At 44.0% G+C, this 180,883-nt stretch carries 123 protein-coding genes, 3 tRNA genes and 1 riboswitch (1 of these 127 running past the window's edge); of the genes, 36 read left to right on the forward strand and 90 right to left on the reverse strand.

The window, feature by feature from the left end:
• The 17 genes from BQ7394_RS13890 to BQ7394_RS13970 form a co-directional block, all read right to left on the reverse strand.
• Positions 1 to 940: the beginning of a DUF4906 domain-containing protein gene (locus tag BQ7394_RS13890; protein WP_075557980.1), read on the reverse strand. The gene continues 1,172 nt to the left of window position 1, outside the view; 940 of the gene's 2,112 nt are visible here — the first part of the coding sequence; the start codon lies at positions 938 to 940; the stop codon falls past the left edge of the window.
• A gap of 23 nt (positions 941 to 963) precedes the next feature.
• Positions 964 to 3,117 (reverse strand): BACON domain-containing protein, encoded by a 2,154-nt coding sequence (locus BQ7394_RS13895; protein ID WP_075557981.1) that lies wholly within the window; start codon positions 3,115 to 3,117, stop codon positions 964 to 966.
• A gap of 33 nt (positions 3,118 to 3,150) precedes the next feature.
• Positions 3,151 to 4,332 (reverse strand): hypothetical protein, encoded by a 1,182-nt coding sequence (locus BQ7394_RS13900; RefSeq protein ID WP_075557982.1) that lies wholly within the window; start codon positions 4,330 to 4,332, stop codon positions 3,151 to 3,153.
• Positions 4,333 to 4,357: 25 nt separating this feature from the next.
• The gene (locus BQ7394_RS13905; protein ID WP_161951801.1) at positions 4,358 to 5,377 is read right to left on the reverse strand and encodes a BF2992 family fimbrillin-A clan protein; all 1,020 of its coding nucleotides are present in this window, start codon (positions 5,375 to 5,377) and stop codon (positions 4,358 to 4,360) included.
• Between the two features lie 22 nt (positions 5,378 to 5,399).
• Entirely contained in the window at positions 5,400 to 6,482 is a 1,083-nt protein-coding gene (locus tag BQ7394_RS13910; protein WP_075557984.1) for a fimbrillin family protein, read from the reverse strand.
• Positions 6,483 to 6,536: 54 nt separating this feature from the next.
• Positions 6,537 to 7,619, reverse strand: coding sequence for a fimbrillin family protein (locus BQ7394_RS13915; RefSeq protein ID WP_139317710.1), 1,083 nt, complete (start codon positions 7,617 to 7,619; stop codon positions 6,537 to 6,539).
• Between the two features lie 70 nt (positions 7,620 to 7,689).
• Complete coding sequence (locus BQ7394_RS13920) at positions 7,690 to 8,817, reverse strand: fimbrillin family protein (RefSeq protein ID WP_139317711.1); 1,128 nt, start codon at positions 8,815 to 8,817, stop codon at positions 7,690 to 7,692.
• Between the two features lie 24 nt (positions 8,818 to 8,841).
• Positions 8,842 to 10,002, reverse strand: a complete 1,161-nt coding sequence (locus tag BQ7394_RS13925; protein WP_082211926.1) for a fimbrillin family protein — start codon at positions 10,000 to 10,002, stop codon at positions 8,842 to 8,844.
• A 7-nt stretch (positions 10,003 to 10,009) separates the two neighbouring features.
• Positions 10,010 to 11,437 carry a fimbrillin family protein gene (locus BQ7394_RS13930; RefSeq protein ID WP_075557988.1) on the reverse strand — a complete coding sequence of 476 codons (1,428 nt, stop codon included), beginning with the start codon at positions 11,435 to 11,437 and terminating at the stop codon, positions 10,010 to 10,012.
• Between the two features lie 55 nt (positions 11,438 to 11,492).
• On the reverse strand, positions 11,493 to 12,467 hold the full coding sequence (locus tag BQ7394_RS13935) for a fimbrillin family protein (RefSeq protein WP_075557989.1): 975 nt from the start codon (positions 12,465 to 12,467) through the stop codon (positions 11,493 to 11,495).
• A 29-nt stretch (positions 12,468 to 12,496) separates the two neighbouring features.
• Positions 12,497 to 13,477 (reverse strand): fimbrillin family protein, encoded by a 981-nt coding sequence (locus BQ7394_RS13940; protein ID WP_075557990.1) that lies wholly within the window; start codon positions 13,475 to 13,477, stop codon positions 12,497 to 12,499.
• Between the two features lie 32 nt (positions 13,478 to 13,509).
• Positions 13,510 to 14,433 (reverse strand): fimbrillin family protein, encoded by a 924-nt coding sequence (locus BQ7394_RS13945; protein WP_075557991.1) that lies wholly within the window; start codon positions 14,431 to 14,433, stop codon positions 13,510 to 13,512.
• Between the two features lie 37 nt (positions 14,434 to 14,470).
• On the reverse strand, positions 14,471 to 15,394 hold the full coding sequence (locus BQ7394_RS13950; RefSeq protein WP_075557992.1) for a fimbrillin family protein: 924 nt from the start codon (positions 15,392 to 15,394) through the stop codon (positions 14,471 to 14,473).
• A gap of 34 nt (positions 15,395 to 15,428) precedes the next feature.
• Positions 15,429 to 16,343 carry a DUF5119 domain-containing protein gene (locus BQ7394_RS13955; protein ID WP_075557993.1) on the reverse strand — a complete coding sequence of 305 codons (915 nt, stop codon included), beginning with the start codon at positions 16,341 to 16,343 and terminating at the stop codon, positions 15,429 to 15,431.
• A gap of 13 nt (positions 16,344 to 16,356) precedes the next feature.
• Positions 16,357 to 17,766: a DUF3575 domain-containing protein gene (locus BQ7394_RS13960; RefSeq protein WP_235848747.1), complete on the reverse strand. Its 1,410-nt coding sequence runs from the start codon at positions 17,764 to 17,766 to the stop codon at positions 16,357 to 16,359.
• A gap of 473 nt (positions 17,767 to 18,239) precedes the next feature.
• Positions 18,240 to 19,154 (reverse strand): tyrosine-type recombinase/integrase, encoded by a 915-nt coding sequence (locus tag BQ7394_RS13965; protein WP_075557995.1) that lies wholly within the window; start codon positions 19,152 to 19,154, stop codon positions 18,240 to 18,242.
• Between the two features lie 664 nt (positions 19,155 to 19,818).
• Positions 19,819 to 23,235, reverse strand: a complete 3,417-nt coding sequence (locus tag BQ7394_RS13970) for a glycoside hydrolase family 2 protein (RefSeq protein WP_075557996.1) — start codon at positions 23,233 to 23,235, stop codon at positions 19,819 to 19,821.
• A gap of 322 nt (positions 23,236 to 23,557) precedes the next feature.
• On the opposite strand from BQ7394_RS13970, the gene BQ7394_RS13975 reads away from it, so the two are divergent.
• Positions 23,558 to 23,803, forward strand: a complete 246-nt coding sequence (locus tag BQ7394_RS13975; protein ID WP_028727320.1) for an RNA recognition motif domain-containing protein — start codon at positions 23,558 to 23,560, stop codon at positions 23,801 to 23,803.
• Between the two features lie 113 nt (positions 23,804 to 23,916).
• Here BQ7394_RS13975 and BQ7394_RS13980 read toward each other — a convergent pair whose 3' ends face one another.
• The 18 genes from BQ7394_RS13980 to BQ7394_RS14060 all read right to left on the reverse strand — a co-directional run bounded on the left by BQ7394_RS13980 (position 23,917) and on the right by BQ7394_RS14060 (position 57,293).
• Positions 23,917 to 26,277, reverse strand: a complete 2,361-nt coding sequence (locus BQ7394_RS13980) for an ABC transporter permease (protein WP_075557997.1) — start codon at positions 26,275 to 26,277, stop codon at positions 23,917 to 23,919.
• Between the two features lie 157 nt (positions 26,278 to 26,434).
• On the reverse strand, positions 26,435 to 28,810 hold the full coding sequence (locus BQ7394_RS13985; RefSeq protein WP_075557998.1) for an ABC transporter permease: 2,376 nt from the start codon (positions 28,808 to 28,810) through the stop codon (positions 26,435 to 26,437).
• 91 nt (positions 28,811 to 28,901) lie between these two features.
• On the reverse strand, positions 28,902 to 31,256 hold the full coding sequence (locus BQ7394_RS13990) for an ABC transporter permease (RefSeq protein ID WP_075557999.1): 2,355 nt from the start codon (positions 31,254 to 31,256) through the stop codon (positions 28,902 to 28,904).
• A gap of 42 nt (positions 31,257 to 31,298) precedes the next feature.
• Positions 31,299 to 33,686: an ABC transporter permease gene (locus BQ7394_RS13995; RefSeq protein ID WP_075558000.1), complete on the reverse strand. Its 2,388-nt coding sequence runs from the start codon at positions 33,684 to 33,686 to the stop codon at positions 31,299 to 31,301.
• A 261-nt stretch (positions 33,687 to 33,947) separates the two neighbouring features.
• Positions 33,948 to 35,801 (reverse strand): glycoside hydrolase family 127 protein, encoded by a 1,854-nt coding sequence (locus BQ7394_RS14000; RefSeq protein ID WP_075558001.1) that lies wholly within the window; start codon positions 35,799 to 35,801, stop codon positions 33,948 to 33,950.
• A gap of 27 nt (positions 35,802 to 35,828) precedes the next feature.
• Complete coding sequence (locus BQ7394_RS14005; RefSeq protein WP_075558002.1) at positions 35,829 to 37,628, reverse strand: carbamoyltransferase family protein; 1,800 nt, start codon at positions 37,626 to 37,628, stop codon at positions 35,829 to 35,831.
• 6 nt (positions 37,629 to 37,634) lie between these two features.
• A complete protein-coding gene (locus BQ7394_RS26645; RefSeq protein WP_087880604.1) occupies positions 37,635 to 37,787 on the reverse strand; it encodes a DUF5989 family protein in 153 nt (50 codons plus the stop codon).
• 14 nt (positions 37,788 to 37,801) lie between these two features.
• Positions 37,802 to 38,170 carry a hypothetical protein gene (locus BQ7394_RS14010; protein ID WP_075558003.1) on the reverse strand — a complete coding sequence of 123 codons (369 nt, stop codon included), beginning with the start codon at positions 38,168 to 38,170 and terminating at the stop codon, positions 37,802 to 37,804.
• Positions 38,167 to 39,720, reverse strand: a complete 1,554-nt coding sequence (locus BQ7394_RS14015; RefSeq protein ID WP_139317712.1) for an SGNH/GDSL hydrolase family protein — start codon at positions 39,718 to 39,720, stop codon at positions 38,167 to 38,169. The genes BQ7394_RS14010 and BQ7394_RS14015 overlap by 4 nt, the downstream gene beginning before the upstream one ends.
• 161 nt (positions 39,721 to 39,881) lie before the next feature.
• A complete protein-coding gene (locus tag BQ7394_RS14020) occupies positions 39,882 to 41,507 on the reverse strand; it encodes a RagB/SusD family nutrient uptake outer membrane protein (RefSeq protein ID WP_075560035.1) in 1,626 nt (541 codons plus the stop codon).
• Between the two features lie 14 nt (positions 41,508 to 41,521).
• Positions 41,522 to 44,425, reverse strand: a complete 2,904-nt coding sequence (locus BQ7394_RS14025) for a SusC/RagA family TonB-linked outer membrane protein (protein ID WP_235848748.1) — start codon at positions 44,423 to 44,425, stop codon at positions 41,522 to 41,524.
• Positions 44,426 to 45,014: 589 nt separating this feature from the next.
• Positions 45,015 to 47,102 (reverse strand): glycoside hydrolase family 127 protein, encoded by a 2,088-nt coding sequence (locus BQ7394_RS14030; RefSeq protein WP_075558005.1) that lies wholly within the window; start codon positions 47,100 to 47,102, stop codon positions 45,015 to 45,017.
• Between the two features lie 15 nt (positions 47,103 to 47,117).
• The gene (locus BQ7394_RS14035) at positions 47,118 to 48,242 is read right to left on the reverse strand and encodes an aldose epimerase family protein (protein ID WP_087880605.1); all 1,125 of its coding nucleotides are present in this window, start codon (positions 48,240 to 48,242) and stop codon (positions 47,118 to 47,120) included.
• 22 nt (positions 48,243 to 48,264) lie between these two features.
• Complete coding sequence (locus tag BQ7394_RS14040; protein ID WP_075558006.1) at positions 48,265 to 50,661, reverse strand: glycoside hydrolase family 127 protein; 2,397 nt, start codon at positions 50,659 to 50,661, stop codon at positions 48,265 to 48,267.
• Positions 50,662 to 50,675: 14 nt separating this feature from the next.
• Positions 50,676 to 51,992: a sugar porter family MFS transporter gene (locus BQ7394_RS14045; protein WP_075558007.1), complete on the reverse strand. Its 1,317-nt coding sequence runs from the start codon at positions 51,990 to 51,992 to the stop codon at positions 50,676 to 50,678.
• 19 nt (positions 51,993 to 52,011) lie between these two features.
• The gene (locus tag BQ7394_RS14050) at positions 52,012 to 54,081 is read right to left on the reverse strand and encodes a pyruvate formate lyase family protein (RefSeq protein ID WP_075558008.1); all 2,070 of its coding nucleotides are present in this window, start codon (positions 54,079 to 54,081) and stop codon (positions 52,012 to 52,014) included.
• Complete coding sequence (locus tag BQ7394_RS14055) at positions 54,078 to 54,830, reverse strand: radical SAM protein (protein ID WP_075558009.1); 753 nt, start codon at positions 54,828 to 54,830, stop codon at positions 54,078 to 54,080. The genes BQ7394_RS14050 and BQ7394_RS14055 overlap by 4 nt, the downstream gene beginning before the upstream one ends.
• Before the next feature lie 30 nt (positions 54,831 to 54,860).
• Entirely contained in the window at positions 54,861 to 57,293 is a 2,433-nt protein-coding gene (locus BQ7394_RS14060; RefSeq protein WP_075560038.1) for a 3-keto-alpha-glucoside-1,2-lyase-like domain-containing protein, read from the reverse strand.
• A gap of 168 nt (positions 57,294 to 57,461) precedes the next feature.
• Here BQ7394_RS14060 and BQ7394_RS14065 point away from each other — a divergent pair, with 168 nt between their 5' ends.
• Positions 57,462 to 58,442 carry a GntR family transcriptional regulator gene (locus tag BQ7394_RS14065; RefSeq protein ID WP_075558010.1) on the forward strand — a complete coding sequence of 327 codons (981 nt, stop codon included), beginning with the start codon at positions 57,462 to 57,464 and terminating at the stop codon, positions 58,440 to 58,442.
• Between the two features lie 77 nt (positions 58,443 to 58,519).
• Here BQ7394_RS14065 and BQ7394_RS14070 read toward each other — a convergent pair whose 3' ends face one another.
• The 20 genes from BQ7394_RS14070 to BQ7394_RS14170 form a co-directional block, all read right to left on the reverse strand.
• Positions 58,520 to 60,853 carry an ABC transporter permease gene (locus tag BQ7394_RS14070; protein ID WP_075558011.1) on the reverse strand — a complete coding sequence of 778 codons (2,334 nt, stop codon included), beginning with the start codon at positions 60,851 to 60,853 and terminating at the stop codon, positions 58,520 to 58,522.
• An 85-nt stretch (positions 60,854 to 60,938) separates the two neighbouring features.
• Positions 60,939 to 63,296 carry an ABC transporter permease gene (locus BQ7394_RS14075; protein ID WP_075558012.1) on the reverse strand — a complete coding sequence of 786 codons (2,358 nt, stop codon included), beginning with the start codon at positions 63,294 to 63,296 and terminating at the stop codon, positions 60,939 to 60,941.
• Between the two features lie 17 nt (positions 63,297 to 63,313).
• Positions 63,314 to 65,686 carry an ABC transporter permease gene (locus BQ7394_RS14080; protein ID WP_075558013.1) on the reverse strand — a complete coding sequence of 791 codons (2,373 nt, stop codon included), beginning with the start codon at positions 65,684 to 65,686 and terminating at the stop codon, positions 63,314 to 63,316.
• Positions 65,687 to 66,345: 659 nt separating this feature from the next.
• The gene (locus BQ7394_RS14090; RefSeq protein WP_075558015.1) at positions 66,346 to 68,685 is read right to left on the reverse strand and encodes an ABC transporter permease; all 2,340 of its coding nucleotides are present in this window, start codon (positions 68,683 to 68,685) and stop codon (positions 66,346 to 66,348) included.
• Between the two features lie 46 nt (positions 68,686 to 68,731).
• Positions 68,732 to 69,412: an ABC transporter ATP-binding protein gene (locus BQ7394_RS14095; protein WP_075558016.1), complete on the reverse strand. Its 681-nt coding sequence runs from the start codon at positions 69,410 to 69,412 to the stop codon at positions 68,732 to 68,734.
• Positions 69,413 to 69,661: 249 nt separating this feature from the next.
• On the reverse strand, positions 69,662 to 70,633 hold the full coding sequence (locus BQ7394_RS14100; RefSeq protein ID WP_075560039.1) for a family 43 glycosylhydrolase: 972 nt from the start codon (positions 70,631 to 70,633) through the stop codon (positions 69,662 to 69,664).
• 30 nt (positions 70,634 to 70,663) lie between these two features.
• Positions 70,664 to 72,394: a RagB/SusD family nutrient uptake outer membrane protein gene (locus BQ7394_RS14105; RefSeq protein WP_075558017.1), complete on the reverse strand. Its 1,731-nt coding sequence runs from the start codon at positions 72,392 to 72,394 to the stop codon at positions 70,664 to 70,666.
• 21 nt (positions 72,395 to 72,415) lie between these two features.
• Positions 72,416 to 75,652, reverse strand: coding sequence for a TonB-dependent receptor (locus BQ7394_RS14110; RefSeq protein ID WP_082211938.1), 3,237 nt, complete (start codon positions 75,650 to 75,652; stop codon positions 72,416 to 72,418).
• Positions 75,653 to 75,848: 196 nt separating this feature from the next.
• Positions 75,849 to 76,823, reverse strand: coding sequence for a FecR family protein (locus tag BQ7394_RS14115; protein ID WP_075558018.1), 975 nt, complete (start codon positions 76,821 to 76,823; stop codon positions 75,849 to 75,851).
• 64 nt (positions 76,824 to 76,887) lie between these two features.
• On the reverse strand, positions 76,888 to 77,433 hold the full coding sequence (locus BQ7394_RS14120) for an RNA polymerase sigma factor (RefSeq protein ID WP_075558019.1): 546 nt from the start codon (positions 77,431 to 77,433) through the stop codon (positions 76,888 to 76,890).
• Positions 77,434 to 77,593: 160 nt separating this feature from the next.
• Complete coding sequence (locus tag BQ7394_RS14125; protein ID WP_075558020.1) at positions 77,594 to 79,921, reverse strand: ABC transporter permease; 2,328 nt, start codon at positions 79,919 to 79,921, stop codon at positions 77,594 to 77,596.
• Between the two features lie 127 nt (positions 79,922 to 80,048).
• Positions 80,049 to 80,729, reverse strand: a complete 681-nt coding sequence (locus BQ7394_RS14130) for an ABC transporter ATP-binding protein (protein WP_075558021.1) — start codon at positions 80,727 to 80,729, stop codon at positions 80,049 to 80,051.
• Positions 80,730 to 80,959: 230 nt separating this feature from the next.
• Positions 80,960 to 81,469, reverse strand: coding sequence for a DUF5024 domain-containing protein (locus tag BQ7394_RS14135; RefSeq protein ID WP_075558022.1), 510 nt, complete (start codon positions 81,467 to 81,469; stop codon positions 80,960 to 80,962).
• Between the two features lie 30 nt (positions 81,470 to 81,499).
• Complete coding sequence (locus BQ7394_RS14140; protein ID WP_075558023.1) at positions 81,500 to 82,081, reverse strand: hypothetical protein; 582 nt, start codon at positions 82,079 to 82,081, stop codon at positions 81,500 to 81,502.
• Positions 82,082 to 82,086: 5 nt separating this feature from the next.
• Positions 82,087 to 82,581, reverse strand: coding sequence for an RNA polymerase sigma factor (locus BQ7394_RS14145; protein WP_075558024.1), 495 nt, complete (start codon positions 82,579 to 82,581; stop codon positions 82,087 to 82,089).
• 132 nt (positions 82,582 to 82,713) lie between these two features.
• Complete coding sequence (locus tag BQ7394_RS14150; RefSeq protein WP_075558025.1) at positions 82,714 to 85,092, reverse strand: ABC transporter permease; 2,379 nt, start codon at positions 85,090 to 85,092, stop codon at positions 82,714 to 82,716.
• A 17-nt stretch (positions 85,093 to 85,109) separates the two neighbouring features.
• A complete protein-coding gene (locus BQ7394_RS14155) occupies positions 85,110 to 87,485 on the reverse strand; it encodes an ABC transporter permease (protein WP_075558026.1) in 2,376 nt (791 codons plus the stop codon).
• 34 nt (positions 87,486 to 87,519) lie between these two features.
• Positions 87,520 to 89,898 (reverse strand): FtsX-like permease family protein, encoded by a 2,379-nt coding sequence (locus BQ7394_RS14160; protein ID WP_075558027.1) that lies wholly within the window; start codon positions 89,896 to 89,898, stop codon positions 87,520 to 87,522.
• A gap of 23 nt (positions 89,899 to 89,921) precedes the next feature.
• Positions 89,922 to 91,172: an efflux RND transporter periplasmic adaptor subunit gene (locus BQ7394_RS14165; protein ID WP_075558028.1), complete on the reverse strand. Its 1,251-nt coding sequence runs from the start codon at positions 91,170 to 91,172 to the stop codon at positions 89,922 to 89,924.
• 53 nt (positions 91,173 to 91,225) lie between these two features.
• Complete coding sequence (locus BQ7394_RS14170) at positions 91,226 to 92,584, reverse strand: TolC family protein (RefSeq protein ID WP_075558029.1); 1,359 nt, start codon at positions 92,582 to 92,584, stop codon at positions 91,226 to 91,228.
• Between the two features lie 246 nt (positions 92,585 to 92,830).
• Between BQ7394_RS14170 and BQ7394_RS14175 the strand changes: the two genes are divergently transcribed.
• From BQ7394_RS14175 to BQ7394_RS14185, 3 genes are all read left to right on the forward strand, one after another.
• On the forward strand, positions 92,831 to 94,183 hold the full coding sequence (locus tag BQ7394_RS14175; protein WP_075558030.1) for a sigma-54-dependent transcriptional regulator: 1,353 nt from the start codon (positions 92,831 to 92,833) through the stop codon (positions 94,181 to 94,183).
• Between the two features lie 22 nt (positions 94,184 to 94,205).
• Positions 94,206 to 95,522 carry a sensor histidine kinase gene (locus BQ7394_RS14180; protein WP_075558031.1) on the forward strand — a complete coding sequence of 439 codons (1,317 nt, stop codon included), beginning with the start codon at positions 94,206 to 94,208 and terminating at the stop codon, positions 95,520 to 95,522.
• A gap of 88 nt (positions 95,523 to 95,610) precedes the next feature.
• Entirely contained in the window at positions 95,611 to 96,864 is a 1,254-nt protein-coding gene (locus BQ7394_RS14185; RefSeq protein WP_075558032.1) for an Nramp family divalent metal transporter, read from the forward strand.
• Here BQ7394_RS14185 and BQ7394_RS14190 read toward each other — a convergent pair.
• Entirely contained in the window at positions 96,851 to 97,504 is a 654-nt protein-coding gene (locus BQ7394_RS14190; RefSeq protein WP_075558033.1) for a DedA family protein, read from the reverse strand. The two genes, BQ7394_RS14185 and BQ7394_RS14190, sit on opposite strands and share 14 nt — an antisense overlap.
• A gap of 129 nt (positions 97,505 to 97,633) precedes the next feature.
• Between BQ7394_RS14190 and BQ7394_RS14195 the strand changes: the two genes are divergently transcribed.
• Genes BQ7394_RS14195 through BQ7394_RS14205 form a run of 3 tightly spaced genes read left to right on the forward strand, consistent with a single transcriptional unit; the run spans position 97,634 to position 101,762 of the window.
• Complete coding sequence (locus BQ7394_RS14195) at positions 97,634 to 99,382, forward strand: glutamine--tRNA ligase/YqeY domain fusion protein (protein WP_075560041.1); 1,749 nt, start codon at positions 97,634 to 97,636, stop codon at positions 99,380 to 99,382.
• 31 nt (positions 99,383 to 99,413) lie between these two features.
• Positions 99,414 to 100,856, forward strand: a complete 1,443-nt coding sequence (locus tag BQ7394_RS14200; protein ID WP_075558034.1) for a tetratricopeptide repeat protein — start codon at positions 99,414 to 99,416, stop codon at positions 100,854 to 100,856.
• Positions 100,857 to 101,762 carry a DUF368 domain-containing protein gene (locus BQ7394_RS14205; protein ID WP_075558035.1) on the forward strand — a complete coding sequence of 302 codons (906 nt, stop codon included), beginning with the start codon at positions 100,857 to 100,859 and terminating at the stop codon, positions 101,760 to 101,762.
• Positions 101,763 to 102,174: 412 nt separating this feature from the next.
• Here the strand turns inward: BQ7394_RS14205 and BQ7394_RS14215 are convergent, their stop codons facing one another.
• From BQ7394_RS14215 to BQ7394_RS14235, 5 genes are all read right to left on the reverse strand, one after another.
• Positions 102,175 to 103,569, reverse strand: coding sequence for an ABC transporter permease (locus BQ7394_RS14215; RefSeq protein ID WP_075558037.1), 1,395 nt, complete (start codon positions 103,567 to 103,569; stop codon positions 102,175 to 102,177).
• Positions 103,570 to 103,584: 15 nt separating this feature from the next.
• Complete coding sequence (locus tag BQ7394_RS14220; RefSeq protein ID WP_075558038.1) at positions 103,585 to 105,120, reverse strand: ABC transporter permease subunit; 1,536 nt, start codon at positions 105,118 to 105,120, stop codon at positions 103,585 to 103,587.
• Between the two features lie 30 nt (positions 105,121 to 105,150).
• Complete coding sequence (locus tag BQ7394_RS14225) at positions 105,151 to 105,870, reverse strand: ABC transporter ATP-binding protein (protein ID WP_075558039.1); 720 nt, start codon at positions 105,868 to 105,870, stop codon at positions 105,151 to 105,153.
• A 406-nt stretch (positions 105,871 to 106,276) separates the two neighbouring features.
• Entirely contained in the window at positions 106,277 to 107,692 is a 1,416-nt protein-coding gene (locus BQ7394_RS14230; protein ID WP_235848749.1) for a COG1470 family protein, read from the reverse strand.
• A 155-nt stretch (positions 107,693 to 107,847) separates the two neighbouring features.
• Complete coding sequence (locus BQ7394_RS14235) at positions 107,848 to 109,362, reverse strand: TolC family protein (RefSeq protein WP_075558040.1); 1,515 nt, start codon at positions 109,360 to 109,362, stop codon at positions 107,848 to 107,850.
• A 298-nt stretch (positions 109,363 to 109,660) separates the two neighbouring features.
• On the opposite strand from BQ7394_RS14235, the gene BQ7394_RS14240 reads away from it, so the two are divergent.
• From BQ7394_RS14240 to BQ7394_RS14280, 9 genes are all read left to right on the forward strand, one after another.
• A complete protein-coding gene (locus BQ7394_RS14240; RefSeq protein ID WP_087880606.1) occupies positions 109,661 to 111,955 on the forward strand; it encodes a GH92 family glycosyl hydrolase in 2,295 nt (764 codons plus the stop codon).
• A gap of 96 nt (positions 111,956 to 112,051) precedes the next feature.
• The gene (locus BQ7394_RS14245) at positions 112,052 to 113,296 is read left to right on the forward strand and encodes a GAF domain-containing sensor histidine kinase (RefSeq protein WP_075558041.1); all 1,245 of its coding nucleotides are present in this window, start codon (positions 112,052 to 112,054) and stop codon (positions 113,294 to 113,296) included.
• Positions 113,293 to 114,663: a sigma-54-dependent transcriptional regulator gene (locus BQ7394_RS14250; protein ID WP_075558042.1), complete on the forward strand. Its 1,371-nt coding sequence runs from the start codon at positions 113,293 to 113,295 to the stop codon at positions 114,661 to 114,663. The genes BQ7394_RS14245 and BQ7394_RS14250 overlap by 4 nt, the downstream gene beginning before the upstream one ends.
• Before the next feature lie 141 nt (positions 114,664 to 114,804).
• Complete coding sequence (locus BQ7394_RS14255; RefSeq protein ID WP_046148958.1) at positions 114,805 to 115,032, forward strand: 4Fe-4S dicluster domain-containing protein; 228 nt, start codon at positions 114,805 to 114,807, stop codon at positions 115,030 to 115,032.
• Between the two features lie 7 nt (positions 115,033 to 115,039).
• A complete protein-coding gene (locus tag BQ7394_RS14260; protein WP_075558043.1) occupies positions 115,040 to 116,119 on the forward strand; it encodes a 3-methyl-2-oxobutanoate dehydrogenase subunit VorB in 1,080 nt (359 codons plus the stop codon).
• A 189-nt stretch (positions 116,120 to 116,308) separates the two neighbouring features.
• Positions 116,309 to 117,073: a thiamine pyrophosphate-dependent enzyme gene (locus tag BQ7394_RS14265; protein WP_075558044.1), complete on the forward strand. Its 765-nt coding sequence runs from the start codon at positions 116,309 to 116,311 to the stop codon at positions 117,071 to 117,073.
• Positions 117,074 to 117,090: 17 nt separating this feature from the next.
• Complete coding sequence (locus BQ7394_RS14270; RefSeq protein WP_075558045.1) at positions 117,091 to 117,633, forward strand: 2-oxoacid:acceptor oxidoreductase family protein; 543 nt, start codon at positions 117,091 to 117,093, stop codon at positions 117,631 to 117,633.
• Positions 117,634 to 117,703: 70 nt separating this feature from the next.
• Entirely contained in the window at positions 117,704 to 119,836 is a 2,133-nt protein-coding gene (locus tag BQ7394_RS14275; protein ID WP_075558046.1) for a putative porin, read from the forward strand.
• 5 nt (positions 119,837 to 119,841) lie between these two features.
• Positions 119,842 to 120,666 (forward strand): transporter substrate-binding domain-containing protein, encoded by an 825-nt coding sequence (locus tag BQ7394_RS14280; RefSeq protein WP_075558047.1) that lies wholly within the window; start codon positions 119,842 to 119,844, stop codon positions 120,664 to 120,666.
• A 3-nt stretch (positions 120,667 to 120,669) separates the two neighbouring features.
• Here BQ7394_RS14280 and BQ7394_RS14285 read toward each other — a convergent pair whose 3' ends face one another.
• Positions 120,670 to 122,217 (reverse strand): PAS domain-containing sensor histidine kinase, encoded by a 1,548-nt coding sequence (locus BQ7394_RS14285; RefSeq protein WP_075558048.1) that lies wholly within the window; start codon positions 122,215 to 122,217, stop codon positions 120,670 to 120,672.
• Between the two features lie 181 nt (positions 122,218 to 122,398).
• On the opposite strand from BQ7394_RS14285, the gene BQ7394_RS14290 reads away from it, so the two are divergent.
• Positions 122,399 to 123,670, forward strand: a complete 1,272-nt coding sequence (locus BQ7394_RS14290; RefSeq protein ID WP_075558049.1) for a DEAD/DEAH box helicase — start codon at positions 122,399 to 122,401, stop codon at positions 123,668 to 123,670.
• A gap of 104 nt (positions 123,671 to 123,774) precedes the next feature.
• Here the strand turns inward: BQ7394_RS14290 and BQ7394_RS14295 are convergent, their stop codons facing one another.
• From BQ7394_RS14295 to BQ7394_RS14350, 12 genes are all read right to left on the reverse strand, one after another.
• Positions 123,775 to 125,229 carry a fimbrillin family protein gene (locus tag BQ7394_RS14295; protein WP_075558050.1) on the reverse strand — a complete coding sequence of 485 codons (1,455 nt, stop codon included), beginning with the start codon at positions 125,227 to 125,229 and terminating at the stop codon, positions 123,775 to 123,777.
• 12 nt (positions 125,230 to 125,241) lie between these two features.
• A complete protein-coding gene (locus BQ7394_RS14300) occupies positions 125,242 to 127,110 on the reverse strand; it encodes a fimbrillin family protein (protein ID WP_075558051.1) in 1,869 nt (622 codons plus the stop codon).
• 137 nt (positions 127,111 to 127,247) lie between these two features.
• Entirely contained in the window at positions 127,248 to 127,454 is a 207-nt protein-coding gene (locus BQ7394_RS14305; RefSeq protein ID WP_075558052.1) for a hypothetical protein, read from the reverse strand.
• A 160-nt stretch (positions 127,455 to 127,614) separates the two neighbouring features.
• Positions 127,615 to 128,049 carry an HU family DNA-binding protein gene (locus BQ7394_RS14310; protein ID WP_075558053.1) on the reverse strand — a complete coding sequence of 145 codons (435 nt, stop codon included), beginning with the start codon at positions 128,047 to 128,049 and terminating at the stop codon, positions 127,615 to 127,617.
• Positions 128,050 to 128,284: 235 nt separating this feature from the next.
• On the reverse strand, positions 128,285 to 129,085 hold the full coding sequence (locus tag BQ7394_RS14315) for a FimB/Mfa2 family fimbrial subunit (protein ID WP_075558054.1): 801 nt from the start codon (positions 129,083 to 129,085) through the stop codon (positions 128,285 to 128,287).
• Between the two features lie 12 nt (positions 129,086 to 129,097).
• The gene (locus BQ7394_RS14320) at positions 129,098 to 130,084 is read right to left on the reverse strand and encodes a T9SS type A sorting domain-containing protein (RefSeq protein WP_139317713.1); all 987 of its coding nucleotides are present in this window, start codon (positions 130,082 to 130,084) and stop codon (positions 129,098 to 129,100) included.
• A gap of 356 nt (positions 130,085 to 130,440) precedes the next feature.
• Positions 130,441 to 132,456 carry a transcription termination factor Rho gene (rho, locus tag BQ7394_RS14325; protein WP_075558056.1) on the reverse strand — a complete coding sequence of 672 codons (2,016 nt, stop codon included), beginning with the start codon at positions 132,454 to 132,456 and terminating at the stop codon, positions 130,441 to 130,443.
• Between the two features lie 191 nt (positions 132,457 to 132,647).
• On the reverse strand, positions 132,648 to 133,988 hold the full coding sequence (gene tilS, locus BQ7394_RS14330; RefSeq protein ID WP_075558057.1) for a tRNA lysidine(34) synthetase TilS: 1,341 nt from the start codon (positions 133,986 to 133,988) through the stop codon (positions 132,648 to 132,650).
• Between the two features lie 76 nt (positions 133,989 to 134,064).
• Positions 134,065 to 134,829 (reverse strand): zinc ribbon domain-containing protein, encoded by a 765-nt coding sequence (locus tag BQ7394_RS14335; protein WP_075558058.1) that lies wholly within the window; start codon positions 134,827 to 134,829, stop codon positions 134,065 to 134,067.
• 1 nt (position 134,830) lies between these two features.
• The gene (locus BQ7394_RS14340; RefSeq protein ID WP_075558059.1) at positions 134,831 to 135,928 is read right to left on the reverse strand and encodes a Nif3-like dinuclear metal center hexameric protein; all 1,098 of its coding nucleotides are present in this window, start codon (positions 135,926 to 135,928) and stop codon (positions 134,831 to 134,833) included.
• Positions 135,929 to 135,938: 10 nt separating this feature from the next.
• Entirely contained in the window at positions 135,939 to 137,696 is a 1,758-nt protein-coding gene (gene aspS, locus BQ7394_RS14345) for an aspartate--tRNA ligase (RefSeq protein WP_075558060.1), read from the reverse strand.
• Between the two features lie 239 nt (positions 137,697 to 137,935).
• A tRNA-Pro gene (locus tag BQ7394_RS14350) sits at positions 137,936 to 138,010 on the reverse strand.
• 218 nt (positions 138,011 to 138,228) lie between these two features.
• Between BQ7394_RS14350 and BQ7394_RS14355 the strand changes: the two genes are divergently transcribed.
• A complete protein-coding gene (locus tag BQ7394_RS14355) occupies positions 138,229 to 138,873 on the forward strand; it encodes a recombinase family protein (protein WP_075558061.1) in 645 nt (214 codons plus the stop codon).
• An 81-nt stretch (positions 138,874 to 138,954) separates the two neighbouring features.
• Here BQ7394_RS14355 and BQ7394_RS14360 read toward each other — a convergent pair whose 3' ends face one another.
• From BQ7394_RS14360 to hypF, 4 genes are all read right to left on the reverse strand, one after another.
• Positions 138,955 to 141,015 carry an acetate--CoA ligase family protein gene (locus BQ7394_RS14360; RefSeq protein WP_075558062.1) on the reverse strand — a complete coding sequence of 687 codons (2,061 nt, stop codon included), beginning with the start codon at positions 141,013 to 141,015 and terminating at the stop codon, positions 138,955 to 138,957.
• A 79-nt stretch (positions 141,016 to 141,094) separates the two neighbouring features.
• On the reverse strand, positions 141,095 to 141,865 hold the full coding sequence (hypB, locus tag BQ7394_RS14365; protein WP_075558063.1) for a hydrogenase nickel incorporation protein HypB: 771 nt from the start codon (positions 141,863 to 141,865) through the stop codon (positions 141,095 to 141,097).
• Positions 141,866 to 141,881: 16 nt separating this feature from the next.
• Positions 141,882 to 142,223, reverse strand: a complete 342-nt coding sequence (locus tag BQ7394_RS14370; RefSeq protein WP_075558064.1) for a hydrogenase maturation nickel metallochaperone HypA/HybF — start codon at positions 142,221 to 142,223, stop codon at positions 141,882 to 141,884.
• Between the two features lies 1 nt (position 142,224).
• Positions 142,225 to 144,492, reverse strand: coding sequence for a carbamoyltransferase HypF (gene hypF / locus BQ7394_RS14375; RefSeq protein ID WP_075558065.1), 2,268 nt, complete (start codon positions 144,490 to 144,492; stop codon positions 142,225 to 142,227).
• A 180-nt stretch (positions 144,493 to 144,672) separates the two neighbouring features.
• Between hypF and BQ7394_RS14380 the strand changes: the two genes are divergently transcribed.
• From BQ7394_RS14380 to BQ7394_RS14410, 7 genes are all read left to right on the forward strand, one after another.
• The gene (locus tag BQ7394_RS14380; protein WP_075558066.1) at positions 144,673 to 144,900 is read left to right on the forward strand and encodes a HypC/HybG/HupF family hydrogenase formation chaperone; all 228 of its coding nucleotides are present in this window, start codon (positions 144,673 to 144,675) and stop codon (positions 144,898 to 144,900) included.
• Complete coding sequence (gene hypD, locus BQ7394_RS14385; protein WP_075558067.1) at positions 144,897 to 145,982, forward strand: hydrogenase formation protein HypD; 1,086 nt, start codon at positions 144,897 to 144,899, stop codon at positions 145,980 to 145,982. The genes BQ7394_RS14380 and hypD overlap by 4 nt, the downstream gene beginning before the upstream one ends.
• The gene (gene hypE, locus BQ7394_RS14390; protein ID WP_075558068.1) at positions 145,979 to 147,025 is read left to right on the forward strand and encodes a hydrogenase expression/formation protein HypE; all 1,047 of its coding nucleotides are present in this window, start codon (positions 145,979 to 145,981) and stop codon (positions 147,023 to 147,025) included. Before hypD ends, hypE begins: the two co-directional genes overlap by 4 nt.
• A 24-nt stretch (positions 147,026 to 147,049) precedes the next feature.
• Positions 147,050 to 148,147 (forward strand): hydrogenase small subunit, encoded by a 1,098-nt coding sequence (locus BQ7394_RS14395; RefSeq protein ID WP_075558069.1) that lies wholly within the window; start codon positions 147,050 to 147,052, stop codon positions 148,145 to 148,147.
• A 12-nt stretch (positions 148,148 to 148,159) separates the two neighbouring features.
• Complete coding sequence (locus BQ7394_RS14400) at positions 148,160 to 149,881, forward strand: nickel-dependent hydrogenase large subunit (RefSeq protein WP_075558070.1); 1,722 nt, start codon at positions 148,160 to 148,162, stop codon at positions 149,879 to 149,881.
• An 11-nt stretch (positions 149,882 to 149,892) separates the two neighbouring features.
• Entirely contained in the window at positions 149,893 to 150,633 is a 741-nt protein-coding gene (gene cybH, locus BQ7394_RS14405) for a Ni/Fe-hydrogenase, b-type cytochrome subunit (RefSeq protein ID WP_075558071.1), read from the forward strand.
• 123 nt (positions 150,634 to 150,756) lie between these two features.
• Complete coding sequence (locus BQ7394_RS14410) at positions 150,757 to 151,206, forward strand: HyaD/HybD family hydrogenase maturation endopeptidase (protein ID WP_075558072.1); 450 nt, start codon at positions 150,757 to 150,759, stop codon at positions 151,204 to 151,206.
• Positions 151,207 to 151,240: 34 nt separating this feature from the next.
• On the opposite strand, the gene BQ7394_RS14415 is transcribed toward BQ7394_RS14410, so the two are convergent.
• From BQ7394_RS14415 to BQ7394_RS14445, 7 genes are all read right to left on the reverse strand, one after another.
• On the reverse strand, positions 151,241 to 153,253 hold the full coding sequence (locus BQ7394_RS14415; protein ID WP_075558073.1) for an outer membrane protein assembly factor BamD: 2,013 nt from the start codon (positions 153,251 to 153,253) through the stop codon (positions 151,241 to 151,243).
• Between the two features lie 98 nt (positions 153,254 to 153,351).
• On the reverse strand, positions 153,352 to 153,618 hold the full coding sequence (locus BQ7394_RS14420) for an aquaporin (RefSeq protein WP_075558074.1): 267 nt from the start codon (positions 153,616 to 153,618) through the stop codon (positions 153,352 to 153,354).
• A gap of 82 nt (positions 153,619 to 153,700) precedes the next feature.
• Positions 153,701 to 155,212: a glycerol kinase GlpK gene (gene glpK / locus BQ7394_RS14425; RefSeq protein ID WP_075558075.1), complete on the reverse strand. Its 1,512-nt coding sequence runs from the start codon at positions 155,210 to 155,212 to the stop codon at positions 153,701 to 153,703.
• Positions 155,213 to 155,248: 36 nt separating this feature from the next.
• Positions 155,249 to 156,811: a glycerol-3-phosphate dehydrogenase/oxidase gene (locus tag BQ7394_RS14430; RefSeq protein WP_075558076.1), complete on the reverse strand. Its 1,563-nt coding sequence runs from the start codon at positions 156,809 to 156,811 to the stop codon at positions 155,249 to 155,251.
• Positions 156,812 to 156,897: 86 nt separating this feature from the next.
• Complete coding sequence (locus BQ7394_RS14435; RefSeq protein WP_075558077.1) at positions 156,898 to 159,243, reverse strand: transglycosylase domain-containing protein; 2,346 nt, start codon at positions 159,241 to 159,243, stop codon at positions 156,898 to 156,900.
• 35 nt (positions 159,244 to 159,278) lie between these two features.
• The gene (locus tag BQ7394_RS14440) at positions 159,279 to 160,220 is read right to left on the reverse strand and encodes a YeiH family protein (RefSeq protein ID WP_075558078.1); all 942 of its coding nucleotides are present in this window, start codon (positions 160,218 to 160,220) and stop codon (positions 159,279 to 159,281) included.
• Positions 160,221 to 160,328: 108 nt separating this feature from the next.
• Complete coding sequence (locus tag BQ7394_RS14445) at positions 160,329 to 161,213, reverse strand: LysR family transcriptional regulator (RefSeq protein ID WP_075558079.1); 885 nt, start codon at positions 161,211 to 161,213, stop codon at positions 160,329 to 160,331.
• Positions 161,214 to 161,313: 100 nt separating this feature from the next.
• Between BQ7394_RS14445 and BQ7394_RS14450 the strand changes: the two genes are divergently transcribed.
• Together BQ7394_RS14450 and BQ7394_RS14455 are read left to right on the forward strand one after the other, a co-directional pair.
• A complete protein-coding gene (locus BQ7394_RS14450) occupies positions 161,314 to 162,696 on the forward strand; it encodes a Fic family protein (RefSeq protein ID WP_075558080.1) in 1,383 nt (460 codons plus the stop codon).
• Between the two features lies 1 nt (position 162,697).
• Entirely contained in the window at positions 162,698 to 165,994 is a 3,297-nt protein-coding gene (locus BQ7394_RS14455) for an AsmA-like C-terminal region-containing protein (RefSeq protein ID WP_075558081.1), read from the forward strand.
• On the opposite strand, the gene rfbB is transcribed toward BQ7394_RS14455, so the two are convergent.
• Both rfbB and rfbC read right to left on the reverse strand, forming a co-directional pair.
• Positions 165,995 to 167,134, reverse strand: coding sequence for a dTDP-glucose 4,6-dehydratase (rfbB, locus tag BQ7394_RS14460; protein ID WP_075558082.1), 1,140 nt, complete (start codon positions 167,132 to 167,134; stop codon positions 165,995 to 165,997). It lies immediately after the preceding gene.
• An 8-nt stretch (positions 167,135 to 167,142) separates the two neighbouring features.
• Positions 167,143 to 167,703, reverse strand: a complete 561-nt coding sequence (gene rfbC, locus BQ7394_RS14465) for a dTDP-4-dehydrorhamnose 3,5-epimerase (protein ID WP_075558083.1) — start codon at positions 167,701 to 167,703, stop codon at positions 167,143 to 167,145.
• 157 nt (positions 167,704 to 167,860) lie between these two features.
• Between rfbC and BQ7394_RS14470 the strand changes: the two genes are divergently transcribed.
• The 6 genes from BQ7394_RS14470 (at position 167,861) to rimI (ending at position 174,247) form a co-directional block, all read left to right on the forward strand.
• Positions 167,861 to 167,935, forward strand: a tRNA-Cys gene (locus tag BQ7394_RS14470).
• A 36-nt stretch (positions 167,936 to 167,971) separates the two neighbouring features.
• A tRNA-Cys gene (locus BQ7394_RS14475) sits at positions 167,972 to 168,043 on the forward strand.
• A 137-nt stretch (positions 168,044 to 168,180) separates the two neighbouring features.
• Positions 168,181 to 168,398: riboswitch (cobalamin riboswitch) on the forward strand.
• A 65-nt stretch (positions 168,399 to 168,463) separates the two neighbouring features.
• Positions 168,464 to 170,983: a ribonucleoside-diphosphate reductase subunit alpha gene (locus tag BQ7394_RS14480; protein ID WP_075558084.1), complete on the forward strand. Its 2,520-nt coding sequence runs from the start codon at positions 168,464 to 168,466 to the stop codon at positions 170,981 to 170,983.
• 15 nt (positions 170,984 to 170,998) lie between these two features.
• Positions 170,999 to 172,048, forward strand: coding sequence for a ribonucleotide-diphosphate reductase subunit beta (locus BQ7394_RS14485; protein WP_075558085.1), 1,050 nt, complete (start codon positions 170,999 to 171,001; stop codon positions 172,046 to 172,048).
• A gap of 263 nt (positions 172,049 to 172,311) precedes the next feature.
• A complete protein-coding gene (locus BQ7394_RS14490; protein ID WP_075558086.1) occupies positions 172,312 to 173,784 on the forward strand; it encodes a RimK family protein in 1,473 nt (490 codons plus the stop codon).
• A gap of 4 nt (positions 173,785 to 173,788) precedes the next feature.
• Positions 173,789 to 174,247 carry a ribosomal protein S18-alanine N-acetyltransferase gene (gene rimI / locus BQ7394_RS14495; protein WP_075558087.1) on the forward strand — a complete coding sequence of 153 codons (459 nt, stop codon included), beginning with the start codon at positions 173,789 to 173,791 and terminating at the stop codon, positions 174,245 to 174,247.
• A gap of 308 nt (positions 174,248 to 174,555) precedes the next feature.
• Here the strand turns inward: rimI and BQ7394_RS14500 are convergent, their stop codons facing one another.
• Together BQ7394_RS14500 and BQ7394_RS14505 are read right to left on the reverse strand one after the other, a co-directional pair.
• A complete protein-coding gene (locus BQ7394_RS14500) occupies positions 174,556 to 175,557 on the reverse strand; it encodes an Rpn family recombination-promoting nuclease/putative transposase (protein ID WP_075558088.1) in 1,002 nt (333 codons plus the stop codon).
• A 329-nt stretch (positions 175,558 to 175,886) separates the two neighbouring features.
• Complete coding sequence (locus BQ7394_RS14505) at positions 175,887 to 176,201, reverse strand: nucleotidyltransferase domain-containing protein (RefSeq protein WP_075558089.1); 315 nt, start codon at positions 176,199 to 176,201, stop codon at positions 175,887 to 175,889.
• A gap of 126 nt (positions 176,202 to 176,327) precedes the next feature.
• Between BQ7394_RS14505 and BQ7394_RS26005 the strand changes: the two genes are divergently transcribed.
• Positions 176,328 to 176,474, forward strand: a complete 147-nt coding sequence (locus tag BQ7394_RS26005; RefSeq protein ID WP_167369474.1) for a hypothetical protein — start codon at positions 176,328 to 176,330, stop codon at positions 176,472 to 176,474.
• Positions 176,475 to 176,521: 47 nt separating this feature from the next.
• A complete protein-coding gene (locus BQ7394_RS25705) occupies positions 176,522 to 176,830 on the forward strand; it encodes a DUF6169 family protein (RefSeq protein ID WP_235848750.1) in 309 nt (102 codons plus the stop codon).
• A 56-nt stretch (positions 176,831 to 176,886) separates the two neighbouring features.
• Here the strand turns inward: BQ7394_RS25705 and BQ7394_RS14510 are convergent, their stop codons facing one another.
• Complete coding sequence (locus BQ7394_RS14510) at positions 176,887 to 180,843, reverse strand: GLUG motif-containing protein (protein ID WP_139317715.1); 3,957 nt, start codon at positions 180,841 to 180,843, stop codon at positions 176,887 to 176,889.
• Between the last annotated feature and the right edge of the window lie 40 nt (positions 180,844 to 180,883).

Below are 180,883 nucleotides of genomic sequence, written 5' to 3' on the forward strand. Positions count from 1 at the left end.
CCTTATAGGTAGTTCCATTTACAGTGGCATCCCCGACAAGCTCGATATAAGTAGCATTCGGTACAGAGACTGTACTTCCTTTCTTATCACGCATAGAAGCTGCATAGCCGTCTTTTCCGCTGGCTATAATACCCGCTTTGTTTTCAGGCATATACCATTCGACTGTTCCACTGGCATCCGATGAAGGAGTTACTGTAAAACTCTGATACGCCACACCTGGTACCTGGCCGGTAGGTTCATTACATTGCATCTGTGTAGGAACACTACGCAGATACAGCTGCTTTAGCGTAAATGTGAAACCGGACTTTATCGTATAATTCAACTGTATTTTTGTCACCATACGCGTTAATTGAATTGTCTGTTCATAATTTATTGATATAGATTGATTATCTAGTTGTGCGAATATCGCACAACTAAGGTTTACCGGTAAACCTGCCGAAGTAGTTAGACCTCCCGTTCCTGTTACATAATTTATCTTTGTTTCATTGAATTCGGTCAACGTCGCAATCTTTCCCAAATCCCCTACATTTCCAACAAAGCGAAGAGAACAGTTTGGAGACTCTTTCAATTGAACCTGGACCGTATTCCCTGTTACATCATTCAAATAATGAGAGATCAATAAATTACCGGAAGCATCATACTGACCCAACCAAAGAGTTTTTACCGAGTTTTCATTGACGCTCATCGCTTTGGTTGCCATCTTTGATATTTCAGTAGTTATTTCAGAAGGGTCAGATCCCAACTCTTCTTTTGATGTGAATGCCACACTACGTGTTATAGGGGTAACTTCGCCCTCTAATGTGAAATTAAAACAAACATTCACATTTTTCATTTCTGCTGCCAACTTAGATTCTGTACCATCATCACAACTTAATAAAAATAAGGAAGTCGCTACAAAAAACAGAGTCAACCCATTTACTATATATTTCTTTTGTTCCATCATTTTTCTTATTAAAACACAAGCTACTTAACAGTTCGAATGCAACGTACATAATATGAACCACTTTTACCTGTCCAACTCCATTTATTTCCCGAGGCAGAAGCTGAGTAACGATGAGCTCTATCGCCATTAGTTCTTGCAGTCCATATACTACTTGTATTTACAGATCCATAATTAGCTCCAAATGACCCAAACAGTAACCCAGCCTCACTATCATCCGGTAAACGCCAATCATCAAAATTTTCAGAGACCAATCCATCACAATAAGATACAGCATCATACCACGACAAATTTTTACTTGTACTTACCAGAGCAAGTTGTATAGTCCCATTAGTACTTCCTGCCGGCGGTGTTCCATACTGTGATACCGCAACCACCTGAGAATAATTTTTATCCGGTATCGTTACCGTTATAGAAGCCAGACGCTTTGCCGTTCCGGGATTTTTCGTTGCACCGATTGACAATTGAGTAGGAAATTTCCCACTTGTTGGTGAAATCGTTAATCCATTATTAGACGCAATAGTCACCTTCCACGCCAACCCTTCCGTTCCTGACAAAAAGGCCTTAGTCTCTCCTGCCGAAGCCAGTTCTACCGTAGCGGCAATACCCGTATAAACAGAGGCCGCCTGAGTCACGTTTATAGTTTTTGAAAGTGTTCCCTGACCATCACCGGCCTTTACCGTAATCGTCCCGCTACGAGCAGCATTTCCTGTATTAAGCGATGCACTATACGTTATAGCCTGAGCAGTCCCTGTTGCATTTTCTGTGCCGGAAACAGGATTCACCGTCAGCCAATCCATGTTTTTTGTAAGGTTCCACGATAGCCCCTTTGTTGCGGTAAAAGTACCGACATTACCGGATGTAGCTTTTGCCTCCAGACTCATTGAAGTAGTAGATACATTCAAAACGGAACCATTCTGAGTGATGGTAGCCGTTTTTCCGGAAAAAGAAAATTCCTGGCTACGCGCTGCAGAGCTCGGATTTGCAGTTATCGCCGTAAACCCTACAGAAGCCGGACCGGTATACTTCACCGTACCGCCGGCACCCGTCGTATTTCCATCTACCAATGCCGACAACCAGGCAGGTAACGTGATCGACCAATCTGCTCCGGGACGAGCTGTGACCTGAATAGAGGTTGCTGAATTTTTAGCTGCATCAATAGCCTTAGGAGTCGTAATATCAGGAACCGACACCGACACACGGGAATCAGAAAAATCGATTCCGCTCAATGTCAGATTTACTTTATAAGGAGAGTTACGTTTTATCATATAATCGTTTATATCATTTCCGGGATACATACGGAAAGCAACACCTGTATAAGTGACTCCTTTAACGGTCGCATCTCCCTCTATTTCAATATAAGTAGCATTCGGAACAGTCGTACCACCACATTTCCCGCGATCGGTAGTAGCAAAGCCGGCCTCTCCGTTTTTAATTACCCCCGCTTTATTTTCCGGAATATACCAGTCTACCGTAGCGCCACTCTGTGAAACAGTCCCACTTATATTCTGGTAAGTCATACCACTAATTTGTCCGTCAGGCTCTACACATTGCATCTGAACCGGGATACTTTTAATCGATACGCTCTTAACGGTAAAAGAAAAACCTGCATCTATTTTATAAACCAACTGTATATGTGCCAATATACGTTTCATCGTTACGGAAGGACTATATGAAACAGATACATATTGATTATCCAGATATCCGAACATAGGGCATGTATTACCGACAGTATAGGTTACTTTTTTCACATTAAAATCAGTTAGTTTATCTATTTTGCCCAAATCACCGGCGTTAGCGACAAAACGTAGAGAACATGCAGGTGATTCTTTCAACTGGAAATTAACCTGATTTCCGGTGATATCTGTCAGATATTGAGCAACCAGTAAATTTCCGGAAAGATCATACTGTCCTATCCACAACGTACTTATCAGGTTTTCATCCACCGACAAAGCCCTTGTCAGAACACTCACCGTATCAGATGCCATGCTCTTTTTACCTTCAGGCATAAAATCGATACTGCGGGTAACCAGCGAATCGCCATCAGATATTGCAAAGGTTAAGTTCACTTTTACATCTTTCAAACCGGCCGCATGTTCCCCATTTTCCATCTCTTCCCCGGAGCACCCGGAGAATAAGAGCAGGACGAAAGCAAATAAAAGAAGTTTCATATTCATATATTTTCCATTTTTATAGCCAGACAAACAGTTTTACCAGTTACCTTTCAATCCATCCAAGACACCCAGGCACAGACGTGCCTGACGGGGACGTTCAGGCATTGCCTTCTTAAACCAATCCGCCGCATTTGCCGGATCGTTTTCCATCAATGAAAGAATACCTAAATTGATCCATGCTTTCGGATTGTTCTTTACACGGTCAAGAAAATAGCGCGCTGCTACCGTATCACCCATACTCAAGGCTGCTGCACCGGCATTCAGTTGTGCAATTTCACAATCAGGGAAACGATAAGCGGCCAGTTCATACACTTCTCTGTATTGCTCCGTTCCGGAACGGAAAGCCAAAGCCACCTTCAATAAATCATCGAGAGTCAGCCGTTCAGGATCTTGTTGAAAAACAGTCAACAAATGAGCGAAGTCGATATCGGTTGTAGGGTTTTCTCCTGGAGAAACCAGACCTGTTTCCGTTACCTGATAAACTAAATCCACCTGTATCCGGCGTAAGCCGGCAAACAAGGTATTTTCCATATCTTTCCAAATCTTCCCTTTGTCCAACCCACGTAAAGTTTTCCGGCGAACATCCGGCTCAGACAAGCTGTCTAAAATCGCCATAACCCTTACCGCATAAGGTTTACGAGCCTCTATCATTGCTTGTTTCAGACCATCCCAGTCTTCCAGCGACTGTCTGACAATAAATGCATTGTCCGGTAAACGTATTTCTTTGCCTAAATAGCGGCACAGACGTAAAGCCCTTCCCGTAGCCAGTTCCTCATTCTTTAAAGTATTGCCATCAGGAGATGAATATCCTGTAACTTCAATCGATTGCAACGTAATATTCCCGTCTGCCAAAAGCGCATTCAGATCATCGCATAGCCGGGTCAGTTCCTTACTGTTCTGTCCATAGGAGGTTATTAATTCAGCACTTCCCGGCTTAAAGGAGAGAGACGTATCCAGCCTGCGTACTTCCGAACGGATAATTTCTTCCATTACAGATACTGTATCTGTCTTTTCCGGTACCCGAAAAAATTCGATCATCTGCCTGTATACAGTTTCTGCATCTACCTGTACCTGCGCAACAATCTGTTTACGCACCAGTGGAGCCTGTTTATCCGGAATCGTATCTCTATTTTCCAGGGAAGTCGTTTGCATAGAAGAACATCCGACCGTCAACATTGCCAATGCGGCACCCCATATTAAATTTACCTTATTATCCATTTATTCTTCGTTTTCTAATGATTCGTTATTTTATTGCGCCTCCCATATTATCATCCGTTTCCTCCACTTTCGCGTTCCAGTCCGATATCGTCCAGTTCAAAGCTGAAGAGTTATTGTCGACTGTCAACGAAACAATATACGACTGGCCAGCTTCAAAAGCCATTGCATCCAGCGTGGCCTGTAATGTTTTTTCTTTAATGGCTGTATCATTTTCATCCTGATAATCGAGTGTCACCTTTACTCCTATCGATGCTTTGCTTTTGGGCAGTATAAGATTAGTAGCCTGGGTTAGTCCCAGTTTTTTCGGATCATCCGCAGAAGGGACTGCGATAAAGTTGGAGAAATTAACTGTAGACGCTGCCGTCGGTGTTATTGCTTCCGTCTTTCCAAGTACTATCGAACCACTCCCGGCCGACATAGAACTCAATTCAACCGACTTTGCCGTTAATTTTTTCAATCCGATCTTCGTAGTTGCCGCCGGTATTACTTTAAATATAACCCGTGCACATTTACGCACGAATGTTTCCAGTGTAACGGTAGCATTCGATACGGTTACCGACATTCCTGTCCCTATGGAGATCATCACATCTTCATTCCTCGACAGCCCTTTTATCTGATACTTTGATCCATCCAATGTCAGCGGACGGGCAGGCGAAATAGCATAGAAGTCATAAGTACCTTTATACACATAGAATAATTCCGGCGTACCGTCCGTTTTTTTGCCGTTGGCATCCACCGTGCACTGTGTTAATGTGCCATCCGCATTTACCACATAAGTAGCCTGTGCAGTCGGGGCTGTAACAGAATAATCGACCGGAACAGTTAACGCACCGGGCTGGCGTTGATAGGCAGCGACACGGACCGTTACTCCGACAGGCAGGTTCTCCTCCGAGGCACGGGTATCTACCCTGGTACCCACAGCAGGTGTCTGTACATGGAGCTCCACATATTCATTTTCCTGCCCGGTCGATTCCACTACATCGCCTGCCGTGCAGGAAATCAACCCGGAAAAAAGTAAAATAATCCACTTGCCTATATGTTTCATTTTCATTCTTATTTTCTATGCATTATTCGGCAGCTACCGGGTCTTTCAGGTTATCTGTCCACCCAACAAGTGTAACACTTGAAATAGTCAACGCCTTTTCTGTCAGCAAGACTGTATAAATGTAATGGTTGCCTTTCACCCAGTTTAAATCCGTAGCCGTGGTTGTGGTAAATGTACGATCATAGGTTGCGTCATCTTTCGTACCGACTTTGACTGAGACATCCAACTTTCCCTTATCAGCCGAACCAAAGGGAGCAACCAATGCAAAAGCATGAGGAAGAACCGATGTGAAATCGGCATTGGAACCGGTTTCCTCATAAGCTGCCACTTGCCTGCAGGCAGTAATTTCTTTAGGGGTGAGTGTAACTGTCGCCAGACGACCTTCATCGCTAGCCGTCAGATCACCGGTATTCAGTGCGATATCCCCTTTTCCGGTAAAGCCGGTTTTACCCCCATCCGCTTTAAACGTCAGTTTCACCTCTTTCACATAATCACGATCGCCCGGAGCCGGAAATCCTTTTGCTTTCATCACGCGGAAACTGACTTTCGATAAAGCATGTTTCATATTTAACGCTGCCGATGAGTTATTTTTATTGATCTTGGTAACGGGATCGGAATAAAGATAATCCGTCTCGCTCGTATTCCAGTCTGTTACTCCCCCCTGGTCCGTAAAATCGAAGGTTTGTGCAGCCGCAAATGTCACACCGGCCAGTTTGGGGGCAGAACCGGCAGTCAATGTAGCCTCTTGGGTAGATGGCGCCCAGGCATAAACGGTTCCTTCGGTATCATTCAAATAGAGAGGATCACCCTCTGCTGCCCAGGTTACAGGAGTTCCGGATTTTGCTGTAAACAATTGCTTGACAGCGTTTGTATCATACCAGGAAGCATTATTTTCCCTTGTTACCCCTACTCCTATTTTATTCAGTATGTTATCGGTCGTTCCGGCGCTAACATCCGTATATACACTCTTTGTTTCCAGGCTGGCATTCGTTACCCCCAAAGCAACCAGAGCTCCGCCATTATCTGCCTCATCCGTCTCTATCATAGAACACCCCGACAAACAAACGGCCAGAACGGTACATACGTTATAAATGATCTGTTTCATATTACTATAGTTTTATTATTTTTTGTTCTTCGTTTCTTTCTTATTCGTTTACAGTCAGTTGGGAGTTACACCGTCAGGCTGGATAGGTTTGGTATATGTCGTTTCTTCCCATCCCACTACCTGTGGTTTACTTATCTGCAAGCCCGCATCGGTCACCTGAAGGGTATAGATATAATGGTTACCCGATTTCCAGGTGAAAGTCGAAACCTCCGCCAGGTAAATACGATCGTTGGTTGTATTCTCCTTTGCCCCCAACAAGACGCTGATCGTTCCTTTCACCTCCGATACAGGAGCTACCAGTCCGAACATTTTAGCCGCCAAACCGGCATAATCGGCAGTATAAACATCCACCTGCCGTAAATCAGAAGGAGGTGTTTTCGTAGTAAACGTCAACTCGCCGGACAAGGAAGAACTACCGCTCACCTCTCCGTTCCCTAAATTAAAGCTATAAGTGCCACCTGCCAGAAAGAAAGGGGCATCCGTAGATTTCAGAATAACCTTTTTCACATAATCATTTGCATCCGGTACCGGTTGGCCATTTGCCTTCATAAACCTGAAACTCACTTTTGCCAGAAAATGGCGCATCTCCAATGAAACCGTATTCTGCTTATGCGAAACAGACGGACGATTACTTGCACTACCCGGCTCTACTCCATACAAATAATCATACTGGCTGACGTCCGAAAGCGGTGTTGTATCGTCTGTAGGTGGCGTACAGGTCTGACTGGCTGATATCGTACCACTCAAAACCGGCATTCCTGCTGTCAGGGAGACATTAAACGATTCACTATCGGAAGGGACGGAAGCGGTATACACAGTTCCGCTCCTGTCAGCCAGGAAAAGCGTGTCTTTCTTCATACCCCATGTCGATCCGTTATAATAAAACAACTGGGTTTGATTCGTATCATCATAATAATCACCGGAAGAATTTGTCACCACCACACCAATACGCTGCAATTCATTCATCCCGGTCCCGATACCGGTATAAATGCTTTTGGTCGACACCCCGACGTTATTCACAGCCAACGGTACTCGCTCCTCCTTATTCGGTTCCAGGACATCAGTCTCCATCACCGAACACCCGGACAAGACGTATAATGCTACAATCCCGACAGATATGTTTACCAGATATTTCATATTATTTTCTTCTTTTTTATTTGTGAACAGGAAGGGTATCGCTCCCCGCCTGCCCTGAACGGAATGCAACTTACTGAACCGGTAAGTTTGTTGTTCCTCCGGTGCCGAAATCCACAATTTTTACAGAAACGATTTCCAGCGCAACATCCGATATATTAATTGTATATGTATATTCTTTCCCTTTCTCCCATTGGAAAGTTACCTCATCGTCGTTTTTGGTCTGATACGACCTGTCTTTCTCCGTTTTCGCATCATTCGAACCGAGTGTCACCTTCACGCTCAAATCATTATCGGCCGATGGCAGAGGGGCTACCAAACCGTAAGCCTGGGCAGTTATACCATCATAATTATCTGCATACTTAACCGCCTGAGCCGCTTTTCCGGCAACAGCCGACATTGTCAGCTTAGCAACAGTCGATGTACCCTCCAAAGTTCCGTTCGTGAGCTGCATCGTCCCACCTGAAGCTGTCAAAAAACGACTGCTTTTACTGGTCAGTTCGATCTGCTTTACATAATCGTTCTCATCCGGAGCCGGGTCATTTTTCCCTTTCATGATTTTAAAACTCACCTTAGCCAAGGCATGATGCATAAATAAATTAGCTTTGAAGTCCGTTTTATTAACAGTTTGTTGAGCTGCATCCGTAGCTGATTTTGTAGCATATAAATAGTCTGTCTGACTGCAAGCCGACTGGCTCACGACATCGAAAGTCTGAGCGGCTACCACGGTCACTCCCGTCGCTGTCAATTTATCGGTGGCTATAACCGGAGTAGATGATAATGCATTATCGCCCGCTACGGGAGCCCAGGCATATACAGCCCCGTTATTGTTATTCAGATAAATCTGATCTGCCGCCTTCCAGGTGGTATCCGTATCTGCTATATTTATATTATATTGCTTATACGAATCCTTTTCCTTTGTTGTATAAGCCACAAATTCGCCGGAGTTGTTTTTAGCCGCTACCAATACCCCGACAGCCCCCAGTTGGCCGGCTCCATTGCCGACTTTGTCGTAAACAGACTTTGTCGCGATGGTTGCACCACTGAAATTCATATTGACACTTAGCGGGATACCGGTAGCACCACCCATCGGATCGGTTGTTCCTCCCGTATCTATCTCAACAGAGTTGCATCCACACAGCGCAGCCAATAGGACAACAGCCAGGCCAGTTCTCTTTATTTTTTTATTTGCTCTCATCATTTTCCCTTTCATTCATTATTTTACTTAATCGACCGGGAAATCTTCTTCTCCTCCGGATTCAAAATCAACAATTTGTACGAGGTTTACATCCAACACCTGATCGGCAATCGTTACAGTATATATGTATTCTTTTCCCCGTTCCCAGTTCACTTTCAGTTTCGTCTGCGCATTACCCGTTTTGTAAATACGATCTTTGTCGGTTGTTGCATCGTTGGGGCCGATAACAAGTTCCATTGCCATAACCTTCTCCTCCTTTGTCAGAGGAGCAACCAGTCCGTATACCTGTTGAGCGACGTTTTTGAAACCGTCCGTTTCATCATACACAGCCAACTGCTTGCCTTTCCCTGTTTCAGCCAGGAAAAACAAGGTATCGGTAGGCGTTCCACCACTCAATGCTCCGTTTACCAGACTCATCGTCATTCCCGAACCTTGCGGAAAATCCTTTGCCGTAGAAAACAACTTTATTTTTTTGACAAAGTCATTGTCATCTACCGCCGGTTGCCCTTTTCCTTTCCTCACTTTAAACGACACTTTTGCCAATGCATGATGCATATATAAGGTAGTCTGCCTGTCGGCTTTACTAACCGTATCCTGCACCGGAGTAGCCCGAACGCTCGAATTCGTTGAAAACAAATAATCTGTTTGGTCACAGGTGTTACGTTTCACATCGGTCGCATCGAAAGTCTGACTGGCTTTTATCACCAGACCTGCCACCGTCACATCCGAATCTGTTATCGAAGGAGCTCCCGACAACGCATCCGATCCTTCTAAAGGCGCATAACCGAAAACGACCGCTTTGTTGTTATTCAAGTAAATATCCTTGTCGGCCTTCCAGGTTAATTCTCCCGACGTACCTCCTTCTTTTTCGGCAGCCGTATAGGTTGCCGACACACTGCTATTTGCATAAGTCGCATATTTGCCATCGGCAAAAGAAGCCAGCGACACATAAACCTTACCGATATTGTTTACACCCGAAGTTCCCACACCGTCATAGATAGCACGGCTGGTAACCTCTGTCCCGACAAAACCCAGATTAACCTGCATCTTTACCTCCTTTGCTCCGGAAGGATTACCGGAGGAGGAGTCCGGCCCCTCCTCCACCTCCGGCATGCTGCATGACCAACAGATCGCCGAAAGCAGAGAAAAGACCATCCCCCTTTTAAATAATTGCTTAACCGTATTCATTCAGCTATTATAAATCGATTACTTCATCTATTTCAACCGATTCCCAATCTGCAACCTTCACATCGACAACGCTCAGGCCTTTTTTAGACACACTGAAAGTATAGATGTAGTTTTTATTGGGTAACCAACCGCTATTACCATCAGCATCCGTAGGTACAGGTAAAATAGCTTCCAACGGGAATGTATTACTTGAACTCGGCTCAGCAATCTGGAACTCCACTTTTACCGAATTTTCTGCCAGATCTGCGATCGGATAAACCAATGTACTGATATAGTTGGCCGCAGCACGACCATCTACCTCCGGAGCAGTGTACAAGTAAGTAAGTTTTGACGCCTTTTCCGCAGTTCCGAACGGATCTTTAGAACCGGTTGCACGCGCTCTGATCAGATAATAATCTTTCAATGTACGGGTAAGATCCTCTCCTGTAGCAGTCTCCGTATTGATAACATCCGTTGCTGTCGCATCGTCATTACTTATTTTCATTGTTGCATCGCCTACTTTGAATACACCGCTACCCGGTGTTACATTCGAGATTTTGAAAGAGGCAACCGAACCTAATGTCGAAGCATTCGGAGTTGTCCCTGTGGGAGCTTTCGCTACCAGATCCTTATCGTACAAACGGAATGTCACCATAGAAAGCGCATGCTTCATCGACAATGCGATGCTATTGCCCGGATTCGTTTCATCCGTGTTATTCGGACTGGCAGGAGCCGTAACAACACCATCGGCACCCGGATTGGAACCATTGTTTACCAAACGTCCATAACCATCATCCGGTCTGAAATACAAATAATCGATTTCGTCAGTCGATATATTCACCGGATTCTTGGTCTTATTATCCGCCCAGGATGTAGCAAACGATTTGGCGGCATTAGCAACCGATCCATCTATCGGAGTTGCAGTTGTAGCAGAAACTGCAACCGGATAAGTAACCGCTCCGTCAGCAATAGTCGCCTTCTTACGGCCGCTACTTGCTGCTTTATCATAAGGATAATAGGCAAAAATCTTTCCGGGGTTCTTGTCCAGATAAAAAGGTTTTACTTTTTCTGTAGTACTACTAGTTGGAAATGTAGCCACCTCTATAGCCTTCCAACCCGAACCGGCAGCATCTCCCATAAAGCAAATATCATAACCCGGAGCCGTGTAGTCATAACCGATCTGAAAATTCGCCGTTGTTGCCGCATAATAACCGGATACTTCAGCATTAGTGACAACAATACCGATGCCGTAAGCCGTTTTTGCATAATTTTTGTCATCATACGTAATCGCAGTTCCGGTTACGGCCGCTTTCGTTTTGTTTACTCCGACATTTACGCCTAATGTCACAGGCTTGCTGACCGGCTGATCTACCGGGTTATCGATCTCACTTTGCGAGCAACTGGTTGCTGCCATTAAAAAGGTGGTCATGGCCACCCAAGTCAATTCTTTTTTCATCTTTGTTTTTATTAGGTGGATCTCTAATGGGATCCTGTTAATTAATATTCTGCCTTTAAAGTGGAATAGGTTCATCTATTTCAACCGCAGTCCAGGGTTCTACCGAGACGGCTACTATTTCTATTTCGCTATTGGTAAAAGACATCTCCACCCGGTGCGAAAATCCGGCTTGCACGCCACTTTCACCGGTATCCGCATTTTTTACTACAAGAGCTGCCGTATGTTGGTAACCACCCGGTTTCTCTATCCCAATCCCTCCCTTTTGAGTCGTAATATGCAAAATCAGCGGATAGCGTTCGGTTCCTGCTTCCTGCGTAGGAACCAGAATACTGTCTTGCACAACCAATGATTCCGGGATTGAACCGGGTGAACCGCTATATAGCTCCAATCTCTTGTCTTCGCTTGTACAAATAGAGGATAGCGAAAATGTCGCCGAACTTTCCACTGGAGACAAAACGGGTATTTTATCAGACAAAGTAAACGTCTGTTGTCGATGAATATCCTGTACTTCTATCTTCGTAATCGCTCCCCACATATCCGGCTGGTCGCTGAAACAAACAAATTTCAACTGCGTCAGTAAATGACGAAACATGCAGGTCGTAACCGGTTTCGAATACGATCCGCAAAGCAAACCTGTTGCCATCAAATCCGTCGAACCGTCGGTTATCGTATAAATTGGCTGTTCCTGTACGTTTCCCGTCCATCCGAAACCGGGATAATATCCGTTTAACCGGACTTCCCGGTCGTCGTCGGGATAAAACTGAGGCTCGGTAAAAACAATAGGAGTCCGTCCTATTCCACCTATTCGCACAGCCGACAGTTGGTGCCATAAACTCCCCTGGTCGCTACGGGCAAAACAAACATCCAGATCCTTTTCATAGCCGGAGTTGATCACCGCACGGGTGGAAGTACCGATCGTCCCTTCCAGATGCAAGGCTTTCGACAGATCCTCATGAGCGGGATCATCCGAACACCCCTGCGACACAGACAAGACAGCCAACAATAAAAAGGCCGGATATATATTTTTCATCTCCTACTATTTATTTGAAAGTTTCAATATCAGTTACCCGGTTTGACTACCGTACTCGTACTGCTTCCCGGACTCCACGGAGCAATATCGGCTTCAATTACAATCTCACCGTCCGACGAAAAGATCAAAGTGATAAGGTGGGCATATCCTTCCTTCACTCCTTCACGGATATTGTTGATTGTAATCTTTTTAGCAGTATTCATCTGACGGGGATTATCAGGATTGGTTCCATCGTAGGCAGTCAGCACATCCAGCGTAATCGGTAAAGAAGGAGTACCCAGATTTTCTTCCGGATAGATCATGCAATAACCGATCACAGGATTTTCTTCTTTTGCCGTTACAATCTTCGACGGACAGTTGAAAAAAGACAATGACTGCTTCGATACACTACCGTTGATTTCCAGAGTCGTCTCAACATTGGCCGGAAGCACGTTCAGCTTAAGATTAACAGGCTGATCATTCACCTTTACCGATTTAATATCGCCCCATGACTTGATCGCTTCCGTCGATCCCACACATTTGATCTGTAGTTGGGTTAGTTTATGATTGAAAATAAAAGGCTTAAATGGATTATCCTTATCGGCAGTCTGACATTCGGTAGCCATCAGATCCATATCCCCGTCGATAGTGTAAGCGATCGGAGAAGAGACATTTCCATTTACTACCGGACGCGGATATATACCGACCATTTTCGTCTGCGTACTTGCATAAGAAGCATACGTCAATGTTTCTTCGCCGAAAGTAACGAGCTGGTTGCCTTCACCGGCCATACGAGTTCCATCATACCAGTTCGTAAAACTGTTCCCATTGCCTTGCAGATAACCAAACATTACATCCAGCTTCTTATCGTATCCGGAGTTAATTACTGCTTTTGTTTCAGCATCGGCCAATCCGGCACTGACCTCGATAGCCGCACTTGCCGATGTACCGGCTTCTGTTTCATCATTACTGCAACTTGCCAACGAAAAAGTGGCAAGTAAGCCCATTATCAAATAATTGTTTGTTTTCATAAAAACAGGTATTTATAAATTATATACTATAATCAATTTGTTATCGTACCGTTACCGCTTTCTCCGGTTTTCCAGTCACTGACAGAACCGGTTGCCACAATCACAATCTCATCTCTGCCCTGAAATATCAGGTTGATCGAATGGGCATAGCCTTTTTTCACATCCAGTGGAGTTTTGCCATCAGACACATTATTTATTGTAATCTCGTTGCTACTGTTTCCGTCAGTGTAATACACTTTAATTTTCAGAGCATCCATCGAACCGATCATCAATGGAGAGCCTACTGCTTCCAGATTGGAGGTCAACACATATTGGGCAATCCCCGGAACCTCAGGTTTTACCGATTTGTCCTCATAAACGATCTTTCCGTCAGCAATCGTCATCGAAGAAGGGTACTGCCCGTCGATGATTTCTATTTTCGAGATGGCTTTATCGATGTTATTACGTAAAAATTCGGCTGTTGCCTGCACACGGAAATTAAGTTGCGTCAGCTTATGACCGAAAGTAAAAGGAGAAGAGATAGGGGTTTGCTTGCTACCATATACGATCCCGCCATACATCACATCTTCCGTACCAGTTTTATTAAACTGTACGATACCATTCTCAGATGGGATGTTGGGATGCCAAGCAGCCATATACACATTTCCCCCATTCGGATATACTTTCGAATTATCCAACGGAACCCAATTCCCGGAACTCTCCTGACTAGCAGTCAACGTAATTGTGTTTTGCCAGGCCGGCTGAGCAGTCCAGACAGGATAAGCCGAACTTTCAAAAGCAGTGATAGCAGCAGTAAATTTGTCACCTGTAGTTACCGGCGCTTTGGTGACAGCTTCGCTAACAGTAGCACCCACCTTGATTTCTGCAGACTCGTAGCTATCCGGCACCCCATCGTTAGAAGAACAAGCAGATAGTAAAGTAGCCAAAAAGGCTACATACAGAGATACTTTTTTCATACTTTTTGTTATAATAATTAATACTAGTTTGTTCCATTCAATCTATAACGCCAATTCCGTTATTCCCCTTTTTCCACTCCACTACCGAAGTTGATAAGGAGGTAGTCCCGTCTGTTCGGATCGTGACAGACAAGAGATAAGAAGTTCCGGGTGCAGAACGGTTATTTTCTTCACGAAACACAATCGGCAATTGTCTATAATGTCTCTGGTCTTCCAGGCTGTCTTGCAGCATGATTGTCAAACTAAGAGGAACTCCCGGCTGAACCATAACCGTTTCCGGTATCTCCGTCCAGGCTGTATCGAGCTTTTGAAACATATCCCGGGGGCGGTTCACTGCCATTATCCGATTACTGTCTCCACTGAACAACAAAGACTTATCAGCCAGAGACAAGGTGACTTTCTGCTTTACGCCGTCTATAACTACCGTACGTAGCTTCCAGCCGTCGGTCATCCCTTTTTCGTCGAGACGCAACCTGAAACGAAGCTGCGTCAGCAAATGCACGAACTCAAAGGATTTCGTATCCTGCCAAAACATATCGGTCAGACAACCATGTTGTTCTTCAGTCACCATAATATCCTGCTGTCCGTCCATTGGATAAGTAACAGTCATACGATCGGCCAATCTTCCTTCCGGTACAAATCCGCGGAGATAAATAAGGCTGTTATCAGCCGGATAATACTTTGGTGCCGTAAGGGTAGTACTACCATTCTTTCCTATATATGCTTTCCAAACCTCCTGATATTTCCCTGATTCATTCCCTTTGACAAAAAATACGGAATCCGGATAGACCGATACCTCCCCTGAGAAGTTTTCAGCATAAGAATGAAGTATCAGCTCTTTTTCACTTTCAGGCTGGTTAACATCCACCTGTCCGGAGTTATTGTCATCCGAGCATCCCGCCGCCCCACCCAACAGGTAAAGCAACATCATACTATGCAACATTCCATATTTAAAATCCATTCCCCTATACATTATATATATTCTTTATTACATATCAATTACCGGGAGCATCGACTTCGCCTGTCCCTTCCTTCCAGCCAATGTTGGTAACGACCATGCCATTAATCTCGTCGTATGCTATTTCGAGATCGAGAACAATACGAACAGCCAGTGTTGCTTCAAAAGCATCGTTAATCGCTTCCGTAATATTCGCAAACGAAGTAATTTCCTTTCCATCAGATGTTTTCAACGTCAAATAGAGATCGATGTCAGTATAACTGCCTTTATTAAATCCGGAGGCTCCAAACAGGTTAAGGGAAGAACTGTAAATTCCTATTGCATTCGGCTGTGTTCCAAAAGCCATGGAAGCCGACTTCTCAAATAGCAATTTTCCGGTAGGAATATGGATTTCGGATGAAATCCCGGTGAGCAGGCCTGTCAAATTCTCTATCCGGTCTTCTCCCCCACCTGTTATTTTAATATTAAGCTCCAATGTTCTTACCAGGTTCACCGGAAACAATTCCTTTGTTACCGCCCTGAATCCTCCAATGTCAGACAGTTCATCTCCCGTACCATACAAATAACCGGGTTGAGCCACCTGTATATCCGATGATTTCATGGCAGATACCTGACGGGCTATTCCACGTGCACCTGCATACCCATTATCCATCTCAAGCAACACACTTTTATCTTCAGCCGTACAAACCACCACTTCATAATTACCTGATGGCAACGTCCCTTCATACCCCGATGATTGTCCCTGGCGAATGATCGGACGATCGGCACCGTCTTTATAAAAATAATAAGTCATAACAGACGGATGATCTTTATCCTGCCAGTTCAATAGCAAGCGGATTTTTCCATTCTTCGCCCAGTCCTCGTCGGTCAGACGGTATGTACAAGCCGTCAAAAAGGCTGTACATACGATCGCTACGACTTCTATACATTGTATATATTGCTGTTTTTTCATCTTAGCTTTCCCTTTATCTGATTTGAAAACGATACACTAAACTAATATTGAAGCCAAGCATAAAACCTGTAGACGAGAAGCGCGTTTCCAGATAGTTTTTTGCATCTACATTATCATAACGATATTTCTTGCCATCATAAACTGAGCGGTAACCGGCAGACAAGCTCGCTTCCGTACAAAAACCGGCACCAAGCGGAATCAGACAGCCCACCGACGCACCCAACGAGATAAACCGCCCCGTACGACCATACAGATTATCCGAAGCCTTACTGATCAGATCTCCTCTTACATCGAAATCCCCATATTGGAAAAATAACCCGGTATTCAACCAACGATATTCATCGACTGCTAACGGCCAGACCTTTGGAGAGAGAGTAACAGACGATATCGCCCAATGATCTTTCGTTTTATCTTTATATGCAAAATCGGCATACATACCGGCCAGCGCCACCGACCAACGTCTGCCAAAATAATATTCCACCTCCAGGTTCGGCATAAATGCCCCGGTAACAATCTGTTCGTCACCTACTCCCAATAACATAGAAGGAGCTATCGTTGCCCAGGGAAGCAGATTTGTTTTTATGGCCAGTCCCTGTTCCATCAAACCCGATACCGGTTTCTTCCGTTTAGGTAACGACTGTTTCGCAGAGGCAGACTTTCGTTTTACAACTATCGGTGCTGCTTCTTCCTCCATAAATTCTTCCTCCGGCAGATCTTGCCGGATCATTTGCTTCTGTACCTGACGTTCTGCTGTTATGATCCGTCCCGTTTCTACAGTTGCCAGCCGATAATCATCCAACTCGGAACGATCGAATAACGGATCGGTTATCACATAAATTTCACGTTCATAGCCACCTGAACTACCCCGCGAAAACATATCTACATAAGGTACAGCCCCATAACGTTTAACAGCATCAGCTACGGCATTCGGATAACGGCTTTCGCTACAACTTATCTCCTGATTGGCAAACCACGGTAACGGAGCATGAACCTGATAAACATGAACCTGATCGATATAGTCGCCACTACGGTCAATATAGAAAGCGACACATTCATGCGGTATATTCAGCTTCGACCTAAGATAGGCCCGTATTCGACTGGCACGGAGGGATGCTTCATTCACCACTGCATCATCCGTATAATTATATGAATTTACATGAGCTACAATCAACAGGTGATAAGTGTTTCGAAGCAATTGGTCCCGTGAAGCTGTCAGCGATTCATTCATACGCTGAAGATAATAGGCATTATCACCATAATCGACCAGAAACAAATCCTTCTCTTCAACAAAAGAGTACAGAAACGATTCCGCTTTCGTATAAGATCTAGTTATCTGAGCATTTACTCCCGGCACTAACAAGCTACAAAGTAAAAACACACAAAGTACAGTTTTTACTATCCTTCTGGATTTTCGTTGTTTCATATCATGCATTCTAACACTCGGTTTAATTATCATTGTTTCTTATTTTCTTTACCCTTATTTATGTAATAAGGCATCGACACAAAAAACAACTTCTTTAGAGGAGGTATTTTATCATTTCAGGTCACAAATAAGAGAGGATTGAAGTCTTTTTAAAGGTCTTTCCGGGAAAAAACAAACAGCAATGAAAACGTTTTTTTTCCAATGGATATTAAAGAGATGGCAACCCCACCCCGTTTTATATATCGCCAAAGGAAAATACCCATCGGATTAGTTAAAAACAGGCTATTTGGTAAATTTATGTTAAATAAATATGTTTATTTTATCAAAAGAATAAGAACCCCTTGTTTTTCATTCTCATTCTTTCTATGTTTGTAGAGTCTTTTATCACATTTTTCTATTTAGACATGATCTAAAAGTCTGTGAATGAGACGAAAAAAGGATATTTTACCTTATTACATAAATAAGGTAATCTCTCACGCTCGGAGTATATTCTCTATTCCTTTGGTTACTAAGCTATTAGCCTCTCCTACCTTATCAGCATCAAAAGCAGTAAGATAAATACTCGTCATTTTTTCAGAAGAATGTCCGAGAGCTTGGCTAATAATAGCAATCGGTATCCCGCGGTGATAAGCTTCAGAAGCCCATGCATGACGGAATACATAAGTAGTTAACGGATCCACCAATCCCAGTTCGATACGAATCTGATCCAAGTAACGATTTTCGGTCGCAAGACAGTACTTATACTGTTCGTGCGAGGCACCTTCCGGCAAAATAGGAAAAAGATACGGTGTATCGGGACGGCTGTAACGGTCGACCAGCAACTGCATACCTGGAGAAACTTCCATCTGGATTAGCACATTCGTTTTCTGACGGCGGTAAGACAGCACTTTACCACCTTCTATCAGATTATCCTGCGTCAGATGTACGATATCCACAAAAGGCATACCGCAAGCCATAAAAGAAAACAACGCCACATCGGCAGCCTGCTGTTTCTCCGGCTCATCCTTCAAATCCAACGAAGCGATATTTTTGATCACGTCGACCGGCACAGCCCGCTTTTGCGTATCCTCCCGTTTTAAACAGATACCCGCAAAGGGCGACTCGCTCGGTCGCCCTTTCCACCCCAAGCAGGCGCGGTTATACATCGCACGAAAATTGCTGAGATAACTGTTTACACTATTCACTCGCAGCCCTTTCTTACGTAACCAGTCCTGAAAATTATGTACCATAGTAGGGGTAACCGCTTTCAGCGAGAGTTTCCGACCGCCATTGAAGCTTTTGAAATGGTTTCGCACAGCCCGGTACAAGTCGGCCGTACTCTCGTTGCCCAGAGAACGTTTTTCCTGCTCCTGTCGCTTCATTTCTTCATAAAACACTTTGTTTTTCATACTATTTCAATTTTTAAAGAAAAAACAAAGATATAACAATTGCTGGGGATAAAAGTTATTCACCTCAGATTACAAAAAGACAATAAAAAGCCGCTTTTATCTTTCATAAAGTCCTAATTTTATAATTTTAGACAACAGCAAATCTCCTTCGATGAGGTATTTCAGATCTATATATGGTCTTTTTCCTACTCTATTTTATTCTTTCCCCAAATTCATCACAATCATTTTTTTAATCATCACAATAGTTTGAGTAAACCATTGCAATAACTCCCGACACTTATCACAATAAAATCAGCAAATCATTGCAATCATTTTTTTAACACTCCGCCCAAAAAGGTTTGAACCACGAAAAACAGCCTCCCGAAACAACAAAATCATCTAATTAGCATGCTGGAAGCTCTGACCGAACAGTCATTTTCCGACTGACAGATCGAAATCGATTACCTATCTTAACTATCGCACATCCGACAATCATTACAATGATCTCTTTACCCTCTTACCAAATGTCACTATAAAATAATAAACAGGCTCAACACGCTATTTCTTAACTCCGGCTCAGACGGATATAACAAACCCCTAACCTCCACGCTCACGTACAGAGCCTAGAAATCAGGGGATTATTGACAAAATGACAATTTGATCGTAATTCGTGATTAATCAATAATCACTCCACATGCAGTCTTATCGTTCCTTCAATCCTATCTCCCGTTTTCAAGGGTTTCCTGAAAGGGGCATAATAACTGTCCAGGAACATTTCGTTACCGGCGGTTACAAAATCGGCAACAAGGAAACGGATACGGTCTTTTTCTAACCATGAACGCCAGTGTTGCTGTCCATCGGAAATAATAGTCACCTTATTTCCGTCCGGGGAGACAAGGCCGGCATACCATATATTCCTGCGGGTAGAACGGAAGTCGTTACTTCCCAGCTCATTATAATCCATACTCCACGACCAGGCCGGCTCTACTCTCGGATCGATATGCGACGGCAGTCCTGAATAAAACAGGTCGGCCTCCCCTACCGGACGACTGATGTGGTCTTCCGGATATACACTCCACAGCCCATCACGTCGCCAGAAAGTCTTATTAAAAGAAATAGGAGCCTCAAAAACCAGTCCCCATTGCCGGGGATTAACGTCTGCCAATGCATTGAACGAATACGTTACGGCAATCTTTCCACTGGCATTTATATGCAGGGTATAGCTACCTTCAAATTCTTTATAGCTGCCTTTTACGGAAACAACGACATCATCTGCTACTTTTTTCGCATCTGTCTCGACCACTTTCCATTCCGTACAAATATCGTTAAACAAAGGAGTATTGGCATTATGATTCGGATAACAACCACCACCATTCAATGGCAGAGCCATTAACCACGGACCACCGCTCAGTATTTCCTGTTTGCCGCGTTTCAAAGAAAGGATCTGTCCGGTTGTTCGGCTCACCTCGCAGGTAAAATTCTTACCGGTAATAGAATATTTACCGGCACTTTTCTTCAACTGAGTGGTTACCGGCAATAATTCAGGTAACTCGTTTTGCACCTGTTTACCCACCGGAATAATATATTCATCGACTACGAAACCACGCGGATCGGTAAACGAGAGATAAAGTTCGTTTGCCTCGGCCGGATTCTCTATCGGAATTTGTATTCGCCCAAGTTGTCCGGGAGGAATCGAAGCAAAGGAGACACCTTGTTCCACCCCGTACTTCCAGTTAATCTGCAACTCATTGAAATCGGTATAAGTATACCGGTTTTCCAAATCGACAATCAGTTCACCGGCCGGAGATAACTTTTCCGTATGTACACGAACCGGGCTGTATATCTTTTTCATATCATAATATTCCGGTTTGGGACGTCGCCAACCATCGATCGGTCCCCACGGGCCATAACCGACTGCATCCCCGTTCGGCATCTGGAAGATATCGTCGATTCCCGACCAGATGGAACCACCCAGCACACCGGCTGTCTTATACATCATGTCCCATGTCGGTGACAATGCCAGTGCCCAGTCGCTGCGCACACCGGGATCTGTCACCAATTCACTCCGGTTATATACATTCAAGTGGCAGTATTCACCATACACCATCGGGCGTTCGCTCTTAGCGGCAACCTTATACCCATTCGGTCCCGGATAATGGATATTGGCAATCGGAGCCGTACTTCCCTGATTATTAAAACCGCCGTATGCCTGATCGTGGAATGTGTGCGGACGGGTCGGATCGGCCTTTCTTACATACACCTCTACCTGGGCAAACTCCCGGTTCCAATAAGACTCGTTGGCCATCGACCAGAAAATAACAGACGGATGGTTACGGTAAAACTGGATTGTCTCCATATTGGCCTGTAATACATACGGATAATATTTACTATCCTGATAATCGAGTGTCTTCCAGTTCTCGTTCGCATGGTGTCCGATCCAGCAAACCGGGGCCTCCACCTCTACAAACATGCCCAGTTCGTCGCAATACTCCAGGAGTTCTTCGCAAGGAGGATAATGTGAGGTACGGATAAAGTTACAATTGGCATCGCGGTAGAGTTCCACATCTTTCCGTGTCAGTTCAGGAGTCAGTACACGCCCGGTCAGCGGATGAGCTTCATGACGGCAAACACCTCTTAATTTAACGGCCTTTCCGTTCACCAGTAGTTGATTACCTTTCACTTCCACTTCGCGGAAGCCAAAACGTTTTCCTATCTGTTCTGTTGTAATGCCATCGATACCCAACTCTATTTTCATCGAATATAAATAAGGATGTTCGTTATCCCATTTCCTAGGATTATTCACTTTCCCGGTCAACCATCCCGTCCAGGTTTCTCCCGGAGCCAGCACGGGTATCTCCTGATCCAAAACAATGGGTAGTCCGGTTATCGACAGACGTGCAGCTATGTTCTTCTCTGTTTCTTTTCCGGCATTGGTTACAGCCAGATAAACTTTCAGTTCTGCATCTTCATACCGGTCGTCCAGATCGGTCACAATACGCAAATCTGAAATATGTACATCCGGTACGGCTAAAAGAGTCACCTTCCGGGTAATTCCACCTATCTGGTGAGCGGCATACTGCGTCAGGCTTCCCAGCATATCAGCCAGGGATTCGCTACGGACTTTCAGTGTCAAACTGTTTTCGCCCGGCTGCAAAGCCTGTGTAGCATCCAATTCAAACGCGGTCATACCTCCTATATGAGAGCCTATCTCTTTCCCATTCAACCAGACCATACATTCGCTGGATACACCATCGAAACGTAACTTCACTTGCTTACCATTCCAATCTGCGGGCAAGATAAATGTTTTCTGGTAACCGCCAAAGCCGGCTGAGTCTACTTTAAATCCTTGCATCGACCATTGTCCGGGTACCACGACCGGACTCCAGCTATCATCCGCTTTACGGGTATAAAAGTCTGCTTCCGGTGCCGGATTGAACAACCATGTTCCGTTTAACGAAAGTACCGGATCGTACACACCCGGTACACTGGATGGTATTGCCGCATAGACAGGCAAATGCTTTTCCGCATCTACCTCCGTATCTATCTGATAAGTACGGGTATTTATCAACGCCTGTTTTTGTTCGCCTTCGAACGGGAGCGGTTTCTTCGGGTTGGATGAATAGAGATTCAACTCCGACACAATAGCATTCGGCCCTTTCAGTACTTCAAATATCAGTACCAACTGGCCATACGCAAACGCTTTCTTCGGCAGATCGATCTTATACCGCTGTTCTTTTCCGGCTTCGAGAACAACAGGTGCCTGTACCTCGTTTCCATCAGCGACGATCCGTTGGTGACGTTCGCTATCAGCCAGATAAACGATTTCCAACTGATAATCGGCTTGTATATCCATCCGGTCGAAAGCATAGATGATAGTTCCACCGAAGTTGCATGTCTTTGCTTCGGGACTTCCGTTTATCCTGTCAGGCATCGTATAATTGTCACCTTTTACCAGAAACGGCTGCTTATCGTCCACACCGCAATCATTAGCTGCAACCAGGTGCAGTTTACTCGTTTGTGCACTCATTGCCACAATTGAGAGTAACAATATCAAAGTGCTCAGGACAGGCTTTCTGTGCCTGGATCGTTCAAGGTTATTCATTCCGTTTTTATTTTGTTTATTCCAGTGCAATATTACAAAGTTCCGCCCAATCCGCTCTTACAGCAAGCCGATTGTTTAAAAGAGAAGAAGGAACAAATCCAAAAGAAACTTGGATAAAACGGAACCGGGTTCGATAACAACAGTCCATATTCCATTAATTAATGCCCTTATTTCACAAAAAAGATATATTTATTAAATAATAATGGAGAACCATGGTGCATTATCCAAATAGTTTCCGTTCCTTTGTGCCACGAACAACAAGAGGTTTGAAAGCATATTGACCATCTGTTGCCGTTATTATTAATTTTTTATTTTTATATTTATGAACATGTATGTTGGAAACCTTAGCTATAACGTTAGGGAATCAGATTTAAAAGAAGTTATGGAAGAGTATGGAACAGTTGATTCTGTTAAATTAATCATCGACCGTGACACAAGAAGATCAAAAGGTTTTGCTTTTGTTGAAATGCCGGACAATGCTGAAGCACAGAAAGCTATCAACGAATTGAACGGAGCAGAATATGCAGGCCGTGCAATGGTAGTAAAAGAAGCACTTCCCAGAAACTAATCGACTGACATTATTTTAATATATATCAGTATAAAGGATACTCATAATGAGTATCCTTTTTTGTTTTATACCTTCACCCGATCGTTAGCCATTATATGTTGGGGATCGGTTTCTTATTCGGACTTTAAACTGTTTACCGGGTTTGCATTGGCTGCCCGCCAACTCTGGAATGTAACTGTACCAATAGTTATAACCAATACAATCGCCAGTGCAAGTAAATAAACCCACCAATATATCGGTGTTTTATAGGCAAAACTTTCCAACCACTTCTTTATGCCATAGTAGCCAACCGGAACAGCCAGTGCGAAACAAATCATGACAATATAAATATACGAGCGGTTCAACATCTCCAATATCTCCATATTCGTCGCACCGTGTACTTTACGGATCCCAATCTCTTTCCGGCGGTATTGGGTTTCGAATACAACCAATCCAAAGACACCTACAAGCGATATAATAATGGCCAGTATACTAAATACCGTGATCAGGCTGCGCAGATTCTCTTCCTTATGATATAACTCGTTAAATATCTCATCATAAAATTCGATATCATACGGATAAGACGGGTCTATATCAGCCATCGTATTACGGATATGGGAGACGGCACCGCGTATATCCGTTCCGGCTTTCAAGCGGATATAAGAAACAGTCATAGGATAAGGTATCTTTCCTGTCACAAAAGCGATATTATTTTCTCCGTTACGGAGCGAAGTAAACTTCACATCGCCGGTCAGGCCCACAATACGACCGGTTACCCACGATGTTATCTGATCACCGGCTTCCATGTTCATTTCCATCTTAGCCGCATGGTTAAAAATATACACAAAATCTTCCGACAGTTTGTCTGCAGGCGAAAAATCGCGCCCTTCCTCGACCGGAATACCCATGACACGCAGGAAATTCTCTGATACAGGGATCATGAAGAACTGGAACTCTTTTTCCTTTACATAACCGCCATTGGTGCTGTAACCATCCTTAGAACCTACTTTTTCCATGGCAAAAGCCACATCTTCGATTCCCGAATATTCTTTCAAACGGTTCACATACGTCTCGTGCGACTTATTATATATCTCTCCGCTCAAACGGACAATAGCGATCTGATCTTTATCGAATCCCAAAGAATATCCACGCATATAATTGTTTTGAAGGCGGACAAAGCTGGCGCCGATGATCAACAGGATGGAAACGATAAACTGAACACTTATCAGAACCGTACGCAATTTGCGCCCGGAAGGTGAAAGTCCGAAACTTCCTTTCAATACCAATGCCGGCGGGAAAGAGGTTACATACCATGACGGATACAACCCGGCAATGATCCCGGTAAACAAAGCTACAACGCCGGTCAGTAATATAACGGGCAGGTTGTTTATTATTGCCAGGTTTGCCTCCACGAAAGGCAAGGCTTCCGTACGTCCCAATATCCACACAACGAATAGGCTCAACAGCCAGGAGACCATACTGATGATGGCAGCTTCCGCCAGCAGGGCACGACGCAATACGACATCCGGGCTACCCAATACTTTCTGGGTATTGATACTCTTGATACGCATCGGTGTCAGTGATGTACTGAAGTTCGTAAAGTTGATAGCAGCAACAATGATAATCAATAAAGCGATGAAGAACAGCAACATGGTCACCTCCTTATTCCCACTCCGGAAGATCGTTCCGTCCTGGCTCTCATTCATATAATAGATACTTGTCAACGGAGTCAGTTTGATACGTACATCCTCCCCCTTATCTACTTTGGAGAAGTCAAAGTTGGCATTGAAGTTATCCACTACGGTCTGTGCCGATTCAGGATTATCCAGTAACAGATAGCAAACATAATTACTAGCTCCGAAATTATCCCGTTGATAGGTTTCACCGATAGCTGTATAGATCAGGTTACGCATCTGAGTATTACCTGGGAAATCCTTATAGACCGCTCCTATCGTAAATTCACGGTTATCTTTTGTCTGTACACTTTCTTCCGCATGAAGTGCTTTTCCCACAGCCGGCTGGTTACCGAACATCTTACGGGCTATGCTCTCAGGCAGGATCACTTTTTCCGGATCATTCAGGCAATCACGGTCCCCTTCAATAATCGGGAAATCGAAAACTCTGGCTATATCCGGATGACAAGTTTGTACCAACTCCCGGTAACCGATCTTCTGTCCGTTCTCCACAACAGAAAAATAGACCGCAGGGTTATAGGGATAGATCAAACTACCCGCTTCGATATGGGGCGACGACTGGATAACCGACTCTACAAAAGCACGGGGCAGGATCAATCCAAAAGTTCCTGTCTGGGTTAATTCAAGGCGATATACCCGATCGGCAGTCGGATGGCAACGATCAAAACTACGTTCATAGTTGACCTGTATCAAAATAACGATGAAAGCAGCAAAAGCGACAGCCAACCCGGCTACATTCAGAAAAGTCGCCATCTTGAAACGCCGCAACACACTCAGAAAGTTTCTTAATATCGTTTTCATATTATTTGTATTTTCCTTTTACCATCCAAAATACATGCCAAAAATACATTCAACTATATATCAAGCATTTACATAAATCATATAAAATAACAATGTCTAATAATTAGACACTCATGTATAATTATTAGACATTGATACCAAAATATATAGAAGCTTTTTATTCCGTCTTCATGCTATCTACCGGATTAGAGTTTGCTACATGCCAGTTCTGGAATGTAACAGTTATAAAAGTAATGGCCGATATGATGATAAAAGAGAGCAAGAATACCCACCAGTACATCGGAGTGCGGTAAGCAAAGTTTTCCAGCCAGCGGTACATGCCATAGAAAGCGACCGGCGCGGCTAAGACAAAACAAGCGGCAAGTATAATCAGATAGCCTTTATTGAACATGAACAATATCTGGGAAGTAGACGATCCCAATACTTTACGGACAGCCACCTCTTTCCGGCGGTACTCACTCTCGAATACAACCAGGCCGAATACACCGACAATGGAGATAAAGATCGCAATAACACTGAACAAGGTGATCAGGTTACTGATCTTCAATTCCCTTTCATAGGTCTGCTGCAGGATCTCATCATAGAAGGTCGTTTTGAAAGGATAAATCGGATCTATCTTGGTTAAACAGGCTTGCACATGTTTCATGGCAGCCCGCAAATCGCTGCCCGCCTTCACTTTTACGTAAGCGGCTGCATAATATTTACTGTCGACCTCCTGTCCCCATCTGTATTTACCCCATACGTAAAAAGTCATCGGGGATACTTCATTACGGAAAGATGCGAATTTGACGTTCGAAATAAAACCGATAATCTCATCGCCATCGATCTTCTCTCCCAGTTCCAGATTATACATCTCCCGGGCTTTCTCATTAAAAATATAGCAACCGTTCTCTTTCAAATCATCTTCGGGACGGAAATCACGGCCATCTGTCACCTCGATTCCCATCACACGCAGGAAAGAAGGAGAAACAGGGATGCACTGGAAATTGATATCCTGGTCTTTATATATACGTCCCCATCCCATATAAAAGTCACGGCTGGACAGAACCTGTTCCGCATAAGTGATATCTTCTATTCCGGAAAACGACTTCACCTCGCTGGTCAGGACGCTCTGGTTTTTATTGACTTTACTGTTCAATTCAATCACGATCAGTTCGTCCTTATCGTATCCCAGAGGAGTATTTTGCATATACCGGTTCTGCAGATACATGAACAGAGAACTGATAATCAGGATAAATGAAGCGACAAACTGGATACTTACCAGCGCGCTTCGAAGCACGCGCCCCTTCGGTGACAAGCCGAAACAGCCTTTCAAAACCAACGCCGGCGGGAAAGATGTGATGTAACAGGCGGGATAGATACCAGCCAATACGCCTACCGCCACCGCAATAACAGCCGTAGTGATGATAAGACCCGACTGCACCGAAAAAGACATATCGGCATCTACCAGGGATGCAACAAAAGTATGTCCGGCAACAAACAGCAAACCCAACGAAATAATATAAGCCACGATACTTACAATGACAGCTTCCGCCAACAAGCTAGTCCGGAGCACGCTATCAGGACTTCCCAATACTTTCTGTGTATTGATACTCTTGATACGCATCGGAGTCAAAGCAGTACTGAAATTAGTAAAGTTGATACCGGCAATCAATAGGATGACAAAAGCGATTGCAAACAGCACATGCATTGTCTGCCGGCTGGCTTTCGGCATGGAGTCGAAAGAAACATTCGTCAGGAAATGCAACTTAGGCAGTGGTGTTAAACACAGCTCGATGCCGTCTTTCTCCCACTTGAAATCTTTCCCGAATTGCTGGGAGGCATCGAAATTCTTTTTGAAGTTATCCTTAACAACTTCCATGTTGGAAGGATCGTCCAGACGGAAGAAAAAGAAATAATTCTGGTTACCATACTCATTGTAATTTTCTTTATCGGACATTTGCCGGTAAATAATATTCCGGACAGACGAGTTACGGGGGAAGTCTTTAAAGACACCGCTGATCGTAGCCAGCGTATTTTCAGATTCTGCGCTCATCAGCCGTTTACCTATGGCCGATTCATTTCCGAACAGGCGACGTGCCATGCTTTCAGGGATTATAACTGTTTCCGGTTGATCAAGCGCTGTCTCATTTCCTTCCACCATATCAAAATGGAAGACACGGGTAATCCCGGATGTCGTATTTACAACAGGATCTTTGAAATTTTGTCTTTCTCCTCCCTGCTCCACGCTATAAAACAACTCGGAGTTCCAGGAAGACATGATCATACCGGCTTTCACATGCGGAGAAGATTCCGTAAATCCCCTTGCAAACGGACGGCTGATAACCGCACTCATACTCCCCTGGAAATCCATATCCATCCGATAGATCGAATTGGCCTCCGGCTGGCAGGAGTCGAATGTGTTGTCATAATTCACCTGCATCATTATCACCATAAAGGCGGTAAAAGCAATGCTTAACCCTAATACGTTCAGAAGTGTCGCCATCTTGAAACGGCGAAGTACGCTGATGAAGTTCCTTAAAATAGTTTTCATATACACCCAAATTATTATTCCGATTTAAGGTTGTCCGTCAAAACAACTCTATCAATAGAAACGTAATAATTTATGGAACGTTGCATATCAGTTATTCTATTTTTATACTTTCTGCCGGATTTTCACTAGCCGTATTCCAATTCTGGAAAGTAACAGCCAGAAGAGTGATTATAGAAACCACGATAAAAGCAAGGACATATACCCACCAATACAATGGTATCTTATAGGCAAAATAAGTCAGCCACTGCTTCATCGCATAATAAGCGACAGGTGTTGCCAGGATAAAACATAGGACAAGAATACGCAAATAGGCTTTATTGAACATGACCAATATCTGGGAAGTAGTAGCCCCATGTACTTTCCGTAAAGCTATTTCTTTCCGCTTATATTCACTTTCAAAAATAACCAACCCCAAAACACCCACAATAGATATAAATACAGCAACCAAACTAAAAAGCGAGATCAACCAGCCTATACTCAACTCCCGTTTATAAAGATTGTTTAGTATCGTATCATAAAACGTTATTTCTACCGGAAAATCCTTATCTATCGAAGTCAATACCTGGCCGATAGAAGCAATAGTTTTCCGGATATCAGCCCCGTTTTTTATTTTTATATACGCATACCTCGGATGGAGATCCTTCGCGGCCGGAACATAAAAAGCCATCGGAGCCACATTCGTGCGAAAAGAAGCATATTTTATATCATCGATAAAACCGGCAATCACCGCAGGCGGTACGTCGACATAAGCATTTCCCGTAATATACTCACCTGAAACAAGATCATATTGTAACCGGGCCGTTTCATTAAAAATGTAAGATCCGCCCGCCGTATTCGCATCCTCCCGAAGAAAATCACGCCCGGATATAACCGGAATATTCATTATTTGAAGGAAATTCGGGGAGACAGTGAATAATTTAAATGTCAGATCATTATCCCTGTATCCACGCCCGTATGTCATAAATTCATCCCCGCCTGACAATAAATCCTGGGCAAAAGACACATCCTGTATGTTCGATTCATTCTTTAGCCGATTTTCCAATGTGCCCGTATTATTCATCAGAGTCCTGTTTAATTCGATTATAGCGATCTGATCCTTATCGAAACCTAAAGAGGAAGCAACCATATAACGATTCTGCAAATAAATAAACAAGGCAGTTATAATCAAAGCAAAGGAGATAATAAACTGAAAGGAAACGAGAAGGCTCCTTAACCTCTTCCCCGAAGGCGTCAGGCCGTATGAACCTTTCAATACTAAAGCCGGAGGAAAAGAGGTAATTCGCCAGGCCGGATATAGTCCGGCCAAAAGCCCTACGATTATGGCTAAAACACCGGTTAGTATTAATAGAGGAATATTGGCAGCCAAAGCCATATCGGAGTTTATCATGTTTGCCAGCCAGGTATTCGCCATTCCCCTGACAATAAACAGTGAAATAACAAAAGAGAGCAGGCAAATCACTACCGCCTCCACCAGCATGGCATAACGTAATACCTTATCCGACCCTCCTAATACCTTTTGAGTATTGATACTACGGATGCGCATCGGTACCAGCGCATTGCTGAAATTCGTAAAATTGATCCCGGCAATCAAGACGATCAATATAGCAACCGTGAACAAAACCAACACCAAATTGCGATTGCCCTTATCCTTTAGGGAGTCGAATAGCGAGTCTGCTTCATAATAAATATCCTGCAACTCCGTCAGCCGTATGTCGCACATCTCCCAGTTATAATCCTCTCTGTCCAAACCTGCTTTAAAATCGGTTATTATCTGGCCGGCAGCCTTCGGATCATCCAGTAAAACATATAACTGATAACCACGGTTCCACCAATTATCAATATTTTCTTTCTGCCCGATCCGCCTGTACACAGCATTCTGCACAACCGAATTTCTGGGAAAGTCCTTATATACCCCTCCTACCGTGAACGACATATTATCCCCTGTTAATTGTTTTCCGACAGCCTGGCCATCCTGGAAGAACTTCTGAGCCTCGCTTTCCGATATCAATACCGTACCCGGATTATCAATACTCCCGGCACTTCCCTCAATCATATCAAAACTAAAGACATCCGCATATTCCGGAGTTATAGCATTAACCGGGCACCAGAAGCTTACCTCCTCATTCCCTTTCTCCACTTTCAATGTCAACTGGCTTCCCCAGGAGAAAAGCAAAGCCCCTTTCTCTATATGCGGGGAAGAAAGGGTAAAGGCTTCTGCAAACGGACGAGCCAATACAACGTTATTTCCGGACTCCGGAAAATAAAGACCTACCCGGAAGATACGCTCCGCATTCTTCTGATACCGGTCGAATCCCCAATCATATTGCAACTGGATCATCAGGATTATAAAGGCAGCAAAGGCAATACTCAGTCCCATTACATTCAATAGGGTCGCCATCTTAAACCGGCGGACAATACCTAACAGGTTTCTAATAATAGTTTTCATAACCGTATTTTATTTCTTTATAATCCTGATACCATTATCATATCACTCACTCTTGATACTGAACACCGGATTCTCACTGGCCGCCCGCCAATTCTGGAAAGTCACCGTAATGATCGTAATCAGGGAAACCAAGAGGAAAGCAAGAATAAACACCCACCAATAAACAGGTGTCTTGTACATAAAATTCTCCAACCATTTATTGATTGCATAAAAAGCAACCGGAGCAGCCAAAATAAAACAGATACATAATATATATATGTATGTTTTATTAAACATGACGAGGATCTCGGTGGTAGTCGAGCCCATTACTTTCCGTATACCGATCTCCTTCTTTTTGTACTGACTGTCGAATACCACCAGGCCGAACACCCCGACCATCGAAATAAACACCGCGATCAGACTAAATAGTGTAATCAATGAACTCAGACTCTCCTCTTTCTCATACAAAGTATTTAATACCTGGTCGAAAAACTTCACATCGAATGGATAATCCGGATGAATCTCACTCAATACATTCTTTACATGACTCATTGCTGCCGGTAGGTCGGAACCAGCCTTTACCTTAATATAAGCATACGCAGCACCGCCGCTATATCCTTTACCACGTACATAAAAAGCCATAGGAGTCACCTCTGTACGGAACGAAGCGAACTTTATATCCGGAATAAAACCAGCTATCTCAGCTCCATATATCTTATCTCCCAGAGTCATATCATATAGTTTTTTTGCCCTCTCGTTAAAGATATAAACCCCGTCGGTCGTTAATGCATCCTCCTCACGGAAATCCCTTCCTTCGATCACAGATATATTCATAACCTTAAGAAACGACGGATCTACCGGCATGCACTGGAACTGGATGGTCTCGCCATTCAATTCGCGTCCCCACTCCATATACTGATCCTGGCTGGACAGCATAAACTCGCCATAAGTGACATCCTCTATACCCGAAAAAGATTTCAATCGGCTGCTGAAAGCATCCGAACTTTTCAAAACAGGAGCCGTCAGATTCGTTACGATCACTTCATCCTTATCATAGCCCAGCGGACTACTTTGCATAAAATGATTCTGCAAATACATAAACATCGAACCGATGATCAATGCAAAAGAAGCAATAAACTGTACGCTGATAAGCACATTACGCAATCTTCGCCCTTTCGGTGACAAACCGAAACTTCCTTTCAGCACCAATGCCGGAGAAAAAGAAGTCATATAATAAGAAGGATACAAGCCTGCCAACAGTCCAGTCAGCAATGCGATCAAAGTCGTTACGGAAAGTAACAACGGATGAGCGGCCAAAGACATATCTGCATCCACCAACTTCGCTATCGGGCCATTGCCAGCCATATAGACCATCCACAAGGCCAGTAAATAAGCAACCACACTGATACAAACAGCCTCCATCAACAGAGAAAAGCGCAGTACACCGTCCGAACTACCCAATACCTTCTGCGTATTAATACTTTTCACCCGCATAGGTGTCAGCGCCGTACTGAAATTGGTGAAATTTATACCTGCAATGATCAGAATGACCAATGCAATAGCAAAAAGCACCAGTACCGTTTGCCGGCTCGATTTAGGAGTCATATCAAAAGTTACATCCGTAGCATAATGCACATCCGGCAAACAGGTCAGACGGAAATTAGGTTCGCCCGAATACCACGACATATTTTTCCCCAGATTATTCTCCTTATAATAGGTCAGAAAATCACTCGCCAGGTCTTTTGCCGACTCAGGATTATCGAGCCGGATATAAAAATTATAGCTCGAATTACCCCAATCATGCAAGTCCTGTTTATCATCCATCTTTATAAAAACAGCATTCTGAATAATACTATTAAGGGGAAGATCGCGGTAAATGCCGCCTATCGTATAATTGCCTTCCGGTGTAGTGAAAAGGCCAGCCAACCTTCCTTTACTCTCTTTTGCCGTGATCTGCTTACCGACCGCCGGCTCGTTTCCAAATAATTTCTGTGCCATACTTTCAGGGATCAGCATCTTTCCCGGTTCTTTCAGGACATCTACCGAACCTTCCAGCATCTCAAAATCAAAGACATCCGTAAAGGAAGGATAAACAATCATGGTCGGTTCCTGATAGGAATTTTTCTCCCCCCCTTTATCGACTGAGTATAATGTTTCATTATAAAACGGATAGGTAAGCGCTCCTGCTACAATATGCGGAGAGAAATTGATAAAAGCGTCAGCCATCGGACGCGATACGACGGCTTGTGTCGATGTCTTATCCCATTGCAATTCTACCCGGTAGATATTATCCGCATTCTTATGGAACGTATCGAAGTTCTTATCATAGTCCACTTGCATCATTATCACCATAAATGCGGCAAAAGCCACAGACAATCCCAGGATATTAAGTATGGTCGCCATCTTGAAACGACGCAATACACTAATAAAGTTCCGAATAATAGTTTTCATTGACAGATATATTTTTGGTCAGGATAGTCCAAATCGCGTGCCAAAACAAGTAACATTCTAATAAACAGGAAATTGACAACACAAGACATTCCATTATGTGTCTAAATATTGGACACTGGTGTAAAATAATTAGACATCAATATAATTATATTCTAAATAAAAGATCAAACAAATATCGTCAATCCGCCTTAAATAAAACAAGACCATGATAAATAACACTTATCACAGCCTTGTTTCAATTTCACAAATAAGAAAAAAAATCTATTCCTTATAATCAATCCATACTTTCATTTTACCAGCCTCACGGTTATCCCATGAATAATACGGTATAAGAGATAAGGTTTCATTGCCGTTCTGTGCCTTGACAGCAACGACTCCATTTAATAAAGAAGGATCGAAACGACTACTAAACGATGTAGCCGAAGAAATTATCTGCTTATCAAAATCTTTCGCATTATCTACCTCTTCCATACAATAAACAAGCGGCCCACGCTGAATGGCACGCTTACCAATGTTACCCTTTACACGAGGATCGGCAGCTACAACTTCAATAGGCATTGCCATATTCAAAACAATTACATCATTTTGTTTCCATGTTTCTTTTAAGACAGCATAACCTTTATCCGTTGGAGCTTTGACGTCTTTCTCATTCACTGATATTGTATAGTCCTTACACCAGTCCGGTATACGGAGACGGATTTCTTTTTTTATGGGGGAAGTCGTAGACACCGTTAACTTCATGACACCATCCCAAGGATAATTTGTTTCCTGCTGAATCTCGATATCTTTACCGTCTACCTTAAATGTAGCTTTATTACCTATATAAAGATTCACCCAAATAGCATCTGCAGAAGTGCCATAAATATAATTACCAATTGAAGGAAGGAAACGGGATATCTGACTCGGACAACATGCACAACCATACCAGGCCTGACGGTGATGATCGCCTTTCGATTCAAGCGGATTGACATAGAAGAACCGGTCACCAGCCAACGATATACCAGCTAATGCTCCATTATACATCGAACGTTCCAACACATTGATATATTTGGCATCACCTGTAAACTGGTTCATACGTTGATTCCAGAGAACCATACCAACAGAAGCACATGTCTCGCAATAGGCATCCAGATTCGGTAAATCATAATCTTCCGTAAAGCCTTCATTATGTCTGGATGAACCTATCCCACCTGTAATATACATATTACGAAAAACAACGTCGTCCCACAATCGATTGAGGGCAGCAATATAACCGGAATCCTTTTTCATTGCAGCCACATCTGCCATACCGCAATATAAATACATACAACGAACGGCGTGACCGGCAATATCGGTCATTTCACGTACCGGTTTTTCATCCTGGTAATAAAACGGATCCCAGTTTCCTTCACCACCCATTGTTCCATGTCCATGACCTCTCTCTTCAATCAGCCAGTTGGAAAAATCCAGGTATCTCTTATCATTAGTGACCTGATAGAGTTTAACAAGGGCCAGTTCAATCTCCTCATGCCCCGGAACCCAATGCCGTTTGCCGGGTCCGAAAAGACTCATCATATGATCTGCCATACGAATACAAACATCCAATAGTTTGCGCTTGCCGGTTGCCTGATAATAAGCTACACCTGCCTCTATCATATGCCCTGCACAATACATTTCGTGTTTATCCATATTTTTCCAACGTTTATCCAGCCCGGTCAGCGTATAAAAAGTATTGATATAACCATCCGGTTGCTGGGCGGCGGCAAATTTATCGATCCATTCGTCCGCTTTCTTCTCCAGTTCAGGGTCGGGATTATTTATCAAACTGTATGCCATCCCCTCGAGAGCCTTATATACATCAGAATCATCGAAGAAAATTCCGGAGTGCTCGCCTTCGCCTTTAGCGGCATTTTCAAAGTTACGGATACGTCCGGTTTGATTCTCGATCTGATCAATACAAACCGGCAAAGTAGTCGTCACATGACTTTTCAGGCGTGGAGACCAGAAATTATCGGTTATTTTAATATGGGAAAAATCTACCTGTTCAATCATCTTGAAAGGTGTTTCTTTTGTTTGTTGCTCCTGACATCCCCAGAGGGTAAGACAGGCTAGCGGAAGCAATAAAAACTGTTTCATGCTGTTAGAATTAAAAGTTTAATATGATTATTCGATATTGTTTTTCTTAAAAAGATAATTGCCTATGACCAGATAGTCCATACCTGTATTCATAAAACACCGGTAAGCATCTTCTGGCGTACAAACAATTGGTTCACCGCGTACATTAAAACTCGTATTGACTAATACACTGCAACCGGTTTTATGCTTAAAGGCCTGTAATAGCTCATAAAAGACCGGATTCGTCTGTTTTGAGACAGTTTGTACCCTCGCAGAAAAATCAACATGGGTGATAGCCTGCAAGGCAGACCGAAGTGTATATAATTTTTCCATATAAGGCTTCTCATGATAAGTCTCCGGCAACTGTTTGAGTTGCCTCGGATGAACCTGATCGACGAGAAGCATATATGGCGAGAGAGCTTCTGATTCAAAATATTCCATTCGATCATCCTCCAGTACACTGGGAGCAAAAGGTCTGAAACTTTCCCGATTTTTTATTTCAAGATTCAACTTCCGTTGCATATCGGTATTCCTCGGATCAGCCAGAATAGATCGATTACCAAGCGCACGGGGACCAAACTCCATACGTCCCTGGAACCAGCCGACAATAGCACCACTATTCAACAAGTCAGCGACCCTTTCATACAAATGTTCCTGAGATAAACGAACAGTATCGGCTTCTGTGTTACGGATAAGGTTTTCCACCTCCCTGTCTGTGAAAGCCGGCCCCAGATAAGTGCCAGCCATCAGGTCTGTTCCAGAAACAATACGTTCTTTACCTAAGACGATATGCCAGACAGAAAAGGCAGCACCGATAGCTCCGCCGGCATCACCGGCTGCCGGTTGAATCCATATATCTTTAAAAAGTTTACTATGTCTTATTTTTCCATTGGCTACACAATTCAAAGCGACGCCACCAGCCAAAACCAGATTATCAGCTCCAGTTATTCTCTTAGCCGTAACAGCTAGTTTATACATCACCTCTTCAGTCACATTTTGCACAGCATAAGCCAAATCAATATAAGCCTGCGATATTCCACTTTCCGGCTGGCGGGGAGGTACGCCAAAAAGGTTCTCCCAAGCCTGTGAATTCGTCATCGTCAATCCTGTCGCATAATTGAAATAATCCATATTGAGCAGAAAAGAGCCGTCTTCCCGTATGTCGATCAGCTGACTTTTTATCTTTTGGATATATTCACAAGCTGTCGGCGAACTATTTCCATAAGGAGCCAGTCCCATCAGTTTATATTCTCCACTGTTCACCCTGAAACCACAATAATAGGTAAAAGCAGAATACAACAGACCTAACGAATGAGGGAACTGAAGTTCCCGAAGCTGTGTAATTGTTTTACCGTTACCTTTACCGATAGTCGTCGTCGCCCATTCACCAACCCCATCTACGGTGAGGATGGCAGCTTCCTGATAAGGAGAAGGGAAAAATGCACTGGCTGAATGAGAGAGATGGTGATCCGGAAAATAAAGACGAGCTTTAATTCCCCATTGTTGCAAATTTTCCTGAAGCGTTTTTTTTATATAAAGCTTCTCTTTTATCCAGAGAGGTATCGCTTTAGCAAAGCTTCTGAAACCTTTTGGTGCAAAAACATGATAAGTCTCGAGAAGACGCTCGAACTTGATAAACGGTTTCTCATAAAAAGCTACATGTGTCACTTCTCTTCCCTTTATACCGGCTTCCTGTAATACGTATCCGATAGCATGGCGAGGAAAGGATGCATCATGTTTCTTCCGGGTAAAACGTTCTTCCTGAGCTGCCGCCACAAGCTTCCCGTCTATTAACAAAACGGCAGCACTGTCGTGATAGAATGCGGATAGGCCAAGTATAATAGTCATTTTATATCAAAATATAGAATAAATAAACGGAGCTAATGCTGTTCCCTGAGAAATCACAATAAGTAGTGAAAGCAACAAGAGGATCAGAATGATTGGTATCAACCAATATTTCTTTCGGGCAACCAGAAAGCTGCAAAATTCTTTGATAAAGTCAATCATAGCTCTATATTGTTTTAATATTGTTTTTCCAAATCTTGTGCACTGAATGCCTTTTCCTGTTTACAGAATACACTTTCCGAACTCTTCCCAAATTGTTTCAGACGGAAAGGATCTTTCTTCATCAAACGACGAAGTATTCCTGTCGGAGTTATTATCAGGAAAAATAAGAGAAAGAGGACACATCGTGTAATTACCAGACTAAGCAAATCACCCAGTCGAAACCATAACCAGGTAAACGGGGTGTATATTACCGGTATCAATAAAGTTATCACTAATGCTATAATAACCATCACTGTTAGGTCTATCCGACAATAGGCCGATACGATGACTAATATTAGTGACAGGACAATCCCAAATTCTATATTTTTCTTTTTATCTATCATGGCTTCTCTATTTGTTTAAAATAATAAGCCGCTTTCTCCTTTTCTTTCAATTGGATGGATAACGATCCGGCTTGTTGCTGAAAAACTTTCTCATGAGGCAACTCCAGACACATCTGTTCTACGACACGCAAAGCATTCGGAATATCCTTTGATAAGATATAATGATTATTTAAACGCTGCATGGCTTGCCCCCAGTTTATCTTCCGGTAGAAAAATTGTTCTGCCGTCTGGTATTCGAAACTTTTTTTATCGTATTTCAATACAGTCGGTGGTTCATTAAAAGGCCATTGTTGTTTAAGTTTTGCAATAACCAGATCGCCATAGATGGAATCGAAAAGAGTAACCGGGTAATCTGTCGCTTCAAGTTTATAATCGACCGGTCTCAGATTTCTTTCTGGAAAGAAATGGCTGGCAAGGGATTCGAAAAACGTTTCGGCAATAAGTCGCTGGCCTGTCAGATTAGGATGTACATGTTCCAGAATCAACTCTTTACCAATAAGACCATGAGGAGAGTAGTCGGCAAACTTCTTGTAGACATCCACCACATGAACATTATCATACTCTTCTCCGTATCTCTGAATAATCCGGTTAAAGGCCTCCGGAGCCCTGAAACGAAGCTGGTCGTATTCTTTTGCCTGCGTATAATGCAACAAAGACTCGTCATATTGTTCCTGTATATAAGCTTCTTCTCCTTTTAGATACTCATCCTGGGCATTATAAAAAGGTGAATTCTCTTTATTCAACGGGGTCTGGTCTTTCAGGTTTCCAGCTAACGTCCCAATAAAAACCGGTATATGATGTTTCTGAAACAAACGGAGCATTTGTCCGAGGTTTCTCTCAAACTGCTCGATCCCGGCAATATAAGCATCCGAATTATAGGGAATCATTTGGTGGGCAGCCATTCGTTCCATCAGTGTCAGATCCTGATCGCTTAAAGAGGAATTGCCGGGACGCACTTTTTCGATCAATCGGGTAAGCCCCTGTACCAATTTAAATTCTTTGGCGGCAATCATAAATTGAATCAGGCGATGATCCCGACCGATACGACTGGAAGAAGCGACACCCAATGCTCCGTAATATTCATTATGCCCGGCGTAGATTAAAATACCGTCAGGCTGATAGTTTACAAGTTGTTTAGAGAAATCGTATAAAGTATATGTGTTAATTGCAGTCAGTGATATATTGATAATTTCAATATTATTTTGCGGAAACAAGAATTGGAGTTTATATTTGAGCATTCGAGGGAAAGCTCCGTTATGCATATAAGGGAAACCGATAGCCGAGGAAGCTCCTAAGACAAAAAAACGAATAGTACCCTCCGGCTTTTTTTTATAAAATGTCTCGATATTTCCAATAGTGGCATTTTGGCTGATTGTAAAGTATTTTTGAGAGACTTCACGATTCATCACCCAGAAGCGTGCGTCTTCATCCGTAGTAAATAAACGGGTATCATATCCATAATTCCCAATACGCATACAAACCTCTATTACCATTAAAATGATAAATGGCAACAGAATGGCGATTAGCTTATATATTTGCAGTCTTTTCATGATCGATCATAACAATCAGATTAAAATAAAGAGATGTATAACAAAACCAATATAAAATATTCCACAAAAGCGCTGATTAAAAATGAACAGCAATTGAAATAGAGTTAAGGCTTTTTATACATCCCTTTATTATTAAATATGTACAAATGTAGTTCTAAAAACTACTTAGATGCGTAGTCCGGATTTTGTGTCAACTGCGGATTCGAAGTCAATGCTGCTTCAGGTATAGGGAATACTGTTCTATAATCTCCTTCACCTGCTGCATCATGAGACAGCCAGTTTTTCTTTGTATAAATACCAAAACGGATCAAATCTCTACGACGGTGCATTTCCCAGGCAAATTCCCAACCCAGCTCATCCAACAGGCGACCGAATTCAATCGGCGACTGATCTCCGTTATGTTGATTGACATAGTTAATCACCGTACCATATTGATAACTACTGTTAGCCTTCAGATCGTTGTCGGTAACAACAGCTTTCTCCGGATTATTTTTAAAGTTACGTCTGCGCACTTCAGTAACTAAATCACCGGCTCCCGGTTTACCTAATCTCAACAGACATTCCGCTTTCATCAACAGTACTTCTGAATAACGATGTAATGGAAAATCTGTGTCAGACGAACCTGTAGTTCCTTCCGGAACTTCAAATTTGAACATACGATATCCATCTGTTTCATTTGTATAATTACCATCTTTTACATCTTTAATATAAGAGAGCGGTTGTCCTTTCATATCATAAGTACACAGTAAAAGTTCTCCTTCAGGAGTATACTGATCACCCATCAGCCATGTATCTGTAAGACGAGTATCATTTTCATCGTATGTATCGATGAATTGCGTCAAAGCCATTCCGGAACCACTACCCCATGGTGTAGCTTCCAGTTTAAACTTCTTCTGTAACTCACCATGCCAGGAGAACATGTGTATGGATTGTCCGCCAGCCAAAGTCTTATCAAACGGAATAGTAAACAAAATTTCTTTAGAACTCTCAGTTCCTGTTGCACGGAAAGACGCATTATAATTTTCAGACAATCCACATGGACTGCTAGTTATAATCTGATCGCAAACATCCAGACAATCCTGCCAGTGTTCTTCACCGATATATACCTTTGCATTCAAATAAACATTTGCCAATAATGTCATTCCCGCCCATTTATTTATACGGCCGTACATATTACCACCTTGCTGTTCATCCAGATCCGGAATCACTTCTTTCAATTCATCTACAACAAACTGATAAATATCTTTGCGAGAACTCTTTTCCGGTAACTCTGACGTTCTTGTCTTCAACAACGGAGCATCACCGAAGTTATCGCATATCAACCAGTTGTAATAGGCTCTGACAGCTCTTAACTCAGCTAATCCTTTCCGTTTTTCGTCATCTGATGGTGCAGGAAGAACTCCGTTCTCAATCTGGTCAATTACTGTATTACACAGTACGACACCCTGATAAAACTTCTCCCACATCACTCTTACATGATTTTGTTCCGAGGTCCATTTATGATAGTGTAACATACGATAAGTACCACCATCATCCCAACCCGATGAGTTAGGCGGGTTTACGATACAATCACCGGTAAGTTCCTGGGTTGCCCAATAGTTATCATGTCCGATAAAACGAAGATAACTATATACACTGGCTACGGTTGGATGAAAATCTTCTGTCGAATAATTATAGGTTTCTTCAGTTACTAAAGAGTAAACCTTCTCATCCAAATTATTGCTACAACTGCTAATCAACCCTCCTACGCATAGCACAGCTACAGCTGTTTTAAGATATGTTTTCATATTCATATTTCCGATTAAAATTTAACAGACACTCCTAATGTATAAGTTCTTGCTGCCGGGTAACGGCTGATGTCATCAAGACCTGGAGCCAATCCGCTGATACCAACTTCCGGATCGATACCGGAATAGCCGGTAATAGTAGCAAGGTTGGAAATAGTACCATAAACTCTCAGTGATTTCAACCATTTATCGAAATTGATTGTATAACCTAAAGTAAGATTATCGATTTTCCAATAATCACCTTTTTCTACATAATAACTGACATATTGTATTCCCTGATCATCCGCCAAAGGCCTCTTTCCATATACATTGTCAAATGAAGATTCAAGAATATTACCACGGGACAACATGACCGGAACACCGAAACGCATTCTGGGAGTATTCAATATATCGAATCCGAATGCACCACGCATAGTGATGGACAAATCGAAATTCTTGAAACGTACGGTATTATTCCAGTTCAAGTAATGTTGTGGAATGCCGTTACCAATAACTTTTTTATCATCCGGTACCTGGTCTTCTATCGGTTTGGGATTACCGTCAGCACCTTCAATAATCCAATGCCCGTTTTCATCGATATCGATACTCTTATATCCATAGAAGTTACCAATCGGTTCACCGACCTGGATACGATGACTTGCCATCTGCAAAGGTTCCGGCAAGTTACCCTGATCGGAATAGTCGTTGGATACATACTGGTCGCTTGACAAAGACAGCAGCTCGCTCTTGTTAGTAGAATAATTCATTGAAGTGATCCATTGCCAGTCCTGAGTCTGAACAGGAATCGTCGTTACAGAAATTTCAAGACCTCTATTACGGATAGAACCGCCATTGGCCGTCATTGTACTATACAAGAAAGGAGGAGTCGGTACGCTATAATCCCACAACAAATCTTCTGTTTTACGATTATAATAGTCGACTGTTGCTGTGATACGATCATCTAAAAAGCCAAAATCCAAACCAACATTCGTTTCTTTCTTCTTTTCCCATCTCAAATCTGAGTTCGAGTTAGATCCCGGACGAGTCGTTTTAATGAAACCACCGTTATAATATACATAGGTACCGAAATCAAGAGTATTCAGAGACATATACGGGTCGGTCGGTTCCGTACCAGTAATACCGTAACCAGCACGTAACTTTAACTGGCTTAGTAATTTAAAATCTTCCAGGAATGCCTCATCTTTAATACTCCAGGCTCCTGATACAGAAGGGAAATTACCCCATTTATGGTTTGCACCAAATTTGGAAGAACCTTCATGACGGATACTGGCAGCAAGCATATACTTACCTTTATAGCTATAATTGAAACGGCCGAAATATCCGATCAGCTTGTTTTCCTTCTGTTCTGAATGTTCATTGGCACGTCCGTCTTTTAAAGCTTGCCCTGTTCCCATTCCATTGTATGTATAATCATCTGACGGGAAATTAAAATTCTGCATCCAATAGAACTGCCAGTTTGTACGCATCCAGCTATAACCGGCCAATATATTAAATGTATGATCCTTAATTGTTTTCCGATAAGAAGCCGTAAGCTCAGACATATCATCCACTTTCCGTTTAGTGCCTCGTGAAGCAAAACCGGTTCTACCGTTTTTATAAGATGATATATGATCGGTTGTTTCATAATAACCACGTACCTGGTTGTAATTATTTGAAGATACCAAATATTTAAGTTCCAACCCATCTATCGGAGTAAATGAAGCAGAAGCATGCATACGCAAGTTAGTTGCCTGGTTTTCACCTTCTACCTCTTCTATCAAACCCACCGGATTCAAATAATCTGTTTTAGAAGGACTTTCAGACCAGTTTCCTTCTGCATCTTTTACCGGAGTTGTTGGATTATAGGTAATGGCATTACGATAAACTTCTTTGTTAAAACCATTATCATCATCAGAACCTGCAAAGTAAGTTTGTTTGTAACCACTTAAATGAGCAGTAAGTTTCAATTTATTGTTAAACATACGGTGTGTTATATCCACCCGTGGATAGTACATCTGATTCTTTGTACGTTTCATGATACCTTCTATACCACGGTACTCGAAACTAGCCACATAATTGGTGTTTTTACTTCCACCACGTAAAGATATATTGTAAATCTGAGTCAATGGAGTCTGCATAACTTCATCCAACCAGTCTGTCGTCGCACCATCATCCTGTGCTCCGGGCTTGCCTTGAGCAACAAGGTTACGATAACCGTCTGCATCAAAGAAAGAAAGTCTGCGAGTGATCTGTTGAGTAGCCAGATATGCATTTACGTCTATCTCTGTCGGCATCTCCCCCTTCGCATTCTTTGTCGTAATCAGGATGACACCATTAGTTCCTCGTGTTCCATAAATAGCAGCAGCAGAACCATCTTTCAATATATCAATCTGTTCGATTGCTTCAGGAGATACCGTATCCATATCACCAGGTACACCATCTATCAAAACCAAAGGAGTAGTAGAAGATTTCAAAGTACCTGCACCACGTAATGTTATTTGAGATTTACCTACCGGGTTAGCATCAGGTGTTACTACATTTAAACCTGCAACCTGACCACGAATCAATTGAGCAGCATCTGTCGTAGGTATTTTCACGAAGTTGTCTGATTTTACACTTGAAATAGCACTGGCAATTTCCCCTTTTTTCTGGGTACCATAACCAACCACGACTACTTCGTCCAGACTTTGCGTATCTTCAACCAAACGAACTGTAATAACAGTCTTATTTGACACAGGGATTTCCTGTGTCAAATATCCTATATAGGATATTTGCAAAATGGCATTTTCAGAAACATCCAGAGTATAATTACCGTCAATATCTGTTACCGTTCCGTTAGTCGTTCCTTTTACCAGAACATTGGCTCCGATAATCGGTTCACCATTTTTATCCAGAACCTTACCAGTAATATTCAGATTCTTTTGTTGCGCGATATTCATTTCCTGATTCCCGTTATTTTCTGTAACCGGAGACTCAGAAGCAAATACACCCGTTATAAAAAAGAAAGGGGCTATTAAAGCTAACGTTGTATTTCGAGCTGTTTTGTTATGTAAGTTTAAAAGGGATCGTGAATTCCCTGTACGAATTTGTTCCATACATTTGTAGTATTTTATTAATATTAGAAATTTAAGGAGAGTCATGATATACTCTAATCCAAGTATTAAGACTTATCCTATTTGTACATAAATATTTTTTTATTTTATACCATAGGCAGAGTGTTTTTAATAGGTTATTAAAATACTGTTAACTATTATGATGATTTATTTTCTAACAAAGATTTCTGTTATATCTCCTTTCTCCAATTATTCTTCAATTGAGATGCTGCAAATATATATATTATTTCCAAACTGATACGAACTGGTCTGCTTTATTTTATAATGTTATAAAACATAGACCAGTTCGTACCAGTTGAAAGAAGTATATTATAATTTTATAGCCTTTAAATTATAATAGGGTATAATAAAAATCCCCGTTACTCATCTTCTGTAAGAAGGAATAACGGGGAATAAAGGAAATAATATCTAACTATTACTTCACAGGAATCCAAACTTTGTAAGGTTCACCCTCTTCGCGATTACCTACGGCATAATATGGAATAGCAGAAACAGTAACTTCCTGACCTTTTGCATCAAGAGCTTTTCCTTTTATCACATTTATACCTTTCAGTAATTCAGAACTGTACCCCATCGACATTGGAATATTTGTATTTAGTTTCAGGTCTGATAAATCTTGGTTGTCACAGCCTTCCAAACAATAAACAATCGGACCGGAGGCAATTGTAGCCATATCTTTCAGAGTCTCTACAGCCGGATTAGCTTTAATGAAACGCGGTTGCATAGGTAACAAAAGTTCCACCTTATCTCCTTTATTCCATTTGCGGTTAATAGCAACATAACCATTTACCGGATCAACGGATATAGCTTCACCGTTGACCTTCAATTCGATATCAGACTTCAAATCGGAAGTATAAAGGCCATAAGGATTCTCTATACCCCTCGCCCAGCCCGGAATACGGACATTCAAGGTGAAAGTAGAAGCCTTTTCCGGATCGACAGACATTTTGATTGTACCATCCCAGGGATAATTTGTCTCCTGCTTCAGTAAAACATTTTTACCATTCAACTCCATTTGTGTTTCGCTTCCTATAAACAGGTTGATATAAACATTATTCCCTTTATGAGAATAAATGAATCCCGGTAAAGCCGAAACAATCTTCAGGAACATCGGAGGACAACAAGGACAGTCATGCCATTCCCAACGTCCATGTTTTTCTGCATTCAAAGGGTTCTGATAAGTATAACAAACACCTGAAAGAGAGATTCCTGTCAGGACATTGTTATATACGACACGCTCTAACTCATCCATATATTTAGCATCACCAGTCAACTCGTTCATACGCTGGCTGAAGAAACCTGCACCGACAGCGGCACATGTTTCCAGATAAGCATCTGTCGGGAGGAAATAGTCCTCACCGAACTTTTCATCAAAATGGACTGCACCTACACCACCGGTTACAAACATACGACGGCCCACCATATTATCCCATAAACGTTTTACAGTATTTATATACTCAGGCGACTGATTTTCGATAGCAGCAGTAGTTATACCTGTGGCCAGTAATGTTGCACGTACGGCATGTCCTTCGATTGTCTGTTGCTGGAAAACAGGGATAGAGTCCTGTGCATAGTCACCCCATGTCGGACGAAGATGCGTTCCATATTCCGGATTATTATATTTGACATCCCGAATCCATTGTTCAGAAGCTGGATTCCCCCAAGTACCCCATAACGGATAACCACAATGATGTCCTCTGTTTTCAATCCAAAACTTAGCCAGTTCGTAGTAGTTGTTTTCGTTAACAGGTACATTTACTTTCGATTTCAGTTCAGGATGACTTTTATATAACCAATATAATTTAACCAACGGTTCCTCGGTACCTGAGTGAGCAGGTACGATATTCTTTTTGGGCTCCGGTCCCATGATATCGGACATATGGTTGGCAAAACGGGTGGCTACTTCCAATAGTTTAGTTTTTCCTGTAGCCTTATAATAATGTATACCGGCTTCTACAAGCATACCTGCGTTATAGACATCGTGCTGCCAGCGTAACATACCACCGTTCTCACCCCAGCGGTGACCCGACTCCATCAACTGTGTATAAGTATTGAGATAACCATCTGCTTCCGAAGCCTGTGCGCGGGCGATACGATCGATATACGCATCCAAGCGTTGTTCCATCCGGGTATCCGGATAACAGGACATAAAGTCGGATATACCGCGTATCGTTTCGTAGACCAGACCGTCGAACCAGGGAGCCCCGGCATGATGATCGATATCCCGCTTACCTTCTGCTACGAGGTCGAAGTTACGGAAAGTGTCGTTAGCTTCACATTCTTTGGTATCATGGATATGTTTTCCTTCGAATTTATTGAGAACGTCATTGGCAGTCACTTCCCGCCATTGATCAAACCGGGGTTTCCAGAAAGCATCCTGTACTTTCACCTGGTTCACTTCCTGAAATTCGATATTCAGATTCTTGTCGTCCACCTTACTTTCGGGTGAACATCCGGCTCCCAACAGAGTGAGGGCCGGAAGAAGTAGTACGTGTATTTTCATTCGTTTGTTCATTAATTATTTAACACCCAGTTTATAGACACAAACATGATTATACTGTTCACCCGGCATCAGTACAGTCGAAGGGAATGAAGGCTGATTAGGACTGTCCGGGAAATGTTGTGTTTCCAGTGCCAGTGAAGCACGATGGTTATAATGTTTTCCGTTCTTTCCAACCATCGAGCCGTCAAAGAAGTTCCCTCCATAGAATTGTATGCCCGGTTCGGTTGTCCAGACTTCCATATATCTGCCGGATACCGGTTCATAAACGGTGGCAGCGAGTTCCAGTTCTTTATCGGTCTTTCTCTTCAGTACCCAGTTGTGGTCGTAGCCATGACCATAAGCCAATTGTTCGAAATCGTTATCTACCCGTGCCCCGATAGGGGTTGCCTTACGGAAATCCATCGGTGTATTATCTACGCTTGCCAGTTCGCCGGTAGGTATCAGTACATTGTTTACCGGGGTATATTTATCAGCACAAAGCATCAGTTCGTGATCGTTAATCGTTCCGTTACCTGCACCATGCAGGTTGAAGAAGGAATGGTGAGTCAGATTGATGACTGTCTTCTTGTCTGTTGTTGCCTGGTGGGTGATGATAAATTCGTTATCATCGGTCAGGCGGTACGTCATTTTGACTTCCAGATTTCCGGGATAACCTTCTTCACCGTCTTTCGACAAGTAAGTGAAGATCAGGGTCTGTGCATCTGTCTGTTCCGTATCCCATACGACCATATCGAAACCCATCGTTCCACCGTGAAGGCTATTAGGTTTATCATTGATCGGCAACTGATAGTTTTTACCGTCCATTGTAAATTTGCCTGCTGCAATACGATTACCGTAACGACCGATCGTTGCCCCCAGGAAACGTTCCCCTTTGAAATGGATATAGGCCTCTACATTGTCGTGTCCCAAAACGATATCCACAAATTCCCCTTTCTTGTCGGGAGCCCAGATCTCGACAACTCTTGCACCAAAGTTTGTAACGGCTATCTCGATACCGTTCTTATTGGACAGATAATACAGGTCCGTTTGCTTTCCATTTACAGTCGTCTGGAAATCTGCTTTGTTCAGTTGAGAATGACGGGCTTGCCCATCCTGCATGTTCATCATAAATAAAAGAATTAAGAATAATATATGTTTCATTTTTATAAGTATTAATAGGTTGTTATTGTCGTATCTTACATCCGAAAATACCGCCGGCAATATTGCCGGGAAGTGCACGGAGCTTAACGGTGACCTTCTCTTTTCCCTTGGTTAACGATACCGGAAGAGGATAAGGATGATCGATAAACAGGTCGAACGTTTCAGTACGAAGACTGTGATCGGCTATCTTGGTGCCATCTATCCAAATCTCAAACTGACGGTTTCCGCCATCCGTACTGTGATAGGTCAATACCAGTTCCATCGGCAGGTTGGGAAGCACTTTCAGGTCGTATGAGAACCATCCGTTCTCGGCATCACGCCATCCTCCGGATTTGTCGGCACGGGTGTTTTCACCCTGTAAGTTGTGAGCTTGCTCCGACTCTTCGTTACCGACTAATACTTCGTCTACTATCCGTAACTCTTCGCGGAGGTTAGATATAATCTTTTCGCCATCCCGGGGAAGCCATACTTTCATTTCGCCTGCTCCACGGTAAGCACGAGCATAGTAAGGGATTAATGTTATTGTTGCATTTTCTTCTCTTACCTCCTTCATATCCGATGATACGGTATATTTCCGGCCGGTAGCCTCGATTGTATAAAGTCCGTTTACCAGATCAGGACGGCTATTTACTTTATAAGAAGTTTTTTCCGGTAGTGAGAGATTACGGACCTCCCCGTTATTGTCTGCAAATTCAGCACAATAAACCAGCGGGCCACGTTCCACAGCTACCAGACCGTTATTAGTTTTAACAGCCTCGTGTGTGATTACCTGACGGGGCTCCATCGGCAGAGAGATAGTAATGATATCACCTTTTTTCCATTGATTGGTGATAACAGCGTAGCCTTTTTCCTTCTTATAACTGTAAGGTTTACCATTCAGCAGAATCTGAACTTTCCCCTTATTTCGGCCGACAAAGCTGTATAAGTCAGAGGGAACAACGTTTCCTTCCGCCCAACCGGGGATGCGCACCTTCATATCGAAGGAATTGGTCTCGACCGGATCTACCATAATCTTTATATCGCCGCTCCAGGGGTAGTTGGTCTGCTGCTCCAGTAATACTTTATGACCGTTGAATTGCACCTCACTCGAACTACCCACAAATAAATTTGCATAAATAGAACGGTTGTCGACCGCATAAATATAACCGGGTACGGCCGGAATAAAACGAGACAAGTTAGTCGGACAGCAGGAGCAATCGAACCACAGACTACGTTCCTGCCCGTTCTTATTCGTCTCCAGTACATTCGGGTAAAAAAACTTATCGCCACTGATAGAGATGCCGCTCAAAACGGTATTGTAGAGCGAGCGTTCCAGTACATCAATATATTTAGAGTCGCCATGCAATTTGAACATGCGAAGGTTAAACATGCAATTGGCAATGGATGCACAAGTCTCGCAGTAGGCGGTGGCGTTGGGAAGTTCATAGTTCTTACCGAAAGCCTCATTGTTGGCCGTCGAGCCCAATCCGCCGGTTAGATACATCTTTTTACTGACAATGTTATCCCAGATCGTATCGATGGCATTCAGGTATGTTTTATCCTGCATATGCAAGGCGATATCGGCCATACCGGAGTAGAGGTATAAGGCACGGACGGCATGTCCTACGGCTTCTTTTTGCTGGGTAACCGGAAGATGATCCTGCCAGTACATACCGTTTTTACGTATATCGGGAGATGTTTTATCAAAGACCTTATGTCCACGGCTTTCCAGGAAGTAGCGTGATTGTTTCAGATATTTTTCATCACCGGTCGCTTCATAAAGTCTGACCAGGGCCATTTCGATAACCTCATGTCCCGGTGCAATCTTCAGGCCGCCTTCACGAAAGACGCTACAAATCAGGTCGGCATTTTTAATGGCGACGTCCAGTAAGGAACGCTTTCCGGTTGCATAGTAATAGGCTATTGCGGCCTCATAAAGTTCACCGGCATTAAAAGTCTCATGGCTCAGGTCCCAATCCTGCACCCATCTCTCCTTCCCTACCCAGGGATGAAGCGGATTGTTGATCGTATGATTGGTAAAAAGGTACCCGTCGGGTTCCTGGGCCGAAGCAATAATGGCGATAACACTATCGAGATAAGCTTCCAACTGAGGGTTCTTCTTTACTGTCAAAAGATATGAAGCCCCTTCGGATATTTTATATACTTCCGCATCATCAAAAGGGAAAAAAGATTGGTATTTACCTTCTTTCAACCCTCCGGCTATGGCAAAGTTATCAATATAACCGGCCTTTTCGCCACGCTGAAATGCATAAGGAATCGTAACTATACGGATAGTATCGATCCGGGGTGCCCAAAAGTTATCCGTACAATGTACGGATGTAAAAGGTACTTCATGTATTTTGCTTTTTCCTTCGCCATGTGCTTTTCCCTGGAAAGCACACAGCAAAGCTATAATGACTAACGATATTGCATTTTTCATGTTATAACAATTAATTAAGTAAGTTCTTTTTGTATCTGTTCCAATGATTTATTTTTCGTCTCCGGCAATTTCCAAGCGAAGATAAAGCTGAATAACATAGCGACTGCAAAAAAACCGAAAATATACGTTCCACCTGAAACCAGAAAGACCGGGAACATCCACGACAGGATAGCATTCCATACCCAGTGGGTCATACTACCGAACACCTGTCCCTTCGAACGAACAGAAGTCGGGAATACTTCGGAGATCAACACCCAGATCACCGCTCCCAGTGAAACAGCAAAGAAAGCAATAAATCCCATCAGGCAAATCAACATATAATAGCCGGAGAAGTCGTTGGTATAAAAACCGTAAGCTACTGACGCCAACGATACGACCATGCCGAGAGAACCGACATACAATAATTGTTTACGCCCTACCTTGTCGATCAGGATCATTCCAATCATGGTAAATGTCAGATTGGTCAATCCGATGATAATAGACTGCATCATCGCCGAGTCATGAAATACTCCGGATAATTCGAAGATACGAGGTGCATAATACAGGATCGAATTGATTCCCGACAGTTGGTTGAACGTAGCAATAAAGAAAGCGAATAAAATCGGTTTCAGATATTTACGTTGAAACAGCTTCTCACTGTTATCGCTGGTAGTGGAAAGAGAGGCTTTTATCTCAGCTAACTCTTTATCGACATCTGATTCACCGATCTTCTCCAACGATAAACGGGCCTGGTCGATCTTATGCTCCTTCACTAACCAGCGCGGACTTTCCGGAACGGTATTCAATAAGAGACCGAATAATAAAGCAGGAATTGCCAACACTCCCAACATCCACTGCCAGTCGTTCGGTACGCCGCTTATACAATAGTTGGAAACATAAGCGATTACGATACCGAATACAATATTAAACTGGAAGAAAGCGACAAAACGTCCCCGCCAGTGGGAAGGTGATACTTCAGCAATATACATAGGTCCTACTACAGAAGAAGCACCTACCGCCAAACCGCCCATAAACCGGAAAAATAAAAAAGAATACCAGTTTACGATCAACGCACTGCCCAGAGCTGAGATCAGATACAAATAAGCGACAGCTTTCAGGCAGTTCAACCGTCCGTACTTCTCGACCGGACCGCTACAAATCAAAGCCCCTACGATGGTACCGAAAAGAGCGATGGCAATAGTAAATCCATGGCTGAAATCGGATAGTTCGTAGATCTTTTGAATGGCCTTCTCTGCACCGGAGATCACTGCCGTATCAAATCCGAACAAGAAGCCCCCCAGAGAAGCCACAAAAGCGACATAAAACATAAAACCTTTTACCGATGATTTCATAATAAGTAGAGTTTAAAGTTTAAAGACCGAATTCTATTCTGTTAATCACATGATCCTGATAACATTCTTCCAGTTCAACAAAGTATCCGCTCCATCCCCATACACGAACGATCAGGTTCCTGTGGTTTTCCGGATGTTTCTTGGCATCCAGCAGTTTTTCTTTACATACTGTGTTCAACTGTAACTGATGGCCGCCTAAAGTAATGAAAGTTCTCACAAGCATACCCAGTTTGGCTACACTTTCTTCATTACGAAAAACAGACTGGTCGAACTCAAGTGTCAAAGGACCGCCGTTTATTGTCTTTTTCAGATCCGGCTTCGTAAACGATTTAATTACGGACATTGGACCTTTCTGCTTGATAAACAGGCTCGGGGAATAGTTTGCGGGAATCTTTTCTCCGGCATCCCTACCGTCGGGAGTCGCTCCCAGTTCGGTGGCATGGAAGATATAATACATGGCTGTACCGGTTCCGGCACGATAGATACCGCCTCTTTCGTTGACTCTGTTATCCAAAACCTTATCGAAAGAGTTGAGTAAGTCTTTTGCGATCAGGTCGACATAATCGTCATCCTGTCCCATTTTAGGCGCTTCGGTACGTAGTGTATGTTGCAGTTCTTTTTCCTGCGAAAAATTATCCTTCATCGCATTTATCCAGGTTTCGTAATCGACGGCATGCTCTTCAAAATAATATTTTTTAATGGCAGCCAGCGAATCGGCAGCCGTGGCAAGACCTGTTCCATGGATACCATAATTATTATATTTGCTTCCTTCTGAAATATCCCTGGCACGTTCGATCGTTCCATCCATAAGCAGGGACATCATCGGCGCCGGTATAAGATAAATATTCCGCTCTTTTTCACAGATCAGATCTAACCGACGACTCATTTCTTTCTCGACAAGACCATAGAACGTTTCATAATCCAGGCAATCTTTCAACTCGTCCATACAAGTTTTCACACAGTCGATCAGAGAAAGTGCATCTATATTTGGAATATCCATTGCAACTCCCGGAATAATGAACTCCCAGCAAGCTGCCACAACATAATTTACGGCATCTTCCTTCGAATAACCTTTCCTGATAAGTCCCGGAATAACAATATCATCATTACTGTATTGCGGGAAACCCAATCCTATCTTAGTCAACTGCGAACCTAATTCATAGATCTCGGCAGGCGTATCTTTATCGACACGGATGTTGATCTTCGGATCGATCAGTTCCAGTTCAAAACTCGCTTTCAAGCACATCCTGGATAGGTTATTAAACAGATATTCTCCGGTAAGGCTCCGTCCACCCAACACCAGACTCTGACCGTTATCACCCTGTTGCATACCCGGATATAGGTCACTGTCCTTATTGCAGACCAGGAAGAATTCCTCCAGAAGATCGAATGCTTCTTCTTCTGTCAATACTCCGTTCTCGATATCCTGTATGTAGTAAGGATACATATACTGATCGAAACGCCCCAGTGTGTTATGATAATTGCCGGACTCCCAGATTGAGAAATGAAGTATTCGCAACAACTGAAGTGCTTCCCTGAAACTCCGGGCACCTCTTGTCCTGACAGCCTGCAATGTTTCTGCTATTTCCGTTTCGCCTATCGACAGAGCATGATCTGCATACCTTCCTATAAATGATTGCAAAGCCAGGATACAGTTATAGGTAGCGTTCAGGAATTCCTTTTGTTCAGCCGTCAACAATTCATCTTTCAACCTTGTCTGTATTTCCTGTTTACGAACCTCGAAACCATTCCTGATCGTATAAGCATAATCCGGAGATATATTACAAACAGCCCCACGCTCATGAATATAATGGTTTTGTTTGATCGTCTCCCACTCCGTCGGAGTATACAAATCGGGAATATCCGTTATAGTCCGTGTAAAAACAATCTTTTCACCTTCTAGGATAACAGGTTCCTCTTTTGCTAAAAGTTCGGATAAACAAACAGACGATCTGACAACCGGAGAAAGTTTCTCCTTTTCGAAACGGACACTCAGGTCGTTTATCCCCAATTCTTCCGGAGTCCTGCGATACCGGTGATGTTTCTTATCCAAAATATATTTACGCAGGCTTTTAATTCTTTCGTTCATAAAATTATCGTTTTAATATTATTTTCTTCAAATACATTATTGATCTGTGGTAAAGCATCCGGATCAAACGGAGGGTTATATACCTTGCCTATCATGGAATATTTTGCTCCGGCAATCTTGTTATAACGAAGCAATTCTATCCGAACCAGAGATTCTACACCTTTTATTACTTTCAAAATGGATTGCATGTTTTCTTTTGTATCGTTTACTCCGGGAATTAACGGAACCCGAATAATAAACTTGTTTCCGGACGAGCACAGCGTTTCCAAATTTTTAAGTATCAAACGATTATCAACCCCGGTATATCTTTTATGCAGTACGGGATCCATCTGCTTGATATCAAACAAGACCAAATCCAATAAAGGGAGCACTTCTTTAAAGACAGAGACAGGAGCATACCCACTTGTCTCGATGGCTGTATGAACAAAAGGGTTTATCTTTCGTAACAGCTCCCTTACAAAGTCAGCCTGTAGTAAAGGTTCGCCCCCGGTCAATGTTATACCGCCATTATTCAAGGCATAGATATCCTTATTTTTCAACAACTGACCGGCCAGTTCATCTACTGTAATCCGGTAACCGCATAATGTCCGTTCTCCCTTTTTATCCATATATTGCGGTTCAGGGGATATCCCCTCCGGATTATGACACCAGGCACAACGCAACGGACAACCTTTCAGGAATATGGTAGTCCGGATACCAGGACCATCATTCACTGCAAATTCTTCAATACTAAAAATCGTTCCTTGCATGCTAATAATATCCTCTCAAATGAGAACTGGTTATTTCTCATATTTCATGATCGTGTATGAATAGGCAGGGAAAGTATATTTCACATCCCCGTTTATTTTCAAATCTTTTTTCACCGGAATAATCCGACAAGGTTGTTCGGGCGTATTACGTTCTTTCAAATCACCGGACAGCGTAATGACTTCAACGTTATCCACACCTGTTAGTCCTTTTATCGTCATATCCGTATCGATAGCCTTACCGGTTATATTAACTACATGAACGACCAACGACTTCCCCTCTTCATCTTTTGTCGCTGTAACATCCAGATCACCTGTAACTTCACTATTGACAAGTAAGGGTAGATGGTTTGCAGAAGCCATCTGTTGTGCATAATAAGGAGGCATTCCCCACACCTGGGTTGGGGTGAAAAAAACTTGCCCCTGGTCCCAACCATTATCATTCTGTAAATAAGGTTGTAAAGCATTGGCTGCACAAGAGGTAAATACAAAATCTCCATGCCGGCGCACGGCATTCTGCAAAGTTACATGTCCTAATGCCCGCTGCACATTATGCAAATTCCCGTTTTCTTCGAAAATGGCACATTTCATCTTCGTATCGGGATCCCATTTCAGGAACAATTGCTGCATCTTTTCCAACTCTTTTGCAACATTCACACCCGTAGTCAGGTCATCAGCCCAGGGATGGTAGTCCCAATAAGGAGATTTACCGTTGAGTGCCTTGAATACCATTTCCATATTAGGAGAATCCGGTCGCCACCAGGCAGCATTAATAACATCGACAGAGGCATCTTTACTTTTAATTGCTTCATATAGTAAATTAAACCGATCTATATAATGCCTGTAACCGTCTGCGTCATCCGCATGGATCACTTCTTCATTACCGATCTCTATATATTTCACGGCATAAGTTTCCGGATGTCCATTTTCAGCCCGCTTCTTCCCCCACTTCGAAGAGACCGGCCCGTTCAGATATTCTACCATATCGGCAATATCTTCAGGCGTTTCCTCTATATTAACAGCAAAGGCAGCCTGAAAACCTGCGGCTTCACAGAATTTCAAAAACTCTTCTATACCGAAACCATTTGTAGAGTAAGGGTTCCAATGCCCTTTATAAGGAGGACGTTTGTCCGGGTCACCGATCATCTTTTTAAAACGATACTCGGGAGCATTCACCATTGTTCCACCATAACGCAGGAAGGTCAATCCCTGTTTCTGCATAGCCTGTCCTATATCGCAACGGAAAGGTAACCCATGAAATTGTTTGTCCTCCGTATTCATCAACACCACCTGATCGATCCAGATCTTACCCGGACGATTTATATAAACAGCCAGGCGGGATTGAGGATCTGTGGTATTGGCTACCAAACTGAAAGGATATTTCTCCCACTGGTTTGAAATCTCACCAATCGTATGTGTTGCATATTCTCTGGTTCCGTCTGCATTTTGCAGAGCGATCGTTACGAGACCATCAAAAGCATTCCCTTTTATATAAAGTCTTCCCTGCAACTGCTGTCCTTTCGTCACGGAAATCCCCCACCGGTTCAGGCTTTGGTTAGCGACTCCCGCTATCCCACTCTTTCCGTCCATCCGGATGACCTGCGAATACTTTCCGTTATAAGCGTCTTCACCATCATGGATAAATACCGCTTTCGCATCTGCAGTCTGTATAGGATCCCAATGTAAACTAACCGCTTGACCAGTCTTCCCGGCATAAGATACACTTTCCTTTTTACCGTTCTTTTCTATATTCAGAGCACGAAATTCCGTATTTGAGTTCCAGGTTCTTAAAGCTACTTTGCCTCCTAGTACCGGAGTTTCCGTATCATTATAAATAAATAAACTTTTCCCATTTAACAGAACTTCAATCTGTGAACCATTCATCTGCACCTTCAGTTTATTCCATGCCTGAGGAGAACAATCTACAAAAACCTCCTTCAGAGACTGCCAGTTCTGACGATGTTTCCCGAATATCACTTTCTTACCATCGGCTGCCAGGCTTATTTCATATCCTTCAAAGTTATCGGCTCCATTCCCCGGGTCATTTACCCGAACCAGTAAACCGGCATTATTAGCAGCACTCCCACTTAAACGCAGATCCACCTCAACCGAGCCATTATCCACATCCGTACGTTCATAAACCAATTTGGCCCCGGGATAGGCTTCTATTTTCACTCCCCCGTTCTGAGGTTGCCAATAACCTTCATAGGCAGTGAAGTGATCGAACGTAAAACCCCTGACCGGTTCCTCGAAACTCTCCCCAAAGATCTTTTGATCATACAATCCTCCATAAATCTCATGATTTACATCCTCTATACAAGCTCCGTAAAGATAAGGAGAGATCTTATTCTCCACCTTAGAAGCATTTATACTGATTGTAGCTTCTTGTGCAGAAAGACTCCAGGAGAAAAGAACGAATGCGCCTCCGCTCAGGATTACGTATTTTTTCAGTTTACTTACTTTCATGATACTATAAATTGTTTTTATGGCATTAGATTCATCGGCAGCAAATATAGGCATAAAACCAACAACTGGTACGAACTAGTACGACTTTTTAGTTATGTTCTTAAACATAGACCAGATCGTACCAGTTCGATTCTTTAGAAGTATCTTTGCACATCAAAAATAACAACGATGAAAGTAAATGAATCAAAATACAAACTGGTAGTAAACCACGTTATAGACGGTATAAATAATGGAACCTATAAAAAAAGTGACTGGATCCCTTCAATCAATGAATTCAGAAAGAATTATAATTTATCGAGAGATACAGTATTTGCAGGACTAAGCGAATTGAAATCAAAAGGTATCATCGATTCCAATCCGGGAGTAGGCTATTATGTAACCAGTACCCGCATATCACACCGGCACAATATATTTCTTCTCTTTAATGAGTTTAATGAATTCAAAGAAGACATATATAATTCATTCATGGAGTCGATAGGAAAAACCGCAACCGTGGATATTTATTTTCATAATTATAACCGGAGAGTGTTCGAGACGCTTATCAATGAAGCTAACAATAAATATACTACATATATCATCATGTCCGGAAAGTTCTCCGGTATCAATCCTTTACTACAAACTTTATCGGGTAATGTATTCTTATTAGACCATTTCCACTCGGAGTTAAAAGGGATATACTCGTCGGTATCGCAAAATTTTGAGAAAGACACCTATGAGGCATTAGTATACGGATTACCTTATATACAGAAATACCGGCATATTATCATGGTTCAGAAAGAAGAGAAAGAACCGATCGAAAGATATAACGGGTTATGTGCATTCTGTAAGGACTATAATCAATTTACGCACGATTATATATGTACGGTAAAAGACCGGAAGTTAAATAACGGGGAAATTTACATGGTTGTAAATGACCGTGACCTGGTAGATCTGCTCAAGCAGGCCGAACAACAGAACTTCATACCCGGTAAGGACTTCGGAATTATCTCATACAATGATACCCCTTTAAAAGAAATACTGGCCGGAGGTATCACCACACTATCCACCGACTTCAAACTGATGGGACAGACAATGGCTTCACTGATCACAAAGAAGACTATCGAAACCATTGAAAATCCTTGGAGATTAAATATAAGAAGTTCCCTTTAATAACCGGGAAAAATAATAGCGCCCCGGCATAACCGAGGCGCTATTGTTTTATCTAAAGACCAGAAACCTTTCGTTTTCTAATTATCCCTGATATTCTCTACCGGATTGGATACAGCTGCCTGATAGCTCTGTATAAATACCGTTACAAAAGAGATAGCCAGACAGAATACCCCCGCAGCAATATATATCCAGGGCGAAAGTTCAATACGATACGAATAATCCGAGAGCCATCCATTCATAAAATACCAGATCAGTGGTATAGCAATGATAAATGCAATTGCCACATAGGTCAGAAAGGCTTTTACAAGCCGGAGAAGCACTTGTGCGTTTGTCGAACCGAACACTTTTCGAACCGCTATCTCAGAAGAACGTTGCTGGATAAAATAAGTGGACATGGCAAGTAACCCCAATAAAGAGATCAGGATAGCGATCACGGCGAAGATCATGACAATCGTTAAAGTTCTTTCCTGTGCAACAAACGAATACTCAATCTGTTCATCAAGAAACCTACCGGTAAACTCTAAACCTGTCAGCTTTTCAAAAACAGCAGCGACCTCCTTACGGGCAACATACGGATCCCCTTTCACTTCCACAAGAATATTACGGGGATGCAAATCTTCTTTGTTGGTATAGAGCATCAGGACCGTCGGATGTTTCTTCATCAATATATTACTTACCTGAAAATCTTTAACGATACCCGCAACAGGAACTTCATTCCATCCCCTATACTTATATGATACAACGTCTTCCGGCAATTCCAGTACCCGCATGGTTTCTTCCGAAAGATAATACTTCACCGTTTCGGCAACATGATTTTCACGCAGAATATCAAACCCGAGCATATCCCAATATTCCTTATCGCCGCTAAATTCCTGGAAACTGATATTCTTTTCACCGAAGCGGCCGGTAAAGTTCATCCCCATATTGAACGGGGTACCTTGTCCCAGACCTATCCGGCCCACACAGGCCAGTTGCTCCAACTCATTTGCCAGGGTGGAACAGGTCTGACGATTCGACAAGGCCTCTCCACTTATATCTATCATATTCTCCGAATTATATCCCAAAGGAGCTTTAATCAAGTGTTTTACCTGTAGAAACATGGTTATCGAAGCTGCGATCAGGCAGATAGTGATCATATTCTGAAAAATGATGAAGAATTTACTAAACACCATCTTCGTCTGTTTGCGGAAAGTTCCACGCACCACTTCGATCGGTTTCGCATTCGAGATAACGATAGCCGGGAGTAAACCTGCTATAAACCCGATTAAAGCGATCAGGATAATTACAATCATACCATTCAACGGGGTAATCATCTCGTTCAGATATATTTTCTTTTCCAACAGGTCGCTGGCATAAGGAACAAATAAGAAGGCCAGTAACATGCCGACACAAAAAGAAATAGCAGTCAGTAAGGTAGACTCTATGATCAGGCGGGAGAACAATTCTTTACGTGAAGAACCCAACAAACGCCGGGTGGCCATCTCTTTTGCCCTGAAACCGGTCTGCGCTACCGTCAGGTTAATATAATTAATAACGGCAAATATCAAGATAAGTAAGCCCACCGACAATAAGATAAGTACGAACTGTCTATCTCCCCTATCTATACGAGGCGAAGAATTAAATTTCCAAAAATACAACTGTTTCAATGGAACGAACTCAACCTTTGTCGATAATTCTCTTTCGTAAATCCAAAAGAAAGTCTTCAACCAATCGCGGACATCGTCCGACCGGGAAGTAATATCAGCCCCTTCACGTTCCATCACAAAAACGTTTACAGACTTCGCACTGTTGTAGTCATCAAACATATTACCTCCTACAGCTCTGATATTATCGACCCTGCATAGGATATCTTCGTCCGGGATGACGGAATGCCGGATATCTTTCATAACTCCGTTGACAATCAGTGTCAGCCCATCATTGACACGGATCGTTTTTCCCATCGGGTCTTCAGTCCCAAAAACCTTATTCGCAAACGACTCGGAGATCACGGCATAGTTCTTTGCTGCCAATACATTCTCTTTATTCCCCCTTACCAACGGGAAACTGAAAAAGTCGAAAAAAGTAGTATCGGCCAGCATCAGGTTTGCTATAAACTTCTGATCTCCGCTTTGGACCGGCATATCACCGAAAACCCGGGTCAGTACATGGCAACTCTTTTCAATCTCCGGATAATGTTCTTCCAGCCGGTATCCTATCTGAAAGGCCGATCCGGTGGATTCACCATCACTTAACGCATAAATACGGTCACCATTTTCATGGTACCGGTCGGAAGACAGCTCCCCCACTACATAGGTAGCAATCAGGATCACAAACATCAGTGAAACGGACAGACCGAACAGGTCGATGGCTGTATAAGCCTTGTTTCGTCCCAGAAAATTAAAGAAGGACTTAAAGTTCAATAAATTGTTCATTGTGGTGTTTACTCTATTTATTTCTACTAATTCATTAGGTCTAATATATGAAATGTTTTGGTTAAAAGATAATTAGGCCAAAAGCCTAATTATCTTTTATGTTTTCTACCGGATTGGATATGGCAGCCTGGTAACTCTGTACAAACACTGTAACAAAAGAGATGATCAGACAGAACAAGCCGGCAACGACATATATCCAGGGAGAAAGTTCAATACGATACGAATAATCGGTCAGCCATCCGTTCATAAAATGCCAGATCAGCGGTATAGCGATGATAAAGGCAACCGCCACATAGGTCAGGAAAGCTTTCACTAACCGGATCAGTACCTGTGCATTGGTCGAACCGAATACCTTACGCACTGCTATTTCGGATGAACGTTGCTGGATAAAGTAAGTAGACATTGCCAACAACCCCAACAACGAGATCAAGATCGCGATACCGGCAAAGATCATAACGATCGATAAGGTTCTTTTCTGAACGGTAAACGATTCTTCTACCTGCTCATCCATAAACTTACCGGTAAAGTCCATCCCAGTCACCTGTTTGAAAATGTCTGCTACTTCCCGGCGGGCAACGTAAGGGTCACCATTTACTTCTACGAGGATATTCCAAGGCTTATCGTCGAGGTTTTTCGGGTTATCTTTCAGGATGATGATCATCGGGCTGTTCTTTTGCAGGATATTACGCAACTGGAAGTCACGTACGATACCAGCCAGCGGATGGGTTCCCCAGTTGGTAAGATCAATGGTGGTGGCATCGTCAGGCAATTCCAAAGCACGCATAGAGCTTTCGGAGAGGAAATACCGTTCGGAATTAGCCACATGATTGTCACGCAGAAATTCGAAGCCAAGGATATCGGCAAACGTTTTCTCGCAACGGATCATTTGGAAACTGATCGTCTTACCGTTCGGGTAACGGGAGGTGTAATTCATCCCCATATTGAAAGGCGTACCTAATCCGGCACCGACCCGGTTGACGCTGGCTAATTGTTCCAACTCGTTCATAAGCGTGAAACAGGTCTGTTCATCAGGCAGCTCCATACCGTTTATGTCGATAATATTAGTCGTATTGTAACCCAGAGGTGCCTTAATCATATATTTCACCTGCAAAAACATGGTAAGAGAGGCGGCAATCAGACAAATGGTAATAGTGTTCTGGAAAACAATAAAGAACTTACTGAATACCATCTTCGTCTGCTTACGGAACGTGCCGCGTACTACCTCGATAGGCTTTGCATTGGAGATCACAATGGCCGGCAGCAACCCGGAGATAAAACCGGTGAAGGCGATCAGAAGTATCATAATTATACTGTTCAATGGCGTGAACATGCCCGGTAGATCGATCTTTCTTTCCAACAGATTACCTGCATAGGGGGAAAATACGAAGGCTAATAGCAGGCCGAACAGGAAAGAAACAGCCGTCATCAACGTCGATTCCATGATCAGACGCGAGAAGAGTTCCTTACGCGACGAGCCCAGCAGGCGACGGGTAGCCATCTCCTTGGCACGGAAACCGGTTTGTGCCACTGTAAGATTCACATAGTTGATGATGGCGAAGATCAGTATGAGCAGGCCTATGGACATCAGGATCATAACAAACTGCCAGTTACCACGTTCGATGGTGTAAATACCCCAGGGGCTGTTTTGTTCCCAGAAATAAAGTTTCTTCAGGGGTACAAAGTAGACACCTTTCGATTTATCCTGTTCGAATGACCGGAGGAAAGTTGCAAAATATTCGCGGATATCGGCCGAGCGGGCAGTAAGGTCAGCTCCTTCACGTTGCATCACGAAAACGTTGGTAGCACCGTAACTGTTATAGTTGCCGAACATGCCTTCCTCTCCTGTCAGAAGATGGATATTTTCAACCCGGAAAAGGATATCCTCGTATGGAATAACGGAATTGCTGATATCCTTCATAATCCCGTCGACCGTCAGCGATAGCCTATCGTTGATACGAATCATTTTACCCATCGGATCTTCATCCGCAAAATAACGATTAGCAAAAGACTGGGAGATCACGGCTGAGTTTCTGGCTGCCAACACGGTATTCTTATCTCCTCTAACCAGTGGAAAACTGAAAAAGTCGAAAAAGGTAGAATCAGCAAGCATCAAATTGGCAGTCAGGTTCATATCGCCTTTCTGAAGCGGTGTCTTGTCAAAGATGCGTGTCATAACATGGCATACTTTTTCAATCTCCGGATAACGTTCTTCCAGGCGGTAACCTATCTGATAAGCAGAACCCATATAATTACCATCAGTCAGCACATAGGTACGGTCAACGTTTTCATGATAGCGGTCGGTCGATAACTCGCCAATCACATAAGTAGCGATCAGGATAACGAACATTAATGATACTGACAGACCGAACAAGTCAATCATGGTGTATCCTTTATTCCGCCCCAGAAACTTAAAGAAGGATTTCAAATTTAACAGATTATTCATAATATATTATTGTTTAATTATTCACTCTTTACACTGTTCACCGGATTCTCATTCGCCGCTTTCCAGTTCTGGAAAGTGACCGTCAGCATGGTGATCGCTGCCACAATAACAAAAGCCAGGGCAAAGACCCACCAGTAGATCGGTGTCTTGTCGGAAAAGCTTTCCAGCCATTTATGTACTCCGTAATAAGCAAACGGAATGGCTATGACGAAACAGATACAGACAACTTTCAGGTAAACTTTATTAAACATATTCAATATCTCCTGTACCGTTGCACCGAACACTTTACGTACACCGATCTCTTTACGTCTATACTGTGTATCAAAAACTACCAACCCGAATACACCCACAATCGACAAAATAATAGCCAGTAAGCTGAACAAGGTTATCATCTTTTTCAGATATTGTTCTTTATGATAGAGGTCATTGAATACCGTATCGTAAAACTTAACCTCAAAAGGATAAGCAGGATCAATATCGGCAATTACCCGGTGAATATGGTCGACCGCCTCTTCTACATTTGTTCCGACTTTCATTCGTATATATGAAACAGGCAACGTAGAATATCTTGCACTAAGCCTAAATAGTAACGGTCTGTTTACCGAACGAAGAGAAGAAACCTTTATATTATCGATGAAGCCGACTACATTACCTGTACCCATCCAACTTTTTTCCAGCGAATGACCCGGCTCCATATCAGGAACAATATCCAGCACTCGTTTGGTGAAGATACAAGCATAAGCAGAATCTTTTTGTGCATCCGAACGGCTAAAGTCACGTCCGTTAATAACGGGAATCCCCATTATACTCAGGAAGTTCCATGAGACATCGATAATTTCAGAATTAAAACGTTGATGATTGTAATAGAAATCATTGGCCGAATAAACATCTGAAGCTCCGACCACGGTATTGGCAAAACCAACATCCTCGATACCGGGATATTCTTTAAGCCTATTTATCAACTGATCGCTGGATTTTTTGACTATATCCAGGCTCAATGTTACCATTGCAATCTGGTCTTTATCGAATCCCAGATTGTAAGAACGCATATAATTATTTTGTATCTGTATGAAGGAAGAACCGATGATCAAACCGATGGAAACAACATATTGAAAACCAATCAGGGCTGTACGCAACTTCCGTCCTGAAACAGAAAGGCCGAAACTTCCCTTCAATACCAATGCCGGCTGGAAAGAAGTCATATACCATGCTGGATACAAACCAGCCACCACCCCCAATAAAACAGAAACACCCAACATCATAAACAACAAAGGCATATAATGCAACAGATTCGTATCTGCTTCGACAAATGACAAAACTCCCGTCCTGTTCAATACCCAGGTGAGAAAAAAAGCCAACAGGCAAGCAAATACACAAATAGATACCGCCTCAGCAACCAAATTCGCCCGCAGGCTTGCAGTCGAACTACCCAATACTTTTTGTGTATTAATGCTTTTTATCCGTATTGGAGCCAGTGATGTACTAAAGTTCATAAAATTGATACCGGCTATAATGATGATCAGCAAAGCGATCAATACCAATAACCGTATCGTACCTATATTTCCCGTTTTAATAAAATCATCCAACTGACCGGGCATATAATAAATGTCAGTAATGGGTATCAACTGCAAGCGGGTTGCCTTATTAACATTATATTTAGCAAAATCGAATGTGCTATTGAAGTTATCCTCTACCACCTGGCGAGATTCAGGCGAATCAAGCAATAAGTATCCCATAAAATTCTGAGAGAGCCAGTCATCTTTGTAGTAATCATTCATACGGACATAAATTCCGTTTTCCATCTGTGAGTTCTCCGGAAAATCTTTATAAACTGCCCCGACAGTAAAATTCATTTCATCTACATAAGATACATTATCTTTCGAACGAATACTTTTGCCTATAGCTAATTCCTCCCCAAACATTCGCTTAGCCATACTTTCGGGTATCATAACCTTTTCCGGATCTTCCAGACAGGTTGCAACACCTTCAACTAAAGTTGGTTCGAATACTTTTGGGAAATCCGAATAACAAGGAATAAACAGTTCTTTAAAACCTCTTTCATCATTTCCCTCCCCTACGATCACATAAGTTTTATAGCCAAAAGAATTCAGCAAGGTATAACCTTCAATATGCGGTGATGAAGTAAAAGCGGCATTCGCCAACGCCTGAGGGATCACCGATGCATAAATATCTCCTTCACCACGATTCATATCTACCCGGCAAATACGAGATGCAGTCGGATAACACTGGTCGAAAGTCTGTTCATATTGAACCTGCATCATAATCACCAGAAAAGCAGTCAAAGCAACAGTTAACCCTACCACATTCAGAAAAGACGCCATTTTGAAACGGCATAATGTGTTTATAAAATTTCGTAATATTGTTTTCATCTATGCTTATGTTTTTTATTTACCATTTCATACCATCCCATATCCAAAATACGTGCCAAAATAGCAACAACTTAATTATCAATAAAATAGACTTATGTTAAAATTCAAGACCTGTCAAATTATTTGACACTCCTGTCTAGTTTTTTTACATCGTTTGGACTTCAAAACGATGAAATATCAGCACCTGAGATAGATCGATAACATGACGTTTCACCTTTCACTGCGTTCATCCTACTGTATATCAACTTTATATGGTGAAGGGTAGCCATTCATAATAATCCTGGATTCGGTTGACAAATTATTATCAAAATCCTACAATACATTGTCAAAAAAGTCCGGTCTTTTGAAATGTTAAGTCAGAACTTTTGTATTCAAAAGACCGGACTTTTAAACGCAAAAGACCTATCTTTTTCCAGCGATACAGCTCTGTCCCTCAACGGACCGGCAGTCATAAAAAAGCGGATAGGCAGCCATAAAAAACAGGTAGGCATCTATTTCAAAAAAGGACGGCAGCTATTTGAAAAAAGCCTTACGGTTTCCGGATGAAAACCGCAGGGCTTTTTCTACAAGAAAAGCACGTTTCACAACAACTTTATGATACATAGTCATTTGAAGGCCGTGAAAGGTGAAACGTAAAAATGAATACTTCTATGAGAGGGCTATTTATTAGCTATACTATCCACCGGATTCGCATTCGCCGCATAATAACTCTGAACAAACACAGCGGCAAAAGAGATCAACAGGCAGAAAGCTCCGGATGCGATAAAGATAAGCGGATTCAAACTGATCCTGTACGAATAATCCGACAACCATAGCCTCATCACATACCATATAATCGGCGTAGCTATGAAGAAGGCAATCACTACATAATTCAGAAATGTGCTGACCAACCGCACCAGGATCGCCTTATTATCAGACCCAAACACTTTGCGGACAGCCACTTCCTGCGAACGTTGCTGAATAAAATAGGTAGACATAGCCAACAATCCCAACAAAGAGATCAAGATGGCAATACCTGCAAATATCGAAACGATCTTAACAAGACGTATCTGCGAGTCGAACGATTCCTGAATCTCGTCATCCAGATATTTACCTTCAAACTCCACCTTCGTTACATCCTCGATCACTTCACGTACTTCGTTGTAAGCCTTATAAGTATTACCTTCCACTTCCACCAGAATATTCCAGGGCCAGCTGTTCGGCTCATTAAAATCTTTAAAACGCAGCATGATCGGAGAACTTTCGTCGGTGATACGACGTAAATGGAAATCTTTCAATACACCCAAAATCGGAGCCGGATCATTATTCTTAATATTAAATGATTTAGCATCTTCCGGTATTTCCATATCCCGGAAGGCTCGTTCAGACAGGTACCAACTCCAATTATTTGTAGAAGCAACCTGGTTATCATGTTTAATTTCAAGCCCCAACATCTTAAACGCTGCACTGTCGAGAACCATCTGCTGGAAACTGAGCGATTTACCTTCATATACTCCCGTCAGGTTATTTGTTCCGCTGAAAGGAGTCCCATTACTGAACCCGATAGACTTAACGCAGGTCAGCTGACGCAGTTTGTCTACCGCCATTGTCCGTTCACTGTCCGAGCGAAACTGATTTTCAGCCACCAGGATATTATTTGTATTATACCCCAGGGGAGCTTTTATCATATGATAGATCTGAAGTCCCATTACCAGGGCAGCCGCAAGCGTAGCAATCGTTATTATATTCTGGAAGGTGATAAAACACTTACTGAATACCATCTTGGTCTGCCGACGAAACGTACCGCGTACCACTTCAATCGGTTTCGACGATGAGATAAGCACAGCAGGTAATAATCCGGCAAGAAAGCCTATCAATAAAATAACTCCGGCCGCAACCCCGATCCATCCCGGTGTACAAAGATCTGTCAGGTACAGATGCGTGTTCAACAAACCATCGGCATAAGGAACCGCCGCCATAGCCAATAACAGGCCAAACCCGAACGATAACAGGGTAAGAAACAGTGATTCAAGCATTAGACGCAGAAACAGTTCTCCGCGTGTCGAACCAAGCAAACGACGGGTAGCCATCTCCTTCGCCCGTTGCCCGGCCTGTGCAACCGTCAGATTGATATAATTGAATATGGCAAAGATCAGGATCAGGATACCGACAGACATAAGTACAAGTACGAAATTACGGTCGCCATGCTGCAAAGTACTCCACTGGAAAGAAGTAAAATATAAATCGTTCAACGGTGTTATCGTCACCTCTTTCCATACATCTATATTATAAGGCCAGAAAGATTCCTTAAAATAAGTATGAATATCGTCAATCTTATCTCTCAGGTCTGCACCTTCATGCATCATCAGAAAACCAACAGTAGCACCGGCGTTGTTATCGGTCGTTTTTGTCAATCCCCCGTTAAACTCACCGGCACGTTCTATACGGATCAGTATATCGCTGGAAGGCAGAACCGACTTACGTATATCCTCTATCACACCTGTGACGATCACAGAGGTGGAGTCGCTGATACGGATACTTTTCCCCATCGGGTCATCTTGCCCGAACATCTTATTAGCAAATGTTTGGGAGACAACAGCATTATAGCGATCCTGCAATGCCAGGTTACGATCTCCGTCCAGTAACTTGAAAGAAAAGAAATCAAAAAAAGTAGAATCGACGCACATCAAAGAAGCTTTCAGTTTCTTATCTCCATAGAAAACCTGGGAGTTTTCAAAATTACGTGCAATAACAGGACAAACTTTCTCTATCTCGGGATAACGATCCTGTAACCGATAAGGTACAGGTACGGCCGTCATCGGCCCATTCTCATTTCCTATAACATAAATGCGATCTCCCTTTTCATGGAATTTATCGGTGGCAAGCTCTTGTACCGTATATACAGTGATCAGGATTACGAACATCAATGATATCGATAATCCAAAAACATCGATCGCGGTATATGCTTTATTTTTACTCAAGAACTTGAGAAAAGATTTAAAATTCAATATATTACTCATACCCTAAATGGTTTTATAGTTCTTTTTAGGCGAGAGAAAAAAACACTTAAATAAATTCGCTCACTGAGGATACGATGCTACCGTCGAACAGATTGATTACACGATGGGCAAAACTGGCATCATGCTTGGAGTGGGTCACCATAATGATGGTCGTTCCTTCTTTGTTCAGTTCCGTTAATAGCTGCATTACTTCAGCACCGTTTTTTGAATCCAGGTTACCTGTCGGTTCATCGGCGAGGATGATCTTCGGATTGGAAACTACGGCACGGGCTATCGCCACACGCTGTTGCTGACCTCCGGAAAGCTGCTGGGGGAAGTGGGCGGCACGATGGCTGATGTTCATACGTTTCAGGATATCGTTCACCATCTGTTTACGTTCGGATGCTTTTACTTTCAGATAAGTTAAAGGCAACTCTACATTTTCGTAAACATTCAGTTCGTCGATCAGGTTAAAACTCTGGAATACAAAGCCGATATTACCTTTACGAACCTGTGTACGTTCTTTTTCTTTCAGGTGCCCTACTTCTTTATCGATCAGATAATAATCTCCCGAAGTGGGATTATCCAATAGTCCCAGGATATTCAACAAGGTAGATTTACCGCAACCGGAAGGTCCCATAATAGCAACAAACTCGCCATCCTTCACCTCCATCGATATACTATTCAATGCAATTGTTTCCACTTCTTCTGTACGGAAATGCTTACTTAAACCTTCAATCTTGATCATACTATTATTTGTTTTTAGTTCTACTTTATAAATACTACGTTATTCTTTGTATAGTCTCCAAATAACGTGCCAAACAAGTAAATAATTGAATATAAGAAAAATACGAATACACATCCCTATTGCTATTGTCTAATTATTAGACAGTCATGTCAATATATTAGACAAATGTAGCATAAAAAAACCCCGCACTAGAAAGTGACGAGGTTTTTTACTGTTTAAGAAAAGTGTCGATAAGATCGATTCACTTTTCTACTCTTTCATATACGGTTTCCCATCTTTCCAGAACACTTCGACATTAGAGAGATACCAGGTTTTTCCATGATCGTTATTACCCTGATAAAACAGATAAGTACGTCCGTCGAGATCTGTAAAGATATGTGGATGCCCTGATTCGCTCGAATTCCATTCTTCCGGTTTCCCGTTCCGTAAGAAAGGTTCTTCCGATAAACGTTTCCAGTTTATACCGTCTTCACTGACTGCAACACCAATCTGCTGAGGTGCATTATTGTAAGCACCGGCATAAAACATATAAAGTTTATTATCTTTCTTCGCAATTGAAGCAGCTTCAATACACTCCCCTTCCCAAGGATATTCAGGATAAAGGATCGACTTGTCACAAGCCTGCGTCCAGTCTTCCCTGTTAAAATCGGTATCCAGAGGAGCTGTTGCCACACCTTGCATCTGAATTTTGAAATCTTTATCACGGGTCGCAAAATAAAGGAAATACTTTCCATTGAACTCACAGACCTCTGCATCGATAGCCCGTCCACAGTTCCAGCCACCCGTCGGACGAAAAATCGGATTGGTCGGATTACGGTCGAAATGAATTCCATCAGTCGATACAGCATGGCAAATGGCATCTTTTTTACCATTTCCATAGGTCTGGTAGAACAGATGTACCTTCCCGTCACGCACCAAGGCACCGGGGGCGCAAAGTCCTTTCCTCTCATAATCAGCACCTGGAGTAGGTATTATCTCACCCACTTTTGTCCAGTTTTTCAAATCTTTACTATCTGCGATACCGATATTCCAACCAGAACCTGATACACCTTGCTTTGGAGGTATCGAGAAATACATCAAATACCTGCCATTAAAATTCACAACATGCGGATCCTTTGAATAAGGGACTCCAATACGAGACGTATCACCATACATCATACGGGGGCGCTGAGCTTGACCGATAAGCGGCAGAAACAGTACAAGAAATAATATTATACGCATGATCATTTATATTGTTCTTTAAATGAATAATCAATTACCATAACCAGGGTTCTGTGTAAACTCTGTCGGATTCGAGACATTAGTGAGTTGATCACGAGGTATCGGCCTCAAAACATGATAATCCTTAAATTTGCCAGCTGTTGCAGGACTTATATTCGGATCATTCATGCGTTCAACCAATTTACCTGTTCGTTTCAAATCATACCAACGATGCATTTCTCCCATCAACTCACGAGCTCTCTCATCCAAAATAAAATCGATCGTTATTTCAGATGGCTTCACTTCCATATCCGCTTCATATCCGGGGATAGCAGCACGATGACGTATTTCATTCATATATGCAGCAGCTTTTTGTATATTGCCAGATAAAAAAGCTGCTTCTGCTGCCAGCAAATAAGTATCGGCCAAACGAAAGACAAAGACGTTCCGTGAACCAGCTGTCCAATTCACTTCCGGACGCTGGGGATCCAAATGTTTCACCAGATAAGCATACATCTTATAATTAGTAAAACGAGTATTTGAGGGCCACTCGGCATTCGGATTCTGCTCAGATTGGACATCTTTTTGGGGATCAATCTGTTCACGCATATATTCCGGTTGGAATACTAACACAGGCCAAACTGCTTCAACCTGTTCTCTTGTCCAAGGTCTCTTCGGATCAATCATAGCCAATTCACCTTTTGTCCATTCCTTCTCTTCCATCTTCTTTGTAAACGGACTAAAGATATCTTCTTTTACCGAATTCTCTGTAACGTTCCACCTGGAAATAAAGCAATCCTCCCAACGTTTATCAATCGATTCGTCAAACAGGTTGATCGCGTAATCAGTTGAACGTTCGCGACTCCAAGGTCTGCCATATTCGATAACGCGTTTTACAGCTGGATGTTCTTCTGAATAAGCTGAACAAAAATACATATGAGCAGTATTACCATTCCCGTTCAACTCAGCATTTTGAGTATATAAAACAGAGAAAAGAACTTCTGAATTATTTTTATTATTTATATCCCACAATTCTGCATGTGATTTAACTAATGAATACTTACCAGAGTTGATCACTTGTTCTGCATAACTCAGAGCATTCCGCAAATCATTGTCATTTCGATTTAAAGTCAGATATACTCTCGACAAATGGTGCATTGCTGCATATCGGGTCACGTGTCCAAATTCAGAAGCTTGATATATTTCCGGTAAATTCTTTGCAGCAAAGGTCAAATCAGTAATAATCTGCTCCCATACTTCATCCGCACTTGTTTTGTAAGCTGCAGTTTCAACAGAATTAGTCGGCTCCAAAGGCATAGGTATATCTCCGAATTGCTGAACCAGGTGATAGTAATAATGCGCCCTGATAAATAAGGCCTCAGCTTGAAAACGTATTCTCAAATCACTATTTAATCCTGGTATCTCATTTTTTTCAAGACTTTCAATAACCGAATTGCATTGATTGATTGACTTATAACAGTTATACCAAAGACTCTTCACACTACCATTAGTAGCATCTATCGTCCAGTTTCGCCACTGATCTCCACCATTATAAGCATTCCAAAGATCAGAAGGGCCTTCGCATACATAAATCAGGTATTCATTGATATACATATTTCTCAAAGTGGAATACAATCCGTTCACACCATTGGTTATTCCTTCCTTAGTAGTATAAAAATTACCTACAGTCACTTTGTTATAAGCTGTTTCATCTAAAAAGTCGCAAGCCGACAAACATAACAGGGACAGCAAACCTATTAGTATTTTATTTAGTATTTTCATATTCTATTTCCTATTAGATTATTAAAAACTTGCATTTACCCCGAAGATAAATGAGGTTAAAGGACGGTGATCGGTATAACTGTTACAATTCTCCGGGTCTAGTCCGACGTAATCGCTCTTTGTCCATGTATAAGGATTTTCGACCATAAAATACACCCTGAACTTCTCACTATAAAACTTCTTGGAAATCTCTTTAGGCAATGTATAGCCTAAATTGATATTTTTCAATCGAATGAACGATAAATCCCTGTAAGCATAATCACTCGATACCAACAAATCCTGCGGATTGGTTATTGCCGGTTTCGGACATGCATTAGTTGGATTATCCGGCGTCCAGAAATCAACATTCAGATGATTGTAACGAGTTGAACCTGCTTCGTCAGTCAATAGCCCCAGTACCTGACCGTATTTTTGACGTGTATAGAAATAAATATTCAGATCGAAGTTTTTATAATACAACCCGGTGGAAAGACCGGCAGTCCACTTCGGTATCTTATTATACGTAAACAGGTCGTCCTGATCGTATTTACCATTATTATTTACATCCTCAACTTTAGGTGCTCCCGGTTCACGGGAATATTTAGCCGCTTCTGCTTCTTCACCGTATTGCCAAACTCCTGCATATTTATACAGCCGTTCTACATAAAGAGGCTGACCGATAAACCATTTATTACCGGGGCTGTCTTCCTTACCATTGAATAATTCGACAATTTCGTTTTTGTTATAGCCGAAAGAAAAATCAACAGTCCAACGAAAATCCTTAGTTACAACAGGTACAGTGTTTAAAGCGACTTCAATACCCGAATTACGAGTTTTGCCTACATTCTGCCAGGTAAATTCATATCCGGTGGTAACCGGCAAATTACGCTTCATCAACAAATCGTGGGTGTTCCGGATATATCCGTCGACCGAACCGCTGATCCGGTTATTCAGGAAACCGAAATCGAAACCGACATTATATTCTTCGGTCCGCTCCCATCCTAACAGATTATTGGCTAATTCAGTCGGCAGGTATCCCATTGCTGACTGCTCGGTTGTTCCAAAATAATAAACGTATTTACCTAAAGCACCCTGAGTTGCGTATTCGGAAATAGCCGTATTACCTGAGTTACCCCAGCTCAAACGCAATTTCAGGTTCGATAACCACTCCACATCCCTAAGGAAAGTTTCGTCATTCATACGCCAGGCCAAAGCTACGGACGGGAAAAAATCCCATTTATTACCTTTAGCCAGACGGGAAGAGCCATCGTAACGACCGGTTAATGTCAACAAATAGCGATCCTTAAATGTATAATTAATTCTTCCCATAAACGATAACAAAGCCCATTTACGAACGGAAGCCAAACGAGTAAATACATCCGGTGCTTCATTTACGTTAAACCAAGAACCATAATAAGGCATATCCTGCCCGGTCAAACCTACCTGTTCAGATTTATCAGTCTGCATATCATGTACCAATGAAACATCGAAACTATGCTCATTCAAAACCTTTCTATAGTTCAATACATTTGTAAACGTGATCTGCTGTTCATTCGTCTTTTTGTATTCTGCTGAAGGAGATGCCAATTGACGTGCCTGCGAGGTCGAACTTTTGTAAACGCCGTTCTCGATAGACGACAATCCATACGTCAGACTTGTACGGAATTTCAATCCTCTAATTATTTCCCAGTCTGCATATAAGTTCAAAAGTACCCGGCTACGCTTTTCTTTATTATCGACATTATCCTTATGGGTATCAAACATCGGATTTGAATGCAATACAGTCTGATACCAGCCGCTATTATAGAAACGCATATCTCCGTTCTCATCATATACTTCCGTCAACGGATCCAGTACTGTTCCATACTTCCACACACTGTTATCACCGTTATTACGGGTAGTCAAAGCCAATAGAGAAGAATAACCGACAGTAAAATTCTTAGCCAGTTCCATATCTCCATTAATACGAGCAGAAAAACGTTCATACCCCATATTATCGATAATACTCTGATCTTTATTATAACCCAATACCAACATATTCCGATTACGTCCGTTCGATTGATTGATACTTACATTGTGATCTGTTTTATATCCTGTCCCACTGAACATGAGATCCTGCCAATCGACAAACTGTCCGGAGTTTAGAGCATTCAATTGAATATCATCGAAGATCTCTTTATCTGTTTTTCCGTAATTAGCAACTCTCTTCCAATCGGCATATTTTTCACCACTCATCATATCATAATTCTTGAACGACTTGGAAACACCGACATAGCCATCATAATTGATAGTCAACCGGGCATCTTTCTGCGCACGCTTAGTAGTAATGATAATAACTCCATTCGCTCCGCGTGAACCATAAATAGCAGTTGAAGATGCATCTTTCAAAACATCTATCGACTCTATCTCTGCCGGATTGATCTCATCGATCTTTCCTGCAAACGGAGCATCATCAACAACGATCAGCGGATCGTTTCCTGCATTGATCGAATTATATCCACGAATGACAATCGTAGAAGCAGAACCCGGTGCATTTCCCATCGTTATATCAGCACCGGGGATCTTTCCTTGCAAAGCCTGCATAGGATCTTTCATTACCGCCTGGTTCTGAATAGTTGAAGACGAGAGCTGAGATACAGAACCGGTTAAATCACGTTTCTTTACGGAGCCATAACCGACAACGACTATTTCGTCCAGCTCTTTTGTGTTCTCCGACAATTCGATGTTAACCGTCGATTTATTACCAACTGTTATCTCTTTTTGTGTATACCCAATATAGGAAACTAATAAAACAGCCTTATTCTGAACTTCCAAAGAAAAACGGCCATCCATGTCCGTTACCGTTCCATTGGTCGTCCCCTTCTCTATTACATTGGCTCCAATAACAGGTTCGCCCGTTTCATCCCTGACAATACCGGTAATACGTTTATTTTCCTGAGATGTTATAGGAACAGGTAAAGCTGCATATTCTTTTTTCTCTGCCGGATTAATTAGAATAAGGTTATTTTCTGTCACAATATAACTTACACCTTCTTTTTCGAAAAGACGTTTTAAAATCATTTCTACTGTCTGATCTTTTGCACGAACAGATACTTTTTTATCCAGATTGATCTTATCGCTTTCATAAATAAACCTAAAACCGGACTGGTTTTCTATCAGGTAAAGAACTTCTTTTATCGACTGATTCTTCACATCTAATGACAACTTCGTTTTTTGAGAATAAACGGTAGCTGAGACAGTGAGTGAGAATACAATCAAAGCCAATGTTGTTAATCTCATAATAGATAATAGTTTTTTAAGGGCCGGAGACAATTCCTGCCTAGACTTACGAAAAAAATCCATATATTTGTAATTTGATTGTTAGTTAACAATAGTGTTTGCGAGCACTAAATTAATTATCAAGAATTAGCGGGAAATGTTTGCACCATTTCCCGTTTTGTGTTTGTTATGATATTATTTTTCTACATAGGCGGTATTATTTAGAGGTTATACTTATATTCTTTCCTTTCACTTGAAAACTTATATTACTTAAACGTGACAAAGCTTCCAATATATCTATAATTGTTTCTTCCTGAATCACTCCGTTATAATGAATACTATCTCCCAACTTCTTATTTACAGTTATATTTACATTATACCATCTCGATAAATATTTGCAGACTTCCGACAGGGACATATTATCCATATATAACTTATTCTCCAGCCAGCTATATGAATGCGATAAAATTCCTGAAACCCGTTCAATCTGATCAGTCTGCTTATTAAAGATAGCCATCTCACCGGCATTCATGATCAATTTATCATCGTCATGATTCAATTCAATACAGCCCTCCACCAAAGAGGCCTGAACAAGTTCATCGTCAGTATACGCACGCAAATTAAAGGAAGTTCCCCACACTTTTACTTTTAAACCGTTAGCCAGATTCACGACAAACGGTGTTTTACTTTTCGATACATCAAAGAATGCTTCTCCCCGAAAATCAACCTCCCTGATCTTTTCTTTTGAATTATAAGAATAGACCAGATTCGAGCCGGCATTGAGTTTGACCGTCGACCCATCCGGTAATACGACTTCCGAACGACTACCATAATCAGCCGTCATACTCACCATTACATTTGATTGTTTATCCAAAATTCCCCAGAAAGAAAGTACGAATATAACCAATACGGAAGCTGCAACCCCCGATACTGTATACAAAAGATTCCTCAGAAGCGTTCGTTTGTTTTCCTTTTTCTGGTTAATCTCATCGATCTTCATCCATGCATTATTCTCATCAAATGTTGCAGAACCAGTATAGCGCCCGGACTCCTGCCAGATACGTTTATATTGGTAGAAGTCTTTTTTATTAGACTCATTTTCCTTCAGCCATGTATCCAAAGTCGAATCCATATCGCCTCCTTCCAGAAAATAGTTTATTATATGTTCGCTTATACGCTCCTTTTCCTCCATAAATATAGTTTTTACTTATATGACACTGCAAACAAAAAAAGGTCCTATTAGACCTTAAAAAAAATCACATACCTTTTAGCTCAAGGCATTTTCTCAGCTTTTGAAGGGAAATCCATATTTGATTTTTAATGGTCTTGACCGAAATAGTTAACTTTTCTGATATTTCTTTTTGCTTCAGACCTTTTATCCTGTGAAGCAACAACACCTCACGACTTCTTTCCGGGAGTCGATCGATACAATCATAAAGGGCAACACGAAATTCATCGGCTTCTAATTGGTTTTCCTCATAATATAAATGATATTGCTCCTGATTTTCTGGAAAAGTAGTATAACGACTTTTTGTCCGGATCTGATTCAATGCAAAATATTTTGCCATTTTATAAAGATAAGCAGATGCATTTTCTCTGATCTCTATTTTTGACCGGTTTTTCCATAAGCTTAGGAATAGTTCCTGAACAACATCCTCCGTATCATCTTTATCCATCAACAAGCCATATACATATTGACACAAACGGACATAATAACGATCAAACAAGCTGCTATAGCTATTATAATCATTATTTCCAATCCTCTCTATCAAATACTCATCTGTAATTTGTGTATCAAACATATCTCACTGGCTTATGACCATGCAGTCAAATATACAACAAATTCCGTATCTGTTTCATTAAATTACAATTTAATACAAAAAAGTCTTGCAGCTCCCCAAGAGAACCACAAGACTTTTCATAAATATTATCTTACGATCTTTCACATAAAATATTCTATTCTTATTTATTAGCTATACTAGTAACCGGATTGGTATTAGCAGCCTTGTAACTTTGGAAAAAGACAGTTACAAACGATATCAACAAACAGAAAATACCGGAAGCGATAAAGATTAGCGGATTCAAGGAGATCCGGTATGAATAGCCAGATAGCCACTGATTCATAAAGTACCAGATAACCGGTGTTGCAATTATAAATGCGATACCGACATAAATCAAGAACGAACTGACCAGGCGATATAAAATACCTTGATTATCCGAACCGAACACTTTACGGATAGCTACCTCCTGCGAACGTTGCCGGATAAAATAAGTCGACATAGCCAGCAAGCCCAACATAGATATCAGGATCGCTATCCCGGCAAAAATAGATACGATCTTGGTGGTACGTACCTCGGCTTCAAATGATTTTTGCACCTGTTCATCCAGAAAGCTGCCATCGAAATCCAATCCGCCGGAAATGTCCTTATGGATCTCACGTATTTTCTGGTAAGCTGTGTAGGGATTACCTTCTACCTCAAGAAGGATACTCCAGGGGAAAAAATCACTCCGCTTATCGATACGAAGCATGGCCGGACGAGTATTATCCGTAATGTTGCCCTGTTGGAAATTGCGGACAACACCGGCTATTGGCGTTGCATTCTTATCCCAGCTGAAATTAGGTGCATCCTGCGGCAGATCCATATCCTTCATGCCCTTTTCTGTAATATACCAACTGTTTTCTGCTAAATGATTCTCAACGATAATTTCATATCCCAGCATGTTGAATGCTGTACTATCCATGATAAATTGCTGGAAACCCAGAAACTTACCTTCGTAATCCGACGACATATTATTGCTTCCGCTCATAGGCATGCCTGCTGTCAGCCCGACGTGCTTAATGTAGGATTGGCGGGAGAACTCGTCAATGGCGGCATTGTAGTCTGATTTATTTGCAAAGTTATTACTAACTTCCAGGATATTTTTCGTATTGTATCCAAGCGGTGCATTGATCAGGTAGTACGATTGCAGGATCATCACGATAGAGGCAGCAATCATTGCTATTGTTATTGCGTTTTGAAAAGTGATGAACACTTTGCTGAAGACCATCTTGGTCTGCCGACGGAACGTGCCACGCACTATATCGATCGGCTTCACCGACGATATCAAAATAGCCGGCAGTAATCCGGAAAGTAAACCGATCAATAAAATCAAAACTATTGCACCAATGATCCAGACCAGTGTAAAAGTAGCCGCCAGCTCGATACGTGTCTGCAACAGATCGTTCACAAAAGGTACAGCCGCTTGTGCCAACAACCAGCCTATCCCGAAGGAGATGAACGTCAGCAGCGTCGATTCCACCATCAGGCGAGAGAACAGTTCTCCGCGCGTCGATCCCAACAGGCGCCTCGTTGCCATCTCTTTGGCCCGCTGGCCGGCCTGAGCAACCGTCAGGTTGATGTAGTTGAATATGGCAAAGATCAGGATCAGGATACCGACGGATAATAAAACTATTACAAACTGCTTGTTGCCGGTATTGATGGCACCATTTTCATTTATATCAGTAAAATACAAGTCATTCAACGATATCAAATCTACAATTTTAAACATTTCCTGCTTATAAATCCAATATCTCTCCTTAAAATAGTCAAGGATATCCGGTATTTTCGACATCAGGTCGGCACCGGGTTTTATCTTCAGGAAAACGACTGTCGAGCCGGCATTCATGGGGTTTGTCATGCTGATATACTCATTGTACTCTTCGGCGCGCTCCACACGGATGATGATATCAGCGTAAGGAATGCTCGATCTTTTGATATCTTCCATGATACCGCTTACCAGATAGGAGGCGGAATCGCCGATAAGGACGCTTTGTCCCACCGGATCGTCTGTCCCGAACAGCTTATTGGCAAAGGTACGTGAAAGGACAACATTTCTCGTGTTCTCCAGTACCCGGTTTTTATCCCCTTCAAGTAGCTTGAAAGAAAAGAAATTGAAGAAACAGGAATCGGCAAGAACAGTCTTTGCCCTTAGTTTCTTATCATTCGCTGTCACCATCTGATTTCCGACGTTGCTGGTAATGACAGGGCAGACTTGTTCGATCTCCGGATAGCGTTCTTGCAAGCGATAGGCGATTGGCAAAGCCGAAGTCGGCCCTTTTTCATTAAACAGGACACAAATACGATCTTTATTGGTATGGTATTTATCGACCGACAATTCCTGCACCGTATAAACGGCTATCAATATAACAAACATCAGCGATACAGACAACCCGAATACATCGATGGCTGTATAGGCTTTATTCCTGCTGAGAAATTTCAGGAATGATTTTATGTTTAATAAATTGTTCATCTTCTTATTGGCTTATTGTTCTGAAATCAGCGAGAGATTAAAAAACATATCCCGCCTTCACAGGTAGGATATGTCCATGTTTATTCTTTTCTAATTTAACTATATGTGTGTGTCTGGAAAATCATAATTAAATAAATTCACTTACTGAAGATACGATGCTACCGTCGAACAGGTTGACAATGCGATGGGCGAAGCTGGCATCGTGTTTGGAGTGAGTTACCATAATAATGGTCGTTCCCTCTTTATTCAGTTCTGTCAACAACTGCATTACTTCAGCACCGTTCTTTGAATCCAGGTTACCTGTCGGCTCATCGGCAAGGATGATCTTCGGATTGGAAACTACGGCACGGGCTATCGCCACACGCTGTTGCTGACCTCCGGAGAGCTGCTGGGGAAAGTGGGCGGCACGATGGCTGATGTTCATACGTTTCAGGATATCGTTCACCATCTGTTTACGTTCGGATGCTTTCACTTTCAGATACGTCAAAGGCAGCTCTACATTTTCATATACATTTAGTTCATCGATCAGGTTAAAGCTCTGGAATACGAAACCGATATTACCTTTGCGAACCTGTGTACGTTCTTTTTCTTTCAGGTGCCCTACTTCCTTATCGATCAGGTAATAATCTCCTGAAGTCGGGTTATCCAGCAACCCCAAAATATTCAGTAAAGTAGATTTACCGCAACCGGAAGGTCCCATAATAGCAACGAATTCACCATCCTTTACCTCCATCGATATATTATTCAATGCAATTGTTTCTACCTCTTCAGTACGGAAATGCTTACTTAATCCTTCAATTTTAATCATGGCTATTTATTATTAAATTATACAATTCTATTTGAGTTGACTCTTATGCCTATATAAGATCAAATAGTGTGCCAAAAGTGATAATTAATTAATAGACAAACAACTAGAACAAAAGTTATTTTATCGATGTGTCAAAATATTAGACAGTAGTGTAAATTTATTAGACAGTAGCTTTTTGAGACGCAAGTACCCGACCTTCACAGGCCGGATACTTTCCAATATAGTACATTTTAATTACTTGGTGTTATGGACACCGATTTCATGTCTGTATCAAACTCGTAATTAATGCTTGAGCCTAAATCAAAGTCGAAATCAAAATTCCCACCCTTTTTAGGGTCATAGTCAAAACGTTCGATCTTACTGACTGTCACCTTACCGGATTTCGAAACAGATAACGAATAAGAAATATCCGTTTTTCCGCTTCCGAAGCGGTAGAATGAAGGCAACAGTTTCCCACTCTTCTTGTCATCGATGATTTTATATGCAGCATTTTTGTCCTTTTCAAAGGCTGCCACAAACTCATCCAACAATTTCTGATCGTTTGAGAAAGTAACCGTTTTGATGATCTTCTCCGTCTTTTTCGTCTCCCGGTTCTTGTTATAGATCACGTTCATATCGATCGTATCCATGTTCTCGCACTTTTTCATAAGAGCATTCAGGGTTTCCTGTGCCTTCAAACCTTCCGTCATACATCCTGCTAAAAAGATTACACACAATAAAATAATTTTCTTTGCTTTCATACTGTTTTATCTGTTGATGATTAATATTGTTTATTCATTATATATGATCCACTTCATTTCCTGCCGGAAATACTTGTTCGGATTCTCTTTCAGGATTTTCCGGTAAGGATTAGTTGCATTCACTTCCCTTTCATGGAGGAACTTTTCTTTTTGGTTCACCTGATAGTCAACTTGTTCGGCCTGTTCCTGATGAAGTTTTGCTTCGCGGAGCGTATATTCCAGTTCCGGTAATATTTTATCCATGTCAGTAATGCGGACACCGTTACGAACAATGTAACTCCCTTCGTAAGGATTGAATGGGTCCAGACGGTTATTTCCCCGGAAATAAGCCAGAAAGGCCAACAAAGAAGCGGCTACACAAGCGGCCGTCCACAACCATTTTTTCGCAAGAGGCTTCCGCGAGAAATGTCCGCTCCCTGTAACCGGTTTATTTAACTCATTTTTGATCCCTGTCTCAAAATAACCGAATACAGCCTGGTAAGATCGAAGTGCTTCCGGTACATCGGGACCGGCGAAGAAGGAATATAGTTCCTGTTCTTCTGCATTGGAGGTTTGCCCGTCAAAGAAACGCTCCAGCAAATATTCTATATGTTCTTGTTTTTCTGTTTGCATAACTGTCACATCTTAAAAAATAATTCTTTAACTCGTCTTCTGGCACGTGAAAGGTTCATTCGTACCGCATCAGGCGTGCTCCCGGTGAGGGCGGCTATTTCTTCTACTTCGCATCCGTCTACATGTTTCATACGGAGAATTATCTGCTGAAGCCCGGGTAGCCGGTCGATAATACGCATCACCTGGCTCACGTTGTCTTTTTGTTCCAGCTCAGTATAAGGAGTTACTCCGTCGCTGATAAATTCCGACTCGTTCAGTGTCTCTTTCTGCCGGAGTTGAAATGACTTCAAGCGGTTCAGACACAAATGCTTTGTTGTCTGCATGGCCAGGGCCTCAACGCTGTTATAGCGATCCAACTCTTCACGGATATACCAGAGCTTCAGGAAAACTTCCTGTATGACGTCTTCCACATCTTCCGGATCATCCAACAGACGATAGGCACAGCAGGTCAGCTTCTTCCGTAACGGTACCACTTCTATTTTAAACTGTTCTTGTTCCATTCTACTATAAAGACAACTGAAAAAAAGGAATATAACATGACTTAATCGAAAAAATGCAATTTAAATAAAAAAAGCATCCTAACCTCACAGGAGGGGGATGCTTTCTGTTTTACAAAAGATATAAATATAGAGCTATTCGGCTTTCAAACTATCCACCGGATTTTCATTTGCCACATTCCATGCACGCACTAATACACAGCCTACAATAATCACATAGACAAACAACGCCGCACCGATAAAAATAAAGAAACTGAGGTGAATGCGTTCGGCAAATTTTTCCAGCCAACCCGATGCACTGATATAAGCAACAGCTACACCGATAGCAAGAGCCGGAATGGCGATATAGGAAATATCGCGCGAGATCATGCGAAGGATGCTGAGGGCTGTCGCACCATTTACCTTACGGATCGCTATTTCACGTCCACGACGGTTGGTTTCATCGGCTGTATATCCCAACAATCCGATAAGGGCGATAATCAGGGTAACGATACCGCTGATAAAAATGGAGTCACGGAAATCACGGTCATCCTGATATTGACGGGCTAAATTCATCTTATAAACAGAAGCTTCAACCACTTTGTCAGGCATTGTTTCTGTGAGAATATCGTTGACTTTAGCCAGATTATCCGACGACATTTCATTCATCTTTATCAGGATATTTTCAGGAGTAGTAAGACCCGACTTACCTTCGTAGAAGAAGACCGAAGCCCGGGTATCGGGGCCCTTAAGGGAACCTATACGGAAATCTTCAAAAACACCGCAGATAGTGAATACCTGATTATCTCCGCTATGCTCGGAAATCATAACACCTTTACCAAGCGCACTACCTGTCCAACCGACTGTCTTCTCCATCAAGTCGACAAATTTACGACTGACCATTATTTTATCCGCATTAGCCTCACCCGGACGGAAAGCTTGACCTTCGACAACGGGTATCTCCATCAACTCGAAATAATTATCGCCGACACTATACATATCAGCTATATTGAACAAATCGCGATCATCTCCCGGTATGCGTACATTATTACCAGAGGGGTAACCGAAAGGTAACTCATAACAACTCGACACCATAGCCACCTGAGGCAGACGGCGTAGTTCATCCATAGCACGTTCACGTTCCTGATTGCTCACACCACGAGTGTTACAAAAAATCAGGTTCTCGTAAGCATATCCGGGATCACTTGAAATCATTGAATTATATTGACGGCTGATCGTAATCAACAAAGCCACCAGATAAGCCGTAGCCACGAATTGCACGAAAAGCAGACACAGTTTCCAGTAACGTTTCGACTCTTTTACACTGCGAAAAGCCGAAGCTACGGGAATACGCAGGAAAAGCCAGGTCGGTACAAGACAAGTCACTCCGAATACCAATACACAAATACCCAGCAGGATCATCAATGTAGGTGCCGTGAACAAAGCCGACAAAGAAGCCGACAGCAATTCTTCAACTTTCCCTTTGAAAAGAATAATCAGGAAAGCGCCCAGCAACAAAGCCAGCAACAAATGTAACAGTGATTCGGAAAGGATCATCCCGAGTATATTTTTACCGGATGCGCCATAGCATTTATGCACGGCAACCTCTTTGGTACGTCCTATCAGGGTAGAGATAACCACCAGGATATAGTTTAATACAGCTATGACAATAAGTATTACAGCGAGCAAAAGCAACATGTTGTTCATGTCTTTCACATCTTTGTTATTATTATGGATATCCTGTAACGGAGAGACAGTATAGAACAGGTCGACACCTGCTTTCTTCAAAGCTTCCATATCCTGGTTACGTTCCTGCATACGGCGAAGGGCCGGTGCTATCGATTCCGGATCGGTACCCGGAACCAGTTTCACATAAGCAATATAACGGTCGTTACCCAACCAGTTGGTGGTACTCCATTCGGGCATACCAGCCAATGAACCCAGGGCATCGTAATGCAAATGGCTATTTTCAGGAATATCTTCAAACACGCCACCGATAGTCTGCGGGGCATTACGGTTGGCATCACGCACAAAGGTTTTACCAACGACATTGCCTACGCCCCCCATCTTTTCCGCCAGCGAGCGGGAGATCATAACATAGCCGGGGCGGGCCAGGACATCTTTCGGGTTACCTATTAATATCGGACGAGGAAAAATATCGAAAAAGCTGGTATCGGCCAGCAGGATGGTGGCGGTGTAATATTGCTTTTCGGGCGTCATAATCAGTTCGCCGGTTGCACCGATACGGGTGTAGCGGGTAGCATGTTCCACCTCTGGGATCTCGGCTTTCATGCCCGGAGCGATAGCACCGCTCACCTGCCCCCAGGTATCTTTCTTCCCGTCTTTGTTCAAACCGGACTTAACCAGGAAGATACGTTCGTTGTCAGGGTAAAAATTATCGTACGAACGCTCGAAACATACCTTTGCTATCAGTACCAAACCCATTGCCAGACCGACAGCCAAGGCTAAAATTTTGATTCCATTGTTCCTCCCTTTCTTAAAGAGCGAACGGAGTGCCATCTGAAAATTCTTCATATCTATTCTATCTGTTTTTATTCTGATTTCAAACTTTCCACCGGGTTGGATACAGCGACCATCCATGTTCGATATACAACCGTTGTCAGGATAAGGAAGAGAACCACCATTACGCCTATCGACAGCAATCCGACATTGAGCGATATCTTTTCTGCAAATTGCTGCAACCATTTTTCACCGGCAAAATAAGATGTTCCGGCACCCAGCAAAAGAGCCGGAAGGGCCATCCAGGCCACATCGGATGCGATCAGAACAAGAATATTCTTTTCTGTCGCACCATTGATCTTACGAACAGCTATTTCTTTTCCGCGCCGGTTGGTTTCATCATTGATATATCCGATCAGCCCGATCAGCGTAATGATAAGGGTAACGATACCGCCCAGCATAACCGCATTACGGAACAGACGCGAAGAGTTATACATATTGGTCATGCTCACATTGTATGACGACACAGGTATTTCCTTGTCCGGCAATATGGCTTTGATGGTTTCGTCGAGCTGCGTCATATTCTCCTGTGTCATTTTATTCAGTTTGATGACCAGCGTATTGTTCGGACGGCTGCTATAAAATAATGCCGAAGGCCCCATCAGTTCGCTACCGATAGCCCCGATACGGATATCTTCGTACACACCAGCCACCTCAAAATCATTGGGCGTGCCATGGCCGCTCACATATATCTTCTTTCCTACCACACCATCTTTCCAGTCGAGAGCCAATGCCAGTTTGTCGGCCATCATCCGGCTGACCATCACCACGCGGGAAGAGTCGGAATAGGAATTATCGAATGCTTTTCCCTGAATAACGGACATCTCCATCAGAGAGATATAATTGGCATTCGCCCCGTAAAGGTCGCTGAAATGAAGCACGCTCTCATTTGTACCCGGACGAAAAACCATATCTCCCGATCCGCTGAAAGCCGGCAAGCTGCTGCAGGTAGATACGTCCTCCACCTCCGGGAGTTTTTTAAGCTCGTCTATCAGGGCCCGGCGACTCGAACCCGGTACACCTTCCAGCCAGCAATAAGCCAGCCGGTCGTACTTATATCCCGGATTATCGTTCACCATCTTATTATACTGCAAGCCGATCACCACCAGCAGGCATACCAGGAAACCGACAGCCATGAACTGGATAAACAACAGCGCTTTCTTCCATGAACGGCGTGATTCCTTATAAGATCGGAACACGGACGCCACCGGTATCTTCGAAAACAACTGCGAAGGCAACAATCCTGCCACTAGGAAAACGATTACGCAAACGGCCACCAGCATCAGGACGGTGTCGACCGTAAACAGCGACAGCAGCGATGCACTCAGCAATTCTTCCACCATCTCGCGCAGAGCCAGTATCAAGAGGGCGGATATTCCTAATGAAACAAACAGGTTGAGGAAAGTTTCAGAAAAGATCATATCCGAGATATTCCATCCCGACGCTCCGTAACATTTATGTACGGCAATATCTTTCGAGCGGGTCACCAGCGACGAGATCACCAGTAATACATAATTCATAAGGGCAGCAAAAAGGATTGCAAACGCGATGGCAACCAGCATGACGGCCATCCGCTTCGTAGCCGGCGATTTGGCATAAAGCTCCTCGAGCGGACGGAGCATCAGGCTGTAATCGATTCCCTGCTCTTTCAACTGCGCGGAGTCGACATGACGGTCGAGCATTTCGGCCATGGGCTGCAACAGATCCGCGGCATGAATACCGGATTGCAGGCGGACATAGGCGTTATAACTATCGCCGCCAAACCATTGATCGAGGTTCGACCATCCCATAACCTTTTCGAAAGAAGCCAGCGAAACCAGTATATTATATTTCAGATGGGTATTGTCCGGCACTTCTTCAAACACTCCGCCGATCGTAAAGAGATGTCCCGGAAAAGAGGCTATTTCGAATGTCTGACCTACAACATCTTTTCCTCCGCCTATCTTTGCGGCTATCTTTTCGGACACAAGGGCATATAAAGGACGCGAAAGGGTTTCCTTTGCATTACCGGCCAGCACCTTACGGGGAAGGACATCGAAGAAGTACTCGTCTGCCATCACAAAATTGCCGGTGTACTTCGCCTTGTCGGATGTAGTAAAAATATACTCTCCTATTACATTGGCACAGGTAGCCGACTCCACACCCGGTATCTCGGCTTTCATACCCGGCGCAATACCACCACTTACATGCGGATACCCTTCTATCTTCTTCTCTCCCAGGGATACATTTTCCTGTATGGCATAAACACGCTCCGATCCGGGATAAAAATTATCATAAGACAGTTCGAAACATACTTTGGCTATCAAAACCAATCCCATGGCCAGTCCTACACCTAATGAGACTATTTTAATCCCATTATGTCTTCCTTTCTTAAAAAGGGAACGAAAAGCTACGTGTACATTGTTCATTGTGGTTGATTTATTCAGTTATTATCAAATAATTCTATTCCGATTTCAGGCTCATCACCGGGTTGGCATTCGCCACCAGCCAGGTACGGTAAATCACCGTGGCGAGGATAACCAGCAATACAGCTACGGAACCGGCGACGAACAGGCCCGCATTCATCGGGATCTTCTCCGAAAATTGCTGCAACCACTTTTCACCGGCGAACCATGAGGCGCCTGCACCGATCAGAATAGCCGGCAATGCCATCCATACGACGTCCGACGATATCAGACGGAGTATATCACGCTCGGTGGCCCCGTTGATTTTGCGTACGGCGATTTCTTTCCCTCGACGGTTCGTCTCGTCGTTGATGTAACCGATCAGGCCGATCAGGGCAATGATCAGGGTGATCAGGCCGCCGGCCATCACCGAGTCGCGGAAAATGCGCGAAGTATCGTAGAGCTTCGTGAGGCTGAAACGGTAATCAACAAGGTTGATGTCGCGGTCGGGCAGAAATTCTTTTATTACATTATTTATATGGGCCAGATTCTGCGCATCCCTTTGATGGAATTTAATGACAAGGGTTTGCTCGGCTCTCTTACTGAAAAAGATGGCGGAGTTGAGCATACCTTCGTGATCGATCTGACCGATGCGTACATCGTCGTAAACGCCGACTACGGTGAAGGGATCTTCCGTACCGTGACCGCCGATATCCAGCTTCTTGCCTACCACGCCGTCTTTCCATTCGAAGGCGTTGGCCAGTTCTGTGGCCATCTGGCGGCTCAGCATGACGAGTTGCATGGAGTCGGAGAAAGATTCGTCGAAGGCCTCTCCCTCTATTACCTTCATCTCCAACAGTGGGACGAAGTTGGCATTGGTTCCGTAAAGATCCTGGAAATGTGCCACGGCATCCTCCGTGCCGGGACGGTAGACGATATCGCCCGAACCGGCAAAGGCCGGCAATTCATAGCAGGTCGTAACATCTTCCACTTCGGGCTGCTTGCGGATTTCATCCATCAGCGCCTTGCGGGAGGATTGGGAAACGCCTTCCAGGTTGCAGAAAGCCAACCGCTCGTATGAGTATCCGGGATTCTCATTCACCATGAAACTATACTGCCAGCCAATAACGATCAACAAGCATACAAGGAAACCTACCGCAACAAACTGGATGAACAATAAGGCTTTCTTCCACGTCCGCCGGGAGTTGGTGTACGAACGGAATACCAACGCCACAGGAATCCTGGCGAACAGTTGCGAAGGCAACAGGCCGGCAACCAGAAACACCAATACGCAGACGCCGAACAGGATCATCAGTGTGTCGGGCGTGAAAAGCGACGCCAGTGAAGTGCCCAACAGTTCTTCCACGATCCGGCGGAAACCGAACACGAGGAGTGTGGAAAGGACAACGGATATCAACAGATTGAGAAATGTCTCCGAGAAGATCATGTCGGTGATGTTCCAGCCTGTCGCACCGTAACATTTATGGATTGCCACATCCTTCGAGCGGGTCACCATCGAAGAGATGACCAGCAGCACATAGTTCATCAGGGCGGCAAAAAGAGTGGCGAAAGCGATGGCGGTCAGCATCACGGCCATACGCTTGGTGGCCGGTGAGCTTGCGTAGAGCTCGCCTAAGGGGCGCAGGAAGATACTGTACGTGATGCCCTGCTCCTTTAGTTTCTCCGAATCGACATGACGGTCGAGCATTTCGGCCATAGGTTGCAGCATATCTCTTGACTTCAGACCGGGTTGCAGGAGAACGTAAGCGTTGTAGCTGTCGCCGCCCAACCATTGATCTTCCTTCGTCCATCCGGCGATGGCTTTGAAGGAAGAAAGGGAAACAAGCACATCGTAATAAAGATGCGTATTCTTCGGAACATCCTTAAACACGCCACCGACGGTGATCTGAACGCCAGGGAATGTTTCCACTTCAAAAGTCTTGCCGATCACGTCTGCTCCGTCGGGAGCGATCTTGTCGGCCAGTTCTTTCGAAACAAGGGCATAAAGGGGGCGTGAAAGTGTCTCCCTGGCATCACCGCCTAGCATTTCGCGGGGTAGTACATCGTAAAAGCAGGAGTCGGCCATCAGGAAAGTAGCCGTATACTTCTTCTTGTCGGGCGTTTTCATTACCAACTCCCCCATTTTATCACAACGGGTAGCCGCTTCCACACCGGGGATCTCGGCTTTCATACCGGGGGCTATACCACCGCTGACGTGGGGGTAGCCGTCATGGCTCTTCCCCCCTATGCCAAAGTTCTCCTGGATAGCAAAAATGCGGTCGGACTCGGGGTAGAAGTTATCATACGACAACTCGAAGCAAACCTTTGCTATCAAAACCAATCCCATAGCGAGTCCGACGCCCAGCGACAGGATCTTAATATCATTATGTCTGCCCTTCTTAAAAAGGCCCCGGATTGCTATGCGGATGTTCTTCATTATAATGGGTTTATTTAATTCAGTTATTCCAATATCAGGACTTCGTTATCCTTATAGCTTTCATAGCTCGATACGATAACCTTTTCTCCTGCTTCCAAACCTTCTGTTACTTCGTAGAACTGCGGGTTCTGACGGCCGATCTTGATCTTGCGACGATAAGCTTTCTTTCCATCTTTGTCGAGTACGAAAATCCAGCTACCACCGGTGCTCTGGAAGAACGTTCCACGCGGAATGATGATACTTTCGGTCGGTTGTCCTAGGTACAGACTGATATAATAAGTCTGTCCGCTACGGATATTATCAGGACGTTCGCCAGTAAAAACAAAGTCTGTACGGAATTTACCGTCGCGTACCTCCGGATAAACCTTACGTACGGCCAGGTCGAAGCTTGTACCCTGACGATCGAATGCAGCATTCAATCCCGGTTTAACACGGTCGATGTAATGTTCGTCGATCATTGCTTCGATCTTATAATCGGAAAGGTCGTTGATCTGGCCGATCTTCAAACCAGCAGATACGTTCTGTCCTAATACGACATCCAGCAAACCGAGTTCACCGTCGATCTGTGAACGTACATTCAGGTGCTCCTTACGTTCGTGTACCAATTGGATATTACGACGCATATTAGCCAAACTGGTTTCCATCTCTTCCATCTGGATCGTACGGGAGATCGAATCCTGGCGAAGGCGTTCCACAACCAGACCATATTTCTTGGTAGACAGTTCGTAGTCTTCTTTAGCTTTAAGATAATCTTCTTTGGCAATCAGGCTTTCTTCATACAATTTCTGTTGTTGATGATAAGCACGACGGGCACGGTTCATATCTACATCCAGCTGAGCTTTTTCCAGTTGGTTGCTTAACTTATCCTGTTCCATGGCAACCTGGGTATTACGAAGGAAGTTCTGTTTTTCAGCCAACTGTGCTTCTGCATCCAGGATCTGAAGATCGAGGCCTGAATTGGAAAGACGGACAATAACATCTCCTTTCTTTACCTGGGCTCCTTCTTCCACTACTTTCTCCTGCACGATACCCCCTTCTTCCGGGCTCAGCTGCACGACTGTGATCGGTTGTACCTGTCCGTCTACACGGACGAAATCATTGAACTGTTCGCGGGTTACATTACCGATACTGATACCGCGGGCATCTACTTTCAGTGTCGATGCATGATCGCCGAAAATGATCCAGCCGACCAATACAAGGAATAAAACGCCACCTGCCACATAAGGTAAATGTTTCTTCTGAATGCCTCTTTTCTTTTCTAATTGAATATCCATGGTTGTATGTTTTTTTATTTCTTATTATCTGTTCTATCTTTTCTGTCTGATTCTTAGTTTACGCCTTCAATCAAAGGTTTACCTTTATAATAGTCAACCAGTTTGCATTTCATCAGATACATCAGTTTCCGTTGCAACAGGTCTGCTTTCGACAAGAGTAGTGTATTGGCACTGGTTTGCAAATCGATCGGACTCATCAGACCTTCCTCGAACTTACGGTAGGTAACCTGGTATGCGATTTCGTCAGCTTCCGCTTTCTTTTGCATCTGGATTGTTTCTTTGGCATACCCTTCGCGGTCGAGAACAGCCTGTTCGATGGCTGTCTGCAACTGGCGAAGCACTTCGGTTTGTTGTTCCTGGGCGATACGGACACTATTACGTGCTTTACGCACATTGGTCAAACGGCTCAAACCGTCAAAAAGCGGGAAACTCAGGTTAAAAGAGATATATTCACCACGGTTGTTCTTGAACTGACTACCAAATGAAGGAGACGGTTCGTAGCCCTCAGCAGTTTTGTCTACTTTTAAATCTTCAAAGTAATTCGTAGAAATACCTGCACTGAAAGAGATACTAGGCAGCAGTCGGCCTTTAGCCATCAGATATTGCATCTTATACGATTTCAATTGCAGTTTGGCCTGTAAGGCAACCGGATTATTATCGGATGCATAACCGTAAATCTCGTCTATAGACTCCATCATGGTTGCATACGATTTATCGAGCAGCAGAGTATCGACATCCAACTCCATATCCGAAGGGAAATTCATATTTTGTTTTAAAGTCAATAAAGCTGTATTAAGCAAGTTCTGTTGATGAGTCAAATTATAATCGTTTGCCGCCACCTGAGCTTCGATCTGTGCCACATCTGCTTTTCCTTTCAGCCCCAGCTCTTCTTGGCGACGGGTTTTATACAGGATCCGGCTGTTCTCTTCCAATTGTTCAGCAGCCAATTTTACTGTCCCTTGATAATATACCACATCCATAAAAGCAATCATCGTATTGATTGCCAAATCATCCTTTTCTTTTTGGATATCGTTCATTCCCAACTGACGATTTGTTTTTGCCATTCGCCACTGGTTTACCAACTGTCCACCATTAAAGATAGGAATAGAAACATCTACTCCATATCCATTATTAAAGGTAGAAGTATTATTATAAGCATTTGTCTTGGGGTCGATAGAACGTCCAAAACCATACTTTGCTCCTACACTTGCACTCATAGACGGGAAAAATGAAGCTACTGCCGAATTTAATTCAGCCTTATAAGAGTCGCTTGTATAAGCTTGCTTTTTTACCTTAGGACTGTTTTCTACGGCGTAATGCATACATTCATCCATTGTCCAGAGTTTTTCCTGGGCCACGGCAACTGTTGCCAGGCTAAACGAAAGAACCGATGTCAATATTATCTGTTTCATCTTTGTGTTATTTTCTGCCTATAGAAGGGCAAAGAACGTGCCAAACTATATAATACTTTATTTATCAACAAATTGACAAATCTGCCAATTCTATGAAGTGTAAAAAAATTAGACAGTGGTGTATAAATATTAGACAAACGATAATTATCCGTTTGACCCTCCTATTTTATCTGTCTAAATATTAGACACAGGTTAGGAAGTATAAAACCGAACCTGTATCTTTGCACTACTAAATACATTATTACGATGGCTAAACAAGGCACCATACTGGTTGTAGACGACAACAAAGGGATTCTGACCGCAGTACAGATGCTGTTAGGTACCTGTTTTGAAAAAGTGATAACGATTTCTACCCCCAACAAAATAAAGACTACATTACATAATGAAGATGTAGATGTGGTTTTGTTGGATATGAACTTCAGTGCAGGGATCAATACCGGAAACGAAGGGTTATTCTGGCTTTCCGAAATAAAAAAAGAAGAACCGTCGGTTCAGGTTGTCTTATTCACGGCCTACGCCGATATCGACCTGGCAGTAAGAGGAATAAAAGAAGGAGCAACCGATTTCGTTGTAAAACCCTGGAACAATGCCAAGTTACTGGAAACGTTGAAAACAGCTTACGACATACGGATGGCAAACCGCAAAGGCATCCCTCATGAGAATGATAAACAAGTCATTTCCAAAGAAAGCGGTATGTTCTGGGGAGAAAGTAACGCTATGCAACAACTCCGTAACCTGATAGAGAAAGTAGCCAAGACAGATGCCAATATTCTGATCACCGGTGAGAACGGTACGGGTAAAGAAATGTTGGCCAGGGAAATCCATATACTCTCGAACCGTAAAAAAGAAGCAATGGTTCCGGTAGATATGGGAGCTATTACCGAAACATTGTTTGAAAGCGAACTATTCGGCCACATGAAAGGAGCCTTTACCGATGCACGTGCCGACCGTCCCGGCAAATTTGAGGCGGCCAACAACGGAACACTGTTTCTGGATGAAATAGGAAACCTCTCCTACCACTTACAAGCCAAATTACTGACGGCCCTTCAGCGCAGAAGTATCGTCCGCGTAGGAAGCAACACCCCTATTCCGATTAATATCCGCCTGATCTGCGCTACGAACCGTGATCTACAGGAGATGGTACAGAAAGAACTGTTCCGAGAAGACCTTTTGTATCGTATCAATACAATCCATGTGGAAATACCATCCCTTCGTGAACGACCGGAAGACATTGTTCCTCTTACGGAAATATTCCTGGCTAAATACACAAATATATATGGTAAATCCTCCATGCGTCTCAGCGCCGATGCCAAAGAAAAGCTGAAACAACAGCCTTGGTTCGGTAATATCAGGGAACTGGAGCATACCATCGAAAAAGCGGTCATAATCAGTGAAGGCGACACACTTGAAAGTACCGACTTCGATTTTCCCCGTAAGAAGGATTCACCGATGAAAGAAGTTACTACCCTCGAAGAGATGGAATACAACATGATTAAAAATGCCATGGATAAGTACAATGGTAATCTTTCACTTGTTGCAAGTCAGTTGGGTATTTCTCGTCAGACATTATACAACAAAATAAAACGCTACGAATTATAATGTCTAACAGGCAATCATTCTTATGTTAAAAGGCATTTACCACAGTCTCACTTTCCGTCTGGGCTTGTTTGGAATACTAACCGCAGCCGGGACTTATACGGCAATCACCCATAAATGGGAATGGTTCATCCTTATCTTTATCGGCTGGTTGTATTCCATGCAGATGATGCGTAACCTATTCAAACGAAATGCCCAGAAGGTTGCCTTTATGTTCGATGCAATCGACAATAGTGATTATGCCTTCCAATATGCCACCCGCGGACGTTCATCGAACGACAAACTGGTAAGCGAATCGCTAAACCGTATCACTCAAATACTTTTCCAGGCAAAAGCGGATGCCGTACAAAAAGAAAAGTACTACGAGTTGATCATGAACTCCGTAAATACAGGTATTATAGTCCTGGATGATATAGGAAATATCTTTCAGACCAACAACGAGGCCTTGCGTTTACTCGGTCTTTCCGTATTCACCCATGTCAAACAACTGGCACGTATAGACGAAAAACTACAACAAACGATCACCGATATACGTCCGGGAGACAAGCACCAAATTTCATTTATCAATGAACGCGGAACTGTCAACCTGTCGATCCGTGTCTCCGAAATGACCTTACAGGATAAACATGTGCGCATCCTGGCAATCAACGACATCAACAGTGAACTGGACGACAAGGAAATCGACTCATGGATACGCCTGACTCGTGTATTGACACACGAAATCATGAATTCCGTTACCCCGATTACCTCCCTGAGCGACACGTTACTCTCTTTACATGAAGATGCCGATAGTGAAATACGTAATGGGTTGGAAGTGATCAGTACGACCGGTAAGACGCTGATATCATTCGTAGAGTCTTATCGCAAATTCACGCACATACCAACCCCGGAACCTTCGTTGTTCTATGTGCAGAAATTCGCAGAAAGAATGATAAATCTGGCACGCCATCACAACAATTATCCTAATATAACGATTAATATAAGTATAGAACCGGCCGACCTGATTGTTTATGCCGACGAAAACCTGATCACTCAGGTTGTTTTGAATCTGCTGAAAAACGGAATGCAGGCAATAGGCAGAGAACAGCCGGACGGACATATCGAACTGAAGGCTTATTGTAATCCGGATGAATCCGTAATCATCGAAGTCAGCAATAACGGTCCGGTTATCCCACCGGAAGAAGCTGAACATATATTTGTTCCGTTCTTTACTACCAAGGAAGGCGGAAGCGGTATCGGACTTTCTATCTCGCGGCAGATCATGCGGCTTTCAGGAGGTAGCATTGCTTTAAAGAGCAATCCGGCTATAAACCGAACGTCGTTCGTTCTGACATTCCCCTAAAGGAATTCGATGCAACGCTGCATCGACATCAAGTGTAACGTTGCACTTGACCTCAATACAAAATGATAACAAAAAGATAAGACTAAAAATGAAACTTCTAGACAAACTCAAAATCAATCACAAACCGCGCTCCGGCGGATTAGACTTACTGAAATACATTGGCCCCGGCCTACTGGTCACCGTCGGCTTCATCGATCCCGGAAACTGGGCGACCAACCTGGCAGCCGGTTCTGAATTCGGATATGCCCTGTTATGGGTAGTTACCTTTTCTTCCATTATGCTGATCATCATCCAGCACAACGTGGCCCACCTCGGAATCGTAACCGGACTGTGCCTGTCGGAAGCAACCAACAAATACCTGCCCCGTACACTCAGCCGCCCTATCCTCGGCTCTGCTATGTTGGCCAGTATATCCACTTCACTGGCGGAGATACTGGGTGGAGCTATCGCCCTGCGTATGTTGTTCAGTATGCCGATCAAGATCGGAGCAGTCATTATTACCCTGGCCTGCCTGATCATGTTGCTCAGCAACACATACAGTAAAATAGAACGTTGGATTATCATGTTCGTCTCCATCATCGGACTGTCGTTTCTTTATGAACTGGCATTGGTAGACGTTCATTGGGGAGAAGCCATACAAGGGTGGGTAAAGCCTTCGTTTCCACCGAATTCCATGTTGATCATCATGAGTGTACTCGGTGCCGTGGTTATGCCGCATAACCTCTTCCTGCACTCGGAGGTGATCCAGAGTCGTGAATGGAACCTCGAAGACGAGTCTGTGATCAAGAAACAATTGAAATACGAGTTTTACGATACACTTCTTTCGATGGTGATCGGCTGGGCTATCAACTCGGCTATGATCATCCTGGCCGCCGCCACTTTCTTCAAAGAGAAAGTAACGGTCGACGAACTCGACCAGGCACAACAGCTATTGGTTCCTCTCGTTGGAAGTAATGCCGGTGTTATCTTTGCAGCAGCCCTGTTACTGGCAGGCATCTCATCCACCATCACATCCGGTATTGCAGGAGCTTCCATCTTTGCCGGCTTTTACGGGGAAGCATATAATCACAAAGACTTACACTCCAAGTTAGGAGTTATCCTGTCGTTCGTTCCGGCATTGCTTATTATTTTTGTGATCGGCGACCCGTTCAAAGGATTGATCCTTTCACAGATGCTACTGAGCGTACAGTTACCAATCACAGTCTTTACACAGGTATATCTTACCTCGAGCAAGAAAGTGATGGGTGTATACGTCAATTCACGTTCGACCACCATCCTTCTCGTATTATTGGGAACGTTGGTTACGGTATTGAACATTGCCTTGTTGATCAGTTTGTTTTAACGAAATATTTATTTCTGACAACTTCAAAAACTCCCGGCAGAATGGAGATAAAGATGATAAGGACAATCAAAAGTTCCAGATTCTTCTGAACGATCTCCATTCCGCCGAAAAAATAACCGGCATACGAAAAGAGAACCACCCAGATCACCCCTCCTATCACATTGTATGAAGCAAAATGCCGGTAACTCATATGTCCCATACCGGCTACAAACGGAGCAAAAGTCCTTACAATAGGGACAAAACGTGCCAGAATAATTGTCTTACCTCCGTGCTTTTCATAAAATTTATGTGTCTTCTCCAGATAACTTTGTTTAAATATCTTTGAGTTAGGATTACTAAACATTCTCTCCCCGAACAGCCTGCCTATTATATAGTTAGAGGCATCTCCCAGTACTGCCGCAACGATCAAAACACCTACAATAAGATGCACATTCATCGGGTTACCCGGCAAAGCAGCTAAAGCTCCGGCCACAAATAACAATGAATCGCCAGGAAGAAAAGGAGTTACTACCAGTCCTGTTTCACAAAAAATGATCAGGAATAAAATGGCATATATCCAAATACCATAAGTCGATACAAGTGCTGCCAGATGAGCGTCGATGTGCAGTACAAAATCAACCAGAAGATTGAAGTATTCCATACGGATGTATTATAATCTGTTCGATAAAATTAAGCCACAAATATAGGAAAAAACTTGTATCGCTATGTAGCAAGTAAAGAAATCGCTACCTTTGCTCCGTTAAAAAGAAATAACATATTTATAACAGATATGAGCGATATCAGAACGAACGAAGAAGAAGGCAAAAAGAGCCTGAATTTTATTGAAGCAAATGTTGAGAAAGATTTAGCAGAGGGTAAAAACGGAGGACGCGTACAAACCCGTTTCCCCCCTGAACCCAACGGTTACCTGCATATCGGACACGCCAAAGCAATTTGCCTGGACTTCGGCATGGCAGAACGTTACAACGGGGTTTGTAACCTTCGTTTCGACGACACTAATCCGGTAAAGGAAGACGTAGAGTATGTCGATGCAATAAAAGAAGATATAGAATGGCTCGGATTTCATTGGAATAACATCTATTATGCATCCGACTATTTCCAGCAGTTATGGGACTTTGCCGTCCGTCTGATCAAGGAAGGAAAAGCCTATATCGACGAACAAAGTTCGGAAGTTATCGCCCAGCAAAAAGGAACCCCTACCCAACCGGGTATCAACAGTCCGTACCGCGACCGTCCCATCGAAGAAAACCTGGCTTTGTTCCAGAAGATGAGTGACGGAGAAGTGGAAGAAGGTGCTATGGTATTGCGTGCCAAGATCGACATGGCTAATTCCAATATGCATTTCCGCGACCCGATCATCTATCGTGTGGTAACATCCGCACATCACCACCGTACAGGTGACAAGTGGAAAGTGTATCCGATGTACGACTTTGCACATGGACAGAGCGACTTCTTCGAAGGCGTTACGCATTCACTTTGTACCCTCGAATTCGTGGTACACCGCCCGTTGTACGACTTGTTCATCGACTGGCTGAAAGAAGGTAAAGACCTCGACGATAACCGTCCCCGTCAGACCGAGTTCAATAAACTGAACCTGAGTTATACGCTAATGAGTAAGCGTAACCTACTTACACTGGTAAAAGAAAAGTTGGTCGATGGCTGGGACGATCCCCGCATGCCGACTATCTGTGCATTCCGTCGCCGTGGTTATTCTCCCGAATCCATCCGCAAGTTTGTCGATAAGATCGGCTACACCACTTACGATGCCCTAAATGAGTTTGCCTTGTTGGAAAGCGCCGTTCGTGAAGACCTGAATGCCCGTGCCACACGTGTATCGGCCGTTCTTGACCCGGTCAAACTGATCATCACCAACTATCCGGAAGGAAAAGTGGAAGAAATGGAAGCCATCAATAACCCGGAAGATGAAACGGCAGGAACCCACCTGATCGAATTCAGCCGTGAGCTATGGATGGAAAGAGAAGACTTCATGGAAGATGCACCGAAGAAGTTCTTCCGCATGACTCCGGGACAGGAAGTACGTCTGAAGAATGCCTATATCGTGAAATGTACCGGTTGCAAAAAGAACGATGCCGGCGAAGTAGTTGAAGTATATTGCGAATATGACCCGAATACCAAAAGCGGTATGCCCGATAGCAACCGTAAGGTAAAAGGCACCCTGCACTGGTTGAGTTGTGCTCACAGCCTGCCTGCCGAAGTCCGCTTATACGACCGTCTCTGGAAAGTAGAAAATCCACGTGACGAACTGGCTGCTATCCGCGAAGCAAAGGACTGTTCCGTTCTGGATGCGATGAAAGAGATCATCAATCCGGACTCATTAAACATACTTACTAATTGTTACGTAGAAAAATACCTGGCAAATGCCAAACCGTATGATTACCTGCAATTCCAGCGTATCGGTTATTTCAACGTAGACAAAGATTCAACGCCAGAAAAGCTGATCTTCAACCGCACCGTATCCTTGAAAGATACCTGGAGCAAGGTGAAGGATAAAGCGTAATAAACAAGATAAAAGAGAATTTACCTGATATATGAAAAAAGATGATATTTCACGCCTGTTACAACGCTACCTGGACGCCCACGAAAAAGGGAAAGAGCCCTATTTCGATGCGGACGAACTGAGTGACCTGTTGGACAGTTTTGAAGAATCGGACGATTATAAATACTTTGATGAAATTTTAGCCTTAGGGCTAAAACTTCATCCGGGTAATATTGACTTGCAGATCAGACAATGCCGTTTTTATGTTTATAATGAAGATTATGAAAGCGCACTTGCTTTGATCGACACCATTGCCGAAACCGACAGCCAGGACCTGGACTTATTACGACTCGAATGCTTTTGTATGCTCGACCAATATGATAAAGTGGTCGAATACACGGAAGACATCGCAGCGAGAGACTGTGATTATCTCGAATTGGCTTTCGAATACATCGCTCCTCTTTTAAGTGATATGGAAATGAATAAGGAAGCCCGTGATTATATCAAGCGCGGTATTACTTTGTTTCCGGACAACCTCAACCTAAAAGACGAGTTATGTTATAGCCTGGAAATGGAAGGCGATATCGACGGGGCGATTACAATATGTAACGAACTGATCGATAAAGATCCTTATTCGCACGATTATTGGTTCTCACTGGGACGTCTCTATTCCATCAAGGCTGAATTCGACAAAGCAATCGAAGCATTCGACTTTGCCCTTACCTGCGACGATTCGGACCCCGAACTGAAAATACTGAAAGCCTATTGCCTCTATATGAATGAAAATTATGAAAAGGCATTGGAGGTATATAAAGAGATCGAAACCGATTCGGATATGACGGAGCGTATCAAACCGCTCATGGCTGAATGTTATATCAAGCTGGAGGACTATGAAGGAGCATACAGAATGCTAAAAGATATTATCGGAAAGAAGATCGTAACCAACGAACCGGCAGCTTATATCAATTATATCCGGTGCTGTACGGAAACAAACCGTGACCGCGAAGCATCCAATACACTGATAAAAGCAGTTGAATTATTTCCAAATAATGTCCGGATACTATCTTTACTGGCACTAACTTACGTCGAGAACGGAGAAGACAGGCTTGCTATCGACACTACCGAACGCTTGTTTAATGTACTGGATCAGGGAAGTGATTATCTACCCGAAGATTACGAAAGCCTGTTTCATGCAGGACAGTTTCTGTATATGAAAGGAGAGATAGAAAAGGCACTCAAATATTATCTAAAGGTATTGGAGGTTAACCCCGACATGCCTTATATCCATCTTCACTTGGCGATGGCTTATCTGGCGAAAGGCGACATGAAGCATTTCGGTGAGCATTTCTCACAGACCTCTCCCCAGGAACTGGTAGAGTATCTTGAAAGCTCGGGAGTCGACTTTAGCGATGTGGAACAACAGCTAATGGGCAAACACATTCCCCCCGAAGATCTGACGAAGGAATTCCTCAATAATAAAGACAATAACAATTAAATGAAGAGAAATCTAAAAGACTACGGTCTCTTACTTTTGAAAGGCATGGGGATGGGGGCGGCAGATGTCGTGCCCGGAGTATCAGGTGGTACGATTGCCTTTATTGTAGGTATTTATGAAGAACTGATCGATTCGATCAAAAGTATTAACGGAGCCAGCCTGAAATTACTGTTTACAGGAAAGATCGCAGCTTTCTGGAAAGCGATCAATGCAAACTTCCTGTTGGCACTTGTTTCCGGTATCGGTATCAGTATCTTTTCCTTGGCAAAGATTATTACCTGGTTGCTGGTCACACATCCGATCCTGGTATGGGCATTCTTCTTCGGGTTAGTATTGGCGTCTACCTGGTTCGTATCGAAAGATATCAAACAATGGAACTGGAAGTCAGTCCTATGTTTTATCATCGGGGCTATCATCGCTTATTACATTACGGTTGCTACACCGGCCGAAACTCCGACCAACCTGTTCTTTATCTTCCTTTGCGGAGCAATTGCCATCTGTGCAATGATCCTGCCGGGTATTTCAGGTAGTTTCATCCTGGTATTACTGGGTAAATACTTTTATATCATGGAAGCGGTAAAAACATTCAACATCCCGGTCATGCTTGTTTTCATTTGTGGAGCAGTTTTAGGTATTACTTCTTTTTCCCGTGTACTTTCTTTTGCCTTACGAAGATTTCACGACACCACAATTGCCGTATTAGCCGGATTTATGCTAGGTTCGCTGAATAAAGTATGGCCATGGAAGAAGACAGTCGAAACATTTACAGGTGATGGACAATCTTTTCTGGAAGAATCAAACATCCTACCCGATCAATTAGTATGGGAAGCTGTCGGATTAATGATCTTCGGTTTTGCTATCGTATATTTCCTTGAAAAGTTATCCATGAAAGGAGCTAAGGCTTAAAAAAGAAATCTCTTCCCTATGCTCACGCACGAGGAAGAGCTCGTTCTCTCGCCAAAGAGAACCTCATCAATTATGTTAACCTTATTATGGGTTAAAGAGGGAGCGATTCGCCAAGAGTTGCTCCCTTTATCGTTGAAAACACACATTATTCTATTATTGTTCATCTTTTACGCAAAGATTGTGCCAAAAACTTATCTAACTGAGAACTAACCTCATAACTAAACCGAACGTTGTCCATTAATGGACAGTTGTCCGGTTTTTATTTATTTCATGCTTCCGGCACATCACCCACACTATTGCAAACAGCGTGCCAAAAACACATCTCATTAATTATCAACGATATACTAATTCAACAGTTATTCAGTCATGTCAAATAATTAGACACTGACGTCTAATTATTTGACAATTCAAGTTATCTCACATCATATCTTGTAAAGAAATAGAAGCAAGCCATAAACAGTACGGCAATCGTGATTATCATAGCGATCAGATAGCCTCCGATAAATTCGAAACGCTGTCCGAAAGAAGCAATCTGCTCCTGATACTGCGGGATCTGGTCGACTGCTACCGGTTTCTTACTGGTAGAATAATCTTCGTACGGATTATACCAGTGCGGACTGTCGGAATCCTTTGCATCGATATCCTTAAACCATTGCAGGAACCGTTCCTGGAAAATATGTAAATCATTCCAGTTCTTCTGGAAACGGAGATAACCACCTCCCAGGAAAGCTTCGTTCATATAATCAAACTGTGCAATCGGTGAAAGCAAGGTGAAATTACGGGTTTGCTCAAACTGCCGGAATTGTTGCAGGTAATAGGCGTCATTGAACTTTTTTGCGTTATTCATCAAGTTAGTCTGATTATTTGCACGTAACTCATGACGGGGATAGAATGGATTATTGCCACTGGATGACCAACTTCCCTCCGGAGCATTACGATTAATATCATCACTAGCTTCCCGGAGTTTTTGGTTTACATCTTCCGATGAAGGTATGCTGAACAGCTTTTTCGCCCAAAACACAGAAGTATTAGGAATAATAACTGCAGCAAACAACCAAAAACAGAGAGATATTAATAGACTGATATTTGAATAACGCGTTACGACCGATGAAAATAGACCGAATACCGCGAAAGTAGTAATAAACAACAGACTGATCAGTATAAACCCGGCGGTCTCCATCAAAAAGCTACCATTCAACTGTACTTGCCCGGAAACTGCCAGAATAAGCAGACTGATTATAATGCCAACCAGTTCCATCATCCCCACAACCGTAACAATACTCACCAGTTTACTACACAGAAATGTACGCCGGGGTACAGCATTTGAAAAGACCAGTGCCAACGTCCTCTCCTCTTTCTCTCCTGAGATTGCATCAAAAGCAAAAAGCAAAGTAATAAAACTCAGAAACATCGATACAATGAACGACCAACTCAGGCTCTCTCCACGGCTTAACAAAGGATTGTTGCTATCGTGACGTACCGAGTAATCAAACACATTGTAAGCGCTGTAACGGATTCGATTAGGTAAATAACTTTCTTTACAATCAGCAATTACACTGTTTTCACGCGGAGAAGTGACAAAGTTATTCCTTGTTGTTGCTACTTTTGAAACATTTTCAGCTTGTTTAGCCACAGACTCTTGTTGTGCCTTGCTATACTTGGCGTAATTATTATGCATATCTTTAAAAGAAGAAGTAAACGAAATACTCCCCAGGGTAAAGACCAACACGACAATTACAAAAGAAACCTGAAAACGCAGACTATACAAGTAGTTCTGCAATTCCCGTATATATAAAGTTGTAAACATAACTGTAATTATTTATTATCTGACATCATATTTCATAAACGATACGATCGTACCGACCAACAAGACGATCGCCAACCCCAACAAAGCACATAAACGCCCCAAAGCATCACCCAAAGCAGCAGAAAGTGTTGCAGGCTGAGGAATATAACGAGGCATAGCACTTGTATCCAGATATGGGAACTCACTATACCCTCTATCGTATTTCCTCCTTGCCGTTTCATCCCCCGAATCCACCTCTGCCTGTGTAGGAAACTCGTCCAAAGGCTGAGGGGTAAAATAAGCAGTAGATTCGAATAACTTATGATCTTTAAAATAAGTTATTACACTCTCACGATAATTACGAAGGCCATCCATGTATTTCAGAAAACTATTCGCATTTGTATGGCACAAAGCTTCAGTGGTTTGACCAAACAGCTCGGAAGGCGACAACCAGGCGATGGCCTGTTGCAAGTGTTGTTGACGCATCAATCCATCCAGGTAATCGCGTTGCAAAGCCCATTTCTTATCCGCATTATTTAGCATGACAGGAGTTGCCCAAATTTGCATCTGCTGATGGAATAAAGGTGTTTCCTTCGGCCCTCCGGCTAATTCCAGATACTCCACATTATCCCCATTACAATTGTTATAACTCAGGAACTTCATATTAACCCTTTGGGCTGCATGCGGCCATTCTTCATAATACTCTTTATAATAAGTATCATCATAATCTTCCATCGCAGCCTGCACATTGTCATATAACGGCGCCTTTGAAATACTCTGTGCCAGGTAAGTTGCAATATTAGGCATCAGGAAAAGAAACCATATCCAGCATAACAAGCTGATAATAATAGATGATGACGAATGCGTTACCCTGCTGGAAATAAACATTCCTAACAAAAGAAATACCAACATATAAATAACAGAGGTCAGGAAAAGCAGTAACAGGCCACCCCAGTCGGATGCAGAAAAGGATATTCCCGGATTAACCACGATAATCAGGCAAGCCAACAGATAACAAAATAACAGAATCGGCAGCAACGTAAGCAACAACCCCAACAACTTCCCCATCAGGAAAGAGATACGGCTCACTTGTCCGGTAAATGTCAATTTCATCGTTCCATCCTCCCGTTCCCGTGTGATGGCATCATACGAGAAGACAAGCGCCAACAACGAGATCAGAATAGCGATTACTTTCGAGAAGTCGATCGAGAAAAAAGCATTCAGCAGCGGATTATCACGGGTGATCGTATGTCCTTCCGGAAACAACGGATACTCCCAGAAAGCAATCTTTACCTTATTTCCTATATTGCTGATAATACCCGTACTAAAGATACTAAGAGGTTCAGGTTCCTGAACGATAGTAGGCCGTACCGCCGACCACACCCGGCTCTCCTTCAACTCCTTATCGGCTTGTGCCTGTTCGATCTTATAGACACGTACCTGGTTCTCATAATTATCCACACTGACGATAATCGTGAACGGTATCACCAGCAGACACAATACAAACCCTATAATAAACCTGACTGACAACAAGTTCAGCAGGAAATCTTTTTTTGCTATTAACCAAATCATAGTATTTAATATATTATATCGTTTGTACTCTTATTCCAGGACTGCTTCCTGCATATAATCCAGATAGATACGTTCCAGGTCGTCCTGAAGGAACTCTTCACGGCTACGAAGCATGACCAGGCGGCCTTCTTTCATGATGCCGACCCGGTCGGCAACCGCTTTGGCACGGAAGAGGTCGTGGGTACACATCAGGATACTTTTACCGGCATTACGCAGGTTGATCAATATCTGCATCAGTTCGGCAGCACTCTTGGGGTCGAGGCCGGTGGTAGGTTCGTCCATAACGATGTTGTCGGCATCCTTAATGATGGCGATGGCCAGACCCACTTTCTGGCGCATACCTTTGGAGAAGGTCTTCAGCTTACGTTCGAAAGCTTCTTCCTGAAGGCCGACACGGCGCATAACGTTATAGTACTCCGTCTTCGTCAGTGTTGTCTTTCCTCCCAGGCGGGCAAAGAAGTCGAGGTTCTGGCGGGCGGTGAAGTTTCCGTACAACATGACATTTTCAGAGACGAAAGCGACATGGTTCTTTGTCTCCAACGGACTCTCCATTACATCGATACCATCGATCAGGGCATGGCCCGAAGTCGGTTCGATGAAATTAAGGAAGATGTTGATGGAAGTTGTTTTACCTGCACCGTTAGCTCCCAGAAGAAAGAATATCTCACCCGGTTTGATTTCCAGGTTCAGTGAATCGAGGGCCAGGTTGCCGTCTTCATATCTCTTTGTTAAATCAATCGCTTGTAACATAGTGTTTATTTTTTAGTTGTTTTTATTTATTTCAATTATTATCAGAGTTGAGCCTATTCGTGTCGTTGTCTTCAACAAGGCTCCACCTTGTGCCGCAGGCTCTATTTTGCCGTCTGCTTCAGCTGACGGACTAATAATCAGGAGGCAAAGCCTCTTCCTCTGTGGGCTTAAGCCCCTTTCTTCAAAAGGGCTGTCCAATATATTTTAAAGGGGTTAAAACCCACAGAGGATCCGGCAAAGCCGGAGCATTTAAATATCCGTTTGCTGAAGCAAACGGCAAAAGAAAGCCTGCGGCATGAGGCTCCGCCTCATAAAAGACTCAGTTTTTCTAGTTCCGATCGCGAAGCCCAACTGTCAACTGTAACTTGTCAACTGTCAACTGAAAAAGGTTTCACCTTTTTCTAAATTACCGCTTACTCAATCTCATCCCGAACCAAACAATTCCGCCTATAAAACCAACTAGCAGCAGGATCAGGAAGAGGGTTCCGAAGATGGAAGTGGCAGCATTTACCTGGATGCGGACTGTCTTATCTTCCGTATCTACCTTGCGGTTGTCTGCCATCGCTTCTGTCTTGATCTTGACTTCCTGGGCACCTACTCCACCATCCGACGGAGGGATGATAGTAACCTTTACTGTGACTTCTTTTTCCGGGTCGAGGCTACTGATCACGTCCGGTTCAATGTTCGTATTCCATGCCAGGGGTTTCTCGGTTGTCAATTTGATGTTATCCAGGCGGCGCGTTCCTCCGTTGCGGACAGTGACATCCATCGTAATTTCCTTGCCGACCGTTGTCTCATGATAGAGGTTGTTTGCACGTACTTCGATCTTTCCTCTTCCGCGGGGAATGATTTCCAGGTTTTCGCTTCCGGCCTTTTCGCCGTTAGCTGCACCAACGGTCTGTACCTGGAATTTGATCGGCTGGTCGATGACTACCTGCTGATCGTCGCGATCCGGTAAATAGACCTGCAAAGATAACTTCTTTATGTTTACCCCCTGTGCAAATTTAATCTGGGTCACCTTACTTTCACCATCAGTAAAGTCGTAACTGATCTGGCGCGGCAGGTCTAAAACCTCCAGGCGGTAGACATCGTCGGATGTGGAGAAACGTTCGAGCGTCAGATCATAGGTCGCTTTACTGCTCAGGTCGGCTTCCTGGCTGAACTGCATGGAAGAGATATCGATCACATTCACGCTTGCGTCTTTCTTCAGATAGATATTTTTCTCGTCCTTGCGATTGTTGTAATTCAGCGATACGGTCAAATTCTCGGCATCCTTCAACAGTTCGAAATCGGCTGTTGCCACCTTTCCCAGCTCAATAAAGGGGACGCGGAACTCATACGGCGAACCGATTATCGTCTTCGATTCATTATCTACTAACGATACATATATATTATATATTTTACCGGAACGCATTTCTGGAGTGAATACGTCGAAATGTTCCTGGAACTGGCTCAGATACTCTTCGTTCCCTTCGAGCGCACTTTTGAGGGTGATCTTTACCTTTCGTTCGCCCCGCTGATCCTGATATTTCACGGCACGTTCGACGGTGATGTAACTCTGCTGCGAGATCAGTTTAAGGATCAGTTTCTGATAGTCGACCTCCTTACTCAACAACTCGTTCTTCGAACGGTTGAAGTCGTTGGCCGATATGGCTTTTTCGTTGAAGAGCTTCGTGTCGTTCTCATACTTCTGCTTGGCTACTTCATAGTCGGCACGTGTCTTTTTCAAATCGAGCAGCAAAGCAGCCTCACTGTTTTCCTGCGACCGGACGGCAAAGGGCATCAGTAAGAGAACCAGCAATACCGTGATAATACTTTTCATGTGTTCGTTCATTTGTCTTTTTCTTATTATGTTATTTTTATTTGCTCCTTGATCTGTTTCAGTTTCCTCAGCAGGAAACCGGAGTTTCCAAAGCACGAAACTACGAGGAAACTGTAATAGATTATAGATCATACTACTAACCATTTTTGATAACATTACGATTCCGGCAGAAAACTGCGGTTATGTTCGAAGTCGTACATCGTCTTCCGATTCAGGTCGGCTACCGACAGACGATAAGTAATATAACTGTCGATATACGCCAGCTGTACCTGCGAAAGGCGTTCCTGTTCGATAGAAAGCTCCTGGCTGGTCATATCCCCGTTCTCGAAACGCATCTGGCTGATCCGGTAACTCTGTATGGCAACCTCCTGGTTACGGCGGTTGATGCGGTAACGCTTCTCGGCTTCATACACACTGCGTACGATCTCACGGATTTCCTGTTCGATGGTTCTTTTGGTGTTATCGAGGTTCAGCTCACGTTGTTTAAGACGAACCTGCTCGCGGCGTACCTGGTTCTTGGCACGTCCCCAGTCCAACAGCGGGTAAGAGACGGTCAGGGCGACACCGCGGTTCGAAGGGCGGTCGCGCATATTATCGAAGGAAGAACCGACCAGCTGGCCTACCGTCCCCTCTCCTCTCGTACTCAGTCCTGTGAAATCATAATAGGCGGAGATATTTCCTTTGAACTCCCGTTCACGTTTGGCGCGTTTCACTTCGATGGCCTGTAACTCGATATCCAGATTATCTTCCTGTATCTCCATGCGGTTCCTCAGGGCCTCGTCGATGGCTTGCTGCATATCTACGATAAAAGCCTCGAACTCCATATCCGCTTTCAGGTCGATCTCTTCTTTCAGGTCAAGGCCGATCAATAATTTGAACTGGTCTTTGGCGGCGGAAAGCTTACCTTCGCTTTCCATCACGCGAGCCTCGTCCTGTGCGACGGTGATTTCGGCAATCAGTATTTCCCCTTCGGGAAGGTTACCTGTTTCCTGTTTCAGTTTGGTGATGCGGTAGGCTTCACGGGAGTTGGCCAGGCGGTCCTGGTTGATCTTATGTTCGTAGGCCAGTTTGTATACCGTATAAAAGGCTTCGGTTACATTATATACAATATTCATCTGGACACGGGTAAAATAACAGGTGCTCTTCCGAAAGTCCAGTTCGGCCACCTTCATGTTCTCCTTCAGCTTATTGGCCGTAAAGATCGGTTGATTGAAAGAGAGGGCGAAACGGCTATACACCTGGTCGCGTTCCAGTTCTTCATAATCCTGTTGTGAAAGCGTGGTACGGTAGTTTTCCCAGTACATTTTGGAGGAAAGGGCAAAATTACCTCCGGTAGGCAGTACGTACGTGAAATTCAAGTTCCCGCCTACTTGCAGCGAACCGATAGAGTTGTAAACCGGCAAACCGTCGGCCTGCGAGATCTCCGTCATCCCTTCCGCCCACGAAGGGGTAAAAAGATCGAAGTTTAGCAACGGTTTGAATTGTGCCTTTGTGTACAAGTAAGAATAGCGGGTTGCGTCCATGTCTTCCTTATAATACTTCACCGTATAGCTTTCACCCAGGGCGATATGAATAGCCTCGTCGTAGGTGATGGTCCGAAGGTTCTCCGTCTCCGCATGCCCCGCCAAAGCGAATCCTATCAATAGAGATACTAACAAATTTCTTTTCATATTATATTGAATTAAGTCTTTCCGGGTAATACATTACCCAATTAGCGTTGTTTGTTCTTTTATCCACCCCTGGTAAGGCAAATGGCGTGCCAAAATTGCAATCGATTGATTATACACTCCTTGCAGAAATGGGTAACTTTTTACTCATGGGTAACTACCCGCTGCTTTACCCAATTTGGGTAATTCTTTACCCATCCGGGTATCTATCGGAAAATAATACAATCGATTCGGCAGAAAGTGATAAACCAGACAAGAGAAAACCTATATCTTTGCCTGTCGTAAGTAAATAAGCAATACCATGAATATAAGACAAGTAGCGCGTTACGCGTTTTTATCTTTCTCACTTCTGACCACAGTGGTTTCGGCAAAGACAAAAGAACCTGTGGATTATGTAGATATGTTTATCGGCACTTCCAATTCCCGTTGGATGCTCGGGCCGTATGCCCAGGAACCGTTCGGTATGGTGCAACTCGGCCCCGATAATCAGGGAAATGTCTGGATGGGCGGATACGAATACGCCATCAACAGCGTCTCCGGTTTCAGCCACCTGCATGCCTGGACGATGGGCGGACTGATGATTATGCCTACAACAGCCGACCTGGCCCTGTCGAACCCGTCGGTTGACTCGCCTTACAAGGGTGCAAACGCCGGTTATCACTCCCGCATACTGAAAGAGACGGAGAAAGCCTCCCCGGGATATTATTCCGTCTATCTATACGATCATGAAGTGAAGGCCGAACTATCGGCTACTACCCGCTGCGGTATTCACCGGTATACTTTCCCCGAAAGAAAGGAGTCGAGAATACTGATCGACCTATTGTTCCCTACCGAATGGGATTACGGATTCAGCGTGAAGGATGCCTGTATCACCAAAGTAAGTTCTACGGAACTGGAAGGATATGCCGATTACCAGTCGGGTTCGTGGAGTAGCTGGAATAATTATAAACTACATTTCATCATCCGTTTCAGCAAACCGTTCTCTCGCTTGAACGGATGGAATGAAGGGAAAGAGGTAGAAGATATACAATCCATCGCCGGTAAAAACGATATAGGAGTTTACGCCCTCTACACCACCGGTGAAGGGGAAAGCATCACGGTCTCCACCGGGTTATCGCTGGTCAGTATCGACCAGGCGCGGTTAAATATGGAGACGGAGCTGGCTCCTTTACAATACGATTTCGACCGTGTCGTAGCCCAGACCCGCAACAAATGGAACGAACTGCTCGGCAAAATAGAGATCGAAGGACAGGACGAAGTGGATAAAACCAAATTCTATACCAACCTCTATCGGGCTTATGCCGGAAAACAGACCTGGAACGACGTGAACGGTCAGTACCGGGATGCTTGCGAAAACGTGCAGCAGCTGGAGCATGGTAATATGTACGGCGGCGATGCTTTCTGGAACAGTTTCTGGAATCTGAACGGCCTCTGGTCGATCATCTCCCCCCGCATCGTAGACGATTGGGTGACCACGCAACTGGAAATGTTCAAACATACAGGATGGACAAGCAAAGGCCCGGCCGGACTCGAATATTCAGGTATCATGGAAGGATCGCACGAAACCGCCTTGATGGTGGCCGCCTACCAGAAAGGGATACGCAAAGACGGGGAAGCTATTTACAAAGCCGTATCAAAGAATGTGACGGAACCCGGTATCAACCATCCTTGCGGCGGTAATTGCGGAAATCCTTTACTGGACGTTTATATTAAGTATGGGTATATGCCGATGGAAATGAGCGTCGTATCCAAAACACTCGATTATGCTTACGACGATTGGTGTGTCTCCCAGTTGGCCCTGGCTCTCGGAAAGAAAAAAGAAGGAAAGGCGTTACTGGCGCGTTCCATGAATTATAAGAATGTATTTCATCCGGAAAAGAAATTTGTCATGCGCAGGGATAGTCTCGGTAACTGGGATAAGGAGTTTGATGTCTTTTCCAACAAAGGGTTTATCGAAGGAAACAGTTGGCAATATTCCTGGTATGTACCGCACGATATTCCGGGATTGGTCGACTTCCTGGGTAAAGAGCTCTTCAACAGCCGCCTGGAAGATGGTTTTATCAAGTCGGAAAAGCATAAGTTCGCAGCCCATGTCTTCGACCGTACATCGGGACAGTCTGCCGAATTTTATATCAACCAGGGAAATGAGGTAAACATGTGTACTCCGTTCCTATTCAACTACTCGGGTAAACCGTGGCTGGCACAGAAATGGTCGCGTGCGATCCTGGATAGTTTCTACGGCTCGACTCCCTATCATGGTTGGGAAGGCGACGAAGACGAAGGACAGATGGGAGGCTGGTATGTCATGAGTGCGTTGGGCCTGTTCGAAATGAACGGAGGTGCTTCCACCCGGCCGGAACTGGAACTGACCAGCCCGCTATTCAATAAAATAACCATTCATCTGGATCCGGATTACTACAAAGGTAAAACCTTCACGATCGAAGCACGTAACAATTCGAAAGAAAACATCTATATACAGAAGGCTCACCTCAACGGTAAAGAATTAAAACAACCCCGGATACCTTTTGCAGCAATTGCCGCCGGTGGAGAACTAATTCTCGAGATGGGTGATAAACCAGGGTATCAGTGCTTCTAAGGTACATCCTCTTTGCCGGACGTAAATCATTATTATAGGTAACCGTCCGGCAAATTCATCTGTTTTTTATACTTTTGTGCAAAGATAAGAAACAACATGCCACTATTTAAGAAGAAGGAACAACCCGCGCAGCCCAACCTGGAGCAATTGCTCTCGGAGTTTAACCGGTCGCTGGCATTGATCGTCGACAAACAATTACTTATTGGCAACATCGTTGCCAAAGTAAAGCAGATATGCCCCGTAGAAAGCATTTATATCTTTCTATTGGACGAAAATACCGGGAAATACAAACAACAGAATGAAGCAAAAAACAAACCGGTTGTCCTTACCAGCCGGAGCCGTCTGGTAAGCTGGCTATCGGTCAACGAAAAGCATTTGATCGTATCCGATTACCCGGACATCATAAACTATTTCCCAAAAGAAGAGCAGGAAGCATTACGGCAACTGGGAGCCGAACTAGTCTTTCCCCTTAAGGTGATGAATCAAACGAACGGAACCATTTTCATAGGAAAGAAAAATGACGGTACACGTTTCACCGAACAGGAACTGATCCTTCTCTCTATCCTGATCAACCAGGCAAACTTTGCTATCGAGCATGCTTCGTTGTATGAGGTACAAACAGAACGTCTGAAAAAGATGTATCGTACCGACCGCCTGGCAACACTCGGCGAACTGGCCGCCGGTGCAGCGCATGAAATACGAAACCCGTTGACAGCTATCCGCAGTACTATCCAGTACCTCAGCAAAGACTTCAGCTCCGATCACGTGAAAAGCGAAATGATGACGGAACTGATCTCTGAAGTGGAGCGCATCAACAAGATCGTACAGGGATTGCTCTCGTTTGCCCGTCCGTCTGCCCTCGACACTTCGGAGGTAAACATCGAACAACTGATCAATCAGACGCTTCTGCTGGTGACCAACACATTACGCAAACAAAATATCGAGGTTGAGTTCGAATACTTCACCGACAATACAACGATACAGGCCGATGCGGAGCAGCTGAAGCAAGTCTTTCTGAACATCATTCTGAACGCAGTCGAAGCGATGAGTAAGAATCCACCTGATCGTTCGCGTACATTAATAATAAGTATAGAAAAAGGAGCTCCTATCAACTCTCATTCCCGTTACCTCATTCTCTCGTTCGAAGATACCGGCAAAGGGATCGAACAGAAAGATGTCGAGAATGTATTCAACCCGTTCTTTACGACAAAAGAAGAAGGGACAGGGCTCGGTCTTGCCATCTGCTACGGGATCATCAACCGTCACGAAGGCGAGATAGAAGTAAAAAGCACGCCCGGTAAAGGCACTTGTATGAATGTAAAATTACCGCAACGCATATGAAAGCAAAAATAGTTGTAGCCGACGACGAACCGCATATCCGTAAGATGATCTGCCGCCTGCTCACCGACGAGGGATACGAAGTGAAGCCTGCCGAAAATGGTCGGGAAGCGGTGGAAGTTTTCCTCTCCTTCCAGCCTGACGTCGTTTTGCTGGATCAGCAGATGCCTGTTATGACCGGCGTGGAAGCCCTGGAAGAGATCAAACGTATCTCTCCCAACCAGACTGTTCTTTTTGTAACCGCTTTCGGTTCTATCTCCCTCGCAGTCGACGCCGTAAAGAAAGGTGCTTACGATTTCATAGAGAAACCTTTCGACAACGATAAACTGTTGCTCACCGTTAGCCGTGCTGTCGAGCACAGCCGGATGAAAGGAGAAATATCAAACCTGAAGAAAAGCCTGGGTGAAAAGCAAAGTTCCGTCATCGGAGAAAACACCGGCTTAAAGCAGGTTATGGCACAGGTCCGCCGGGTAGCGGAAACAAATGCAACCGTATTGGTACATGGCGAAAGCGGAACGGGAAAGGAACTGATAGCCCGCGCCGTGCATAATAACAGTCTGCGTAACAATGGCCCCTTTGTTGCCATCAACTGTGGAGCGATCCCGCTAACATTAATGGAAAGTGAACTGTTCGGACACGAACGCGGCGCCTTTACCGATGCCAAGGAGGCAAAAGCCGGAACCTTCGAACGGGCCGATGGCGGTACACTTTTCCTCGATGAAGTAGGAGAACTGCCCCTGGATGCACAGGTCAAACTGCTCCGCGTACTGGAAGAAAGGAAAATCACCCGCATAGGTGGTAAAAAAGCGATTCCGGTAGATGTCCGTATCGTGGCAGCTACCAACCGTAACCTGGATGATGAAGTAAAGAACGGGCATTTCCGTCTCGACCTTCTCTATCGCCTGAATGTGTTTACACTGATCCTTCCGCCTCTCCGCGAAAGGAAAGAAGACATTCCCTTGCTGACCAATTTCTTCATCCGTAAATACAACCGGACGTTGAGCCTGGATGTACAATCCGTTAGTCCTGAAGCGATAGCGCTTCTCTCCGCTTACGACTGGCCCGGCAATGTACGTGACCTCGAAAACGCCATACAAAGTTCCATGATACTTTGTACCGGAGGCGTGATCCGTCCCGAACATTTACCCGACCGGATAAAAGGTTACGAACTGGCCGAGGCACAAACCGTTACCGGTTCCGGTGGAAACAGTATCCGGGAGGTCAATGCCCAGATGGAAAAAGAGCTTATTATTGAAGCGCTGAAAAAGCATAACTTCAACCGTACACTAACGGCAGAAGCCCTTAATATCAGCCGAAAAACATTGTTTAACAAAATGAAGCGGTATGGGCTGTCATCTGATGAAAACTGACACTGTGCCTTTGCTATTCATTGGCTATCTGTCATCATTATGAGGGGTGATCTATTAAAAAACAAAACATCCCCTTGTTTATATAACATTAGTTCTTAACTTTGTGGGTCTTACACGACATAAAACATAATTAGTTATACTATGGCAAAGATAAAAGGAGCGGTCGTTGTTAATCAGGAACGCTGCAAAGGATGCAACCTATGTGTTGTTTCCTGCCCGAGCGATGTTCTGGAATTACACCCGCGTGAAGTGAATAACAAAGGGTACCATTATGTGTACATGAAAAACCCTGATGCTTGCATCGGTTGCGCCAGTTGCGGATTAGTTTGTCCGGACGGCTGTTTAACCATCTACAAAGTAAAAATATAAAACAGATATGGCAGAAGAGATTAAATTAATGAAGGGGAATGAAGCCATCGCACATGCGGCTATCCGTTATGGTGCCGATGGATACTTCGGTTACCCCATCACTCCGCAGTCGGAGATCCTGGAAACCCTGATGGCTGAAATGCCCTGGGAAACAACCGGAATGGTAGTACTGCAAGCCGAAAGTGAAGTAGCAGCAATCAATATGGTGTATGGCGGTGCCGGTACGGGCAAACGTGTAATGACATCATCCTCCAGTCCCGGTATCAGCCTGAAACAAGAAGGTATTTCCTATATCGCAGGTGCTGAATTGCCTTGTCTGATCGTGAATGTAATGCGTGGCGGTCCCGGCTTGGGAACTATCCAGCCAAGCCAGGCAGATTATTTCCAAACTGTAAAAGGTGGCGGACATGGTGACTATCGCCTGATCACCCTTGCTCCTTCCTCTGTACAGGAAATGGCAGACTTCGTAGGCTTGGGCTTCGACCTTGCTTTCAAATATAACAATCCGGCTATCATCCTGGCAGACGGTATCATCGGCCAGATGATGGAGAAAGTGGTTATGCCTCCTTTCCGTCCCCGTAAGACGGAAGCCGAGATTATCGCTGAATGTCCGTGGGCGGCACAAGGTAAACTGAAAAACCGTAAACCCAATGTGATCACTTCCCTGGAACTCGATCCGGCAAAGATGGAAGAAAACAATATCCGTTTCCAGGCTAAATATCGTAAAATCGAAGAGAATGAAGTGCGTTACGAAGAGTTCCATTGCGAAGATGCAGAATACCTGCTTGTCGCTTTCGGTTCTTCCGCACGTATCTGCCAGAAAGTAGTGGAAATTGCCCGTGCAGAAGGTATCAAACTCGGTTTGTTGCGCCCGATCACTTTGTGGCCGTTCCCGACAAAAGCAATTGCAGCTTATGCCGATAAGGTAAAGGGTATGCTTTCTGTCGAACTGAATGCAGGCCAGATGGTGGAAGATATACGCCTGGCTGTTAACGGGAAAATAAAGGTTGAACACTTCGGCCGCCTGGGTGGTATCGTGTTTACTCCGGATGAAGTACTGAACGCGCTGAAAGAAAAATTATTTTAACTCGTATGACACGCGGAAGTAAAATTGATAGTATATTGACAATCCTGTTCATGGTGTTAGCGGCAGCAGCTATTATCTGCTACTTTGCCGTTCCCGACCGTCACGTATTCTTATATTGTGGTGGTGCTGCCATCTGCTTCAGACTTGTTCAATATCTACTGAGATTTATTAGTTAATTAAGCTACAATTATGGAACTCAATGAAATAATTAAACCGGAGAATCTGGTCTATACAAAGCCAGAATTGATGAACGACAACCCCATGCACTACTGCCCCGGTTGCAGCCACGGTGTCATACACAAGTTGATCGCTGAAGTGATCGCCGATATGGGAATGGAAGAAAAAACGATCGGTATCTCCCCGGTGGGATGTGCCGTATTCGCATACAACTATCTGGATATCGACTGGATAGAGGCCGCTCACGGACGTGCTCCTGCCATCGCATCTGCTATCAAACGTCTGAACCCGGAAAAGATGATCTTTACCTATCAGGGTGACGGTGACTTAGCCGCTATCGGTACAGCCGAAACGATCCATGCTGCCAACCGTGGCGAAAATATCGTGATCGTATTCGTTAACAATGCTATCTACGGTATGACCGGTGGTCAGATGGCTCCTACCACACTGGAAGGTATGCCTACTGCAACTTGTCCGTACGGCCGTAACATCGCCCTCAACGGTTATCCATTGAAGATCGGTGATTTGTTAGCTCAGCTGGAAGGAACTTGCCTGGTTACCCGCCAAAGCGTACAGACGGCCGCTGCCGTTCGCAAAGCCAAAAAGATGTTGCGTAAAGCGTTCGAAAACTCAATGGCCGGCAAAGGTACTTCAGTTGTCGAATTCGTCTCCACCTGTTCATCCGGCTGGAAGATGACACCTGAAAAATCAAACAAATGGATGGAAGAGAATATGTTCCCGTTCTATCCGCTGGGAGATCTTAAAAACAAAGAATAAGTAAATACAGAAACGACATGAAACAAGAAATTATTATAGCAGGCTTTGGAGGACAAGGTGTTCTGTCGATGGGTAAGATACTTGCTTATTCAGGCTTGATGGAAGGCAAAGAAGTTACCTGGATGCCTTCATACGGACCGGAACAACGTGGTGGTACAGCCAACGTAACAGTAATCCTGAGCGATGATCCCATCAGTTCACCGATCCTGAATGAATATGATATCGCAATCGTACTGAATCAGCCATCTATGGACAAATTCGAAAACAAGGTGAAATCAGGCGGTATCCTGATCTACGACGGCTATGGTATTCATACACCGGTGAAACGTTCCGATATCAACGTTTATCGTGTGGACGCTATGGATGCAGCTACGGAAATGAAGAATGAAAAAGCATTCAACATGCTCATTCTGGGAGGTTTGCTGAAAGTCGTTCCGATGGTGAAATTAGAAAACGTCCTGCTGGGTCTGAAGAAGTCCCTGCCCGAACGTCATCACAAGCTGATCCCGATGAACGAGGCTGCCATAAAGAAAGGTATGGAGATCATACAGAAAATGTAATCTTGCAAAAAGAATATAAAGAGGGGCGTTTCTTTCGTAGGAACGCCCTTTTGTTTTATCTTTGCAACCCATGAAGCATTGCTTATACATATTATTATTGTTGATAGTATCTGCCGCAACTGTTCAGGCTCAAAGAGGAGCACGTGGCAGATCGGAAAGTGGAGGAAGACAACGCGGTGGCTTCTCTCTGTCAAATCTTTCTTCATCACAGAAGGAGATACCTGACAGTTTATTAGTAGTGGACAGTGCCGCTCTGAAATCCAAACGTCTTATCGCTTATCGCCTCACCCCTCTTCTAGGGGAGGCTTATGTAGCTCCGCTGGATACTAACAGGCTGAACTTCGGAAATACGACATTGGTCGAAAACAAGTCGCTGGCTATCGGATACCTGGCAAATCTGGGTGCCCCGGCACAGACAAAGATATTTTCCGAACGGAAAGAACCCCGCGACTTTATTTTCGCCGATGCCTACGACTACTACATCACGACACCGGAGAATGCTTATTTCTACAACACTAAAATTCCTTATACCAACATCATGTACACCTCCGCCGGCGGTAGTACCAATAAGGAAGAACAGTTGAAAGGAACTATGACCATGAACTTCGGCAAGAAGATCAACGTGGGTGGAGATATCGACTATATCTATGGACGAGGACATTACAAAGACAATGGAGACAAATTGTTAAGTTATCGTCTCTTCGGTAGTTATCAGACCGACCGTTATGAAATGCATGCTTACCTGAGCAACTTTAACTTTGTAAACTACGAAAACGGTGGCCTTGCCAACGACTCGACAATCAATCACCCGGACGAATATTTCCCCGAAGGACGTCCTTCCGATACCAAATCGTACGACGTGCGTTATCTGGCAAGTGCTTGGAACCGTGTACGCGGTAAACGGTATTTCCTTACTCAACGATATAATCTCGGATTTACTCGCGAACTGGAAGAAACCGACGAAGAAGGGAACCCGAAAGAAATATTCGTACCTGTATCCAGCATTATCCATACAATCGATTATGAAGATAACCGTCGCCGGTTTATCTCCCATAGCAACCTGCTCGACTCGGCATATATAGTTAAAGACGGTAATCAAAGTTATCCGCGTATCTACGGGCTGGGAGCTACATTGAACGATCAGACTTCTTCATGGAATTTAAAAAACACAATCGGTCTTTCTCTTCGGGAAGGATTTCAGGACTGGGTCAAATTCGGACTGACAGCATTCGTTAGTTTGGAAAAACGCCGATTCAAACTAGACCCCAGGATAGAAGGACTTGATTACGGAGAATATGGTAGAGGTCCTAATTTCTCAGTCGACAATGTCGATCTGAATAATCTTCCGAAAGAAAAGATATACGATGAGTTTTCAACTTATATCGGAGCTGAATTATCTAAACGCATGGGAAGTATTCTGACCTATAATGCCCGGGGAGAACTTTGTCTCATTGGTAGCGATGTCGGTGAATTCCGCGCCACGGGAGATTTACAAACCCGTTTCAAACTGTTAAGAAAGGATGCAACGATCAAAGCGAACGCTTACATTAAAAATGTAACACCCGCTTTCTACATGCGCCATAATCATTCCCGTTATTTCTGGTGGGATAATGATCAGTTTAAAAAGATACAGCAGATATATGTTGGTGGAGAAGTCAATCTCGAATCGACCGGAACTACATTATCAGCTGGAGTGGAAAGTATTCAGAATTATATTTTCTTCAACAAAATGGGTATGCCCGAACAACACGGAAGCAATCTGCAGGTGGTAAGTGCCCGTCTAAAACAGGACTTCCGTTACCGCGCTTTCGGTTGGGAAAATGAAATTTGCTGGCAGATGAGCGGCGACAACGATGTATTACCCCTTCCGAAGTTCAGTGCTTACTCAAATATGTATCTGGCCGCAAAAGTGGCAAAAGTATTGACTGTTCAGATAGGTGCGAACGTATATTACAATACAGCGTATTATGCACCCTATTATGAACCGGCAACCCAGCAGTTCCAGGTTCAGGATGAAGTTAAAGTAGGTAATTATCCTCTTATAAATGCCTATGTAAATTTCCATCTGAAACAGGCCCGCTTCTTCATTATGGCTTACAACCTGAGTAGTAAATTCGTCGAGCCCAATTATTTCTCCTTGTCACATTACCCTTTGAATCCGATGGTTCTAAAAATGGGTATTGCCGTTACATTCAATAATTAAATAGTATGAAATCGCGGAAGTTACTGGTAGTCTATATGATTCTGCTGGCAATTGTTTTGATTGCCATGTTCCAGTTGTTTCAATTCAAAAAGGCGCCGCTCCTCCCCAGAGATTATCCTGAGATAAAAGAGGAAGGTATCCTGAGGATCGTAACGGAATATAATCAGTCCGGTTATTATGTAGCCGGCGATACGATCGAAGGTTTCCAGTATGAACTCAGCCAGGCTATAGCCAAACTATCCGGACTGGAAGTTCAGACCCATCTGGAAATGAGCCTGGCCGAAAGTTTCCGGGAATTATCAGAAAACAAGTGCGATGTAATTGCCCGCAATATCCCTATTACAAGTGATAATAAAGAAGAATATCTATTCACCGAACCGATCGTATTGAATAAGCAAGTCCTGGTACAGCGTACGGAAGAAGCAAACAATGGACTTAAACCAATCCGTAACCAATTGGATCTGGCTCAAAAAACGTTATATATCCCCAAGGACTCTCCCGCCAAACTGCGACTGCAAAACCTGGCACATGAAATCGGCGATACGATATATATCAAAGAAGACGAACTTTATTCCAGCGAACAACTGGCTATTATGGTTGCCAAAGGAGATATCGATTATGCGGTTTGCGATCAGCAGATAGCAAAAATATCCAAAGAAAATCTGCCTGAAATAGATATCGATACAGATATCAGTTTCACGCAACTGCAATCATGGGCAGTACGCAAAGACTCTCCTATCCTGCTCGACAGCCTGAACAGCTGGCTTTCACAAATTAAAGAAAGCGGCTTGTATAAGGAAATATACAAGCGCTATTATGGAAATAAATAATGACTAATCGTGGGTAGGTAGAATGAACGAAAAAGTCGAACCTTCACCCAATTTCGACTCAACCTGGATCGAACCTCCCATTTTGGTTACTAAACTTCTGCAAATCGCCAGGCCAAGACCGATACCTTCCATATAATCGTTGATCTTCACAAAACGCTTAAACAGATTTTGTAACTTGTCTTCAGCAATCCCCAGGCCGGTATCCTTTACATAAAAATTCAAGCGACCGTCTCCCAGGTCTTTATATCCCATAGTGATACTCCCCTGCTTCGTATTCTTGATCGCATTATTTGCCAGGTTATTTATAAGCTGCAACAAACGGATCTGGTCTGTGCCAAACGTACATTGCTCCAATCCTTTTTCCAGTATTAAATCTACACCTTTCGGCATACGAAGTTTGATAGAAGCATACGTGTTATCCATCATCTCATTCAGATCGATGGGAGCATAACTAATTTTTATTGCATCCGCTTCGATCTTCGACAGATCGAGTATATCGTTGATCAGCTGCATAAGCAACTGGTTATTTGACTTGATAATCTCATAATATGACATACGCTCCTCGTCTGTATCCGCAAACGCCATCAGCTCGGAAAAGCCGGTTATAGCATTCAATGGCGTACGGATCTCATGACTCATATCCGCCAGATACTTCGATTTCATTTTATCGGCAACCTCTGCCTTCTCGCGAGCTTCTTCCAGAGATAACTCCTGATCCTTCCGATCTTGTATATTGGTAGAGCAACCGAGAATAACCAAAGGACGCCCTTTGGCATCTCGCTCATAAATGTAAGCAGACGATTCGCGCCAATGATAATCTTCCAGTTCCGGGTACTTCACACGCATCTCCATTTTCACCTCTGTCAACTTACCGGCACACATCTTTTCAAAAAGATCCCAATAAACTTCCCGATCGTCAGGGTGAATATAAGTCATAAATGTTGTTCCCGGCATAGTAGTATGACTATCCGGATGATCATCCCAACTATTCAGTTGAACCAAAGCATCTTTATAACCGTTTTTACTGTCGGGATTAATAAAAATAGAACAAGTCCGGATATCACTCGACTGCAAAGCCATCTTCGTGAGCGTCTGCGTTCTTTTAAGCGCATCTTCAACAGCTTTTTTAGCTGTTATATCCCGCCATAATGCAAGAAGAAGCGTTTTTCCACAACTCAACGAAATCGGAAATTTTGTAACTTCAATATCTTTAAATTCACCGGTTGCGGTTTTCACCTTTCCTTGAAATTCTATGGTCTTCCCGGTATTGACCACCTCCCTGTCAATCTCACAACGCTTTTCAATCGACAGTAAAGCATCATAATTTACTTCGAAATCGTCATGTCCCTCTATCTGGGAAGTATTAATTCCAGTAATATCTTCCATGAACTTATTCCAGTAAAGATAATTGAAATGATCGCCTGCATCTTTTACAAATACACCTAATGGCAGATGATCCAGGATCGTATTCAGTAATTCGCGAATACTATCTTGTTCCTTCTTTAAAGTTAACTCTGACTGAAGGTCGTCAAGGCCGTCATTTATCCCCATAACACTTGCTGTTTTTATCAAAATCGGGTATAAAGATATTTATTTTTATTATACCGTGCCAGAAAACATCAATAAAATCAACGTCTACAACAAAAAAAAGAGTATTTATAACAAGAGCACTTACTTCTATATAGAATTTGACAAATATTATTTACCTTTACGGTGAATTTAATGATAGAAGATGAGATTTGACGAATTGGATTTAGAGGAGGCCGTACTGGACGGACTCGATGCTATGAATTTTCAGGAAACTACTCCTGTACAGGAATTAACAATTCCGGTTATTTTAGAAGGGAAAGACATCATAGCCTGCGCGCAGACGGGAACAGGGAAAACCGCTGCTTACGTATTACCTTTGATTAACGAACTAAGTAAAGGTAACCATCCGGATAATGCCATTAATGCAATCATTATGGCTCCAACCCGTGAGTTGGCTCAACAGATCGACCAACAGATTGAAGGTTTTACATACTTCGTTCCCGTATCGGCCGTTGCCGTATATGGCGGAACCGACGGTATTGCCTGGGAACAACAGAAACGGGGTATGGAAATGGGCGCCGACATTGTGATCGCTACCCCAGGACGTTTATTATCACATATCAAACTGGGCACGGTGGACCTATCGCAGGTTGCCTATTTTGTTCTCGATGAAGCCGACCGTATGCTGGATATGGGATTTTACGACGACATCATGCAGGTACAAAAGCAGCTGCCTCCTACCTGCCAGACCATTATGTTCTCTGCCACCATGCCCCCTAAGATCCGGACACTAGCTAAAACAATCCTGAAGAATCCCGAAGAAGTCAAGATCGCCATCTCCCGCCCACCTGAAACGATCATGCAAACGGCTTATATTTGCTACGATCCTCAAAAACTAAAGATACTTGAAGACCTCTTCCTGCAAAGCCGCCCGCAGCGTGTCATCATTTTCTCTTCGTCTAAGATGAAGGTGAAAGAGCTTGCCTCTACCCTGAAACGGATGAAGTTTAATGTCGCTGCCATGCACTCCGACCTGGAGCAGTCGCAGCGTGAAGAGGTGATGAAGGAGTTTAAGAACGGACGTATAGATATTCTGGTTGCAACCGATGTTGTTTCACGCGGTATAGACATCAACGATATACGACTGGTGGTCAACTACGACATACCTCACGACCCGGAAGATTACGTACACCGCATCGGCCGTACGGCTCGCGGAACCGGAGGCGAAGGACTGGCTATCACATTTATCAGCATAGAAGAGCAAGCCCAGTTCAAACGCATCGAGGATTTCCTGGAAAAGGAAGTATACAAGATCCCCGTCGATCCGAAGTTCGGCGAAACACCACTATACGAGCCAGAGAAATACGGAAACATGCGTCGCGGACGCGGACGTCCACGCAAAGAAGGAGGCCACCCTACCAACAGAAAGCCGTCTAACGGACAGAGTCGCAGAGGAAGACCTAGAAAGCAATAAAAGAGGTTAAGGCTTTATTAGAATAAAGTTTCCTACCAAGAGAAAAGCTGCCTTTCCTTCTATGGAAAGGCGGCTTTATATAAATAAGAAGAGATAAAAATAGATTAAAAAGCAAAGCAGGCACGGACATAATAAAGACCTTGATTCTTAAGCATAAAACCTATACTAGTAACTTGATTTATGTAAGCCATAGTTCTAGGCTCAGCTTTCTCTGAACTTGTCCAATACTGCCTTTCTAGCATATTAACACCTGTAATCTTTTGGACACTTGCAGATATTATTACTCTATTATTTACCCAATATTGACACTGTCCTGAGGAAGGAAGAAACCAACCACTACTTTTCTTAGGAGCAGGATGGCTTTTTTCATAGCCAGCTATAGCATCTGTTGCTGGATGACTTTCCTGATACTTATTGATAGCTATCGTATTCTTATAGCCATAAAAACCAGTATTCTCCTCCTTATTCATTTCGTCTGTCGACTTATAATTGTTTGACCATATGCATGTATTACCGTTATTAGCATCATGAAGAGCAAGTACATAACCTTGTATAACTGGCATATCGCTGCCGTCTTTACACTTATAGTCACAATCGTCTTTCCAGTCGCCATCAGTATCCCTGCCTACTTTTAACACGACACCAAGACAATTTTCTTTAATATCACCATCCAGTACGTCAACCTCGCGGGGTATAAAGTATTTTTCGCTCTCATTTTTTTGGATATAATAATCTCCGATTCGGACAAATGAATAAGGACCTATATCAAAAGCGAAAGTGAAATTGTAATACTGTCCGGCACTGAGTGTTTCATGACCAAAATCAAGCTTAATTCGTGTGTTATCTACTACATTGTTGCATGCCACCTTTATTTCCCGGTCTGCACTTTTCACGATTAGGCGGGCATACTTCTCCTCTTCATCTTCCATCCAAGGCCTATAGGGTTTACCATCTATGTAAAAAGCCACATTGGAAAGGGGAGCTTTAAACTGATATCCACGTCCATCACAAGTACATGTCATCGATATTCTTTCCATCCGCAACAAAATGAACTGATGCGAAAGAGTTATTTGCAAATTCTTCTTATCCTTGTTCCACATAGGACTTTCACATGCCATTAAGTCGGAAGCAGCATAGCCTGTTGCATAATCAGATTGATCTTCCTTAGGAGTAAAGGCTTCTTTTATTTCCTCTAAAGTCTTACCTGTCATCCCTTTCTGATAAGGATAATAGGCGGAATAACTAGCTTTAGGATCATAATAAACCGTAGCGCTGGTAGTCCAACCAGTACTACCATAGGTATATATAACGTGCTCCGGACTTCCACTTTCATAGTCGATGATTAGGGCAAGCTGATCTCCAATAGCGAATGAAGTAGTCAGTTCTGACTCGCTAGCCCGTGTGCCAGTAGAGCTACTATAGCCCTCAGCCTCTACTTGCAGGGCGAGGGCAAAAGGTGTATCATTGCCTTTCTGCGGTGTATCGATCTCTTCTTCAGTACAGCAACCCACAAAGAGCAGACCGCAAAGAGCCACTATATAAAGTATATGCTTCTTCATTGTTTTATTACTTTAATCTGTATTTAAGGAAAAAAATGTAAGTACGGCACGGGCTGGGGTACTGTAATCGTTTTTAGTACGACCGGTGTATTCCGGACTCCGACCATAATAAAATCCTACAACTCCTGTTGTTGCAAAAATATCTTCCGTACACGACATTAGGTTACCGTCTAGTCCCACCTTATCTTTTACCGGCAAAATATCTCTCAACATAGCGGCAGAAGGGATATACCATCCACTGTTATTGCTATTCATCATATTAGGTTCATATTTTAAACAGGCGGAGAATGCGGGGAACTCATACTTTTCCTGTTTAGTAAGGTAGTTCTCCCGGATAATCTTATTCCGGGCATAGCCGTCGTAAGAAATACCATTAAAGCCAGACGAATAACCTGAGTAATTCTCCAACTCCGGTACATCGAAGGGACCTAACTGTTGACTACTCTCATCTCTTGGCAAACTACCTCCCCAACTGGTATTAGAATTAGTCTGAGCATCCCCATAATACGGATCCCCAGGTAAATTAGTCTTCGCCACTACGTAGCCGAGTATCTCTTTTACATTTTCCCCATAGTGCTTAATATCGTCATCCGGGCCTATACCAGAATGAAATACAACACCAATATATGTAGCGTCTAGGTTACTACTAGTCTCCTCCGGTCCCCAAGTACCATCGCTGTAGTAATAGTCGCCTACGGACACATATTCTTGTAAGGAAAGGGTGATGTCGGATATTACATTAGTTAAATTGGTCTTGTACTTTCTCTCATCAGCAACCCAGGTACGATTCATACGACAAAGGCCAAAAGTGGGAACCAGACTTTTAGTAAGATCCTTAGGGGTATAACTGATAGTAAAGTTAGTCATGATGGGAGGCAGTTTGTAGATGTTATTGGACAAACTTATCTCTTGTCCCTTTTCATCCATTACCTTAATATCCGTTATGGCACCAGTAGCATAGTCAAGGGTCAATATATGATGTGTTACCTCCTGCTTATTATCCCCATTTATGTCGCTACCCCCACCCCATGGAACAGGAGCTTCTACCGTCACCTCTATTTTGTCGCGCTTCACCTTTATATTATAGGTATATATCTTGCCGGGTTCGAGATTGTCAGCTCCATCTTTGGGAGTATAAAAGAACTCGCTAGGCTTTCCGTCTATGGTGACTGAAACACAGATAAACTCCTGCCCCTCTATATCCAACCCAGGCACAAGCCAAGTCTCACCGTCTTTCTCGGATGTGGCTGTTATCCAGCCTTCATCAGAACCGGTCAAAACTCCCTCCTTAAAAGAGACCTGGGTATATCCATAGAAAGAGACCTCTGCAGCCTCCCAAGCTTCATCCGATATGTCGGCATCGTTCGTCAGCGTATACTTTACTTTTGCCATTTGGTGGGTGAACTCCAATTCAACAGGACTTGAATAGGAAGCGCCTTGACATTCTGCTTTTAAGAAGTCAATAGGTTCAAAGCCTATTGTACTTTGGTCAGTCAAATCAAGTTCTTCCGGTTCCTCATAAGGATACCATGCCGTAACCGTTGCCTGCGACGTATTACGCCAATAGAGCGGATCCCCTTCATCAGCAGGCACCGCGCTGAATTTGCTATCACCTTCATCGGTTATCTTATACTTACCTACTTCGCCATCCCCACCGATACGCACACCTATCTGTTCATCTTCGACCCATTCATCCATGCCTCCGGCACGAGTAACCATCCCCTCCATACCGACAGTGAGCCGAAGCGGGTATTTACCCTCCGGCAGCGGTCTGCCTTTTCCGTCGGCAGATGGATCATCCTCACTACATGAAATAATGAATAGCTGCGACAAAAGCAGCCACAACAACGCCAGAAGGCAGAAATTCTTTCGTTTCTTCATTGATTCTATTCGTTCTGTTTTACTATTTTAAACATCATAAATGTACCTCTTACTTTACTACAGGAAACAAAAGTCCCGCCTTATCTCCTACTAAGAGATAAGGCGGGACAGGAACTATCTTTGAGCTAATCAATAAGCTACTTCACCTCTTCTACCAAGGTGTCAGCATCAAGAGAGTCGGTATCTTTCCAAACGCCGTAAAATTGGCTGGCAGAAACCGGCTTTACTGTTTCCTTCGATTTCATTGAGTTACTGAGACGAGATATCAAATCCAGCTTCATCTCATTACTCAAGTCCTTCAACAGAATCCAATACTTATCTGTGTTTGAAACGGATATATCCATATTTTTCCTCCTGTATATTAATTGTATAAGACAAAAGTAGAAAAAAAACGATAGCCAATGATTCATTCCTTCATTTTGTTTCCAATATATCAAAGAGCACTTTACCCGCCCATCCCCCTCCTTCCAACGACCTAAGGGAGGGAGACCGGCGGGAAGGAGTTTATTCGATCACCGGGCGATCGTCGTCGTCCTCATCTTCTTTATCGCTACCGGCCGGACGCTGGATAGTGTATTTGATTTCGTCGACGATGCGTTTGCGGAAAGCCGGGTCGGGCTTAAACAGGACGCGGGGATTCTTCATCGCCGTTGTCTTGAATTTGTCTTCCGATTCTGCCCCGTCGCTGGTGAAGGAGATACGGAAGGTTCCCAAGCCATTAATTTTTACCGTCTGACCCAGCAGCATATAGGTAGGCAACTCGTCGAAGAAGTTGCTCAACACATTCAGAATGTCACCGGTCGTCAGTGAGGAACGGCCTGCTATTTGGCGACCGATGAAATCGGTGTCAATAGTGCCGTCGTACACCGGTTGTGCGTAAACTTTAGGAGGATCGTCCTTCTTCTGCGGATTCTTCCTCGGTACTAATTTATACTTCATGGAATTTTAATTTAATGTTCAACAATGAATGATACTATTTATGTTATTTGTCGTTGCTTGCGTATGTAAGGGAGGGATACGTTTTATGTAGCAGACGGATACACTCAGTGTAGGTGGCAGCTACATACGTACCTGGCAGGTGGCTACATACGTATGTAGAGGGTCGCTACATACGTACCTAGCGGGTAGTTACATGCGTATGTAGCGATACCTTACATACGTATGTAGCCGACAGCTATAAAGTAGCGTCTACATTCCTATCCTGCTCTTCTTCCTCCCAGTCCTTGATTGTCACACTCCCAAACCCTAATTCTTCTTTATAGGAAAGAGTTACGGTGTAAGACATTCCGGCTTGGAAAGTTTTACCCAGCTCAAGCTCTTTTGGGGTATCACCTTCTATTGACCAGGAAAGTTTAGCGTCTCCATCTGTCGGCAAACAAACGGTTGTCCCATCTACAAGCAATGGAAAACCCTTGTCCACCGTGCCCGAAAAGGTTGCTCCGTTCAGGCAAAAGCCACCGCACATATTTACCAAAGAAAAAGACGGCTTCTTCTCACCGAAAGAAAACTCTTTTTCATCCAACACCAATTTCACCTGGCAAGTGGCCGGTTGCAAGTCGGCAGCGTAAACGTTCGTATTTGGAATGGTCACATCTACCATTGGGCTTAAAAGAAATTCGGACAGTGTAGTTGGATTATTTAAAGAGATAGCAGCATTGTATAAAAGCCCATCCGTCTTCTCGGCTTCCAGCAGGTCGAACTGCTCCGCTCCGGTAAGGGAGACGAAATGGTACGTGCCTTCGTCCAGCGTGATAGTCAGCGTCGTGCCGTCAGCCGGAATGGATTGGTTGAGTACACACTTCTCATCCTTTGTAGAGAATGCCAACAGGCGATACCCGCCCACTCCGTCGGCGCGGGTTTGGATGGTGATGGAGCCGGTAGACGGAGCCTCCGGCAACGTTTCCGTCCCGTCACTGCAACTGCCAAGGAAGAACAGGAGTGACAGGGCGATGGATTGTATCGTATTTTTTCGCATATATGATTTGTTTTAAAGGATCAGTTTGTAAGTCTTATCTTCGAAGCGAAGCAGGTACATGCCTTCGGGCAACGTCAGCGTCTGTTCGTCGCCCTCCAGGCGAGTGGTCCGTATTAATTGTCCGCTTATAGTATATATGTATAAGAGGCCGATACGGTCGCAGCCGATACGAAGAACTCCCTGCGAGGTAGACAGACGGAGAGCATCCGGCCGGTCGATCCGCTCGTTTGCCACAGGCGACAGATTGGGACGGACGCTGTCAATCGAGACAGTCAGGTCGCTGCGCACATACGCAAGTTTGTATCTTCCCTGTGCATCGGGCTTGAGTGTTTCTCCCCGGTTGGTCGTAACGACCGGTTGCGAATCTTCATAACCCTCTTTCAATGTCAGCGTAAAGAAGAAAGAGCTCCAGGCTTCTACGGCATAAGCCCCGGCAATGGGATCGGTCACGGCTCCCTCCACTTCGGGCAGGGTGACGGTGTAGTAAACCACGGGACTGGGGTCGGGAGTCGGTTCGGGATCAGGGTTAGGAGTCGGAGTCGGTTTCTCTTTCTCTTCAAACACAAAACTGAGCGTTATATCGGTAGCAGGCATCGTAAAAGTAAAGCTCATCGGCAAAGCAGGTTCCGACAAGGGAGTGAGAAACCAGTTGCCGCCCTTATCCGCCTTGCCTGACAGGGAAACCAGGTTTACCCCTTCGGGGGTGGTAGAAAGAGAGACGGTTACCGACACGCCTGTTTTCACTTTATAGGGAGATGAATCGGTAACGTCATCACCTGATCCAGCATTCACCTCTATATTCACCGTCCCAGACTTTAAACCGGTTGTCTCGACAGTCAAGCTGTAAGCGTCTCGGGGTGTCTCCCCTTCTTCATCAACATCTACATCAAAGCCTCCCGACTGCGCATAAAGTGGCGAAAAGGCCCCGGAAAGCAGCAGGCATAACAGCCAAAAACAGGTCGGAATACGGAAAAAAAGGGATCTTCCAGGTAGAACCATGGTAGATAATAACCGTGATAATCGGATTTTTAAAGGGTGTGTTTCTGTTTGCGTCTGTTTAATAGACTTGTTTTTCAAGATATTCTTTTGCATACTAGTGAGTGACATTGTTCTCCATGAACTAACATGCAAAAAGCCATACAAATCAAGTATTTCTTAAGTTATATAAAATATTCTCCTCCAAATTTCTTGTATATAAGAAAATAATACTTAGCTTTGACAGCATTAACAACTTAGTTCATGGAGAACTACGTCATTATAAGGAACAATTTTAGGTTTTAGTCTTTATTATAAACAAAAAAGGAGATACGCCGTCGTTGCGTATCTCCTTTTTTTATAGGATTATATCTTTTCTTTTATCCATTCATCGAAGCCAGGAACTCCATATTGTCATAAGTCTGCTCCATACGTTTCTTTACAAACTCCATTGCTTCGAGTGAGTTCATATCCGACAAGTACTTACGAAGAATCCACATACGGTTCAATGTACTTTCATCCTGCAACAGATCGTCGCGACGGGTACTTGAAGCTGTAATATCGACAGCCGGATAAACACGTTTGTTTGACAATTTGCGGTCTAACTGCAACTCCATATTACCTGTACCTTTAAATTCCTCGAAGATCACATCATCCATCTTAGAACCTGTTTCAGTCAATGCCGTTGCCAGGATTGTCAAGCTACCGCCATTTTCAATATTACGGGCAGCACCGAAGAAACGTTTAGGTTTCTGCAATGCATTAGCATCCACACCACCGGAAAGAACCTTACCGGATGCAGGCTGAACAGTATTATATGCACGTGCAAGACGTGTTATAGAATCTAACAGGATGACTACATCATGACCACATTCCACCATACGTTTAGCCTTGTTCAATACAATCTCTGCAATCTTAACGTGGCGCTCTGCCGGTTCGTCGAAAGTAGAAGCGATCACTTCCGCATCGACACTACGGGCCATATCCGTTACTTCTTCCGGACGTTCATCGATCAACAGGACGATCATATATACTTCCGGATGGTTGGCTGCAATTGCATTAGCAATATCTTTCAGCAACATTGTCTTACCGGTCTTAGGCTGTGCCACGATCAGACCACGCTGTCCTTTACCGATCGGAGAGAACAGATCGACTACACGAACGGAAATATTATCATTCACCTTCGGAGCCTTACGTGCCGTAAGCATGAATTTTTCATCCGGGAAAAGTGGAGTCAGATGATCGAAAGGAACGCGGTCGCGCACTTCTTCCGGCGAACGTCCATTGATCTTGTCGACTTTTACCAGCGGGAAATATTTTTCACCTTCCTTCGGAGGGCGGATGGCACCTTCCACCACATCACCGGTCTTCAAACCAAACAGTTTGATCTGGGACTGCGATACATAAATATCATCCGGAGATGTCAGGTAGTTATAATCTGAAGAACGTAGGAAACCATAACCATCCTGCATCATTTCCAATACCCCCGTACCTGTCAGGATACCGTCAAATTCGTATTGCTTTTCCTGCTGTGCATTATTGTTACGTTGATTGTTATGGTTATTTTGATTATTCTGGTTGTTCTGATTATTCTGTCTGTTATTAGGACGAGGTGTATTTTGTTGCTGTGGTTGCGGAGCCGCTTCCTTTTCAGGGTGGGCTGCTTTTTCCTGTGGTTGTGGCTTAGCCGATGAAGGAGAGAACGGGAAGAGCTGATCGAGAACCGACTTAGTATCAGGATGTCTGAATACAACTCTTTTAGGTTCATTTTCCGAAACCGGAGCATCACTGGCAGGAGTTTCAGAAACCGGTACTGCGGGCACTTCAGGAACTGCTTCTACAACAGGTAATTCTTCAGGAGCTCCTTCTACCACAACTGGTGGTAATAAAGGTTTCTCTACTGCCGGAACTTCTGCTACAACAGGCTGAGGTGTTTTTGATACTTTTACTTCGTCCGCATCATTAGCCGGAGCAACTGCGCCCGCTACCTTTTCTTTTTTCTCTATACGAACTCTTTTTTTACGCTCAGGTTGTTCCTTCTTTTCTGCAGCAACAGCTACTTTCTTTTCTTCTACAGGTTTTACCGCTTCGGGAGCCGGAGTCGTTGCAACTTCCGGTTTTGCCGCTTTCACTTTACTTTCGGCCTTAGGAGCTTTAGCAGCTGCCGTTTTAGAAGGTTTCTTTGCTTTCGTCTGCTTTTCAGCTTTCTTAGCTTCTTTTTCTTTCTCCTTTTCAGCCTGTAAACCAGCATAAGAGATAGCCTGTTCATCAAGAATACGATAAACAAGTTCTTCTTTTTTCAAAGAACTTATTTTCTTAATTCCTAACTCTTCCGCTATACTTTGCAACTCAGGAAGGAGTTTTTCATTTAGTTCTAGAATGTTATATTTCTGCATATTGAGAAGTGAGTAATAAAAACGGATACACGATCAAAGATGTACAATACGTGCTTACCGCTATCATTGTATCTTAATAGTTTTTGATAATAAATAAATCTTTCTTGTAAAAAACCGGATTGTTTAGCTAATTTGAATCATTAGTAACACATCTGCGGAGTAAATCTTTGCAAATGTAAGAACATTTTTAGTTATTCTATTATTTTTGTCGAAAAAAAATTCACAACCAACACACTCTTAGTCGTTTTGTCGATACAAAAACGATTATCGGAGCGCTCTCCCACAATCCAAAGGATGGTTTCACCGCTACAAAGAAGCCATGCCTGCTCCTTATCTATACGGCTGAATTTATGATCCGAAAAATAATCGCTCAACTTCTTACGCCCTTTCATTCCAAAAGGGATGAACCAATCTCCTTCTTTCCATCTACGAAGTGTCAGGGGGAAAGAGAGTTTGTCGTAATCAAAATAAGCGATATGTTTATCCTTCCGGATATTGAAGTCATTATTAATAACAATCTTCCGGAAAGAAAGTTCAATCGGACCTGACCAGATATCTTCCAAGACATCATCAGCAGTAAAAATATATTCTTGTATTTCTTCCGTACAGATGGGCGAAAGCAACAGGTATTCGCGATCTTTCAACAACCGATATTCAGGCGAGTAAAATATCCTTCCCGACTCTTTAGCCAGCGAACGAAAAATATCATCTGCCACCTGTCGGGTAAAACCATACGGTTTCAACAACTCATACAGAATAGTTGCAGGTGAAGGATAGTTCATCAGCCGGTCTATCGGAATACGATCCCCTTCCTCTATTAACTGCTTACGGGCATCTTCCAGAACATGAAGATAAATAGTTTCGGTGTCAGCCAAATGATCTGCAGTACGGGCAATAGATGTCCTGACGGAAGGATTCAACTCTTCCAGTAGGGGAAGCACACGAAGACGAATAAAATTACGCGTATAAGCGTCCGACAAGTTCGTACTATCCGTTACGTAGGTCAAGTGCTGCTCTTCCAACCAAGCTAATATCTCGTTACGACTAACAGTCAGCAAAGGACGTATCACATAACCATTCTTCGGACGAATCCCTCCCATTCCCCGAATTCCTGTTCCGCGAATGAGGTTTAATAAAACCGTCTCTACACTATCGTCACGATGATGAGCGACTGCAATAGCTTGAGCATTAAAACGTTGCCGCATTTCCTCAAACCAATTATAACGTAACTCCCGGGCTGCCATTTCAATAGAGAGACGATGTTCAGCTGCATAAACCGTTGTATCAAAATCTATTTTATGAAAAGGGACACCCAGCGCGAAAGCTGTCTCTGCAGCAAATTGTTCATCCCGGATAGATTCCTCACCACGTAAATGGAAATTACAATGTAGTGCTATACAAGAATAATCCAGCTGCACAAGCAAACCCAGCAAAGCAACCGAATCGGCTCCCCCGCTAAATCCAACCAAAACAGGCCTGTTATCGATCAGCAACTGCTGTTTTTCTATGTACGCACGAACAATGTTCCTCATTTGATTACGCAATTATGGCTTTAGCTAAACATTATATTTCAGCTAAAGCCATAAACCATATATTTACTTATGTAAGTTATTCTTCTACACCAGCCAGTTCCGGGTCGATCATAATACGTCCGCAATATTCGCAAACGATTACTTTCTTACGATACTTGATATCCATCTGTTTCTGAGGTGGAATCTTATTGAAACAACCACCACAAGCACCACGCTGGATATAAACAACCGCCAAACCGTTGCGAGCTCCCTTACGGATACGCTTGAATGCAGTAAGCAAACGCGGTTCAATTGTAGTTTCCAACTTTTTAGCCTTTTCGCGCAGTCTTTCTTCTTCCTGCTTTGTTTCAGAAACAATTTCTTCCAGTTCGCTCTTCTTCTGAACCAGGTCAGCCTTACGGCCATCCAATCTTTCAGTCAGCTGAGCAATCTCTTCTTTCTTATGATTAATCGCTTCACCGAATTCGCGGATCTTCTTTTCAGAGAACTCGATCTCAAGTCCCTGGAATTCGATTTCCTTTGACAGGTTATCAAATTCACGGTTATTGCGCACGTTATCCAGTTGCGATTTATATCTCTCGATCAGTCCGGTAGATTCTGTAATTCTGTGTTTCTGTTCAACAACAGCATTCTCATAATCCTGGATCTCCGCCTGATAGTTCTGAAGACGGGTTTCCAATCCTATAATCTCATCTTCCAGGTCCTGAACTTCCAAGGGAAGCTCTCCACGAAGCGTTTTGATTTTATCAATTTCAGTCATCATCGTCTGAAGTTGATACAGCGAAGAAAGCTTCTCTTCAACCGTATATTCTTTTTCAGCTGATTGTTTATCTGTAGCCATTCTATAAATATTTTACCGGGTTTGAATTAACATTCGAAAAATGTACGGCAAAGGTAGGGAATTTTTTCGATATTATGTTATAAAAGATGTCTTTTGTACATACTTCAGACTCATAGTGGCCTATAACAGCCAGCAGAATACGATCTTCAACATCGTAAAAGTCATTGTATTTGGCTTCTCCGGTGATGAAGATGTCGGCACCATAAGCGATCGCATCCTTAATCAGAAATGCACCGCTCCCACCACACAACGCAACTTCACGTATCGGTTTACCGGTAAAAGCTGAATGATTCACACACCCCACCTGAAACAGTCCTTTGATTCGTTCGAGAAAACTCAGCTCGTCTTCTTCCACAGGCAACTCTCCCACTACCCCCGAACCAACCTGATCCCAGGTATTACTCAACGGATAAAAGTCGAATACCGGTTCTTCATACGGATGCACCGAAAGCAGAGCGCGCGTAATGGTTGCCTTACGGAAAGCAGGAAGTATCGTTTCGATACGTATCTCCTTTTCCACATGCAGTTCACCTTGTTCGCCACAGAAAGGATTAGTACCCTCACCTGCACGAAAAGTCCCGCTACCTTGCAGATTAAAACTACAGGAGTCATAAGCTCCGACATTTCCGGCCCCGGCATTAAACAGGGTGGTTCTTACCAATTCGGCATAAGCCTCGGGAACAAATGTAACCAGTTTCAACAATACACCTTTCTGCGGACTAAGGATACGTACATTTTCCAATCCGATCAGCTCAGCCAAGCGGAAGTTAACACCACCGGCCGCATTATCGAGATTTGTATGCGCGGAATAGACCACCAGATCGTACTTACACGCTCTCATCATGCAACGCTCGATATAGGTGGCACCAGTCAGCGACTTAAAAGCTTTAAAGGCTAAAGGATGGTGAGAAATAATCAGATTACATCCCAGCTCTACAGCCTCATCAATCACTTCTTCCGTGACATCCAGGCAAAGCAGAGCCCCGGTAGCAGGTTGATTTACATCACCTACCTGTACGCCAGCATTGTCAAAGCTTTCCTGCAATGGCAGCGGAGCGTATTGCTCTATTTCTTTCAAAACATCCTTTATCCGTAACATAAGATATATTTTATTCTTTCACGTCTACCTTCAGACATAACTCATCCAGCTGTACATCGTCGATCACTGACGGAGCATCGAGCATTACATCGCGGCCTGAGTTATTTTTTGGGAAAGCAATACAGTCGCGAATAGAATCGAGGCCGGCAAACAGAGACACCCAACGATCCAAACCATAAGCCAGACCACCGTGAGGAGGAGCACCATATTTGAAAGCATTCATCAGGAAGCCGAACTGAGACTGTGCTCTTTCTTCCGTGAAGCCCAGCAACTGAAACATCTTATCCTGCAATTTGCTGTCATGGATACGGATAGAACCTCCACCCACTTCAACGCCATTAATAACCATATCGTAAGCATTGGCACGAACAGCACCCGTATCGGTATCCAACAACGGAATATCCTCCGGCTTCGGAGAAGTAAACGGATGGTGCATTGCATAGAAACGCTGATCTTCTTCACTCCATTCAAACAACGGAAAATCAATTACCCACAAGCATACGAATTTATTCTTGTCACGCAATCCCAACTGACCTGCTACTTCCAGACGCAGTTCGCAAAGTTGTTTACGGGTCTTCATAGCATTGTCACCGGAAAGAATCAGTATCAGGTCACCCGATTTAGCGCCAAAGGCTTCCTTCATCTGTTGCAATGTTTCCTGTGTATAGAACTTATCCACACTCGATTTCACGTTGCCGTCGGCTTCCACGCGGGCATATACCATACCTTTTGCACCTACCTGCGGACGTTTTACAAAGTCAGTCAAGGCATCCAGTTGTTTACGGGTGTAGCTTGCTGCCCCTTCTACACAGATACCACCTACATAAGCAGCATCATCGAATACAGAGAAACCATGACCTTTCATGATATCCATCAATTCAACAAACTTCATACCGAAACGCAAATCTGGTTTGTCGCTTCCGTAATATTTCATTGCATCGTGCCAGGTCATACGTTGGAACGGTTCTTTAATCTCGATACCACGAATTACCTTGAAAAGGTGCTTCGCCATTCCTTCAAAGATATTAAGCACATCTTCTTGCTCGACGAAACTCATTTCACAGTCGATCTGTGTAAATTCCGGCTGGCGGTCGGCACGCAGGTCTTCGTCACGGAAACATTTTACGATCTGGAAATAACGGTCGAAACCGGAAACCATCAACAACTGTTTCAATGTTTGTGGAGATTGAGGCAGTGCATAGAACTGTCCCGGGTTCATACGTGAAGGAACAACGAAGTCGCGTGCACCTTCCGGCGTAGAGTTTACAAGAACCGGTGTTTCTACTTCCAGAAAACCTTGTTTATCCAGATAGTTACGAACTTCGAACGCCATGCGGTGACGCAGTTCCAAATTTGCACGAACTGCATTACGGCGCAAATCCAGATAACGGTATTTCATACGCAGGTCATCACCTCCGTCAGTATCATCTTCAATAGTAAAAGGAGGCGTTACGGCTGCATTCAGGATATTCAGTTCTGAAACAATCAGTTCAATTTCGCCTGTCGGGATATTGTTGTTCTTACTTGAACGTTCTCTTACTGTTCCCGTAACCTGAATCACATACTCACGCCCCAGTTTGTTTGCCTTTTCACAAAGTGCAGCATCTATTTCCTGGTTAAACACCAGCTGGGTGATACCATAACGATCGCGGAGATCGACAAATGTCATACCACCCATCTTACGAGTCTTCTGCACCCATCCGGCCAAAGTAACCACCAGACCTTCGTCTGCCAGGCGCAAGTTTCCACAAGTTCTTGTTCTATACATTTTAAATAAGATTTATCTGTTTTAATTTCATAATTCAAAAGTATAAACAAAGTGTATCTGTAAAATACTATGATGTACTTTACGCGCAGTCGGTTTGCAAAGATAATACTATATTCATTAACTATAATAATTTCATTGAAATTAAAAGGGAAGTACAATAAAATATAAAAGAGAAGAGGAAGCACTAATTAAAACAAAACAAAAAGAGAACCAACAAACTCGTTGATCCTCTTCTTTTGTCGGGGTACCAGGATTCGAACCTGGGACCCCCTGCTCCCAAAGCAGGTGCGCTAACCGGACTGCGCTACACCCCGTTTTACAACCGCTTTATTGTCGATTGCGGTGCAAAGGTAAGCATTTATTTTTAACCACCAAATATTTCGTGTTTTTTTTTAATTGATTACTTTCGCATCTGTTTTATTACCTCAACTAAAGGGAAAGGAGGAAAAGCAAAGGAAAGAAGAGATCATCAAACATGAACATATTGCAAAACAATATGTTATAATATAAACATATCAATATTGAAAATAGTATGATAATTGCCTATACACGAACATATTCAAACAAGCAACAAAGTGACAATCAAAAAAATGCGATTGAACAATTTGCTATGAACAACAATATAACGATAGACAAATGGCATAAAGATTCCCGTAGTACTTCTTCTCGTCATAAAAACAGACTGGAAGAAATAATCAAAAGTATGGACGCCGGCGATACGCTGATCGTGGCAGATGTTACCCGTTTAAGCCGGAAATTGATGGAAATTATGCATTTGATTTTGTTATGCATCGAAAAGAAAGTAACTCTTTACTGCCTTAAAGAAGGATACACTTTCGAAGATAATGTTGACAGCAAAACATTGGCATTTACTTTTGGGCTCGTTTCTGAAATTGAAAGTAAATTGATCTCAACCCGGACAAGAGAATCTCTGGAGATCAGCAGAAACAAAGGAACAGCCCTCGGACGACCGAAAGGAACTCCTAAAATGGATCATCTACTTGCACAGAAAGAACAGATTGAAAAGGAACTCAATGAAGAAAAAGCTACTTATGCCGAACTGGCAGAGTATTATCAGGTTTCATTAAGTAGTTTCAAAAATTTTGTAAGAAACAATATTAGTCCTACACTTCCCGGAAGAAACAGAACCGGAAAGAAAAAGAAAAAAACGGACTAATTAATTGATAAATAAAAAGGGGAATTGAAAATAATCGACAGGCTTATACATTTTCAATTCCCCTTTTATGTTTTATTTATCTTACTTTTCTATCCTGATTCGCGCGTCAACAGCAAACAAACCTCTATCTGTTGCCAATAACGGGTTTATATCCATCTCTTTGATTTCAGATGCAAAACGAAGAATAGTAGAAAGACGGACAATGATATCTGCATACTGTTGCTCATCGATACCTTTTTGCCCACGGGTTCCCTTTATTATCGGGTAACCCCGCAAAGAATGGATCATTGAATAAGTTTCATCATACGATAACGGAGCTAAACCGTATGATACGTCTTTCAATACTTCCACGAAGATACCTCCCAATCCGCAAAGTATAACATGACCGAAACCTTTCTCGTACTTCGCTCCCAGAAATAATTCCTGCCCCTTTAACATAGGTTGAACCATTATTGCCGTTACATCCGGCAGACGCATCATGCGCTCGAATTCAAACAATAAATGTTCCTCACTACGGATATTTAAAGCAACTCCGCCAATATCACTTTTATGTACAGGACCGACAACTTTAGCTACGACCGGGAATTTTACCCGTTTAGCAAAAGCAATCAATTCATCCTTATCGGTTGAAGTGAATTCTTCCACCAAAGGAATATTAGCCGCTCCTAACAAAGTACGAACCTGTTCAGGTGCCAGATAACCGTTAGATGGTAATTGATCGATAATACGACGTACTTCAGGAACATTCACCCCATACAATTGAATATCGGTACTCATTGGCTTAGGGGTGTTGATCACCCGTGAAAGAGCTGTCCCCAGTGTTACTTCATCAGAGAAGTTAACATGTCCCTTCTTTACAAAACTACGAACCTCCGGCCCTGCCGTCACTATGGAGGGTAATACAGGAAAGATAGGTTTCTTGCATTCTTCCATCTTCTTATGAAGTACTTCGTATGTTTCATACAGCTTCACCAGACCGGGACTACCGAAAATAACCATCATCAGATCAATCTCATCGAAATGATTCTCGCAATAATCGATTGCAGTAGCCAGATGTTCAGGCGTACCTGTCCCGATTATATCGATCGGATTGCCGACAGCGGCACCCGGATATAATTTTGATTTCAATTCGGCTGCAACCGGTCCTTCCAGATTAGGGACATTTAAACGTCCTTTAGAAAGAGCATCAGCCAACATAACCGCAGGGCCTCCGGCATGAGTAATGATAGCACAATTCTTTCCTTTCACTTCTTTTAGCGTAAAGATACTGGCTACCGTAGTCAGTTCCTCACGACTAAAACAGCGCACGATACCGGCTTTACGGAACAAAGCCTCAACGGCTGAATCCGAACTGGCTATCGCACCGGTATGTGATGAAGCGGCACGTTTTCCCGATTCCGTACTTCCTGCTTTGATAGCAGCGATATGGCAACCTTTACGAATCAATGACGATGCATGATAAAGCAGTTTATCCGGATTCTTGATCTGTTCGATATAAAGCATCTTAATCTTCGAGTCGAGTATAGGATCAAAATTACGATCCATATATTCAAGGACTTCCTCCACCCCGATCTGTTTGGAATTACCGACAGACCATACAGAAGAGAAGCGTAATCCTTTTGTTAATGCAGACTCGATAATAAAGAGCGCCGTACCTCCCGAACTGGAAATAAAGTCTACCCCGTCCGGATGAAACTCTGGTATAGGTTGCGTGAAGACGCCATGAAACTTCATATTCATCAGTCCGATGCAATTAGGACCGATCATGGAAGCACCGGCTTCGTTTACAGTCGCCAGCATCTGATCTTCCAAAAGGGCTCCTTCGTGAGTCTCTTCGCCAAAACCGGCTGAAACAACGATAAAAGCTTTTACATTCTTCTGATTGGCCAGTATATCGATAGCCTCAGGGCAAGAAGGGCCGGGAATTGAAATAATAGCCATTTCCGTATCCGGTATATCATGTACGGAGTGATATGATTTCAGACCTTGCACATCGTCCTCTCTGGCGTTGACAACATACAGTTCTCCTTTATACTTACCATCCAGAAGATTTCGCACCAAGCGTCCACCGGGCTTGTGCACATTATTTGAGCCACCTACTACAACGATGCTCTTAGGGTCGATTAATTCTCGGTTAATCATAACATTTTGATTAATTAAGTTCAATGAATTGGAACAAATATAGTTTTTTTATCCATTCATTCATCGAATTCACGGTAATTTATTTACATTTTGTACACTCTGAGACCAGCCAATCACACCAGGCATCCATTCCGGTACCTTTTGTGGCCGACACTTCAAACACCAGCAAATGATGGTTCACCTTCAGGGCGTTATTTTTCAATGTTTCTACATTTGTATCTAAATAGGGAACAAGATCTATCTTATTGATCACACAAACATCAGCTTCTGCAAAGATATGCGGATACTTCAAAGGTTTATCATCCCCCTCTGTGGTACTCACGATCACAACCTTTTTTGCTTCTCCAAGATCAAACATAGCAGGACAAACCAGGTTGCCGACATTCTCTACAAAGAGTATCGATCCGTTTACCGGCGCTAAGTGTTTAACGGCATGATTTACCATATCAGCTTCCAAATGACACCCCGTACCGGTATTCACCTGAAAAACAGGGATATTTAGAGCAGCGATACGATCGGCATCATTGGAGGTTTGTTGATCTCCTTCAATTACATATATATGCATTGGGGATAAAGGTGTTTCAGGAACAGTCCCAACAAGACGACGGACAGTTTCTTCAAGCAAGGTTGTTTTACCGGAGCCCGGCGAACTCATCAGGTTCAGGCAAAATATTTCTTTTGCTTCAAAATAGCCGCGATTGCGTTCAGCCAGTAAATTATTGCGCTGAAGAATATCTTGTTCAAGTGTTATAACCTTACCTTCATCGTGATGATGATGATGATGTTCATGGCCATGATCATGGTCGTGTTCGTGATGATGATGCTCTCCGCATCCGCAAGTTCCACACATAAGCGTTTTGTATTTATTATTTAATAACAATCGATTTCACACGAAGTTCTTTTCCTTTAATGATTTTAACACAGAAAGAGCCACATGCAGGACAAGAGGCAAATAAAACATCCATCGGAAAAACACATCCACAGTCGGCACATTGCCCTTCACCATCGATAATATGTCGTACAACCGTCGCATGTTCGAGCATAGATCCTTTCACGGCACTCTCCAGAGCGAAATCGAGTGTTTGCAGTTCTACACCGGCAAGACGACCGATCTCCAATTCCAATTCTTCAACCGCTAACGATCCGCGATCGCGCGCCTGCTCTTCGGCAAGTTCGACGATACTTTGAGCAATAGACATTTCGTGCATATCATTCTTTTTTATTCCGGGAGGCGGCAATTGTCAATTGCCCCAATGCTACTCCCCCATCGTTACAAAGTATACGGCCAGGAACATACAACGGTATGCCGGCTTCGGCAAAAAGACGTTGTAGTTGTTCCGTCAACCTTTTATTTTGAAAACAGCCACCGGAAATAACTACACGGCTGGCTTCATTTTGCTTTAGAAGAAATTTGACTTCCTCCAGCAAGACTTTAGCAATCGTATTATGAAAGCGAGCAGAAATATCACAAACAGATATTCCCGAGGCCAAATCATTCAATATACCCTCAAACAACGGGAAGAAAGATATAATACCTTCTTTTATTATAACCGGATAACGGTCGTCGGGTTCAATCGATGCTATTTGTTCAAGCCGCACCGGAGCTTCAGCCTGATGAGACGATATATCACAAAGACCAAGTAAAGAAGCAACAGCATCAAAAAGTCGACCGGCACTAGAAGTATATGGAGTATTCACTCCTTTCTCCATCATAGCCATCAATATCCGAATCTTCTGCTCCCCTATCCGTTCAACAAACCCATCCGGGAAACGAACGGCATCCCTGAAATAATGCCATAAGAAAGCTACCGCCATTCTCCAGGGTTCGACAGAAGCTTTATCACCACCAGGCAACGGGATATATTCGAAATGTGACAAACGACGATACGACTTACGGTCACAAAGAAAGAACTCGCCTCCCCATACTTTTCCATCATCACCTAATCCCGTACCATCGAGTATGATGGCTATTACCGGTTCATGCAATCCGTACTCCAACATGCAGGCAGCAGCATGGGCATGATGATGCTGCACCTTTATCAAAGGTAATCCAGTCTGTAATGCTACACGTTCTGCCTCTTGTGACGATAAATAATCGGGGTGCAAATCACATACTAAAGAGGTTGGCATAAAACGGAAAAGATGTTGCAACCGTTCTAACGATTCCTTGTAAAAACTAAATGTTTCCCAGTTCTTCAAATCACCGATATACTGGCTTTGCAAGATCGTATCACCTTTCCCTAATGCGAATGTATTCACTTTCTCCGCACCGAAAGCCAGGATTCCTTCTACCTCCATATCTGCGAAGAATGGTTCCGGGGCATAACCGCGCGAACGGCGGATCAGGCAAGGTTGTCCACCGCAAACTTGCAAGACCGAATCATCGACCCGATTGTGGATAGCGCGGTTGTGATGAAGTAACAACGATACTTTTCCGGATAACTGTTCGTCAGCTTCTTCAGGAGTAATGGCAATCGGGTAATCGCTCAGATTGCCACTGGTCATAACCAGTGCAGATATGTCAAGAGTCGCAAACCAGTCATAATGCAAAGGCATATATGGCAACATACAACCCAAGGTTTTCATATCCTTATTGATCTCCGCAGCAAGAGATTTCTTTTGTTTTAGTAAAACGATAGGACGACGCCAGGACATCAGACAGGCCTCTTCCACCGGATCGGCCTCGACATACTCTTTCAGTTGCTCGACAGTACGAAACATCACGGCAAAAGGCTTACTATCACGCTGTTTTATTTCACGCAGGCGAGCTACCGCATATTTATTTGCCGCATCACATATCAGATGATAACCTCCAATACCTTTCGCTGCAATCACTTTCCCTTCACGAAGCAGCCGACAAGAAAGATGAAGGAGTTCCCGATAATCGGTTATCCTTACATTATTATATATAGCATAATAAAATGGTCCGCAATGATTACACGCAACGGGTTGCGCATGAAAACGCCTGTCGTCGACAGTTGTGTATTCTCCCCTGCAATCAGGACACATGGTAAAAGCAGACATCGTAGTCTGCTTCCGGTCGTACGGAAGATCGCAGATAATGGAGAAACGCGGTCCGCAATGCGTACAGTTTATAAAAGGATATTGCAAACGATGGGGCTGCTCCTCCCTGTCAGACAGGCATTCCGGACAAACTGCAATATCAGGAGCCACCTGTGTGACCTCATCCGATTCCGAATAACTGGGTGTAATGGAAAAATCGGCATAGTCGGCAGTCACAACCTCTGTTTCTGTCACCTCGATAGAATGGATCACTGCGACAACTGGATGTTCCTTTTTTATACGGGAAATGAACCGATCACATTGTTCCGAAGTCAGGACAGCACGTATACAAACACCGTTATTCCGGTTATCAACTTCCCCTTTTATCTCCATCTCGTTCGCGATACGATAGATAAAAGGACGAAAGCCAACGCCTTGCACTAATCCACGGATTGTCAATATCGAAATCTTCACCCTTTATGATTTTAACTGTTCTGACAAATATAGATGGTTTAACCTTAATAAACAAACCGACCGAACAACAATACCAATAATCTTTATCTATCAATTAATAGATAATATGTATCATTTCACACACCTTTTCTAAAACATATTACCTACTTTTGAAGTTGTTAATAAAAAACAAATAAGCTTATGTGTCTGGCAATACCCGGTAAAATAGTAAATATAGACCGCTCCGAACCTGACCTGACAATGGCCAAAGTCGATTTCAGCGGTATCATGAAAGATATATGTATCCAATGGGTAGATGTATCGGAAGGTGACTATATCCTGGCTCATGCTGGTATGGCGATCTCCGTAGTGGACGCCCGGGAAGCAGAAGAAACACTGGAAGACCTCAAGAAGCTGGAACGCTTATGAAATACGTTGACGAATACAGAGACAACGAACAAGTACAATCGTTACTCCGGGCTATCCGGAAAGTGACTACCCAACCATGGCATATTATGGAGATATGCGGTGGACAGACACACGCCATTGCCCGCCATCGACTGGAGGAATTATTACCGGAAGAGATCCGACTGCTTCATGGCCCCGGATGTCCGGTTTGCGTAACCCCGGTTTCCCTGATCGACCAGGCATTGGAACTAGCCAAACAACCTTCTGTCATACTGGCTTCATTCGGAGATATGATGCGTGTACCGGGAACAAAAGAAGACCTGCTGCAAGCCAAAGCACACGGAGCTGATGTCCGCATGCTTTATTCCCCGCTCGATGCCGTCGGACTGGCAGAAGCAAATCCGGATAAAGAAATAATCTTCTTTGCCATCGGTTTCGAGACAACAGCGCCTGTCCACATGATGGCCCTGAAAGAGGCACAGCGTAGAAAACTATCGAACTTTTCGCTCCTCACCTCTCTGTTTACAGTTCCCCCGGCTATGGAAGCGATTCTTTCCGATCCGGAATGTAAGGTAGACGGATTTCTGACAGCCGGCCATGTTTGTGCCATTACCGGGAATGCAGCCTATCATCGATTAGCAGAAAAATATAAGACACCGATGGTTGTTACCGGCTTCGAACCAGTCGATTTATTATACGGGATCTACCGTTGCCTCCTACAATTGGAAAACGGAAGCTGTCTTGTAGAGAATGCCTACAAGCGCGTCGTCCCCGAAGAAGGGAATCCGGTTGCCCGCGCCTTGATGGATGAAACACTCGAACCATGTGATCAGGAATGGCGTGGCATCGGTGTTATTCCAAACAGTGGTTTGCAGTTAAAGAAAAAGTATGCCAAATATTCCTCCTGGGAGAAATTTCCGTTCCTTCCGAGAGAAACTGAAATTTCATCCGAATGTATTGCTGGAAACATCATGAGAGGCGTGAATCAACCCTCCGACTGTCCTTTCTTTGGAAAGACTTGTTCACCGGAACATCCGATAGGGGCACCGATGGTTTCGTCCGAGGGAGTTTGTGCGGCATACTATAAATATAGAAAGATATGAAGAATGAAGATTTTAGTTGTCCAATTCCATTTAGCGACTCCGATTGTGTACTGATGGCACATGGAGGCGGCGGGCGGATGACGCATCAGCTGATCAGCAACATATTCTATCCAGCTTTCCGCAATCCGTTGCTGGAACAGGATCATGATGGTTGTGTCTTTCCTGTCCGGGAAGGGCGGATGGCCTGTTCGACCGACTCGTTCGTTGTCGATCCGATCTTCTTTCCCGGTGGCGACATCGGCGACCTGGCTGTGAACGGAACGGTGAACGACCTGGCCTGTTGCGGTGCCCGTCCACTCTATCTGACTGCCGGATTTATACTGGAAGAAGGATTCCTGCTGGCCGACCTACAACGCATCGTACAATCCATGCGCCGTGCTGCCGATAAAGCCGGTGTACAAATCGTAGCAGGCGATACCAAAGTTGTCGAACGAGGTAAATGTGATAAACTCTTTATCAATACCAGTGGCATCGGAGTCGTGCCCGAAGGGATCCGTATCGCTCCCGATCGTGTTCAACCGGGTGATGTAGTCATTTGTAGCGGAGCAATCGGAGCACATGGCATCACCATTCTTTCCGCTCGCGAAAGCCTCGGATTTGAAACAAACCTGAAAAGTGATACAGTTTCGTTAAACAATATGCTTTCTCAGTTGTTAAAAATTATAGAGGAAGTCCATGTCCTGCGTGATCCGACACGAGGAGGAGTAAGCGGAACATTGAACGAGATAGCAAAAACAGCCAACGTGGAAATCGTACTGGATGAAGCAGCCCTCCCGATCCCCGACGCCGTGAAAGGAGCTTCGGAAATATTGGGACTTGATCCGCTTTACGTAGCCAACGAAGGACTGGTATTAGTTATCCTGCCGGAAGCCCGGGCACAGGAAGCACTTGCGATCATGAACAACTTCCCGGAAGGAAGGGACGCTACGATCATCGGCCGTGTAACCGCAAAAGGAAACGCGATCGTAAAGATGAAAACACTATACGGTAATTACCGCATCGTCGATATGCTGAGTGGTGAACAATTACCACGTATTTGCTAAAGCAAACCAATAAATTACTAAGATATGGAAGAAAAAAGACCGACCGTCTACGAGGAGTGCCGACAGAAAGGTATCTCCCGAAGGGATTTCCTGAAATTCTGCACTACCATGGCCGCCCTTATGGGATTGGAAGCATCCGGCGTTGCACAGGTTGTTAACGCACTGGAAACAAAGCCACGTCTGCCGGTTATCTGGCTTCACCTGCAGGAATGTACCTGCTGTACAGAGTCATTCATCCGCGCCGCCCATCCGATCGTGGCGACTCTCCTACTCGATAAGATCTCACTCGATTATACAGAAACACTGATGGCTGCCGCCGGCGAACAAGCCGAAGCGGCCAAGGAGGAAACCATGAAGAAATATCATGGCGAATACCTGCTTATGATTGAAGGATCGATCCCGACAAAAGACGAAGGTTATTGTTGTGTAGGCGGTAAAAGTGCCTTACAGATCACGCAGGAGGCAGCAGAAGGTGCCAAGGCGATTATTGCTTGGGGAAACTGTGCCTGTGCCGGTTGCGTACAGGCTGCCAACCCGAATCCGACAGGAGCCAAAGCGATCCATAAAGTAATAAAAGGGAAACCTATTATCAATGTACAAGGTTGTCCTCCTATCGCCGATGTGATGGCCGGCGTCATTATCTATATGCTGACGTTCGAACGCATGCCGCAACTCGATGGCCTGGGACGTCCGAAGATGTTCTATTCACGCCGTGTTCACGACACCTGCTATCGCCGCGCCAACTTCGATGCCGGTCTGTTCGTTGAAAGCTTCGACGATGAGAATGCCAAGAAAGGTTATTGTCTCTACAAAGTGGGGTGTAAAGGGCCGAGTACCTACAACTCGTGCGGTATCATCAAATGGAACGAAGGAACAAGTTACCCGATCCAAAGCGGTCACCCCTGCCTGGGATGCAGCGAAGAGAATTTCTGGGATAACAGCCCGTTCTATAAACGGATGCCCGACGTCCACGGCTTCGGCATCGAAGCGACAGCCGACCAGATCGGCCTTGCCCTGGGAGCTGCAACAGCTGCCGGTATCGCCGTTCATGCCGTTGCCACCAATATCCGGAAGAAGGAGTTGATCGACAATGAAGAACCGGAAAGTAAATCTAACATCTAAATTCGTATTACCATGTCTGAAAGAATCGTTATAGACCCTATCACCCGTATTGAAGGCCATCTGCGGGTAGAAGCAGCTATCGAAGGCGGCAAGATTAAAGATGCTTACAGTTCCGGTACGATGGTACGCGGAATAGAAAATATAGTACGCGACCGCGACCCGCGTGATGCTTGGGTATTTGTGGGACGTGTTTGTGGAGTATGTACTTCTATCCATTCGCTTTGTTCCGTCCGTGCGGTGGAAAATGCACTGGATATCACCATTCCCCCTAATGCTGAAATGGTACGCAATATCATGGAAGCGGTACTTTATATGCACGATCATACAGTGCATTTCTACCAATTGCATGCGCTGGACTGGGTGGATATCGTATCCGGTCTGAAGGCCGACCCGAAGAAAGCCGCCCTCCTTGCCCAGCAACTCTCGCCGTGGGCCAAGAATACGGAAGGCTATTTCAAAGCGACACAAGACCGCCTGAAGAAGTTCGTTGCCAGCGGGCAACTGGGTATCTTCGCCAACGGTTACTGGGGACATCCGGCCTACAAACTGACACCTGAGCAGAACCTGATAGCCACGGTTCATTATCTCGAAGCCCTGGAATGGCAGAAGGAGATCGTCAAGGTACATGCAGTCTTCGGCGGAAAGAACCCGCATCCGAACTTCCTTGTCGGCGGTATGCCATGCAGCATCGACCTGAATGAGGCCAACTCGATCAATGCCGAACGCCTGGCACTGGTAAAACAAAAATTACAGGAAGGAAAAGACTTTATCGACCAGGTATATATTCCTGACCTATTGATGATCGCCGAAGTTTACAAAGACGAATGGAGCAAGATAGGCGGCGGCGTTAGCAACTACCTGTCGTACGGAGACTTTCCTCTTCACGGATACGCCGGTATAGAAGACTTCATGAGTCCGCGCGGTATCGTACTGGATCGCGATCTCAGCAAGGTACATCCGGTGGATGCCAATTCATCCGAAGAAATAAAAGAATACATCTATCATTCCTGGTATAAATACACGGAAGGCGATAAAGCCGGTCTGCACCCTTACGATGGAGAAACCAATCTGGATTATACCGGCCCGAAACCTCCTTACAAACACCTGGATGTAGAAGATAAATACAGCTGGATCAAAACCCCACGCTGGAAAGGACATGCTATGGAAGTAGGTCCGTTAGCCCGTCTGATCGTATCCTATGCTGCAGGCAAGGAACCCCAGAAATCGGCTGTCGACAATGTGCTGAAAGCACTCAACCTGCCGCCCGAAGCCCTCTTCTCTACCTTGGGACGCACGGCTGCCCGTGGTATCGAAACGCAGCTGGTAGCCGGATGGGCACTCGAATTCTTCGACCAACTGATGAAGAACCTGGAAAACGGGGATTCCCGTATGGCAAACCCCGTCATGTGGGAAAACGAGAACTGGCCGAAGAAAGCACAAGGCGTCGGACTGACCGAAGCCCCTCGCGGAGCCCTCGCCCACTTCATCGTGATCGAAAACAACCGGGTGAAAAACTACCAGATGGTAGTTCCTACCACCTGGAACGCCTCGCCAAGGGATGAAAACGGCAACCTTTCACCCTATGAATCGGCTCTGATCGGCACACCGATACACGACGCCAATCAGCCGCTCGAAATCCTACGGACGATCCACTCCTTCGACCCCTGCCTGGCCTGTGCTGTGCACCTGTATGACGAAGAAGGGAAGTATGTGCATCAAATGGATACGTTTTAAATAGTATTGCTATGAAAAGTCGCAAGAAACGTCTTACTGAAGTATATGTATGGGAACTTCCTGTACGTATCTACCATTGGGTGAATGCCTTGTGTATCGTCATACTGTGCATCACCGGATTTATTATTGCAGATCCGCCAGCCATACTGAATGCATCGGAAGCCTATTTCAGCTATTGGTTCGGCATCGTCCGTTTCATCCATTTTGTAGCGGCATTCGTATTCTTCTTCAACTTTGTATTCCGTCTCTACTGGGGATTTGTAGGAAACCGCTTTGCCCAGTGGACAAACTTCATTCCACTAAAGAAATCACAGTGGCAGGAAGTATTGGAAGTAATAAAGGTGGACATCCTGATGATAAAGAACAAACCGGTCGAAAGTATCGGACATAATGCATTGGCCAGCCTGATCTATTTCGGTACGTTCTGGGCTTTCTTGTTGCAAAGTATTACGGGTTTCGGACTGTATGCTAAAATGAGCCAGTCCTTCTTCCCGCAACTGTTCGCCTGGACAATCCCGTTAATGGGTGGCGACCTGATGGCCCGGCAGATCCATCACTTCCTTATGTGGTTCTTTATCCTCTTCGCGATCGTGCATATCTATCTGGTATTCTATCACGATTATATCGAACAGCGCGGTGAAACCTCCTCCATCATTGGAGGTTGGAAGTTTATCGAAGAAGATATTGCAGACAAGGAAGAGATTACGGAGACAGCCGAAACAATCACAAAGATTGCAAAGAAACATGAATAGCTTAGCACTATAAAGCCACCCCAATAACACTACTGTGCTACTACCAGCAACACAGTAGTGTTACTTATATCAGCACAATAGTGCTACATACAATGACATAGTAGTGCTATTAACAACGACAGAATGGAAAAGAAAACTCTTATATTAGGTGTCGGCAACTTGTTGCTGAAAGACGAAGGAGTCGGTATCCACGTGATACAGGCCCTGGAAAAAGAAAAGCTTCCCGCCCATGTCACCCTGATGGATGGCGGGACGGGAGGCCTTCATCTGATCAGTTGGTTGACAGGCTACGATCATATCATCATGGTAGACGCCACCCTCGATAGCAACCCACCGGGAACCGTCCGCCTGATCCGTCCCCAATACGCCAGTGACTACCCTCCCTTGATGAGCGCACACGAAATCGGCCTGCGTGACATGATCGAAACCATGATCCTGACCGACGATCTCCCCGAAGTACACTTGATCGTGGTCTCCGCCGCCAACCTGAATGAGGTAAATATGGAACTGACTCCAGAAGTAGAGGCTTCCATTTCGGAGGTGATAAGAATAATAAAGAAATTGATTTTGTGATCATGGAATGGAAATAAAGCATAGCCCCCTTCTTTTACAGATTCCTAAAGAAATCATCCAGTGAAACCTCTTTCTCCACTCCCAGCTTCTTCCTCAAACGAAAGCGTGACGTATTTACGCTCGCCCGATTATTCCCCAAAGCAAGAGCAATTTCCTCTGAAGTCAGGTTCAAACGGATAAGCATAGCCAGTAATTCTTCATTCCGGGTAACAGTCGGACAAACCTCACGCAGCCTCAACATAAACGAAGGATGGAGAATACAGAATTGACGACGGAATTCCTGCTCCTCCTCATTTGTTAGCAAATGTGGCGAAAGACTGTTGATCACCTCCTGCATGGTATTCCTTGCATCCGACCTTTCTATTTGTTCCCTAAGTTCCTCGTTCTTACGGTTCATATTCTGACGCTCAGTCAACATCTGTCGAAGCTGCTTTTCCTGTTCCTCTATCAAACGAAGAGATTCCTTATGGCGGATTTCTGTCAGCTCATGCTCACGAAGGTTGGCTTCGTGCTTTAGTTTAAGCGTACGATGCCGCATGACAAGCCATAACAAAAAGATTATCCCTAACAGAAATAACAAAATACCAATCGATGCATAATATTGCAACGTCCGCTCTTTCAACTGTATCTCCGAACGGAGCAGTTTATTAACATGTTCCTTTTCACGGGTTTCATACTTAACGCGAAACTGGGAAATCAATCCTGCATTCCGGCGCTCAGTAAAGCTTCTATCCGCCTCACGGGCCATCAGTAAGAAACGGGAAGCTTCAGCAAAACGCCCCATGCCTTCATACAAAACTCCCAGACGATAATATACCATACGCTGCTGATTCAATAAATGATTTTCCTGGATATAATCGCAACAAACCCTGTAAACATCTATCGCCAACTGCTTCTCTCCCACTTCAACCAAAGCATCCCCCAACAAACGAATGGTCAATACAGACAGGTTATTCAGAGGTTTACTTTTTAATGAAATCACCAACTGACGGACTCCGGCAATTACATCAGCCTCTTTTCCTTCCATATTATGAACAGCCAGAATACTTTTATAATTATCATAAAATTCATGATAAAAAGAATTCTGGGTAGGATCCGGTAGACGACGAGACATACTATCCAGTAGAACCACTGCCTTTTCATACTGTTTACTCTGAAGTGCATAATAAACAGCCAGATTATCCACTCTCAAAAAAGCATCGGGAACATCACTGAGCACCGCCGCTTCCCGTGCCTTGGATAGATGCAATTCCACCTCTTCTTCCAATCCCCATTCATCATATAACTGCACGACATTTACCTCCGCAGCACAAAGGCCATATGGATTCTTCTCGCCCTGTCCGGAAAGTATCATATCATCGTAGGCAGACAATGCTTTTTCAAACTCACCGACCTGCTGATATTGATAGATGAGATTTCCCAACACAAAAACAATCTTGGTTTTATCCTCCAGCGTACGAATGATCTCCAAACTCCGTTCCCCACAGGCAATAGCTTTACGAATATCTCCGACCTGGTTGTAAATAACAGAAGCAATGCCATTGTCGACATATAATTGATCTTTTTCACGACCTTCCGTCGGTCTGGCTAGTGCCCGATCTATCATGACCACAGCCTCATCCAAACGAGTAGCCTCATAAAGCGAATAAGCCAGACAAACCTCCACGCTACGCGGATAGTTACGTATAAACCAAAGCTCTCTTTCATTATATAAACGACTGAAATAATCCGCCCCGTCTTTTCGTTGCCCGGCAAAGATATAACAGTAAACCAATTGCAGGCATCCTTCGTCCATCAGGCCGGCAACAGGCTTTATATCTTCTCCAACAGGTTCGAGGGCGATCAGCTTTTCATAAAACGGTATAGCCGACACAAACTCTTCCTTCTTTTGTAAATCACGTGCCTGATTGAACAAATCCTGAGCCTCATGGTGAATGGAGGATAATGAGTCGGAAGATATCAGCAGAGTCTTTTCAACGGATTGGTCACCTCTACATCCGGTTAACAAAAAGAAGAGGGTTAGAACAAAAGTGGTTATACGATACATTTTGATATTCTTTAAATTGAATCTGAGACTTATCATTCTATCAAGAACAATTCACGAATATACAACATTCTAAGACATCATCAAAATCGTATAACACTCTATTTCAATACATAATACAGCATTGCTGCTATCGCAGATCCTGCAATCGGTGCAATTCCGGGGATCCAGGTATATTCCCAATGACTGCTACCTTTATCTTTAATTGGAAGAATTGTATGCATAAAACGTGGAGCCAAATCACGAGCCGGATTATTGATCTCGGCATTTGTACAGAACACGCCCAACTTTGCCGCCTGACTGTCGGTAGCATCAAAATGGTCTTTATAAACCAACCAGACAACCAAAGCTCCAGCCGCTGCTCCCAAGAACTGGGCCAGGAATCAGCAGCATAGTCCCTATAAATTCCGCAAAAAATAGTGTCATGGCAAGAATGAATTAAATGTAATATCAGATTTCACTATCCATAGCCCAATTCATTGTACGGCCTACTGCCTTATGCCAATCGGTTAGCAGTGCCAGCGCTGTCTCCGGCTTCATCTTAGCCGTGAATATAGTATCCAGCGACCATTGTTCCTTCAGTTCATCCATATCTTTCCAGTAATTCACTGCCAGACCGGCCAGATAAGCAGCTCCCAGCGCAGTCGTCTCCAGTATTCTGGGACGGACCACCGGACACTGGCAGATATCGGACTGGAACTGCATCAGGAAATTATTGGCAATAGCTCCGCCGTCCACACGAATTTCCTTCGGCTTGGCGTGGATATCATTCTCCATAGCCATCAGGACATCGTACACCTGATAGCAAATTCCTTCCAGAGCAGCACGTGTCAGATGGGCAGCCGTCGTACCACGGGTAATACCGATAATAGCACCGCGGGCATACTGATCCCAGTAAGGAGCTCCCAGTCCTGTCAGGGCCGGCACAAAATAAACGCCACCGTTATCCGGCACCGATTTCGCCATCTGTTCCGTCACCGGAGCATTTGGGATCAACCCGATACCGTCACGCAACCATTGGATAACAGCACCACCCACAAAGACACTACCTTCAAGCGCATAAGTAACCCGATCACCCAGCTTCCAGGCAATTGTCGTCAACAGGTTATTTTGTGAGAAGACCGGTTTATCTCCGGTATTCACGATCATAAAGCAACCTGTTCCGTAGGTCGTCTTCATCATACCCTCTTCCAGGCAAAGCTGTCCGAATAAGGCAGCCTGCTGATCACCGGCCATCCCGGAAACAGGAATACCCGCCTTAAATATGGGAGTAGATGTTTCACAATAAACTTCACTGCTACTCTTCACCTCCGGCATCATGGAAGCCGGAATAGTAAAAAGATTCAGTAACTCCTGATCCCACTGCAATGTATTTATATTGAAAAGCATCGTACGAGAAGCATTAGTAATATCAGTAATAAACTGACCACCGCGTGTCAACTTCCAGATCAACCAAGAGTCGACGGTACCGAAACAAAGCTCACCCCGTTCAGCCCGCTCACGGACTCCTTTGACATGATCCAGTATCCATTTTACTTTGGTGGCGGAAAAATAAGCATCGATCACCAGTCCGGTCTTTTGCTGTATGTAGTCGGCATACCCTTCTGCCTTCAGTTCCTCACAGTAGTCAGCTGTACGCCGATCCTGCCATACAATAGCATTGTAAACGGGGAAACCTGTTTCGCGGTCCCATACGATCGTTGTCTCCCGCTGGTTTGCAATGCCGATACAAGCAATATGCGTATCCGTCACATCAGCCTTCGCCATCGCTTCCTTGATAGCGGTAGATTGCGTATACCATATCTCGTTCGGATCGTGCTCTACCCAACCCGGTTTAGGAAAATACTGTTGGAACGGTTTCTGGGAGAAGGTAATAATCTCTCCCTGACGATTAAACAGAACGGCCCGGGAAGTCGTTGTTCCCTGGTCTATAGCCAGCACATATTTATGTCTGAAATTCATATTGTTCCTTTCTGTTAGTTCATTATCTTTTTCTTGTTAATCCAATATATAATGAGTTGCGATACGATTGAACTCTTCCAATTGCCCGGCTCTCCAGGAGGCATCTTTACCTCTTTCTTCAGCTAGGATTGAGGCAACCTTCGGAGCCATGGCCATCGCTGCACGAGCATCCATAAACAGGATACGCAAACGGCGGGCCAATACATCTTTCAACGTACGGGGCATCTCGTTACGGATAATCCAGGTAACTTCCCCGCGGGTATAAGCGTATCCGGGATGCAACTTCTCACCCATTTCCGGAGCTGAAACAACCAGTTGCCTGATCGCATCGGCATCCGTACCATAGACATATAAAGGATCGGAGTAATCGGGAGTGGTTCCGGAACCATGAACCGGGTACGTTTCGGTTATACAATCGCGTGTAGGCACATGCATATAACGAATGGCATAGTCGAGTGTATCCTGTGCCATCTTCCGGTAGGTAGTCCACTTCCCTCCGATTATAGTTATTAAACCCGATTTCTCACGGATAAGTTTATGGCTACGTGAAATCTCCTTCGTTTTTTTCCCTTCGTTGCGGGGAGCCGCCAAGGGACGGAGACCGGCAAATACCGATAAAACATCACTCCGCTGCGGGGCACGATTCAGGTAATTGGCAGCCGTGTCGAGGATAAACCGAATCTCTTCTTCAAGTGCTACCGGTTCGACACTCGACTCTTTCATCAATGTATCGGTCGTACCCACCACGACCTTATCGTGCCATGGTACAGCAAACAGGACACGCCCGTCGGATGTTTTAGGAATCATCACAGCACAATCGCTGTCCAGAAAAGAAGCATCTAATACCAGGTGAACACCCTGGCTGGGACGAACAGTCGGATATTTACCCGGCTTATCCATCTGTAATATCTCATCTGCAAAAACCCCGGTAGCATTAATAACCGAATGTGCCTTCACCTGATAGGTATCACCCGTTTCCTCATCACGGACAATTACACCGGCCACCTTCTTCTTTTCTTTCAGCAGACCAGTTACATTCATATAGTTCAGAACACAGGCCCCAGCCTCCACGGCGGTTTGTGCCATATTAATAGCCAGGCGGGAATCGTCAAACTGCCCGTCGTGGTAAAGCACACCGGCTGTCATACCCTTTCGTCGGAGCATCGGAATTGTTTTTACCGCTCGCTTGGGACCGATACAAACCGACCGTCCCAGACTGAGTTTCCGAGCCATCAAGTCATACAGTATCAGGCCGACCGTATAGAAAGGTCCTTCCCACCAACGATAACAAGGAATCAGGAATAACTGGTCTTTCACCAGATGAGAGGCATTACGGCGAAGCAGACCACGTTCATGAAGAGCTTCAAAAACCAGTGACATATCTCCCTGTGCCAGATAACGAACACCTCCATGCACCAGCTTCGTACTCCGGCTGGAGGTCCCTTTTGTAAAATCCGAACGTTCGAACAAGGCCACGCTATATCCGCGGGTTGCCGCATCGAGCGCTATTCCCAAACCTGTCGCTCCGCCGCCTATCACGACGAAGTCGAATACTTTTTGCCGGTCATCCAGCAGGGAGATAACTGATTCTCGTTCCATAATACCCTAAATAAAATATTAACTCCCACAAATCTAACAAATTATTTAGATTTGTGGGAGCCGGGTATGTTAATTAACTTAGTCTGTTATTCAAACATCTTGTCGATACCTCCGACATCGGTCGGTATATGCCTCCGCTCTTCCTCCGTCGTTGTCTTGCAAGGATTTGCATATTGTTCCGGAACATCGAAATCGTCATCCTCCGAATAACCGAGAGTCTTGTCGGCATACACTTTCTGCATAAATAAGCCGTAGATAGGTAAAGCCATACTGGCTCCCTGTCCTTCCTGCAGACGATCGAAGTGGATCGAACGATCCTCGCCTCCTACCCAACAACCGGACACCAGGCTCGGCGTGAATCCCATAAACCATCCGTCGGAGTTATTCTGTGTCGTACCTGTCTTACCTCCCATAGGCGCCTTTATACCATACCGGAAACGGACACGTCCACCGGTTCCACCATCGATCACACTCCGCAACATATACAGCATCTTATAGGAAGCATCTTCCGGCAAAACTTCGTTCATTTGCGAATTAAAGCTGGCTATCGTATTTCCATACGAGTCTTCGATACGGGTTACATAAAGCGGTTCGACACGGATACCCTTATTGGCAAACACCGTATAAGCAGCCACCATTTCGCCCACCGACACATCCGGCGTACCGAGCGATACGGAAATAACAGGATCGATATTCCCTTTCAGCCCGAACGAATGCAACAGGCGGACAAAGGTATAAGGAGAAAGCTGCTTCATCAGATAAGCAGTCACCCAGTTGGACGAATTCTGCAATCCCCACTGGATAGTCACCATTTCACCTACCCGCTTGGCTCCGGCATTACGCGGCGACCAAAGGATACCGTTCTCGTCGGTCAGTTGTTGCTGCACGTGAAGCATTTCCTCACAAGGGCTAATACCTTCGATCATCGCCAACGAATAAAGGAAAGGCTTGATGGTAGAACCCACCTGGCGACGTCCGCCATTTATCATATCATACTGGAAATCATTATAATCGATACCTCCCACATAAGCCTTCACATATCCCGTACGCGGGTCCATCGACATAAAGGCCGTACGCAGGAAACTCTTATGATAACGGATAGAATCCCACGGCGACATAATGGTGTCGATCGGTCCATTCCAACTGAATACACGCATTTCCACCGGTTTCTGGAACTCTTTACGCATATCGGCTTCGTTCATTCCACTACTCTTCATGCTGCGGTAGCGGTCAGTCTGGTGCATCGCACGCATAATCATCGTATCTACCTGTCCAACCGACACATCACGGGAGAACGGCGCATAACTGCGTCCTTTCTTCTCACGGAAGAAAGCAGGTTGTAATTCTTTTCCGATATGTTCGCGAACGGCATCTTCTGCATACTTCTGCATACGCGAGTCGATGGTCGTATATATTTTCAGACCGTCGGTATAAAGGTTATAGAACTCACCATCGGCTTTTTTATTCTTATTACACCAACCGTACAGAGGATTGGTTTCCCAGGCCAGCGAATCTTCCGAGAACTTCTGACCTTGCCAAGAGGCATAACGTTTACGGTCCGGTTTCTTAGCCGTCAATGTCAGGCGAAGATATTCACGGAAATAGGGAGCCAAGCCTTCCTTATGATCCATACGGCTGAAACGGACAGTCAGCGGCAACGCTTTTAACGAGTCGCAATCGGCACGAGAGATATAACCGGCCTTCTGCATCTGTTCGAGCACCGTATTACGACGGCCACGGGTACGTTCATTCTGGCGTACCGGGTTAAAGTAAGAAGGGTTCTTACACATTCCCACCAGCGTAGCGGCTTCTTCTATCTTCAAATTCTTGGGAGTGGTACCGAAATAAACACGTGCAGCCGATTGGATACCTACGGCATTATACAGGAAGTCGAACTTGTTCAAATACATGCTGATAATCTCTTCCTTTGTGTAATAACGTTCCAATTGAACGGCAATCACCCATTCGATCGGCTTCTGGAACAGGCGTTCCATAAAGTTATCGGCACTCGGTGAGAAAAGCTGTTTTGCCAGCTGCTGGGTAATGGTACTACCGCCACCACCACTCTTCTGCATCAGGATACCGCGTTTCACAACAGCGCGGAACAATCCCTGCGCATCAATACCGCTATGTTGTGCATAACGAATATCTTCGGTAGCTATCAAGGCTTTCACCAGGTCAGGAGAAAGATCCTTATAATTTGTCATGATACGGTTATCCTGACTATGGGCATAACTTCCCAAAGTCTTTCCGTCAGATGAAATGATCTGGGATGCATATTTGTCGATAGGATTTTCGAGCTGTTCCACCGGCGGCATATACCCGATAGAGCCATTCGCTATTGCGGTAAAAATCAGAAATACAGTTCCTACTGCTGCCGCAAACAGTACCCAGAATGTAATTATAATGCCTTTTGTTACTTTTGAAGCCATCTTCTTATTCGCTTAGAAATCGCAAAGATAAGAAATTAAACCAATAATATAACTCCCAGGCTAATTAAACCAATGAAAACCCAAAGCACTACCCCTTGTACCATCGGACGGACACCGACCTGTTTGATTACTTTTCTTGATAATCCGGCTCCAATCAGAAAGAGAGTGACGGTCAATCCCTTCTTAGCCAACCAAACTAACGAACCTGTCACAGTTTCGGGGATCGTTAAAAAGGTGTTGGCAACCATTGCCAGAATGAAAAAGAAGATAAACCAGGGAATAGCGATCTTACCACCTTTTTGCTTGAAGAGGAACATGGTGACGATCGTAATCGGAATAATCCACAAAGCACGTGTTAACTTAACCATCGTAGCGATTTCAAGCGCTTTCTCACCATAAGCAGCACCGGCACCGACCACCGAACTGGTGTCGTGGATAGCAATAGCCGCCCACATGCCGAATTGCTCCTGCGTCATATTGAGTAAATGACCGATAGGAGGAAAAATAAACAGCGCAATTGCATTCAGGATAAAGATCGTACCCAGTGCCATCGACATTTCATTATCGTTAGCTTTCACTACCGGCCCTACGGCTGCAATGGCGCTACCGCCGCAAATAGCTGTCCCGGCAGAGATCAGATAAGCGGTTTTCCTATCCATCATCAGACGTTTGCCCAGATATATACCCAACACCAGTACAGCCGCCACCGACACAATGGTGAAAAGCATCCCTTCCTTCCCTGTCTTCAGCGACTCATGCAGATTCATACCGAACCCGAGCCCTACGACCGAAAACTGTAACAGATATTTGGATGTCTTCTTACTAAACTTAGGAAAAGGCTGCCCGGCCGTCATCCCGAGTGCAAGCCCCAGAAACAGGGCTATTGCGGGTGAAATAAAAGGCAATAGACAAATAGCGAAAAGGAGAATGAAAAGGGGTTTGTTGTACTTCGTCAGAACTTGCTCAATTGTATTCATTACTATAATTTCATTTAGTTATCTTCTCTTTTGACGGCGCAAAGGTAAAATTAAAATACAAGCGCTCCCAATCACTATATGGAATAGCAGATAACTTGAGGTTATAGATTATTTATAGGTTTGCATATATCGCATAAAACTCTCTTCCAATCCCCCACTCTGCCCTTGCAGTTGCACGAAAGAGAACATTCGTTCGGCCGTAAAGTCAGATATATCGATCACCTTCAATATTCCTGATGTCAACTCGCGGGTGACGGCACGCACCGACAAAATAGCCAAAGCATCCGAATTCTCCAGAAATAATTTGATGCTCTCCGTACTTCCTAACTGCATCAACACTTTCAGTTGTGACAGTTTGATCTGATGTTCGGCCAATGCCGATTCGAGTACCTCCAATGTTCCCGAACCGTTTTCGCGAAGTATCAACGGAAGGGTACATAATTGCTCGAGCGTCAGTTCATCGTAATGGGCCAGCTTGCTACCGGTATGGGTCAGCAATACCAGTTCATCCTTCATGAAGGGGGTGTAATGTAAGGAACTCTGACGGGCATTGCCCTCTACCAGTCCGAGCGTGATCTTTCCTTCGCGCAGGGCTTTCTCGATATCGTGACTGTTGCCGTTGAGCAGGGAAACGCGGATATCGGGAAACTTGGTGACAAAAGAAGAAAGGATAGGTGGCAGGACATACTGCGCAATCGTCGTGCTGGCGCCGAGACGCAGTTCGCCACAGACGTTATTGGTCAGCAGGTTCATTTCGAAATCCAGTTGACGGTAAGCCGTCAGCAGGTTATTGGTATGCGACAGGAGCAACTCTCCCGCAGTTGTCAGCACGATACGGCCACCGGTACGGTCGAAAAGCGGCGTCTTATACTGTACCTCCAGCTCATGAATATGCTTGCTGATAGCAGGCTGGCTGATAAACAACTCCTTTGAAGCCTTCGTAAAGCTCAGGTTCGTCGCAACACTGTAAAATACCTTCAGACGAAAATCCATATTCCTTATTATTTCTAAATAAACTTATCGGGAACAAAGATATGAGTTATTGTCAAGTAAATTCCTACATTTGCAATACTAACGATTAAAACATATCATTATGGCGCATAAGATCGAACAACTATATACGGAATGGCTATCCCTTCAGCCTTTAAAAGCAGACGACCAAACACGACTGAACCAAAAATTCATGTTAGAATTCAATTACAACTCTAACCATATCGAAGGAAATACGCTGACTTACGGACAAACCGAGCTCCTATTGCTATTTGGGAAAGTAGTCGAGGCAGCCAACATGAAAGACTTGGAAGAGATGAAAGCACATAATGTCGGACTGAAAATGATGCAAACGGAGGCTATGGAAAAAGAAAAACCTCTGACGGAAACATTCATTCGTCAGCTTCATCTGACACTCTTACGGGAAGATTATACAATCTTCCGTACACTCCCTGACGGACAAACGACTTCCTATATAATTCATGCCGGAACATACAAAACACGTCCCAACTCCGTCATTACTGTAACAGGAGAACGTTTCGAATACGCTTCACCCGAAGAGACTCCTGCCCTGATGAGCGATTTGGTTGCCTGGTATAATGCGGCAGAAGCCGAAGGGGCATTAACGCCGGTCGAGCTGGCTGCATTATTTCATTACCGCTACATCCGAATCCATCCTTTTGAGGACGGGAACGGGCGAATCGCCCGACTGATAGTGAATTATATATTATCCCGCCACAATTATCCGATGATCGTGGTTAAGAGTAAAGATAAAGAAAATTATTTGACAGCATTAAATCGTTGCGACGTTGCTGTCGGCCCTACTCCATCTGTCGGTGCACATGCTGAACTATCGCAAATACAACCGCTTGTAAGTTATATGGAAGGTTGCCTCGAAAGGGCATTGACAACTTGCATTAAGGCTGCCAAAGGAGAAAGTATCGAGGAAGAGGATGATTTTGAGAAGCAACTGGCAATACTAAAACGGACTGCTAAGAAAGAGGTCGATAAGAACGAGAAACAAGATACTCCGCAAAATAAAGTGGATATATTCAATCTGTTTCATCGCCCGTTCGCCCAAAAACTACTTGAAACGTTAAAGCCGGCTACAGAGTTCTTTAATACGTTTACTGTTCACTATAATATGACTAAAAATAGAGACTCTATAAGTAGTGGCAGTTTCTTTAACTTAAATGAAAAGGTAGAATTGTCCATTGATAACTTATCAGAAAAAGATATGGGCATTCTGACTGAAGCTCAGTCAATCATGTTCCATATGGCATTCCAGGGAGTAAGAGCCGAATTTAACATGAAAGACACACCTATTTTTAAACAAGCAAGTGTCCTGTTTGATTATTCCTTTTACACATTCAATGAGAAAAGCTATAAATACGGAACCTTCCCTTCGGAAGATGAGACAACAGCTTTAATCGATTCGATCAAGAAAGATGTTTTACAACGCATCCAAAATGCAATACAAGCCTGATATGAAGAAGATCAATAAAAAAGTCATCACGATTGTTATCGCCTTACTCGTAACCCTGTTCTTTATCCTACCGGGTATCGGTTTCAGTATACTTAACTGGGGAGTACTGCCTCCGGAAAAACTGACTCCGCTCGTTATCGAGCAAACGAATAAATTCCTTGATGCACACCTCGATTGCGAACGGATCGAATTGACTTACTTCGAGACCTATCCGCATCTGGGAATCAAACTGATCAACGGACACCTGATATCACACGCCGCAGAAGATTCGACGGCACATACCGAAGAACTGGCTATCCCTTCCGACTCACTATTGGCATTCAAACAGGTAGTGATCTCGTTCCGTCCAACCGATTACCTGTTCGGCGGCAAGATAACGGTTGGCGAGGTAAATATAGAAGAACCCCGCTTCTACGGCTATGTCAACAAGAAAGGTTCAGCCAACTGGGATATCTATTCGAGCGAACCCGACTCTGCTGCAACCGACAAGAAGCCCTTGCCCCCCATCGACTTACAGAAAGTACGCATTACCAACGGCCGTTTCACTTACGACGACCGCCAGGGCGACCTGTTTGCCGAGATAAACGGTTTCTTCCTCAGTCTCGATGGCTCACTGACTACCGGAGGTAACAAGCTGGATGTCGAAACAGGCTGTACCTCCATTCTCTTCAGCAGCCCGACTTATACACTCGCAAACAAACTGGCCCTAAAACTGAAAAGCCAACTCCTGCTCTCGGATAACTACAACACCGTGACGCTGAACAATGCAGAATTACTGGTAAACAACCTACCTTTCACCGCCGACGGTTCCGTCAGCAGCCTGCCTTTGCTGAAACAGACACGTATCGATATGGAAGTCGGGCTTAAGATATCCGACATGAATGACCTGCTTCATTTCATACCGGACGCTTATTTCCAGAACCGGGATAAGACTGTTGCGAAAGGTTCTATCATTATGGAGGGGAATATACATGGTTTCCTGGGCGACAGTATTGTGCCGTCTGTTAACCTGTGTTGCAAGATAGAAAACGGTTCTTATCATATGAAGGGGGTCAAACAGGGAATCGATACCCTGCAAATGGATATGGATCTGCATCTGAACGGCATGTATCCCGACTCGTCGTTCCTTTCCCTCGAACAACTGACACTGAAAGGACTGACCACCTCCCTCGATATGCAGGGCAAAGTCAGCAATCTGCTGACCTCACCGAATGTGGATACAAACATAAAAGGAAAAATCGACTTCACCCGTCTGGCAAAAGAATTCATTAATCCGGATACCTTGTTCCTGCAAGGGGTGATGGATGCCGATCTCTCCGCCTCTTTTAATGTAGACGACCTATTGAACAGCCAGTACGGAAAGGTTCATGCTTCCGGCCGCCTGAATATTGACACGCTGAAAGCTTACAGCCTGCCGCTTGGAATGGATGTGTTTATTGCCAAAGCACATTTTTCCGTAGACTCGACAGGGCTGAGTAGTTCGTATCTGGACAACAAAGACTTGTTGAGTATGTCAATGTCGGTAGACAGCCTGAACGTCAAATACCAGGATGCTATAAGTACCAACATAAGTAAGTTGGCTATACAGGCAAAGACTTCTCCTGTAATAGATACAACAGCCGTTATCCCGATGACAGGTCAAATCAGATTCGATTATCTGCGTACCCGTCTGCCGGATTCCGTATTACTGGTAGCCGGAAAGACTGTATTGAAAGGGGGGATCAAATCTTCGGCTTCCGACAAACGGATACCGACACTCGGGGCTACGATCTCCGTCGATACGCTACGTTATTTTATTATCCCCATGCGTACCGGGATGATACTTTCGGAAAATACATTTAATCTGGAAGCCCTACCTTACCGTGATGCGATGCGTCAGCGATGGCTTGCCCGGACAGATACGGCCACACGTACCAACTCAGCAAGACGGCCACGTCGTACAAGGACAACAGGCAGCCAGGTTCAAATAGACTCCACCGACGTCACCTCCCAACTATTACGACAGTGGGAAGTGCGGGGCAGCCTCTCGTTCAAACAGATGCGCGGGTTCAGCCGGATGATGCCTATCCCGATGAAAATCGATCAGACAACATTGAAATTTAACACAAACGATATCACTCTCACCGATGCTCGTCTGCACCTGGGCAAAAGCGATTTCATGCTGAACGGAGAAATCAAAAGTATCCGTCAGGCCATGTTGCGGGGAGGCAAGTTGAGAGGAAATTTCTCCCTTACCTCTGATTATATCGATTGCAACCAATTGATAAAAGCAATAAACTCCGGCATGCAATATGCCGAATTACAAGAGTCCACCGGCCATACCGGTATAGATGCGGAAAGCCTGGCGACCATGGATACCCATATCTTACAGGATTCTATTTCCGTAGCCTCACTCGACACGACCGATCAGGTATTCGTTATTCCGGCCAATCTGGATATGACACTCCATACCAATGCGAAAAAGATAGACTTCAAAGATGCCGAACTGAGTAATGTGGAAGGCGAAATTATTATCCGCGATCAAAGCGTCAACCTGAGTAACCTGGCGATGAACTCAAACATCGGCCGTGGAAATATGACGATGTTCTATACGGCAAAAGATAGCCGAGGGGCATCTGCCGGCTTCGATCTCGACATGGAAGATGTAATGGTTGAGAAACTGATCAGCCTGTACCCTGCTATCGACACACTGGTACCGATGTTACGTTCGTTTGAAGGAGTAGTGGATTGCCAGATCACAGCAACTTGTAAGATGGACTCCATGATGTCGCTCGAACTTCCGTCTCTGCATTCGGCTTGTTACCTGCATGGTGAAAACATGGTATTGCTGGATGGCGAGACGTTTACCGAAATATCGAAAACGCTTATGTTCAAGAATAAAAAACGGAATGTGATAGATAGCATTTCGGTCGACCTGGCCATCAAGGACAATAAAATAGAGGTATTCCCCTTCCTTGTCGAAATGGACCGTTATAAAGTAGCTGTCGGAGGTACGCATAATCTCGATATGACATTCAACTATCACCTATCAGTATTAAAATCACCCGTTCCATTCAAGCTGGGGATAGATATTACCGGTAATCTGGATAATTTCAAATACAAGATCGTGAAATGCCGCTATAAAGATCTCTTCAAGCCGGCCAAAGAAGCCGAACTGGATAGCACGCGCACAAATGTCCGCAAAGAAATACGCGAGTCGATACGTAAACAAATAAAAGAGACTGCTCCCGAATTGGTGAGCAGCCTCTCTTCAAATCATTCAGCGACTTCTCCAGATGGAGAAACCAATGTTTTGTAATTAACGGCCGGAGTACATCCGGTCGTAATATTTCATATAATCGCCGCCGGTAATATCTTCTACCCATTGTTGGTTTTCCAGATACCATCGGATCGTTTTTACGATACCGACCTCAAAGCTGGTTTCAGGTGTCCAGCCGAGTTCTTCCGATATTTTTGTCGGGTCGATGGCATAGCGCTGATCGTGTCCGAGGCGGTCTTTCACAAAAGTGATCAGGCTGTCGTTAATCCAGTCGATCGAAATCTGTCCATCCGGGCCAATCTCCTTCTTCTTGAGCATCTGGCGGTACTCGGGCTGCTCGGTCATTAACCGGTGGATTGTGCTGATGGTCAGTTTAACGATTTCAATATTCTGCTTTTCGTTATGACCACCTACATTATATACCTCTCCTACCCGTCCGCGATGAATAACGGCATCGATAGCCTTGCAATGGTCTTCTACATACAGCCAATCTCTTACATTCGTTCCGTCGCCATACACCGGCAGGGATTTACCCTCCAGGATATTCTTGATGATCAGTGGGATCAGCTTCTCCGGAAAATGATAAGGGCCATAATTATTAGAACAGCGGGTGATACTTACGGGCATTTTATAGGTATCGGAATAGGCTTTTACAAACAAGTCGGCGCTGGTCTTGGAAGCACTATACGGACTTCTCGGGTCCAACGGGGTAGTTTCGTGGAAATATCCCTCTGCTCCCAGACTGCCATACACCTCATCGGTCGATACCTGATGGAAACGGACTCCTTCCCTCCATTGAGGATAGCCGGTTTCGTCTTTTCCTGTCACCCAGGCTCTGCGGGCAGCATCGAGCAAGTTCTGTGTTCCCAAGATGTTGGTTACGAGAAATAACTGCGGATTTTCAATACTACGGTCCACATGGCTCTCTGCAGCAAAGTTGACCACATAATCGAAGTTATACTTTGCAAAAAGTTCATCAGCCAGAGCACGGTCACAGATATCTCCTTTTACAAATTCGCAACGCTTGCCATCAATATCTTCCGCAATCGTGCCCAAATTGCCTGCATAAGTCAACAGGTCGAGAATCACGATTTTTATATCCTGATGTTCCGCCAGCATATATTTGATAAAGTTAGCACCAATAAAACCGGCTGCACCGGTAACCAGATAAGTCTTCATCGTCCGTATTATTTAAATGTAAAATTATATTCTGCCGCACTCAATAGCGGGGCTTTTGTATCTTTCTCTGATAAATTCACTGCATCTATGTCTGTGATTCCCCAATCTACACCAATTGCCGGATCGTTAAACCGCAAGCCTCTTTCATGGCTTGGCATATAAGGATTATCTACCTTATAGGTAAAAACGGCTTCTTCGCTCAACACATGAAATCCATGGGCAAATCCTTGTGGAATAAAAAACTGGCGTTTGTTCTCTGCGGAAAGTTCGACAGCTACATACTTACCGAACGTCGGAGAACCGGTACGAAGATCGACAGCCACATCCAATACCCGTCCTGTTATCACCCGTACCAACTTCGACTGCGAATAAGGAGCCAGCTGGTAATGCAGTCCTCTCAGTACTCCCCTGGAAGAGCAGGATTCATTGTCCTGTATAAAATTTATTTTACCAATGTGTTGTTCAAACTCTGCCTGCTTATAAGCTTCCATAAAATATCCCCTCGCATCATTAAACACTTTTGGTTCAATGATCCAGACACCGGGTATTTCCGTTTCTATATAATTCATTCCTTTATATTTATACTAACAGGAGACAAAGTAACTTCTTTTTCCTTAGTTCTGCAACTATCAACACCTGCAAAAAGAATGAAAAAGATTTGCATATTCCAAACATAATGCCTTTCTTTGCACTCGCAAAAACGATAAGACATCATTTGAAACAAACGGTTCCTTGGATGAGTGGCTTAGTCAGCGGTCTGCAAAACCGTGTACGGCGGTTCGAATCCGCCAGGAACCTCCAAAGAGATAAACTCATCGTTGAAGCAAAATAAAGTCCGGTTCCTTGGATGAGTGGCTTAGTCAGTGGTCTGCAAAACCATGTACGGCGGTTCGAATCCGCCAGGAACCTCAATATTACTGAAAAGCATCTGATGGTTTAACTTTCGGATGCTTTTTTTGTGTTCAAATCAGAACTTCAATTCAGTAATTATTTGCCACCTCTATTTCTTTTAACGTATTCCATGCTATTAGATTCCCAAATTCTGCTACCTTTGCTTTTGAACTGGTTTCGGATGGATTTCCTTCCATTCGGATTAAAAGGGAATCGGGTGAAAATCCCGAACAGTCCCGCTGCTGTAAAACTCCGCTCTACTTTCCGATAAAGACAATTGCCACTGGAGGTCCTCCCTTTAAAGGGAGGACACCGGGAAGGTATCGGAAATTAAGGAGTCAGTCAGAAGACCTGCCGTTCATTAAAGGCTGTTTCTACTCGTGGGGATAGGGGAACAGTACGAAAGTATACTCTAATTTTATTTTTCAAAAGTATCTCATGGAAATAACCAAGAGAAATGGGGCATCCGAACCTTATAACAGGGAGAAAATAACCGTTGCCATCCGGAAAAGCTTTGCCAGTACCGGACAGGAAATAGCGGACGAAAACATCCGCAGCATGGTGGATGAAGTGGAGCGTTTTGTAAACAGCAATGTAGCAAACCGCAGTGTAGAACGCATTCAGGACGAAGTGGAACGTAGCCTGATGGAACATGGTTTTTATGCCGAAGCTAAAAACTATATACTCTATCGCTGGCAACGGACGGAACGAAGGAAAGCCCTCAATCACATTACACATGAAGTGGGTGATACGACCATTATGGAGACACTCAAAGCTATACAGGATAAATTCACTGCCAACGAATACAGTCTGACTATACTGGCTGAGAAATTTTTCAGTTTCTGTAAACCTGAAATGCCATCCAAAGAACGACTGACGGCACTCATCAAAGCGGCAGTAGAACTGACTACACAGGAAGCTCCCGACTGGGAATTCATTGCAGCCCGTCTATTAAACTTCCAGTTGGCAAAGAAACTAAAAAAACAGGAAGAAGCTGTCGGTATCCATACATTCTATGATAAATTAAGCTATCTCACCAACGAAGGATTATATGGTAACTATATACTGGCTAATTACTCTCAGCAAGAGATAGAAGAAGCTGCCGGATTTATCTGTCCGGAAAGAAATGAACTGTTTAATTATTCAGGACTGGATTTACTGGCGAAACGCTACCTTATCCGTACCCGTTCTCATGAACCGGTAGAATCCGTACAGGAAATGTTTCTGGGAATCGCCCTGCATCTTGCCATGCCCGAACAGCACGACCGGATGTTGTGGGTTAAAAAGTTCTACGACCTGTTGAGTAGCCTCCAGGTTACGATGGCAACTCCTACGCTTTCCAACGCACGCAAGCCTTATCACCAACTTTCCAGTTGCTTTATCGATACCGTACCCGACAGCCTGGAAGGTATCTACCGCAGTATTGACAATTTTGCGATGGTCAGCAAGTTTGGCGGAGGTATGGGGATGTACTTCGGGAAAGTACGTGCCACAGGTGGTAATATACGAGGATTTAAAGGAGTTGCCGGAGGTGTGATCCGTTGGATGAAACTGGTAAACGATACAGCTGTCGCCGTAGATCAATTGGGTATGCGGCAGGGAGCCGTAGCAGTGTATCTCGACGTTTGGCACAAAGATTTACCTGAATTTCTCCAACTCCGTACCAATAATGGCGACGACCGGATGAAAGCCCATGATATATTTCCGGCAGTATGTTATCCCGACCTGTTCTGGCGCATGGCAAAAGAAGACCTGAACCAGATATGGTATCTGTTTTGCCCGAATGAGATAATGACTATCAAAGGATATTGCCTGGAAGATTATTATGGCGAAGAATGGGAACAAAGATATCTGGACTGTGTGAACGATAATCGCCTTTCAAAACGCAGTATAAGTATTAAAGATATTATCAGGCTGGTATTGCGCTCGGCTGTAGAAACCGGTACTCCTTTCACTTTCAACCGTGACACCGTAAACCGTGCCAACCCTAATCCTCACCGGGGTATCATTTACTGTTCGAACTTATGTACGGAAATAGCACAGAACATGTCATCCATCGAATCCGTCTCTACTGAAATCCTCACAGAGAACGGTGATACAGTCGTGGTGAAAACAGTTCGCCCAGGCGATTTCGTGGTATGTAATCTAGCCAGCTTATCACTTGGGCATTTGCCGTTGGAAGATGAACAACAGATGAAAGAAAAGGTGGCGACAGTGGTCCGTGCACTCGATAATGTGATCGACCTTAATTTCTATCCCGTACCCTTTGCACAGATAACGAATCATCGTTACCGCAGTATCGGCCTTGGGGTAAGCGGTTACCATCACGCGCTTGCCGTACGCGGCATCCGTTGGGAAAGCGATGAACATCTGACTTTTATGGACAAAGTATTTGAGCGTATCAACTATGCGGCTATTGAAGCCAGTGCTGAATTGGCAAAAGAAAAAGGGCGGTACGAATATTTTGAAGGAAGCGACTGGCAAACCGGAGCTTATTTCATAAAACGAGGATACAAATCGGCGGAATGGAACCGGTTACAGGAAAAAGTCAGGGTAAATGGCATGAGAAATGCCTATCTTCTTGCCATAGCCCCTACCAGCAGTACAAGCATTATCTCAGGAACAACCGCAGGAATAGATCCGGCGATGAAACGTTTCTTCCTCGAAGAAAAGAAAGGTACCATGCTTCCGCGCGTAGCTCCTGCCTTGTCGGACAAGACTTATTGGTTATATAAAAGCGCCTACCAGATAGACCAGCAATGGAGTATCCGTGCTGCGGGTGTCCGGCAACAACATATCGATCAGGCACAAAGCATGAATCTATATATCACCAACGAGTTCACCATGAAACAATTACTCAACCTTTATCTGCTGGCTTGGGAATGCGGAGTGAAAACGGTATATTATGTTCGAAGTAAATCACTGGAAGTAGAAGAATGTGAAAGTTGTACATCATAAAAAACTATAAGAACGATGGAAACAAAAATATTAAAGAAGAACGCCTTATTCAATCCGGAAGGCGACACAGAAATCCGTCTCCGGAAAATGATCGGCGGAAATACCACCAATTTGAACGACTTTAATAATATGCGTTACAAATGGGTGAGCAGTTGGTATCGTCAGGCAATGAACAATTTCTGGATACCCGAAGAGATCAATCTGTCGCAGGATACAAAGGATTATCCTCACCTGGAACCAGCTGAACGGACAGCTTACAACAAAATTCTCAGCTTTCTGGTCTTCCTCGATTCTCTACAGAGTAACAACCTGCCGGCTATCAGTGAATACATCACTGCCAATGAAGTCAATCTTTGTCTTCATATCCAGGCATTTCAGGAATGTGTACATAGCCAGAGTTATAGCTATATGCTTGATTCTATTTGCAGTCCCGAAGAACGTAATGATATTCTCTATCAGTGGAAAACAGATGAGCATTTATTGAAAAGAAATACGTTCATCGGCAATTGTTACAACGAGTTTCAGGAGAGCCAAAACGGTTTTACACTGATGAAGACCTTGATAGCCAATTACATTCTGGAAGGTATTTATTTCTACAGCGGTTTCATGTTCTTTTACAACCTGAGCCGTAACGGAAAGATGTCAGGATCCGCCCAGGAAATACGTTATATCAACCGGGATGAAAATACGCATCTATGGTTATTCCGTAACATCATTCTCGAACTGAAAAAAGAAGAGCCCGAACTCTTTACACCCGATAAGGTTAAAGTGTACGAGGAAATGATGCGTGAAGGAGTGAAACAGGAAACGGAATGGGGACAATATGTGATAGGAAACAACATCCAGGGACTCAACCAGCAAATGGTAGCAGATTATATCCGCTATTTGGGTAATATCCGTTGGCTCAGTCTGGGTTATGAACCACTGTTTGAAGACAACCGGAAGGAACCGGAAAGCATGCACTGGGTATCACAGTATTCAAATGCCAACATGGTGAAGACTGACTTTTTCGAAGCAAAGAGTACAGCTTATGCCAAGAGCACGGCGTTGGAAGATGACTTGTAACAGTCTCCCTTTCTACACCACATAACAAGAATCCGGATATACATTATTATTAATGTATCCGGATTCCTATCCTATTCTATATAGACTTATCGACCAACACTTTCAACCCTTTGAAAACCCTCCCACAGACAGCCTCTTACCCAATGTAAATCAACGGGATAAAACATCTATTTTCTTTAACTAAAAGGACTCTCAATAATTAATGATTATTCGTATCGCCGATTCATTTATTTAGCTACTTTTGCGCACTTATTATATTCGACATGAATAACGTGCTAATTTTATTAGACAGCCTGAATGATTGGAAACCGTATTATAAGACAAGCAGCATCTTGAACGTTTCCGATTATTTGAAGAACAAATCTCTCCAGAAAGAAAAGGGGAATAAGTTTGTTATCAACCTTAGTAACGATTACAGTTATAATTCCGAAGGATATTACTGTTCGCTACTAGCCCAAACCAGGGGACACAAAGTGATTCCCGGAGTAGATATCATTAATAAGGTAGAAGCAGGTGCCGGTGTCCGGATGGACCGAAACCTGCAAAAGCTCTGTTATCAGTGGATACAGAAAAATAATATTACCGAAGACATCTGGAACCTGGATATCTATTTCGGTACATGCAAAGAGAAAGGGTTGGAAAAAATAGCCCGTTTTATCTTTGAGAACTATCCGGCACCGCTATTAAGGGTCAGTTTGAATACCCGGCAAAAGAACCAAATTGAAACAATCCAGTTCCTTTCATTAGAACAACTGAATGACGACGAGCAAAGCTTCTTTGCCGATACGCTGGACCGTTTCAACAAAAAAGTATGGCGTGCACCCCAATCTGTTAAATCGGCACGGTATAGCCTGGCTGTATTATACGATCCGGAAGAAAAGTTTCCACCCAGCAACAAACAGGCTTTGAACAAATTATTGGATGTTGCTAAAAAAATGGATATACATGCCGAACTAATCACCGAAGAAGATGCTACACGGTTAATGGAGTTCGACGCTCTGTTTATCCGGACCACTACGTCGCTGAACCATTATACTTTCCGTCTGTCACAACTGGCGAAGCAAAACGGAATGGTGGTGATCGATGATCCGTTATCTATCATCCGGTGTACCAACAAGGTCTACCTAAACGAACTATTTGAGAAAGAAAAGATACCGGCTCCGTTGTCTATGTTGATCTTTAAGTCGAATGAAAACACATTCGAACAGATCAGCGAACAACTAGGTTCGCCTTTCATCCTGAAAATCCCGGACGGATCGTTCTCTTTCGGGATGAAAAAAGTAACCAATGAGATAGAGCTGAAAGCAGCACTCGATCTGCTTTTCGATAAATCGTCTATCCTTCTGGCACAGGAATTTACCCCGACCGAATTCGACTGGCGAATCGGTATCCTGAACGGAGAACCGCTGTTTGCCTGCAAATATTATATGGCAAAAGGACACTGGCAGATCTATTGCCATTATGATTCGGGAAGAAGTCGGTGCGGACTGGTCGATACGCTTCCGATTTACCAAGTTCCACGTAAAGTACTCGACACAGCAGTCAAGGCAGCTTCGCTGATAGGCAAAGGATTATATGGAGTCGATATGAAGATGGTCAACGACCGGGCTATGGTTATCGAGATCAACGATAATCCGAGCATCGACCACGGGATTGAAGATGCTGTACTGGGGGATGATTTATATTATCGTATCCTGAATCATTTCGGTCGTACACTGGATATGAAACACTTCTAAGTAGATGGAAAAAGAGTTGGAAATCAGGCAGGCAGTCCGTTCGGACCTCGATTCTATACAGGAAATAGAAACAATTTGTTTCGGTGCGGACAGTTTTTCAAGGAGACAGTTCTTATACCTTATTACCCAGGCAAAAGGAATTTTTTATGTTGTTACGGATAAGGAGAAAGTGATTGCATACAGTTCGTTGATATCGAATGCCCGCACTCATAACCTACGTATTTATTCCATAGCCGTTCATCCGGATGCCAGAGGCAGGAAGTTAGGGCAGCAACTGATGGAAAAAGCAATCGGGTTTGCCCGGTCTCATCAACTCAAAAAGATAACGTTGGAAGTAAATGTAACTAACGGAGCCGCCATCGGTCTCTACTTAAAAAACGGATTCGAACACATCCGCATAATCAACAATTATTATGCGGATGGCTCGAATGCTTATTATATGCATAAGATTATTAACTCCTAAGCGTCTGATAAAACTAGAAATTCGTTGGCTTCCCTCCTACCTTGACTTTGGCCAGTCCGGCATTCCCGGAAACAAAGTTGATACGGACAAAGCGAAGGCTGTTGTGCTCCTTCCACATCGCCTAAAGTAAAAAGCCAGCCACGATTCAAACTGATTTACTGGCAGACTGTATCGTGAAGAGGCGGTTATCGAACGATAAACACCCCCCTATNCACCTCGCTATGTGTTCCCACTACCACCAGGAGCTGCCTTCCCTCAGGCCGCTGAAGCGTGTCGTGCCTTCCGATTCGCTACGACGGAGGCAAACGTTACAATGCCTGTATCTCCACCTCGCTCAGACCGGTCGCTTGTTGGATAGAGCCAATATCCATGCCTAGCTGCTTGAGGCGAATAGCAACGCTTCTGACGCCTTCAAGGAGACCTTCGGCAAGGCCCTTAGCTTCACCTTCCGCCAAGCCCTCGGCACGACCTTTCTCCATCCCAATCTCTATCCCCTCCTCCAGTTTCGTTTCCATGCAGGCATACAGGTCGCGTTCGGTGGAGAGGCTGAGTTCGTATGCCAGGCGTTCGTCGGGGGTCATGCGCTCTATCTCGGCCAGGCTTTTTAGCTTCTGGAAGATTTGTTCGTTTAACTCTAATGGTAGTCGTTCCATGATTTCTATATTGTTTAGTACATATAAAAACTTCTTATAAAAAGTATCGCATTCGGAGAGCTTCAGGCGGAACTTGGGCATCTCCAGATAAACTTCCGTCAGGGTGTCGCTGAAAGGTTCTTTCAGTTCACGATCCATGCGGATAACGTTCCAGTGGTATTTATCCGGGTATCGACGATCCATGATGTAATTCAGAAAACAGACTACATACACGCGATTCACCGAATAATTCCAACGGAGACGTTTCAAGGGGATTTTATCTCCCTCACCTTTTTCCTGCATCTCCTTCTGAGCCTTTCGCTCACGCTCCAACATTTCTTTGGCGTATGTGGCCTGCTGTTGGATGGCGAAGGAGGCGTAATACAATACCCGATCGGAGAAGTATTTCTGGGAGTTCTTCTGAACCTCGACGATTATCAGCTCATGGTTACTCGTTTCGCAGAAAATGTCGAATACAGCTTTGCGGTCTCCACGACTCAACCCAAGGGCTTCTACATTACGGAAACTGATATCCGTAATACACTCATTCAGTAGACTGTTCAGGAAGAGGATGATCATTTCCTTGTTGATCTCACTTCCGAAGATCCTTTTAAAACCCTCATCCGTAAAAGGATTGATAAACTTCTCCTGCGGAGGAAAAACTTCATTTGATTTCATAGACAAGACTTTTTGGTTTAATACCCCACTACCGACCTGATAGCGAGACTTTGCAAATATAGAGATTCTCCCGAAAATGCCAAAAAGTTTCAAAATAATTTAGCAAATGGAAGTAGCCAACTCCCCTTATGAGAGGAAAGGCCACGTTTATCTTTATGGCTGGGACATCACAAGAAGTGCGTATTCCTTTAAATAAGGATGGCCTGACATCACATTCAAAACATCTCACCTAGGCAACAGGATTTAATATAGAATCAATCAAGGCAATAAACTCCTCAACTCTAGATATGAAACTAACGCCTCTATGCTTTCCTCGTCCATTTGCTGTTTCATAACCTAACCCCCTCATTAACAACATTCACATAAAAAGGAGTTTTAAACGGTCGATTCCGCCATTGTTTTTGGGTGTAGACCAATGGGCTGATACTAATGTGTTCTGCCAATTCCAGATCGTATAAAGGATAAGTGATGGATGTGATGTCGTTGTACGACAAATGATCTTTATCTACCAATATCAAGAGATCGACATCGGAGTCCTGCCTGGCTTCGCCCCGGGCCTCCGAGCCATACAAGATCACTTCTGCTCCGGGAGCAACCCGATGCAAAATATCCTTTATCTTCTGTATGATTCCTGGTCTGTTCATATATTCCTTTTCACAAAGATAAGTATCCTACTGCACAAAACAAAATATTCGCTCCTCTTCTTTTTCAGGAGCAAATCTTTTGTTTTGTGCAGAAGAGTTCCTACCTTTGTAGAAAAATCAAGCCTAATGAAGAAGAACGTAAAAACAAAAGAACAAATAAATATCTTTCAGCGTATGCTGGAGGATAAACGAGCTATACGTCAATGTATTCAGACAGGCGGTAACCTGAAAGAATTAGCCAAAGCCCGTGGAATCAAATTTGCAACCCCCTAGCTTTCCATTCGGTTTATACTTTCAATATCGAGCCGGAAAGTGAGTCTATGCATCCCATAGATAACAGAATAGCTATTACCGTTGTTTCCATTTTACAGAAATTCTTTTCTCGCAATGAAAATGCAATGATAATGGTATGCGATAATTGCGATGGAAAAGAGGTGAAGCGTGAGAAGCTTTTCTCCCGTTGGTTCTCACGGTATAACGACGGGAATATCAGAAAGTATGATGGTTCCTCAGCGTGTGAAGATTATACGTTATATGTCTCCTTATATATCCACAAACAAAACAGAAACGAGCAACAGCTCGTCTCTGCTTTCTATGATCTGGTAAATAATAACTTATACCCAGTATAACCACCCTCGCTATGCCTTCCCGGATGAAGGGCGGGCAGACCCCGCCCCTACGGTGGTTATCGAACGATAACCACCTCGCTATGTGTTCCCACTACCACCAGGTAGCTGCCTTCCCTCAGGCCGCTGAAGCGCGTCGTGCCTTCCGATTCGCTGCGACGGAGGCATTGGCCGGATAGCGCATAGATGGCTATCGGGAGCCTCGTCGGGGTGTCGACCACGATGGTGCCTCCACGTTCCGTACGGATACGGATGGAGGCGGCGGCGATCTCTTCGTTGCCCACGGGGTGAAGCGCACGGAACCAGGCGTAAGCCTCGGTGTCTTCACGCAGACGGAAGGTCAGCGGCGAGCGTCGACTGCCGTCCATCCACTCGACGAAGGTGCGATGGGTGTCGCTCACGGCCGTGAGCGTCAGCTCCGTGCCGAAGGGGTAACGGAGCGCGTCGGATGAAGGGGAAGACGAAGCGGGCGTAACTGCGATACCCACGCCGCTGCGATAGAGGTCGTCGCCCTCGAAGAGGCTGTCGGCGGGAAGCGTCAGGGTGTAGGTGCCGTAGCCGCTCACTTCGCCGATACGGATGTCGCAATCGTCGTCGTAGACATAGACGCGGTAGTTGCCTCGCGTGTCGGGGCTGAGCGTGTTCCACCAATAGCCGTCGACGGTGACGGTCGGATACTCGCCTGTGCCTGCCGGGTCGATCTCGATGGAGAATTCGATGTAGCTGCCTTCGCGCACCTGATGCGTACCGCCGCCGTGGATGATGGCTCCGGTGATCGACTCGGGGATCGTGACGGTGTAGTAGACGGGATCGGGCGCTGGGGTTGGTTTCACTTTCTTAAAAGTGGCCGTGACGGTTACGGCCTTATCCGGCATTTCGAAAGTATGTTGATTGCCGGAGACAGATACCACCGCACCATCCACTTCCAGTGATTTCAGCTCGTAGCCACTACCAGGTGTAACCGTCAGGGTGACCTTCTCCCCGACAATGGCAACAGTCTTGTTTGCAGAGACACTGCCATTGTCTGAAGAGGTTATTATAATGCTGTACAGCGTCACCTTTATCTCTGCTGGTTTGGATGGGAAAAGACACTCATCTGGGTTAGCCTTGTAGCGAGCATAGAAAGTAAGTGCTTTACCCGCTTCAACTGGTTCAAAGGTTGAAGATATCTTCCATTCCTTTCCATTCTCACTATACTCTACATCCTCTAGAACTGTCAACAGAACACCACTCTCTTCCGTTGTTGTAGCTGTTATACCTGCTGGTGCATCCGGACGCTCCAGTTTATATTCCAACACTTCGCTAGCCTTTCCGAGATGGCAGATATATAATGTTGCATTACCAATAAGATCGGCAAGCGGGACCTCACTCAAAGGTTTGGCCTCTTTCAATGAAGTTCCTGCAACTATCAGGTAGTCATCCAAATCTTCCAAGTCTTTCCAATTTTCTCCTTTGAAGTCTATCACATCCTTTGGCTCTATCTCTACAGCCACCAATTGTATCACAATTGGGTTGCTTTCGCTAAAGGTTGGCAGAGTGAGAGTACCGCTTTCATAATTAGCGGAACCTCTCCAAGGAGACTCAGTCAACATCTTTTCCATCACCTCAGCCAACTCTTTAGCTGTTTTCGGAGCGGCTTTCTCATTACCACTATCGGTGCCATCCCCAATCCCGTTCGTTGCCGTTCCGGCAAGGTAGTAGCAGTCGGTGATTTCACCCTCGTTGTTATTGCCACACACACCGCCGACTTGGCCAGACTCTCCACCCTTTACCGAACCGACATTATAACAATTGGAAATCTTAGCATTGTTATTGACTTTGTACTTACCACACACGCCACCGACAGAGGCATATTTTCCCCCCTCTACCGAACCAGTATTATAGCTATTGGAGATCATACCAAAGTTATAGCCACACACGCCGCCGACAAAGGCATTGTTTCCGCCCTTTGCCGAACCGGTATTATAGCTATTGGAGACCGATGAGCCAAGGCTACACACGCCACACACGCCACCGACAGAGGCATTGGATCCTGTCCCCTCTACCGAACCGGTATTATAGCTACTTGATATCAAGCCGTTAGAGCTACTGCCACACACACCGCCGACACAGGCATGATCTCCTGTCCCCTTCACATAACTATCCTCCACCCTGACATTCTCTATCTTACCGCCTAAGCCAAGACAACCAAACAAGCCTAGATAAGCGTCATCACTACTATCTTCAATATAAACCCCCGACACCTTGTAGCCATTCCCATCAAAGATTCCTTTAAAAGAGTGATCAAAGTCTTTCCCTATCGGCGTCCAATGATACTTCTTATCAGGTGCCGCGCCATCCAAGTTATACTCCGACACCTCAATACTCTGCATCAACTTACCATTGATCGTAGTAGCTCCATCATTCACCTCCGTTGCAAACCAGCGAAGCTGCGTGGCTGTATAAATCTCATAAAACCCATCAATATTATCCGGTTCCGGTGGACAAGAAATAGCCGGCACATTGTCACCTATATTTAAATGAGGGAGCATCAACTTATCCTGTTCAATAGAGGGGTGTCCTTGCCAAGGACTAGAGCTAGGCTCAGAGCCAGTAGCGACCAACCACTCCTCTACTGCTGTAATAAACTCCGTGCCAAACTTTTTCGATGGGTCTGGATCTACACCAGCGCCATCCCCAATCCCATTCGTTGCCGTTCCGGCTAGGTAGAAGCAGTCGGTGATTTTACCGCCGTTAGAGCCACACACGCCGCCGACAGAGGCGTTTTCTCCTACCTGCCCCGTCACCGAACCGGCATTATAACAATTGGAGATGATTAGGCTATTCACTTCGTTCAGGCCACACACGCCGCCGACATAGGCATCGCCCCATCCATTCGCCTTCGTCCCATCCCCCGTCACCGAACCGATATTATAACAATTGGAGATCGTGCCATCATAGCTATAGCCACACACGCCGCCGACAGAGGCAGAGGAGGTCATCCCCTCCCCCGTATTCTTCGTCTCCCCCGTCACCGAACCGGCATTATAGCTATTGGAGATCGAGCCACCAGAGCTATAGCCACACACGCCGCCGACATAGGCATACTGTCCTGTCCCCTTCACATAACTATCCTCTACCCCAACATTCTCTATCTTACCGTCTTCGCCAAGATAACCGAACAGGCCTAGATAAGTACTTTCGTTATTATCATCAATAATATAAACCCCCGACACCGTTTTACCATTCCCATCAAAGGTTCCTTTAAAAGGAGATTTATTGTTCCCTATCGGCGTCCAATGATCCTCCGGGGCAGGTGCCGTGCCATCCAACGTATACTCCGACACCGCAATATCCTCCATCAACTTGCCTTTGATCTCACCATCTTCTTCACCTTCACCATCGCTCTCTGGAACATCACCATTCACCTTCTTTGCAAACCAGCGAAGCTGCGTGGCTGTATAAATCTCATAAAACCCATCAATATTATCCGGTTCCGATGGACAAGAAATAGCCGGCACATTGTCACCTATATTTAAATAAGGGAGCATCAACTTATCCTGTTCAATAGAGGGGCGTCCTAGCCAAGGGCTAGCACCCTCAGAGTCAGTAGCGGCCAACCACCCCTCTACTGCTCCAATAAACTCCGTGCCAAACTTTTTCGATGGGTCTGGATCTCCACCAGTTCCCTCCCCAACCCCTTCCTTTGCCGTTCCGGCTAGGTAGAAGCAGTCGGTAATATCGGATCTGTTAGAGCCACACACGCCGCCGATATAGGTGTTTTCTCCTGCCTGCCCCGTCACCGAACCGGCATTATAACAATTGGAGATCATCCTATCGCTAGAGCCACACACGCCGCCGACATAGGCTATTCCATTTGCCTGCCCCGTCACCGAACCGATATTATAACAATTGGAGATCATACTCACGCTAATGCCACACACACCGCCGACATTGGCTTGGGTTTTCGCCTGCCCCGTCACCGAACCGATATTATAACAATTGGAGATCGTGCCATAATAGCTAGAGCCACACACGCCGCCGACATTGGCATAGCCCAATCCACTCGCCTTCGTC

Origin of the sequence: Parabacteroides timonensis, from assembly GCF_900128505.1 — a bacterium.
GTDB lineage: Bacteria > Bacteroidota > Bacteroidia > Bacteroidales > Tannerellaceae > Parabacteroides > Parabacteroides timonensis.

Excerpts from the sequence above, each read along its gene's own strand:
- BQ7394_RS13995 (WP_075558000.1), bottom strand. The coding sequence starts at position 33,686 with ATGAAAACTATTATTCGGAACTTTATTAGTGTATTGCGTCGTTTCAAG.
- BQ7394_RS14250 (WP_075558042.1), top strand. The coding sequence starts at position 113,293 with ATGAAAGCAAAAATAGTTGTAGCCGACGACGAACCGCATATCCGTAAG.
- BQ7394_RS14020 (WP_075560035.1), bottom strand. The coding sequence starts at position 41,507 with ATGAAAACATATCTTAAAACAGCTGTAGCTGTGCTATGCGTAGGAGGG.
- BQ7394_RS14035 (WP_087880605.1), bottom strand. The coding sequence starts at position 48,242 with ATGAAACATATATTATTCTTAATTCTTTTATTTATGATGAACATGCAG.
- BQ7394_RS14005 (WP_075558002.1), bottom strand. The coding sequence starts at position 37,628 with ATGACTATTATACTTGGCCTATCCGCATTCTATCACGACAGTGCTGCC.
- BQ7394_RS13960 (WP_235848747.1), bottom strand. The coding sequence starts at position 17,766 with ATGAAACAACGAAAATCCAGAAGGATAGTAAAAACTGTACTTTGTGTG.
- BQ7394_RS13905 (WP_161951801.1), bottom strand. The coding sequence starts at position 5,377 with ATGAAACATATAGGCAAGTGGATTATTTTACTTTTTTCCGGGTTGATT.
- BQ7394_RS14115 (WP_075558018.1), bottom strand. The coding sequence starts at position 76,823 with ATGGAGGAAAAGGAGCGTATAAGCGAACATATAATAAACTATTTTCTG.
- BQ7394_RS14030 (WP_075558005.1), bottom strand. The coding sequence starts at position 47,102 with ATGAAAATACACGTACTACTTCTTCCGGCCCTCACTCTGTTGGGAGCC.
- BQ7394_RS14315 (WP_075558054.1), bottom strand. The coding sequence starts at position 129,085 with ATGCGAAAAAATACGATACAATCCATCGCCCTGTCACTCCTGTTCTTC.
- rfbC (WP_075558083.1), bottom strand. The coding sequence starts at position 167,703 with ATGAATTATATAGAAACGGAAATACCCGGTGTCTGGATCATTGAACCA.
- BQ7394_RS14000 (WP_075558001.1), bottom strand. The coding sequence starts at position 35,801 with ATGAAACAGTTTTTATTGCTTCCGCTAGCCTGTCTTACCCTCTGGGGA.
- BQ7394_RS14200 (WP_075558034.1), top strand. The coding sequence starts at position 99,414 with ATGAAAAAAGATGATATTTCACGCCTGTTACAACGCTACCTGGACGCC.
- BQ7394_RS14235 (WP_075558040.1), bottom strand. The coding sequence starts at position 109,362 with ATGAAAAGAAATTTGTTAGTATCTCTATTGATAGGATTCGCTTTGGCG.
- BQ7394_RS14260 (WP_075558043.1), top strand. The coding sequence starts at position 115,040 with ATGGCAGAAGAGATTAAATTAATGAAGGGGAATGAAGCCATCGCACAT.
- BQ7394_RS13980 (WP_075557997.1), bottom strand. The coding sequence starts at position 26,277 with ATGAAAACGATATTAAGAAACTTTCTGAGTGTGTTGCGGCGTTTCAAG.
- BQ7394_RS14110 (WP_082211938.1), bottom strand. The coding sequence starts at position 75,652 with ATGAGATTAACAACATTGGCTTTGATTGTATTCTCACTCACTGTCTCA.
- BQ7394_RS14070 (WP_075558011.1), bottom strand. The coding sequence starts at position 60,853 with ATGAACAATTTATTGAACTTTAAGTCCTTCTTTAATTTTCTGGGACGA.
- BQ7394_RS14065 (WP_075558010.1), top strand. The coding sequence starts at position 57,462 with ATGAAAGTAAATGAATCAAAATACAAACTGGTAGTAAACCACGTTATA.
- BQ7394_RS14300 (WP_075558051.1), bottom strand. The coding sequence starts at position 127,110 with ATGAAGAAACGAAAGAATTTCTGCCTTCTGGCGTTGTTGTGGCTGCTT.
- BQ7394_RS14285 (WP_075558048.1), bottom strand. The coding sequence starts at position 122,217 with ATGGGGATAAATGACGGCCTTGACGACCTTCAGTCAGAGTTAACTTTA.
- BQ7394_RS14355 (WP_075558061.1), top strand. The coding sequence starts at position 138,229 with ATGATAATTGCCTATACACGAACATATTCAAACAAGCAACAAAGTGAC.
- BQ7394_RS14080 (WP_075558013.1), bottom strand. The coding sequence starts at position 65,686 with ATGAAAACAATATTACGAAATTTTATAAACACATTATGCCGTTTCAAA.
- BQ7394_RS14290 (WP_075558049.1), top strand. The coding sequence starts at position 122,399 with ATGAGATTTGACGAATTGGATTTAGAGGAGGCCGTACTGGACGGACTC.
- BQ7394_RS14310 (WP_075558053.1), bottom strand. The coding sequence starts at position 128,049 with ATGAAGTATAAATTAGTACCGAGGAAGAATCCGCAGAAGAAGGACGAT.
- BQ7394_RS13990 (WP_075557999.1), bottom strand. The coding sequence starts at position 31,256 with ATGAAAACTATTATTAGAAACCTGTTAGGTATTGTCCGCCGGTTTAAG.
- BQ7394_RS14135 (WP_075558022.1), bottom strand. The coding sequence starts at position 81,469 with ATGAAAGCAAAGAAAATTATTTTATTGTGTGTAATCTTTTTAGCAGGA.
- BQ7394_RS13955 (WP_075557993.1), bottom strand. The coding sequence starts at position 16,343 with ATGAAAAAACAGCAATATATACAATGTATAGAAGTCGTAGCGATCGTA.
- BQ7394_RS13935 (WP_075557989.1), bottom strand. The coding sequence starts at position 12,467 with ATGAAAAATATATATCCGGCCTTTTTATTGTTGGCTGTCTTGTCTGTG.
- BQ7394_RS14190 (WP_075558033.1), bottom strand. The coding sequence starts at position 97,504 with ATGGAATACTTCAATCTTCTGGTTGATTTTGTACTGCACATCGACGCT.
- BQ7394_RS14145 (WP_075558024.1), bottom strand. The coding sequence starts at position 82,581 with ATGGAACAAGAACAGTTTAAAATAGAAGTGGTACCGTTACGGAAGAAG.
- BQ7394_RS13915 (WP_139317710.1), bottom strand. The coding sequence starts at position 7,619 with ATGAAATATCTGGTAAACATATCTGTCGGGATTGTAGCATTATACGTC.
- BQ7394_RS13895 (WP_075557981.1), bottom strand. The coding sequence starts at position 3,117 with ATGAATATGAAACTTCTTTTATTTGCTTTCGTCCTGCTCTTATTCTCC.
- BQ7394_RS25705 (WP_235848750.1), top strand. The coding sequence starts at position 176,522 with ATGCATCCCATAGATAACAGAATAGCTATTACCGTTGTTTCCATTTTA.
- BQ7394_RS14395 (WP_075558069.1), top strand. The coding sequence starts at position 147,050 with ATGGAAGAAAAAAGACCGACCGTCTACGAGGAGTGCCGACAGAAAGGT.
- BQ7394_RS13985 (WP_075557998.1), bottom strand. The coding sequence starts at position 28,810 with ATGAAAACTATTTTAAGGAACTTCATCAGCGTACTTCGCCGTTTCAAG.
- glpK (WP_075558075.1), bottom strand. The coding sequence starts at position 155,212 with ATGAATTTCAGACATAAATATGTGCTGGCTATAGACCAGGGAACAACG.
- BQ7394_RS14180 (WP_075558031.1), top strand. The coding sequence starts at position 94,206 with ATGTTAAAAGGCATTTACCACAGTCTCACTTTCCGTCTGGGCTTGTTT.
- rimI (WP_075558087.1), top strand. The coding sequence starts at position 173,789 with ATGGAAAAAGAGTTGGAAATCAGGCAGGCAGTCCGTTCGGACCTCGAT.
- BQ7394_RS14220 (WP_075558038.1), bottom strand. The coding sequence starts at position 105,120 with ATGATTTGGTTAATAGCAAAAAAAGATTTCCTGCTGAACTTGTTGTCA.
- BQ7394_RS14295 (WP_075558050.1), bottom strand. The coding sequence starts at position 125,229 with ATGAAGAAGCATATACTTTATATAGTGGCTCTTTGCGGTCTGCTCTTT.
- hypD (WP_075558067.1), top strand. The coding sequence starts at position 144,897 with ATGAAATACGTTGACGAATACAGAGACAACGAACAAGTACAATCGTTA.
- aspS (WP_075558060.1), bottom strand. The coding sequence starts at position 137,696 with ATGTATAGAACAAGAACTTGTGGAAACTTGCGCCTGGCAGACGAAGGT.
- cybH (WP_075558071.1), top strand. The coding sequence starts at position 149,893 with ATGAAAAGTCGCAAGAAACGTCTTACTGAAGTATATGTATGGGAACTT.
- BQ7394_RS14500 (WP_075558088.1), bottom strand. The coding sequence starts at position 175,557 with ATGAAATCAAATGAAGTTTTTCCTCCGCAGGAGAAGTTTATCAATCCT.
- BQ7394_RS13975 (WP_028727320.1), top strand. The coding sequence starts at position 23,558 with ATGAACATGTATGTTGGAAACCTTAGCTATAACGTTAGGGAATCAGAT.
- BQ7394_RS14415 (WP_075558073.1), bottom strand. The coding sequence starts at position 153,253 with ATGTATCGTATAACCACTTTTGTTCTAACCCTCTTCTTTTTGTTAACC.
- BQ7394_RS14165 (WP_075558028.1), bottom strand. The coding sequence starts at position 91,172 with ATGGATATTCAATTAGAAAAGAAAAGAGGCATTCAGAAGAAACATTTA.
- rho (WP_075558056.1), bottom strand. The coding sequence starts at position 132,456 with ATGCAGAAATATAACATTCTAGAACTAAATGAAAAACTCCTTCCTGAG.
- BQ7394_RS14450 (WP_075558080.1), top strand. The coding sequence starts at position 161,314 with ATGGCGCATAAGATCGAACAACTATATACGGAATGGCTATCCCTTCAG.
- BQ7394_RS14485 (WP_075558085.1), top strand. The coding sequence starts at position 170,999 with ATGGAAACAAAAATATTAAAGAAGAACGCCTTATTCAATCCGGAAGGC.
- BQ7394_RS14430 (WP_075558076.1), bottom strand. The coding sequence starts at position 156,811 with ATGGAACGAGAATCAGTTATCTCCCTGCTGGATGACCGGCAAAAAGTA.
- BQ7394_RS14125 (WP_075558020.1), bottom strand. The coding sequence starts at position 79,921 with ATGAACAATTTATTAAACATAAAATCATTCCTGAAATTTCTCAGCAGG.
- BQ7394_RS14095 (WP_075558016.1), bottom strand. The coding sequence starts at position 69,412 with ATGATCAAGATTGAAGGTTTAAGTAAGCATTTCCGTACAGAAGAAGTG.
- BQ7394_RS13930 (WP_075557988.1), bottom strand. The coding sequence starts at position 11,437 with ATGAAAAAAGAATTGACTTGGGTGGCCATGACCACCTTTTTAATGGCA.
- BQ7394_RS14455 (WP_075558081.1), top strand. The coding sequence starts at position 162,698 with ATGAAGAAGATCAATAAAAAAGTCATCACGATTGTTATCGCCTTACTC.
- BQ7394_RS14265 (WP_075558044.1), top strand. The coding sequence starts at position 116,309 with ATGGAACTCAATGAAATAATTAAACCGGAGAATCTGGTCTATACAAAG.
- BQ7394_RS13925 (WP_082211926.1), bottom strand. The coding sequence starts at position 10,002 with ATGAATACGGTTAAGCAATTATTTAAAAGGGGGATGGTCTTTTCTCTG.
- BQ7394_RS14280 (WP_075558047.1), top strand. The coding sequence starts at position 119,842 with ATGAAATCGCGGAAGTTACTGGTAGTCTATATGATTCTGCTGGCAATT.
- BQ7394_RS13920 (WP_139317711.1), bottom strand. The coding sequence starts at position 8,817 with ATGATGAGAGCAAATAAAAAAATAAAGAGAACTGGCCTGGCTGTTGTC.
- BQ7394_RS13945 (WP_075557991.1), bottom strand. The coding sequence starts at position 14,433 with ATGAAAAAAGTATCTCTGTATGTAGCCTTTTTGGCTACTTTACTATCT.
- BQ7394_RS14160 (WP_075558027.1), bottom strand. The coding sequence starts at position 89,898 with ATGAAGAACATCCGCATAGCAATCCGGGGCCTTTTTAAGAAGGGCAGA.
- BQ7394_RS14230 (WP_235848749.1), bottom strand. The coding sequence starts at position 107,692 with ATGAAAAGTATTATCACGGTATTGCTGGTTCTCTTACTGATGCCCTTT.
- BQ7394_RS14075 (WP_075558012.1), bottom strand. The coding sequence starts at position 63,296 with ATGAATAATCTGTTAAATTTGAAATCCTTCTTTAAGTTTCTGGGGCGG.
- BQ7394_RS13970 (WP_075557996.1), bottom strand. The coding sequence starts at position 23,235 with ATGAATAACCTTGAACGATCCAGGCACAGAAAGCCTGTCCTGAGCACT.
- BQ7394_RS14240 (WP_087880606.1), top strand. The coding sequence starts at position 109,661 with ATGAATATAAGACAAGTAGCGCGTTACGCGTTTTTATCTTTCTCACTT.
- BQ7394_RS14270 (WP_075558045.1), top strand. The coding sequence starts at position 117,091 with ATGAAACAAGAAATTATTATAGCAGGCTTTGGAGGACAAGGTGTTCTG.
- BQ7394_RS14215 (WP_075558037.1), bottom strand. The coding sequence starts at position 103,569 with ATGTTTACAACTTTATATATACGGGAATTGCAGAACTACTTGTATAGT.
- BQ7394_RS14025 (WP_235848748.1), bottom strand. The coding sequence starts at position 44,425 with ATGAATATCGCGCAACAAAAGAATCTGAATATTACTGGTAAGGTTCTG.
- BQ7394_RS14410 (WP_075558072.1), top strand. The coding sequence starts at position 150,757 with ATGGAAAAGAAAACTCTTATATTAGGTGTCGGCAACTTGTTGCTGAAA.
- BQ7394_RS14060 (WP_075560038.1), bottom strand. The coding sequence starts at position 57,293 with ATGAAAGTAAGTAAACTGAAAAAATACGTAATCCTGAGCGGAGGCGCA.
- BQ7394_RS14090 (WP_075558015.1), bottom strand. The coding sequence starts at position 68,685 with ATGAGTAATATATTGAATTTTAAATCTTTTCTCAAGTTCTTGAGTAAA.
- BQ7394_RS14225 (WP_075558039.1), bottom strand. The coding sequence starts at position 105,870 with ATGTTACAAGCGATTGATTTAACAAAGAGATATGAAGACGGCAACCTG.
- BQ7394_RS14170 (WP_075558029.1), bottom strand. The coding sequence starts at position 92,584 with ATGAAACAGATAATATTGACATCGGTTCTTTCGTTTAGCCTGGCAACA.
- BQ7394_RS14050 (WP_075558008.1), bottom strand. The coding sequence starts at position 54,081 with ATGAACGAAAGAATTAAAAGCCTGCGTAAATATATTTTGGATAAGAAA.
- BQ7394_RS14255 (WP_046148958.1), top strand. The coding sequence starts at position 114,805 with ATGGCAAAGATAAAAGGAGCGGTCGTTGTTAATCAGGAACGCTGCAAA.
- BQ7394_RS14185 (WP_075558032.1), top strand. The coding sequence starts at position 95,611 with ATGAAACTTCTAGACAAACTCAAAATCAATCACAAACCGCGCTCCGGC.
- BQ7394_RS14045 (WP_075558007.1), bottom strand. The coding sequence starts at position 51,992 with ATGAAATCATCGGTAAAAGGTTTTATGTTTTATGTCGCTTTTGTGGCT.
- BQ7394_RS14490 (WP_075558086.1), top strand. The coding sequence starts at position 172,312 with ATGAATAACGTGCTAATTTTATTAGACAGCCTGAATGATTGGAAACCG.
- BQ7394_RS14480 (WP_075558084.1), top strand. The coding sequence starts at position 168,464 with ATGGAAATAACCAAGAGAAATGGGGCATCCGAACCTTATAACAGGGAG.
- BQ7394_RS14435 (WP_075558077.1), bottom strand. The coding sequence starts at position 159,243 with ATGGCTTCAAAAGTAACAAAAGGCATTATAATTACATTCTGGGTACTG.
- BQ7394_RS14440 (WP_075558078.1), bottom strand. The coding sequence starts at position 160,220 with ATGAATACAATTGAGCAAGTTCTGACGAAGTACAACAAACCCCTTTTC.
- BQ7394_RS14010 (WP_075558003.1), bottom strand. The coding sequence starts at position 38,170 with ATGATAGATAAAAAGAAAAATATAGAATTTGGGATTGTCCTGTCACTA.
- BQ7394_RS14360 (WP_075558062.1), bottom strand. The coding sequence starts at position 141,015 with ATGATTAACCGAGAATTAATCGACCCTAAGAGCATCGTTGTAGTAGGT.
- BQ7394_RS26005 (WP_167369474.1), top strand. The coding sequence starts at position 176,328 with ATGAAGAAGAACGTAAAAACAAAAGAACAAATAAATATCTTTCAGCGT.
- BQ7394_RS14105 (WP_075558017.1), bottom strand. The coding sequence starts at position 72,394 with ATGAAAATACTAAATAAAATACTAATAGGTTTGCTGTCCCTGTTATGT.
- BQ7394_RS14380 (WP_075558066.1), top strand. The coding sequence starts at position 144,673 with ATGTGTCTGGCAATACCCGGTAAAATAGTAAATATAGACCGCTCCGAA.
- BQ7394_RS14505 (WP_075558089.1), bottom strand. The coding sequence starts at position 176,201 with ATGAACAGACCAGGAATCATACAGAAGATAAAGGATATTTTGCATCGG.
- BQ7394_RS13940 (WP_075557990.1), bottom strand. The coding sequence starts at position 13,477 with ATGAAAACAAACAATTATTTGATAATGGGCTTACTTGCCACTTTTTCG.
- BQ7394_RS13910 (WP_075557984.1), bottom strand. The coding sequence starts at position 6,482 with ATGAAACAGATCATTTATAACGTATGTACCGTTCTGGCCGTTTGTTTG.
- BQ7394_RS14305 (WP_075558052.1), bottom strand. The coding sequence starts at position 127,454 with ATGGATATATCCGTTTCAAACACAGATAAGTATTGGATTCTGTTGAAG.
- BQ7394_RS14335 (WP_075558058.1), bottom strand. The coding sequence starts at position 134,829 with ATGGCTACAGATAAACAATCAGCTGAAAAAGAATATACGGTTGAAGAG.
- BQ7394_RS13950 (WP_075557992.1), bottom strand. The coding sequence starts at position 15,394 with ATGGATTTTAAATATGGAATGTTGCATAGTATGATGTTGCTTTACCTG.
- tilS (WP_075558057.1), bottom strand. The coding sequence starts at position 133,988 with ATGAGGAACATTGTTCGTGCGTACATAGAAAAACAGCAGTTGCTGATC.
- BQ7394_RS14055 (WP_075558009.1), bottom strand. The coding sequence starts at position 54,830 with ATGCAAGGAACGATTTTTAGTATTGAAGAATTTGCAGTGAATGATGGT.
- BQ7394_RS14320 (WP_139317713.1), bottom strand. The coding sequence starts at position 130,084 with ATGGTTCTACCTGGAAGATCCCTTTTTTTCCGTATTCCGACCTGTTTT.
- hypB (WP_075558063.1), bottom strand. The coding sequence starts at position 141,865 with ATGTGTGGAACTTGCGGATGCGGAGAGCATCATCATCACGAACACGAC.
- BQ7394_RS14155 (WP_075558026.1), bottom strand. The coding sequence starts at position 87,485 with ATGAACAATGTACACGTAGCTTTTCGTTCCCTTTTTAAGAAAGGAAGA.
- BQ7394_RS14400 (WP_075558070.1), top strand. The coding sequence starts at position 148,160 with ATGTCTGAAAGAATCGTTATAGACCCTATCACCCGTATTGAAGGCCAT.
- BQ7394_RS14040 (WP_075558006.1), bottom strand. The coding sequence starts at position 50,661 with ATGAAAAATGCAATATCGTTAGTCATTATAGCTTTGCTGTGTGCTTTC.
- BQ7394_RS14445 (WP_075558079.1), bottom strand. The coding sequence starts at position 161,213 with ATGGATTTTCGTCTGAAGGTATTTTACAGTGTTGCGACGAACCTGAGC.
- BQ7394_RS14370 (WP_075558064.1), bottom strand. The coding sequence starts at position 142,223 with ATGCACGAAATGTCTATTGCTCAAAGTATCGTCGAACTTGCCGAAGAG.
- BQ7394_RS14120 (WP_075558019.1), bottom strand. The coding sequence starts at position 77,433 with ATGTTTGATACACAAATTACAGATGAGTATTTGATAGAGAGGATTGGA.
- BQ7394_RS14130 (WP_075558021.1), bottom strand. The coding sequence starts at position 80,729 with ATGATTAAAATTGAAGGATTAAGTAAGCATTTCCGTACTGAAGAGGTA.
- BQ7394_RS14175 (WP_075558030.1), top strand. The coding sequence starts at position 92,831 with ATGGCTAAACAAGGCACCATACTGGTTGTAGACGACAACAAAGGGATT.
- rfbB (WP_075558082.1), bottom strand. The coding sequence starts at position 167,134 with ATGAAGACTTATCTGGTTACCGGTGCAGCCGGTTTTATTGGTGCTAAC.
- BQ7394_RS14140 (WP_075558023.1), bottom strand. The coding sequence starts at position 82,081 with ATGCAAACAGAAAAACAAGAACATATAGAATATTTGCTGGAGCGTTTC.
- BQ7394_RS14015 (WP_139317712.1), bottom strand. The coding sequence starts at position 39,720 with ATGAAAAGACTGCAAATATATAAGCTAATCGCCATTCTGTTGCCATTT.
- BQ7394_RS14100 (WP_075560039.1), bottom strand. The coding sequence starts at position 70,633 with ATGCGTATAATATTATTTCTTGTACTGTTTCTGCCGCTTATCGGTCAA.
- BQ7394_RS13965 (WP_075557995.1), bottom strand. The coding sequence starts at position 19,154 with ATGAAAAACAAAGTGTTTTATGAAGAAATGAAGCGACAGGAGCAGGAA.
- hypE (WP_075558068.1), top strand. The coding sequence starts at position 145,979 with ATGAAGAATGAAGATTTTAGTTGTCCAATTCCATTTAGCGACTCCGAT.
- BQ7394_RS14150 (WP_075558025.1), bottom strand. The coding sequence starts at position 85,092 with ATGAAGAATTTTCAGATGGCACTCCGTTCGCTCTTTAAGAAAGGGAGG.
- BQ7394_RS14245 (WP_075558041.1), top strand. The coding sequence starts at position 112,052 with ATGCCACTATTTAAGAAGAAGGAACAACCCGCGCAGCCCAACCTGGAG.
- BQ7394_RS14340 (WP_075558059.1), bottom strand. The coding sequence starts at position 135,928 with ATGTTACGGATAAAGGATGTTTTGAAAGAAATAGAGCAATACGCTCCG.
- BQ7394_RS26645 (WP_087880604.1), bottom strand. The coding sequence starts at position 37,787 with ATGATTGACTTTATCAAAGAATTTTGCAGCTTTCTGGTTGCCCGAAAG.
- BQ7394_RS14275 (WP_075558046.1), top strand. The coding sequence starts at position 117,704 with ATGAAGCATTGCTTATACATATTATTATTGTTGATAGTATCTGCCGCA.
- BQ7394_RS14205 (WP_075558035.1), top strand. The coding sequence starts at position 100,857 with ATGAAGAGAAATCTAAAAGACTACGGTCTCTTACTTTTGAAAGGCATG.
- BQ7394_RS13900 (WP_075557982.1), bottom strand. The coding sequence starts at position 4,332 with ATGGATAATAAGGTAAATTTAATATGGGGTGCCGCATTGGCAATGTTG.
- BQ7394_RS14195 (WP_075560041.1), top strand. The coding sequence starts at position 97,634 with ATGAGCGATATCAGAACGAACGAAGAAGAAGGCAAAAAGAGCCTGAAT.